Genomic DNA, 230,686 nt, shown 5'->3' on the forward strand with positions numbered 1-230,686 from the left:
TTGCACGTGCCAGCCGAGGCTTGCGCACAAACGCGCCATCCGCGTGATGTACCGCTGGATCTCGACGGTCGGCAGCGCCGCGCGCGCAAACAGATCGAGCCGCACTGCGCGCACGCCGGACTGATGGAAGCTGTCCAGGGTCACCGCGTCCGTGTTCTCGTCGATCATCACGACGCCGCGCGCGATCGAGCCCGCCACGTGCAGCGTGTCGATCAAACAACGGTTGTCCGTGCCGTAAAAACTCGGCTGCACGATCACGAAGCGCTTCAAGTGCAGCACGTTCATCATCTGCAGATAGTGCGCGAGCTTGCCGTCGGGCAATGTGTAGTGCGGATGCTCGACCTTCGGATATTTGTCTTCGAGGCCGAACACGTGCATGTGCGCGTCGCAGGCGAGCGGCGGCATCGGGAACGAAGGGCGCGACAACGTATCGTAGTCGCGCATCGGCGTGGAAATCAGCGGAGTTTCTGCCATGATCTGAAAGTAGAAATAGATTAAAGTTTGCGTGCCTGCTCGACGCGCTCACGCAGCGCCGCAAGATAAACATCGCTGTCGATGCCGGCAAAGATGAAAGACGCGGCGCCCTCGCGGCGCAATTCATTGAGCGACTCGCACTCCGGCATCCCGCCCACTATCACCACCTTGCCGTACCGCTGCCCTGCCGAGATCACTTTGCGGCACGCAGCCACGACCACGGGATGCGCCGATTCGCCGGCGTAGCCCAGATCGGCGGCAAGATCGTTGCAACCAAGCGCGAGCACGTCGACGCCTTCGATCGCCGCGATTGCATCGGCGGCTTCGACGCCGGCGCGGCTTTCGATCAGCACCTTGAGCACGGTCACGTCGTTCAGACGACGGTTGAGTTCGCGAGCGGGAAGTTTCTCGAAGTTGACGTAGGGCAGTGTCGCCAGTTGCGAACGCTGGCCGAGCGGCGGAAAGCGTGTGGCGATCACCGCGTCGCGCGCCTGTTCGGCGGTCTCGACACGCGGCACGATGATGCCCAGCGCGCCGCCATCCAGCACGCGGTTGATGGTGCCGTAATCGCGTTCCGGCACGCGCACCCACGGCATCAGGCCCAGATCGACCGCGCATGAGCACAGTTGCGACACGGTATCGACCGGCAGCGAACTGTGTTCCATATCCACCCAGATCGTGTCGTAGCCGGCCGCTTTGGCCCAGCGGACCGCATCCGTTGTGCGCGAGGCGCGAATTCCCAGCGCAATGATCTTGTGTCGCGCTCGCAGGCGTTCGACCAGTTCCGCACCGTTCATGCTGTCTCCGTCGTTGAGTAGGTGGAAGACAGTATCGCCCGGGAAACAGTTTTGATTTATTCTCCAAATCAAGGTTATTGATTCACAAAGCAAATCAATGAACATTCGTCATCTGGAATATTTCGTGGTGCTGGCGCAGGAACTGCATTTCCGCCGCAGCGCCGAGCGGCTGGGTATCACGCAGGCGCCGTTGAGCCTTGCGATCCAGTCGCTGGAGGCGGAATTGGGCGCGCGGCTCTTCCATCGCACGCGCCGCACTGTTGCGCTGACCGAGGCGGGGCTGGCGTTGCTGGACGACGCACGGGCGATCCTCGCCCGGATCGAACACGCGAAGGAAAGCGTCTGGGAGACCGTCAGCGGCGACGTGGGGCGGTTACGAGTCGGCTTTACGAACGCGTCTTCGTTGTCGCCGCTCTTCCCGCGTCTGATTCACGCGTACCGGACGCAACGGCCGAAGGTCAATATCTCGCTACTGGAATTGTCGTCGTCGCGGCAGATCGAGGCGATCGAACAACGCGAACTCGATGTCGGCCTGCTGCGGCTGCCGGACAGCACGCCATCGCCCGATCTCGTGTTCACGCCGCTGCTGGAAGAGCCGTTGCTGGTGGCGATGCACGCCGGGCATCGGCTGGCGAAGGCGGCGTCGATCAAGATCAAGGATTTGCGCAACGAGCCGTTTATCGCCTATCCGCGCCAGGCGGGCGTGGCCGTGTCGCAGCAGACGCTTGCGCTGTGCGCAAAACGCGGCTTCGAACCGCAGGTAGTACAGGAAGCGCAGCAGGCTTCGACGCTGATCGGTCTGACCGCAACCGGTCTCGGCATTGCTCTCGTACCGGCAACGTTGCAGACCATCGCAGTGCCCGGCGTCGTCTTCAGAACGCTCGACGAGACCGACACCACCACCACGCTATACATCGCGCATCGTTACGGCGACGCCAATGCGCGGGCGATGCAGTTTGCGGAACTCGCTCTGGCGCTGCGGTAAGCGGCCCGCGCGGTTCACATCAAGGCTTCGCCGCTACGTTGAACACGCCGCGATCGTACGCTTCGCAATACGATTTCCAGTCGGCCTCCACCTGCGCCTCGCATTGCGTCGCCAGTTCGATCAACGGCAATTGCCAATCCTTGCGATTGCCGAACGCGATCAGCTCGTCGGCAATCGACGACTTCTGCCGGCCACTGCTGCGCAGTTGCGCCCACGCGCTCAATTCGGCCATGCTGTTGACCACTTCCTCGAGCCGCGGCAGCTTGCCGTTCCAGTCGCTCAACGCCACCCGGTCTTCCGAAGGCTGCAAGCTGCGCAGCACATACGAGCGCTGATTGAAATCAACTGCATGCAAGAACGCTTGCGAGACCGCCTGATTGCGCCGCTGAACTTCAACGACGCGTTGCGCCTCGCTCTGCCACTTCGGCTGCGGCGTGCGCAGATGCGGCGTGACCGATGAAGGGAGCGCCTCTTTCAGATCGATCAGATAATTGCCGTCCGGCGAGCCTTTACCTTCGACGAGGATCACGTAGCGGTCCACGCCCAGGCTGCCGGTGCCGGCAACCCGGCGCGCCACGTCGACGATGCGATAGAAGTCGGGATTGGATTCGTCGGCGGCGAATTGATGCATGAACTCGGTGACTGCGGCGCGCGCCTTGTCGCTAACCGGCAGCGCTTTCTTGCCGTCCACTTTCAGCATCCGGGTCTTGCCCTTGAGCGTGGTGCGCCGGTCCAGATGCGCGGCGCGCGTGCGGCTCGCCAGCGCGTCGAACAGATCGCGCACCATGCCTGTCGACGTCTCCGCTTCGATCCAGCGCGATTTGCCGTAGGCGAGCGCCGCACTGTAGGCATCGACCGCGGTGTGGCAGAGCGCGAGCGCCTGCGCGCGGCTCAGCTTGAGGTCGCTCGCGCCGACCAGCACACTCGCCAGGAGGCGCACCAGTTCGTAAAGGCTCGGCGCAAGGCAAGCTTCGTCGAAGTCGTTGTTGTCGAAATAGACGAGGCGGTTGTCGCCTTTATAGCTGCCGAAATTTTCCACGTGCATGTCGCCGCAGATCCATACCGGCGGCGCATCGTCGAGCACTTTGTCGCGCGGCAGACGCGCGTAAAACAGATGACAGGTGCCGCGTAAAAACACGAACGGCGAGCCGCGCATGAGTTTGTATTTCATCGCGAGCCGTTCGGGGTCGCGGCCCACGTTGAAGCTGGCGATGGCCTGCGCGATATCGGGCATGCGGTTCCCCTTCGGCGCGGCTCAGCGCCGCTTCAATACGGATTCAATGCGAGCGGAACGAATCCGCGAGCGCATGGAGATTGAACGGCTTCACGCGAATCACACCGCTGCGTCATCAGATAATAACGTCCGTCGGCGCTTACGTTGAAGCCGAAACCGCATTCCGTCCTGGAGCCATGCGTCAGCATGTCGAGCGTCTCCCACACGGAGAGCTTGATCCTGGTAAAGACCGCACGGGGGAATCGAATCCATGTATGCCTCAATTTCTAGACCCATGAATGCTTGCGTCTAATCTTTTCGGCCGACTTCTTTTCCCCCATGCACTCCGAGCCGATCAAAACGGCGGCTCGGAAATTCTTCAGTGTGGCAGTGCGGGAATCATCCACGACAGCACGTGTTGCTGGAGATATACCAGCAGTCCCAGGAGCAAAGTCAGGAATACGCTGTGCCAGAAGGTACGAGCGAATACGACGCCTTCTTGTCCTTTCAATTCGGTCGTCGACACGCCAGTGGCGATGTTCTGCGGCGAAATCATTTTGCCCATCACGCCGCCAGACGAGTTCGTCGCTGCCATTAGAACGGGATCAAGCCCAAGCTGTCTTGCCGCCACAACCTGCAAATTGCCGAACAGCGCGTTCCCCGACGTGTCGCTTCCAGATAGAAACACTGCAATCCAACCCAGCGATGCGGATACCAGCGGAAATAGCGCCCCGGTCGCAGCAACCCCCGTCCCGAGCGTATAGCTCATTCCCGAATAATTCAGCAAATAGGCCAATCCGACGATCATCATCACGGTTGCAATCGCAATGCGAGTCTGGCGCCATGTTTTGAGCGCACATCCAAGAAAATCACCTACGCCGGTACGCGTCCACAATGAGGTGATGACGGCCGCCAGCAGAATTGCCGTGCCTGTACCCATCGGCTGAAAATTCCACACTGCCGCGTAAGGCTTGTTGTAAAGCGTCACGTAGACAGCGTTGTGCAGGCCTGGCCATGCGATCTTGGTGTCGCCAATCGACGCGATATTCGCATGAACCCACACGATGACGATCACCGAAACGACAATCCATGGCATCCAGCCACCGTACCCTACCCGGCCTGTCGTTCTGGTGTTTTCCGCAGTACGCACGACCGCAAACGCGGGGTCCGGCTCCGGTTTCCAAACCTTGAGAAAGGCGATCGTAACGATCAGGGATGTCAGTGACGCGAGTACATCAGTCAGTTGATAGCCAAGGTAGTTCGACGTAACAAATTGAGCGATTCCGAAGCTGCCGCCGGATACCGCCAGCGCGGGCCATAGCTTTCCGATCGATCGAATGCCACCGTAGACGCCCACAACATAGAACGGCAGCAGGAACGCAAAAAACGGCAACTGTCGTCCGACCATCGCCGCCAGCGTATTCGCGGGCAGCGACGTGACAGCGCCAAGCACTGTGATCGGAACGCCGAGCGCGCCGAATGCAACGGGTGCGGTGTTGAAGATCAACGTAAAGGTGAGCGCCTCGAGCGCCGGGAAACCGAGTCCGATCAGCAGCGCGCTCGTGATTGCAACAGGCGTGCCGAAGCCGGAGATGCCTTCGAGCAGACAACCGAATGAGAAGGCGACCACGAGAAGGACAAGCCGCCGGTCATCAGGCAAATGGTCGAGCATCCATTGGCGGAATTGCTCGAAACGTCCGGATTTCACGGCGATGTTATAAAGCAGCAAAGCATTGAATACGATCCACATCACGGGGATGAGGGCCAGGGCCATTCCCGCGGCAACAGAATTCAACGCGAGCGTTGCCGGCATCCCCCATACCCCTACGGCAATGGCGAGCCCCGCGATCAAGCCTGCCAGCGACGCTTGCCAGGCCGGTCGGCGAAAGATACCGAGCATCACCAGTGCGATCGCGATCGGCAGGACGGCGACCAGGAAGGATAGCAATAGAGAGTGCGCGACAGGGGTAAGCGGCTGCGCGAACAGCACGCCCGACGGTAAAGCCATTGTTGATGCCACTTCTGTCTCCTATGTCCGCCTAACGGACTATTTGTCGAATTATGGTTCTTCGCACCTGCAACGGTTCAGTCGCGATGTGTCCCCACACAAAAAACCGTCGACTCGATCGTTCGAGTAGCCGACGGGCAGGGAAAGTCACATACGGAAACCGCGGACCAAGATACGTTTTCGCACGCGTAGCCGGCGAACACGTGCTGATAGCATGCTTGTCGCCTCCTCCCGACTGCGCCCCTTTGCGATCGTGCGAGCGAAGCAAGTGCGGATCACTTCACTGTCGTCGTCTGCTGCTGAACCAGGCGCCGCCCGTTCGGCCGTTGCGTCCAGCTTCCAGGCGTTTGACGGTTACCGCACTCCCAGCGATTTGGCGTACAACCCACGCCAGATCGGTTGAATTGTTTCTTTAACTGGGACACGCGTCTAGCTAGACAATAAGTGGTCGTACCAGTTTATTTTGTAAGTGGTGACGCGCGGACCATCCTTCCCTTTTGGAGAAGGGCAAAAGTTCCATTTCAGTTGAGCAGACGCTGAGAGCGGCAGGTGGTCATACCAGTTCTCGGGGGCTGTGGATCGGCGTCGTCAGTTGGCGGCCGGACACCTATGGAAGAAACACGTCCTCGGCGGGAACAGGGATCGCCCTGAATGCGGGCTTCGCAAAAAAATAGCCTTGCATCAGGCTTACGTCGTGCGCCAGAAAAAAGTCCCGCTCGTCTTTTGTCTCGATACCTTCGGCAATGACCCGAATGCCAAGGTCTCTGGCTATCGCCAGAATGCCCTTGACGACGCGCTGGCGGACGGTGTCCGTATCGATGCCACGCAGTAGCTGCATATCGAGCTTGATAATATCGGGCTGAAAATCCACCAGCAACGCCAACCCCGAATATCCCGCACCGAAATCGTCGATAGCGGTAAGAAAGCCGTAGTTTTTATAGGCCTTGAAAATCTCGACCAGGTGCGCGCGATCAGCGATCTGTTCGCCCTCGACGGTCTCGAATATGATTCGCTCAAGCGGAAAGCCATGCCGCTCCGCCGCTTCAAGCGTCGTCCTGATGCAGACCTCCGGTCGGTACACGGCATTAGGCATGAAGTTGATCGAGAGTAAGGCATCGAGGCTAAGTTCGGCAGCCGTTGCAATGGCAACCTGACGACAGCGCTGATCGAACTGATATCGATTTTCATCGTCGATCTGCGACAGCACCGAATACGCCGACTCGCCTTTTACCCCGCGAACAAGCGCTTCGCATGCAAAAACCCTCTTGTTCTGCATGTCGACGATTGGCTGGAATGCGAAGTCAATATCGATAGGTAGAGGCGCACCCTGCCTGCAGCCCGTGCAACCCTGCGCTGCGTGTATGCGTAAATCGCCGCTGGATGTGTTTGACGAATTCATTTTTCATTTGCTCCAACTTGCATCTGCTTGCACGTCGTCAGACATTCGCGGTTATCGGCGCGATACGACAAAGTTCTAAATGCAGTCCAACAGAGACGATAACGGCACGCAGGGGTTTAACTTTAGGGTTGACGCAAAACGCGGCCGGCTAGCCGGCCTTGCGCTCCTCGCGCACGCTATCGGCTACCGATACGACAATCGGCATCGCCGCCTGCGCGGCTTCGCGCTTGGTTAGCTTGCCGTCCACCGAGGCACCGCAATCCATCCGCAACTGCTGGTAGTAGATGTTGCCGGTCACATGCGCATTGCTCTGCAACTCGACAAAGTGATCGGCGATAACGTCACCGACAATCGTGCCGTTGATCACCACGTCGTAGCCGTGCACGTTGCCCTCGATCGAGCCGCGGTCGCTCAATACCAGCAGCGTCTGAGCGCCCGCCTCGCCGCTGACATTGCCCTTCACGTGGCCGTCCATGCGCAGGCCGTCGCAGAACTGAAGATCGCCCGTGATCCGCACGTCGTGAGCGATCAGGGTGGCGAGCTTGGTCTGCTGGATGCCCGCGTGTTTTTTCTTGCTGAACATAAATATCTCTTGGAAATGAAAATGTTCGTCGCGTGATGCTATCCGGGCGACGAGCCGGGGTTTGCTTACTGCGTTGTGGTGCTGCCTGCTGCGGGTCGGCAAGGCGTTGGTACGGGTTCGGCGCCGAATTGACTCATGCCGCCGCGGCTTGCCTGCGATCAGCGGCGCGGCGCCGCCGCATGCGCCGGCGGCTTCGTCTTGCTCTGGCCGTGCAGGAACTGCAATTCGGCGTTCAACCGGGCGACATCGGCAGCGGCGCTATCGGCGGCTTTCTGTACCGCGGCGCGCGCCGCCGCTTCCTGCGCCAGCGCAAGCCGCGTACGTGTGAGTTCCGTCTGTTCGGTGCCTTCATCGACGGGCGCCGCGCTGCATGAGTCCGCCGCTGTGTCGGTGCGCTGCGCATGCCAGGCCATCACGCCCGCCGCGCCAACTGCCGCACTGAGCGCGCAGACGAGGACCCACGCGGCCACGCGAAGAGCTGGCGGCCGCACGGGCTGCAACGTATAGGCGCGGTGGGTCAGACTGCCCGCATCGCGGGAAAAACGCCGGTCAGCCATGAAGGGGTGGCGCGAAGAGCGCAAGGTAGGCAGCCGGATCGACCGGCGCGCCGTTGACAAGGACTTCGAAATGAAGATGCGGGCCGGTGGAGCGGCCGGTCGAGCCGACATCGGCAACATACTGGCGCGGCAGCACCAGATCGCCCACATGCACCACGATGCGCGACGCATGACCGTAACGGGTCACGAGTCCGTTGCCATGATCGATTTCCACCGCATTGCCATAACCCGCTTTCTCGCCCGCGAAGATCACGCGGCCGCCCGCTGCCGCAAGTATCGGCGTGCCGGTCCTGGCGACCAGATCGATACCCGGATGAAAATTCAAACGATGCGTGAACGGATCCGTGCGGTTGCCGAACGGCGAGCCGAAGCGCGCGCCGTCGGCCGGCATGCGGCCGGGAAACGCGGCGTACGCGATGGCGTGGTCGGCGGCCTGCTGCTCGAGCGCGGACAGCGTCGCAGCGATGCAGTCCAGCTGTTGCCGGGTGCGCTCGGCATCGACATGACCGGTGGGTTGCGGCGTCACGTCGGTACAGCGCCGTGGCGGCAGCGCGGGGCCGCCCTCGCCTTCGCTGTCTGTGGCGGATGTGTCGGATTCGGACGCAGCACCCGGCGCGGCGGGCGTAGCTTGCGTAACGGGTGCGCGCGGCGCCGGCCGCGGTGTATTCAGACGTGCTTCGAAATCGCGCAACGCGCCGACCTGCATCGTCAGGCGCGCAATGCGCGGTTCGATTTGCGCTACCGATGCGTTCAGCTTGCCCAGTTGATCGATCGCGTAGTCGTGCTCGACACGATTCGCCGCCTGATCGCCGGAACCACTGTGCGCGGGCCAATGCATGCCGATAGCGATACCCGCGGCGAGCGCCAGCGCTGCCGCGCCGAACGCGGTGCTTACTGCGATCGTCAGCGCGGAGCGGCGTGTGACGAAGCCGACCGAGCCACTGGAAAGCTGACTGCCGGCGCGAAACACGGAGGACATTAGCGGCTCCCGGCGCGGGCTGTGCGAGGTGTGCACGGCCGCGCGATGGCGGCACAACACACGTTCGGCATGCTCAACGCGCTCGGCGTGTTCAAGCGGGACAGGAGATCGGCGGAAAGGACTAACTGCATGCGGCATCAACCGGACAATTTCCGGTGGCGATAAGGGACAAAGAGATCGATTATCGCCTGGCATCACGAAGCATCATCTCAAATACAGAGGGCCGAACGAGATGCCAGGTCGCGTATGCAGGATGCGCGCGCCAGGTGCGGTGCGCACAACGCGGCGCGACCCGCCTCGCCCTCCGCGAACCGTGTGATGAGCGGAATCGCGTCCGGCGCGGGTTTGCAAAGCCCATCGCAAAATTGCTTGACTTCTACGACAGGGAAACTAATATACGCAACGCGTACATAACCGATACGCGTCCCACTCCGACAGGTGCCCGCATGAGCGTCCCTCAACAAGCCTTCCTACGCGATGCGATGCGTCGCATGAACATGACCCGAGACACCTTCGCGAGCCGCATCGGCGTATCGCGCCGGGCGCTCGACACATGGCTGCTGCCGGACGATTCGCAGGAATCGCGGGCCATGCCTGAGATTGTCGAGCGTTTCGTGTCGGAAATCGTCGTGCATGGCGAGCCGGGCGATAAGCATACGCAAAGCGTAGATTCGCAGTCGCTTGCGAGCCAGATGCTGTTCGAAGGCAAGCCGCAGTTGCTGTCGGTCGATCAGTTCTCGCGCGACTCCGTCGAGGCGCTGTTTCGCGTGGCCGACATCATGCAGCCGATCGCGCGGCGCCGGAAAATCTCCCGCGTGCTCGAGGGCGCGGTGCTCGGCAATCTGTTTTTCGAAGCCAGCACCCGCACCCGCGTGAGCTTCGGCTCGGCGTTCTGCCGGCTCGGCGGTTCGGTATGCGACACCACCGGCTTCACGTTTTCGTCGATGGCAAAGGGCGAGTCGATCTACGACACCAGCCGCGTGATGAGCGGCTACGTCGACGCGCTGGTGATCCGTCATCCGGAGCAAGGCTCGGTGGCCGAATTCGCGCGCGCGACCAACGTGCCGGTGATCAACGGCGGCGACGGCCCGGGCGAGCATCCGAGCCAGGCGCTGCTCGATCTGTACACGATCCAGCGCGAGTTCTCGCGGCTGGGCAAGATCGTCGACGGCGCGCATATCGCGCTGGTAGGCGACCTGAAATATGGCCGTACGGTGCACTCGCTGGTCAAGCTGCTGGCGCTGTATCGCGGCATCAAGTTCACGCTGGTCTCGCCGCCCATGCTCGAAATGCCGAGTTATATCATCGAGCAGATTTCGCGCAACGATCACGTAATCGAGCAGACCCACGATCTGCCCGCCGGGCTGCGCGGCGCCGACGTGGTATACGCCACGCGCATCCAGAAAGAGCGCTTTACGGACGAATCGTTCGAAGGTTACACGCCCGATTTCCAGATCAATCAGGCGCTGATGGACAGCGTGTGTGGCGCGGACACCTTGATCATGCACCCGCTGCCGCGCGACAGCCGGCCGGGCGCGAACGATCTGAGCGTCGATCTGAACCACGATTCGCGGCTGGCGATTTTCCGGCAGACGGATAACGGCATCCCGGTGCGGATGGCGATTTTCGCGGTGCTGCTGGGCGTCGAAAAGCTGGTCCAGCATTCCATGCGCGATGCCGCGTGGCGCCCGCCGGCTTATCTCGGTCCGGACGATGCGGTGTTTCACGGCATCGATTGAACGAGGAACCGACCGATCGGAATTCGCCGATACAAAACGGCCTTGCTGTGAATCAGCAAGGCCGTTTTTTATGCGGCCGCCGTTAAGCCGCTTTGCGCTCAACAACCCCAGGCTTGCGGCGACTTACCGTCCACCACCGTGCATTGCAGGCCCGACATGCGGTCGGCGGCGTCGATGGCGGTTTCCAGTTCGGCAAACGGATACGACTTCAACTCGACCGCATCGAGCGGAATCTGCTCCGACGCAACCAGCGAAACCAGCGCGAGATAGTCGGCACGCGTGTACATGAAGTGACCGATCAATTCCCAGTTGTTCAGCAACATCTCGCCATAGGGAATCGGCAGGCCCACCTGCATGCTGCCCATCTGCACCAGCCTGCCGCCCCGGCGCAGCTTCGCCGCGCGCTACGCCGAGCGGCTCGATACCTTTGCGCTGCCGTTCGACGCACGCGGCTTCACGTTGTATGCGGGATGGCATCCGCGCAACCAGGCTGACCCGGCGCTCGCGTGGCTGCGGGAGACGCTGACAGAGCTGGCGGCGCTTTAAGGCGTCGCCCCCACAGACGGCTGGCCCTTCGACAAGAAGGCGTACGTCGGCGCTAAAAAAGCCGTTCGTGCGGCAGACGCAAAGACATCACACAGCCTCCCGCCGTCGTCAAAATCACGCCTTCTTCGCCCACTTTTACCCATCAACCCGCCAATTCCCGTTCCGTCGCATCTACTTCACGCCTTCTTCGAAGATTTTTTGATTGAGAACGCTTCTCAATTACACACATATTGCATAGAATGCCCGACGAAAACACTTTGTAATAAACATGGAATGGCCGGGTAAGAATGGCAATAGCCATCCGGTCACCAGTTCATCACGACGGGGATAAAAATGAAGTTGCGGTCCGACGAACCGAAGCTCGGCAAGATCAGCACGACACTGTGCAGCATGTTGGCGGCCGGCCCCGCCCTCGCGCAGGGCGCGGCCGGCACGACGCCGCCGCCCGACAAGGAAGCTCAACTCGCGCCGATCTCCGTGCAAGGCCAGGCGGACGACGGCTTCAAGACCGACCACTCGGCGTCGGTCAAATTCACTGCGCCGCTGGTCGATACGCCGAAGTCGGTGACCGTGATTCCGCAGGAGTTGATCAAAAGCACCGGCGCCTCGACGCTGACGGAAGCACTGCGCACGGTGCCGGGCATCACCTTCGGGGCCGGCGAAGGCGGCAATCCGCTCGGCGACCGGCCGTTCATTCGCGGCTATGACGCGCAGGGCAGCACCTTCGTCGACGGTTTGCGCGACATCGGCGCGACCACGCGTGAAGTGTTCAACATCGAAAGCGTCGAAGTGACCAAGGGGTCGGACGGCGCCTACGGCGGCCGCGGCGGCGCGGGCGGCAGCATCAACCTGATCACCAAGACCCCGCATCTAGGCAATTCCGCCGACGGCAGCGCGGGCCTCGGCACCGACCGTTACCGCCGCTTCACCGCCGACGGCAACTGGCAAATGGCCGATCACGCGGCGTTCCGCCTGAACGTGATGAGCCACAACAACGACGTGCCCGGCCGCGACGCGGTCAACAACGAGCGCTGGGGCATCGCGCCGTCGTTCACGTACGGCCTCGGCACGCCGACGCGCGTCACGGCGAGCTACTACCACCTCTCGACCGACGACCTGCCCGATAGCGGCATCCCGTACTTCTACACGACCACCAACAAACCGGCCAACGTCGACACGATCTATCCGGCCAATGTGGACCGTCACAACTTCTACGGCCTGATCGACCGCGATTTCCGCAAGACGGCTTCGGACATCGGCACGGTGCGCGTCGAACACGACATCAACAGCAATCTGACGATCCGCAACACCACGCGTTATACGAAGTCCACCCAGGACTACATCTGGACGCAGCCCGACGACAGCCAGGGCAACGTCGTGAACGGCATGGTGTGGCGCCGCGCGAATACGCGTGCGAGCGACGTCTACAGCCTCGCGAACCAGACTGAACTGTTCGGCGAGTTCAAGACGGGTTTCCTGAAACATAGCTTCACTACCGGCCTCGAACTGTCGCGCGAAACCAGCGTGAACGATTCGTACGCCGTCGCCGCGGCGACCGGCGCGATCTGCAAAACTAGGGGCATCGGCGCGGCGTCGGGCTATAACTGCACGAGCCTGTGGTCGCCGAATCCGAACGATCCGTGGGCCGGTTCGGTTAGCAAAGCGAACGATCCGAACGAGCAGCGCACCACCACGAAATCGCTGTATGCGTTCGATACGATCGAAATCACCCGGCGCTGGCAGGCCAACGTCGGCTTGCGCGTCGACGATTACTCGACCGATTTCCGCAACACGGTCGCCAACGGCGGCAAGCGCACCTCGCGCGACGACACGCTGTTCAACTACCAGTTCGGCCTCGTCTTCAAGCCGGCTTCGAACGGCAGCGTGTATGCCTCGATCGCGACCTCGTCGACGCCGGCCGGCGCACTGCTCGGACAGGGCAGCGAAACGCAATCGCTGACGCCGGGCCGTGGCGGCGTCGGCGCGAACGCGGACCAGCTCGCACCGGAAAAGAACCGCAGCGTCGAACTCGGTACCAAGTGGAATGTGCTGAACAACCACCTCTCGCTGACGGGCGCGCTATTCCAGATCGACACGACCAACGCGCGCGTCACGCTGCCGAACAACGAATACGCCATGGTCGGCAACAAACGCGTGCAAGGTTTCGAATTCGGCGTGGCCGGTCAGTTGACCAGCAAGTGGCAAGTGTTCGGCGGCTACACCTACATGAAGAGCCAGTTGCGCGACAACGGCAAGACTACGTCGGATAACGGCCACCAGTTCCCGAACACGCCGAAGAACAGCATCAGCCTGTGGACCAACTACGACGTGCTGCCGAAGTTCACGATTGGCGGCGGCGCGTTCTACATGTCGCAGGTGTATGGCGACACGGCCAATCTGCGCGCGGTGCCTTCTTATTGGCGCTTCGACGGCATGGCGACGTACCGGATCAACAAGAAGGTCGATCTGCAACTGAACGTGCAGAACATTTTCAACCGGACGTATTACGACCAGGCGTATCCGGCGCACTACGCCTCGATCGCGGCCGGCCGCTCCGCTTTCCTGACGCTCAACGCGCATTATTGAGCACGGCATGATGGAACAGGTGACGCTGAAGGCGCTCGCGAGCGTGTCGCATGACGAGCTCGCCGCGATTCTGTCCGGGCCGCCCGCGCAGGCCGCCGCGTGGGTCGCGGCGGCCGCGCATAACGGTATCGTCGAAGCGCAGGCGGTGTACGGCCAGTATCTGCTCGACGGCCACGGCGTGGAACGCAATGCCGAAGAAGCCTTGACGTGGTTCAAGCACGCAGCCCGGCAGGATCATCCGATGGCGATGAACATGCTGGGCCGGTTCTACGAACACGGCTGGGGAACGACCGCCTGCGCGCCGGTGGCCGTCTATTGGTACCGCCTCGCGGCGCAGGCCGGACTCGATTGGGGTATGTACAACTATGCGTCGGTTTTGGCGCTCGGCAACGGTGTCGCGTGCGACCGCGCGCAGGCGTTGCAGTGGTTCCGGCGCGCCGCCGAAATGGGTCACGCGAAGTCGATCAACTTTATCGGCAGCTTTTACGAGGACGGCTGGGAAGTCGATGCGAACGCAACCATCGCGCTCGACTATTACCGGCGTGCCGCGGTTGGCGGCGACTTTCGCGGTCAGTTCAACTATGCGCGGCTGCTGGCCGAACGCGGCGAGACCCAAGCCGCGCTGGGGTGGTTACGGCGAGTGCCGCATTCGGCAACGACAGCGTTCGTCACGAAGATGCGGGCGTGGCTTGCCGCTTCGCCGGTGCGGGCGTTTCGCGTGCTGGCTGAAGACCTAAGCGCGGAGATACACGCGGACATAAGCGCTGACATAAGCGCGAACATAAGCGCCCTGATGAGCCCACCTCGGGAGTCGCACGCATGATGCTGCATCTGCAAGGCGTGCTCAGCAAACAGCAGGTCGCCCAATGCCGGGAAATCCTCGACGCGGCGCAATGGATCGACGGCAACGCCACGTCCGGCGAACAATCGGCGCAGGCCAAGCGCAACCAGCAATTGCCCGAAGGGTCGGCCGCCGCGCGCGCGGTGGGCGATGCGATTCAAGACGCACTCGGCCGTAATCCACGCTTCTTTTCCGCCGCATTGCCGCTGAAAGTCTTTCCGCCGCTCTTTAACCGCTACGCAGGCGGCGACGGTTTCGGCACCCATGTGGACAACGCGATCCGCCAGTTGCGCGGCACCGACTTCCGCATCCGCAGCGATCTTTCCGCCACGCTGTTTCTCGCCGAGCCGCAGACTTACGAGGGCGGCGAACTGTGCATCGAAGACACCTATGGCGTGCATCGCGCCAGGCTGCCGGCCGGCGACATGGTGCTCTACCCCGCTTCGAGCCTGCATCACGTGAGTCCGGTGACGCGTGGCGTGCGGGTCGCGTCGTTCTTCTGGATTCAGAGCATGGTGCGCGACGATGGCGAGCGCGCCATGCTGTTTCAACTCGACAACGACGTGCAACGGTTGGCTGCGGAGAAAGGTTCAAACGATGCAACCGTGGTAAGTCTCACCGGCATTTATCACAATCTGCTGCGCCGCTGGGCCGACGCCTGAAGCGGCGGACTACTCGTCCCGCGCAAAACAGGCTTTCTTCCTGTACCCAGAATGAAGACCCCTCCGAGTATTTACTCTCCAGTTCGCTAGGCGCAACGTCCATGGTTGACGCCCGCCGCTGCGCCATGCCGGTGAATGCCGACATCGGTTCGTTCGACATCACTTTCCTCGATCAGCCGAATCCGCACATCAATTCGCTCGGCGTGCGCGGGATCGGCGAGATCGGCATCACCGGCGTGCCGGCGGCGATCGCGAATGCGGTGTATCACGCGACCGGTGTGCGCGTGCGCGATCTGCCGGTGACGCTCGACAAGGTGATGGGGACGATGCCGGTGTGAGACAGGGCGCGCATATTCGCCGAGGCGTTTCCTGGCGGGAGGATTATCGTTGTGTGAGGTAAGCGGGTCGTTGCGAAGAACCCCGGGATGCGGCGCCGCGTGAGTCATGGGTATGCATTGGCGCTTGCCTGTCGATGCGTTGCACCGCACAATCGGTCTCATTCTTTCTACCGGTGCCTGTTATGGCCTACGCCTCGCTCGCCACTGGCGTGCTGCTCGCCGCCGGCTTCGGCTCACGCTTCGACCCGGACGGCCTGCGCAACAAACTGCTGGCTTGCATGCCCGACGGCACGCCGGTCGCCCACGAAGCCGCACATCGCATGCTGCGAGTCGTCAGCCGCGTAGTGGCCGTCGTGCGGCCAGGCTCGGACGCCCTCGCCCGCCTCCTCAACGACGCCGGTTGCGACGTGGTGTTCACCGCCAATGCCGAACGCGGCATGGGCGCGAGCCTCGCCGCCGGCATCGAGGCGAGCGCCGAGGCCGAAGGCTGGATCGTCGCGCTCGCCGACATGCCGCGCATCGCCGTCACTACGATCGAAACGGTGGCGCGCGCGCTCGACGGCGGCGCCTTGATCGTCGCGCCGTTTTACCAGGGGCAGCGCGGCCATCCGGTCGGCTTCGGCATCGCACACCGCGAGGCACTGCTGTCGCTCGACGGCGATACCGGCGCACGCTCGCTGTTGATGTCGCAGAGCGTGATGCGGCTGGACGTCGACGATCCGGGGATTCTGCGCGACGTGGATACGCCGGAAGATCTGCACAACCTTTAGCTTCCGCGCGAGCGAGGCGCCGGCGAGCCGGCAGGCTTGATTCAGGCGAGCGTTTAGGCGCATACTGTATATTTATACAGTATTTTGTCCGCATGGATTGGCGCATCACCCTGCGCACATCCACGGCGCGTCAGCATGCAACGCATTCCGATCGAACCATCTTTTGCCGCATGGCGGCGCGCCGCGCGAGCGCTGCTGCGGCAAGGTGTCGAGCCGTCGCAAATCGAATGGGCCGAGTCCGAAGAGGGGGGCGCCACAGTCACGGACGTGGCCCTTGCCGTTGTCCCCGTTGCCTCCGTTGCCTCCGTTGTCCCCGTTGCCTCCGCTGCCCCTGCGGTTCCCCGCCAACTCCTCGCCCGGCTGAAAACGGCTGCCTGTTTCCGCGCGCCGGACCGTTGGGCGCTGCTGTACCGCATCCTGTGGCGCTGGACCCATGGCGAGCGTCACGTCGTCGATCTGAAGGACGCCGACGGCGCGCTGCTCGATCAGCGCATCCGGGTGGTCGAACACGAAACCGACGATCTGGTGATACTCACGCTATTCAGGCGCCGCGATCCGTCGATGGGCCTACCGGAACTTGTCGGCTGGTACGAGCCCCATCATGATCTGCTGGAGCGCGCCGCCGCGCGGGTCGGCGCCCGCATGGGCGATTCCACGTGGATGCTGGCAACGCCACAGGGCGCGGCGTTCTGGAACGGCATGCTGCTGCGCATTGGCCGGCCGGCAGCAGAGGAACACGAGCAAGCCGCACAAGCTTTACCGGCAAGCGCCATGACCGGCGAAGCCATCACCAGCGAGCCCACTGAAGCGCTCTGGCTCGCGCATTACGCCAGCGTCTTCAATGCCGAGCCGTCGCCCGTGCCGTTGCGCTACTGGAGAATGCCGCCGGCGGGTCCGCCATTGCCCGCGCATCTCGCGCGCGCACGCAGCCGTCTCGGCGCGCAGTGTGCCCCCGTCACTGTCCCCGACACGCCCCCAATCGAATATTCGGCGACGACGCCGCCATTACGCGAGCCGACGGGCCCGCTTGCCACTTGCCGACGCTGCGCCTTATGGCGCAACGCGAAGCAAGCGGTCGCGGGTGCCGGGGCGGCACACGCGGCGATCATGGTGGTCGGCGAACAGCCCGGCGAGTACGAGAATCAGCACGGCGAGCCCTTCGCCGGGCCGGCCGGTCAACTGCTCGACATCGTGCTCGCGCGCGCCGGTCTCGAACGCGCGGCGCTGTATCTGACCTATGCCGTCAAGCATTACAAATGGGAAACGCTCGCCGAGCAGCGCGTCCATCGCACACCCGTGCGCCGCGAAGTCGAAGCTTGCCAGTACTGGCTGGAAAAAGAACTGACGCAAATCGCGCCGCGCGTGGTCGTCACGCTCGGCGCGACCGCGCTGAAGGCGTTGACTGACGCACACGTGAATCTGTCCGAATATCTCGGGCAAACCATCGCCCACGGCGGGCGCCTGATTGTGCCGACCTGGCATCCGTCGTATGCGCTGAGAACCGCGGACGCCAGGTTGCGCGACGACGTCGTGGCGACCATCGTGACGGCGTTCAGCCACGCGGCGGCGCTGGCGGTGGAGGGGGCGTAGCTTTCTCGCGTGAGGCGCTGCCGGCCGGGCACTCGTCTACGCCCGCCAAAAATCAGCCGGTGGGTCCGCCGGCGCACCGTGCACTCAGAGCAGCGCTGCCGCCGCCATTTGCTTGTTCTCGAATGCAGGCTCGAAGGCATCGAGGTCTTCGTCGGTCATGCCGACCGGCGCCGACTTCGCGACCCGCTTCCAGCCTCTCACTGCGTTGTAGACTTCGCCCAGGACCCGCTTCGCCTCGTCAGCAGCGAGCCTGAAGTAGCGGGCTTCGTTCAGCACAGCCTCAATCGAGTCGACGGGGCCGTAGTCCTCATTCAGCCATAGCTTCAACTCTGGGTCCTTGTCCGGGAAAGGGTTGATGTCGAACGCCGGTGCGAGCCGCCACTGCCCGTGCTCAACGTGCAGGAAACCATGGTTCTGCACGTGGTCGTCGACGTTAGTGATAAGCAGATTGAACACAAGTCGCCGCCACAACTCCTCAAGATCGCGCTTCGGGTCGGCGCAACGCGCGATGATGCAGTCAGCTATCTGGGTATAGCTATGATCCTCTTGCCGTGAGGCCTGCAGCATGGATCCGGCCGAGAGGTACGGAATCCGGCCTCCGTCCGCGACACGGTCAAACCGACGCACGAGCGCCACCGGGATGTCTTCCGACATGACGATACGCGACTCCGCCACCGTTATACCCGCGGCTGCGGCCAGATGAAGAGCAAGGACCTCGCCGCGCGTCACGCTGCGGTCGTCCTTGATGCTCGGAAACTTGCCGATGGCGGGATGGCCATCTTCATCAAAAACAGTGCACTTGGGCCGCATGCCGCCGAGGGACGTCCCGCGACCACGCAGGTACTTCAAATCCGCCTCCGTTTCCTTGTTCATCTCAACCGCCCGCGTGGCGCCGATCAGTTGCGCCAGTTCGAGCAGCGGCGGCGTACCGCGGCCGCCGTTTTCTGCGGTGCGCAGGTAGTTGCCCGCGTCGTCAACGAGTCGCAGCGCACCCACGCGACTCATGTCGTCAACACCCAGCAGGTAGTCCATCTCGGTAAGCCCAGCGCGCGGGACGTCTTCACCCTTCTTCTGTGCCGCCCTGCGACGCTTGGCATGGTCACGCGCGATGACCCGGCATCCCCATCCATCAGGCTCGGTGTCCGCAAACGCGAAGTGGAAAATCGAGTCATCCCTCGAGGGCGGTTTGCGAAACTGGTGACCCTCCATCAGTTGCAGGTCCGGCGAAATCTCGAACCGGCCAGCCGATTTCAGCCAGCCCTCGTTATAGGCGAAGGTCGAGCTTTCACGTGCACCATCCTTGTTGAAGGTCAGGGTGCCGACCGGAAGCGCGGCCTGACCTAGTGCCACCCTGACGCTCTGCTGCAACACAGGCTGCTTCATAGCGCTCCCGACTCGGGCGTGACCCGCTTTTTGCGAATGCGCTGCGGCAGTTGTTGATTCATGAGAGTTAATCCGATGTCGTCGGCGGCCGTATCGAGCAGACCGTTGATCTGGCCGAGCTCGCCCAGCACCAGAAACGCCCGTGCGATAGTTCCGATAGGAATGCGTTCGTCTCCATGCTCCATGCGACGCAGCGTGGCCACCGACGTCTGAATGCGCTCGGCCAGCGACGCTTGGGTCAGCCGCCGTCGGCGCCGCGCCAGGGCGAGGTCGGAACCGAGCTTCTTCAGAGCGCGCGCAACCGGCACGGGGAGCGGATCCCGCAATCGCTTAGCGCTCACTTGTGAGCGATTATCTGGCTTTGTAGTGTCCATGTGAGCGGTTAATCCTGTTCCAAGCAATGATGTCATTATCCGCACGCAGCCTGTGTGGTCAAGCAAATCCGCTTAAGCGCTCATATATGATCGTTTAAGTCGATTTATCGCTCACTTGTAAGCGATAAATGCGGCGACGTGCTCAACTCGTGCGCGCAGGCACCCAAGCGATAACTGGACTTGAGCGAGTCATTCCCCGTAGCGATCGTAGCCACCGACTCACCTTGACCAGGCATATCGCTTGCGCCGCGCACAACGATCTCACCCATCGCGCCGTTTCCGCCTAAGCTGATGTGACACCGCGAAACTTGCGCAACATTGAAGCATCGAATGCGGCCCTCGCGCATCGCCAAAACACCTCCTCCCATGAGCGAAACCAGCCCCCGCCTTTTTATCGTCTCGCCCCATTTCGACGACGCCGTCTTCAGTTGCGGCGCATTGCTCGCCGCGCATCCCGATGCCGCGGTCTGCACGGTGTTCGCCGCGCCACCCGAACAGGAAATGCATACCGCATGGGATGAAAGGTCGGGTTTCACGAACGCCCATCAGGCAATGCACGCCCGCACGCTCGAAGACAACCTCGCACTCGACGTGCTCGACGCGATTCCGCTGCGCATGCCGTTTCGCGACGGCCAGTACCTGGATTCGCCGTCGATCAGCAGATTGGCGGCGGCGCTTGAAGAGACCATCTACCGCTCGACCGCGAACACGCTGCTCATGCCGCTCGGCCTGCATCACGACGACCACGTACGGGTGTTCGAAGCTTGCTGCGAAACCTTGCCGCGTCTGTCGCATCTCACCTGGTTCGCCTACGAGGAAGCGATTCACCGCTGCACGCCCGGCGTCGTGCAGGCGCGGCTCGCCGACCTCGCGCAACGCGGCATCGTGGCGACGCCGGCCCATCCAAGCGCCGGCCATACGATCGATGTCCAGCGCCGGGCGCAACTCAAACGCGAAGCGGTGAACGCCTACGAAAGCCAGTTGCGCGCGTTCGGCACGGGCAATTACGACGATATTTTCGCCGCCGAACGTTACTGGCAATTGAGCGTAGGCCGCCGCGCGAAAAAGTAAGGGGCGCGGCGTGCTGAATCGCCTACGCTTGAAGAGAACGGCCTATGGCCAGGTGCTGCGAGCACCATCGGCCGTACCGCCCTCTTCTCAATTAAAAGGTGATGCCATGAGCTACGACATGCATACCAGTCCGATTCCCGATCCGAACGCCGATCCGAACCGCGACCCGGAAAACGATCCGTTGGTACCGCCGTCACCCGGTCATCACACCGAGGAGCCGCAACGGCCCGATGGACCGCCGGACAAAGACCCGGTGTGACGCCGTGCAACAATGCTCCGGCGCGCGAGTGAACGCGCGGTTTGGCGCGTTATTTCTCATTGACCTACACGTGCCGCTTCAGTGAATCGACAAAGGGGAAAAAAATAATAATCAATAACAAGGCATGGAAACAGCACCGCGAAGCGAATAAAAAAATACCGCCGTTAAAACCAAATATTCTGTTTAGTCAGACAAATAAATCCAGAAACAACGGGTTTCCCCTCCCCTGCGGAGAAAACAGCCAGACGCCGTAAACACAGTCGGCGACAAGCCAATCGCTGCAAGCGAACGAGCCCCCCTGACCGACCACTTTGCGAAAGCAAAAACCTATCGCTATGACTCTGAACAAAAAATTAGCCTCCATGATCGCGGTCCTCTGGATCGGACTGATCCTGATCGGCGGCTTCGGCGCCTGGCAAAATCGCGCGTCGATGATCTCGGACCGCCGCGATCAGCTGACCTCGCTGATCGACCAGGCCAATCACACGGTCAACCGCTACTACACCCTCGCGCAGCAGCATACGATCACCGAAGACGAAGCGAGGAAACAGGCGCTCCAAACGCTCGCCGCCATGCGTTACGGCAAAGACGGCTACATCTCCGTCAACGACTCGCAGCCCGTCATGCTGATGCATCCGATCAAGCCGGAACTGGTCGGCAAAAACCTCGCGCAATTCGCCGACCCGGCGGGCAACCATCTGTTCGTCGACATCGTCAACGCAGGCAATCACGATGGCGGCGGCTTCATCGACTATCTGTGGTCCAAGCCGGGCAGCGATAAGCCCGTCGCGAAGACCAGCTTCGCGGTCCACTTCGCGCCTTGGGACTGGTATATCGTCACCGGCATGTATATGGACGACGTTCAAAATGCGTTCTACGCGAATCTGCTGCGCTGGCTCGCCATCACCGTAACGCTCGGCGCAATCGCCACGGCCGTCATGCTGCTGGTATTGCGCAGCATCCGCCGCACCCTCGGGGGCGATCTCGAAGTCGCCGTCGAAGCCGCCCAACTCATGGCGCGCGGCAACCTCGCCACGCGCGTGCCGGTGCAACCGGACGACGCGGGTAGCCTGCTGCACGCGCTCCACACGATGCAGGCCGGTCTTGTCGATACCGTTTCGCGCGTGCGTCTCGGTACCGAAAACATCAATATCGGCGCGACCGAAATCGCCGCCGGCAACACGGACCTCTCGCAGCGTACCGAGGAACAGGCTGCGGCGCTCGTCGAAACGGCGTCGAGCATGGATCAGATGACGGTCAACGTGAAGCAGAACGCGGACAGCGCGCAGCAAGCGGCGCAACTCGCCGGCCAGGCTGCGGATGTGGCCACGCGCGGCAGCCGCGTGGTCGACGACGTGGTTCGCACGATGGGTGAAATCACCACCAGCTCGCGGCAGATCGGCGACATCATCGGCGTGATCGACGGCATCGCGTTCCAAACCAACATCCTCGCGCTCAACGCCGCGGTCGAAGCGGCCCGCGCGGGCGAACAGGGACGCGGCTTCGCCGTGGTCGCCTCAGAGGTGCGTAGTCTCGCGCAACGCTCCGCCACGGCCGCGAAGGAAATCAAGGCGTTGATCGAAGCGTCGACGAATACCGTCGAAGCCGGCGCGTCGCTGGTCGCCAACGCCGGGTCGACCATGGGCGAGATCGTGCAGTCGGTGCGTCGCGTGAATGAAATCCTCGAGGAGATTAGTAACGCGTCGCGCGAACAGAGCGCGGGCATCGAACAGGTCAATCGCGCGGTCGGCGAAATGGATCAGGTCACGCAGCAGAATGCGGCGCTCGTCGAAGAAGCCGCCGCCGCGGCGCATTCGCTGAAGGACCAGGTGGGTGTCTTGCGCGAGGCGATCTCGAGTTTCGCTTTGCCGGCTTGAAGCACCAAATGCGTTCCGGCAGCACGATGCCAAGAGGAGAAGGGCGGCAAAAAAAGAAGGCGCTCGACAGGCAGAGAGCGCCCCTTTAACACGCCGCGTCGGAGTCGACGCATCAATCGAACGAACCAGCCGCGCGGATTTTTCAAGTCCGCGCGGTTTTTTTTGCCCACTGCGTCTGCACCCGCGGTCAATGTTGCTCGGCCACGATCCGCGTGCATAGGTCTCGCATTCATATTACGTTTTGATTACAATCGGAGCCGCTTCGGCTGCTGCGGCATGCGCCGATTAATCCCGCTGCACGCCCCGCGCGGGCAGCTTTCACTCGAGGAGCACGCTCGACAGTCACGCGCACCAGGCCGCCGGCCACGCCGGTTTCTCGCTCACGCAGCGCTGTCGGTTTTCCGCACTCATGATCCAGAAGAAGAAATCGCAGTCGCACGATCCGTACGCGCCCGCCGCGAAGAACCCGTTGCTCGCCGCGCGCCTGCCGATGTGGCGCTCGAAATTCATCGTCCTGCTGGTGTTCGGCGCGTTCGCGTCGCTGGCGGGACGCGCGTTCTGGGTGCAGGTGGTGAATCAGGACTTCTACGTCGATCAGGGGCAAAAGCGCTATCAGCGCACGATCGAACTCGATGCAACGCGCGGGCGCATCGTCGATCGCAATGGCTCGATGCTCGCCGTCAGCCTCGCGACCTACGAGATCTGGGCCACGCCCAAGCTGATCGACGCTGCCGCCTTCGCGCCGCTCTCGAAGCTTCTCGACCTGCCGCTTGCTGAATTGCGCCGGCGTCTGAACGGCGACAAAACCTTCGTGCTGCTCAAGCGCCAGGTGGATGCCGACACCGCGGATCACCTCGGCAAACTGCGCCTCGCCGGCATCACGCAAATCGCGGATTCAAAGCGCTTTTATCCGGAAGGCGAATCGGCGGCGCACGTGGTCGGCTTCACCGATATCGAGGATAACGGCCAGGAGGGCGTGGAGCTCGCCGCCAACGAACAGTTGCTCGGCGCGCCCGGCCAGCGCGAAGTGATCCGCGACCGTCTGGGCCGGGTGGTGTCCGAGACCCGGCCGCTCGTGCCCGCGCAGAACGGCGACACCATCCACCTGACGATCGACCGGCGGATTCAGCAACTCGCCTACGCGCAACTGAAGGACGCCATTGCCACGCATCACGCCGAAGCCGGCAGCGTGGTCGTGCTCGATGCGCGCAACGGCGAAATTCTCGCGCTCGCGAACTATCCGAGCTTCGATCCGAACGACCGCGCCCGTCTGACCGGACGGCAACTGCGCAACCGCGCGGTGGTCGACACGTTCGAGCCGGGTTCGACAATCAAGCCGGTGGTCGTCGCGCTCTCCATCGACGAGGGCAAGGTGCGGCCGCAAAGCATCATCGACACCGCGCCGGGCTGGTACAAGATCGGCCCGGCGGTGATTCACGACACGTCGAATCACGGCGCGATGACCGTCGCCGAGGCCGTGCAGAAGTCGAGCAATATCGCGCTCGCCAAGCTCGCGCTGAATCTGCCCGCCGAAAAGATCTGGAACAAGTATCAGGAATACGGACTTGGTTTGAGACCCGAGCTGACCTTTCCCGGCGTCGCTTCGGGCAAGGTGCGCCCGTACCAACGCTGGCGCCCGATCGAACAGGCGACCATGGCGTATGGCTATGGCCTGTCCACTTCGCTGCTGCAGATTGCGCAGGTCTATACCGCCTATGCCGGCGACGGAACGATGCATCACGTGAGTCTGTTGCGTCATGACGGGAACACGGGTGCGGCAGGCGCGGCGCAGTCCGGCGACAACGGCCATGCCGTCACCACGCCCGCCACCGCGCGCGCGATCCGCTCGATGCTTGAAATGGCCACCGGCGCCGGCGGCACAGGGCGTGCGGCCGCGGTGGAAGGCTACCGGATCGGCGGCAAGACCGGCACGGCGCGCAAACAGATCGGCGCGACTTACGCGAAAAACCGTTACCGCGCGCTGTTTGTCGGCATGGCGCCGATGAGCGATCCGCGTCTGATCGTCGCCGTGATGATCGACGATCCGGCCGGCAAGGCATTCTATGGTGGGACGGTCGCCGGGCCGGTGTTTAGCGGCGTCACCGGCGGTGCACTGCAGTTGCTGGGGGTGCCGCCGGATGCGTGAGACGAAAGGCCCACCGCGAATGCATGCATCCGGCATGGATCACGCCTGTCTTCAACGTTCCATCGACCCACCCGCAACAAGCCTTGTTAGACTAGCCCTCGCGCTGCACGAACTGGCATCCAGCGTCTCGTTGCGCATCGGCCGCCACGACGGGCCGGCGCATTCCCCCGCAAGCAAGCTAAGGAAGAGCCATGACGAATCGAACGTTGACGACCGCGGCCGGTGCACCGGTCGGCGATAACCAGAACTCCGAAACCGTCGGCCCGCGCGGCCCGATCACGCTGCAAGACTTCTGGCTGATCGAAAAACTCGCCCACTTCGACCGCGAAGTCATTCCCGAACGCCGCGTGCATGCCAAAGGCTCAGGCGCATTCGGCACGCTCACCATTACGCACGACATCACCCGCTACAGCAAAGCCAAAGTCTTCGAAGTCGGCAAGGTCACGCCCGCGTTCATGCGCTTCTCGACCGTCGCGGGCGAACGCGGCGCGGCCGATGCGGAACGAGACGTGCGCGGCTTCTCGATCAAGTTCTATACCGAGGAAGGCAACTGGGACATCGTCGGCAATAACACGCCCGTGTTTTTCATTCGCGACCCGCTCAAGTTCCCCGATTTCATTCACACGCAAAAGCGCAATCCGCAAACCAATCTGCGCGACGCGAACGCGGTATGGGACTTCTGGTCGCGCAATCCGGAATCGCTGCATCAGATCACGATCCTGATGAGCGATCGCGGCATTCCGAAGAATTATCGGCAGATGCACGGCTTCGGCTCGCATACGTTCTCGCTGATCAACGCGCATAACGAACGCTTCTACGTGAAGTTCCACTTCAAGTCGAAACAGGGCATCGAAAACTATACGAATGCCGAAGCCAATGAAGTGATCGGCCGCGATCGCGAAAGCGCGCAGCGCGATCTGTTCGAGCAGATCGAAAAGAAGAACTTCCCACAATGGCGCTTCTGCATTCAGGTCATGACGGAAGCCGAAGCGCACTCGCGCCGGGAAAATCCGTTCGACATCACCAAGGTGTGGTCGCACAAGGAATTTCCGCTGATCGATGTCGGCGTGCTCGAACTCAACAGGAACCCGGAAAACTATTTCGCGGACGTCGAGCAATCGGCATTCACGCCGGCCAATATCGTGCCGGGCATTGGCTTCTCACCGGATCGTCTGTTGCAGGGCCGTCTCTTCTCTTATGGCGACACGCATCGCTACCGGCTCGGCATCAACCACCATCAGATTCCGGTGAATGCGCCGCGCACGGCGAGCGTGAACACCTATCATCGCGAGGGCGGCATGCGCACGGACGGCAATCTCGGCAGTACGCCGAACTATGAGCCAAACCGGTTCGGGGCGTTTCCGCAGGATGCGTCGGTGAACGAGCCGCCGCTCGCCGTGGAGGGCACGATCCAGCGCTACAACCATCGCGAGGACGACGACTACTACAGCCATGCGCGGGCGCTGTACACACTGTTCGACACGGCTCATCGCGAGCGCTTCTTCCGGAATATCGCGGAAGCGATGGCGGGCGTGCCGAAAGAAATCGTCGACCGGCAACTGGCGCTATTCGAAAAGGTCGACCCGAGTTATGCGGAAGGGGTGAAGAAGGAACTCGGCAAAAAGCCGCCGGTTTCGGAAACGGCGCTGCCTTAAGTGCTTGCCACATCGGGGCTTGTCACATCGCGCCCGCGAAACCAGCGGTTTAGCGGGGGCGGCCCAATACCGGCGTTTATCCACGATCTTAAGTTTGGCTTAATTCTTACCTGTAACTATGGCGCATAACCTCCCCTGTTGAGCCGCCAGAACATCGGCGGCGCTTTTTTCCAGGGGTGTCGCCGAGGCGCCGAAAGATGGACAGCATGCCTGCGAAGGAGGAGTCAAACAATGGTTGAAGACACGGTATTCGAGCATTTGCGCGCGATGCCCGGCAACGAATGGGTGCGCCAGATCCACTCGTGCAAGGTCTCGGACCCTCTACAGCCCCCTTGGGGACGCTCGTACCGACTCGTCGAATGGACCATGAAACACACCCCCGAATCGAGCCGCCGCGTGGTGCCTGCGGAAAGCACACCACTTGAAATCGCGCAGGCGGTCGTGTCGCACATTCCGGGGCGCCGCTTCTGCCAGCGCAGCGACGACTAATCCCTCAGAGGGCCACCTGCCGTCAGCTTTTCGCGCGCCTCGCCACTTCCTCCTGATATAGCGCGATTTCTTCCGCGGCGGCTTTTGCGACACTCGGGCGCTGCATCAACCTCTTGTAGTAAGCAGCAACTGCGGGCCATTGCGAAAAATCGATGCCGCCATACGATGCCCAGTTCAGCACGGTGACGAGATAGGCATCGCCCACGCTAAACCCGTCAAGCAAATACTCGTTTTGCGCCAGATGATCTTGCAGAACGCCAAGCCGCAACGCGGCCTTGTCGCGCGCGTAGTGCTTAACGTCCTCGGGCGCACGTGCATCGAGCAGCGGCACGAACACCGCGTTGTGCAACTCCGTGCTGATAAAACCCAGCCATTGCTGCAGTTGCGCACGCTGCGCCGTGCCTGCGGCAGGCGCAAGCCGTGCGGCCGGATAACGGGCCACATAAGGCAGGATCGCCCGAGCCTCTATGGCGCATTCGGCGACAAACATGCGTTGTATCTAAGCACGCTTGAGCGTTATATCGAGGCCGGCGGCTAGCGATGGCGCAGGCCACGGGCGAGTTGGCCGCCGATGCGCAACCCCCACTCCTCGCCAAGCTCGCGTCGGCGATTTTGCACAGCCTTGCGTTGCGCGCCCGCGCGGGCGACACCAGCGCGAGGCCCTGCACGGGCGACACACAGATTGTGCTTCGGCGCATCGGCGATCCGTTACCATTGCGGGCACACGGGGCCGCGCGTGCGGTCCGCATTTTTCATCTACTGAAGTCTTTCGCCTTGCCCACCTATACCTTGCCTGCGGCGCTGACTGCTGAACTTGAGATTCGCAAGAGCCGCTTTATTGCGCATGCGGTACCGGTCGCCGACCGCGACGCCGCGATGGCCGAGTTGCGTCGTTTGCGCGACGAGCATCCTGCCGCGACGCATGTGTGCTGGGCGCTGCTGGCCGGCGGCCAGTCGGGTATGTCCGACGACGGCGAGCCGTCCGGAACGGCAGGCCGGCCGATTCTCGAAGTGCTGCGGCATCATGACCTGGACGGCGTGCTGGCGGCCGTCGTGCGCTATTACGGTGGGGTGAAGCTGGGCGCCGGCGGGTTGGTGCGAGCGTATACCGATGCGATTGCTTCGGCGCTGCTGGACGCGCCGCGGGTGGAGAGGATTGCTCAGGTTTCGCTGATCGTCGAGGTCGGTTACGCCGATGAGGCGAAAGTGCGAAGATGGATCGAGGCTGAAGGGTACGCGCTCGTGGAGAGTGCTTATGGGATGCTGGTGAAGATGACGGTCCGGCTACCCGTCAATGCGGTCGATGATGCACGCCTCGCATTGGTGGACATGACCCAAGGGAAAGCCGGGTTTTTTTGATGGTTTGCCCTCCTCGCTCGCTGTTACCATGCTGCTGTGTACCGGAATGACTCAACTTGAAAGGCAATGCCTCTGACCTCGACCGCTTCTTCCAGTACAGCGCCTGAGTCGCCGCAACAGAGCCAGTCTCCGCGGCAATCGCTCAGCCCCGCATGCCCGGCCCTGAGATCCGCTGTGCTCAAGGGTTGCGGCGCTGTCGCACTGCCCTTGATGCTGTCCGCCTGCTCGTGGTCGTGGTTCGGCCTGAATAGCCCATCGCGCGTGACCGTGCATTCAACCGGCTGGCTCAGCGTCGCCCCCGCCCGCGATTTCGCCTATATGCCGGCTCGCAGCGGGCTCGTTTCGCCGAACCGGATCGAAAACACCGCGATGACCGGCATCGTGCTAAAAAACGATATCAACGAAGCAGTGCGCAACGGCATCGTGAGCAGCCTTCAAGTCGCCGGCTTTCATCTCACCGAAGGCAAGAAGGTTCTGAGCGGCAGCATCGAGAAGTTCACGGTGGACGACGCGCGGTCGCCGGCGTTCTGGACGCTGAAAATGCGCTACGTCGTTACCGACGCCGCGACCCAGAAGGTTGTGTTCGCAACCACCAAGACGGTCCGGCAGAAGTCGCCAAAATTCACCAGTAATACCATCGCCATCGAAGACACGGTCAAGCTGAGCGTCGATGCATTGATCAGCGACCCCGGTTTCGTCAAATCGGTGAATTGAACGGACGAACTGAATCGGCACGTCTCGCCGTTTCGCTACAATCGGGAAATGCGGGAAACACGGAATCAGGGCGTGATGGGCACCTCCCGCCTCGCGAACCCGATTCGTTGCAACCCGTCCCCTTCTCCGTGCGAGCCGTCATGTCCCTTACCGCCTGGCTGTTCTTCCTGCCCGCCTGCTTCGCGATCAACCTCGCGCCCGGCCCGAACAACCTTCTCTCGATCAACGTCGCCGCCCGCCACGGTTTCGTGAGGGCGTTCGTCGGAGGCACCGGCCGGCTCGTCGCGTTCGCATTGATGCTGGTGTTGGCCGCGACCGGCCTCGCCGTCGTGCTGCACGCATCCGAGTGGTTCTTTCTTGCGATCAAGCTGGCCGGCGCCGCGTATCTGATCTGGCTTGCGATCCAATTGTGGCGCAGCGACGCCCCAGCGATCGATAATAGCCAACAGGACGACGCCTCTCTCTGGCGGATCGCGCGGCAAGAGTGCCTCGTGGCGGCGGGCAATCCGAAGGCCATTCTGGTTTTCACCGCATTTTTGCCGCAGTTCGTCGACATCGCCAAACCGATGCTGCCGCAGTTCGCGGTACTCGGCGCGAGCTTTCTGGTGCTTGAGTGGGTGGCAATCGCGCTCTACTCCTGGGCCGGCATGCACCTTGGCAAGTGGCTGGTTCGCGCAAAGGTCAGACGCTGGTTCAACCGCTGCTGCGGAGCGTTTCTGGCGTTGATCGGCGTGAGCTTTTTGCTGGTTCGGCGGACATAAACGCCGTTGCCGAAAGCAAAAATACTAAGCTTACCGAACGATATCGCCGGCCGCATGGCGGCTGTGCGGCACACTCTCCTGCCATTGAACCACGCACGATAACCACCCCCTTAGCGCATCCATAAACAATAGCGAATACACGGCCGCAGAAACTTTAACTATCGGCAATCGTCCTGCGCTCTTATGCTCGAAGAATGACCCGCCGCCGCGGCATAGCAATACGCGGCAACGGGCAAGCGACTTCTCATTGTCACAGGGGCGGCATCATGAAGATCTGCATCTTCGGAGCGGGAGCGATTGGCGGTTTGATGGGCGTGCAACTGGCGCGCGCCGGCGCCGATGTGAGTTTCGTCGCGCGCGGCGCGCATCTCGCGGCAATGCGCGAACACGGCGCGCGCCTGATCATGGACGGCGAGACGTTCAGCGCACCGGTGCACTGCACGTCCGACCCGCGTGAGCTTGGCGTGCAGGACTTCGTGATCGTCACGCTGAAGGCACACTCGCTGCCCGGCGTGGTCGATGCGATGCAACCGCTCCTCGGCAAACACACGGCGATCGTCACCGGCGTCAACGGCATTCCCTATTGGTACTTTTATCGGCACGGCGGCAAATTCGCCGGCACGCGGCTCGCCAGCATCGATCCGGACGGCGGCCAATGGACGAAGCTCGGCCCCGAACGCGCGATCGGCTGCGTGCTGTATCCCGCTGCCGAGATCGTCGAACCGGGCGTCATCAAGCACGTGTACGGCAAAAAATTCCCGATCGGCGAGCCAGGCGGCGAACGCACGCCGCGCATTCAGCAGTTGCACGAGATCATGCAGGCGGCAGGTTTCGATGCGCCGATTCGCGACAATATCCGCGACGAAATCTGGCTCAAGCTGTGGGGCAACCTGTGCTTCAATCCCATCAGCGCATTGACCCACGCCACGCTCGATGTCCTCACCAGCGACCCCGGCACGCGTGCGGTATCTCGCACCATGATGCTGGAAGCCAAGCGCATTGCGGAGCAATTCGGCGTGCATTTTCGCGTCGACGTGGAAAAACGCATCGACGGTGCGGGCGCGGTCGGCGCACATAAAACCTCGACGCTGGTCGACCTGGAAAACCGCCGTCCGATGGAAATCGATCCGCTGTTGACGGTGGTGCAGGAAATGGGCCGCCTCGTGGCCGAGCCCACGCCGACCATCGACGTCGTGCTCGCCCTGGTCAAACTGCGCGAGCGCATGGCATTGCTGGGCGATTGATTTCCCAACCGCAGAAAAGGATCGAACGCGTTTTGCGCTCGATCCTTTTTCGACACCGCTATTGATCGATCGCCAGCCACACCGCCTTCGGCTCGGTGAAGTTTTCAATCGCTACGTCGCCGTGCTCGCGGCCAAAGCCGGAATCGCCGGAACCACCCCAAGGCAAGCGCACATCGGTATAGCCATAGGTATTGATCCACACGGTTCCCGCTCTCAGGTCACGCGCAACCCGATGCACACGGCCGATATCCGCGCTCCATACACCGGCCGCGAGGCTATACAACGTGCCATTGGCGATACGGATCGCATCGGCTTCGTCGTTGAAACGAATCACGCTCGCCACCGGTCCGAAAATCTCCTCCTGCGAAATGCGCATTTCATGCTCGACGTCGGCGAACACCGTCGGCTCGACGAAAAAGCCACGCTCGCCCACCCGCGCACCGCCAGTCACGAGCGATGCTCCTTCGGATCGCCCTGCCTCGACATAGCCGAGCACGGTCTTCATTTGCGCCGCGGAGATGAGCGGCCCCATCGACGTTTCGCGCGCCGCCGGATCGCCGACCTTGATCGACTTCGCGCGCGCCGCGAGACGTTCGACAACTTCGTCGTAAACGTCGCGATGCGCAAGAATGCGCGAGCCCGCCGAACAAACCTGGCCCGTGTTGAAGAAAATTCCCGACGCGGCGGCCCGCACTGCGTTGTCGAGATTCGCATCCGGGAAAATAAGGTTCGCGGACTTGCCGCCGAGCTCCAGCGTCACGCGCTTGAAGTTGCCGGCCGCGCCCTGCAGAATGCCGCGCCCCACGGAAGGCGAGCCCGTGAAAGTCACCTTATCGACGCCGGGATGGGCCACCAGCGCATCGCCGACCACGCGTCCCTTGCCGGTGACGATATTCAGTACTCCCGGCGGTACGCCCGCTTCGAGCGCGAGTTCGCCGATGCGCAACGCGGTCAGCGGCGTAATCTCCGCAGGCTTGACGATCAGCGTGCAACCGCACGCCAGCGCAGGTGCGATCTTCCACATGCCGATCATCAGCGGGAAATTCCACGGCACGATCGCTGCAACCACACCGACCGGTTCGCGCAGCGTGTACGTCAAGGCATCGGGACGCACCGGCACCACCTGGCCGTTGATCTTGTCGCACCAGCCTGCGTAGTATTCGAGCGTATCGATCGCTGCCGGAATATCCTGGCGCATCACCGCGGAGATCGGCTTGCCGGCGTCGAGGCTTTCGAGCGCGGCGAGCTCTTCCAGATTCTCGCGCATCAGGCCGGCGAGGCGGGCCAGGATGCGCCCGCGCTCGGCTGCCCGTATCGCGTTCCACACTTTCAACGCGGCGCGTGCCGCATGCACCGCGGTATCCACATCGGCGGCACTGCCTTGTGCAACGAGCGCGATCGGCTCTTCGGTGGCCGGGTTGATGTCGACAGTATATTCGCCGGTACCTGGCGGCAAGCGCTTGCCATCGATCAGCAGATCATGGCGCCTGAGGTCGGTTTCAGTTTCCATCATGAAGCTCCTTGCGTGGGATGTTGCATGGACTGACCGGCAGAGAAGCGGACGGCGCCGCGCCGGCAGCATTCGAAGCCTCACCGGCGGGTGCGGCGAACGGCGCCCAAGCCGCTGCGGCGTTGGGTCTGAGGGAGCCCCGTGTGCGCGTCGTAAGCAGCACGCTCTTCGCGCAACGTCAATTCGATCTCATCCAGCAGGCGGCCAATCCGTCGTTCAAGGCTCGCACCTGCATTAGTCAGTTCTACCTGGCGGGTGGTGCGGTCGAACAGTTTCAATCCGACCGCATCTTCGAGTTCTCGCACACAGCGGCTCAGCGCCGATTGCGTCAGATCGAACTCGCGCGCCGCACGCGTAAAGCTCCGCTCACGTGCGACAGCGACAAACACCTTGAGTTGCTGCAACGAAACGTTCATGACGTCGCCGCCGGAAGTGGACCCCTCACCCTATTCCCCTGTCTGCTCAGGCCAGTGGCTCAGGCGCGAGCCCTTGCTGCCGGCGACGGCGAGCACGCCCTGGGGCTCATTGTGCGATTCGATCCAGCGCGAGCGCATCGGCGCGAGAATGAACTTCGCCGAGATGCCCGCGGCGATCGTAACGACGGCGGAGACGATGAAGACGAGACTCCAGCCGCCGGTAGCCGACAGCACCGAAGCAATCGGCACCAGCAGCGACGCCGTGCCCTTCGCCGTGTAAAGCGTGCCCGCGTTGGCCGCCGCATATTTGCTGCCGAACGTATCGGCGCAAATCGCGGGAAAGATCGAGAAGATCTCGCCCCAGAACAGGAAGATCAGCGCAGCGAACGTCATGAACGCATAGGGGTTGGTGCCGTACTGCATCAGGCCAAGCAACGAGAGGCCCTCGCCGATGAAGATCACAAACATCGTGTTTTCGCGGCCGAGCTTGTCCGAGATGAATCCGCACAGTGGACGAGTAAAGCCGTTGCAGACGTTGTCGATAGAAAGCGTGGCGGTGAGCAACGGCAAGGTCATGCCGAAGATCGTCATCGGAATGCGCGCGAGTCCCCAGTCTTTCGCGATCGGGCCGATCTGCGCGGTCGCCATCAGGCCGCCCGCCGCCACCGCGACGAATGACGCGTAAATCACCCAGAACACCGGCGTCTTGATCATCTGGCCCGGCGTGTAGTCGACCTGGGTGACCGCGAACTTTTTCTTCTTCGTCGCGACTTGGACGCGCAAGTTCGGTTTCTTCAAGAGCAGCGCGAGCGCCAGTATGCATACGCCCTGCAGGATGCCGAAGAAAAAGAAGGTGTGCTCGTAACCCGTACGCGTGATCATGTTGGCAATCGGAATAACCGTCACGGCTGCGCCGGCGCCAAAGCCCGCGGCAGTCAGACCGGCCGCGAGACCACGGCGATCAGGAAACCATTTCAGCGCATTGCCCACGCACGTGCCGTACACGCCGCCCGCACCGATCCCGGCAATGACCGCTGACACATACAGCATCGGCAAGGTAGTCGCATAAGAATTGATGACCCAGGCGAGGCCGGCGCACACCGCACCGCCGGCGACCACCGGGCGCGGCCCGAACTTGTCGACCAGCCAGCCCTCCACTGGCACGAGCCATGTTTCAGTGAGGATGAAGATCGCGAAGGCGAGTTGAATGGAGGCTTGACCCCAGTGATGTCGCGCATTCATCGGCGTGACGAACAACGTCCATGCATATTGCAGATTGGCCACCAATGCCATGCACATCATGCCGATGACGAGCTGCCACCAACGGTTCGCCCAGAATACGCGCGCCGTGGTTTGCTGAGTGATATCGTCCATGAGCCTTGTCTCCGCGATTTGTTGGTGCAGCCGCCCGCACGCCGCACCGTATGTGTCTCACCTTATGGTTATGACCCGAATAGCCGTGCCATTCGGGAATATTTAATATTTGCGTCTTAAGCCGCATTCTTTAAAAGCGCACTGCTTGAATCTTTGCCTTTCAGGTCCCTGCTTTATTCCGATCAATAAGCATCCGGACCGCCTCAACTTTTGCCTGCCTGCCCCGCCGACCCTTGAATTCAAGCGTTAACCCGAGTGCTGCGCCGGCAATTCCGCCTTATACAGACCCATGCTAGGGTCATTGCTGAATTACTAATAATTAAAGTTTGTTATTATGTTGATTCACGTTTGCTTATACATCGGCCATCACGATGCGCAATGCGACTCTGCGGCAACTGAAGGTCTTTGAAACCGTGGCGCGCCATCTGAGCTTCTCGCGTGCCGCGGAAGAATTGCATTTGACGCAACCGGCCGTTTCCACGCAGGTCCGGCAACTCGAAGAACACGCGGGACTGCCACTGTTCGAGCAGCTCGGCAAAAAAATCTATCTGACGCCGGCCGGCACGGAGATGCTCCACTACAGCCGCGCGATCATTCAGCAGTTCCATGAAGTCGACGAAGCAATGAGTCAGCTCAAGGGCGTCTCCGGCGGCAAGCTGAATGTCGCGGTGATCAGCGCCGGCGACTACTTCTTTCCGCGCCTGCTGGCCGAATTCACCCGGCGCTACTCCGGAGTCGTGCTCAATCTCGCAGTGCATAATCGCGAGGAGCTGTTGCATCAGCTCGCAACCAATCAGACCGATCTCGCGGTGATGGTGCGGCCGCCGCACGAAACCGACGCGACCAACGAGCCGTTCGCGCCGCACCCTTATGTGATCGTGGCGGCGCCCACGCATCCGCTCGCGCACAAGCGCAACATCAAGATGAACCAGCTGGCGAGCGAGGCCTTCATCGTGCGCGAGCGCGGCTCGGACACATGGAATTCGATGGAAGAAGGCTTTGCCGGCCGTCTCGCCAATCTGAAGATCGCCATGGAGATCAAGAGCACCGAGACGATCAAGCAGGCCGTAATCGCCGGCATGGGCATTGCGTTCCTGTCCGCGCATACGATCAGTCTCGAGTTGCAGCTCGGCCATCTGGTCGTGCTCGATGTCGAGAGTTTTCCGGTCATGCTCAACTGGTACGTCGTGCATCGAAAGAACAAGCGTCTGCCGCCGGTTGCGGTCGCCTTCAAACGCTTCCTGATGGAAGAAGGCGCGAGCCTGATCGAGAAGATCACACGCGTGAAGGAATTGAGCGTCTATAAGCGGTAGGTTATGGAAATCCAATAAAACTTTAACTATTGCAAATTGATCAGTATCCCTATGCTGCAAGTGAGTTCCAACACTTGTCAGCCCAGGAGGCCGATCATGAACCATGCTTCGGTTGTGTCTCATACCGGCACGCGCACTGCCCGCGTTGCCACGGACAGCCCCGACGATGCGCATCTGAGCGCCTACAACGCCGCTTTCAGCGACCTTGGCCTGCGGTTCCGCTGGGACCGTGCGACGCTCGATGTGCTCAAGGAATTCAACAGCGAAACAGCACGCATCACTGCCTACATCGAGCGGTTTCACGCGCATCTTCACCGGGCGTACGACGCCGAGTTTCTTGCGCAAATGATCCTCAGCAAAAAGACCCAGTACTACAGCGAATTCGCGACAGCCGGTGACTAAGGGCTTCGGCGGGACGACGATTCCGCCATTCGCCATGCCTGCCATCGGGGGCGTCCGTGTATTCATCTTTAAGGGCGCATGGCGCGATGCGCAAAGCGGTGACGGGCGCTCACGCGTTTCCGCCGCTTCATTCCATCACTGTTATTCGGGCTGCGATGGTACCGATACGCTGCCGTGCGCGCCATGTCCGGCGCGATCTCACGCAGCGCCCAGGTCTGGTCTTCGCCACCATGCCATTCGACGCGTGCCAGCAGCCCTTGCCGCGCAACCGTTGAGCCGTGGCAACGTCCGGCGAACGCGTGAGCGTGCGCATCGTGATCTCTCGAGTAGTCGCGGCTGACCATCAAATGCGCGCCTAACGCAGCAGCAAGCGCGCTCATCGCAAGCAGCGCGGCAAATCCGAACGGCTGCGCCTGTTCAGTGACGAAGCCATAACCGAGCCAGCCACACAGCAGCAGCGCGAGCAGATTGACGATGCCATGGCCGGGACGCGCCGCCGCGTTCAACGCCAGCGCGCCGCGCAGTTTGCAGAATGCGATCGTGGACGTGGCGAAAATCAACGCACCGATGAACACCGTGGCATACAGCTCGATGCGCTCGACATGCGCCTGCGCCGTCGACGAGAGATAGCGCGCAAAGCCGCCCGACATGGCCGTGAGCCCTATACCACTGCCGAGCAGCGCGACGAGCTGCGGCCGTCGAGTCATACCGCCACCTCACACGCGGCAGCCAACGTGTTGCTTAACGTACCGATCCCGTCGATCGTGATCGTGACCGTCGAGCCATCCTTGATCGAGCCAACGCCCACTGACGTGCCGCACGCGATCACATCACCCGGTTCGAGCGTCAAGTCTTGTGAAATCAGGCTCACCTGCTCGGCAGGCGAAAAAACCATATCGTCGAGCGGATAGTTCTGCCGCTCCACACCGTCGAGCATCGTCACGAGATGCGCCGTACGCCAGTCGAAACCGGAGACGATTGAAGGTCCGATGCAGCAGAACGTATCGAACCCCTTGGCGCGGACCCATTGCGCAAAGTGTGGATTCTCGTTCAGCAGATCGGCTGCGGTCACATCGTTGACGAGCGTATAACCGAAGATCGATTCCGCCGCCTCTTCGACACTCGCATCGCGGCAGCGCCGTCCGATCACGATACCGAGTTCGCCTTCGTAGACGATCTTGCCCGCGTAACTGAGCGGCCGCCGGATCGGTTCACCCGAACCGATCACCGAGCCCGCCGGCTTCATCAGAAATAGCGGATGCGCCGGCACAGGTTTGTCGAGCTTCGCTGCCAGCGCGTGATAGTTGTTCCACAGCGCAACGATCTTGCCGGGCGCGCAGGGCGCAAGCGGCGTGAGCGCGCGTGTCGACAGCACAGCGCCGGTCGGCCGCGGTTGATCGAGACTTTCGTATTCGTGCAAATAGCCGCCTTCGACCCGGCCGAACACGAAGCCACCGTCGCTCGACATGAAACGCATCCACGTATCCATACGTCGCTCCTTGAGTGCACTGGCGCGATGTTCTTCGCTCTTCTATTCGAGCGTTGCGAAGAATTGCGCTGTTCCCACTTGCTGCATCTGAACCGTCCGGTGCCGCGCCCGCCAAGGCGGCCGGCGGCGTGAACCACGTACGGTTCAACGCGCTCAGATCGCGCCGGCGGTGCGCAATGCGCTGATCTGCTCGGGCGAGTAACCGAGTTCGGCCATCACCTCGTCAGTGTGTTCGCCAAGCAGAGGCGAGCGTTTGACGTGGGTCGGGCTATCCGACAATTTAATAGGATTACCAACCGTCAAATACTTGCCGCGAGTCGGATGATCCACTTCGACAATCGTGCCCGTTTTGCGCAGCGACGGCTCCTCGGCGATTTCCTTCATCGACAGAATCGGCCCGCAAGGAATGTCGTATTTGTTGAGCATCTGCATGGCCTCGAACTTTGTCTTGGTCATGGTCCAGCGCTCGATCTCGGCAAATATCTCCTTCAGGCGCGGCAGGCGAGCGGCAGGTGTCGCATAGTCCGGATCGGTGGCCCACTCCTCCTTGCCGATCACGTTGCAGATCTTCGCCCACACGGGTGCCTGCGTGATGAAGTAGATATACGCGTTCGGATCGGTCTCCCATCCCTTGCATTTCAGAATCCAGCCTGGCTGGCCTCCGCCCGATGCATTGCCGGCGCGCGGCACCGCCTCACCGAACTTCCCGTTCGGATATTGCGGGTATTCTTTCATCGTGCCGTTGCGGTCGAGCCGCTGCTGGTCGCGCAGCTTCACGCGGCACAGGTTGAGCACGCCGTCCTGCATCGCCGCGAGCACCTTCTGACCGCGGCCGGTTTGGGTACGCTGATAGAGCGCCGTGACAATACCCAGCGCCAGATGCAACCCCGTGCCGCTGTCACCGATCTGCGCACCGGTCACCACCGGCGGGCCGTCGTCGAAGCCGGTGGTCGAGGCCGCGCCGCCCGCGCATTGCGCGACGTTCTCGTAGACCTTGCAGTCCTCGTAAGGCCCGGGGCCGAAACCCTTCACTGAAGCGACGATCATCCGCGGATTCAACTCCTGAATCCGCGCCCACGTGAACCCCATCCGGTCGAGCGCGCCCGGTGCGAAATTCTCTACCAGTACGTCGCATTTCCGGATCAGCGCTTCGAGAACCTGTTTGCCTTCCGGGTTCTTCGTATCGATCGTGACCGAACGCTTGTTGTGATTGAGCATGGTGAAGTACAAGCTGTCCACGTCCGGAATATCGCGCAGTTGCTCCCGCGTGATATCGCCCGCACCGGCCCGCTCCACCTTGATCACGTCCGCGCCGAACCACGCAAGCAACTGCGTGCAGGTCGGACCCGATTGCACATGCGTGAAGTCGAGAATGCGCACACCGTCGAGTGCTTTGGTCATTTCATGTCTCCTGTGTCGACCAGAGTTAGCGCTTCAGCGCTTACTCTGGTCCCATGCAAATCGCTGTCGACCAGAGTTAGCGCTTCAGCGCTTACTCTGGTCCCATGCAAACCGCTGTCGACCAGAGTTAGCGCTTCAGCGCTTACTCTGGTCCCATGCAAATCGTTGCTGATATCCGCGCGTTCACTTGTACATAGTCTGGTTCTTCGTGCCCGGCGCGTACTCGCGCGGGTCGACCCAGATATTCACGACCGCCGAGCGGCCAGTGCGATGGATCGCCTCGTGAGCACGCTGCAATGCGGCGGCAATCTGCGCCGGGTCGCGTACTTCTTCGCCATGGCCGCCGAGCATCTCGGCGAACTTGCTGAACGGCACGTCGCTCAGCAGATTGCCTACGTTGCCGCGCTCTTCACCGTACTTCGCGAGCTGGCCGTAGCGGATCTGGTTCATCGCCGAGTTGTTGCCGATCACCGCAAGATACGGCGCGCCGAAACGGTTGGCGGTTTCCATGTCGAACGCGGTCATGCCGAACGAGCCGTCGCCGTAGTAACACAGCACTTCTTTCTGCGGATGCGCAAGCTTGGCGGCAAGCGCGAAGCCGGTGCCGACGCCGAGCGAGCCAAGCGCCCCTGGGTCCATCCATTGACCTGGACGGCGCGGACGCACCGCTTGCGCGGAAATCGTCACGACGTCGCCGCCATCGCCGATGTAGACGGTGTCGTCAGAGAGGAATTCGTTGAGTTCGTAAGCGACGCGGTACGGATGGATCGGCGTGCTGTCCGACTTGAAAAGCGGCATCAGCTTTTCGGTCGCGGTAACTTCGGCTTCCTGCAACTGCGCCATCCATTTGCGACGCGCCTGACGCTTGTCGTCTTTCAGGCGGCCACTTGCCGCCTGCAGCACAGCCGCCAGAATTGCGCCCGGATCGCCGACCAGACCGAGATCGATATCGCGGTTCTTGCCGACCGTGCGGTAGTCCATGTCGATCTGCACCAGCGTCAACTCTTTGCTGATGCGCTTGCCGTAACCCATGCGGAAATCAAACGGCGTGCCGACGACAACCAGCACATCCGCATTCGCGAAGGCCTGCGAGCGCGTGCGGTCGAAGTGATGCGGATCGCCCGGCGGCAATAGTCCACGGCTCGCACCGTTGAAATAGCCGGGAATGTCGAGCCCGCGCAGCAACGCAATCGCCTCTTCATGACCGCGCGCGGTCCACACCTGCTGCCCGTACAGAATCGCCGGACGCTCCGAATTCACGAGAATGTCGGCGAGTTTCTCGATGTCGCGCGGATCGCCGATCGATTTCGTCGACGCCCGATAGCGACCCGCCTGCGGCACCACCGCACGCGTCAGTTCCACCTCGCGGTCGAGCACGTCGCGCGGAATTTCGAGGTACGCCGGGCCGGGCGCGCCGTTGAAGCACTCCCGCGCCGCCATCGAGATCATGTCCGCAATCCGCTCGGTACTCGGCACGCTGGCGGCGAACTTGGTGATCGGCGCCATGATGTCGACGTGCGGCAGGTCTTGCAGCGAGCCCATCTTGTGCTGGCTCAGCGCGCCTTGTCCGCCGATATGCAGGATCGGGCTTTCCGAGCGGAACGCCGTGGCGATGCCCGTCACCGCATTCATGCAACCCGGGCCCGCCGTCGTCACCACGCAACCAAGCTTGCCGGTCTGCCGCGCATAACCGTCTGCCGCGTGCGCCGCGACCTGCTCATGGCGCACGTCGATGATGCGAATCCCTTCGTCGACGCAACCGTCGTAGATATCGATGATGTGGCCGCCGCACAGCGTGAAAATCGTATCGACCCCCTCGTTTTTCAGCGCCTTCGCTACCAGATGGCCTCCCGACACGACGCCGGCGTTGCGGGTCTTCTGCTTGAGCGTGTCTTCAGCCGTCGTACTGGCCGCGGCGGGATTCAGGGATGAAACAACTGCAGACATGGTCGTCTCCTGTGTCGACCGGGTTAGCGTGTCGGCTGGAGTTGGCGCTTTAACGCTTACCCCAGCCCCTGGCACTTACTCCGGTTCCATGTAAGGTGGTCAATCGGTTGTTCAACGGTCATCGACGGACGCGCCCGCTTCAATAACACCCGCTCTCGTGGATGTCGGCCGGCCCTGAAACATACCGTATGTGATATATCACATTCAATCAAGGTCGATTTCGAGATACGCTCGCGCCAGATTTCTGTTCTGAATGCTTGTCTGCCGTGCCTTACAGCGAAAAGGCGCCCCTCAAACGTGCTGAATTGAGGGAAAACACCGAGAGTCATCCGCTTCCAGCACGTTTGATATATCACATACCATATTTCACGGATCGTCAAGCAGGGCTTATCCCGCACTGCAAGGTGGCACGCACCGAATGGGGAGCGAGAGAACATGTGCGACGGAAAACAAAAAAGGCCTGCGGTGATGACATCACCGCAGGCCTTTTCATGCGCGACGCCAATCAGGCGCCTTGACAGCCGTCAATCCAGAAAGTCGCAATTCGCTTCGACGAACGCCGCCAGATCGAGCGAATGCTGGCGGGTAAGCCGTTCGGCCAGTTCAGTATCGCGCTGCTCCAACGCCTCGATGATGCGCAGATGATCGAGGATCGAGCGCGACGCGCGGTCGCTCTGCGAAATGGTCATGCGGCGAATCGCCCGCACATGGATAAAAATGTTCTTGATCGTGTCGAGAATGATCTGCGACTTCGACAACTCGACGATCGCCTGATGAAACGCGATGTTGGCGTCCGAATATTCGGCAATGTGCTCGGCAGGCGTGGCATCACGGAAATTGTCGAACATGTGGCGCAGGCGAGCGATTTCCTCGTCCGTGGCATGCAGCGTGGCAAGACGTGCCGCCATGCTTTCGAGCGCGGCCCACATCTGGATCATTTCGACGATCTCGCGCTTGCTCTTGCGCACGATATAGATGCCCCGCCGCGGCACCATGCGCAAAAACCCTTCCTGTTCGAGCAACGTCATCGCCTCGCGCACCGGCGTGCGGCTCACGCCCAGCGATTCGCTCAGCACGCGTTCGTCGAGGCGAATTTCTTCGCGAGTCTGGTATATATCCGCGTCGGCAATAGCCTGGCGGAGCATGGCATACGCCTGGTCGCGCAAGCTCACGCTCGCGCCGATCGGCTGCAACGACAACGTCAAGGGTGTGGCCACCGCTTCAGTTTGAAGTTCTGACGACATTCATCGCCTCTTGTTGAACATGCGCTCGATACGGCGCCGCCGCAGCAACCCCGCCGTCCTGTTCGCCCAAGCCGACGAACCGCCCATGTTGCGCTGCAAACTGCGCAACCGGCTGTGGAATCCAGCGGGTCAACAGGACCGTGGCGGCAGACCCTAAACCCAGGACAGCACCGGCAAGCAGCGAGAGAGGAACAAATTCCATTTGCAACTCCGAATGATTGAGTAAACAGATGACCCAATCATATGCTGCAACGCCGCAAAAATCAATATTTCGTATGTAGTATATCAACCGGTGTTGTTTTTAGGATTGCCCTCTCACGGTAGCACGGGCGGCCCACGGGTGGTTCCTCTGCTTATCCAAACAGGTGAAGCTCCGTGTAAACGCGCAAAACGCGCGCTATTCGCGCGACCGCGTCCGCAGATCGCGCAAATTCACTCGACACGGATTGTGGGATCCGCATCCCGTCATTACCCTTCCAGGAATCCTGCGACGGGTCCGCAGCGGCCACCGTCCTGCATCTGCCGCGCGATTCCGAACAGCACCCTGAGAACTCGAAGGAGACACCGTCATGAGTACCATCATTCCGACAAAGACGATCGTCGACACTCGCACGGCGCGCAGCCGGGCACGCAAAGCGGCGCTCGGCAGCTTCGTCGGCGCCGTGGTCGACTGGTACGATTTTCTGCTCTACGGCATCGTCGCCGCGCTCGTCTTCAACGCCGAGTTCTTTCCAAAGGTCAGCCCGGCGATGGGCACGCTCGCCGCGTTCGCTACCTTTGGTGTCGGTTTTCTGTTCCGGCCACTCGGTGGCTTCGTGTTCGGCCACTACGGCGACCAGCTAGGACGCAAGCGCATGCTGGTCCTCACGGTGATGATGATGGGCCTCTCCACCGCCGCAATCGGGCTGCTGCCCGCCTTCTCCAGTATCGGCTGGTGGGCACCGGTGCTGCTCGTCACGTTGCGCGCGATCCAAGGCTTCGCGGTGGGCGGCGAATGGGGCGGTGCGGCCTTGATGGCGGTCGAAAGCGCGCCGGAGAAGAAGAAGGCGTTCTACAGCAGCGGCGTGCAGGTCGGCTATGGCGTGGGCCTCGTGCTCTCGACCGGCCTCGTTGCGCTCATCAGCCGTTCGATGGACAACGCGTCGTTCCTGAGCTGGGGCTGGCGCCTGCCCTTCCTGTTCAGCGTGGTGCTGGTGCTGATTGCGCTGTGGATCCGCTCGAGCATGGAAGAGTCGAAGGAATTCGTCGAGAAAGTCGGCGAGCACGGTGAGCGCGGCGTGCGGTTGCCGATCGTCGAAGCATTGCTGCGGCACCCGAAGGCTTTTCTGCTGATCATCGCGCTGCGGCTTGCCGAATTGTTCACGATGTATATCGTGACGGCGTTCGCACTGAACTACTCGACAGCGAATCTGCACATGCCGCGCGAATTCTTTCTCACGATCGGCCTGCTGGTCGGCGCGGTGAGCTGCGTGACGATTCCTTGCTTTGCATGGCTTGCGGACCGTTTCGGCCGCCGGCGCGTGTATATCGTCGGCGCGCTGGTGGGCATGTTCAGCGCGGTGCCCTTCTTTCTCGCCCTCGAAGCCCGCTCGACAGTCTGGATCGTGGTCTTCGCGGTGATGCTCGCCAACGTCGCGCACGACATGGTGGTGAGCGTGCAGCAACCCATGTTCACCGAACTGTTCGGCACCGAATACCGCTACAGCGGCGCGGGCGTCGGCTATCAAGTGGCAAGCGTGGTCGGCGGCGGCTTCACGCCGTTTATCGCGGTGGCGCTGGTCAGCCTGGCCGGTGGCTCATGGCATCCGGTGGCGGCTTATCTGGCTATCGGCTGCCTCGTCTCGGTACTCGTGGCAGCGAAGATGAAAACAGGACGCACGGTCGCCTGATCCTGTCCGATGTTGTTGCGGCGGGCCGGCGTGGCGAGTATGCCACTGCCGGCCCGTTTGTCTTTAGGGGTTGAATTGCTTGCCACGTAGCGGCACGCGCCACGCTTTCGCCGCGCCTTTTGTCCGCATCCCGAGTTACCCGCTCCCCACCTTTCTTACCGATTCCGGCGCTCGACGCATCCGTTTTCAGCATTCTTTGCCGAGACATCGTGTCGCATTGCCGCAATTCGACAGATTAGGGTCGTATTTCACCAGGCTAATGCCTTATGCATTTGCATCTCATATTGCAAAGCCCAATTTCGCGCCCTATCGTTCGACGAAGCAGGTTTTATCTAAAATTCGCGCAGGTCATATGAACTTAAGATACATATATTGATAGCGGATGAGCCTGTATTTTTCACGCCGCGACACTAAGGCATTTGTATCAAACGCCGATAACAAAGAATTCGTCAGGAGACCGACCATGAGTAGCATCACCGAGCCGAGCGGCCATTCAGGCTCTGCGCCCTTCTTTTCCAAACAGGCCACCGTTGCAAAACCAGGTTTTTCTCGCTGGATGGTCCCACCCGCGGCGCTCGCCGTTCACCTCTGTATCGGCCAGGCGTACGCGTTCTCCGTGTTCAACGGTCCGCTGACCAAAGTGATCGGCATCACCCAATCCGCCGCTGACGACTGGTCGCTGACGTCGCTCGGCTGGATCTTTTCGCTGGCGATCGTGTTCCTCGGTTTGTCGGCGGCGTTCGCCGGCAAGTGGCTTGAACACGTCGGTCCGCGCCGCACGATGTTCACCGCGGCATGCTGCTTCGGCGGTGGCTTCCTCGTGTCCGCGCTCGGCGTGTATCTGCATCTGATCGTGCTGCTGTATCTCGGCTATGGCGTGATCGGCGGGATCGGACTTGGCCTCGGTTATGTGTCGCCGGTGTCGACGCTGATCCGCTGGTTCCCGGATCGCCGCGGCATGGCAACCGGCATGGCGATCATGGGCTTCGGCGGCGGCGCGATGATTGCCGCACCCTTGTCGGTGGCGTTGATGAACCACTTCCGCAGCGCGACCAGCATCGGCGTGGCCGAGACGTTCGTTGTGCTTGGCATCGCATACTTCATTTCGATGTCGATCGGTGCACTCGCGATCCGCGTGCCGCCCGCAGACTGGAAGCCGGCCGGTTGGACGCCGCCCACGGCCAGCCAGAAGAAAATGATTACGCACAATCACGTGCATATCGATGAGGCGTTGAAGACGCCGCAGTTCTACCTGATCTGGCTAGTGCTGTTCCTGAACGTGACAGCCGGCATCGGCATTCTCGGCCAGGCTTCAGTGATGATTCAGGAGAGCTTCAAGGGCACCGTGACGCCAGCCACGGCAGCGGGTTTTGTCGGCCTGTTGTCGCTGTTCAACATGGGTGGCCGTTTCGTATGGGCGTCGGCTTCGGACTGGGTCGGTCGCAAGAACACCTACTACATCTTCTTCGCACTCGGCGCAGTGCTGTACTACCTTGTGCCCGGCTTCGCGGCTTCCGGCCAGATCGCCCTGTTCGTGCTCGCCTACTGCGTAATTCTGTCGATGTACGGCGGCGGCTTTTCGACGGTGCCCGCGTATCTCGCGGACATGTTCGGCACCGCGTTCGTCGGCGGCATTCACGGTCGTCTGTTGACCGCATGGGCGGCGGCAGGCGTCGCCGGACCCGTGCTGGTGAATTACATCCGTGCCTATCAAGTCGCGCACGGCGTTGCAAAGGCGGACGCCTACACAATGACGATTCACATCATGGTTGTGCTGCTGGTGATCGGCTTCGTCTGCAACCTGCTGGTCAAGCACGTGGGCCACAAGCACCACATGACTGACGCACAACTCGCCGAAGGCGCCTAAGGAGATCCCATGTCGACCGTTCAAGCCGTTCATCCGACCAACAAGGTCAAACTCGCCATCTTCTGGCTGTATGTGACGCTGCCGCTGGCATGGGGCGTGGTCAATACGCTTTCGCAAGCAATGAAGCTGTTCAAGTAGATGTCACGCGGCGCCCCGCACGATGAAATGTGCGGGGCGCCCCGAAAAGCCTATCGACGCGCGCGCGAGCCGCGCGCGTTCTCCTACCCGCCTTTCCCGGCTACCACTGATACGCCGCACCGGCGCCGACCGTCGTCGTGGCCGAGCTGATACCCGCGCCCAACTTCACCTTCAGGCTCTGCGTGACACGCGCCGACAAGCCCACCGCCACAGCCTGATAGCCCTTATAGCCGGCCGTCCCGACACCGATCGCGAGGTTCTTGTTCGCATCGACCTCGGGAACCATGGTCAACGCGATAGCCGACGCCGTTCCCGAATACGCATTGCGCGCCAGATCGCTCATGCCGCCCTGGAACTGTTGCATGTTCACGGCGTCGCCGGGCGCCTGCCCCGCCGCGACGTTGGTGATGCGGCGCTCGTTGCCGGTCGAGCCGACCGAGACCGTGTTCGTCTGGTCGGCAACCGAGCCTTCGCCGATCGCGACGGAGTTCGGCGCACTCGCTTTTGCGCCGCCCCCGATCGCGACAGTACCGTTGCCGATTGCCTGTGCCGCATTGCCCGAACTGTTGACGGCGACAAATGCGCTGCCGGTGACCGCATTGTTTTTTACGGCCTGATTGATGTCGCCAAGCTGCTGACCGAGATTGCCGATCTGCTGATTGGTGTTCCAGAGCTGCGCGCCGGTGACCGCATCGCTGCTGGTGGCCGATATTTCGCCATCCTGCAAGTTGGTGAGCGTGACCTTCGGCGCGTTGGCTGCCGTGCCGCCGAGCGTGACCTTGTCGTGTGCCGAACTGTCGTACTGCACCGCGTTCGCCACCGACCCGCTGATATTGCTGATGGTGGTTTGCAAGCCGGCGATGTCACTGGTGTTCTGCGTCACACGGCCATCCAGATTCGTGATCGCGCTGCCGACGTTGTTCACGACCGTGCCGCCCACGCTGTACGACGGGGCCGTCACCGAACCGTCCGGATTGACCGTCGAGCCGCCACCGAGCGCCACCGCCGTACTCGCCGCGTGCGCGTGGAGCTGCGATCCGTTGATCGCGTCCGTACTGGCGGCGTTGACCGCGCCAGGCGCCACGCCGGTGACGACACGGTTGCCCGCCATGCCGGCCATGTTGATCAGCGTGCCGTCCGTCGTCGCACCGACATTGATGATCCGCGACACCGGATCTTGCGTGACGATGCCGATCCCGCCGGTCGCCATGTCTTGCTGCAAGGTGGTGAGGCCGCTGTCGAGCGAGCCGAGCGCATCGCCGACCGTGGTTTGCGTGCCGCCTTGCATGTGGTACGTGGGACCGGTCAGCGAACCGTCGGCATTGATCTGCGCGCCGCCGCCGAGTGCCGCCGCCAATGGTTTGAGCTGGCCGAGGTTGACCGCGGACGCATCCGTGGTGCCCGCCGCGATGCCGGTCAGTTCGCGCGCGCCGCCGGTGCCGGTGAAATCGACGCTGGCGCCGTCGGTGTTCCTGGCGACCGTGAGATTGCGCGACACCTGATCCTGCTGCACAAGCCCGATCTCGCCGTTCGTGATTTGATTTGTGATGTTGCTCACGTCCCCTTCGATCGTGGTGGTGCGCGCGTCGAGGTTGGTGATCTGGCTGGTGTTATTCGTGACGCGCTGATCGAGGTTGGTGATGCTGCCGGTGTTGGCAGCGATGTCGCTTGTGTTTTGTGCCACGTCCTGGTTGGTCGCGAACAGTTGAGACCCGTTCACCGCATCGAGGCTGTCGGCCGCGAGCGCTCCGGCGTGAACGTTGGTGACGCGAACCGGGGTGCCGCTGTTGCCTAACGTTACTGTGTCATGCGAGGTGGAGTCGTATTGAACGGTCTCGGCACTTGCTGTGGCTGTGCTTGTCACCAAGGCGGACAAAGCCGCACCGACATCGGTGTAAGTCTGACCGTTGATCGTGTACATCGGCTTCCTGATCGTGCCGTCCACATTGACGGTAGCGCCTCCACCAATGGCATCCATCGCGCCCTTCAGTTGGGAAACATTGACCACGTCGCTGTTCTGCGTGCCGGCGGCCACATTGATGATTTGCCGATTCAGGCTCGAATTCCCAACCGACAATGCGTTGGGCCGATCCGCTTTTGAACCGGCGCCGAGGGCGATCCCGCCGGAGGCAGTGGCCGAAGCGCCAGCGCCGATAGCAATGGTTTTGGCCACGCCATTGGATGTCGAGGCACCGGTGCCAAGCGCAATCGAATCGTCGCCAAACGCGCGTGCGTGCGCTCCGAGGCCCAGCGTGTTGACACCTTCTGCAGACGCCAAATAGCCGATTGCCACGCCATTCAGCGCGTCGCTACTGGTCGAAGCACCGGAACCGATCACCGTAGCATTCACTGCCAATGCAGCAGCAGCCGAACCGACTGCCGTCGCGCCGTCCAGACTTGCCAGTGTCTTGGCTCCAACGGCCAACGCGTTCTCCCCATTCGAAACAGCATTCGGGCCCAGAGCCATCGCATTCACCTTCGAATTGTCCACCGACGTAGGCTCGCTGCCCCCAATTAATGTTGTGCTAACAGCGAAGTATTGATCGATGGACTCCCCCGCACTCGCCGGCAGCGAAAACGCCAGCGCGCCCAACAATCCTGCGCCGGCGGCCACCAGCGCCCCGCATGCCGACGTGCCTTTCGCGCCACGGAATTTTGCCACCTCGGATGCGGCGACATACGTGCGGGTCGTGCTATTCCAAACGGTCTTGTAAGTCTTATTCAACATTCCTCCCAATTTTTTTATCGGAAACCATCCACCAAGAATTCTCTTAAGACATCCTAAATATTTACCTCAAACACCGAGAAACTTAAGAACGCAGCGCGCTTTCGCTCGAACGACAAACGCGACGCCGCTAGTCTGCCGCCAACCAACGAGGCGGCGGACATACATATGTAACTCAACGTCGAGAAATTTGAGAATGCATCGCGCTTCCACTTGGCCCACAAACGCGAGCCCATAGTGTGCCGTCAGTTCACGAGGTAGCGAATACGAAAACTCTTAAAAGCACTTTTTTAGCTTAAATAAGTACAAACGGTATAGCCCGTTTAGGACGCAATGCGCCAAACGTCTTAAATCAACGGGGATATTTTTAGGTGATGTTAAGACACGCTCTTAACGCATCTCACATCTGGAAGGCAGACATTAAGAACACGGCATGGAGCCGCGAGGCACACGAGTGCGTCGAGTGAAAAAAGTCGGCGGCAGTTTAATGCCGTTCACCGAGGTAGACCTACGGCGTTTCCAGACGCATCGGGAACGTAATCTCGAAGACCGTCCCTTCGCCTTCCTGCGAATCGAAGCGGATCTCGCCGCCCAACACCCGGCACAGCTCCTTGACGATGGCGAGACCGAGACCGGCGCCGGGAATATCGTCCGCGGTGGCGCGTTCGAACTCCTTGAACACCCGCTCGCGATCCGACGCGCGAATACCCACGCCTGTATCCGACACCCGCAAGCGCCAGCGGTCGTGCTCTGCCGCGGACATGGCCAATTCGACCTGGCCCGCGTTGGTATATTTCGCGGCGTTGGTCAACAGGTTGAGCGCGACCTGCTTGAGCTTAAGACGATGGGAGACCACCGTGTCCAGTTCGCCGTCGAAGGCGGCCTCGAGGCGCAGCCCTTTCGCTTCGATCGCCGGTCCGCAGGAAGCCACCAGTTCATCGAACAGTTCGCGCAACGAAAAGCGCTCGAGCGTGAGCGGGTTCCCGTCACCGAGTACGACCGAATATTCGACCAGTTCGTCGACCAGTGTTTTCATGTCGGCCGTCTGGCGGTTCGCCAGCGCAAGCGCGGTCTCGATCCTGGCCGGTGCGCGGCTTATCAGTTGCAGCGCCATCGAAAACACGTTGAGGAAGTTGCGCAGATCGTGCACCACGCTGCGCGTGATCTGCATGCGCGACTCGTACAGATCGCCGACCAGCCTTTGCTTGAGCGTGAGTTCGTGATTGGCGCGTTCGAGGCGTCCGGTGTAATCATCGATCTTGCGGTCGCGCTCGTTGACAACCTCGCGGATCGACGTGAGCGTGACGAAGCTGACGGCTTCGTCGATGAAATGCCGGGCCCGCTCTTCCTGATGCCGCGTGAAAGACGGGCGGCCTTCGCTGAACTCGACGATCACGCCGGTCAGCATCTGCCGGAACAGATCGAGTTCGCGCACCAGCTCATCGATCCGGTAACCCTGTTTCCAGCGCAGTTTGCCGTGCAGGCGCGCGTCGCGCCTGATCGCCGGCTCGATATGGCCGATATCCTGGTTCTCCAGCACACTGCAGATTTCGTCGAGGATGTTCGGTATGTGGTCGGCAAGCTGCTCGTAGGTGAGGCGGTCGGATTCGGTCAGTTCGGCGTCGTGAAACACCGCCTTCATCCAACGTTCGGTCAAATCAACCTGTTGTAGACGCAAATGCGCAGCGAAATCGTGCAGCGGGCGTATGTGCGAGTCCGTCATGTAAAACCCTGGCGCCGCATGGCGGCGAAAGAAAGGCGATCGCGCCACACTCAACGCGACTGGAATTGACCGCGAACCGCGCTCTGGAGGCAGATCGTGAGCGGCTGGCAACCCGCTCCGGCACCTCCAGTATGCGCGATTTATGCAGCGGACATTAACCAGCAGGGTTAGGCGGTGCTATCGGCCGCCCACTCGCGCACAACATCGCCGCCTTAGATCTTCTCGAACAACACGTCTTGTGCGCCTTCCCACAAAACCTTGGTGCCAAGCTCGCGCAGCTTTTCCTTGCCTTCGACGATGGTCAGGAAGTGATTGCCGGCGAGCTGGCCCAGTTTGCTCGCGAAGCAGCACGAACCGTACGCGAGAATGATCTCCGTTTCGCTGTAACCGCCCGGGTAGAACAGGATGTCGCCAACCGACGGATGGCTCGTGTGATTTTCGAAGCCGACTGCCGCGCCGTCGTTCTCGAGTTTGAAGTCGCCGAGCGGGACCCAACAGCCCTCGCCGCTCCAGCGCACGTGGATGATCTTCTGACGGTATGGCAAAAGCTTCAGAAAAGCAGCCACGGTTTGCGGCGCGTCAGGATGGGTTTCGGCCGTAAAGACGTGGCCGCAGGAGGTCATTCGAAGTCGGGTCATCGCTAGGTATCCAGTGTGACGGGTTGAGTGGAATGGTCGGTCAGACGCCGGCTGAGCCAAGCCGTAGGGGCGTTATTCTGTCGGCCGGTGCAATCATTCGACAGATACAGTTGCCGTGCGCCTGGTCAGGCCAGTTGATCCAGCGGCAGCGGTTTCCGCGCATCGACAAGCCGCCGCAAGCCCGCGGCAACGCCACCGCATCCCAGCATGCGCAATGGGTGCACTCGTCGCCCTACTCCACCGCCTATTTAACACGACGGCCTCCAAACCGGCCGGAAACCGCATCGCGGCCTGCGCGTGCCAGGTCACCCAGACCGCCGCCACGAAAGTTCGTAGTTTGCAAGCCGCGCGATGCACAGCACACTGCGAAACGTGCGTGATTTCCGCTAGGGTCGCTCATCGGACTTTGCCCTCGACGACCCCGCCCCAGCCGGTATCGGCGAGTTGCGGCGTGCTGCGGCACAGCATTCCCGCGCCGCACGACGTCGACGCCGGTGCCCCCGTGTACCGCCAATCGTCAGTTGCCGTTAAGGCGCCCCCTGCTGGCGAGCCGGCCACCGTCCAGCCACGCGACCCGACGCTCAGCCGCGCGGCCGGCAGGCCAGCGGCGGCGCACCGTAGCCACGCTTGAACTGCACGGAGAAATGACTGGCGTTCTCGAAACCCACCGCAATCGCGATTTGCAGCACCGTCTGATCAGTGGCGCGCAGCCGCCTCGCGACTTCCTCGAGCCGCAAGCGCGTACCAAACTGGTGAGGTGTTTCACCGGTCTCGCGGCGGAACACGCGCGCAAAATGAAAACTGCTTAGCCCTGCCTGCGCGGCCAGTTCGCTGATTGCCAGATCGCCGGCAAGATTGGCGCGGATGTAATCGGTTACACGACGGATGCGGCGCGGCACCACTCGCTCAGGTTGAGCAGGCAAGCCGGCTTGGGCGCGACGGCCGCGCGAATAACGTTGCAACAGAGGCGCGGCGAGCGCGTGAGCCAGCGCGTCGACATACAGTCGCGAGTCGGCGGGGTCGCCGGCAGCGCGATGCAATGCGCCGAGCATCGCGGCAATCAGCGGATCGTGAGCTGCATTGCGTCGCCGAGCGACAGTTCGCGTAAGCCGCCGAGTTCCATCTGGTCGGCAACGCTGTCGGTCAGGCTGCGCTCCCGGTGCAAATCAAATGAGAAAACCCGCCCCACGCATGTCGCAGGTTACCGGTCAAAGCAAGATTTCAAAAATGATAGCAAGGAGCCGGCTACCGTAATTTTTGGAAATAGCTAATCATTCAGGTTGTCGTCTTTCACGCGTTTCGAACGCTGGAGCTACCGTTTCATGGAACACGAATGCGATACGCTGCCGCATTGGCTGACCGGCCCGCCGCAAGGCGAAGCCAGCCACGTGTCGGCGGCTTACAACTCAGCGATTACCGCACAACCGGCTTACCCGGCCGACGCGCGGCAAGCCGCGAAATCAGCCCACGCGGCTGAAGCATCTACGGCATCGACCCGCACGGCATCAGGCGTGCCGCCCACCGGCTTCCTCACGCTCTTCACTGAGGAGGAGATCGGCGCGCCCTCGCCTGCCGCGCGGCGGGCTGCGCCGGTGATCAGTCCACTGTTGCGCTTTGGCAGTGCGCAGGACCGCATCGAATTCGTGCGGCGGCGCATCAAGCAACTCGGCTTCGACTCGTTCAGCTATTCAGCCACACGCACCACCGCGCATCACAAGACGATGTTCGTGCTGACGAGCTACGAGTCGCAGACATGGCTCACGCGCTATTTCCGCGAGCGTTATTTCGAGCTCGACCCGCGCGTCGCGCTGGCGTCGCCGACCGGCCTGCCGTTGCTCTGGAACACCGCCGACATGCGCGCCGACCTGCCGCGCGCGCAGATGCGCAGCGAGCGCCTTTCCGGGCTGATCGACATGCTTGAGGCGACCGGCCGCAAAAGCGGGATTCTCACGCAGATGCCGCTGCCCGAGCCGGAACTGAGCGCGAGCCTGTGCTTCAACTCGGAGATCGGCAACCCGCGCTGGATGACCGAATCGATCGTGGCCGAAACGCTGATGTTCGCGCATACGATCCACGAATTCATCTGGACGCACGCGAAAAGCGTGATCGGCATCGCGCCCGCGCAGCAGCAGCGCATCACGCTGAGCGAGTTGCAGCATGCGGTGCTGAAGGCGGTCGTGCAGGGACAGCGCGATAAGGAAATCGCCTACTTTCTTGGGTTGTCGCCGCACAACGTCGATTACCACTTGCGGCGCTTGCGGCAATTGTTCAACGTGCGCAACCGCGTGCAGTTGATCAATGTGGCGCAGGCGTATGTGACGTAGGCGATGTCTACGGAAGCGAGCCGCGGCGGCCGCAGGTACCAGGCCGGCCGCGGCGTCGCCGCACGACTCGCGGCACCCCGGCCACCAGCACGTTGAACTCATCAAGCCCCATCGCGCTGCAGCGCCGGCTCAGTTCGCGTCTGCGAGCACGTGATAGTCGTCGGCGCCCCAGTACGCGCGCATGCGCAGAATCTTGCCGGTGGCATCGAAGTCCATCACGTCGGTCACGTCGATGTGCGCGGGCCGGCCGTCCTGCGCCGTGATGTGCACGCGGAAACTGATCGACGCGCTATTGCCGTGCGAGCCTCGCGGCGGCGCCATCAGTTCGAGCCGCGCGCCCACTGAAGTCGCGTACGTATAGAACGTTTCGATCTCGCTCTTGCCCTCCTTCAAGGGCGTGCCGACCGGGTCTTCCACGCTCGCGTCATCGGCGAACAGCGCGACGACGCGTGACGCGTCGGCGGCGTTGAACGCGTCGACATAGTCCATGAGGCGGCCCTTCATGTTTTCGCTGGTGTTCATCTGTCCTCCTAGCGTGCGGTATAGCCGCCGTCGATCACCAGCTCCGTGCCGGTCACATAGCGGCCTGCCGGCGACACCAGGTACAGAATGCCCGCCGCGATATCCTGGGGATCACCGATTTTCGCGAGCGGCACCAGCGTTTTCATGTGCGCAAAAATCTGCTCGGGGTCGCCGAGCCTGGCAAACGCCTCTTCCAGCAGTGGCGTGCGGATAAAGCCGGGGTGCACGGAATTGGCACGGATATTCTGGGTGGCGTACAGCATCGCTTCGGTCTTCGCCATCAACCGCACTGCACCCTTCGATGCGTGATACGCCGGCACGTCCGGTCCGCCGACCAACCCATACATGGACGACAGATTCACGATCGAGCCGCCGCCCGCGGCCAGCAGGTGAGGAATCGCGTACTTGGTGCAAAGGAACACGCCCGTCACATTGACGTCGATGACCTTCTGCCATTGCTGCAGCGTCATTTCGTGCGTGGGTAGATTCGCGCCTTCGATACCGGCGTTGTTCACCAGCGCGTCGAGCCGTCCAAAGCGCGAGGCGATTTCGCCGAACACGCGCTGCACGTTGTCTTCCTGCGTGACGTCCATCTTCCAGAACACCGCGCGGCCGCCCGATTCGTTGATCTCGGCGACCAGTTGCTCGCCAGGTTCCGTCAGCACATCGAGCACCGCGATCGCCGACCCGGCTGCCGCCAGTGTGCGTGCAGTCTGCGCACCGATGCCGCGCGCGCCGCCCGTGATCGCGGTCACTTTGCCGCTCATGTCGAATAGTTGGTGGGGAAATGTCATGCCGTCTCCGTCATGTTGTAGTTGAGTTTTCCGCGCCGCGGATTGTGACGCCGATCACGCCGAACACGCCGGCTAATCCGGTTAAGCCGGCTCGCCGGTCGCGTCGGTCGCGCCGCATCCGAAGCATGCCTCAAGCAGCGCGCCGTTCCGCGAGAAATTCCAGGCATTCGCGATTGAAATAACGCCGATGTTCGACCATCACCCAGTGGCCGCAGCGATTCATCAGCACAAAGCGCGCGTCGGCGCAGTGATCGAGAAAGCGCATGGCGCCGCTGGCCGGATTGAAGCGGTCGTCCGTGCCCCAGAAGCCGAGCACCGGACATTGGAGTTCGCCGAGCCGCCCGGTCAGGTTGGGCACGCGCATCGTCGAGAGCACTTCCGGCGGCTGCTGCTCGCAAACGCTCAGACGCTCTTCGACCAGCGCATCGGTGACGAGGCTGCGATCGAACACCAGCAGTTCGAGCAACTGCCGCATCGTCAGGCGGTTCATCTGGCGGTTCGTGAAGAGCGACACCATCTTCTGGATGCCCTCCATTTTGAAGTAGGTCTCGCGTTCCTCGACGCCGCCCGGCGCCATCATGATCAGGCTGTCGACGTCGTCCGGATAGTCGAGCGCGTACTGCAACGCGATCGCGCCGCCGAGCGAATTGCCGAGCAAGGTCGCCCGGCCGATGCCGTTTGCCGTGAGTTGCGCACGCAACGCGCTGACAAAAAAGTCGAGCGTGTACTGCACGTCCGCCGGCTTCGACGACGCGCCGTAACCCGGCAGATCGACCACGATCGCGCGATGACCGGCGGCGGCGAACTGCGGGTAGTTGTGCTTGAAGTTGCTGAAGCCGCTCGCGCCGGGGCCGCTGCCATGGATAAACACAACGGGCGCGCCAGCGCCGGCTTCGAAATGATGCAGCGTCAGACCGCCGGGCACTTCCGTGAAAATCCCCTTGGGTACCTGGGCAGTTTGCGGCGCGCTGTTTGGCTTACGGTGCGCGTCGGTTTGTTGGGATTCGGTGGGCGTTGCGTTCATGCGCGCTTGTCTCCGTGTCGGCGGAGTTAGTGCTTTAGCACTTACTCCGGCCCCATGCAAATGTTTGCGGTCGGCTGGAGTTAGCGCTAAAGCGCTTACTCCAGCCCCATGCAAATGTTGCGGTCGGCCGGAGTTAGCGCTTTAGCGCTTACTCCGGCCCCATGCAAGTTAGTTGCCGCCTCGCGCCGCGCTCATCGGCGCGACAGATTCTATGAGGGTCGCCAGCGAAAACATCATCCCTTCGAATCCGCAGCGGGACATCGTCTTTTCAGACTACGAGGCAAAGCCGCATTTCTCCTACCATCGGCCCCACGCGAATAGACGGAGACAGCGGCAATGACAGGGTTCGATTTCAACGGCAAGGTGGTGCTGGTGACGGGTGGCACTAAAGGGATCGGCGCTGGGATCGCGCAAGCTTTCAGTGAAGCGGGCGCTACGGTGTACGTGTGCGGACGCACGCCGCCGGCGAACGTGGCCGCGGATTTGCCTGCGGGCTCCCACGCGGGTTCGCACGAGGGTGTGCCTGAGAACACACCGCGCTTCATCGCAACGGACGTGCGCGACATCGACGCGATCGACGCGCTGCTCGCGCGGATCGAACGCGAAGCCGGCCGGCTCGATGTGCTCGTCAGCAATGCGGGCGGTGCGCCGTTCGCGCTCGCCGCGCAAGCCTCGCCGCGTTTCACGGAAGCCGTCATCCGCCTGAACCTGCTGGCGCCGCTGCACATCGCGCAACGTGCGAACGCGCTGATGCAACAGCAACCGGAAGGCGGCGTCCTGCTGTTCATAGGCAGCGTGAGCGGCTTGCGGGCGTCGCCGGGAACAGCGGCCTATGGCGCAGCGAAAGCCGGCCTGTTGAATGCGGTGCGCTCGCTCGCGGTGGAATGGGCACCCAAGGTTCGTGTGTGCGCGGTGAGCCCGAGTCTCGTCGAAACCGAAGCCGCCACCAGCGCTCACACAGGGTCGTCTCCCGCAAACAGCGAGGCCGCGCTCGACAACATCACCGCGACCATTCCCGCAGGCCGGCTCGCGAAACCCGGCGATATTGCGTCCGCATGTCTATTCCTCGCCTCGCCGCACGCGGCCTATGCGTCGGGCAGCAACCTGATTCTCGAAGGCGGTGGCGAAGTGCCCGCTTTTCTCGCCGCCACCGATCTGCACAAGGCATTCGCCACGAAGCCATAGCCGCATTCACGCGCGCAAGCCTCCGATCCCTGGGGCAACCGACTAGTCCGTTTTGACGATTCTCGCGCCGCACGTGCCCCCTAACCTCTGATCACAACAAATTTCAGACGTGACCACAGAGGAGACAGAATGCAGATCAACGGAACACAAGAGCGCACACCGGCGACGCGCGCGGTGTGCAGGGCATGCAGACTCGCCGTGCTGGCAGCGGCAGCGTCGGCGGCCACGGTTGCCACCCCGGCCTACGCGGGCGACACGGTCAATCTCGGCGCGGACACCACGCTCGACTACACCTTCACGCTCGGCTACGGCCTGGGGATGCGCACACGCGCGCCGAGTGGCAATCTGCTGACGCCCGAGAACATCAATGGCGACGACGGCGACCGCAACTTCGCGAAGAACAAGCTCATCGAGAATCAGGTGAGCCTGCTCGGCGAAGTGAACCTCAAGCACGACGACTGGGGGGTCTTCGTGCGAGCCGACACGTTCTACGATCAGGCGTATCAGCATTCGAACTACAACGACGCCCCCGGCACCGTGAATCACGGCGGCGTCTACAACAACTTCACCGAGCAGGCGACCTACTGGGCCGGCGGGCGCACCCAACTGCTCGCAGCTTACGTCTACAACACGTTCAAGCTCGGCGGCACGAACCTGAACGTGAAGGTCGGCGATCAGGTGGTGGCCTGGGGCGAGAGCGTGTTCTTCCCGAACATCGCCGGCGCGCAAGGCCCTGCCGACGCCACCAAATCGTTCGTAGCCGGCGCCGAGGTGAAAGACATCCTGTTGCCGGTCCCGCAGATTTCGACGCAGTGGCAGATCGCGCCGAACTTCAGCCTGCTCGGCTACTACCAGTTTTCCTTCCAGCCCAATCAGCTGAGCGCGCCGGGCAGCTACATGAGCTATTCGGATGTGGTCGGCCCCGGCGCCGAATACATCATCGGACCGGGCGGCATTCACATTCCGCGCGGCAACGACATTCGCCCGGGCAATAGCGGGCAATGGGGCCTCGGCGCGCGCTGGCGCGTGTTCGGCGACACCGAAATCGGTGCGTACTACCTGCATTACAACGACATGAATCCGAGTGTCGTGACGACCTACTTCCCCACGCTGCAGTATCAGCAGAAGTACTTCGACAACATCAAACTCACCGGCCTGAGTTTCTCCACCGACCTGAACGGCGTCAACGTGGCCGGCGAAACGTCGTATCGGCAAGGCGCCGCCGTGCTCGTGAATACCCCTCTCGGCGCGCAATCCACACGCGGCGACGTCTGGCAGTCGAACCTGTCGGCGATCTATTCGATCGGCCCGACATTCCTCGCCGCGTCGCAAACGCTGGTTGGCGAAGTCTCGTACGTGCACGCCGGCAACCTCACGCCGCTGCTCGGCTCGACGACGATCGCCAACACGCGCAACTCCGCCGCCTTCGAAGTGGCGTGGACGCTCAGCTACAAGAACGTCTTCAATGGCTGGGACGTCGACGTGCCGATCACCTATGCCGACGATTTCACCGGCAAGTCGGCGCTCGCCGGCGCCCTCGGTTCGATGACCGGCGTGGGCGACCACCGTGTCACCGTCGGCGTGAACTTCACGCGACTGAGCAACCTGAAACTCGCACTGGTCTACGCGAAATTCCTAGGCCGCCCGGACCCGACCAATCGTCCGCTCGCCGATCGCGACTATGTGCTGGCTACAGCGACTTACTCGTTCTGATGCTGCATTCCTAGCCTATTGAGCGCCTTGTGCTTCAGGCGCCTTGCAGCATGTATCGCCCTTTGAATCAGCCGTCTTTTTACTGCAAGAGGATTTGGTCATGAGTCGAATTTTTAATCCCGCATTGCGTGTCTGCGTGTTCGCGGCAGGTGCGGCGCTCGCCGCCGCACAAGGCGTCCCATCGTTCGCCAAAACCAGCCCGGACGATCTCGCCAAACTCGAAGGACCGCTCACGCCGATGGGCGCCGAGCGCGCGGGCAACGCCGACGGCACCATCCCCGCGTGGAGCGGCAAATGGTTCGGCACGCCGCCGGGTGTGGATTACAAGCAGGGGCAGCGCTTCCCGGATCCGTATGCGAGCGAGAAGCCGCTCTTCGTGATCACCGCGCAAAACATGCAGCAATACGAAGCGCGCCTCACTGACGGCGAGAAAGCCCTGCTCAAGAAGTATCCCGACAGCTTCAAGATTCCGGTCTATCCGAGCCACCGCGATTTCAGCTACGGCGACGCCGTGTACAAGGACATCCGCCTCTACGCGTCCTCCACCACGATGACGAAAGACCAGAACGGCCTGAAGGACTTCCCGCCGGTCACGCCGTTCCCGGTACCGAAGTCGGGCGTCGAGGCGATGTGGAATCTGCGCTTCGCATCGGCAATCGAAGGCGAAACCGCGACCTACGACCAGGCCGTGGTCTACCCCGACGGCAATGTCGCGTGGGGCAAGGTGCAATATGCGATTTACGGGCCACGCAGCGCCGATCATTTCGATGCGAAGAGCGCGCTGAACGCGAAGAGCTTCTTCCGTCAGACCACCATGCTGCCGTTGTCCGATCGCGGCACGATCATCACCGGCTTCGAGATGTGGGATCAGGAGGGTTCCGACACGCGCCGCACGTGGTCGTATAACCCCGGCACGCGGCGCGTTCGGCAAGCGCCCGAGTTCGGCTTCGATCAACCCGAAGGACCAGGCGGCTTTCGCACCGTCGACGACGACCGCCTCTTCAACGGCTCGGGCGAGCGTTACGACTGGAAGATCATCGGCAAGCGCGAAGTGTATGTGCCGTACGACAACTACAAGCTGATGGACCCGTCGATCAAGTACACCGATCTGCTGACCAAGGGCCATGAGAACACGCAGTACATGCGCTTCGAATTGCATCGCGTGTGGGTGTTGCAGGCGACGCTCAAATCCGGCTATCGCCATCAATACGCGAAACGGGTGCTGTATCTCGACGAGGACACATGGAACGCAGTCGCCGCCGACAACTACGACGCACGCGGCACACTGTGGCGCACCAACTTCGCGCCGACGCTCTATGCGTACGACGCCAAATCGTTCTACTCGACCGCCGTGTTCTATCACGACCTGATCTCGGGCGCTTACTACGCGGACCGTCTGGTCAATCAGGAACCGATGCCGGTGCTCACACGCGGCTCGCAACTGACCGAAGCGTACTTCTCGCCGGATGCAATTCGCGGCGCGGGGAATTGAATTTCATTGCGCTTTAATTCGAGCCCAAGCCGGGTTGCGTTTGACCCGGCGCGCTTTCTTTCTTATCTCCGTTCGCCATGACTTCGACACTTCACACCACACTCGGCGACGAGCTTTATCACGCATGGCGCGAGCGCGCGCCGATTGCGCCTTTCTCGACGCGTGCCGGTGGCTTGTCGCTCGCCGACGCTTACCGCGTGCAGCAGCACTTCGTCGCGCGCCGCATCGAAGCGGGTGAAACCATCGTCGGCAAGAAGATCGGCGTGACGAGCCAGGCCGTGCAGGACATGCTCGACGTGCGCCAACCCGATTTCGGCGTGCTGCTGTCCGGTATGCATTACGTCGCCGGCGAGGACATCCCAACTGAGAAGCTGATCGCGCCGCGAGCGGAAGGCGAAATCGCCTTCTATCTGAAGCACGATTTGCGCGGCCCCGGCATCACGCGAGACGCGGTGCTCGCCGCGACCGAAGCGGTCGGCGCGTGCTTCGAAATCGTCGATTCGCGCATCCGCGATTGGGCGATCCGCATCGGCGACACGGTGGCCGACAACGCGTCATGCGGCGTCTACGTTTTAGGCGATGAACGCGTCGCACCGCACACGCTCGATCTCGCCACTTGCCGCATGACGCTGAACAAGAACGGCGCACTTGCAGCCGAAGGGTTCGGCGCTGCCGCGCTGGGTCACCCCGCCGACGCAGTGGCATGGCTCGCGAACACGCTAGGCGAATTCGGCGTGCCGCTGCTTGCCGGAGAAGTCGTGCTGTCGGGTTCGCTGGCGGCTTTGATCCCCGTCGCTTGCGGTGACCAATTGCATATACGGATAGAAGGCATCGGCAGTTGTTCCGTGCGCTTCGTCTAACCGTTTGACCGACTCTTCCTTAAGGATGCATTGAATGAGCAAGATCAGATGCGCGTTGATCGGGCCCGGCAATATCGGCACCGATCTGCTGTACAAACTGCGCCGCAGCGCGGTGCTCGAACCCGTGTGGATGGTCGGCGTCGACCCGAACTCGGACGGCCTCGCGCGCGCCCGCGAAATGGGACTGAAGACGACAGCCGACGGTATTGACGGCCTGCTGCCCCATCTGGCCGCCGACGACATCCGCATCGCCTTCGACGCCACCTCCGCGTACGTGCACCGTGAGCATTCCGACAAGCTGACCGCACGCGGCGTGCGTGTGATCGATCTGACGCCCGCCGCGATCGGTCCGTTCTGCGTGCCGCCGGTCAATCTCGCCGCGCAGATCGACCAGCAGGCGATGAACGTCAACATGGTCACATGCGGCGGCCAGGCGACCATTCCTATGGTGCACGCCGTTTCACGTGTGCAGCGCGTGGTGTATGGCGAGATCGTCGCGACCGTGTCGTCACGCTCGGTCGGCCCCGGCACGCGCAAGAACATCGACGAGTTCACCCGCACCACGTCACGCGCGATCGAACAGATCGGCGGCGCTGCGGTGGGCAAGGCGATCATCGTAATCAATCCGGCCGAACCGCCGCTGATCATGCGCGACACGATCCACTGCCTGACCGAAACCGATCCGGATGTCGAGGCAATTACCGCCTCCGTGCACGCGATGATCGACGAGGTACGCCAATACGTGCCTGGGTATACGTTGAAAAACGGCCCGGTGTTCGACGGCCGCCGTGTGTCCGTATTCATGGAAGTCGAAGGCCTCGGCGACTATTTGCCGAAATACGCCGGCAATCTCGACATCATGACCGCGGCTGCCGCGCGCACCGCCGAACTGTTTGCCAAACAGATGCTTGCCGCATCACCCGCCACTGCGTAAGGAGCCTTCCATGTCATTAGCAGGAACCCGCATCACCGTCCACGACATGACGTTGCGCGACGGCATGCACCCCAAGCGACATCAGATTTCACTCGACCAGATGCGTTCGATTGCGCGCGGCCTCGACGCCGCCGGCGTACCGTTGATCGAAGTCACCCACGGCGACGGCCTGGGTGGCGCATCGGTCAATTACGGCTTTCCTGCGCATACCGACGAAGCCTATCTGAGCGCCGTGATCGCGGAAGTGAAACAGGCCAAGGTGTCGGCGCTATTGCTGCCGGGCATCGGCACGGTCGATCACTTGCGGCTTGCGCATGAGCTCGGTGTGCGCACGATTCGCATCGCGACGCACTGCACGGAAGCAGATGTGTCCGAGCAGCACATCGGCCTTGCCCGTAAGCTGGAAATGGACACGGTGGGCTTTCTGATGATGGCGCACATGTCGCCGCCGGAGCAGCTCGCAAGCCAGGCGAAGCTGATGGAATCGTATGGTGCCAACTGCATCTATATCACCGACTCGGCCGGTTATATGCTGCCTGACGATGTGACTGCGCGCATTGGTCTCGTTCGCGCCGCATTGAAGCCCGAAACGGAGCTGGGCTTTCACGGGCATCACAATCTTGCAATGGGCGTTGCCAATTCGATTGCGGCGATTGCTGCCGGAGCCAATCGTATCGACGCGGCTGCCGCGGGCCTTGGCGCCGGCGCTGGAAACACGCCGATGGAAGTTTTTGTCGCGGTGTGCGAGCGGATGGGGATTCAGACTGGTGTTGATGTCTTCAAGATTTCAGATGTTGCTGAGGATCTCGTTGTACCGATTATGGATACGCCGATTCGGATTGATCGTGATGCGTTGACACTTGGGTATGCTGGGGTTTATTCGTCGTTCTTGCTTTTTGCCAAGCGGGCCGAAACGAAGTATCGGGTTCCGGCAAGGGATATTCTCGTTGAGATGGGGCGGCAGCGGTTGGTGGGGGGGCAGGAGGATATGATCGAGGATACGGCGATTACGCTCGCCAGAGGGCGGGGGGTGATGGTCTAGGTTTTTTGGTTTTGAACGGTATGCCCCTGCTCATGGACCGGCAGAATCAATCGATCACATGCCAGCGCGGCGCACCCGTGTTGTGTCGAGATTCGACAAAACTCCTCGGCGCGTGCGGCGCTGAAACCCGTAAAAGGTCATCCCGTTAGCCCCGCCGAAGCGGGGTATATTCTGCTACCCGTTCTCCATGGTCAGCAAATCCGTGAGGAACTTGTTCTGAACCTTGCGTAGGTCGAAGACGCACTGTTGATATAGGGCGGGATACATGGAGCCGTCTGGGTTAGTCTCCCATCCTGCCCCCGCGTCGCGCGGCAACTCACAGAATTTCACCCCGTTATCCTGCGCCGCCATATAGGCATCAAGCACTGCTCTGTGCCCGTTGCCAGCCGGGATTTTTTGCACGTACTTTCTTGTACAGCAGCTTGTTCTTCTCAACCATATCCGCTTGCAAACCGGCGAAGCATTGCGCATCGGAAAAACCACCGCCCAAGTGCTTCAAACATTCTGGGTCTGTCTTCGCCAATGCCCACTTAGAAGATATGGCGAGGACAATAACTGCCGAGAGTTGCCTAGTGAGATGCATCATAGACCCCCGATGCGAAAAGACGCGCTTCCGAGTAACGACGCGGGCGAAGCCCTGGATTGCTACCGATGCGATACGTTAGGACGAAATCGAACATTCCACTGTAACTTCCTGTGTTGACCTTTCGAATTATTTCATCGGCTCCCGCATTTTGACTAGTGAGTGGCGGCGACGTCGTCCGCGCTCATCGGAACAAAGCTGGTCGCATGCTCTTTGCGGTGTGGGCTGTCTGCTGCAGCCCGACTCAAATGAGTCTGTGCGCCGCTCATGTCTGCGCGTTGTCACTATTGTGATGGATCGCGAATATGACATATCTACAGACTGTAGTGATATGCCGCTTACTCAGGGCAATTGCATGAAGCTCACAAGCCCAGCAGGCTGGCACGATATTGGTCGTTGGCGCAGGCCTTAAGGCGACGTGTCTTCAGTCCTGCCTTTGTGTTTGTATCGCGCTTGAGCAGATTCATGGCGATACGACGCAGGATCGCGAAGTTCTGCGCGGCGTTCTCGACTCTCACACGACACTGGTCTTCGCCAAAGGCCATGTCGAGTACCCAGTGCATGTTGTTTTCGATGCGCCAGTGCGAACGTACTGCATGAGCGATCCGGCACGCGTTGGCGGGCAGGCTGCTGATGTAGTAACGCCGCTGCGTCGAGGCGACTCCGGCGACTCCGGCGATTTCGCGCGTCGCCTCGATCATGACCACCGGGCGCGGTCCCGGCCAGCGCGCGTCCACCTTGCCGGGCCAGCGTGAGGAGATATCCTGGGCCACGCAGTGTCGCGTCTCGATACGCCCATGATCCTTTTCGATCTCGCGGTATTCGTCAAACGTGCCAGCGTGCAGTTCTGGCCAACGTTCCAGTGCGTCAAAGACCTCTGGATACCCAGCTCATAGAGTGGAACAGCGTCTATTCGACGTCATCCTCGGCAGCCATCGTTGGCTTTCCCCGGTCAACGCACTGGTTGCCTTCGCCCGCTTTGCGCGGGCATTTTTTTGGTGCCTGCGTGGGCTACTTTATATCCCGGGAATTGTTCCATAGGACAACTCCGATTTTCGGAAAACCGTTGTATGCGGCTCAGGGGGGACAATAAGTCCAAACTATTTTCTCTCATCTGGCGCTAGTTTACGGGCCGTTGCAAATAAGCATAACGAACGGACTAGATGAACAACAAAAATTATCGGCTGGTATTCAGCCGACTGAGAGGAATGCTTGTCGCCGTCGGGGAAACCGCTGCGGCAAGCGGCAAGCAGGCAGGACAGATCACCGTAAGCGGCAGCAAATCACATGGTGTGATTTTTTCGTTGCGTCAGATTGCGTTCGCCGCGCTAGCGCTCCTTGGCGCGCTGCCTTCGCTGTCGGGCGCGCAGATTGTTCCGGGCGGGGCGCACGCCCCGTCCGTGGTTCAGACACAGAACGGTCTTGATCAGGTGAACATCAACCGGCCCTCGGGCGCCGGCGTGTCGATGAACACGTATGGCCGGTTTGACGTGCCTTCGAAAGGCGCGATCCTGAACAACTCGCCGACCATCGTCCAGACGCAACAGGCCGGCACGATCAACGGCAACCCGAACTTTGCAGCGGGCCAGTCGGCGAAGATCATCGTCAACCAGGTCAACAGCGCAAGCGCTTCGCAGTTGAACGGGTTTCTCGAAACTGCGGGCAATCGCGCGGAAGTTATCATCGCCAATCCGTCCGGCATTTCTGTCAATGGCGGCGGATTCATCAATACGTCCCGGGCCATTCTGACGACGGGTACGCCGAACTATGCGGCCGATGGCTCGGTCTCGGGATTCAACATCACGGGCGGCAACATTACGGTCAGTGGCGCGGGGTTGAACGCGTCGAATGTCGACCAGGTGGATTTCCTGGCCCGCGCTGTACAAGCTAACGCGGCGATCTACGCGAAGAACCTGAACGTCGTCACGGGAGCGAACAGCGTCGACCACGACACGCTTTCGGCAACGCCGATTGCAGGCGATGGCCCCGCGCCGGGTGTCTCCATCGACGTAAGCAACCTTGGTGGTATGTACGCGAATCGCATCGTCCTCGTGGGCACAGAGGCAGGTGTAGGTGTTTCGCTCAAGGGCGTCGTAGCAGCGAATGCCGGCGACCTGGTGCTCACCACACAGGGCAAGCTGAAACTCGCGAGTCAGGCGAGCGCAAGCGGCAATATCAATATTTCGGCGCATGACGGCATCGACAACAGCGGCACGACCTACGCGCAGCAGAACGTCAGCCTGAGCACGTCCGGCACGCTGACCAACAGCGGCATGATTGCCGCGCAACAGAACACGACCGTCAGCGCGGGCGAGGTGAATTCGACCGGGACGCTCGCATCAGGCGTGAACGGCGACGGCTCGCTGGCACAGTCAGGCGACCTGAACGTGAGCGCGTCCGGCGCGGTCACGGCGACCGCCCGCAATGTGGCGGGCGGCAATGCGGCGGTCAGCGGCGCTGCGCTCAATCTCGCGGGCAGCACGACATCGGCCAACGGCGCTATCACGCTTGCGGCGAGCAGCGGCGACCTGAACGTGTCGGGCGCGACCACGAGCGCAGGCGGCACGCTCGACGCACGCGCAAGCGGCACGCTTACCAATGACAACGGCGCGATGTCCTCGGGTGGCGCGCAGACCATCATGGCGGGCGCACTCTCGAACCGCGGCGGCCAGATGGTTTCGGGCGGCGCGCTGACCGAAAACGTCTCGGGCGCGACGAATAATGCGGGCGGCACGATGCAGGCGAACGGCGCGATCTCGGCTGCGTCTGGCTCGCTCGACAATTCGGGTGGTCATATTGCCTCGCTCGATGCTGACGGCGTGAACATCGCGACGAGCGGCCTGCTCAACAACGGCGCGGGCGGCAGCATCGGCGGCAACGGTAACGTCACGTTGCAGGCCGGACAGATCGACAATGCGGGGTCTATCACTGCCGTTCAGAGCCTGATTGCGTCGGCGGTAGAGACTCTGTTCAACAGCGGCACGTTCGCGATCAACGCGAACATGACGCTCTCGACGGGCTCGACGCTGACGAACGCGGGCCAATTGGGCGCTGCCGGCGCGTTCGTGCTTTCGGCGCGGACCTTCGACAATAGCGGCGGCACGGCCAGCGCCAACCAGTTCACGCTGAATGCGGCGAATCTCGTCAATCATGCGGGCACGATTACCCAATACGGCCTGACGTCGATGGGCTTCAATGTCAGCGGAACGTTCGACAATTCGAACGGCGGCACATTCCAGACCAACAGCACCGACCTGACGCTTGCGCCTGGCTCGCTCGTCAATGACGGCGGTACGATCCTCGACGCCGGAACGGGCACGCTGACGATTGCACCGGGCAATGGTGTGGGCTCCGTCTCGAACGTCGGCGGCCGGATCATCACGGCTGGACAGCTCGCCGCGCAGGCCGGCAGCCTGAACAATGCGAACGGCGTGCTCGCCGCTCAGGGCAATCTCGCGGCGAACATCGCGGGCAACGTGGACAACACACAGGGCGCGGTGCGCTCGCTGTCGTCGCTCTCGCTCGCGAGCGGCGGCACGCTGACGAACACGAACGGACAGATCCAGTCCGGCACAGGGGCGGCCGGCGACGCGAGCACGCTCGCAGTACGGGCCGCATCCGTCGGCAATACCAACGGTCTCGTCGGCAATCTCGGCATGGGCAATACGACCGTACACGGCGGCAGCCAGACCGTGAACACGGGCGGCGTGATGACGGGTAACGGCGACGTCGCCGTCGATACCTCGGCGCTTGTGAACACGAAGAACGGCCAGCTCGGTGGTCAGATAAGCGGCGTGAACGTCTCGGTGCAGGCCGATACGGTCGATAACAGCGCCGGCCAGATTGGCAACCTGACCGGCTCGAACGGCAATGTCGCGATCACGACGACGGGCGCGGTCACGAACACGAACGGCCAGATCGGCGCGACACATAACCTTTCCGTCAACGCTGCGGCACTCACGGGCGGCGGCGCATACACTGCGGCCAGTGATGTCGCGGTAGCCGTACAGGGCGATTTCGCGCCCACCCCCGATTTGCAGTTCGCAGCGGGCCATGACCTGACCTTTACGTTGCCGGGCACATTCAGCAACGGCGCGACGCTGGTAGCGGCGAACAACCTCGGCATCAACGCGGGCGATATCACCAACAGCGGCGTGCTGATGGCGGGTAGCACGCTCACGACGCACTCGAACACCCTTGAGAATACAGGCGCGATTGTCGGCGGCAGCGTCTCGCTCAACGCGAACAGCACGATATCCAATGTCGGGCCGACTGCGCTCATAGGCGCAACGGACAGCAACGGCAAGCTCGAACTGCTGGCGCAGGACATCGAGAACCGCGACGACACGACGATGACCGACACGCAGGCGACGACTGCGATTTACGGTCTCGGCAAGGTCGTCCTCGCGGGTGGCAGAAACGCGGACGGCAGTTACAGCAACGCGAACCTGATCCGCAACCAGTCGGGCCTGATCGAATCGGCTGGAGATATGGAACTGCACGCCGGCCAGGTCACGAACACCCGCACGACGATGACGACCACCGGCCTGAACCAGCCGGTCGATCCGGCATTGCTGGATCAGCTCGGTATCAGCCTCTCAGGATGCACGGCGGTCAATGTGGCCGCCTGCTCCGGTCAGGATGTGGGCTGGTCCAGTGCGGACCCGAGCATGATCGGCGGCGTCAATATCGAACCGCCGCACGGCGGGCAGTGGAACAGCGGCTACCAGTACACGACCTATACGGGCGTGGCGGTGGCGAACCTGATCGCGACTATCAGCCCGCAGGCGCAGATCGTTGCGGGTGGGAATCTGGACACGTCGACGGTGGGGCTGTTCCAGAACTACTGGAGCGCGGTCGCGGCCGTCGGCAACATCGCGGCGCCCGTCACGCTCGACCAGAACAGCTGGCAAGGCCAGGGCGCGCCCGCAGTACAGGTCACGTATGCGGGCTACTACCACTACAACAACTACGACAACTCCGAGCACAACTGGACATTGCCGTTCGGCAATGCGCCGTTTGTCGGCTCGAATCCGGGCGGCTACCAGGCAGCGCCCGCCGATATCCGCTATTACGCCCTCCCGAGCTATGAATCGAGCTTTGTCGCGGGCGGGACGCTTTCGGGCACGGGCGTCAACATCGATAACAGGGCGGGCAACGCGGGCATTCCGTCGATGGGTCTCGCACCCGGTCAGGCAATGTCCGGGGTGAAGGTGAGCACGGTCAACGGCGGCGCGGACATGATCGATCCGGTCATTGCGGGCGCGACGGCGGTGAACGTCCTGAGCAACCTGACCGTCCCGCAGGGCGGCCTGTTCAAGCCGGTTACGTCGCCAGGGGCCGGCTACCTGATCGAAACGAATCCGGCCTTCACGAACCAGAAGACATTCATTTCGAGCGACTACTACCTGCAACAGCTTGGCCTGAATCCGCAGACGACGGAAAAGCGTCTCGGTGACGGTTTCTACGAGCAGCAGCTTGTGCGCAACCAGATTACATCGCTCACAGGCAAGGCCGTGCTCGGTCCGTACACCGACCTCCAGTCGATGTATGAGTCGCTGCTTGCCGCAGGCGCATCGCTCTCGCAGTCGCTGGATTTACCGCTCGGCATGAGCCTGTCGCCTGAGCAGGTGGCAGCGCTCACGAGCAACGTCATCATCATGCAGACTGAAGTGGTTGACGGCCAGTCCGTGCTTGTGCCGGTCGTCTATCTCGCGAAGGCGAGCCAGCAGAACATGAACGGGCCGCTGATTGCGGCAACCGACATCGACATACAGAACGCACAGACCTTCACCAGCAGCGGCACGGTGCAGGCGGGTAATACGCTATCGATCCAGGGCAACCAGATCAGCAACGCATTCGGCGCGCTGCAAAGCGGCGGCCTGATGTCGCTGACGACGAAGGGTAACGTCGACCTGACTTCGGCCACGGTGAACGCGGGAAGCCTTGCGCTAAACGCGGGCGGCGATCTGCTTCTGAATACGGCGGTGAAGACCGTTGACCAGATCAGCGCGACAGGTGCCACACGCACCGCGACCACGCTCGGCCCTATCGCGAACCTGAACGTTGCCGGCAATGCGGTCATCGTCACGGGCGGCAATGTCGAGCAGAACGCAGGCAACCTGAATGTCGACGGCAACCTTGGCATGGCCGTCGTCGGCAACTACAACATCGGCGCGGTGCAGACCGGCGAACACAAGGTCGTTGCGGGCGCGAACGGCGTATCGAATACGAACGTCAACCAGACGACCGGCAGTACCGTGAATGTTGGCGGCGTCTCACAGATCGGCGTGGGCGGCGACCTGACGGCGACGGGCGCAAACATCAACCTCGGCGGCGGTGTTGTCGCAGCGAACGGCAATGTGACGCTCCAGGCGGCGAAAGCAACTTCCACCACCGACAGCAACAGCTCAGGTAGCGACAGTCACGGCAGCTATTCGGAGTCGCTGCATCGGTCGGACGACACGCTGACGGCGACGACGCTCAATGCGGGCAATTCGCTGACCGTGGCATCCGGCAAGGACATCAACATTACCGGCAGTGCGATCAGTCTTGACAGGGGAACGGCGACGCTTGCGGCAACGGGCAGCGTCAACATTGGTGCGGCGACAGAAACGCACGTCGATAACTCGCAGGAACAGCACAAGCACAGCAATGTGGTGAGCGGCAAGGAGGTCAGAAGTTCCAGCAATTCGACGGCGACCGTCAGTCAGGGCAGTCTCGTCTCGGCGGACGCCGTGCAGATCGCAAGTGGCAAGGATATTAACGTCGCGGGCAGTACGATTGTCGGGACGAACGACGTTGCGCTCAGTGCTGCGCATGACGTGAACATCACGACGACGCAGAATACCGCGCAATCATCAAGCGCCTACGAGGAAAAGCGCACTGGCCTGGGCACGAGTGGCCTGACGGTGACTGTCGGCACTAACAATCTCGCAACGACGAACGAGGCGTCGAGCGTCACGAACAATGCGAGCACGGTCGGCTCGATCAACGGTGACCTCTCGATTCAGGCAGGCAACACGCTCCACGTTACGGGCAGCGATCTTGTCGCGGGCGGGAACCTCGCTGGCACGGCGGCGAACGTCATCATCGATGCTGCAACCGATATCTCGCACCAGGCGCAGACGCAGAAGACCAGCAGCAGCGGTCTCACGATCGGGCTTGCGGGGTCGGTGGGCGATGCGATAAACAACGCGTATTCAGAGTCGCAGGCTGCCAGCCATTCCGCCAGCAGTGGCAATGACCGTGCGGCTGCGCTGCACAGCATCGCGGCGGCGGGTGACGTTGGGCTGGTCGGCATGGGGGCAAAAACGCTGGCCGATGGCGGCAAGCCGGACATCGGTATCAAGGCCAGCATCGGTTCGAGCAGGAGCCAGAGCCAGTCGTCCGAGGATGAGGCAACGCAGCGTGGCACCAGTGTGCAGGCAGGCGGCGCGGCAGCATTCGTCGCAACGAACGGCGATGTGACCATCGCCGGGTCGAACGTGAGCGCGAATGATGTCGTGCTGGCTGCGAAGAACCAGGTGAACGTCATCAACACGACGGACACCGACTCGACGCGCAGTTCGAACAGTTCGAGCAGCGCAAGCATTGGCGTGCAGTACACGGCGGGCGGCGGCTTTGGCGTCTCGGCGGCGATGGCCAACGCACACGGCGATGCGAACAGTGACGCGTCGATCCAGAACGCCTCGCATGTCACGGGCGCGAACAGCGTCACGGTGATCTCGGGGGGCGATACGAACATCATCGGCTCGCAGATTGCCGGCAAACAGGTCACGGCCGACGTTGGCGGCAATCTGAACATCGCGAGTGTGCAGGACGTGACGAACAGCGCCGCACACCAGAGCAGCGCGGGCGGCGGCTTCACGATCAGCCAGGGCGGCGGCAGTGCGAGTTTCAGCGCACAGAACGGTCATGCCGATTCGAACTATGCAGGCGTGAATGAACAGGCCGGGATCATGGCGGGCGACGGTGGATTCAACGTCAACGTCAAGGGCAACACGGGGCTGACCGGCGCAGTGATTTCCAGTACGGCGGACGCATCGAAGAACAGTCTGACCACCGGCACGTTGACCTATTCCGATATCCAGAACCAGTCGCACTATGACGCCAGCAGCAACGGTATCAGCGCGGGTGTGGGCTTCGGTGGCAGCACCGGCAAGTCGGTCGGACCCGGCTCGGTAAGTGGTCATCCCGGTGTATCGCCGATGATTTCGCAGAACGACAGCGGCGACCAGAGTGCGACAGCGCGTAGCGCCATCAGCGCGGGCACGATCACTATCACGGACGACGCGCACCAGACGCAGAACCTTGCGAGCCTGAGCCGCGACACGACGGACGCGAACGGCACGGTTGCGAAAACGCCGGACGTGAACGATATCCTCAACAGGCAGGCTGACACGATGCAGGCCGCCCAGGCGGCAGGCCAGACGGTGTCGCAGGGCATCGGCGCGTATGCGGATATGAAACGCGACGATGCGGTTACTGCGCTCCAGGCTGCGAAGGATCGGGGCGATACCGCTGGCATGGCCGCAGCGCTGGCTGATTACAACAACTGGCGCGAAGGCGGTGATTCGCGTGCAGAATTTCACGCGGCGGGCGGCGCGCTGATCGGTGGGCTGGGTGGCGGGACCGCGTTCAGCACGATTGGCGGCGCTGCCGGTGCGGGTATGTCCTCCCTTCTTGCGCCGCAGACGAAGGAACTCAGCGACGCTGTGGCGGGTGCGACCGGCTCGTCGCTGATCGGCAACCTGGCGGGGAACATCGCATCGGGCATGGGTGGTGCGATCATCGGCGGGTCGGCCGGCGCGGCAGGCGCGTCGAACGTGAACCTCTACAATCAGGGCAACAACAAGGACGAGGACAAGGCCCGTCATCTTGTCGAGCAGGCAATCGGCGTGCCCCCCGGTACGACACAGGGACAGTCGATTGGTGCGCTGATCGACCAGTTTATCGGGATGGTCAAGGGCGGCGCGGCTGCGAAGATGGCTGAGTCCCCCTCGGACCTGGCTGCTCAGGGTGTTGCGAACGGGTTGAATGCCGTGGTGGGTACGGGCGGCGGCAAGCCACCCACTGCAAGTCCAGGAGTCGTGCTTGCGGATTCCACTGCTGCGAACGCCATACCGGGAACAGCGGGGTATGTGCCCAGTAATGCGACGCTCAATAGTAGGAACAGCGACGGCGCGAAAGGCAATGTCAACGTTGAGCCAGGTGCGACGCCTGATTCAAATGAGGTTCGTGCTGGGCAAGGGTTGGCGAATGCCGGATATGATGTGGCCCATCAGCCCACAGCGAATTCGCAGGGGATCCCTGATGTCCGAACGGCGGATCTGTCGATAAATGGTGTTGGGCAAGTCGATGTATACACACCCAAAAATACCAGTCCAAATGGCATCGTTCGAAACATCGAAGGGAAATTCGACCAAGCCAATGGGGTTGTTGTGCAGGCTGATTTATCGGAAGCCGATATGAATTCTATTGCGGCACGAACATGGGGCAAGCCCAACGGAAATAACTTCAATACGATCTTCTTTCAGAATTCAAGTGGACAAGTATTCCGCTTTGATCGACCGACTTTAGGGAAATAGCGATGGCAAAGTTCGCGTGTAGATGTGGTCATGTCATAAACTTGATCGTCTCACCGAGTGAGAGCGAATGGAGGCTTATTCCAGAGGAGACGCTTGAAAATGTAGGAAATGCTCTGGATGAAGGAAAGGCGGTTGACGGTGAGTATTTTTACGAAATGCTTCGCGGAAAAGAAATCACGGTGTATCGCTGCCCTTCCTGTGGTCGCCTGCACTTAGAGGAAGCAGGGCGAAACAAGTTTGTGACTTACGTGAAGGAAGTCATTAGCTAATCTGACAAACAGCAAACCCGGCCGCGGCCGGGCTTGCTGTTTGTGGAGTGTTTCAATCCGGCGTGATGACGAGCCTGCCCTGTTCGACCTGGATCCTCACGTGCTGTCCGGGTGGGAATCGAACTCATCATGAAAATCCGAAGGAGGCTGGCGGCACTGCCGCTCACAGCCCTGGTATCGCTCGCGTCGAACGCGCAGCATGCGCCGACGCCAGCCGATGAAGCCGCCGCCGCACGGGCCAACGCCGAGCAGAACCAGCTGTGCGTTCGACCCTCCCGACATTCGAGGGCTTCCACTGCTGCCGGTCGAGACGCCATGCTTCCGCATCGGCAGGTTCGCGCTCGATGTCCCGACGCCGCTGGCCTATCGGACAGACGGGGCAGGCACTGTATGCGGGGATCGACTATGGCCGCGTGTTCGGCTGGCGTGCGGCTGCGCGGATCGCACAAATCGCCAAACGCTTCTTCGATACTGAGTACGTCTTCCTGCATCGCTTATTCCAGGGCATAAAACCCAGAGTAAACACGCTTTCAACCGGGCTTACAACGACCTCGCCGCTATCTGTAACGTTTCGTGCAATTGCCCTGGCCGCTTGCTTAACATTTTTGATTTTTCAGACCAGTCTTATATCAATCGCGTTCAAACCCGGCGAGTCTCGGCCAATTGATCTTGTTCAACCACGAGCAGGAGCTAACGGCCAACCTCCCCGGCCTTGTAAAACGTCGCCGCGCTGAAGGGAGATTGTTTAAGGATGGGGATTACGATGCAAGCCATTAAAATTATAGCTACTGCTATTTTCCTTGTTGCTTTTTCGTCTGCATTTGCAGATTCCATTTGCGAACAAAAAGCAAAAACACGGGACGACTTTCTGACATGCACCGACGTCGACACGGACAAGACAATTTCGAAGGCCAAAAAACTTTATGAAAGCATCAGACAAAATACCAAAGGAGAAAAACAAGTCGCACTTGATGCGAATTTCCAGATTTGGAAAGATAAGTTCAAGTCAGATTGTTCCGTTGTTGCGTTCGCGTTTAATGAATGGGGCGACGGCTACATGCCGGATACTGATTTTCAAGTAGCGGCATGTCGATCGAAAATCGCGAGTCAGGAGTTGGATTTTTACAAATGGCTGGCCTGTCCAGACGACATGGAAACGTCGAGCGTCCCAAAATGTGCGGCAATAAAGAAAATTCTGGGCGAAAACAAATGAAATATGGCCACGTTTCCGTGGACTGACTTGTCAGACGAGCCAGAATTTTCTTTAAAGTCATTTGCGTCCTCTTGAAGCGGCCATAAATCGCAACGTCAGGGTTCCACTCTACCAATACGAGCACGATGCACTTGTGTCTATCCTGTCCAATTCTGGAGCAGGTAGAAGGGACCGCGACTCGTGGCCAGGAACCCTTTCCAGATTTCATCACCCCTCGAATACATGCCGCAAAGGCGGTGGCGCTCCGCCCTCGCGCACCTTGATCTCCACCACCTTTCTCGCCGTACTCGAAGGCCGTACATCCGCCGCATCGAGATAAAACTGCGAGTACCAGTCGCGCATCTGATACAGCGGTCCATCGCCCTCGCACAACAGCGGATTGTCGATACGCGTCTTCGTGTCCCAGATCGCCACGTCTTCATAAAACGCGGCCTGCGCCTGCTTCGAATAAGCTCGCGCAATCTCCATGTTCTGTTCGTCGGATAAGCCCGGCACCTTCTTCACCATCACGCCGTAACGCAACTCGAAACTGTTCATGTCGATCGGCACATGGCAGTTCAACAGAATCGAATGAATCGGATGGCCGCCGCTCTGCCCCGTCATCTCGGTGATGTGATACGCCGGGCCAAAGTAAGTGGACAAAGCGATCAGTTCGTCGTCGCCGAGGCGTTCGCTGCGGCCAACCAGCAGTTGTGTCGCCTTGTGCCCTTCGAACAGATTGGCAAAGTAATCAACCGGCGCGCCGTGCACGGTCGCAAAGTGCGCCATGTCCGAAATGTTGTCGACCAGCTCGCGGCAGTTGGTGCCGATCACCATCAGATCCACGACCCAATCGGACCATTCGTCGGAGAAGCACGCATCGATACGGGGAATGGCCACTTCCTCAGCCGGCGCATTGCCTTCGGGATCGTGCCAGATGAACAGCAGCTGATTTTGCTCACAAGTCTGCCAGGTGCCGATTTTGGCTTTCGGCGGAATCCGCTTGCAGTAAGGAATCGACTGGCAATTGCCTTCGCCGTCCCATTGCCAGCCGTGAAACGGACACACGAGCGTGTCGCCGTCCACGCGGCCGGTGCTCAGATCGGCACCCATATGCGGACAATAGCCGTCCACCACATTCACGCGACCTTGCGAATCCATGAACGCAGCAAGGCGCCGGCCGAAGATGTTCAGCGTGTGCGGCTTGCCGTCCTTGTATTCGCTCGCGAGACCGAGGCAATGCCAGCCGCGTGCGTAACGCTGCACGAGCGGCTGCGATTCAATTTTGTACGGACGTGCGGACATCTCTTATCTCCTCCAATGGAAAAGACGGCACTTCGTCATAGCCGCCGTCATCAGTGTTCTTGCGAAGCGCGCAACCATTCGCGCTCACGCCTGACGATAGACGTGGCGCACACCGCTTTCATCGTCCCGACGGACTAGGGACTTCAGCTACCCGCTAGCGCCCCGGATTTCCATGTTCGAGCGCAGCCGGCTCGACGTTGCCGGCAGCCGACGCAGCGCCGCGCACGGGTGCACCCGGCACGCCTGTCGCGTTCACCACATTCGCCACATTCGCCACATTGGGCAAATTCGGCACATTCGCCACGGCCACATCCGCCACAACACCACGATCACGTGGCCGCCGCTCTGCCCGCTCGACGCCGAGCCATGCCGCCAGCGCCGGCAACAAAAACACCGCGCCGAACAGATTGACGAGGAACATGAAAGCCAGCAGCACGCCCATATCGACCTGGAACTTCAGCGCGGAAAACGCCCATGTCCCCACGCCGATGAACATCGTCACCGCGGTAAACAAGGCGGCCGTGCCACGTTGGCGCATCGCCGCAGCGAACGCGTCGGGCAACGTGGCGCCCCCGCGTACCTCATGCTGCAGCCGTTCGTACAGGTAGATGCCGTAATCCACCCCGACCCCCACGCCGAGCGTAATCACCGGCAACGTGGCGACCTTCAGGCCGATGCCGAGCCGCGCCATCACCGCATTGCACAAAATCGACACCACCGTCAGCGGCACGACGATGCACAACACGGCGCGCCACGACCGGAACGTCACGAAGCACAGCAACGCGATCGCGCCGAAGATCGACAGCAGCATCGCCACCTCGGCGTCGCCGACCGCTTCGTTGGTGGCGGCCATCACGCCGACGTTGCCGCCCGCGAGCCGGAATGCGACATTCGGCGTGTGATCTTCCGCCGCCAGCCGTTTGATCTCATCGACGATATGCGCGATCGTCTTGCCCTCGTGATTGGCGGTGTAGATCAACACCTGAATCGCCTGGCAGTTCTCGGTGTTCATGCCGTTGTCCGGATCGAACGCGCTCGCGCCTTGCGTGAGGCCGTCGCTCGAACGCGGCAGCGCGCCCCAGCGCGGATTGCCTTCGTTGAAGGCGGCAATCGAAATCTTCGCGAGCGAAGGCACGCTTACTACCGACTGCACGCCCGCCACACCGCGCATCTCCATCTCGAAGCGCTCGATCGCGCTCATCACCGGGTAATGCAGACAGGCGTCGTCGAAACCGCTGGTCTCCACGATTACCGCGAGCGCGTCGACGCCGATGTTGTACTGACTCGTGATTCGCGCGTTGTCGAGGTTGTAGCGCGAGGTGCTGCGCAACTCGGGCGCGCCGACGCCGATGTCGCCAATCTGCAGATTGCGCGACTCTTTCGCGCCGAACGCGAGCAACAGCAGCGCGATCGCGAAGACGCCGAGCGCCGGCGCGGGCCGCGCGAACATCGCGAAGCGCGTCCACAAGCGGCCGCCGCCTTGCGCCGCACGGCTTTGCGCGCGCGCCAAAGTGCCAGCCTCCAGCCGCGTGTACGACAACAGGATCGGCAGAAACACCTTGTTGGTGACGATCATCAACAGCACCCCGAGGCACGCCGTGACGCCGAGCTCCCGCACGATCTCGATCTGGATGCGCATGATCACCATGAAACCGAGCGCATTCGTCAGCAACGCAACCGTGCCCGGCACGAACAGCTTGCGAAACGCGTCGCGTGCGGCATCGGTCGAGGACATGCCGGCGACCAGCGCCTGCTTCCACGCATTCGTCATCTGCACGGCATGCGAGACGCCGATCGAAAAGATCAGGAACGGGACGAGGATCGACATCGGATCGATACCGAGGCCGAGCACCGGCAACGCGCCGAGCAGCCACACCACCGGCAGCAAGGCGACGAACAGCGCGAGCACCGTGGTCTTCGCCGAACGCGTGTACGCAAACAACAGCGCAGCGGTAATCAGAAACGCGAGCGAGAAAAAGCCGATCACGCCGCTGATCCCCGCCTCCACATCGCCGACCAGTTTCGCAAAGCCGATGATGTCGACCTCGACATCCTGGTTCGAATAGCGCGCGCGAATCTGTTCGAGCTGCCGCGCCACCGCGCCGTAATCCAGATGCTTGCCGGTAACGGGATCCGTCTCGCGCAACTCCGCGCGAATCAGCGCGGAATGCAGGTCGTTGCCGACCAGTCTGCCGATCTGCCCGGAGCGGGCGACGTTGCGGCGCACTTTGGCGAGATCGTCAGGATTGCCGCTGCTGAACTGGCCGGGCACGACCACGTCGCCGCGAAAGCCCGCTTCCGTCACCTCCGTATAGCGCACGTTCGGTGTAAACAGCGAGAACACCCGCGAGCGATTCACGCCGGGGATGAAGAACACGTCGTCAGTCGCGTGACACAGGTCGTCCATGAACGCCTGGTTGTAGATGTCGCCGCGCCCCTTCCAGCGCAGACTCACGAGGATCGTGTTCGCGCCCGGAAAGGCGCTCGCATAGCGGTTGAACACCTGCATGTACGGATGCTGCATCGGGATCATCTTGTTGAACCCGGGATCGAGCCGCAAGCGCGTCGCGGAGCAACCCAGCGCGACCGTCAACGCGAGGCACAGCGTCAGCAGGATGCGCCGGTGCCGCATGATGGCGTCGGCGCAACGCTCGACAAAACGTGAAAGACGGGACGAGGAAGAATAGGACGAAGCGTTCATGATGCGTCTCACGGCAAGACAACTTGGAGCGCGGCGGGCGTGGCGAATGCGTGGCCAGCGAGCGCGCTATGAAGGGTCGGCAAACGCAGCCGCGAGTTCAGGAAGGCGACGCGCCGGATGACGCAAGCGCGAACCGGCCTGTGGGCGATACTGGCAGCAACGACACGCCCGCTTCCCCGCCCAGCGCAAGCTCGCCCTGCCCGGCGCCGACCACGGCAGCAAGGCTCTGCACGCCACCCACCTTGCGTACCGCGAAGCGCTGTCCGTTATCGCGCGAGGTGACGATCGCGCCGCCCTGGCCGACCAGCACCAGCTCGCCATCGGCAAGTTGCACGGCGCCGAAATACGAAGTGCCGACGCGGCTATCGATATGCGTCCACGTGTCGCCCTGATCGGTACTGCGCAGCACGTTGCCGCGCATGCCGTACGCGAGCCAGTCGCCGTTAGCCAGCTTCAGCACGCCGAATAGCGATCCCTGATAAGGCACGGGCCGCTTCTCCCAGCTCGCGCCGTTGTCGGTCGAGCGCAGCAGCGTGCCGGTTTCGCCGGCGATCATCAAACGGCCACTCGAATCGCCGGCAATCGCGTTCAGATGACGATCGTCGGCGGGCGTTTTCTGTTGGGCCCATGTCGCGCCCGCGTCGTGCGAGACGAACAGCTGGCCGAAGCTGCCGCTGGCGAATACCAGTCCATCCGCATTGCCCCACACGGACAGCAGCGGGTCCGAATGCTTGCGCTCGAAGCGCACTTCGCTCCAGTGCGCGCCGCCATCGACGGTGCGCACGATCCAGCCGTCGTGCCCCACCGCGATGCCGATACGCGGTGAGATGAAGAACACCTGGGTAAGTGCCGATGCTTCGTCGGACGTCACGGCGGCTCGCCGCCAGGATGCGCCCGCGTCGTCGCTCAAGAGGATCACGCCGCGCTCGCCAACCGCGACGAGCCGCGTGCCCGCTCGGGCGAGCCCGTTGATCTGCAAGCGATCGGCCTGAATGGCGGTGGCCGCGAAAGCCGGCACCGGGCGGGGCGAAAACGCAAACAGCGCTGCGCCCAACACGGCCGCGGAGAGCAGCAAGCCAGGTAGTGTCGATTTCATGTTTGTCTCCTGTCGACCAGATGTCGATCGAAGTTGGCGCTTTAGCTGTCGATCGGAGTTCGCGCTTTAGCGTGTCGACCGGAGTTCGCGCTTTAGCGTGTCGACCGGAGTTCGCGCTTTAGCGTGTCGACCGGAGTTCGCGCTTTAGCGCGCTACTCAGGTCCCATGCAGAGCACTTACTCCGATCCCATGCAAAGCTCCGGCCGCGGTCTACGCCGCCGTTTCGAAGAGCGCCGCGGCGCCCATTCCACCGCCGACACACATCGTCACGACGACATAGCGCACGCCACGCCGCCGCGCTTCGAGCAACCCGTGCATCGTCATGCGGGTGCCGGACATCCCGAACGGATGGCCGACCGAGATGGCGCCCCCGTTCACGTTCAGACGATCCGCTGGAATGTGGAGTTGATCGCGGCAGTAAATGACCTGGCACGCGAACGCCTCGTTCATTTCCCACAGGCCGATGTCGTTTACCGTCAGCCGATGACGCGCCAGCAGTTTCGGCACCGCGAGTGCGGGACCAATGCCCATCTCGTCGGCGTCGCAGCCCGCCACCGCCATGCCGCGATAGATGCCGAGCGGCTTCAAACCGCGCTGTTTCGCGTCGGCAGCGCTCATCACGACCACCGCCGCCGCGCCGTCGGACAGTTGCGACGCATTGCCCGCCGTGATGAACTCGCCCTGCGCGACCGCCTCGCCGCCGCTCCAGACCGGCTTCAGCGCCGCCAGGCTTTCCGCGCTGGTCTCGGCGCGATTGCATTCATCGCGTGTGGCCCGCACGCTTTCGCTGCCGGCCGGCTTGCCTTCCTTGTCGAACAGCGCGCGCTGGGCATCGAACGGCACGATCTCTTCATCGAAACGGCCCGCAGCCTGCGCCGCAGCCGTACGTTGTTGACTCGTCAGCGCGTATTCGTCCTGCACCGTACGCGAGATGCCGTAACGGCGCGACACGATTTCCGCCGTTTCGATCATTGCCATGTACGCAGCCGGCTGCTGCGCAAGCACCGCGTCCGAACGCGCCCGGTATGCATTCTTGTGCTTGTTCTGCGTCAGCGTGATCGACTCCACACCGCCCGCCACCACGATCCGCGCGTCGCCGCACAGGACGTTTTGCGCGGCTGTCGCGATCGTCATCAAGCCCGACGAGCACATCCGGTCCATCGCCATGCCCGGCACCGAAGCCGGCAAGCCCGCCGCAGCCGCCGAGAGCCGCCCGATGTTGTAGCCCTGGGTGCCCTGCTGCGCGGCGCAGCCCATCAACACGTCGTCGATATCGGCTGGGTCGAGCTGCGCGCGCTCGACAGCGGCCCGCACCACATGGCCGCCGAGTGCGGGCGCATCGGTATCGTTGAACACGCCGCGATACGCTTTGCCGATCGGTGTGCGCGCAACCGAGACGATGACCGCTTCGTTCATGAACTATTCCTCTACGGGTTCTTCAGGGTTCTTCGGGTTACTACAGGTAGTAGCGGCTGATGGTGTCGGCCACGCAACCGGGTTTAGTCTCGCCGTCGATTTCGACGGTCACGCGAATCCAGGCCTGCACGCCACCTTCAATCGCTTCGGCCCGCAGCAACTGGCCGACGCCGCGAATACGCGCGCCGGCTCGCACCGGCGCCGGGAAGCGGATCTTGTCGCAGCCGTAATTGACGCCGAGCCGCGCGCCGTCGATGCGTACGATCTGCGGCAAAAAGAAATTGACGAGCGAGAGCGTCAGGAAACCATGGGCGATACACCCGCCGAACGGACCTTGTCGTGCGCGTTCGGCATCGACATGAACCCATTGATGATCGAGCGTGGCATCCGCGAACAGCGCGATGCGCGCCTGCTCGACCTGCATCCACGCACTTTCGCCGAGCGGTTCGCCAGCCGCTGCGAGCAGATCGTCTGGATGAGCGAACACGCGAGCCGGCAGCGGGTTGCCGCACACTTCAGCCATGACGCGTTCCATCACGCGTGCTGACTGCTGACCGACAGCACTTCGCCGGTCATATACGACGCGTAGTCGCTTGCCAGAAAGACCATCACGTTCGCCACCTCCCACACTTCGGCGGCGCGTCCAAATGCTTCACGCGACGCCAGTTGATCGAGCAGATCGGCCGAAGCCGACTTCTTCAGAAAATCGTGCAGCGCAATACTCGGCGCCACCGCATTGATGCGCACGCCGTACGGCGCGGCTTCGAGCGCGGCGCAGCGTGTGAGCGCCATCACCCCGGCTTTCGCCGCTGCGTAGTGCGCCTGTTCCGGCTGCGCACGCCAGCCGAGCACCGACGCGTTATTCACGATCACGCCCCGGCCACGCTCCTGCATGTGCGGCAACATCGCCCGCGTCATGCGGAAGGTGCCGGTAAGGCTAATGTCGATCACCCGCGACCATTCGGCATCGTCCATTTCGACGATGCGGCGCGCGCCACCAAGTCCGGCGTTGTTGACCAGCACGTCGACGCCCTGCAACCGGTCTTCGGCATCCGCCACCAGCGCGCGCACCTCGTCTTCCACCGATACGTTGCACAGGCGTCCGTAGATCGCTTGCAAGCCCGTCTCAGTGCGCAAGGTCTCGACCGCCTGCGCGAGGCGCTTCTCGTGAATGTCTGAAATGAAGAGCGCGCGACACCCCTCTTCCGCGCAGCGTTTGGCGGCAGCGAAGCCGATGCCCGCACCGGCGGCCGCCGTAATCAGCACGGATTTACCCGCCAGCAGTTGGTGGCCCGGCACATAAGCCGGCACGGTCCGCACCGTTTGGAATTCGTTCATAGGGTTCCTCGGGGTTCTCTCGGCATGCCGAGCCCGCGCTCGGCCATGATGTTCAGCTGGATTTCGTTGGTGCCCGCATAGATCGTGTCGGCGCGCGAGAAGAGGAACACGCCCTGCAGGCGAGTGCGCTTTGCGTCGGCATCATCGATCAGATTGGCGTTGGGCCCCAGCACGTCCATCGCCAGTTGGCCCAGATCGCGATGCCAGTTCGACCAGTAGTATTTGTAGATCAGCGCTTCACGGCCCAACGCGCCGCCGCTTTCATCGGCACCGGCGCCCGCCAGCATGCGCAGCGCGTTGTAGCGCATCACGCGTAAGCCGGCCCACGCCCGCGCGATCCGCTGACGCATCAGCGGATCATTCGCAACACCCGCTTCATGCGCCGCGTCGACCACCCATTCGAGTTCGCGGATGAACTGCATCTGCTGACCCAGCGTGGACATGCCACGCTCGAAGCCGAGCAAGGTCATCGCGATGCGCCAGCCGTCGCCGGGTGCGCCGACCAGATCATCAGCGGCGGCGAGCGCACCGTCGAAGAACACTTCGTTGAATTCGGCGCCACCGTTCAATTGTTTGATCGGGCGAATTTCGACGCCGGGTTGATCGAGCGGCATCAGTAGAAATGAAAGTCCGCGATTGCCGCGCGATTCCGGATCGGTGCGCGCGATCAAAAAGATCCAGTCGGAATCGTGCGCGAGCGACGTCCAGACTTTCTGGCCATGCACGCGCCAGTTACCGTTCTCGTCGCGGACCGCGCGAGTGCGGACGTTCGCGAGATCGGAACCCGCGCCCGGTTCCGAATAGCCCTGGCACCAGAACTGCGTACCGTTCAGGATGCCAGGCAGAAAACGCATGCGCTGATCTTCGGTGCCGCATGCGATCAGGGTCGGTCCGAGCAAACCTTCGCCGATATGACCCATGCGCCCTGGACCGCCGGCGCGTGCGTATTCCTCGTGAAAAACCACCTGTTCGGCGACGGACATCGCACGGCCGCCTTGTTCTTTCGGCCAGCCCAAACCCGTCCAACCGCCGCTTGCCAGTTCACGTTCCCATTTCTTACGCAGCGCCGGGTATGCGCCTTCATCGCCGGGACCGCCACGGTATTGCAGGCACGCGAACTCGCCGTTCAGATGCGTGCTCATCCAGTCGGCGACTTCCACCCGCAAGCGTTGCTGTTGCGTTTCGCTGTTCATCAGAGCACTCCCGCGAGGACGGCTTGCGCGTTGTCGACAGGTGGCTGCTGCAGCGCTGCGGTCGAAGAAACCTCGCAGCGATCAATCACCTGCTCCGCGATAAACGACAACATCTGCGCGGTGGTGCCGAATTGCGCGCTGCACGCCTGCGCGCGTTTGAAATACAGTTGCGGGTCGTATTCCCATGTGAAGCCGACGCCGCCGTGCAACTGGATCGCTTCCTGAGCGCAGAAGCGGAAGGCGTCGTTGGCGGTGGCTTTTGCCGTGGCGATATCGGCAAGCACGTCCAGTGACAAAGGAGCGCCTGCCCGATTCCGTGCTTGATCCCACGCCTGCGCCGCGCCCAGCACGGCCGAACGGGCCGCCTCGATCTCGACCATCATCTGCGCGCAACGGTGCTTGACCGCCTGAAACGATGCAATCGCGCGGCCGAATTGCACGCGCTCCGCCGTGTAAGCGAGCGTGAGGTCGAGGCATTGCTGTGCGCCGCCGAGTTGTTCGGCGGCCAGCGCCAGCGCCGCGAACCACGCGGTGTCCAGGAGCGCGCGTTGCGCCTCGCGGCCACACGCTAGCAGCGCGTGACGCGGCACATCGACCGCATTCAGCTCGACGCGTGCCAACGGACGCGTCGCATCCAGCGTGACGAGCGGCGTGCGGACGAGGCCGGCAAGATCAGCGCAGTTCAATCCGAACAGCGCGATGGTTTGCGCTTCGTTCGCGATCGCAGCGGGCACCAGCAACAGATCGGCACTCGCACCGTCAACAACCTGTGCCAACGTGCCCGACAGACGATAGCCGTTAGCCGTCTCTTCCGCGTACACCGAAACCGTGCGTGCATCAAAGCGAGCCGCAGCGTGCGCCGAAGCGGAGCGTGCATCGAGGCCAGCCGTAGCGTACACAGAAGCGGTTTTTGCATCGAAGCCGGCCGCTGCGTGCAACGCGAGCGTCGCGCTCGCCTCGCCGCTTGCGATTCGCGAGAGCCATTCACGAGCGGCCTCGGATTCGCACTGCGCCAGCGCCGTCGCCGCGAGGCACACCGTGCCGAAGTAAGGCACGCAGGCGAGGCGGCGCCCCATCTGTTCCATCAGCAACACCAGTTCCAACGCGCCCAGGCCCGCGCCGTCCGCCGCTTCCGGCACGGTCAGCGCACACCAGCCGAGTTCGCTTGCGAGCGTGTGCCACAACGCTTCGTCGCGGCCCGCCGTCTGTTCGATCGCGTGCCGCACCGCCGCCGATGCACTCCGCTCGGCCAGCACCTGCGCCGCTGAATCGCGAATCATCGCCTGTTCTTCGGAGAGAGCGAGATTCATCGCGTCAGCTTCCGTAGACTTGCTGCGCCGGCCTGCGTTGAGCGACCAGCGCCGCCACCGCGCGACCCAGTTCGGCGACAGGCCAGCGCGCGCCGTTGTCGATGCGCGGCCCCGTGTGCCAGCCTTCGGCGACCGCGATCATGCCGCCCGCCGCTTCGAACACCTGGCCGGTCACGTCGCGCGATTGCACGCTGCCGAGCCAGACGACCAGCGGCGCGACGTTGGCCGGATCGAAGTAATCGAAGCCGTCCGCAGGCTTTTTCATCATGTCGGCGAACACACCCTCGGTCATCGAGGTACGCGCCGCCGGGGCCAACGCGTTCACCCGCACGCCGTATCGTTGCAACTCGGCGGCCTGCATCAACGTCAAGGCCGCGATCGCCGCCTTGGCCACGCCGTAGTTCGCTTGCCCGATCGAACCTTGCAGACCCGCACCCGAACTTGTGTTGACGATGCGCGCATCCACGTCGCGCCCCGCCTTCGACGCATCACGCCACTCGCGCGCCAGCAGTTGCGCAAGACAGAAATGCCCGCGCAGATGCACCCGCATCACGTCATCCCAATCGGCTTCGGTCATGCTGGTGAACATCCGGTCGCGGCAGATGCCCGCGTTGTTCACCAGCACGTGAATCTCGCCGAACGCTGCATGCGTGGCGTCAATAATGCGTTGCGCGGTGTCGATGCGCGTGATGTCGTCGGCATTGGCAAGCGTCCGGCCGCCGGCTCGCGCGATCTCGTCGCACACGGCTTGCGCGGCGTCCCGGCGAATATCGTTGACCACCACCGCCGCGCCTTCGGCGGCAAACGCCAGCGCGTATTCGCGGCCCAACCCTCCACCCGCGCCGGTGATGATCACGGTGCGGTCGTTGCAGATTCCCATGCTTGATCCTCGTAGACAGTGATGCGCTCAGGTGCGCTTAGAGGCGCTCGATGATCGTGACGTTGGCGAGGCCGCCGCCCTCGCACATCGTCTGCAAGCCGTAGCGGCCTTGCGTGCGTTCGAGTTCGTGCAACAGGCTCGTCATCAGGCGCGCGCCGGTCGCCCCGAGCGGATGGCCGAGTGCGATAGCGCCGCCATTCGGATTGGTCTTCTCGTGCGGATAGCGCGTTTCCGCGAGCCATGCGAGCGCCACCGAGGCAAACGCTTCGTTCAGTTCCACCACGTCGATGTCCTCCAACGCGAGGCCGGCCTTGCGCAACGCGTGACGTGTCGCGGGAATCGGCGCGGTGAGCATCCACAGCGGATCGTCGCCGAGCACGCTCAGGTGATGGATGCGGGCGCGCGGCGTGAGGTCGTAACGCTTCAGCGCCTCCTCGGAAACGATCAGCAGCGCGGCCGAAGCGTCACACGTCTGGCTTGACACAGCAGCGGTCAGCGCGCCGCCTGGCATCAGCGGTTCGAGCGAGGCCATCTTTGCGAGCGTGGTGTCCTTGCGCGGCGTCTCGTCGTGTACGAGGCCGGCGAACGGCGCGATTTCACGCGCAAAGTAACCCCCTTCAATCGCCGCCAGCGCGCGCCGGTGACTCTCCAGCGCGTACCGCTCCATCGCTTCGCGTGACAGGTTCCAGTGATCCGCGATCCGTTGTGCCGCTTGGAACTGCGAGACCGGCGCGTCGCCGAAACGCGCGCGCCAGCCGATGCTGCCCGAGAACGGGTCGGTGAAACCGAGCGGCTCGGCCGCCGTCATCGCCGACGAAATCGGAATCTGCGTCATGGTCTGCACGCCGCCCGCGATCACCACATCCTGCGTGCCGCTCATCACCGCCTGCGCGGCGAAATGCACGGCCTGCTGCGACGAACCGCATTGCCGGTCCACGGTGACGCCGGGCACCGTCAACGGCAAGCCCGCGGCGAGCCAGCAGGTGCGCGCGATATTGCCCGCCAGCGGACCGATCGTATCGACGCAACCGAACACCACGTCGTCGTACTCATCGGCGGGAATGCCGTTGCGCGCCACCAGTTCCTTCAGTACGAAGCCGCCGAGATCCGCGGCATGCACTTGTGCGAGTCCGCCTTTGCGGCGGCCGGTCGGCGTACGCAACGCATCGACGATATAAGCCTGTTTCATTGCCATTCCAGTTCGAAAGTGCGGGCGGGGCCGATGGGAGCGCGTGACTCGATCAATGCATCGGCAACGCGAGCCTTGTGAAACGTTGTGTCGCCCCAACTGCCCGAGAGCGCCCAGATACGTTTCATGAAAATCTGCAGGTCGAGCTCCCACGTGTAGCCGATTGCGCCGTGCACCTGCATCGCATGGCGTGCGGCGAGTTGCGCCGCGGCGGTGGCGGCGAGCTTTGCGTGGGAGACGTAGAGCGCGCGCTGCGGATCGTTGTCGGCGATCGCGCAGGCAGCCCGATACACCACTGGCCGCGCGAATTCGTAGCGGATCGCGACGTCGGCGAGCAGATGTTTGAGCGCCTGATACGAGCCGATCGGCTTGCCGAACTGCTTGCGTTGGGCGCTGTAGTCGATCGCGACGTCGAGCACGCGTTGCGTCAGGCCGAGCAATTGCGCGGCGACCGCGAACGCGCCTTGATCGAGTGCGCGCGCCAGCAACGGTTGCGCATCGGCGGCCTTTGCCACTCGCGTGCTCGCCGTTGCCTGCCAGTCGAGTTCGAACAGGCGACGCGAAGGATCGACACTCTCCACTGCCTTCAATCGGCAGGCCTGTGGGGAAAGCCAATGCAACTCGCCGTCTCGCTCGCATAGCAGAACCTGTGCGACATGCGCATCGCTGACATACGGATTCACCGGATGCCCAATCGCCACGCGCGCCGTACCCGCCGCAATATCGCGCAACAGCGCGTCGCGTTGCGCGCTCGCCGGCAAATCTTCCAGCATGCCAACGGCCACGAGTGCCGTATCGAGCAACGGTTCAGGCCCGGCGAAATAGCCGTAGGTCTGTGCGAGGAGTGCCCATTCCACTTCGCCAAGCCCCATACCGTCATGACTTTCCGGCACCGACACAGCCGTCAGCCCCTGCGAGGCAAATAGGTCCCACATACGCTCCGAGCGGCCCGTCGGTGTGCTCCACAACTCACGGATCAGCTCCGGCGTCATCTCCGTCATCAGAAAGCGTTTGACGCTGCTCGCCAGCGCTTCCTGATCTTCGTTGAATACGAAATCCATAGTTCCTCGCTCAATCCTTTAAGCGTCTGAATGCGGGCTGCATGCTGGTTGCAGCACCGGCATCACGAGCGCGGCATCCCCAGCATCCGTTCCGCGACGATGTTGCGCTGGATCTCGTTGGTGCCTGCATAGATCGGCCCGGCCTGCGCGAACAGGAAGCCGTCGAGCCAATTACCGAGCGCCGCGTGTTGCTCGCGCGTTTGCGGCACGATCTCCGCACGCGCGCCGAGAATGTCGAGCGCGGTCTGATGCATGCGCAGATCGAGCTCGGACCAGAACACCTTGTTGGTGCTCGATTCCGCGCCGATATGGCCGCCCTTCTGCAAACGGCTCGCGGTCGCGTAGGTCGAGAGGGCGTAGGCCTGCGCATCCATCCACGCGTTGATGACCCGGTCGCGCACGGTCGGATCGCGGTCGGCTTCGGCGCGGTGCGCCAGATAGAGATCGCGCAACGCTTCAGCAGTGCGTTGAAAACGCGCGGGCGAGCGCAGCATCAGGCCGCGTTCGAAGCCGGCGGTTGCCATCGCGACCTGCCAGCCCATGCCTTCACCGGCGAGACGGTTGTCGACCGGCACGCGCACGTCGTCGAAGAAAATCTCGGCGAAGCCGGTGTGGCCGTTCAACTGACGGATCGGCCGTACGGTGATGCCGGGCGTCGAGAGCGGCACCATCAGGAAGGTCAGGCCGTGGTGACGCGTGGATTGCGGATCGCTGCGAAAGAGACCGAACAGCCAGTCGGCCCAGACCGCGCGGGTCGACCAGATTTTCTGGCCGTTAAGAATGTATTCGTCACCTGAGCCGCCGTTGCTGCGGATCGCGCTCGCGCGAATCGCTGCCATGTCGGAGCCTGCGTTGGGCTCGGACCAGCCTTGCGCCCACACGTGCTCGCCCGCGGCCATCGCCGGTAGAAAGCGGGCTTTCTGTTCGTCCGTGCCGAAGTCCATCAAGGTCGGGCCGAGCAGGAAGATGCCGTTCTGATTCACGCGCATCGGCGCATCGGCACGCCAGTATTCTTCTTCGAAGATCAGCCACTCGATCAGATCGCAGCCGCGTCCGCCCAACTCGCGCGGCCACGTCACCATGCTCCAGCGGCCCGAATGCAGCGTGCGCTCCCATGCCCGGTGCGCGGCGAAACCCGCCTCGGTGTCGAAGCTCGGCAGCGGCTCGCGCGGCACGTGGTCCGCAAGCCAGCCGCGAATCTCGGCGCGAAACGCGCGTTGTGCCGGCGTGTAGTCGAGCTTCATGCGCGCGCTCCGGCCTGGCGTTCGACGTCGCTGAACTGCGCATCGCGTTTCTCGACGAAGGCCGAACGTGCTTCCGCCGAATCGTTCGTCATATACGCCTGCAATGTGAAGCCCTGCTCCCAACGGTATTTGTCTTCAAGGTCGCCGTCTTCGACGCCGTTCAGCGCTTCCTTCGCGAGTTGCAACATCGCCGGACTTTTCGCGGCGATCTTGCGTGCGATCTCGAACGCCGACTCGCGCAGTTGCTCGCGCGGCACCACGCGCTCGACCGCACCGAGCCGGTAGGCTTCAGCGGCGTCGACCATGTCGCCGGTGAAATACATGGCGCGCACTTTCTGCACGCCGAACATGCGCTGCAGATGCGCGCCGCCGCCCATCGCGCCCCGGTCGATCTCGGGCACGCCGAAGCGCGCGCAATCGGACGCGACGATCACGTCCGCCGCGCCGCAAATGCCGATGCCGCCGCCCAGCACGAAACCATGCACCGCGACGATCACCGGCTTCGGATTGCGGTGCACCGCGCGAAAGGTCGCGTGATTGCCGGCGTTGACCGCCACGATCCGTTCCGGATGCGCCGCCAGTTCCTTGATATCGACGCCCGCGCAAAAGCCGCGCCCTTCACCGCGCAGCACGATCACGTGCACGCGGTCGTCGCGGCCGAGTGCATCGATTGCATCGGCCAGCGCTTGCCAGCCGCGTGCATCGAGCGCATTGACCGGCGGCTGGTCGATCACCAGTTCGCCGATGCCGCCTTCGCGTTCGATTCTGAACGGCAGCGAGCGGACGCTATTGATGGGTTCTGTCATGTCTCCGTCCCTGGTGAATGATGTGAATTTGCTTTAGCGGGTCACGCGTTGCGTTGGGGAATGCGCTGGCTCATGCACTGGGTCACGCGTGAACTGGCGCGCCGCGCATCGCTGCCAGCGCGTCGAGCCGCGCCACGGCTTCGTCGACGATGCGTGCGATCAAGGTCTCGCAAGGCTCGATCGCACCGATCACCGCGGCGACCTGGCCGCTCGGCAATACGCCCTCGTCCGGTTTGCCTTCGACGATCGCGCGCTGGATCAGAAACGGCGCGTTCGCCGCCATCAACGTCTGACTCGCGGTGTAGCTGTGATCGCGTAGTGCCTTCAAACCGAGCGCGGCCATCTGGCTCAGGCTCATGCCACTCTGACGCCGCCACGCTTCAGCCGTGCGCAGCGCGAACAGCGTGCGGCGCAACGGGCCGAATGCTTCGAGACGCAGTAAGTAAGGGTTGTCGATCATCCGCTGCGGCAGACCGTCCAGCGCCGCGGACACGCGGATTTGCGAAGGATCGGCCACGGCGACATAGCGATCGAGCGTGGCGCGCGGCACGGGCGACTCCGCTGCCATCAGAAAGCGCGTGCCCATTGCAATGCCTGCGGCGCCGTAGCCGAGCGCCGCCGCGAGACCGCGTCCATCGAAGAAACCGCCTGCCGCGATCACCGGCACGTTCACTGCATCCAGCACGTTAGGCAGCAGCAGCGTGGTCGGCATCGAGCCGGTGTGGCCACCGCCTTCCGCGCCTTGCACCGTGACCGCATCGGCGCCGAGTTCGACTGCTTTGGCCGCGTGTTTCGGTGCGCCCACGGTGGGAATACACATCACGCCGGCGTCCTTGAAGCGGCGGATCGTCTTCGCGTCAGGTCCTCGGCCATAGCTGACAGCACGTAGCCGGTGCTTGATCGCCAGATCGACGACCTGTGCCGCGTTCGGCTGAAACATATGGAAGTTGATGCCGAAGGGCCTGTCCGTCAGTTCCTTCACGCGCAGGATTTCCGCCTCCACGCGTTCGGCTTCGAGCGTCGCGCCGGCCAGAAAGCCGAAGCCGCCCGCATTGCAGGTTGCGGCGACGAGCCTGGCATCGGCGACCCAACCCATGGCCGTCTGCACGATCGGATAGCGGCAGCCGAGCAGATCGCACAAAGGCGTATGCAGCGTGGCGCTCATGCGGCTTCTCCGTCTGCCTTTTCGTTCTCATGCGCGGCGCCGGCGGGCCGCTGCGACTCGGCCATCTTGCGGGCGTCGTATCCGCCCAGCTTGTCGCCGCTCACCAGCTCGTTGTGTGCATGCGCGAAGTGGTGCCATGCAAATGCCGCATCCATCGCCGCGCGCTTGCCTTGCAATTCTTCAACGTGATTCACAGCCTGCTTGGTCAGCGTCAGCCCGAGCCGCGGCATGCGCGCGATCTTCGCGGCGATTTCCGTCGTGGTGTCCTGCAAGCGCTCACGTGGCACGACTCGATTGACCATGCCCATCTGATACGCACGCGCCGCGTCCATCCGCTCGCCGAGAAACAGAAACTCCTTGGCGATACGCGGATTCAGCTCATACGCATGCGCGAAATACTCGACGCCTGGAATGCCCATTCGCACGACCGGATCGGAGAAGAACGCGTCGTCCGAAGCAACGATGAGGTCGCACACCCACGCCAGCATCAGGCCGCCCGCCACGCACGCGCCCTGCACCATCGCGATGGTCGGCTTGGGCAGATCGCGCCAGCGGCGGCACATGCCTAGATAGACCTCCTGTTCGCGGGCGTACAGGAACTCGCCGCCTTCCTTGCCAACGTGGTCGTACCAGAGCGAAGTGCGCTCAAACGACTGATCGATGTCACGCCCCGGCGTGCCGATGTCGTGACCCGCCGAAAAATGCTTGCCCGCGCCAGCGAGCACGATCACTTTCACCGCATCGTCGTTCGACGCGCGTCTGAACGCGGCGTCGAGCGCATAGGTCATCTTCGAGTTTTGGGCGTTGTGATAGTCGGGGCGGTTCATCGTGAGCGTGGCGATGCCCTCGCTGACGCGATATTCGACGACGCTTTCCTGGGTGGCTTGCATGATGGGCCTCACGCGCGACGCGGCGCCGGGTTGTTGCGCACGACGCTCGCGCGCAGGTTGTGCGGATCGAGCGCACGCACGATGCGCAGATCGTCGGCGCTCGGCGGGGGCGTCACGCACATGTCGGCGTGAGCGCTGAGTTCGAAACCGGTCGCGTCCTGCACTTCGTCGAAGCTCACGCCGGGATGCAAAGAGCGCACCTGCACCGCATGATTCGCCCCACCGAAGTCCATCACGCACAGATCCGTAATCACCCTGCGCAAATCGGTGAACGCACGCATGCCGGGAATCTCGCGCGCGGGGTTGTAGCCCACGCTGCACACCATGTCCACTTCACCGGCAACGAACGTACGCTTGCCGTGACCGCTGACGAAAAACGAATTCGCGTGGTTGATGCTGTTGCCCGGAAAACCGCGTGCACCGAGCAGTTGCGTTTTAGGGCGCGCGTAGTCGTCGCCGAGCCAGGAGATGTTGGCTTGGCCGAAGCGGTCGATCTGCGTCGGCATCACCAGCGCGTGACGCTTGCCGTGCCACACGCAATCGAATACGCGCTCATAAGTCATCAAGCCGGACGCCTGCACGCGATAGCCCGCTTCACGCGGTCCGAGCGGAACGGGGCTTTCGACCAGATAGGCTTCACCGTCGGTGAGCATCAGCCCTGCGTTGTATGCAAGGCGCGCAAGACCCGCAGCAAGGCGCGGGCCGGTGCCAATGCCGGTTGCCAGCACTTCGCCGTCGTCGCGCCAGACGCGCGCCGCCGCCGCAATCATCAATTCGGCGAGGGAATAATCGAGAGAGTCGCTCATGTCCGCTCCATTACAGAATCGGCAGCGGCAGCGCCGCTACGTGAGACCGGCCACCCGCGCGTTGCAGATAGCCCGGTTCGTCGGCGCCTACTACGTCACTCAGGTAAGCGGATGTTTGCTGCGAATCTTCCGCGCTCGCGCAATAGGCCTTCAGATGCGGCACATCCCAGCCGTAAGCAGGCGCGCACGAAGTCGGATGTGCACCGCACGGCGCGTGTACCACGCCGGTCACGAGCGATCGTTCGAAGGTGTTACGGCGCGCGAGATCGAGGTCCGCGCTCGCGAGTGAATCAACCAGCGTCTCGCTACTCACGAAGCACTTCGCCGCGGCGCGTGCGAACCATGCGTCGAAGAACGGATCGGGACCGTCGATGCGCGTATTGCCCATCCTGTCGGCCGCGTTCACATGCAGCAACGCGGCGTCGAGTTCAAGCGCCGGCATCGCAAGCAGCGTCTCGCCGCCGTATGGCGATTGCACCGTACGTAGATGCGGTGCGTGTTTCAGCAGATCGGTGCCGAGGCCGACACGCGTGGGCAAAAATGGCAAGCGTGCCGCCGCTGCGCGCAAGCCGAGCTGCAGCAGGCCTTCATCGAGTTCCCATACTTCGAGCGCGCCCTGCTCACGGGCCCGGCGAAAATGCGGTTCGAGCGGAATCACATCGAGCGATACGAAGCCGAACACCAGCTTGCGCACTTTGCCCGCCGCGCATAGCAAGCCGACATCGGGGCCGCCATACGCGACCACGGTGAGGTCCTTCAGATTCGAGCGGACGATTTCGCGCACGAGTGCCATCGGCTTGCGGCGTGGACCCCAGCCGCCAATGCCGATCGTCATGCCGTCGGCGAGTTGCGCGACGGCGTCGCGCGCGCTCAGTTCTTTGTCGAGTGGTTTCATGCGTTGTTCCTGCTTGTTTCCTGCGTGTTTTCTGCGTGTTTTCTAATTGAGGCCTAGCGGAATCCAACGCTGAAGTCGTGGCCCCACAGGCTCACGCGGGTCGCTTCATAGACGCTGTGCTGGGCCCAGTCGACCGTCAGGCCGCCATAGCCGTATTCCAGATCGAAGCCGCCCGGCGTCTTCATGTAGAACGAGGTCATGTGATCGTTGCAATGACGGCCGAGCGTGGCGGAGAGTTTCACGCCAAGTGCTGCGACCCGGTCGAGCGCGCGGCCCACTTCGTCCATCGAATCCACTTCGGCCATCACGTGGATGCAGCCGGTTGGCACGGCAAGGTCCATGATCGCGAGGCTGTGATGACGCGCGTTCTTGCAATGCAGGAAATGGATGCGCTTTTCGGGCTCGGCGGGGTCGTCGGTGAAGCGCACGCGAAAGATGTCGGAGAGTTCGAAACCGAGCACGTCGCGCAGGAACGCATCGGTCGCGTCGAATTGGGGGGCGGGCAGCACGGTATGACCCAGGCCCATCGCACCCGTGACGAAACCAGGTACGCCAAGCGGCGATGCGAAGCGCCGGAAATCGGCGCGCACACCCCAGAAGAACTCGTGCCGGTTGCCGGAGGGATCGGTGCACCACGCCATCGCCTGCACACGGCGCAGCGCGGTCTCCTGCGCGCTGGCGCGGATCGTCTCCACGCCGGCCAGCTCAAGGGCACGGATAGCGCTGTCGAACGCGGCCGCGTCGGCCAGTTCCCAGCCGGACGCGAAGTAGCGATCGGTGCCGCCGGGCACGATCAGGTAGCGGAAATCGCGCTCGTCCATCTTCACGTACAGCGCGCCTTCCGTTGCATCATGCGCCTGCATGCCCAGCACGTTTTCCGCGTAGCCGCGCCATGTTCCGACATCCGCCGACTGCACGACGACGTAGCCTAAAGCCCGCACATCGATCATTTCCGACTCCTCCAGAAGCTGTTGTTGTCAGGCTTATTCTGGGGGTCCTGGGGGCGGCTAACATCGTCTGTTGGGACTAGCTTGCGGCGGTGTTTTCAGCAGCTTTTTCGTTGCTTTTTACAGCGTCGCGCAAGCGGTATTTGAGCACCTTGCCGGCCGCGCTCACAGGCAACTGTTCGACCAGCGTGAGATGCCGCGGCACCTTGTAGTTCGCCATGTTCTTGCGGGCCCAGTCGGTCAGTTCTGCCGCGCTCGTCTGTTCGCCCGAACGCAGCACGACATACGCATGCCCCACTTCGCCGAGCCGCTCGTCGGGCACGCCGACCAGCGCCACCTGCGCCACCGCCGGATGCGCGCTGAACAGCCGCTCGATCTCCGCCGGATAACAGTTGAAGCCGCCAACGATGAACATGTCCTTGATCCGATCCGTGATGCGCAGATAGCCACGTTCGTCGAGCGTGCCGAGGTCGCCGGTGTGCAGCCAGCCTTCGCCGTCGATCGTTTCGAGCGTGGTGTCCTGCTGGCCGAAATAGCCTTGCATCACGTTGTAGCCGCGGATCAGCACTTCGCCCGTTGCGCCGGTTGCCAACGCATCTCCGTTGCTGTCCGCAATGCGAATCTCCACACCCGGCATGGCGCGGCCCGACGTGTGAGCGATGGTCTCGGCGTCGTCTCCGCCGCGGCACAGCGCGGCAAACCCGCATGACTCGGTAAGGCCGTAGCCGGTCAGCACGGTCTCGAAACCCAGTTGCGCGCGCATCCTTTCGATCAGACTCGGCGCGATCGCCGCCGCGCCAGTCACCGCGACCCGCAACGACGACAGATCGCGCGTGTCCAGATCCGGCATGCCCAGTAACGCGTGATACAGCGTCGGCGGTCCCGGCAACACGGAGACGCGGTCACGCACAACGCGTTCGAGTACGCGCTCGGGGTTGAACACCAGATGCGGCAACACGGTCGCACCGCTGGCGAACGCCGCGAGCCAGCCGGCCTTGTAGCCGAATGCATGAAAGAACGGATTGACGATCAGATAGCGATCGCTTTCGCGCAGCGTCGCGATCTGCGCCCAATCGTGGATTGCACGCAGGTTCTGGCCGTGCGTCGTCATCACGCCCTTGGGTCGGCCCGTCGTGCCGGACGTGAACATGATGTCCATCAGCGTGTCGGGGCGCACGGTCGCCTCGCGGGCACGGAACGTTTCCAACGAAGTGCCTGCCGCGCGCAGCAGGAACGCGTCCCATGTCTCGTCGTGCCCGCTTTTTGCTTCCGCTGCCGGGCCGTCGAACACCACCACCCGTTCGAGCGCGGCTGGACGGTGCGCAGCCAGCATTGCCGGATACGAATCCCCCAGGAACGTCCCGCAGCAGAACAGCAAGCGCGCACCGCTGTCCTCGAGAATCGCGGCAGCCTCAAGGCCTTTCATGCGCGTATTGATCGGCACCAGCGCAGCGCCCGCGCTATGAATCGCGAGCGCCGCCACGATCCATGCAGCAACGTTCGGCGCCCAGATCGCGACCCGCTCGCCCGGCTGGATGCCGCAGCTCATCAACGCGCGCGCCGCCTCGATCCGCGCGGCGTCCAGTTGCGCGTAGCTCAGGTTGCCCTGGGCTGTTTCGATCGCGATGCGCGTGCCGTAGCGCGCGGCGGCGCGCGCGATCAGCGTGGGCGTCGTCAGGATGTGGTTCAGCGTCATGATGAATTCGATGGAAGTGGTTCGCGGCAGGCGCGACGTGCGAACGCGCGCCCGCGTGCCGCGAACCTAGTCGGGGAAAACCACGCGCAGCGATGCGCACGCGGGGGTTGCGCTGCACGCCAGCGTCCAGCCGTCGGCGAGATCGGCGGCGTCGAGCACGTGATTGGCGTTCAGGTTCACACTGCCGGCCACGACACGGCACATGCATGCGCCGCACAAGCCGCTGCGGCATGAGTTGGGCGCGGGCACGTCGGCGCGCAGCATGGCGTCGAGCAGGGTTTCGCCGGGTTCGCAGGTGAAGTTGACGGTCGCGCCGTCGAGCACGGTTTCGATTGCGGCGGCTTTTGCGGCTTTTGGGTTTGAGGCAGCGTCGGCGTGGGCCGATTCAGCTGCCACGGGTACTTCCGGTGCTGCGAGCACGGCCGGCACCGCGGTAGCTGCGGGCGCACCCGGCAAATCCGGCAGCGAAGCAAACCGCTCCACATGCACCTTTGCTCGCGGCAGCCCCAGCGCCAGCATCGCTGCCAACGCATTCTCCATGAATAGCGCGGGCCCGCAGATGAAGCACTCCTGCGTGCTCCACGGCCTCGCCAGCTCTTCCAGATGACGCTGTTGCGGAATGCCCTGCACAGTGTCGAGCCAGTGAATCACGCGCAATCTTCCCGCGTGCCGCTGCCCGAGCTGCCGGAGTTCTTCGCTGAAAATCACCGACTGCGCGTCTCGATTTGCGTAGATCAAGGTAAGCATGCCCCGCCCGTTCACCAAGGCGGACTTGAGGATCGACAGCACCGGCGTGATGCCACTGCCGCCTGCGAACAGCAGCAGGTCGCCATCGAGAGAACGCGGCGTGAACACGCCCGCGGGCGCCATCACATCGAGCTCGTCGCCGGGCTGAATGCTGTCGCACATCCAGTTCGACACGCGCCCGTCGCGTACCCGCTTCACCGTGATCTTCGGCGCGCGGTCGATACCCGGCGCGCTCGATAGCGAATAACAGCGCTGCACGATGGCATCCGCGCACGGCACCTTGAGGGTGAGGAACTGCCCCGGACGATAGCTGAATGCATCGTGCAGCGCCTGCGGCAGTTCGAACACGAAAGAGCGCGCGTCGGCGCTCTCCGCGATCACGTCCGCCACTTTAAGCCGGTGAAAACGCGAATCGGCCATGGTGGGGGAACTCAGGCGACGCCCATGATCAACTGCGCGTTGTCGATCCGATACTCGCTGCCGTTGATGAAGCGCGACTCATCGGAGGCGAGGAACAGCACCAGATTCGCGATGTCTTCCGGCAAACACATGCGTGCATGCGGATCGACCGATTGCGTGAGCGCCTCGCGCGTTGCTTCTGCCGCACCGAAGAACGGCGCGGTCATCGGCGTGAGAATGCCGTCCGGGTGAATCGTATTGCAGCGGACCTTGTAGCCCTGCTGCTTGCAGTGCGCGGCGATCGCACGCGTCAACGCGGTCACGGCGCCTTTGCTGGCCGAATACGCGCAGAACGCGCCGAGTCCGCCCAATGCCGCCACCGAAGACATGTTCACGATCGAGCCGCCCTTCTCCTTCATCGCCTTGACCGCCGCGCGGCAACCGAGAAAATAACCTTCGGCGTTGATACGCAGCACGCGCTGCCATTGTTCGAGCGTTGTATCTTCAATGCTGCCGAGCAACAGCACCGCGGCGTTGTTGACCAGTACATCCGGCGTCCCGAAGGCCGTTTGCGCGGCGCCGAACACGTCGTTCCAGCCGGCCTCCGACGTAATGTCCTGGCGCACGAACAGCGCGGCATCGCCGATCTGCGCAGCCACTTCACGGCCGGCTTCCTCGTTGACGTCGGTGAGCACGACGCGCGCGCCTTCACGGGCGAACAGCAACGCGTCCTGTTTGCCGACGCCGCTCGCCGCGCCCGTCACGACGGCGATCTTGCCTTTGAGTCTGTCTCCCATCTTCGTTCTCTCTTTCAGTGTCAGTCAGTTTCAGTCAGGGAATGGGCGGCGTTCGCGAGAACCACGCCCGCTGCGGCCCGGCCCGCCTGGCGGCCGGACCAGATACAGTCCGCGAGCGAGAGGCCGCTCACGTAGTGATTCGATGCCAGGCCGCATGCTGCCCGGCCGGCGGCGAACAGGCCTTCAATCGGCGTGCCATGCGTCGACAGCACCGCGTTGCTCGTCTCGTCGACCCGTAAGCCGCCGAGCGTGATCGCCGGGCAAGGAAAGACGCGGCTATCCGATGAAATATCGATCGCGTAGTACGGTCCCTGCATGAGCGGCTGCAACATGGCGGCGGATTTGCCGAACGCGGGGTCGATGCCGTTAAGCGCGCCCAGGTTGTAGGCATGGATGGTTCGCTCGAGCACCGCCGGATCACTGCCGATGCGTGCGGCCAGTTCCGCCAGCGAGCGGGCACGTTTGCGGCCTGCGAGCATCAACAGCATCGCGGGCACGCTTTGAAACGCCCACAGCTTGCCGCGCAAACATTCCCTGAGCGCGAGCCTGACGAGCCGTGCGTCGAGAATCAGCCACGCATGCCCTTCCCGGGTTTCGCACATCGCGTGGCCGAGCGCCGCGCCATACACTTCCTCATTGCAGAAGCGCTCGCCGCGGCGGTCTACCACACAGCCTTGCGCCCACGCATACGGCGGATTGATGAAGCGCCACGCGGACACACGTTCGAGCCGCTGCGCCACGCCGCCGGCAGACAGGCCGAGCCGTATACCCGAACCGTCACAACCGGTGGTGCCAAGACGCCAGTTCGGCAGATAACGCGGCGCGCAGTGCGCCACCATCGACCGGTTGAAGATGAAGCCGCCGGTGCTCAATACCACCGCATCGGCCTTGATCGTAATAAGCCGGCCCTCGCGCTGCTCGGCGCGATGGAGCGCGGCGCGTAGCCGGTCGGCCCACGCCGGCATGCCGTTATGCAGGCGCTCCGCCCAGCGCGCGAGCCGCCGGTGCGCGCGCTGCGCACGGCCCGGCGCGACTTGCCAGACCTGCGCGCCGATCACGCGCCCGCCAGGGTCGGTGACCAACCGGCGCAGACTCGCATGGCACATCGTGTCGACGCATGGCTGCGCATCCACCGCGCGCCGCAGCGTGTCGTACAGCACGCGCCCCGACATGCCCTCTCCAACCACCCGATGCCCACGCGGCGCGGGCGCCGGCTCGCGCACGGCATCGCCCACCGCTTCATTGCCCGAGTAGTACAGGTAATAGCGGTTTTGCGGATAGGAGGTCTTGCGCGGGGGCACCGACGCGGCAAAGCGCACGCCGAGTCGTTCGAGCCAGCGCAACATGTCGACGCTGCCCGCGCAAAAGCGTTTGAGCGTCGCGGCGGACACCGCGTCGCCGACTTCCTGCTGCAGGTATCCGAACATCGCCTCGGGCGTGTCGCTGTAGCCCGCTTCGGCTTGATAGCGCGTGCCGCCGCCCGCGTAGACCACACCGCCACTTTTCGCGCTCGCGCCGCCGCCTTCGAAGCGCTCGACGATCCGCACTCTCGCGCCGGCCGTCGCCGCTTCCAGCGCCGCACACGCCCCCGCCGCGCCAAAGCCCGCGATCAGCACATCGCATACGTCGTCCCACCGCACGCATGCGGGATCGTCGACGACGAGCGGCGCCTCGACCGGCGTGGCCGATTCCTGCTCTGCGGACGAAGCGCTCTGCATCATGCCGCGCGTCCGGTTACGCAGCCGCGCAGCGCACGGGCGCTGCAGCGGTTGTATAGATACCGTCCACATACACCAGCGGATCGACCTCGCCGCTAATCAGCACCTGCTCGACGCGGCCGATGAAGATCGCATGCGTGCCGTAGTCGAAGCGGCCGTCCTGCGCGCAAATTAGACTCGCCTGAGAATCGTGCAGATAGGGCACGCCGTGATCCGAGGTTTGCCAGTTGCCGGTGGTGAAGCGCTCTTCGCCTTTGAGGCGCCCGCTGCAATCGATGGCAATGTGCTGATGCTGCGCCGACAGCACATTCACGCAAAACGCTGCACCCTTATCGAGCGGCGGAAAGATCGACGACGTGCGGTTGATGCAGATCAGAAGCGAGGGCGGTTCGGTCGAGAGCGAATCGACCGCCGTGGCCGACATCGAATAACGCCGTTCGCCGTCGCTGCAACTGATGACCGCGACCGAGCGCGCGAGGCGGCGCATTGCCAGCAGCATGTCAGCGCGCAACGGATGAGAAGTGAGTTCGGTCATGACATGACTCCGCGAAGATCGCTGCTTGCAGCGCGTGCTGTTTCTGAAGTACCGCCGTCGCCGTCACTGTCGCCATCGGCGAGATGATTGGCGGCGATGTAGCCGAAGGTCATGGCCGGGCCGAGCGTCGAACCCGCGCCGGGATAGCTCGCGCCCATCATCGACGCGCTGGTGTTGCCGATCGCATAGAGGCCGGCAATCGGCTTGCCGTCGGCGTGCAACACCCGAGCGAATGCATCGGTAAGAAGGCCGCCCTTGGTGCCGATGTCGCCCGCGTCGATACGTACCGCGTAGAACGGTCCCGTTTCGATCGGCGCGAGACAGGGATTCGGTTTAACGCTCGGGTCACCGTAATAAGTGTCGAACGCGTTGCCGCCCTTGGCGAATTCTTCGTCGACGCCGCTCGCGGCGTAGCGATTCATCTTCGCCACGGTATCGCGCAAGCCTTGTGCATCGACACCGATTTGCGCCGCCAGCGCATCGAGCGAATCGGCCTTGTATAGCAACGAACGAAACGCTGCGGGAACGCGGGAGTCCGGCATCATCGCGCCGGGCATGATCGGCCCGCACGGATATTTGTGGCGGAACTGCGCGTCGAACACCATCCACGCCGGCACGCACGCTCCGGTTTGCGCATGGTCGCGATACATCGCCGGCACGAATTCCGAATACGGCGCGGCCTCGTTGACGAAGCGCTTGCCGAGTCCGTTGACCACCACGCAGCCCGGCAAATTGCGTTCGACAAATAGCGCGCGCTGCTTTTCTTCGCGATCGACGTGGACCGTCGGTGCGCCCCACACGTGTTCCATCAACGCGATCTGCGCGCCGAGTTGCATGCCGGCGGCAATCGCATCGCCGGTGTTGTTCGGCGGCGTCGCGCTCCACTGCGCCTGGGTGGGACGCGGTAGATAGCGCTCGCGCATCGCCTGATTGCGTTCGAAGCCGCCGGCCGCGAGAACCACGCCGCGTTTTGCAAGTACGCGCACGTTCTCGCCGCCGCGTTCCACCACGACGCCCGTTACGCGTCCGTCTGCTTCGAGCAGCTCGCGCATCGGCGCGTTGAGCCACAGCGGTATGTCCCGATCGAGCAACGCGCGGCGCAGACCCCCTGCCAACGCATTGCCGAGCGTCAAACGGCGATCGCGCCGCGAGCGGCTGCGCGCGCGTATATCGAACCAGTAGCGGCCGAATTGCTTCAGCGCGAGTCCGATATAGCCAGGCGCTTTCGACAGCAGCACATGCGCCTCTTTCGACGTCACCGCCACTCGCCCGCCGATCAGCGTACCCGGCGAAGGCAGCCGCAGCCGCGCGAATTCGTCGCCTAGCGAGGCGCCATCCACCGGCATGGGATCGAGTGCGCGGTAACCCGGCATCGATCCCGGCAGGTCCTGAAAGTAGTCCGCGTACTTCGGCAACGCTTCATAACGCACCGGCGTATTCGCTTCGACATAGCGCAACATCTGCGGCGCGGTGTCGAGATAGGCGTCGATCCGATCGGCAGCAGTCACGCTTTTCGTGCAGGCGTCGAGGTAGGTTCGTGCGGCCTCTCGCGTATCCGTCGCGCCCATTTCGGCAATATGGTGGTTGCACGGAATCCAGATGCCGCCGCCCGACACCGCCGACGTCCCGCCGTACACGTCGCTCTTTTCGAGCACGACGACGGACAGGCCCCGGTCGGCCGCGCGGCAGGCGGCCAGCATGCCGCCCGCGCCGGAGCCGACCACCACCACGTCGAACACGTCAGTCTGCGTTTGCTGTTCGCTCATGGCTGCATCCGTCAGACAAAGAAATCGGTGTTCGGACGCCCGAGCATCACGGCGCCGAGATTCTGGCCGAAGCGGTCGAGGTTATTCGCGTAGTGCGCGCGCGCCGCATGCAGATCGAGAAAGCGCCGCACCAGCGGATTACGGTTGTAAATGCCGTTGCCGCCCGCATAACGCAGCAGTGCGTTAGCGGCCTGCGCGCAGCGTTCGGCCACTTGCGCGGATTGGTAACGGAAGTGCACGCGCCGCTCGATCGATACCGCCGGGCCGCCGTTGGCGGCCGCGAGCAGTTCGGCGAAATTGCGCTTGAGCAGTACTTTCATTTCATCGAGCGCGACCGCCGCGTTGGCGCAGGCGGTCTGCGCGCCGGTGTCGTCGGTGGTTTTCGCGCCGCTATTGGCGCTCACGCGTGTGGCCGCATAGGAGGTGAAGTCGTCCAGCGCGCCTTGCAATGCGCCGATGCATGCCGTGCACACCGCGCGCACGAAGATCTGCGCAAACGGCAGCTGGAACAGCGGCGCATCGTTGAGCGCGAGGCCGGGGCTCGTGCCCATCATGCCGTCGATGGCTTTGTGCGTGCGATAGTCCGGCACGAACGCATCGTTCACCACGATGTCGTGGCTGCCGGTCGCGCGCAAGCCCAACACGTCCCAATCCTGTTCGATCGTGTAATCGCTTTTCGGCAACAGGAAGGTGCGATATTCCGGTGGTTCGCCTTCTTTCGCCGGTGGCACCAGCGCGCCGAGAAAGACCCATTCGCACAGCTCGCTGCCGCTGGAAAACTTCCAGTGCCCGGACAGCCGGAAGCCGCCTTCAACCGGGCTCACGCGACCCACTGGCATATAAGTCGACGCAATCAACGTGCTTTGATCCTTGCCCCACACGTCCTGCTGCGCGCGCTCGTCAAACAACGCCAGTTGCCAGTTGTGCACGCCGACCACGCCGTACACCCATGCGGTCGACATGCAGCCGCGCGCTACCGCCATCTGAATTTCGAAGAAGGTCTGCGGATCGAGTTCGTAACCGCCGTACCGCTTCGGCTGAAGCACCTTGAAAAAGCCGGCGGCCTGAAAATCGGCCAGCGTTTCAGCGGGAATCCGCCCATTCGCCTCGGCCTGCGCGGCACGCCCGGCGAGCACCGGCGCGAGCGCTTCGGCGCGGGCGATCAGTTCGGCTGCAAGGGCATTCGAATCGTTGTCGCGATGCACGGCTGTCTCCATGATGGTGCGCGAGATGGATGTCGCGCCTGTTCTATTGGGTTCATCTTCGAGCTCCAGCTGCGGCGTCGCATCGTCTGAAGGGACTAGCGACGCCCGTCTCGCTCGCTCTTATGCAGCGACCTTACGCAGCAACCTGCGCCTTCTGCTTTTCGCCCTTCAGACGATTGAAGTACGGAATCACGTGCTCACCGATGTTGCGGATCGTTTCGAGTTGCGCTTCCTGGGACACCGTGCCCATCTGGCAGAGGAACAGCACCTCATCCACACCTGCCTCCATCAGCCGGCCCACATAGCCGATGCAATCGTCGACGGTGCCGTACGCGTGATTGGGGTTCATCATCGAAAGCGCCGGATCGCTGAAATCGACCACCACCTCTTCCGACGCGAAGCGCGAACGGATCACCATTTCGCCGGTATTGCCCTTCACGAGGTCATCGCCCCAGCTATCCGGGTTCGGGCGCTCGCCGCCGGTGTACCAGTAAGCCAGCGACTCCATGAAATAGCGCTGGCCGCGAATGCCGATCTTGCGGGCCTGCTGGCCGTCGTCCAGCACCACGGTCGGGCACAGGGCCGCCAGATGCTGCGTCGGACGGAAACCGACCTGGTCCTCGGCCTTGCGGGTGGCCCATGCTTCGCGATACAGCGCGTTTTTCTTCGCGACTTCGTCGGGGCCGCCGAAACCGAGCACCAATGCGCCCAGACCACGCTGTCCTGCTCGCAGCAGACCATCGTTGTTGGTGCACGCCATGTACATCGGCGGATGCGGGTCCTGGAAGGGTTTCGGATGAATCGGCCGCTTAGGAATCTTGATGTATTTACCGTCGTGCTCGATCTCGTCCTGCACGAACATCTTCGGCACGAGGTACATCGATTCGTCGATCATCGGTTGCAGTTCGGCGAGGTCATAGCCGAAAGCGCCCGCTTCCTGTTGGCTGCCGCCCTTGCCGACGCCGAAATGCACACGGCCGCCCGACAGAATGTCGAGCATCGCCACGCGTTCGGCCACCTTGATAGGATGATTCATCGCGGGCGGCAGGCAGATCACGCCGTGACCGAGGCCGATGCGGGTCGTGCGGCCGGCCAGATACGCGAGGAACGTTTCTGGGGCGCTCATATGCGCGTAGTTCGTCAGCGACGTGTGTTCGACGCACCAGACGGTATCGAAACCCATCTGTTCGGCGAGCAACGCCTGCTCGACGGTCTCCTTGAATACCCGGTGATCGCCTTCCCGGGAAGCGTCCGTGGTCTGGGCTTCGTAGATCAGAGAAAACTTCATTGCGTGCGTCTCCATGAATTTTGGACTGTGCTGAAACGGGCGGTCCGCTCTCGACCCACCGATTCCTACGATGATCGTGACGGTCCACGCAATGAAGTTTCAGTTCGCGCGTGCTACCCGGCATCGTCTATTTGGATTAACGGTGCGCGCTTTGGCGTGGAAGCTTTGAGCGAGGGTGCCTTCTGGAACATTCCCTGCCGCGTTTTATGTGCCCCGGCTAGTCCGATTGGACCTCGTGCGGCGTTGGCCTGCGACGCTACGATCAAGCCGCTATACAACGCTGCTCAATCGATGGGAGTGCAATGCAATGAAGGCTTCGATGATGCTGTACCCGGTCGACACGATCGATGCGGCGCTGCCGCTCTTTGTCGACGGGCTGGGTTTGACGGTGAAGTTTCGTGACGGCGAACGCTATTGCGCGCTTGATGGCGGTGCGCTGACCGTGGCTCTCGTGGCGGGTGAAGAGCGGATCGTCGAACGCGCGGCACTGGTGTTTCGCGTGGACGAGAACGATGACCTGTATGCAGCAATGGCGCGTGTGGTGGCGGCGGGTGCGTCAGTGCGCGTGCCGGTTCAGCAAGGACCGCACGAATGGCGCGCGGTGCTGGAAGATCAGAACGGCGCGCTGCTGGTGTTGTCGCAAAAGCGCGCGGTTTAATGCCTTGGATGGTGTGCCGCGCTTGATACAGCGCGGCACACGCGTTGCCCTCCTTCAATTCATCCGAGCGGCACGACACTTCCCAGCAGAATCCGCACGAGTGTCGCCTGACGCGTCACACCCGTCTTCGAGAAAATCGCCCGCAGATGGGCCCGTGCGGTGTTCTTGCTGATGCCCAATTCGTCGGCCGCTTCCTCCAATGTCAAACCGTTGGTCAACAGCAAGGCCAGCGACGTTTCCGCCGGCGTGAGATCGAACAGCTTGCGCACGATCTCCTGCGAGCCCTGCGATTTGCGATCGGGGTCGCGTAAAAACAGCACGGTTGCGGGGCGGCGCTTGTTGTCCTCCGACCAGTCCGATAGCGGAATCGTGCGCACCAGCACGCCAAGTTTCGGCTTATCGCCACCGCGCGTGATCGGCATGGCTTCGACAATCGGCGCGGCGGTGCCGAAGTGCCCCATCAGCGCATGACGCACCAGACGTTGCAGATTGCGATTCTCCTGTGAGTCAGTGGCCTCGACGTTGCCATGCACGATACGCAAACCATTACCCTGCGCGAGAATCTCATCGGCCACGCTGTTGGTGCGCATGATCGCGCCGCTCTCGTCGAGCGTCACGGTGCCCACCAGCATCCGGTCGATCGCGCTCGCATACAGCGTGCGCTCCGACTCCACGATATCGAGCCGCGAATGCAGTTCGACCGCGCGCCGCAAATGCGGCAGCAGCAGCGCGCAAAACGCCTTGTCGCGTGCGGAAAAATGCTTTGCGTCGTGGCTGCGGCACACGCGAAACCGGCATTCGACGCCCGACTCCGTGCGCAGATCGGCACCCATGATGTAGCGGATATCCGCTGGCTTCAGGAACTGCTTGTAAAGCTCGCTGGTGAGCCATCCCGTGTCGCCGAATACTTCGTCGACCGTCACCACGCGATCCGCCGGCAGACCGACGAACGGATCGAGCGAATAGTAGTAGTTGTTGTACGACGCTTCGCCCGGCACGCCCGGCCCCATTTCGGATGCATGCACCATCAATCCGCGCCGGTCGCTCGAGGGCGAGCGCAGAATCAGCGTGGCATAGCTCGCGCCAAGCGAGGTGCGAATCAGCTCAAGGGCGCCCGCCCACGGCGTGCTTTCCAGCGCCCCCTGATAAATCCGCGCGACCAGTTCGCTGAATTGCGCGACGCTCACATCGGCCAGTTCGCTCGCGGCCTGGCCCTCTTCAGGGGCCCCTTTTGTCTCCATCAACACGCTCCGTCCTCCATGCGACTTTCCATCGCGTCGCCAAGCTTAAGGGCCGATCTGCTTACTGGCATCGGGGGAAGTACTTAGCTGCCGGAAGTTTCGCTGAGCGTGCGAACGAACTCTCGTCCAATCGGACGATGCCCTAGCCAGGCCGTCGCGCTTCAATGCATTCACTGCCAGGCGTGCGCGCTTTTTGCGCCGCGCAGCATGCGCAGGCGCTTCGCTTAGACCCGGCACTTGTCCGGCACTTATAGCCGGTATAGCAGCTTTGATTGAAGCATTCTCAGGAGACCCGATGGCGCTCGATCCCCAGGCGCAGGCCATGCTCGCCGCGTGCGCCGGCATGCCCGCACTCGACTTCGCGCAACTCACCGCGCCCGCTTACCGCGCGATGATCGCTACAGGCGCCGGTCTTACGCCCGGCGATCAGATCGCCGCGGAAGAAGATCTGGTGGTGCCCACCGCGAACGGCTCGCTGGCTGCGCGGCTTTACCGTCCCGCGGCAGAAGGCGCGGAGCTGCTTCCGCTCACCGTGTTCTTTCATGGCGGCGGCTTCGTCGCGTGTGGGCTCGATACGCATGCGAATCTGTGCCGCTGTCTCGCGCAGCGGGCGCAAACCGTCGTGCTATCGGTCGACTATCGGCTCGCACCCGAAGCGCGTTTTCCAGCGGCCGCGCAGGATGCGTGCGAAGCGGTGCGCTGGGCCGCCGCCAATTCAGGCGACTTGCGCGTTCGGCCCGGCCCGCTTGCGGTGGCCGGCGACAGCGCGGGCGGCAATCTCGCCGCCGTAGCCGCCCAGCAGTCGCGTGATAGCGGCGTGAATATCGCGCATCAACTCCTGCTCTATCCGGTGGTGGACTGCGCCACCGAACATCCCTCATACGAATCGATGGGCGACGGCTATTTGCTTACCGCGGAGATGATGCGCTGGTTCAAAAACCAGTACTTCGCCGAAGGCGCCGACCGCGCGCACCCGTTGGCCAGCCCGCTCGCGGCTGCGGACCTGACGGGCGTGGCAAGCGCCACCCTCATCAGCGCCGAATACGATCCGCTGCGCGACGAAGCCGAGCACTATGCGGCGCGCCTCGCGCAAGCGGGCGTGCCGACCACCCATCTGCGCTGGCCCGGGCAGATGCACGGTTTCGCGAGTCTGCTCGGCGTGCTCGATGCGGCCGACCGCGCGCTCACGTTCGCGGCGCGGAGTTTGCGCCACGCGCTGCACATCCCCGCCATCTGACCCTGCCGATTAGAAAAGACATGACTGCATTGATCCGGCTCGCGGCCGAAGACGGCATCGCGACGCTCACATTCGACCGTCCCGAAGCATTGAACGCGCTCAACGAAGCGATGGCGCTCGAACTCACTGCGAAACTCACGCGCCTCGCGCATCACGACGACGTCCGCGCAATCGTGCTGACCGGCGCCGGCGATGCCTTCATGGCGGGCGGGGATCTGCAGACCATGCGCGCCGCGCTCGACACCGCACCCGTGGTACGCGACCGCTCGATCGGCAAACTCGTTCGGCTCGCACAAAACGTGGTGGAGACGATCACGCGTTCGCGCAAGCCGGTGATCGCCTGCGTCAACGGCGCGGTGGCGGGTTTCGGCTTGAGTCTCGTCGCGGCCTGCGACCTCGCGATTGCAGCACGGCGCGCGACCTTCACGTCGGCGTATGGCCGCATCGGCACCTCGCCCGACGGCGGCGCGACCTACACGTTGCCGCGCGCGCTCGGCACCAGGCAGGCCGCGCAATGGATGTATCTCGACGAGCGGCATACGGCGGACGAGGCGCTGCGTGCGGGTATCGTCAACTGGGTCGTACCGGACGATGAACTCGCCGCGCAAACGCGCTCGCTGTTAAAGCGGATGGGCGCCCTCTCGCCGGATGCATTCGCACAAACCAAGAATCTGATCCTGCACGCATCCGAGCGCAGTTTCGCCGAGCATCTGTACGCGGAGCAGCGCGGCTTTCTGCACTGCGCGGCTGGCGACGATTTCCGCGAAGGCATCGACGCATTCTTCGACAAGCGCGCGCCCATATTCGGTTCGAGCGCACGTTAAGCGCATTGCCTCGATTTCTTCTTATCGCAGCGACAGCAACAGCAGTAGCACAGGAATAAACCCATGAAACTCGCCACTACCGATGAAATCGTCGCCGAACTGAAAGCCGGCCGCATGATCATTCTGGTCGACGAGGAAGATCGCGAGAACGAAGGCGACCTGTTGATCGCCGCCGATCACGTCACGCCGGAAGCGATCAACTTCATGGCGCGCTTTGGACGCGGCCTCGTTTGCCTGACGCTGAGCGCCGAGCACTGCGCGCGCCTGAAACTTCCGCCGATGGCAGAACAGAACGGCACGCAATACGGCACTGCGTTCACGGTCAGTATCGAGGCGGCACAAGGGGTCACCACCGGCATCTCCGCCGCCGACCGCGCGCATACCATCCGGACCGCGATTCACCCAAACGTGCGCGCCGAGCATCTGGTGCAACCGGGTCACGTGTTTCCAATCGCCGCGCGTCCAGGCGGCGTGCTGGTGCGTGCCGGACATACCGAAGCCGGTTGTGACCTCACCGCGCTGGCAGGCCTGACGCCGGCCGCGGTGATCTGCGAAATCATGAACGACGACGGCACCATGGCACGCCTGCCGCAACTGATCGAATTCGCCGCGCGGCATGGTTTGAAGATCGGCACCATCGCCGATCTGATCCACTATCGCAGCACCCATGAGTCGCTCGTCGAGCGGGTCGGAGAAAGGCCGTTGCATACGCCGTGGGGAGCGTTTCGCGCCATCCAGTATCGCGACACCGCGCGCCAGTCCACGCATCTTGCACTGGTGCGCGGTAACCCCACGCCCGATGTGCCGGTGCTCACGCGCGTGCACGAATGCTTCTCGCTGCTCGATCTGCTCGATGCCGAGCCGGCCGCGCATTCGTGGCCGCTGCACGAGGCGCTGCAAAAGATCGACGCCGCCGGTTGCGGCGTAGCCGTGCTGCTCGATTGCGACACGCGAGCCGACGTCATGCGCGGCAGCAATGGCGCGCCGACCCGCAAAGATGGCCGGCTCTCCGGCATCGGCTCGCAGATTCTGCGCGATCTCGGCGTGCGTCGTCTGAATGTGTTGTCGAGTCCGTTCAGGCTGCCGGCGCTGTCGGGACACGAGCTGGAAATCATGGCGTTCATTCCGCTGGGCGAAGGGGATCTCGACAATCCGCACGCATTCGAACGCGCGGTTGCTGCGCCGAGGTATGGCGTGCCGCTGATGCCTGTGCCTCTTCGGTCCGCAGCAGCGAAGCACGCAAACACTCAGCCCGCGTCATACGAACTCGAAGCCTCTTCCTGGTGAATCCTTGATGACTAAACACAACGAGCCCTACGTAGCCCTCGTCACCGGCGCCTCGCGCGGCGCCGGCAAAGGTATTGCACTCGCTCTCGCCGCGACCGGCGCGACGGTCTATGTGACCGGACGCACGCAACGCGAAGGCGATGCAGCGCTGCCCGGTTCCGTGCACGCGACGGCGATCGAAATCGACAAACTTGGCGGCAAAGGCATCGCCCTCACCTGCGATCATGCCGACGACCGGCAAGTGGCGGAAGTATTCGACTACATCCGGCAAAACAGCGGGCGCCTCGACATCCTCGTCAACAACGCCACCGCGTTACACGATGAACTGATTCGCCCCGCGCCGTTCTGGGAAAAACCGCTCGATCTCGTGGACATTCTCGACGTCGGCCTGCGCTCCGCGTATGTCGCGAGCTGGCATGCGGCGCCGATGATGGCCGCGCAAGGCGACGGGCTGATCACGTTCACGTCCTCGTTCGGTGCGAGCTGCTATATGCACGGCGCTGCGTACGGCGCGCAGAAAGTGGGCGTCGACAAGTTTGCCAAGGACATGGCCGTCGATCTGAAACCGCATGGCGTCGCGGCGGTTTCCATCTGGATGGGCATGCTGCAAACCGAGCGCACCGCGCGCGTGATCGCCGAGCATCCCGAACAGTATGCGGGCTTCAGCGAACTCGCGGAGACGCCGCAATTCACCGGCCGTTTGATCGACGCGCTGTATCGCGACCCGCAACGCCGGCAGAAATCCGGCATGGTGCTGGTCGGCGCAGAACTCGCACGCGAATATGGCATCACCGAACTCGACGGCCGGCAGCCGCCCTCGCATCGCGAGGCGCTGGGTGGGCCGGTGCAGGCGCATCCGGCAATCGTCGCCTGATTCTTGTCCTAAGGCACCGGCGACTAGAAGCCGGTCACCACCATGGCAAACACCACCGCAGCGCCGCCCACCGCGCCAAGGAATGTAAAGCACTGTTCGTCCGCGCCCGAGCGGCGTGCCCAGATTCGTCCCGCCAGCGCGGCCAGCCCCGTGATTCCCAGAAACAACGACAGCGACGAGCCGGCCGTGCACACCATGCCGGGAAACTCGTCGCTCCATGCGCACGCGTAGAGCTGCCGCACGGATACACCGATCACGCCGATCGCCACCAGCAAACCGGCAATCAGTCCATCCCGTTGAACTCCGGATTTCATTTGCAGCCCTCCCGCATCACGCCTGTCCTCATCCCGCTCGTCCCCATCCCGCTGCGTGGCCAAAACACCTGCCGCGTGGCTGTGCGCCTCGATACGGCGCGACGGACAGCGATGTCGCACAGTTCGTGGTTCATACGGCCATTGACGGCGATTCGACGCGTGCGGGCATCGTCCGGATGGACTAAGGGGAATTGCGGGGGATGGGGTAGCGGCGCTGGCGAGCGCGCGTCAGGCCGTTTGCGGCTTACCCGTGGACCACGTGCCGATGATCTCTTCGATCGCTCGCGCGGCGGACAGCAAAGCCGCTTCGCCGCGCGGCTTGCCGACGATCTGGATGCCGACCGGCAAACCACTGGCGCTCATCCCGCATGGAATCGCGATGACCGGCATGCCGGTGAGCGTCAGCGCGTAGGTGATGGCGAGCCAATCGATGTAGGTATCGAAGTGCTGGCCGACCGCATCGCGGATATCCCGCGCTTCCACCGGGAACGGCAGCACGATCGAAGCCGGGCAGATCAGCACGTCATAGCGCTGCAACAGTATGTTCATCTTGTGGAACAGCGCGCCGCGCGTGCGGCGTGCCGTGAGCATCGCGCGGTTATCCACCCGCAGGCCGAACTCGATGTTCCAGACCACGTTCGGGTTCAGCACATCGCGATGTTGCGCAAGCACCTCTTCATAATTTGCCGCATACGAGATACCGCGCAGCGTGTGAAACGCCGGGGTTGCCGCGCTCAGATCGATATCGCTTTCTTCCACGCCGACACCTGAAGCCGCCAGCCGCTCCATCGTTTTACGGCAGATCGCGAGAATCTCCGGTTCGACCGTGGCGATCCCGAGTCCTTCGCTGAACGCGACACGCGCCGGACGCTGCGCCCTGCGCGCATGCGCCAGAAAGGAGGTCGCCGGTTCAGCCAGCGAAAGCGGCGCGCAAGCCACTTCGCCGCACATCGCGTCGAGCAGCAGTGCTGCGTCCGTCACGTTGCGCGCCATCGGCCCATGAATCCCCAATGTGTCGTACGGATTGGCGGCCGGCCCATACGACACGCGCCCCGGCGTCGGGCGCAGGCCCACCACGCCGCAAAATGCCGAAGGCGTGCGCAACGAACCCGCCAGATCGGAGCCCTGTGCGACCCACGCCGTGCCCGACGCCAACGCGGCAGCCGCGCCGCCCGATGACCCGCCCGCCGACCGCGACAGGTCCCACGGATTGCGCGTCATGCCGAACACGCTGTTATACGTATGACCGCCCGAACCGAACTCCGGCGTGTTGGATTTTGCGTAGACCACGCCGCCGCGCGCTTCAAGCATCGTCACGCCGGCATCGGAGGTTTCCGGAACGCGGTCGCGGTAGACGAGCGAACCGCGCGTGGTGCGTACACCGGCTACGTCCGTCAAATCCTTGATCGGCACCGGCAGGCCGCACAGCAGACCACGCTCGCCGACCGGCTTCTTCAGCAAGGCATCGGCATGCGCATGCGCGCGCTCGAAACACAGCGTGGGCAGCGCATTGACCTGCGGTTCGACACGCTCCACCTGCGCGGCCAGCGTGTCGAGCAAGTCATGCGGACTGACCGCTTCCTTGCGCAACAGATCGACGATTTCGCACGCGCTTTTCTCAATGAGACTCAGGTCGACGGACATAATGGCTATAGGCTCCGTGATGGGGATGCCCGTCAGTTTCGCATGTCGCGTTCATTTGCGGCGTTAGAACCGGTAGCACATCAACTCTTGAGCCGATACCCGGTCTTGAAGATCCACGCCACGATCACAAGAAACACCGCGAGAAACAGCGCCGTCATGCCGAGACTCACACCGACATCCACATCGGCCAGGCCATAGAAGCTCCAGCGGAATCCGCTCACCAGATAAACGATCGGATTGAATAGCGTCACCACTTTCCAGAACGGCGGCAGCATATTGACCGCATAGAAACTGCCGCCGAGGAACGTGAGCGGTGTGATGATCAGGAGCGGCACGAGTTGCAGCTTCTCGAAACTATCCGCCCAGATGCCGATGATAAAACCAAGCAGACTGAACGTGACCGCCGTGAGCACCAGAAACAGGATCATCCAGAACGGGTGTTGCACTTGCAGCGGCACGAACAGGCCCGCGGTAGCGAGAATGATCAACCCGAGCAGAATCGATTTGGTGGCCGCCGCGCCCACATAGCTCACGACGATCTCCAGATACGACACCGGCGCCGACAGCAACTCGTAGATCGTGCCGGTAAAGCGCGGAAAATAAATGCCGAACGAGGCATTCGAAATGCTTTGCGACAGCAGCGACAGCATGATCAAACCCGGCACGATGAACGCGCCGTAGCTGATACCGTCCACTTCCTTGATACGCGAGCCGATGGCCGCACCGAACACGACGAAGTAAAGCGAAGTCGAAATCACCGGTGCGATGATGCTCTGCATCAGCGTGCGCCAGGTGCGCGCCATCTCGAACTTGTAGATCGCGCGAATTGCGTGGATATTCATTGGTCACCTCGGAGCAGACTGACGAAGATGTCTTCGAGCGAACTTTGCGTCGTATGCAGGTCTTTGAAGCGGATGCCGGCGTCGTCGAGCGCTTTGAGCAGCGCGATGATGTCGGTGCGTCCCCCCTCGCCCTCATACGTGTAGATCAACTCGTTGCCCCCCTTGGCGACATCCAGCCCGTAACCGGCCAGGGCCGGCGGCGCCTCCGAAAGCGGACTCTCCAGTTGCAGCGTCAACTGCTTCTTGCCGAGCTTGCGCATCAACTCCGTCTTCTCTTCCACCAGCATGATCTCGCCGGCGTTGATCACGCCGATTCGATCCGCCATTTCCTCGGCTTCGTCGATGTAGTGCGTGGTGAGAATGATCGTCACGCCGCTCGCGGCGAGTGAGCGCACCAGCTTCCACATATCGCGGCGCAATTCGACGTCCACACCGGCCGTGGGTTCGTCGAGGAACAGCACGCGCGGCTCGTGCGAGAGCGCCTTGGCAATCAGCACGCGGCGTTTCATCCCGCCCGACAGCGTAATGATCTTGTTATTGCGTTTTTCCCACAGCGACAGATCCCGCAACACTTTTTCGACGTAAGCGGGGTTTTTCGGCTTGCCGAATAGCCCGCGGCTGAACGAGACGGTCGCCCAGACGGTTTCGAACGAATCGGTGGTGAGTTCCTGCGGCACGAGACCGATCAGCGAGCGCGCGCCGCGATAATCCGCCGCGATGTCGCGGCCATCCACCATGACGCTGCCTTCGCTCGCGTTGACGATGCCGCAAATGATGCTGATGAGGGTGGTTTTGCCCGCGCCGTTCGGGCCTAGCAAGGCGAAAATTTCTCCACGATTGATCGCCAGATTGACGTTTTTGAGTGCATGAAAACCCGTGGCATAGGTTTTCGACAGATTCGTGACCGAGACGATTGGCTGCATGGATTCGACGATGGCAGACACCGTTATTTGATTGGAAGGAGGCGGCGCGAATGCGCGACCGCACCCGCAATGTAAATGAAAGTAGGAAAGCGTGCAGCGCAACCTCTCGCCATGCGGTGCCGGGAACGCCTCATGCTCGATCTTCCACACACATACTGCGGCGGAGTCCGGCGCTCGATCAGAACCCGCGAGAACGGTGCTATCGGCCGTGCCATGCGATCCCTATCCATGCGCCGCCGAGCGTGAGGCACACCGCTTGCGGCAATTCGTTCATGTGAGCGACAAGCGCTTGCGTGACATCAATTCGACTCTATAGAGGTGAACCATGAAACACATTACCAGGACGATATTCGCTTCGGCGCTAGTGATGGCATTGTCGGGCGGGGCTTACGCACAAGCAGGTGGTGGTGCGGGTGCAGGTGCTGGTGCCGGCGGTGGGACCGGCGGCGGCAGTAACGGCGTGGGGGCAGGCGGCGGCACCATGGGTGGCGCAGGCGGCACCGCTGCACCGGGCGGCGGCAACGGCACGATGAAGAACCCGAACGGCTCGGGCTATGGCTCGCCGGGTGTGACCGGCACCGGTGGAGGTGTGGGCACAGGTACCGGGGCATCGCCCAACAGCCCTTCGATGAACCGGTCGAACAGCGGCATGAACAAGGGTACGGGCAACGGCATGAGCAATGGCATGAACAACGGTACGGGCAACGGCATGAACAAGGGCACGATGCAAAACGGCCAGTAACAGCCTGCTGCAGCTACCTTGGGGTTAGCCGCCTCAGTCGGGGCGGCGGCGTTCAGATGATGCGCCGCCGCCTTTCTTTTTTGGAGAATCAGGATGAAAGCGCTTGTGTATGAAGGCCCACGGAAGGTCGTCGTCAAAGAAATGCCCGACGCAAAAATTGAACGTCCAACCGATGTGCTGGTAAAGATCACCACCACTAATATTTGCGGCTCGGATCTGCATATGTTCGAAGGCCGAACCAATATGGAAGCCGGCCGCATCCTCGGTCATGAAAATCTGGGCGTAGTCGTGGAGATTGGCGTCGGCGTCGAACGCGTCAAGGTCGGCGACCGGGTGTGTCTGCCTTTCAATATCGGTTGTGGCTTTTGCAAGAACTGCGAAAAGGGCCTCACGGGCTTCTGTCTGACAGCGAACCCGGGCACGGCGGGCGCCGCCTACGGTTTTGCCGGCATGGGACCCTATAGCGGCGGCCAGGCGGAATATTTGCGCGTGCCGTTCGGCGATTTCAACTGCCTGCTGTTGCCGCCGGATGCCGAAGAAAAAGAAAACGACTACGTCATGCTCTCGGATATCTTTCCGACCGGCTATCACGCCACGGTTCTAGCCGGCGTCGAACCGGGCGATAGCGTGGCGATATACGGCGCAGGTCCGGTGGGACTGATGGCGGCATTGTCGGCATCGATCAAAGGCGCAAGCAAGGTGATGGTGGTCGATACGCATCCAGACCGCCTGAAGCTCGCGGAAAAACTCGGCGCGATTCCGATCGACGACAGCGACGGCTCGTCGGCCGATCAGATCCTCGAGCTGACCGGTGGCGAAGGCGCGGATCGCGGCTGCGAATGCGTCGGCTATCAATGCAGTTGCAAAGGCCATGAAGTGCCGAACGCGACGATGAACAACCTCGTTAAGGCAGTGCGGCCTACCGGTGGCATCGGCGTGGTCGGCGTGTTCGTGGCCGAGGACCCGGGCGCTAAAGATCCGCTTGCAAAGAAGGGACAGCTCGCGTTCGATTTCGGCCAGCTATGGATGAAAGGCCAGCACATCGCGACCGGCCAGGCCAACGTGAAGGCGTATAACCGCAAGCTGCGCGACCTGATCGCGGCGGGCAAGGCGAAGCCGTCGCAGATCGTTTCGCACGAACTGCCCCTCTCGAAAGCAGCGGAAGGCTACGAGCACTTCGATGCGCGTGAAGAAGGTTGGACCAAGGTGGTGTTGAAGCCAGCCGCCTGAACGCGATGCCAGCGAGCTCAGCTCTTGAGCCGGATTGCATCACGGTTCGGCGCATACGAAACTGCTGGCGAGATTGACATTGCCCTTGCCAAGGTAGCGTGGAAATAGCGGGTAGCGGCACAACGGACGCGAGCGTCCGTTGGTCGCCGCCGCGATATCGGTTGCGGTCAGGGTCTCGGGTGACACGCCACGCGTGACCCAGTTGTCGAGCGCGCCCAACAGATCCACCGATGGAATGAACACGCCGCTGCCGTGCTGAAAACCCGGCACCATATAAAGCCGCATGAATGCATTGACCTGGTCAATACCGAAGCGATCGATCAGGGCTTCGTGGTAGGCGATCGTCTGGTTCGGGCTGATGACTTCGTCGGCGAGGCCTTGCAGCGTGATGAGCTTGCCGCCCCGCGCGATGTAGCGTGCGACGTCGGGATTCATCGCGCCGATCGTCTGCGACAGCGCGATCAGTTGTGCTCGATATTTTCCCGGCTGCCGCGGATCGAACCTGAGTGAGTCGAAGGCTGCATCCCGCGTCACGAAATAGCGGATATAACCGTCGCCTTGCGCGAACAGATAACCGTTGGCGAAGAAGGTCGGCACCGGCAAGCGCTCCGGCTGATGCGCGAGCCCGAGCAGGCCGGTCAGATGCGTGCCTTGAAAGATGTTGTAGCCGCGATAGCCGGTGACGTCCCACGCGAGGCGATACGGCAACGACAGGCCGTCGCGCATCACCAGCAAGGTGGAGAGTTGCGCATCCGTGAGGCATGCGTCGTGCGAAGGCGCACCTCCGGCGCAGCGCAACGAGGCGATGATTTCCGCTTCGTGCTCACGGCACGCGGCAACGTCGCTGACAATGCCGTCCACCGCGCCGTCGAGCCGGTCGCAGACCGCGAGCGTCCGTTGATAGACGTGCGCGAGCAACAGCGGTGGAATGAAGCCGCCGGGCGTCGCGTATTCCGCCTGACCGAGCTTCACGCCCAGCAAACGCACGCCCGAAAAATTGAGCGCGGGGGAATTGGCGATCACGCCGTCGTAGTCGTCGGGAAAGCGCTGCATCACGGTGTAGCCTTCGCGTCCGCCGGTCGAGCCGCCGGCGAAGTACATCCGTTGCGGCGGCCGGCCGTAAGCCCGCGCAATCAGCGCGAGCGCGGCGTCGTGCGTCTTCTTCAGATGCGCGTAGCCGAAATTCGTCACCGCTTCGTCGACCAGGCCGAAGACCGCGAGCGACGAATCGCCCACATGTCCGGAGTCGTCGCCGAACGTGGCGTAGCCTTGCGCGAGCGGCGCGCGATCCGGCGAAAACGGCATCACGCCGGTGCCGCTCACCACCACGCCGTTGTAGCCACCGCCGCCGATTTGCAGCGCACGGCCGTTCCAGCGGCGCGGCAGGTTCAGGTCGAAACGGATATCGGGCGTGCCGGCGTTGAGCGCCTTGATGCGGCCGGTGATGCGGCAATATTCGCCGCCTTGCTGATTGCCGGGTGCGGTGGCGGCCACCATGACCGCGCCTTCGATCTGCGCGCCGGCAGTGGGCAAGGCGATCAGTTCAGACGGCAGCACCGCACCCGCGAATTCCACGCAGCGCATGGCGAGCGGCGCGTCCCTCGACGTGGCGAGCGCCGGTGCGGCGCTCAGCCAGAGCATCGCACCGACGACCGTGATGAACGTGCGCGAAGAACCTCGCGTAAAACGCGCCTGGCGCAAGCGCGCCCTCATCCGTAACCCGCGCCATTCGCAGCCGTGCGCGAATGCTGCCCTTTCCAGTCATTCCAGCCGCGCGCGATCATCAGCACGGCCCCAATGGCGACCAGATCGCCGCCGAGTCCGACCAGCGTGCCGCGAAAGCCATGAAACGTATGCGGCGTCGCCGTATCGACGATCAACGACACCAGCGTGCCGGCGACGAAACACACCAGCCCGGTGCGGCCGACCGTCACCACGGCCGGCAGTCGCTGCGCGAGCCACGCAATGCTGCCCCTTCGCACGAAATGCGCGGCGAGCCAGGCGATAACAACGAAGTTAATCACACGTTCCACGGAAAGATTCTGTTTAAGCGTGCCGGGCAGCGGTTGCGTCAGCACGAAAAGTTTGACGATCGCGAATGCCAGCACCGCGACCACCGCAACCCGCGTGAACCAGCGCGCGGTACAGGTTGCGTGAAAGCGCTCGCTGATGGGTTGCACACGGCACAGCATGCCGAGCACGAACATCAGTTGCCACGCAAACGGATTAAAAGCCCAGTCGGCCACGTCGTCAATGCTGAATAATGCGGCCAGCGGCCGGGCGAGCGCCCAGATCGTCACGCTCAAGCCCAGCGCCATAAGCCACGAACGGCGCGCCAGCGGCACCGCGAACGGCACGCACAGCGCAAAGATCACGTACATAGGCAACACGCTCGACAGATACGGCTGGCGCCGCAGCACGGCAATCTCGAAGGCCTCCCGCAGCGGCTGAACCGAGAACGGCGGCCAGCCGGTGAGGTCGACCATTGGCCGGTTCAGATGCAGTTGCGCGAGGACGGCGCCGGACAGAAGCGTCAATACGGCCGTCAATAAATACGCGCGATAGATCTCCCAGCAGCGCCTGACGAACCGCATCTTCGCCGCGTTTTCGCCGCGGCCCGCAAGCACCGCCGTGTACGCTGCCGCCGACGCATAGCCGCCAAGGAACACGAACACTTCAGCCGAGTCGCACAAGGCATAGGCGTGCAACATCAGATGCGACAGCGTGCTGCCAGGAATGTGGTCCAACACGATGACGATCAGCACGACGCCGCGGAAGAAATCCACTTCGATCGAGCGGCCGCGACGGGTGTCCATTCAGGTTCTCGCAAGATGACGCGCGCATGCGATGCGTCACGAAAGGCGGTCATGGTCCGCTGTTCCCGATAGGAACACCATGACAATAAAACGTTCCCGCCAGTGACGTGCATTCCATCAACGGGCGCTGACAAACCGCCTCTAAACGTGCGCGAATCGCCAGTAATCTGAAATCCAGATGTGGGCGTGCGGTAATACTGCGTCATCGCGCCTTCGATCCGCGGAAAGTTTTGCGGCATTTAATGCGCAAAACGCGAGCACGATCGGTAACGGCCGCGGAAAAAAATCGCTGAATCCGATGTGCGATTTTTTTCGCTTTTTTTCATCGTAGGATGGATTCATGCATGCCCATCGGACATCGCGCGTTTCGAGCGATGCCACCTCTCGACGGCGGCCCCTCATGTGGACCGGACACGCTGCCTTCGCCCTGGAAGACAACCCCATGAACAAAAGGATTGCCGGCTTCGACGGATTGCGCGCGATCGCAGTCCTGATGGTCTTTTTTCAGCACCGTCTATTCGGCGACATCGGCGAGATCGGCCACCTCGGCGTATGGCTCTTCTTCGCGCTGAGCGGCTTTCTGACCATCGGCATTCTGTCCGCGCAACGTACGCGTATCGAGCGAAGCGGCAGCCGGCTCGTGAACGATCTTGAGCTCGCTCTTGTGCTCCCTGATCAGCCGGTAAACGGTTTCGCCAGGAACGGTTTCCTGCTCGAGCAGTTCGTCGGCAATGGCGCGCAGCACCGGCTCATAAGCGTGCAGCAGCCTATAGCACAGTTCGTTCAATTCCTTGAGCAATACGTTGGCGTGTTCGATCGCGCTCTTCATTTGCAGACCCGCGTATTGCGATGGCAGTGCCGCGAGACTGAACAGATCGCCGTCGCTGTTGAAGCCGAACTTCGACACCATGTCGAGGCTGATGCGCGATGCTTCCTGCAAATCCGAAGCAGCGCCGCTCGACGCTTCGGAGAACGTGAGAATTTCGGCGTTGCGGCCGCCGAGCAATACCTGGATTTCGTTGCGAATCTCGGTTTCGCGGTACAGATGCTTGTCTTGAGCCTTCGTGATGAGCGCGACACCCAATGCGCCGCCACGCGGCAGGATCGTGACCTCTTCCAGCACGCCGGTGCCCAGCACCGCGGCGACGAGACCATGCCCTGCTTCGTGCACCGCGATACGCGTGCGTTCGTCCTCGCTCAGCGCTCGCTCGGCGCCGCTCACGTCGCCGATGCGCGCAATCTTGATCGCCTCCATGAAGTGCTTCGAAGCGATTTCCGTTTCGCCGGCTTTGCGCGCGACGAGCCCCGCCTGATTCACCACCATCGCGACCGTCGCCGGAGAAAGCCCCGTGGTCAGGCGAGCGAGTTGGTCATAGTCGATGTCGGCGGCCTTCGACTTCAGCTTCGCAGCATAGAAGCGGAAAATCTTTGCCCGGTCTTCGCGGTCGGGTAAACGAACCTGCACAGTGCGGTCGAACCGGCCCGCCCGGCGCAATGCCTCGTCCAGGTTGTCGGGATGGTTGGTCGCCGCGACGACGATGATCCCTTCGTTGGAAGCAAAGCCGTCCATTTCCGCCAGCAACTGATTGATGATGCGGTTGCTCTCGGCTTCGACGGGACCGCCGCCGGTATCCGTGCGTTTGGCGAGGCCGTCGGCTTCGTCGATGAAGATGACCGTGGGCGCATTCTTGCGCGCGAGTTCGAACAGATGCTTGACCTTCTGGATGCCGACGCCGTAATACTTCGCACTGAAATAGCTGCCCGTGATCGAGATGAAGTTCGCGCCGCATTCGCCGGCGAGCGCCTGCGCCAGCCGCGTCTTGCCGACACCGGGGCCGCCGACCATCAGAATGCCGCACGGTGCGCGCACGCCCATCGCAGTGAATTGCTTCGGATCGGACAGATAGCCGCGAATGTCCGCGAGCGCCGCCTTCGCTTCACCCGCGCCGATCACGTCGTCGAAACGCAGTGCGGGCGCCTTGCTGAGAAGCGTCGCGCCGCCTCTCATCTCGCGGCGCATGAACCACACCATGCCGCCGATCAGCAACAGCGGAAGCAGCAGGCTGATCGTGTCGCGCACCTGGTTGAACATTGGAACCCAGCGCGCCGCGCCGGTTCTGATATCCGCATCGGGCAGCCATACAAGCTGATAGGACGTGGCCTGGTCGGATTTGGGTTCGCCAAGCAGCAATGCATGCGAAAACGTCGCGTTGTGATCGGTGACGAAGTATTTCGAACCGTCGCGCTTCGACACCAGAATCGCGTTGGGACTCACACCAATCGCGGCAACGTTGGCGTCGTGAATATCACGCAACATTTGCGACGCGTCTTTCTCCTCGCGCGTCCACGCCGAGGTGTCGTGCCGCATCTGGCTCGCGATGCCGGTCAGCGCCGGCGTGGCCTGCGCTTCGCGCTGCCGGTAACGCCCGACGCTCAATGCGAGCAGCACGGCGAGGAGCGCCGCCCCGACCCCAACGGCGATCTTGCGTGCGCGTCTTTTTCCAAGCGAGTTCTTTCCCGGCTTCATGAGTCACTTCCAAAAAACGGGCCAAAGCGGGCCCCAATACTGATCAAAATCAGGTGGTAGAGGTGGGAGGAGGAAATCAGCTGACGCGATACCATGCATGTTCGGAAAGAAGGACACCCAACCACACGTCCCTCTTAGCAGCGCGCAGACGGGCCAGTATGTCGTGCCGCCGCGATTCCAAATCTCGGAAAAGGCCCATTTCTACCGTCTATCCGGCGATTTACAGTCGTCGAATTTAGGGCGCGAGTCATGCTTCGAACGCGATTGACCGCTGCTCCGCCGCACAGTTTATCAGCCCTCTCTTCATGACGTCGTTTGCACACCTACAAATAACCGAGCCCTATTTAAAATCGGTCAAAATTGCGGCAATTTACCGACATATTGACGAGTCGGTGCCTCCGGTGGGCGGTAGGTGTTTACGGACTGCGGCGCCGATTCGATGCGGCTCGAACGCTCGGCCGCGTGCGCGTCCACCGACGCGCGGTGCGACTACGTCTTCTCGCCATTTGTCGAGGGCGAAATCGGCCATGTGACGGGCATGCGCAAGAAGCGCAGTGCGCCTGGTTGCGCTGCTACACTTGCGCCACGCCAACTTGCCGAAGAATTCGCCCAGCCCGGCACTATGCCGGTCGCAATCCATGAAAGCGTCGCGCGGTACGTTCTTCGGCTGACACACTCTGCACTCCATGCTTCGATTCGAGAACCTCAGCAAGCGCTATAGCGAACGCATCATCTTTCAGGGACTGCACCACGACACGGCTGCGGGATGCGTGGCGCTCAGCGATGAATCCGGCAGCGGCAAGTCGACGTTGCTTGGCATCCTCGCCGGTACGGTCGAGCCCGAGGCAGGCGAAGTGTGGATCGGGGGCCATTCGCTGCGCACCGCGCCGTTAGCGGCGAAATCCATGCTCACGTATGTGCCTGAAGACTGCATCCCTTACCCAGATCAGACCGGTCGTGAGTATCTTGAGCGTGTGGCCTCGGAGAGAAAGACAGCCGTCGAGAGCGACACGCTCGAGCTGGCAAATCGCTTCGGCCTCGCGCCGCATCTCGACAAGCGCTTCGAGCAAATGTCGTTCGGCACGCGCAAGAAGATCTTCCTGACGGGAGCCGTACTCGGCGAGACCCGAGTCGTGATCGCGGATGAGCCGGTCGGCGGACTCGATGCCTCAGCGCGCGCGGTTCTGGTCGATCTGTTCAAGACGTTGGCCGAAACCCGCACGGTCTTTTTCTCAAGCTACGACACGGCCTTTACGCAAGCATGCGAGGCGAGAACCATCGGCTTCGCGGACCTTGGAATGCGTGGATAAACGGTTTCCGCGTGCGGCCGGCACACCGCTCGGGAGAGACTTCAGCCGTTCGTGCTGCTTGAAAGCGGCCGGCGCTTAAGCCGCTTTATCCTGCGCGGCCTGTTCAAGCCAGAGCCGACTATCGGGAAACCAGAAAGCGTCTGGTCGCGGAGGCGACACGAGCTTCACGGGAAGGGAGGGATTAAATATCTTGGACCATGCGGACAGATAAGACGGCGTCTTCACGAGGAGCCCGCAATTGGCGAGGAGCAAGCTGGAAACGAGTGCCTCGCGGCCGATCTCGAGTCCGGGATAGCCGCTGAAATGCACGGGTGTGCTGCCGCTTGCGAGCAATTTGGCGGGGGCTACCCTGACCGGTATGTTGAATGGCCACGCGACAAAAAAATCGATAAACGCCTGTTCGTCACTCGAAACAAAAATATTGGTCAACTGCGGATTTTCCGTAAGCGCCGATTCCACCTGGCGGCAAAAGCCTCCCCATGAGACCGGCACGGCCTCCAGCGTCTTATCGGTCCCTCTGAAATGCGCACCAAGGGTCGACGCGCCGACTTCGAGCTTCTGGCAGATCGAGTCGACTTCTTCGAAGATATGCGCGGCCGGCCGGTAATGCGCGAAGAAGAGTTCGCTGGCACTTCTGAGTCGAAGCCGGGCTTCATAGCGTTGGCGAAAGCCCAACTGGACCAGATCGCGAACCGTCGACGTCCTTATCTTACGCGTGACCACGCCTCCTGCAGCGGCGGTACGCACCGGCTCGAAGAAGGCGGAGAACCAATCCATTCTTCCTTCTGCGTCGCCATAAAGTCCACCGCGCGCGCTGATGCACGGAGTGAGACATTTCTCGTCGCAATACATCAGAATAAACAGGACCATCTGCATGACGGAGAAAAAACCCGAGTTCTCCTGAATCTCGATGGCAAACACGCCTCGGTTCAAACGCTGCGTGGCATGAAGTGAGATCCGGCGGGGCGTTGCCACGGAATGCTTGAACCCCTCGCTGCGTCGGATTTGTTTTGCCCGATCGACCACTTTTCTTAGCATGCCCACTCCTAATGAATTAGGTATTCTTTGAATGGCACGAACCTGTTCATAGCGAAAGAATGAATAGTGCAGCATACCATTTCAAAAAGTGCGGGCAAGTAAGTTTGGACCCATCTTTGTGAGCTAGCGCACAAAACATCGGTAAGGTTTCCCCTGGATTTGGCGGGTGTTCAATCCCCAGATGGAAAAGCCTGAACCGCGTGTGGCAAAAAACACGCGAGTGGAGGCTTGACCTTCCCGCCGTAGGAAGGTCCAGGCTTGAATTCTGATTTCCCCTCGGAGGCAGGAAATGGAATTCGAAATCCCGGATATGTCATGCGGCGGATGTGCCAATGCCATCACTCGCGCAGTCACCGAACTCGACCCCGCGGCGAAGCTCGATGTCGACGTCCCCGTTAAAATCGTGACGGTCACTTCGAGGTTACCGCCGGATCGCGTCATCCGGGCGATTGAGGCAGCGGGTTTTCATCCGTCACTGAAGGACTAATCAGATCGCATCAAGTAACGTCGGATGATTGAGCCAGCCCTCCTGTTCAGGGCATCATGCTCGCTCGCAATAACTTTTTTCCCAACGGAAAATCCAATATGAAAAACTTTCGCGCATTTCGTGCCCTTTGCCTTTCCAGCGGCGTTGCGTTCGCTGTCGCGGCAGCGCCCGTTCACGCCCAGCAGGGCACGTCCATGCCCGCCATGAACATGTCCGGTTCAGCGGACGCCGGGTCGAGCGCGTCGACGCAAGCATTCAAGCACGCCGACGAGAAAATGATGCACGACATGGAATCACCTGCCTACACGGGCGACGCCGACAAGGACTTCGTGGCCCACATGATTCCGCATCATCAAGGTGCGGTCGACATGGCGCAGGCGGAGCTGAAATACGGTAAAGATCCCGAGTTGAAGCGGTTGGCCAGAAACATCATCAAAGCGCAACACGATGAGATCGCGTTCATGCGGCGCTGGCAGGCGAAACACGGCGTGAAGTGACAACGGGCAACGTCCGGCGCCCTTTGACGCTTTGACGCCGCGCTTGACCCTCACGCAACGCAAGGTTCTCCCCGACCCCGTCCGTATTAACTCGTTCGTTCAGGTGCAGAAAATTGAAAGCGGTTTACAGGCACGACAGATAAATAGCGGGCAGCACTGATCCCGGTGGCCGGTTACATCAACGGCCCCGTTTAGCCAGTCCTGTGGATTTGAAGGCGGTCCACGCTTGCCGCGGCTGTCCTTCTGTATCAAGATCAAGCCGACCATCAGAAATATGCCATTCCCATGACAGACAACCCCGATCCCGACAAACTGAAAGGCCCCGGTGGCCTGACGTTGCGTCAGCTCCACGAACAGGTTCGGAAGAGTGTCGAGCGCGACCGCGAAGAGCAGGCAACGCGCCACGCTATCGCTCCGCCGAAGAGCAGGTGGCAACGTTGGGTGCGCTACGTGTGGGGCCGCAGCGGCCGTCGCTAGCCACAGCTTGATAAGCGATGCGCCAGTCGTCGAACAGCGTGGCCGTCATGAGATAACCGCAACGTCCACTGTTAGAATAGCGGCCCTTTTCCCAGGAGACGCAAATGTCTTGGTTCATCTACGAAGTGCCCGAATACAATGAAGACGGCGCGCGCATCGAGCCCTTCAGCGACCTGCGTAGCCGCGTTCTGAAAGTAAGTGGCCAGACAATGGCTGACGAACTGGAAAGCGTCCGCGAGAACGCCGCCACGACGGCGGCCACCCCGACGCGCCCCCTGAGCGCCGTGGAAAATCCTCAGGTATTCCCGATCCCCTATGCCGACTCCATGATCCTGGTCGGGTTCATTTTCGAACTGAAACAGGCGTCCCGACGTCTGGTGGTGTCACCCGTGGAAATGCCCTGGCTGAAAGACGCGTAAAGCGGGTTATTGAGTTCTCGTTGCATTTCGGTGCCGTCATTGCGCCACCTTCCTCGATCGCGGCGATCGCCCTGCCCGCTCGCGAGTGGACATCCATCACTATTTGATTGCGCGATCACGAAGCCCGCGTCGTTCACCGCGCTGCGCTACTCATCCCTGGATAGCCCGCGAGATTCACGCACGAGCCAGTCGTGAAACTGTTGTATCTTTCGGGACGAACGGTCAGAAGCGCGATAACAGAAGAAATGAGTCTCTCGTTCGACGGACCTGTATAGCCCCTCCCCTAAACCTGCATCACCGTATCCCACTGCAACGCTTCTTCCCGAACGATTGCCTGAATCGTGTTCTGCACGGCGCGCGACGCCGCATTCTGCGGAACCGCATTCGGCACGCAAAGACTGACCATCCGTTGCAGCGACGGCTCAACGAGACGTCGTCCAAGAATCGCCGCACCGGGTTGACGCGCCAGTGCGCCCGACAGAATCGAGCCGACCTGGCCTTCGCGAGCGATTGTGAGCATTGTCGGCAACGAGTCGATATCGGCGACCACGTTCAGTTCCAGGCCCTCGCGGGCGAATGTCCGTTCAATCAGAAGGCGCAGCCCGTTGGCCTTGCCGGGCAATACGAGCGGCACCCCGGACACGAGTGAAAGCGGCACGCTGCTACTGTCCGCATCGCCGACCCATGGAACGCCGCATAACGACAGATGCTCGTTGAAAAGCGGAGAAACCGTGAGTCCACGCGTTTCCGTTTCGCGGAACAGGACTGCCATATCAAGGCGGCCATTTGCCAGCAGCTCGATCAGATAGCCGCTCATGCTTTCGAAAAGCTGCAGCTGGATGTTGGGATAGGCTATCTGCAAGCGATTGAACAGCGGCACGGCAATCACAGCCGCAATGCTCGTGGGCAATCCTACGGCTACCTGCCCGGATTCGCTGTGTTCGCCTCGCAGCACGTCGCCGCGCATCTGCTCGAACTGTTTGAGAATCGTGCGTGCGTGCCGATAGAGCGCCATGCCGGGTTCGGTCGGCCGCACGCCGGAAGAACTGCGCAGCAGCAAAGGCACGCCGAGATCGTCTTCCATGCCGACGATCTGCTGACTCAATGACGGCTGCGAGATCGACAGTCGAACAGCCGCTTTGGACAGGCTGCCGGTATCGACCACGGTGGCGAAATAGCGAAGCTGACGAACGTCCATTGGAACCCTCGTAACGCCGCAGCAGGAAAGCGCGATGAACGGGGGCATTGAACCCCGTGTGCCTGAGCGGCCGGATATAAGCGCGGACTATAGCACCGTTGGCAAGCGGATATTTGCCCCTTGCACATCGCCCCACGAACGCATGAGCCGACGCCGAGCAAGGGCGGCGCACGAATCGGCGAGGATGGTTGTTGGAAAGCCCCTTCTCTGATCAAGTCGCGAGGCATCGCCGCGTTATGGCTGCCCAGCCATCGCGAGAAGCCGTTGCGCCATGCGGACATTGGCATAGTCGACCATCCTGCCGTCGACGGAAACCGCCGCGAGCCCCGCGGCTTCGGCTTGGGCCATCGCTTCGAGCGTTTGCCGGGCTGCGCGGATTTCTTCTCCGGTCGGGGTGAATGCAGCCTGAGTCGGGGCGATCTGCTCCGGATGGATCACCTGTTTGCCGTCGAACCCCATGGCCGCCGCCTTCATGGCAAACGAACGCGTCAGCACCAGATCGCGGAACGCGCCGCAGGGTCCGTCGATGGCGCGCAGGTTGAAGGCGCGCGCGGCCACGAGAATCCGCATCATCGGATAGCTCCACAGATCAAGCGCCGCGGTCGCGTAGTTGCCGATTTCGTCCTTGCGCGTGATGGCATACCCCGCATGCGTGCCGCCGACTTCAACATTACGCGCGCCGATCGAGGCGGAGAAATCGCCCACACCGAAATGCAACGCGGTCAGTCTGCCGCCCGCCGCCGCAATCGTGTCGACGTTGACGACGCCGCGCGCCGTCTCGATCAGTGCTTCGATCTGTAACGGTGCATGAGCGCCACGCCGCACGTCGAGCAGTGTCTCGACCTGGTGCAGCACATCGGCGGATTCGACCTTGGGCACGAGAATCGCGTGCAGACGCCCGGCATCCGCCGCAAGTGTGGCGACCTCGGCTTCGAGAATGCCGGTCGTTGTCACATTCACGCGCACAGCGACATGCTTGTCTCCCCAATCGAGTTCCGCGAGCGCGCGCACAGCGCTGCGGAGAGCCTCGCCTTTTTCGCTGGGAGGAACCGCGTCCTCGAGATCGATGAACACCGCATCCGCGGCACTCGATGCGGCCGACTGCAGCATCCGCCAGCGGTGGCCCGGCACCGCGAGAATGGCCCGCATGGGCCGGGCGAACTTCGTAGCGGACTCGGCGGCGCTCATGAACGTTCGCCTTGCGCGAGTCCGAGCGCCGTGCCCTGCCCGCTTAGTTCAGCCAGGATCCGCTCGGTGTGCTCGCCAAGCGCAGGCACCGGGCCCATCACCGGCTCCACACCTGGAATGGTGACCGCCGGCAGGAACAGATCCTGCGCGCCGCTCGGCGTTTGCACCGCGCGATATCTTTTGCGTTCCAGCACTTGCGGATGATTCAGCAGACCGTTCACGTCGTTCATTCGCCCGTTGGCGATCGATGCCTGGTCCAAGCGCGCAAGCACGCGTTCGCTCGGCAGCGCGGCGAAGTGGTGCGTGATCACGGCGTCCAGCGCGGCGAGGTTGGCAAGGCGCAAAGAGTTCGTGCTAAAGCGTGGGTCCATCGCCACCGCGGGATCGTCCAGCACGACGTTGCAAAAACTCAGCCACTCGCGTTCGTTCTGGATACCGAAGAATACCGTTGCGCCATCGCCGGTTGCGAACGGACCATACGGCGCAATGGTCGCATGCCGAGCGCCGGTGCGCTGCAAGGGTTCATTGCGCCCTCGTGTGTAGTAAGCGGGATAGCTCATCCATTCAGTCATCGCGTCGAATAGCGATACTTCAAGGGCCATCCCCTTGCCAGTGCGTGTGCGCTGATGCAATCCCATCAGGATACCGTTCAGCGCGTACATGCCGGTGGCGATATCGACGATGGAAAGCCCGCATTTCGACGGCGACTCCTCCGTGCCGTTGATCGACAAAAAGCCGGTCTCGCATTGCACGAGCAGGTCGTATGCCTTCTTGTGGCTGTACGGACCGTCCGACCCATAGCCTGAGATATCGCACGCAACCAGTTGAGGAAAACGCGCCGCCAGCGTCTTCGCATCGAGCCCCTGACGGCGCGCCGCACCGGGCGCGAGATTCTGGATGAAGACGTCCGCGCGCGCCAGCAGCGATTCGAGCGTCTCGTGACCGAATTCGGTTTTGATGTCGATCGCGAGGCTTTCTTTCGAGCGATTGACCCACACGAACTGGCTGGACATGCCGTCCATGACCGTGTCGTAATGACGGGCGAAATCACCCGTTTCGGGGCGCTCGATTTTAATGACCCGCGCACCCCAATCGGCCAGTTGCCGGCTGGCGAGCGGTGCGGCGATCGCCTGTTCGATGGAAACGACCAGGATGTCGTCGAGAGGATGAGTCATGGAATAGCTTCCTGAAGTTGTGGACCGGCTACGCGCGCGACGCGTCACAGAGCTTAGGAGCGAATGTACTGAATGATCGGAGCGATGAGGAAATACTGTTTTTGCCTACCCGCTATAGGTCGGCCCTATGACGCGGCCGGCAAATCCGTGGCGGGGCTGGTGCGAAGATGTCTGTGTGCGATGACCATCGCAGCCGCCAAACGCGTTCTGTATGACCTCGTGCCCACACGCCATTTCTATTGTGAGTTTTCCTCGAACGGCGGAGAAATCATTTCGTTTGATCTGGCCGGCGCACCCGCCGTATATTTTTAGCCGACCTCCTCCGGCCCTCCGCCGATTGCCCATTCACCCACGCAAGCCCAGAAAAATGACGAACGAGACAAAAGTTGCCCTTGTTACCGGCAGCGCCAGCGGTATCGGCGAAGCGACCGCGCAATTACTGGCGAGCCGCGGCTACCGCGTCGCGATTGCCGATCTGCGCGACGATCCGGCTGCTGCCGCCGCTGAACGCATCCGCACGCAAGGTTTTGAAGCGATGCCGGTCAAGGTCGACGTCGCCGACGAAGGCAGCGTCAAGGCCATGATCGACACCGTCGTATCGGCGTGGGGACGGCTGGACGTGCTGGTCAACAGCGCGGGCATCGAAAGCGCGCGCCCGTTTCTCGATATCCCGCTTGCCGAATACCGCAAGGTGTTGGACGTGAATACGACCGGCACCTGGCTATGCTGCCAGCAGGCGATTCCGCAGATGCTCAAGCAGCAAAGCGGCGCGATCGTCAACCTCAGTTCGATCGCGGGCCAGAAAGGCGGCGGCATGCTCGGCACCGCGGCCTACGCGACCTCCAAGGGTGCGGTGATTGCCCTGACCAAATCGCTCGCGCGCGAATTCGCCAAGGCCGGCATACGCGTGAACGCAGTGGCGCCGGCCTTCACCTTGACGGATTTCGTGCGGCGTCAGCTGGAGACGAAGCCGGAGGGCTTCGTCGACACGATTTACGCGGCGACGCCAATGGGGCGGGGCGCGCAGCCCGCCGAAATAGCCGCCGTGATTGCCTTCCTCGCGTCGGACGAAGCCTCGTTCGTGACGGGCCACGTGTACAACGCCGACGGCGGCACGGCGATCTGAGCGATCCGAGTTGTGGCGCGGCGCGAATGTGCCGCGCCTAAGCCGCACATACGCCCACTTAAGACGGCACCCCTTCCATCTCCAGCAGTTCCGCGCAAAGCCAGTCCACGAGCGCCGCCGTTTGCGGACGCGCTTCGAGATGCGGCGCGACCCACAACACCAGCTTGCGTGGTCCTGGCACAAAACCGAACGGTGCGACGAGCGCGCCCGAATCGAGTTCGTCGCGCACCAGCATGCGCGGTACGTTGGCGACGCCCAGGCCGCATTTTGCCGCCTGAATCAGCAGATAGAAATGCTCGAACGACTCGGCAATCGCTGGCCGCAGCTCCGTCAGTCCAGCCGTGTCGATCCAGTCCTGCCACGCACCCGGGCGCGTATTGGTGGCAAGCAGCCGCGCGCGGTTCAGATCGTCCGGCGTTCTGATCATGGTCGAGCGCATGTATTCGGGCGAACATACCGGTCCGATCCATTCATCGATCAGCGGCTTAGGCTCGACGTCCTTGGGCGGCTTGAAGGTGTCGAGACGGATCGCGACGCTGATCGTTTCACGCGAGAAATCGATCTCGCCGGACCCTGTGTTGAGGCTGACCTCGAGCGACGGGTGTTTGCGATGCAGCTTCGCCAGCCGCGGCAACAACCAGTACATCATGATCGACGCGGAACACGACAGCGTCAGCGGTCCAGGTCTTACCTGCTCGACGCTCGCCAGAATCAGATTGAAAGCCCGCGACAATCCATCAGCGAGCCGCGCGCCCTCGGGCGTGGGTTCTGTCGAATGGGCGTTGCGCAACAGCAGCAGCACGCCGAGTGTGTCTTCGAGTGAACGGATATGCCGGCTGATCGCGCCGTGTGTGACGGAAAGTTCTTCTGCCGCGTCGCCGAAACTGCGCAATCGGGCGGTGGCTTCAAATGCTCGCAGCGCGTTGAGAGAAGGTCGTGGCACGCGTTGTCTCCGTAGTTTGCTTTCGGTCGAACGTCCTTTCGCGAAGGATGGATTCACGAGGCGCGCACATGCCCATGCGAAGCCGGAAAGCGAACTGACGTCGTGACGCTATTGTGAGTTTTTGGCATCGCTCGCGGAAATCATATCGTTTGATGGTTTTGCCGGTCAATCTTATATTCGACAAGCCACGAGGCCGTCCGTGGCAGTCATGCGCCTGCCTGCGAACGGATCGCGGGCCCAGCGCAGGGACGCTCGCACCACGCCGAACAAGGAGTCAGACAAATGACCAGACAACGGGCCATACAATGAGCCAAGCTATGTCCAGCACCCACCATGCGCGTTCGGAATTCACGGCGCGCTATTTCGTTGAAAGCTCGGTTCCGATTGCGAAGGCAGCGGAGGTCATTGCGGGCGAACAATCGAGCGGCACATTTCTGTCGCTGCCCGGCGAAACCGAGGAGCTCAAACAGCGCTCACGCGCGCGCGTGACGAAAGTCGATTCGCTGCCGCCCGCGTTCGAGCCGTCGCTGAAAAGCGCGTTCGTCGAGCGCAAACAGGAAGCGAATCTGTTTTATCGGGGTGAAATCGAAATCGCATTCCCGGTCCACAACGTCGGCGCAAATCTGCCCACGCTGCTGGCAACTTTAGCGGGCAACCTGTTCGAACTGGGCGAGATCACGGGCCTCAAGCTGCTCGATCTCGACCTGCCCGACGATTACGCGCGGCAGTTTGCCGGACCGCGTTTCGGCATTCCCGGGACGCGGCAACTTGCCGGCGTGCAGGGCCGTCCCCTGGTCGGCACGATCGTCAAACCGAGTATCGGCCTGATGCCCGAGCAAACCGCGGCGATGGTCGACGACCTGTGCGCGGCGGACATCGATTTCATCAAGGACGACGAGCTGCTGGCCGACCCCACCTATGCATCATTCGATGCGCGCCTCGCCGCGATCATGCCGGTGCTCAAGCGGCACGCGGATCGTCTGGGACGCATGCCGATGTACGCCATCAACATTTCAGGCAGCCTCGACGACATGCTGCGGCGCCACGACGCCGTGCTCGCCGCGGGTGGCACCTGCGTGATGGCGAGCATCAACTGGGTCGGCTTCGGCGGCATCGAACATCTGCGCAAACATGCCCAGTTGCCGATTCACGGGCACCGCAACGGCTGGGGCGCCTTCACTCGCTGCCCGCAACTCGGCTTCTCGTTCACGGCTTATCAGAAGCTGTGGCGTCTTGCGGGCATCGATCACGTGCATGTCAACGGCATTCGCAGCAAGTTCTGGGAGCCTGACGATTCGGTGATTCAGTCGGCACGTGCCTGCCTCGCGCCGTTTGCCGGCATCCAGCCGCTCATGCCGGTGTTCTCGTCGGGTCAATGGGCGGGACAGGCGCCCGATCTGTTCAACACGCTCAAGTCGGTCGATATGATGCATCTCGCCGGCGGTGGCATCATCGGGCATCCACAAGGCATCGCCGCAGGCGTTGCGAGCATGCGCGAGGCATGGGAGGCCGCTGTCGAAGGCATAAGCCTCGAAACCTATGCGCAATCGCGCCCTGCCCTGCGTGCCGCCCTCTCCCATTTCAAGGCGGTTTGAGTATGAGCGGTGACGGTACGGAACGAAGCACTACGGAAAGTGCGGCAAAGAAACCCGCGAGGTTGCGGCTCGCGTTCTACGGTGACGATTTCACCGGCTCGACCGATGCACTCGAAGTGCTCGCGTTCGCCGGCCTGCGCTGCGCGCTGTTTCTGAGGCCGCCGACCCGCGCACAGCTCGACGAACTGGGCGGGTTCGACGCGATCGGCATCGCCGGCGACAGCCGCGCGATGTCGCCGGCCGAAATGGACGATGCCTTGCCCGCCGTGTTCCGCGCAATGAGTCAACTCGGTGCACCGCTGCTGCACTACAAGGTGTGCTCGACGTTCGACAGTTCGCCCACGATCGGCAGCATCGGCCACGTCATGGAGATCGCGCGCCGGACTATCGGCGCGGCGCCGATTCCCCTCATCGCGGGCACGCCTGCATTGCAGCGTTACTGCCTGTTCGGCAATCTGTTTGCGCGTTCGGGCACGGACGGCCAGATCTACCGCATCGACCGTCATCCGATCATGCGCGCTCATCCGGTCACGCCGATGGACGAAGGCGATCTGATCCGCCATTTCGGACGGCAGACCGCGCTGCCGATCACCGGCTTCAACCTGACCCACTTCGACGGCGACCGTCCCGCGCTTGACCGGGCGTTCGATCAAACGTTGTCCGCACAACCAGCGGCGATATTGTTCGATACCGCCAACAGCGGGCACCTGACCGAAATCGGGCGGCTGCTCGACATGCGAGCCCGCCACACGGGCGCGACGTTCACCGTCGGCTCATCCGGCGTCGAATATGCGCTCACGCAATGGTGGGCGGAACACGGAGAACTTCCGGCGCAGGCTCGTTCGTACGACACGTGTACGCCCGCCGCGCCGATTCTCGCGATGTCGGGCAGCGCGTCGCCGGTCAGCGCCGCGCAAATCGACGCGGCCATCGCGGCGGGCTTCACCGATATCGCCGTCGATGCCCGCGCGCTGGTCGACGAAACCGGCTGGCAGCACGCGCTGCAACACATCGTGGAACGCGCGAGCGAGGCGTTGCGCGCCGGCCGCAGCGTGATGATGCACACCGCGCGTGGACCGAACGATCCGCGCGTCGCCGCGATGATCGATTCGCTCGTAGCGCGTGGTCTGAGCCGCGACGAGGCGAAGCACCAGGGCGGCCGGCTGCTGGGCCAACGGCTCGGCTCGATTGCGGAAGCCGTGTTGAAAGCAGTCCCGCTGCGGCGCCTGATTCTCTCCGGCGGCGACACATCAAGCCAGGTGACGCAGGTGCTCGGTCCGGACGCGCTCGAAATACAGGCTCGCCTCGCGCCCGGCGCGCCGCTGTGCCGGGTGATGTCGAATAAGCCGCATTTGCAGGAACTTGAAGTTGCGCTCAAAGGCGGCCAGATGGGAGGCGTCGATTACTTCGTTGTGGCGCGCGCGGGCCGCGGCGGCTGACAGCGTCACACGCTGCCTATTTCATCAGCAAGCTAACCACAGCGCAGCGATTACACAGCTATCGCTACAACGACCCAACACAAAGGGCGGCAATCGAAATTGCCGCCCTTTCGCACGTGTGCCTTCCAAACCGCCCGTTCAAGCCCGTGTCAGGAACCCGGTCGAAATCCACGGAATCGCCGCCACCAGCACAATGCCGATAAAGAGCGCGATCATATAACCGACGATCGGCCGGATCCCTTCGTCCGGATGAATCTTGCTGACCGCGCACGCGCCGTAGTAGCCAACGCCGAACGGCGGCGAGAACAGGCCCAGCCCCATCGACAGAATCACGACCATCGCGTACTGCACTTCGTGTATGCCCACTTCACGCGCGATCGGAAACAGCAGCGGGCCGAACAGCACAATGGCGGGAATGCCTTCGAGCACGCTGCCCAGCAGCACGAACATCACGATGGACACCGCCATGAACGCGACCGCGCCGCCCGGCAGATGCTCCATGAAAGCGGCGAGACTGTGCGAAAAGCCGGATTGCGTAAGGGCCCACGCCATCGCGGTCGCCGTGCCGATGATAATCAGGATCGCACCGGAGAGCGCCGCGGTTTCCACCAGCATCGGACCGATCCGCTTCAGGTCGAAGCGACGGTAGATCAGCAGGCCGGCGAGAACGGCATAGACGATGCCGACCGTCGATACCTCGGTCGCCGTCGCAATGCCTTCGACCACCGCGAAGCGGATCACAACCGGCAACGCGAGCGCCGGAATCGCCACGAACAGCGTCGTGCCGATCTCGCGCAGCGAAGCGCGCGAGGCCGAAGCCGGTGCGGTCTTGCGCGAACGCCACCAGACCAGCGCGCACAAGACCATCGCCAGCACGAAGCCCGGCAACAGCCCGCCCGTGAACAACGCCGAGATCGACACGCCTGTCACCGAACCGATCGTAATCAGCACGATGCTCGGCGGCACGGTCTCGGTTTGCGCACCGGTCGCCGACAGCAGCGCCACCAGTTCACCCGGTTTTTCGCCGCGCTTTTTCATCTCCGGAAACAGAATCGGCGCGACCGCTGCCATGTCGGCAGCCTTCGAACCGGAAATGCCCGAAATCAGATACATCGCGCCGACCAGCACGTAGGACAAGCCACCGCGCACGTGTCCCAGCAGCGACGCGAGGAAGTTGATCATGGCACGCGCCATGCCGGTCATCTCGATCAGCAGGCCGAGGAATACGAACATCGGCACCGCGAGCAGCAGCAGTTGCGACATCCCCTCGTCCATCCGGCTCACGACGATTTCGAGTGGCATCGACGTACTCAGCGACAGGTACGAAAACACCGCGAGCCCGAACGAAAACGCAATCGGCATGCCGCTCAGCACGGTGAAGCCGACCACGCCGACAAAGAAGATCAGCAGGTTGAGGTTGCCGAGCGACTGCAGCAGCGGCCCCGCGACCTTCAGCCCGACCAGCACGAGCGCGGATACCGTCACGCCCAGCAGCGCCGGCTTCCAGCCGAGCGCCATCAACTTCACGATGCACATCAGCAGCATGCAGCAGGTCGCATAGAGAATCGCCGCCACGCGCCAACCGTCGTTGAACTCGAGCGCGGGCGTGAAGATCACCCATTGCTGCTGCATGTACGAATACGCCGGCGCCGCGATCAGCCCGAGAAACAGCATGCTGGCGATCAGCGCGACGATGTCCCATGTAGCACTCCACCGATCGCCCGAGCGGTTGACGATTGCCGTCATCCGCATGTGCGTGCCGCGGTGCAGCGCGGTCGCCGCACCCGTCATGGCGAGCCACAGAAACAGGATGCTTGCGAGTTCATCGCCCCAGACGAGCGGGCGATGAAAGCCGTAGCGCGCGCACACGCCGGCGAACAGCAACACGATCTCGGCCAGCACGAGCGACGCCGCGGGTACCGCGACGATGAGGCCCAGAAAGCGATCGGCCTGCGCCAGCCAATGCGGTGCCGACGGCATGGTCGACGGCATGGCGTCCGGTGACGCCTGCGCAAAGTCTTGGGCAAGTGGCGTTCTCATGCTAGTTTTCCGGTGACTTTTTCCAGCAGGCCCCATTCCTCTTCGCCGAAGGACTTTTTCATATCGGCGTAGAAGCCGCCTTTCCTGAGCATGTCGCGAAATGCGTCCATGTCCGGTTTGTTGAAAGCGAGGCCCTTGCTTTCGAGGGTCTGTTGCAGCGAGGCGTTGAGTTGCGCGACATCCTTGCGCTGCTGCAGCGCGGAGGCATTGAGATTCTTCGACACGATGTCGCGCACGCTCGCCGGCAGCTTTTCCCACGCGGCGCGATTGCCGAGGAACCAGAAACCGTCCCACATGTGGCTCGTCATCGAACAGTATTTCTGCACTTCGTAAAGCTTGGCGGTATCGACCACCGCCAACGCGTTTTCCTGACCTTCAACTACTTTGGTCTGCAGCGCCGAATACACCTCGTTGAAACTGATCGACGTAGGCGAGGCCGACAGCGCGCGAAACAGCGAAATCCACAGGCGTCCCGGCGGCACGCGGATCTTCATGCCCTGCAAGTCGCCCGGCGACTTGATCGCTTTGTCGCTGCTCGTGATCTGGCGGAAGCCGTTGTCCCACACCTTGTCCTGGACGACGAGTCCGGCGCTCGTGATCAGTCCGCGCAGGTGCGCGCCGAGTTCGCCGTCGAGCGCGCCGAATACCTGGTCGTAGTTCTTGAATGCGAAGCCGACACCGGAGATGGCCGCTTTCGGCACTAGCGACGACAACGCGTTCGCACCGGACAGCGTAAAGAACTCCAATGCGCCCGCCCGCAACTGCGCGAACATGTCGGGGTCTCCCCCCAACTGATTGTTCGGAAACACGTGGATGTCCATCCTGCCGTCCGTCTCCTTCCTGATCGCGTTCGCCGCCTCCTGAATACGCACATTCAGCGGATGCGAAGCCGGCAGATCGGTGCCGACCTTATAGGAAAACTCAGCGGCCTGAGCCCGTCTGATCCACGGCGCGCCGACGATGCCAGATGCTGCGGCAACGGCAACCGAACCGGCGCCCGTAACGAGAAAGCTGCGGCGATTGAAAGCCATCTTTGTCTCCTTTATATAGTTGCCGATGGTTCGGCATGTGGTCCGCGCGGCGATGAATCCGTTGTTGCTGCATCCTTGCGCTGCCGGGCGCTTCCTAACTCTTTCCGGCCGCATTCGGTCCTGCCCTGCCGCCGCCCGCGAGGGGCGGCGCCGATCTCACTCGACCGTGATCACCGGTTTGATTTCCTCGAAATTCTTCATGCGTGTAAGCGCAAGGTTCACGTCCTCGAGCTTGTAGCGGCCCGAGATCATCTGATGGAACGGGAAGTCCTGCTGATGCGCTTCGAGAAACTGGAGCGCGAGCGAATAGCTGCGCGCGTCGCCTGAAAACGAGCCGATGACCTGCAGGTTCTTCTTCACGATCATGGCGGGCTGCATCGTGGTGGACGCTTCGCCGAGCTGGCCGACCACCAGATAACGGCCGCCTTTGCGCGCGAGTGCCAAGCCCTCGGAGAAGGCTGCCGGCACGCCCGTGAATTCCATCACGATGTCCGCGCCGCGGCCCTCGGTATGCGAAAGCACGGTCTCCATCCGCTCGGCCGGCGTCGTGCCTTCAACCGGAATACAGACGTCGGCGCCGAATAGCCTGGCCATTTCCAGACGCGGCGCGGGCGAGCCGACCACGATGATCTTTTTGGCGCCACGCACTCGCGCGTTGGCCGTCGCCAGCAGGCCGAGGGGACCCGCGCCCTGGATCACCACCGTTTCGGTGGGTTCGATCTGGCCGAGCTGCGAGAAGGCGTTCATCACCGAGCGCAGCGCGCAACTCGACAGGCTCGCGAGTTCATTCGGCACCGAATCCGGCACGCGAAGCCGCCCCGCCTGCGGCAGGACGTAACCATATTCGGAGAAACCGCCGAGCAGATACGGCGCTTCCTCGATGTTCTCGTACATGTACGCACGACGGTTCGTGCACAAAGTCGGCTTGCGCGCGGTCGTGCAGAAGTAGCAGCCACCACACGACGTATGCGTGTATACGACACGGTCGCCGACCTTCAGCGGCGTGCCGACCGAATCGGTCATCACACCTGCGCCGGCGCGAATCACCCGGCCGACCATCTCATGCCCGATGATCACCGGCAGATTCACTTTCAACGACAGCGAGCCCTGCCAGAGATGCACGTCGGTACCACAGATCGAACACATCTCGATCTTCACGAGCGCGGCGCCCGGTTCTGTCTCGCGCGGCACGGGCACTTCTTCGATGCGCAGCGGTGCCTTGAATTCGCGCAGTACGGCGGCGCGGGAAAACTCTGGAACTGCGGTCATGCGCACGGTCTCCTGATTCTGATATCGCTTGTCTGCAGGGTTGCCTGTTTCTTTGATGCCGGCCCACGGGTTCAATGCCTGCGGGCCGGCAAATAAGCCCGCGCGTTCAGCCGTGGCGCAGCACGATGGTCTTCGCCACCGTGTACTCCTTGAGCGCTTCGAGTCCCTTCTCGCGCCCATGGCCGCTGCGCTTGACTCCGCCGAACGGCAGCTCGATACCACCGCCCGCGCCATAGTTGTTGATGAACACCTGGCCCACGCGCAGCTTCTTGGCGACGCGCATCTGCCGCGCACCGTTCTCCGTCCACAAACCGGCTACGAGTCCGTATGCAGTCCCGTTCGCGATCTCGATCGCTTCGGCCTCGTCGTCGAATGGAATGGCGGCGAGTACCGGACCGAAGACTTCGTCCTGAGCGAGTTCGTGATCCGGCGGCACAGGGCCGAACAGCGTGGGCCGCACGAAGTAACCGGTTTTCACCGCGCTCGCATCGAGATTGCCCTGCGCCAGCACGCCGATGCCGCTGTCGCGTGCGCGGTCGAGAAAGCCTTGCACCTTGCCCGCCTGCGTGCTGTTGATCACGGGTCCACATTCGAGGTCCGCGGCGGGTGCGCCGACGCGAATCGCCGACATGCGGGCCACCAGCATGCTGACGAAACGATCGTACGCAGAACGTTGTATCAGCACGCGGCTGCCCGCCGAACACGTTTGCCCCGCGTTTTGAACGATGACGCCGACAATGGTTTGCGCGGCGCGCTCGAAATCGGCGTCGTCGAAAACGATCTGCGGCGACTTGCCGCCCAGTTCCAGTACGCAAGGCACGTGGTTCTTCGCCGCCGCCGTCTGGATCAATGTGCCGACCTCGGGTGAGCCGGTGAACGACAGGAAATCGACGTCAGGATGCTGGGAGAGTGCGGCGCCGGCTTCCTCGCCCAGACCGGTCACGAGATTGAGCACGCCGGCCGGCAGACCGGCTTGCGCCGCCAGCGTGGTCAAGTGGATGCAACTCATGCTGGCATCCTCCGCCGGCTTCAGGATCGCCGTGTTGCCGGTGGCGAGCGCGGGCCCAAGCGTGCGGCCGAACATCGAGGCCGGATAGTTCCATGGAATGATCAGACCGACCACGCCGCGCGCTTCGCGCTGGACGGTGACCTGATAGCCGTCGAGAAACGGCAGCACGTCGCCTACGACCTTGTCGGCCGCGCCCGCGTAGAACTCGAAGTAACGCGCCGTCGCCTTGATGTCGGTACGCGCCTGGGTGATCGGCTTGCCGGTGTCACGCGCTTCGAGCTGCGCGAGTGCTTCGCTGTTCGCGAGAATCAGGTCGGACAGTTTCGTCAGAATGCGGCCACGTTCGAAGCCGGCCATCGTGCCCCACTCGCCGGCTAGTGCGCGACGCGCGGCGGCCACTGCCCGGCCGATTTCCTGACTGCCGCCGCGCGAAATGGCGGCGAATACTTCGCCGTCAGTCGGCGAACGTACATCGATGACTTGCGCGGAATCCGCGCTCGACCACTCGCCCGCTATAAAGATTGTCTGAGCCTGGGCAGGCATGCTGTGTCTCCTGATCTATGCAATGCGGTTTTGTTTCCAGATCGCCGTGCTTCATGTTGTTCGATGAAGCGCGGCACGCAAACGCCTTGTGTGAAAAAAAGTATAAGGAGTTCGACATAACCGCAACAAATACGAATTGACAATAGAGGATATAAAACTCACCTATGTCGGTAGAACTACCTGCTTCGCCAGGCCTGACCCGTGGCGCCTCACGCCAGCATGGCTCGCGCTGCGGCGAGGCGACTTGCGAGCTCGCCGCCCCGTATAGTGGCCGTACCTATACCGCTTGAATGGCTGACGATGCTGGCGGTGTGTACCCGCAGCGCGTCTAGACGGCGCCCGCGCCCCACGACAGAAATCCGCCGTCCACGGGCAGCACGACACCGTTCACATAGGCGGCGTCGTCGGAGGCGAGATAGCAGATGGCGGCGGCGATTTCCGAAGTCGAGCCATAGCGCTTCATCGGGATCGCGCGCGAGTACTCTTCACGGAATTGGGCGGAATGCAGTGCCTTGGTCATCGGCGTGTCGACCGGGCCTGGTGAGACGGCGTTCGCGGTAATCCCGTACTCGCACAACTCGACGGCCATCTGCCGGGTCAGCGCGATCACTGCGCCCTTCGACGTGCCGTAAGCGGTACGGCCGGTGCCCACCGCGCGCATGCCGGCCACCGACGCGATGTTGACAATGCGTCCCCAACCGTTGGTCTTCATCAACCTGGCCGCGTGCTGGGCGCATAGCAGCGTGCCGGTGACGTTAACCTGCATGGTCCTGAGGAATACGTCGAGCGGGTAATCGATGAACGGCAGCATCGTGGCGATGCCCGCACCATTGACCAGCACGTCACAACGGCCGTGATCGCGCGCAATCGCCGCAAAACCCTCGGCGATCGATGCGGCGTCGCCCACGTCCATGCGCACGGCGGAAGCCGACAGTTGTTGCGCCTGCAACTTTGCAACCGTTTCATCCGCCGCGCCGCGATTGATGTCCGAGAGCACCACGTGATAGCCGCTACGCGCGAGTCTTTCCGCCACGTCGGCGCCTATACCCATCGCGCCGCCCGTCACAACCGCTACCCTGCCCCGCCCGCCTTCGCTCTGCTGTTCCACCTCGTCTCCTTTCTATCTGGCGATCGGCCCGGGATACGGCGATCGCGGTTGGCAAGTCTGGTAGACAAATTATCGGAGTCGAAGGGTCCCGGCTCAATGGATATTAAGGCCGGGTATTGTGAGGAAAAGTCACTGCGGGCGCCAAGTGGCAGGCGGGACGTCCGCCTTTTCGGCTTTTACGCGCGGCGCGAAGGCGGCTCGATCGAAGGCAACGCGCCGGTTTGTCCGAATGCTGCGCGCCGCCATCCGGCACATCGTCAGACCGTCTCGCCTTGCAGGCGGAACACGTTGACCACGTCGCGCAACATCTGCGCCTGTTCCTGCATCGATTGCGCGGCGGCAGCGGCTTCTTCGACCATCGCCGCGTTTTGCTGCGTGGTCTCGTCCATTTGCGCAATGGCGACGTTGACCTGCTCGATGCCGCGGCTTTGTTCCTCGGAGGCCGCCGAGATTTCGCTGATGATGTCGTTGACGCGCTTCACTGCGTCAACGAGCGAATGCATCGTGCCGCCCGCTTTTTCGACGAGCGCCTTGCCGTCGTCGACTCGTTCCACCGAGTCCTCGATCAGGCTCTTGATCTCCTTCGCCGCATCCGAACTGCGGCGCGCAAGATTGCGCACTTCGCCCGCTACCACTGCGAAGCCGCGCCCTTCTTCGCCGGCACGCGCGGCTTCGACGGCCGCGTTCAACGCGAGAATATTGGTCTGAAACGCAATGCTTTCGATGACCGAGATGATGTCGACCACGCGCGCCGAACTCGCCGCGATGTTCTGCATGTTCGCGACCACCTGCTCGACGACCTCGCCGCCTTCGCCCGCGAGCTTCGATGCGCTGAGCGCCATCCGGTTCGCCTGCAATGCATTGTCGGCGTTCTGCTTCACGGTCGCCGTGAGTTGCTCCATGCTCGCTGCGGTTTCGCCCAGCGACGACGCCTGCTCTTCAGTACGCGCCGACAGATCGAGATTGCCCGCCGCGATCTGCTCCGCCGCGACGGTGATCGTTTCAGTGCCGCCGCGAATGCGCCCGATCGTGTCCGCCAACCGGCTCTGCATGCGCTGCATCGCGAACAACATGCTTTGCTTATCGCCGCTACCTAATGCAACAGGACGCGACAGATCGCCGTCCGCGATGGTTTCCGCCACGTGCGCCGCATACGCCGGCTCGCCGCCCAGACTGCGTTTCACGTTGCGGATGATCAGCACAAGCGCGATCGTGCTGAAGCTCCCTATCAAGAGAATGGTGATCAGATAACGCAGCAGATCGGCGCGGAACGCTTCGTTGATGTCGTTCACGTAGACGCCCGACATCAGATACCAGTCCCACGCGTCGAAGCGTTTGACGAAGCTGATTTTCGGCACATGTTCAGTCTTGCCAGGCAATCTCGCCATATAGCCGACGAAGCCCTGGCCTTGCGACTGCGCGAGCTTGACCATGTCGACGAACAGCAGCTTGCCGTCGGGATCCGCGTAGTGTGTGACGTCCTTGTTGCGCAGATCGGCGAGCGTCGGATGCATGATGACGACCGGTGTCGCCGTCGTGATCATCATGTAGCCATTGCCGGGATAGCGCATCACCGACAGTCGCTCCATTGCCTGTTGCTTCGCCTGATCGAGCGTCAGTTCGTGCCGATCGACGAGTTTCGCGTAGTCGGCCACGATGCCGTACGCGCATTCGACCACGTTTTGCACCGCCGACTTGCGCTCCGACAGCATGGTCGTGCGCGACTGCCACGCCGCCCAGCCGCCGAGACCCAGCAGGCCAAGCCACGTAATCAATAAGGCAAGCCACAGTTTGGTATTCAAGCTAATTCGGTTCACGCCGCGTTCTCCATAGCCAGCCATCGCCGGCCCAATCGCCAGGTTCAGGGTTAAAAACCACACTGGCGCTGCAACGAATGCGCGAGCCGTCAGCGGGTTGACACTGATTAACGGCGTGGCAGCGCGCTATCTGAATCAGGAAACACCCGAACTGGGTGATGCGCTGCCCCGCCTGGCTATCAATCGGCTTTCAATGAGAATGCGGGGCGAAGGCGGCGATTGCCGACGGCTCCATCACACGAGCAATGCGGCTCCTGTGCATCGCATGCTTCAGGAGTTCGGGTCATGTCCGAAGAAATCCGGATCAAGAACAAGCTCCCTTATCGGATTCAGGCGCCGTTCCGCTTCGTCGGCCTGGGTTCTGCAGCGCCCAGCCTCTTCCAGGTTGCCTGTTCCTTCGGCCGTAGCGGCCATGTGGCGAAGCAACATGATGCGCTCTTCGACCGCTCGGAGCGTATCCCACAAGCCGATGTCAATCGCCGCGTTGACCCCGGCGATGAGCGTCTTCATTGAAAAGGCGTGCCCCGTGTGGCAACGGAATCGCACAATGGACCCTTCGTTTATTTGAACAAGAACGCCATGGCAGTCCGGGCAGGTGTACTTCGAGACCGGCCCGAGGTCCATAACGCCGTTTTCGATTCCCTTACCACTCGCCGAGATCTGGTTTTCGCGCTCCATCCGCCACTTGCCGCCGATCGTGGCTGCCGGTTCGTATTCTTCGGATACACTCGCCGCAATTTTGCCTGCAAGCGCCGCTACTGGCCCGACGAAGTCGACATCGACGTGTTGAATGGCACTTTCCGGCATCGAACTGAAATCGGCTTCAGCGGGCTCCTGGACAAAGGCAAGCCCGCCACGATCCTTGATTGCCCAAAGCCCGGCGGTCCCGTCGTCGAGCGCTCCAGTGAGTACTGCGCCGATTACGCGGTCGCCGAACCATGCTGCCGCGGAACGGAATAGAACGTCAACTGAGGGGCGCGCGCGGCTCTCCTTGGGACCCCGAGTTAGTCGTATTACTCCGTTCTCGACCATCAAGTGTCTGTCAGCGACGGCAACGTGCACCGTGCCTGCCTGCAACGCCGAGCCATCAACTGCGGGGCTCACATGGAGTCCGGTGGTTCTGGCAATAATTTCATGCAATTTGCTCGGAGCGTATGGCGGCGTATGCTGGACGACGAGCACTGCGGCAGGCAGATCATGAGGAAGCAAGCCGAAGAGGTCACGTAACGTCTGGACGCCCCCGGCCGAGGTGCCAATGACGACAATATTGCGTCTATCCAGTCTGAGTTCCATCGTCCACCCTCCCGAAGGTTGATAAAGGCGAAAGCAGGCGCCGACGCACACACGCGCCGGCGACAGCCTTGCCACCGCCTGCAACATTCATACACATTACATCCACTTTCCTGCGGCGGTGCGACGCCTTTGCAGGGCGGTCGCGGCCAGATGCTCGAGCAGAGCTTCATCTCAGAGGCCACCGGTCGCCCATCCGAAGGCCTCCATCGCGTCGAACCGGCGTTTCAAGCCAATCCCACCTGACTCAGCCATAGGCCGAAGCCGACGTTACAATAGGACAGCCGTCCTACCCCTTTCATCCTTTCGCACACTGACAATGATTACTCGTCAAGGCCCGCCGCTGGATGCACTGAGCGACGCGCAGCGGTTCGAACTGCTCGTCACCAGTGTGAAGGACTACGCGATCTACATGCTGGATACGGCCGGCTTCATCGTCAGCTGGAACGCCGGCGCGGAGCGCTTCAAGGGTTACACAGCGAGCGAGGTGATCGGCAGGCACTTCTCCATGTTTTACACAGAAGAAGAGAAGCAGTCAGGCGTGCCCCAAAGGGCTTTGGACACATCTGCTGAACATGGCGCGTTCGAGGCCGAAGGGTGGCGTTTGCGCAAGGATGGTTCGCGCTTCTGGGCCAGTGTCGTCATCGATCCGATTCGCGACCCAACCGGCGTCCTGATCGGGTTTGCGAAAGTAACGCGCGACATCTCAGAGCGCAAGGCGGCGCAGGAGGCGTTGCGCCACAGCGAGCAGCAGTTTCGCCTCCTCGTCCAGGGCGTGACGGACTACGCACTCTACATGTTGTCTCCGGCAGGTGAGGTTGTCAGCTGGAACGCCGGCGCCGAGCGCATCAAGGGGTATCAGGCTGGCGAAATCATCGGCAAACACTTCTCGCGTTTTTATACCGAGGAGGACCGCGCCTCCGGGACGCCTGCAAGGACGCTGGCCATTGCTGCAAAAGACGGTCGGGCGGAGCTGGAAGGGTGGCGGCTTCGCAAGGATGGAAGCCGGTTCTGGGCTCACGTGATCGTAGACGCGATCCGGGACCAACAAGGGACGCTGATCGGTTTCGCAAAAATCACGCGCGACGTTACCGAACGCAGGAAAGCTGCGGCGGCGTTGGATCAGGCCAATCAGGCGCTTGCCCATGCGCAGAAAATGGAAGCCATCGGTCAGCTTACGGGCGGTGTGGCACACGATTTCAATAACCTCCTGGCCGTCCTGGCGAACGGTTTGCAGGTGCTCACCGCGCAGTCGCGAACACATCTGGACGCCAAAATGATCCAGACCATGCAGCGCGCCGTGGATCGTGGGGCGTCCCTCACCCAGCAGCTTCTCACTTTCGCCCGCCAACAGCCGCTAAAAGCCGAGAGGCTTCATCTCAATGGGCTGATCCGCGAGTTCGAGCCCATGCTACAACGTGTGGGAACCGCGTCGATCAAGTGTGAAGTCCGGCCCGCTTTCCAAAATCTGACGGTTTTGCTGGATGTCCCGCAGTTCGAGGCGGCTCTACTCAATCTCGTGGCTAATTCACGCGACGCGATGCCCGACGGCGGGGAAATCGTCATTAGCATAGAGCGGGTCGAACTCCCCGAGGGTGCGGTTGGCACCCTTCCAGCCGGTGCATATGCCAGAGTCTCGGTCACGGACACTGGCACGGGTATGCCGAAGCAGGTGGCAATGCGCGCGCTGGATCCCTTTTTTACGACCAAGGAACCAGGACGCGGAACGGGCCTCGGCTTAAGTCAGGTGTATGGATTCGTCACCCAATCGGGGGGTGACCTCGTGATCAGAAGCGTCGAGGGTGAAGGGACCACCATCGAGCTCTATTTCCCCCTCGTCGAGCAAGACGCGAACAGCGCAGACGAGTATGCCGCCCGCTTGTCCGTCGAGACCGTGTTGCTGGTCGACGATGAACCCGATTTGCTAGCGGCGGCTTCGGAACTGTTCCAGAGTATCGGCTATGAGGTCGTCGTGGCCGGTAACGCGTCGGACGCGGTTGAAATACTGAAGGCTAACCCCTCCATTGATATCCTGTTCAGCGATATCGTGATGGGGCAAGGGATGAGCGGTATCGAACTGGCTCGGCTTGTGAGCCACGACTATCCTGCTGTCAAGATCGTGTTGAGTTCCGGCTATCCGCTGGCGGCGCTTCGCCGCGACCACGGTGAGCTTGGCGAATTCACATTTATACACAAGCCCTATCGTCTGGCGGATCTGGCGAAGGCACTCCGCGCGTAGCGCCCGGTTCCGTACTGGTCCCCGGGTTGCCGGCACGACGGGGAGCTCATTCGAACCAGCGCGCCACTGACTGTCGCGCACACGATCGAACGTCGCGTCGCGCATCGTAGCCGTCGCAAAAGCATATGAACGGCCGCTAGGAAGCCGCGCCGGTCGCCGCCTCGAAGACGAAGTCCTTCACCAGTCGCCTGGTCTTATCGCTCAATGCCCCGAACTCGGCGCCAATCAACGTCGCTTCTTCGCGCTGGCTGCGGTTACGCGCGACGCAGTTCAGCATGACCGCCTGAAAGCGCCCATTGATGCACAAGCGGATAGACAGCTGGAAATGCTCCCCGACATTCAGGCTCACACTGCTTAGCGATAGCCGCAACCCGCTGAGACTGAGATTGACGATCGACGCGTCAAATCCCGATGTCATGCCGTCGTTTCGAAGCAGGCGGCCGGTCAGTGCTGTCTTCACCCGGAAATGCTGCCGCAGGGTTACTTTGCTGACAGCTTGCGGGTAATCGAGGGTCACTATTTCGAAAGGCGCCGCACTGCGCCCGACAGCTCTGGTGGAAAAACGGTAGATGTTGCGTCCGAACAGGATCTTCACTTCGACTTCCGTGCCCGGCAGCAGCGCCTCGAAATGGCTGTCCACAGTGATCAACAGTCCTCGCCCGCTGACGACTCCGACGAGGTTCGACGCAATCGGCACGCCATCCCCGCCGACGATGCTCAGGTGGAACGCCTCAGGTTTGACGATCATTGCGGGGAAGTCCGTATTCGTCGCAATCGGAGCTTCGGACGGTCTGCGAGTGGGCGTGAAGACGGGAAGCCGTGATCCGGCTTCAGATGTTGGGCGGGAAGGTATGCTCTGGTCCCGGAACGCGCCCACATCGAATAACCTGTCGATCTGCGACGCGCTCTGCAGTACGTACCCCTTACTAAGCAAGAGCTTTCCCGCCGCCGAATAGACCGAGAATTCAAGCGGAGCCCCCAGCTTCACCTCACGTAGCGATACTTTGACTAAAGTCATGGCGATATATTTTTTTTCGTTGATTGACCAAGCGCCGTGCAAGCATCCGGGCGCGCCCCGTACCCAGCAAAAATCGGTCCTGCAGGCGGAACTCTAGTTGCGGCGGACTGATAATCAAGTGCGCTACGACACATTCAAAGTGCAGTCGGTACTCGACCGAGTCCCCGCAGGCAGTATGCAACCGGATAGAAAAAACAGATAGGACCGCAAACGTTTGGCAACGTGAAGAATATTTATCGCGCGGCTGTACCCTTGAGCATGAGGTAAATCCAACTTGTGACGTGGGCTTGCTTGAGCAATTTTTGCCGATATCCCGCTACATGGTGTCGCGGCCCCCAGTGGTTGGGTACGCCTTCCGAAAGCCGCCGGTCAATGCCTCAGTATGTGTAAGAAAAGGCGCTCTGCAATGGCGCCAGAATTGCCTTCGATACATATTCATGGGGGTGTGGGATGACTATTGCTATCTGGATCCGGCTACGGGTGTTTCGAATAATTATTTTTGAGCCTCAAAATCCCAGAGAAAATACGAAAGCGCTCCCCGTTTTGCACGTCGTTTTCTGGACATCTCCTGACGCAAGCTCAGTTTGGTGGAAGTCTGTACAAGTTCCGGTATTGTCCATTCAGCCGTGATCACGCGGAAAGATCCAGTGAATCCATACATTCTCCCAAGCGGTTCGGCACCGGTAAAATAATCGTGCGTCGTGTCCGTCAGAATGTTGACGTGGGTTGGATCCTGGAACGCAGCTCTAGATGGATAACATGGCGTCAAGGCATAGAATCGTCCGCCAGGTTTGAGCACGCGCCAAATCTCATTCATCAAGGTAATGAATGGGTTAATTGTGGATTTCCCGTCGGCGCTCGACAGTATTCTTGGAATGTGTTCCAGAAAATCGAAGGCCGAGACGGAGTCAAACTGATCGCTGTCGAATGGTATTTTTTCGACAGCAAGATTGGCGCATTTGATTTCATCTGTTCCGACAACGGAGAGTGGCCGTATGTCGACGCCGCAAATTTTCGATTTTCCATACGGGTTGTGGGGGCGAGTGCCGCAGCCCAAATCAAGGTGAACGCCCTCCGTGATGCTCACACGTGCCGGGTTTTGCCCGGTCAGAAAAGACTTATTGAGGAACACAGAAAAAGCCTCGCTCATTCGTACGGTCATCTGGGTCGGCCGGCGTGCGGGCCAACTACGTAGTTGCCACCAGCAATTCTTCCGCATTGTTTGGCGGGCGCAAATCGTCTGTCCTGCTCGCGAAGTAGCGCCGGGTGAGGTCCGCCGCCGAGACATGCCGTGCGTCCTTAAAGCCCGCTTCGTGGGCCAGCGCCACGATCTCCGGCGGGGTGAAGAAGCTGAGGAACGGTGTCCCGCTTGCTCGCGCGCCCTTCTCCGCCATCTCGAGCCCGGGGCGCACCTCGGGGTCGGCCAGCTCCAGCGGGAGCAGGAATGTCATAGCGAGCGTCGATTGTGGAGCGAGGGCCGCGACTTGACGCAGCGTGGCCGCGTTCGCCTCCCTCGTGAGATACATGCTGACGCCCGTGGAGACCACGATTGCCGGCTTGCTGTCGTCGAAACCGGCAGTCACGAGCCGGTCCCGCCAGGCCTCCCCCGCCTCGAAATCGACCGGCACGAAACGCAGCCAGTCGGGGACGCCAAAGCCGAGCTCGATCAGGCGCTGACGCTTCCACGCCTGAGGACCTGGCTGGTCGACCTCGAACACCCTGAGGCGGGACGCGATCTCCGGCCTCCGCTGTGCGAAGCTGTCAAGGCCGGCACCGAGAATGACATACTGACCAAGCCCGCGGCCGGTCTCTTTCACGACCAGGTCCTCGATGAAGCGGGCACGAGCCACGATTGAGGCGCGGAAGAGACGCGTAAACTGCGGGTCCATGTCTCCACGGCTGCGCCAGCCCTCGTCCGGAGCCAGTAGCTTAAGGCCGATTTCGTCTTCCAGTACATACGGCGGCGGGTCGGCTTCGACATGCAGAGCGCGCCACAAGGCAACGCGCGCTGCTGTGCTGTCCGGCGCAACATCTCGCTTGTCGTTCATGACTGTCAATCCTGCTTGTTCGTTTTCGCGCGAAGCTGACCCGACCAGTACTGTGCCACGCTATACAGGAAACCGTTGTTGCTTAGGCCTGCTGGCGATTGGCAAAGCACGTCTCACTCAGCATCAGCATGTAGAAACGCGGATAAGCAGCAAGAATATCACCTGCCCGAACTCAGCGACAAACCGCGTCCATGCCTAGGTCAGAGAGGCAGGCAGCGGCAGCGTCATCAACCGTCCTCGCGCAGGGTTGGCCGCGCTGTCGCCGCAAAGACGCAAACACATCCACGCAGTGGCGAGATTGCTGCTCACGACCGCCTTGCCAATCGACGCCTCGATTCGCGCGATGACCGCCGCTGCCCGCACAGCCGTGCAGGAAATGAAGAGCGCATCGGATTCTTCCGCGATCGCGTCAAGCGCGAACGCGACGATATCGTCGTGCGAAATCCGCGCCATCTCACGGTCATCGGTCAAGCCGATGCACGTGAAGCGGTCGATGATAAAACCTTGTGCGGCAAAGTACTCGGCCATTGGTTGGCTGGTTTCAACGGTATAGGGCGTCAGCACGCTGATGCGGCGCGCGCCGAGCGCTTTTAGCGCGGTGACCGCGGCGGCCGTGGGCGTGACGACCTGTGCTTCGGGTTTCGCCGCATGAATTGCCCGTTCGATCTCCGCGTCGCCGATCATGACGGACGCCGACGTGCACGAGTACATCACCACGTCGAGCGCTTCGTCAGGCAGAATCAGCGCCGCACCCGCGGTCAGCGAAGGCTGCATCGCGCGCAGATTGTCCGGCGTGACCGGGTTTGCGTATGGCACGCGGTTCACGTAGACGCTGATCCGCTCATTCGCGACGAGCGTCGCAAAGTCCGGTTCGGTCGTGTGATCGGTGGCGAGGATCACAAGGCCGATGCGTTTTTCGAAGGCGCGTTCGTCCAGAACCGGCACCTGGTTCAGCGAATGGATGGTAGTCGGCATTGCTTAGTGCCCGAGATTGGGAAAACGTTTTTCGAGCAGTCTCACGCCAATCACCGCGACCAGACTGATACACAGAAACAGCACGCCGACGAGCGTCATGGGTTCGAGGTAACGGTAGTCCGTGTTCGCGACGATCTTCGCCTCGTTCATCAATTCGAGCACAGTAATCGCCGAGAGCAACGGCGTTTCCTTGAACATCGAAATCAGATAGTTCGCGAGCGCGGGCAGCATCGGGGGCACTGCTTCGGGCAAGATGACGTGCTGCCACATCTGCGCCGGACTCAGGTTGCACGCCTTGGCGGCTTCCCATTGCCCACGGGGTACGTTTTCGATGCCGGTCCGATAGACCTCGGCCGTATACGTCGCGTAATGAACGCCGAGCGCGAGCACACCGGCGGCGAGCGCCGGCATTCGGATGCCGATATCGGGCAGCACATAGAAAACAAAGTAAAGTTGCACGAGCAACGGTGTGCCGCGAATAAAGCTCGCCGCGGCCGTGGTGGTCCGCGACACCGCGCGATTCGGCGAAAGCCGCAAGATCGCGAACGCCATGCCGACCACCGCCGCCACCACCGCGCCGAGCAAGGTCGCGAGCACGGTGATCTTCAGACCTTGCAGCAAGATCGGCATGATCTCGCGCGCGAAACTCCAGTCCCATTCCATACGGTTATCTCCTCATCCCGTCGAGACCAAAGGTCATCCGGCGTTCCAACTTGCGCACGCCGAACGAAATCAGGCAGGCCATTGCGAAGTACAGCGCGAGAATCGTCGTGAACGGTATCAACGTATTACCGGTTTGCGAGCGTACAACCTGTGCCTGGAATGTCATGTCGCCAAGCGAGATCAATGACACGACTGCCGTGCCCTTGAGCAACTCGATCGCGTTATTGCCGAAGGTCGGCAGCATCAGCGGCAAGGCTTGTGGCAGGATCACGTGACGCATGCGCTGATAGGTGGACAAATTCAACGCGATGCATGCCCCCCTCTGCTCCTGGCCGATTGCGACGACCGCGCCACGCACCACTTCGGCGCCGTAGGCGCCCACGTTCAAGCCGAGTGCGAGCACACCGGCCTGCAGCGGCGTGAGCGTGAATCCGGCCATCGGCAAGACGAAATACGCCCAGAACAACTGAACGAAAACCGACGTGCCGCGAAAAAACTCGATATACGACGTGGCGAGCGCGCGCACCGCAAAGAATGGCGACAGCCGCCCGAGCCCGGCGACGAACGCCATCACGAGCGCAAGCACCGTCCCCATCACAGTGAGTTCAACGGTTGCCTCCGCGCCTTTCAGAATCAGCAGCAGATAGCCGGACCAGTCGTTCATAAGCGCACCTCGTAGGCTACGGAATGGCCGTTTGGCGTGCTACTGCATGGCGCACCAGACGGCCCGGGCAGATTTAGTTCTTCGCCGCGCACAGCTTGTCACGGCTTGTCGACATCGCCGCCTTTGCCGAGAACCCGTACGGCTCGACGATCTTCGCGAACTCGCCGGACTCCTTCATCTTCTTCAGTTCGACGTCGAAAGCATCGCGCAGCGCGGTGTCCTGCTTGCGGAACGCCACGCCGTCGCATTGCACGGGGGTGCCTTGCACGGGTGCGATCGATTCGAGATTGGCGTCTTTCGCTTTCGAGAGCAGATCGCTGATCGACAACAGCGGCAGCGCGAACGCGTCGATGCGGCCGTCCTGCAGCATCTTCAGGCCACTCTGACCGTCCGGCACGATGATGACGCGCTCGGTCGGAATATGCGCGGCGGTCGCGAGTTTCTGTTCGGTCGTGCCACCTTCCACGCCGATCATAGCCTTGGGATCCTTGGCGATTTCCTCATAGGTCTTGATGCTCTTGGTGTTGCCCTTCTTGACGGCAAACGCCTCCACCGCGCACAGCACCGGTTCCGAGTACGCGACGGCCGCGCAGCGCTGCGGCGTCATGAAGAGACCGGCCGCGATCGCATCGTGCCGCCCCACCGCGAGGCCAGGAATCATCGCGCCATACTCGGAGATCGACGCGACGATATCGTTGACGCCCAGCTTCCTGAAGACCGCACGCGCCACATCAGGCGCGGCGCCCGTCACCTTGCCGTCGGCACCGACCGCGGTGAACGGCGGTTCGTTGGCGATCGCGATACGCGCGAAGCCCTGCTCCTTGAGTTGCGCGAGTTTGTCTTGCGCCGCGACCGCGACGCCAGTCAAGGTCAGCAGCGACAACGTCCCCGTGATCAGAATCCCCTTCAATTTCATGATTTTTGGCTCCTAAAGCGTGGTGGTGTGCAACGGTGAGGGTGTGTGGCGAGGTCGATCAGATGCGGTGACCCGCGGCGATGATCTTGCGGAGGAACGCCTGGGTACGTTCATGCTCGGGATGACTGAAGATATCTTCGGGCTTGCCTTCCTCCACGATCCTGCCGCGGTCGAAAAACAGCACGCGGTCGGCAAAATCGTGCGCAAACCCCATTTCATGCGTGACGAGCAGCATTGTCATGTCGGTTTCCTTGGCGAGCCGCTGCATCACGTTCAGCACTTCTTCTACAAGCTCCGGGTCAAGCGCCGACGTCACTTCGTCGAAAAGCATGATCTTGGGTGCGAGGGCCAGCGCCCGCGCAATCGCCACGCGTTGCTTCTGGCCGCCGGAGAGCTGCGCGGGACGGCTCTGTGCCTTATCCACCATCCCGACCATGTCGAGCAGTTCCAGCGCGCGCTTTTCCGCCGACTCGCGGCTCTCGCCCTTGGTCAGCATTGGCGCGAGCGTCACGTTATCGAGCACGCTCTTGTGCGGAAACAGGTTGAAGTGCTGGAAGACCATGCCGATCTTCTCGCGCATCTTCTGCAGGTGCCGCTCGTTCGCGGGCACCATCTGGCCGCCGCGCGGCATATGGAACAGCTGTTCGCCGTCCACTTCGATGTGGCCGCCATTGATCGATTCGAGCGTCATCAGAATGCGCAGGATCGTGGTCTTGCCTGAACCCGACGGACCGATCAGCGCGAGCTTCTCGCCCGGCATCACATCGAGCGAGAGTTCATCGAGCACGGTCAGGGCGCCGTAACGCTTCGTGATGCGATCTATGCTGATCAACGGCTTGGTCATCGGCGCCTCCCGGCGTGGCGCAAAGGTGTCGTCAGGTGCCGCCGGAAAGTCCGACGGAAGGGTCGCCGGGGCGATGCCTGAAGCGCCCAGCATGTCGGTGACTCGCGCGGTTTTCATATCAATTCGGTTCCCATTCGTCTTACCTGGCTTGATTGAATGCAGTGCGGCGGCGGTGCGGATGGCACGGCTATGCAAATCAGAATACAAAGCCATATTCAGGATCTGATTGCTCTAGAACAATTCTTTTTCCGGCGAAACCGGCCGCACCGTGGCGCTACAAGGCTGCGCCCCGATAAGCCGGCATGCCAGTCAGGGACAACACCTATAAGCGCGGCGCGGTGCGACCGACAATGCCGCTCAGTCCGCGCCCCCGATTCAGGTCGGCAACGAAGATTGAACTAGCACATTTAAAGCCGTTTTTCGCGGCATTAGACTGCGGCCAGAAATGCCCACAGGTGGCTCATCGCGTGCATGAGTCACTTCCTTCCGCAACGACGTCACGCTCAGAGAGGGGAAGATGTCAGATACAACGCAACAGGAACCGCGAACCACGGCGCCCGTCGTACGCCTGCCGTTCGAGCGCGCCGAATACGCCGCCCGTATCGGCAAAGCGCGTAAAGCGATGCAAGCAGCAGGGATCGAATTGCTGATCGTGTCCGATCCGACCAACATGGCCTGGTTGACCGGTTATGACGGCTGGTCGTTCTATGTGCATCAGTGCGTGCTGCTCGCGCTGGACGGCGAACCGGTGTGGTTCGGCCGTGGCCAGGACGCGAATGGTGCAAAGCGCACCGTGTTCATGGAGCACGATCAGATCGTCGGTTATCCGGATCATTACGTGCAATCCGCCGTGCGGCATCCAATGGATTACCTCGCCCGTGAGGTGATCGCGGCGCGCGGCTGGGATGCGTTGAAGATCGGCGTGGAAATGGACAACTACTATTTCAGCGCCGCGGCCTATCGTTCGCTCGTCGCTCATCTTCCGCAGGCGACATGGCAGGACGCGACCGGCCTCGTCAACTGGCAGCGCGCCGTCAAATCGCCGCGCGAGATCGAATACATGCGCGTGGCCGCGCGCATTGTTGAAAAGATGCATGCGCATATCGTCGAGCGGATCGAGCCCGGCATGCGCAAGAACGACCTCGTCGCCGAGATCTACGCGGCGGGCATTACCGGCGTGGAGGGTCACGGCGGCGACTATCCGGCCATCGTGCCGCTCCTGCCGACAGGCGCCGACGCCGCCGCCCCGCATCTGACCTGGGACGACACACCCTTCGCCAAAGGCGCCGGCACCTTCTTCGAAATCGCCGGCTGCTTCAAGCGCTATCACTGCCCGCAGTCTCGCACCGTGTATCTCGGCAAACCGCCGAAGCATTTCATCGACGGCGAGCGCGCGGTGGTGGAAGGCATCGAGGCGGGCCTCGCCGCGGCCAAACCCGGCAATACGTGTGAAGACATCGCCAACGCCTTCTTCGCGATGCTGCACAAATACGGCATCGAGAAAAACAGCCGCTGCGGCTATCCGATCGGCGCGAGCTACCCGCCGGACTGGGGCGAGCGCACGATGAGCCTGCGGCCGGGGGACAAGACAGTCCTCGAACCGGGCATGACGTTTCACTTCATGCCGGGTCTGTGGCTCGACGACTGGGGACTCGAAATCACCGAAAGCATCCTGATTACCGAGTCCGGTGTCGAGACCTTCTGCAACACGCCGCGCAAGCTGTTCGTCAAACCGTAAGCCCGTCAACCCCTGTGCCGCCGCGACCGCGTCGCGCACAGGGATACGTGAAAGGGGAAACATGCTTCCGAAGACCATGAAGGCCGTCGTGCTGACCGCCCACGGCGGCCTCGACAAACTCGTCTATCGCGACGACGTGCCGGTTCCCGCCTGCCAAGCGGGCGAAGTGTTGCTCGACGTCACCGCGTGTGGGCTGAACAATACCGACGTATGGGTCCGCGAGGGCGCCTACGGCACGGACGACGACCCGCAAGCCGTCTCCACCTGGCGGCGCGGCCGCTCGACGTTGTCGTTCCCACGCATTCAGGGCGCGGACATTGTGGGACGCGTGGTCGCGGTGGGCAGCGGGATCAGCGATGCGCGTCTCGGCGAACGCGTGATCGTCGATGCATCGATCTATAACCGCGACGACGACAGTCTCGCCGATATCGACTACATCGGCCACGGCCGCGATGGTGGTTACGCCGAATACACGGCGGTGCCCGCGGACAACGCGCATCGCATCGACTCCGTGTACAGCGATGCCGAACTCGCGACGTTCTGGTGTGCGTATCACACCGGTGAACAGATGATCGAGCGCGCCGCCGTCAAACGTGGTGAAGCGGTGCTGATTACGGGCGCATCCGGCGGCGTCGGCTCGGGAATCATTCAGTTATGCCGCGCACGCGGAGCGATTCCCTACGCGGTGGTCAGCAAGGGCAAGGAGGAGGCGGTGCTCAAGCTCGGCGCAGAAGGCGTGATGCTTCGCGACAGCGAGGATTTCGTCGCGGATGTCGAACGGATGACCCGCGGCCGCCCGGTCGACGTGGTGGCCGACCTGGTCGGCGGCGCGCTGTTCGGCAAACTGCTGAACGTGCTAAAGCCGGAAGGCCGTTACACCACGGCGGGCGCCATTGCCGGACCGGTAGTCCAGCTGGACTTGCGCACGATGTATTTGAAGCAGCTACAGCTGAATGGGTCTTCGCAAGGCACGCGCGGGGCCTTCAAACGCGTGCTCGACTATATCGAGGCCGGCACGATCAAGCCGATTCTGGCTGCGACCTATCCTTTGTCGACGTTTCATGAAGCGCAAACGCAATTCATGGCCAAGCGCTTCGTGGGCAACATCGTCGTGATTCCGGATCGGCACTACACACAGGCCGCAAAACAGGCTTGAATTGCAGGCAGACATGACACGCAGCCGGACCCGCGATCATCCGCCGGTCCGGCTGCATTCCATTCACTTCCCGCACGATCATTAAGCATCGGTTGAAACGCCGGCCGCGCGCCGCCAACCGCGGCGGCACACGAACCGGCACGCCGATTCATCAGGCGGAAGCGGCCGGCGCAAGAACCTGGGACGCGACTTCATCCACGGCCGCGCGTGTCAGCTTCACGATCTCGTCGACGTCGCTGCGCGAAGTGATCAACGGAGGCGCGAAGCCGAGAATGTCGCCGTGCGGCATGGCGCGGGCGATCAATCCGCGCTGCAGCGCGGCAGCGGAAACGCGCGGACCGACCTTCAGCGCTGCATCGAACGGTTGACGGCCATCCTTGTCGGCCATGAATTCGAGCGCGGCCAGCATGCCCACGCCGCGTACCTCGCCGACCAGGGGATGAGAATCGAACGCCGCGTGCAGTTGTTCGAGCAGATACGCGCCGGTTTGCGCCGCATTCTGCGTGAGATTCTCGCGCTCGAGAATATCGAGGTTCGCCAGCGCCGCTGCGGCGCAGATCGGGTGACCCGAGTAGGTCCAGCCATGACCCATCGCGCCGAATTCCTGCGACGCCTTGTCGATCACGTCCCACACGCCTTCGCTCACGATCACGCCTGACAGCGGCGCATAGGCGCTGGTCAAGCCTTTCGCCACGGTGATCAGATCCGGCGTGATGCCGTAGTGTTGCGCGCCCATCTTGGAGCCGAGACGGCCGAAACCGCACACCACTTCGTCGCAGATCATCAGGATGTCGTGCTTCTTCAGCACCGCCTGGATCGCGGGCCAGTAGCCGGCCGGCGGCGGCAGGATGCCACCCGTGCCCATCACCGGTTCGGCGATGAAAGCAGCGACCGTATCCGCGCCTTCCTGCGCGATGAGCTTTTCCAGTTCTTCCACACAGTACGCAACGAATTGCGCTTCGTTCATACCGGCCGGCGCCTGCCGATACCAGTGCGGACACACCGTATGCTTGACGCGCTCGATCGGCAAATCGAAATACTGATGGAAACTGGCCAAGCCGGTCAGACTGCCGGTGACGATCCCCGAACCGTGATAGCCGCGCTGGCGCGAGATGATCTTCTTCTTGTTCGGGCGTCCTTTCACGTTGTTGTAATACCAGACGAGCTTGATCTGCGTTTCGTTCGCGTCCGAACCGGACATGCCGTAGTACACCTTCTTCATGCCCTGCGGCGCCCAGTCGATAATGCGCGACGACAGTTCGATGATCGTATCCGTCGAGTGGCCCACATACGTGTGGTAGTAGGCGAGCTTCTTTGCCTGCTCGTAGATCGCTTCGGCAACTTCGGTGCGGCCGTAGCCGATATTCACGCAATACAGACCCGCGAACGCGTCGATAAACGACTTGCCCTGATGGTCTTCGATGCGGATGCCTTTGGCGCCCGTCACGATGCGGCCGGGCAGTGCCCCGCTCGCATGGTCGTGAGCGTGCGTCGAGGGATGCATGAAGTGCGCGCGGTCGGCGTCGAAGAGTGGGTCGAATTGGGTCATGGGGAGCTCCTTCGTGTGATCGATGAATAGGTTGGGTTGGCTCAGACCGTGGTGGCGGCGGCAGTCGCTACGCGGTGAGCGGGAAGGCTCTCGGTTACCGGCAAGCCGAGTTGGCCGAGGCAGAAATAGCGGGTTTCGACAAACGGCTCAAAACCTTCGGCCCCGCCTTCACGACCGAGTCCGGATGACTTGATGCCGCCGAAGGGAATCGGCGCGCCGGTGAATTTCGCGCCGTTCACCGACACCATCGCGAAGTCGAGACGGCGAATCAGTTGAAACACCGTATTGAGGTCTTTTGCGCAGACATACGCCGCGAGGCCGTATTCGGTGTCGTTCGCACGTTCAATGGCTTCGTCGAGCGAGTCGAACGGCGAGACCGCTGAGATTGGCGCGAAGTTTTCTTCGTCGTAGATGCGCATGCCGGGCGCGGCGTCGGCGACCACGGTCGGCTCGAAGAACCAGCCGCCGCGTTCATGGGCCGCGCCGCCCGCCGTAATGCGCGCGCCCTTCTGTTTCGCGTCGGCGACGCGCTGCGCCGTGGTGTCGAATGCCGCCTGATGCATCAGCGGACCGACCTCCACGCCCGCCTCGAAAGCGGCACCCACCTTAAGCAGCTTCACGGCTTCGCTATATTGCGCGACGAACGCTTCGTACAGCGGCCGGGCGACGAAGATACGATTCGCCGCGCAGCAGTCCTGACCCGATGTCTGGAACTTCGCCGCGACCGCCACGTGTACGGCCTGCTCGAGGTCGGCATCTTCGGTCACGATGAAGGGCGCGTTGCCGCCGAGTTCGAGTGCCGTCTTCTTGATGCCGGCCTGGGCCGCGGTCTGCATGACCAATGCACCGACGCGCGTGGAACCGGTGAAGCTCACCGAACGCACCCGGGTATCGCGCACCAATGTTTCCATCGCCATTTGCGGTTCGCCGAGCACGACATTGAACACGCCTGCGGGAAAGCCCGCTTCTTCCGCCAGTTGTGCGAGCGCGAGTGCCGAGAACGGGGTTTCATGCGCGGGCTTCACCACCACGGTGCAACCGGCGGCGAGCGCGGCGGCGGCCTTGCGCGTGATCATCGCGCAGGGGAAATTCCACGGCGTGATCAACGCTGCCACGCCGACAGGCTCGATCACCGTGCCCAGGTGCGCGCCGTCGATATGCGTGGGAATCGTGCGGCCGTTCAGGCGTCGCACTTCATGCGCAAACCATTCGACGAAACTCGCGCCGTAGGCGATTTCGCCGCGCGATTCGGCGAGCGGTTTGCCCTGTTCCAGCGACAGAATCGCAGCCAGATCATGCTGATGGCGCAGGATCAGCTCATGCCAGCGCAACAGCAGTGCCGAGCGCTTGGCGACCGGCAGCCAGCGCCATGTAGAAAACGCACGCTGCGCCGCGTCGACTGCTTCGGTGATTTGCGACGCGTCGAGCATCGGCACGTGGCCGAGCACCTCCTGATTCGCCGGATTCTGCACGGCGACGCTCGCCGCGCTCGCGCTGTGGATCCAGCGCCCGTCGACGTAGCACAGCGATTTGAATAAAACCGGATGACCCAGCAACATGCCGCTCTCCTTTATGCGATGTATGTCTGTCACTGTACGTCCGGCGGCGCTGCGGTTTTTTTGGTTCTGGTGTCACAAAGCCGGTGTTTCTTCTGGAATTCGCCGCGACGTGTGGCGATTTTCTGGCGAGGTCGCCAGATGCTTCAACCGCCGTCGCCGATCGATTGTTCCGCCCAGTCGGGCAAGCCTTCCGCGCTGCTCTTCACCACCTTCGTGACGATGTAGGTAAAGTACTTTTCGATACCCAGTTCGTCGGTCAGCAGCGAATCGATAAACCGCTGATAGTGGTCGATATCGCGTGCGATCACGTGCATCACGTAGTCGACGCCGCCACCCGTCGCATGACACTGCAGGACCTCCGGCGCGGCGGCGATCCGCTCCTCGAAGCGCCGCATGTCCTGCGCGGTATGGCGCGCGAGCGTGACCTCGACCACCACGCGGCTGCCTTTGAAAGCGCGTACCCAGTCGATATCGGCGCGATAACCGCGAATCACACCGCCCTCTTCCAGACGCTTGACGCGCTCCCACGCCGGCGAGATCGACAGATTGATCTCCTCGGCCAGACGCGACTTGGTGATGCGTCCGTCGCGCGCGAGGATGCGCAAAATCGCCAGATCGTAACGGTCCAGTTTCATCGTGCTCAGAGCGTCACCGGTATGCCGCGCTCGACGACGTCGGCCACCACCGCCACCGTATCGCCGATCCGCACGAGGCCCGGAAAATGCCGGGCCGCAAGCAGGCCGCCGCGGCGCGCGCGATATTCGACGGGGGCGACGCCGGTGCGCGAAGCATCGTAAATCCGCGCGATGACTTCGCCGCTTTCAACCGTCTCGCCGAGGTCCCTGCACAATTCCAGCAGACCGTCGTGTTCGCTCGTCGTAAAGCAGCTGCCGTCGGGCATGTCGAGCAGCGTCGTGGTGCGTGGGGCCGAGTACCCGGCTGCGCGTTCAGCTTCGTCTTGCCTGAGAATGCCCGCATGCTGCAGGAAACCCCGCACGCCGCGCTCCGCCACCGCCACGCTTTGCACCGTTGCCGTACCGCCGCCGCCGAGTTCGGTCGAGACGAACACCTTGCCCGCTTCCTCGACCGCCGTGTCGTACAGGCCTACGCTATCGAGTTCGAGCATCCGCATCGAATACGGCGCGCCGAATGCGCGCATCGCCGCTTCGCACCGGGCCTGCTGGTCGGCATCCGGCAGCAGGTGAATCGCGGCGAACGGCACGAAGTCGAGCGTGCGGCCGCCGGCGTGCAGATCGAGCACGTAGTCGGCGAGCGGCAGCAGATAGCGTTGAAAATAATCGGCGATCTTCTCGGTGACCGTACCGTCCGGCTTGCCGGGGAAGCTGCGATTCAGATTGCCGCGATCGATCGGTGAGGTGCGGCTGCCCGCGCGGAACGCCGGAAAATTCATGAACGGCACGATGATCACGCGCCCTTTCACGTCTTTGGCTTTCAACGTTGCGGCCAGCTTCGACAAGGCAATTGGGCCTTCGTATTCGTCGCCGTGATTGCCGCCCGTGAGGAGCGCCGTCGGTCCCTCGCCGTTGCGGACCACCGTGACCGGAATCATCTCCGCGCCCCACGCGGACGTGTCGTGTGAATGTGGCAGCTTCAGAAAGCCGTGTTGTTCGCCGTCGGCATTGAAATCGACCGTCGGCTGAATAGGTGATGCCCGCATATTTCTTACTCCCTCACGTACAGCTTGCGCGGCGTGTTGTAGAACGTTTCGACGCCGGAACACTTACGCTCGTATTCCGTTCCCGTTGTGTTGTTGCAGACATCGTTCCCTCTCAGCGCTTCATGTCATTGCGGAAAATCGTCCCTGCCCCCGCAGCATGCGCTCGCTTCAATGCGAGCGCGGCGATCGCGGTGTCCTGCGCGCCGGTGCCGGTCAGGTCGCAGATCGTCACGTCGGTTTCATTGGCGCGGCCCACGGCCCGTTCGGCAATCACCTGGCCCAGCTCCGTTATCACTGCATCGGCGCGCATCACGCCGGCATTCAGCGCGTGATGCAACTCGCCCAGCACGCGCGTTTGCTGCGCGCGGTCGCACACATAGCGTGCCGCCGCGAGCGCAGCCGGCGCGATTTCATTCTTGTGCTCGGCGTCCGAACCCATCGCCGTGATGTGCAAACCTGGATGCAGGTCCGTGGCTTCGATCAGCGGTGTGCGGCTTGGGGTGGTGGTGATCGCAACGTCCGCCTCGGCGAGCGCGTGATGGACATCGCGTGCAACATCGCATTGCACACTAAGCGAGGCGGTCATCTCCGCAGCGAAACGTTGCGCATTGGCCGGATCGCGCGCCCATACGCGCACGCGTTCGACGCGACGCACCAGCATCAATGCCTGTAATTGCAAACGTGCCTGCTCGCCGGCGCCCAGCACCGCGACTAGCGGCGTGTGCTGTTTCGCCAGCCAACGCGCCGCGACCGCGCCGGCGGCGGCGGTGCGCACGGCCGTCAGATAACCGTTGTCGAGCAGCACCGCTTCGGTCAGGCCCGTCTTTGCCGACAACACCAGCATCAGCCCGTTCAGACTGGGCAAGCCGAGCGACGGATTGTTGAAAAACCCGGGGCTCACCTTGATCGCGAAACTATCGAAGCGCGGCAGCCAGGCCGTCTTGACGTCGACTTCGCCGTTGCGTTCGGGCAGATCGAGACGCAGGATCGGTGGCATCGCGACGGCTTCGGTGGCGAGTGCGAGAAAGGCTGCTTCCACCTGATCGATGGCGGCAAGGTCGAGCGGCACGAGTTCGCGAAGCTCAGCTTCGCCGAGGAGCGTGATCGAGGTCATGGGGCAGTGTGCGAGGTGAGTTGGGGCGACGCGGCATCGACGATGCGGCGATGCAGGTCCATATCGATGTTGGCGCCCGTCACGATCAGCACGAGCGGCCCGCGTTTGACACGCTCGGCGGGCAACGCGCCATCGAGCAAAGCGGCGATGCCTACCGCCGCCGCGCCTTCCACGACAAGCCGTTCATGCCGGTATGCATGCGCGATGCCGCGTGCGATCGACGCCTCGTCGAGCAGCACGGTTTCGTCGATCAGATCGCGCGTGAGCTCATACGTATAGCGGTTTTCGAGTCCGATGCCGCCGCCGAGCGAATCGGCGAGCGTGTCGACTTCCTCGATCAGCACCGGCTGGCCGGCCGCGAGACTGGCATGCATCGCGGCGCCACGCACCATCGTCACGCCAGTCAGGCCGATCGCGCGATTCGCGCTTCTGGCCGCGAATGCAATACCCGCGAACAGGCCGCCGCCGGACAGCGGCACGACAATGTTCGCGACATCCGGCAACGCCTCGACGATTTCGAGTCCGATCGTCGCCTGACCGGCGATCACGTGCAGATCGTCGAACGGCGGGACGTAGGCAAAACCTTCTTCGCGTACCAGTCTCAACGCTTCATGTTCGGCCTCGTCCTGGCTTCTGCCGACAATCCGCGCTTGCGCGCCGAGTGCGCGCACGGCTTCGACCTTGTTCCCCGGCACGAGCGCCGACAGGCAGACCGTCGCCTCGATACCCAGCGCGCGGGCCGCGTGCGCGACCGCGCGGCCGTGATTGCCTGTCGAGGCGGTCACGACTTTCCGGCAGCCCTGTTCGGCGAGCCGGGCGAGGGCGTTGGTGGCGCCGCGCAGCTTGAAGCTGCCGGTCGGCTGCACGGTTTCGAGTTTCAGAAACACCGGTGTGCCGGCCCGCGCCGACAAACTCTGCGATTCGATGAGCGGCGTATGACACACGCGCCCTTCGATACGGCGACGCGCGCGGTAGACATCGGTAAGCGACAGAACGGACATGAACTCGGCCCTGCACGAAAGGGTTCAATTCCGATGCTGTCGCGCCTGCGTTGTCACGCTGATTGCGGCCGCATCGTTTTCAATGCAGCCCAGTCTAATGTTCTAAAAAACGATTTCCATTGTCCTAGTTCATTTCAGGCGAGAAGCGCCAAATCCGCTCCACGTCAGGTGAAATCGTGCACCTGCGGGTACTGCTCGAATACGTCGCGCATCGTTTCCAGCGCGGTCTTATAGGTCTCTTCACCGACCTCGGCGCCAACGCAGACGCGCACCGCATTCGGCCGGTCCGCGTCGCGCACCAGAAAGGGGTCCGGCGAAGTCACGGCAATATCGCGGTTGCGCAACTCCCTCACCAGACGATCGGTACGCCAGTGGTCAGGCACGCGCAACCACGCGGACAGCGCCTGGGGATGCGCGCCAAGCACATAGCTGCCCAGCGTTTGCTGCAATTGCGCCTGACGCCGCCCCAGAAGTTCGCGCTGTATTTCTACAAGCCGTTCGGCCGTTCCATCGACGATCCAGCGCGTTGCCACCTCGGCCATCGGCGAAGTCGCCATCCAGCTGCTCACCCGCAGCACGCTTTCCGCGCGTAGCGCGAGCCGTCGCGGGGTGGCGAGATAGCCGATCCGCAAACCGGCCATCACCGACTTCGTCAGGCTCGTGCAATAGAACGACAACTCGGGAATCAGACTCGAAATCGGCGTGCCGGCCTTCGCCGGCAAAGGACCGTAGACATCGTCCTCGATCACGTAAACGCCGTAGCGCTCGGCGATTTTCGCAATCGCGCGGCGCCGCGAGTCGGGCATCAGCGCGACCGTGGGGTTGTTCAGGGTAGGCGTGCAGACAAGGGCCGTGATGCGCTCGCTATCGCACATCTCCTCGAAGTGTTCGGGGTGAATTCCGTACTCGTCGATCTCGAGGCCCTTCAACGTAAACCCCAGTACGTTCGCCGAGCCGATCACGCCGTGATCCGTGAGGCTTTCGCACAGAACCGTGTCGCCCGGCCCCACCAGCGAGGCCAGCGCCAGAAAGATGCCGTGCGCGGCGCCATTCGTTACCAGCAGCGTATCCGCCGAGGCCGGCATGCCCAGCGACGCGAGCCACGCGATCCCCGCCTGCCGATGATGCTCGAAGCCCGCAATGGGCCGGAACGCGCGAATCCACGGCTGGTCGTCGAGCGTCGAGAGCGTTGCGCACACCTTGCGCCACATGGCGTCGTGCTCCGGCGTATGGATGATGCGCGCAATCGAAAAATCGACCACCGAGCGCTCGGCGGTGTCGAGCATGTAGCTCGACATGGTTTCGGTGACGCGCGCCGCCACGAAGCTGCCGCGCCCCACCTCGCAGCGGATCAGCCCCTGCCGCTCCAGCTCCTTATAGGCGTTGGTCACCGTCTGCACGCTGATCGCCAGTTCCGCGGCGACGTCGCGCTGCGGCGGCAGCCGCGCGCCCGCCGGCAACGACGCGTTTTCGATGTCGCCCGCGATCGCCTTGACCAGCCGCTTATATTTCGATTCCACGCCGTGCACCGCGCGCACGGCATCCCGCCACTGCTCGATCACCGCTGTCCTCCGCTATTGTCGGATCACGCATTTACGCTTCGCCCCCATAGTGCGGCCAAACAGTGCATGAAAATTATTGTCCTAGAGCATTCGCAAATAAAAAAATGGCTTTGTATCCTGCATTCACGAGTGCAGGGGCGGCCGCGCGGATCAGCCGCAGCCGGCTTTCGCCGTGCCGCGGCGCATGTTGCACCGCGACATTCAACACGCCACGGAATGGGATCGATATGAAAGCGAAACGCACTTCAGGATTGTTGGGAGCCCTCTGCGTCGCCGCGGCGGCTCTGACGATGCAGGCTCAGACCGCATCCGCGGAAACGACGTTGCAGCGCATCCAGCGCACCGGCGAGGTGCGCATCGGCTATGCGAACGAAGCGCCGTTTGCCTACACGACCCCCGACGGCAAGGTCACCGGCGAATCGCCGGAAATCGCCCGCAAGATTTTCGCCAAAATGGGCGTGAAGAAAGTGGACGGCGTGCTGACCGAATGGGGCTCGCTGATTCCGGGCCTGCGCGCGGGCCGTTTCGACGTGATCGCCGCCGGCATGTACATCACGCCGGAACGCTGCAAACAGGTGGCGTTCGCCGATCCGCAGTACCAGATCCAGGACACGCTGCTCGTGCTGAAGGGCAATCCGAAGAATCTGCACAGTTTCGGCGACATCGGCAAACAGCCCGACCTGAAGCTTGCCGTGATGGCCGGCGCCGTCGAGCTCGCCAATTCACGCGATGCGGGCGTGAAAGATGCCCAGTTGATGCAGGTGCCCGACACCACCGCGCAACTGCAAGCCGTGCGGGCGCATCGCGCCGATGCGGCCGCCGGCACGGCGTTGACGATGAAAGGCCTCGCCGCCAAAGACGCCGACCAGGTCGAAGCCGTCGCGAAGTTCACGGACGATCCGAAGCACACCGGCTACGGCGCGCTCGCGTTCCGTCCGGAGGACACCGATCTGCGCGATGCGGTCGACAAACAATTGCATGCGTGGCTCGGCACGCCCGACCATCTGCAAACGGTCGCGCCGTTCGGCTTCGACAAAACGAATCTGACGACGCGTACCGCCGCTGACATCTGCGGCAAGTAGTGGCCCGCGCCATGCCCGGCTCATCGGCAACGCGATATCGAAGGCCGGCCCGCACCGGTCATGAAGCCGATCATGAAACGTAAGGCACGCGCAACCGCACGCGCCGTCGTCATGCAAGCGAGGAACCGCCATGCGTGAACTGTTTCCCCTGCTGCTCCAGGGCACCCTCGTCACGATCGAGATCGCCGCGTGCAGCACCGTGCTCGCCATCGTCATGGCATTCGTCGCGACGGCCGCGAAGCTCGCACCGTGGGCGCCGCTGCGCTGGCTCGGCAATGCCTATGTCGAGATCTTTCGCGGCACATCGTTGCTCGTGCAGTTGTTCTGGTTTTTCTTCGTGCTGCCGTTGCCGCCGTTCCGGATCGAGATGACGCCGTTTACCGTCGCGATCGTCGGGCTCGGCTTGCACTACGGCGCGTACGGCTCGGAAATCCTGCGCGGCGCGCTGCGCTCGGTGCCGGGCAGCCAGTTCGAGGCGGCGCTCGCGCTCAACCTGTCGCCGCTTACCCGGATGCGCCGCATCATCCTGCCGCAAGCGATGATCAACGCGTTGCCGCCCGCCACCAATCTGATGATCGAACTGCTCAAGGGCACCTCGCTGGTGTCGCTGATCACGCTGTCGGACTTGACGTTTCGCGCCCGGCAACTCGATGAGGCCACCTTCAAGACCGCGCAGATTTTCATGCTCACGCTCTTGATCTACTTCGTGCTCGCGCAGATTCTCGTCGCGCTGATGCGGCATTTCGAGCGCCGCGTGAGTCATGGCATCAATCAGAGGGCCGTCCGATGAACAGCTTCTTCGATCTGCACTACGCCGCGCGGATTCTGCCCGCCCTGCTGCGCGCGTCGATGTACACGATCCTCATCACGTTGATCGGTTTCGCCGTCGCGCTGGTGCTCGGACTCGTGTTCGCGGTGCTGCGGCGCAGCCCGATCAAACCGCTTGCGCGGACCGTTGGGTTCGTCGTCGAATTCATTCGCAGCACGCCCCTGCTCATTCAGGTCTACGTGCTGTTCTATGTGCTGCCGGTGTACGGCATCACGATGTCCGCGCTGACCGCGGGCACGGTCGGTATCGCGCTGCACTATGCGTGCTACACGTCCGAGGTGTATCGCGCGGGTTTGAACGGCGTGGCGCGCGGCCAGTGGGAAGCGGCGTGCGCGCTGTCGCTCTCGCCGTGGCGCACCTATAGCGGCGTGATCCTGCCGCAGGCGATTCGCCCGGTGATTCCGGCCCTCGGCAATTACCTGGTGGCGATGTTCAAGGACACGCCGGTGCTGTCCGCGATCACCGTGGTCGAATTGATGCAGCAGGCCAAGAACATCGGTTCGGAAACGTTTCGTTATCTCGAACCGATCACCCTGGCGGGTATCTTCTTCCTGCTGATCAGCGTGACCTTCGCACAACTCGTGCGGCGGCTTGAAAGCGGACTGAGGTTGCCGTGACCATGAAGACCGACCTCGATGCCCGCGACGCCCCCACTCCTTCGCATCCGCACCTATCCGTGGAGAACCCGATGAAACGAGACGATCCCGCCGCCATGCTCGGGCCGCGAGCCAACGGGCCAGGCGACGCGCCGATGGTGCGCTTTGCCGGCGTGACGAAGCGCTATGGTGCGCTGACGGTACTCGACGAACTCGATCTGGAAGTCGGCCGCAACGAGAAAGTGGCGATCATCGGCCCGAGCGGTTCGGGCAAATCGACACTGTTGCGCGTGCTGATGACACTCGACCCGCTGACCGACGGCATGATCGAAGTGGACGGTGAACCGCTCACGCACATGCCCAGGAACGGCGTGCTGGTACCGGCTTCGATCAAGCATCTGCGGCGCGTGCGCAGCAAGATCGGCATGGTGTTTCAGAGCTTCAATCTGTTTCCGCACATGACCGCGCTCGCCAACACGATCGAAGCGCCGATCCAGGTGTTGGGGTTCTCCCGCAAGGAAGCGACCGAGCGCGCCCGCGATCTGCTCGCGCTAGTCGGCCTCGAAGACAAATGCAATCACTACCCGTCGCAGCTGTCCGGCGGCCAGCAGCAGCGCGTGGCCATTGCGCGCGCGCTGGCAATGCGGCCAAAGGTGATGCTATTCGACGAAGTCACCTCGGCGCTCGATCCTGAACTGTGCGGTGAAGTGCTGAACGTGATCCGGCGCCTCGGCAGCGAGCACAATCTGACGATGCTGATGGTCACGCATCAAATGGGCTTCGCGCGCGAATTCGCGGACCGTGTGTGTTTTTTCTCGCAGGGCAAGATTATCGAACAGGGTGCGCCGCAGCAGTTCTTCACCGCGCCCCAGCATGAACGGACGCAGCAATTCTTGCGGGCGGTGAAGGAAGCGGTTTGAGACCGCTGTAGAGAAAGTCGACCGGCGGACGATCTTCGTGGGAGGGGCTATACTTGCCGCATCGTCGGCGCCCAGTCGTGGTGCGACGGCTTCATCAGGCAGCGCTGCTTTTTTGGACGGACGAATGGAGCCGTGAATCAGAAGAAGGATAGGTGCGATGGCCAATCAGGTAATTTTCAGCGGTGCGCCGTCGCAGGCCTGCAATCTTCCGGCGCTCCTGAAGGGAGGCGCTGTCATGGCAATGATCGGCGCCATTCATGTCTGCGCGTCGAACTCTTTCCCGCTTCAGTGGCCTGTGCTGCTTGCACAAGCCGGCGCGGTTCTGATCGGTGTCGGATTGCCGTTCGTCAAGACCGCGTTCACCCGAATCGTCATTGATACCGCGCGGATTACCTGGACGCAGGGCATTCTGCATCGCCGGGCGTCAAGTCTGGCGCTTTGCCGGATTCAGCACGTCACCTCGATTCACCCCTGGTGGCAGCGCCTGTTCGGCACCGGCACGATTATCCTGACGACCAACGATCCCGCTCATCCTGTGAGGCGCTTGCCGGCCATCAAGGGTGCGGACCGTCTCCGCGAGAAGCTTGCCGAGGCGGTAGCCATGCGTCACGAACCGCTTAATTCCCTGAACACGGATGATTCAAACGCCCCTGATTACTCTCAGGCGCGCGGTATTTGAACAGACTCCAGCGCGCTGACTACGTGATCTCGTGCGCAAGCGCAGCGATCGTCCATGCTAGGCTACGCGCAGATAGCGTCCCGTACGGCGAATTCCGGCGTCAGGAAAGGAAACATCGAAAGTTCGGGTAGCCTGAAAATTCCCGTCCGCTCCCCTCGCTTAGGCTAAACGCAGGCGATAGAAGGTGGATCGATGATCGACATTCACCAGCGTAGTGTCCGGCGGCGACGGCTGTGCGTCGCGCTTTGCGGCTGCGCCGCAGTGGCCGGCTGCATGGTCGGTCCCGACTACCGCACGCCCCCCGCGCCAGCTACCGACTCCTACACCGCCGCGCCGCTGCCCGGGCAGACGGCCTCTTCTCCGGGGGCCGCCGGCTTGCCGCAGCGCTTTGTACCAGGACAGGACATTCCGGCCGCCTGGTGGGCGCTCTTTCATTGCGAGCCGCTCGACGCGCTGATCCGTCAGGCCCTCGTCAACAGCCCGAACATCGCCGCGGCGCAAGCCGCATTGCGGCAGGCGCGCGAAAACTTCTCGGCGCAAGCCGGCGGCACCCTCCTGCCCAGCGTCGACGCGCAACTTGGCGCCACGCGCGAAAAATTGAACGGCATCGCGTTCGGCCAGCCCGGCGTCATCGATGAGTTCAATCTCTACAACGCATCGGTGAATGTGTCGTACAAACTCGACGTGTTCGGCGGCGCACGGCGCGAACTCGAAGCGTTGCACGCGCAAGTCGATTACCAGCGCTTCCAGTTGCAGGCCGCCTATCTTGCGATGTCAGCCAACATTGTGACGGCGGCCGTCAAGGAAGCGTCACTGCGCGCACAGATCGAGGCAACCGGGCGGATCGCCGCGGAAGAAGAGGAGCAACTGGGCGTACTCGGCAAGCAGTTCGAACTGGGGGGCGTGGGCCGCACGACGGTACTCGCGCAGCAGACCCTGTTGGCGCAGACCCGCGCAACGCTGCCGCCGCTGCAACAACAACTCGACCAGGTGCGTCACCAGCTCGCCGTGCTGGCCGGCAAACTGCCCAGCGACGCCGCGTTGCCCGAATTCAAGCTCGACATGTTTTCGTTGCCCGAGACGCTGCCCGTCAGTCTTCCGTCGGCACTGGTGCAGCAGCGGCCCGACATCCTCGCCGCCGACGCCGTGCTGCATCAGGCCAGCGCGCAAATCGGCGTGGCGACCGCGGCGATGTATCCGCAGATCACCCTGTCCGCCAGCTACGGCGCCGAGGCCCTGACACCGGCACAGGTGTTCAAGGCCGGCAGCACGATATGGAGCCTGGGCGCCGGCCTGCTGCAGCCGGTCTTCCACGGCGGACAGTTGAGTGCCCAGAAGCGCGCGGCCGAGGCGGCGTACGAACAGGCCGACGCGCAATATCGTGAAACGGTGCTGCTGGCGTTCCAGAACGTCGCGGACTCGCTGCGCGCGCTCGATCACGACGCGACCGGCCTGAAAGCGCAGACGGATGCCTCGCGCGCAGCAAGCGACTCGCTGGAACTCACGCGCGGGCAGTATCGCATCGGCGGCGTGAGCTACCTGTCGCTTCTCGATGCCCAACGCCAGTATCAGCAAACGGTGGTGAGCCTCGCGCAGGCACAGGCATCCCGCTACGCCGACACCGCTGCGCTCTTCCAGGCGCTCGGCGGCGGCTGGTGGAACGCCGCTGCGCCGGCCGCCGCCGCAACGACGCATTGACATAGTCCGACAGGACACTCGCCGTACCGCTCTTTGCAATACGCGCTGTCAGAAACGAAGGAATGCAACGTCCGGCGCTTCGCCCAATGCCGTGCAAGGACATCACGATGCCCGAAAGAAAACCGATGACAAAGCGGATGGTGATCATGCTGATCTGTGTCGGCCTGCTGCTGGCCGCACTCGTCGGCTTCAACCAGTTCCGCACGCATATGTTCGCCAGGTTCATGGCGGGCAACGCGGCGCCGCCCGCCACCGTCTCGGCGGTCGTCGCCAGCTATCAGTCGTGGCAACCGCAGCTTGCGGCGGTCGGCAGCCTGCGCGCCGTGCGCGGCGTCGATGTCACCACCGAAGTCGCGGGCCTCGTGCGCGAGGTGGCATTCAGTTCGGGGCAGGAAGCGAAAGCCGGGCAAGTGCTTGTCAGGCTCAATGCCGACAGTGACGTGGCGCTGCTCCAGTCGCTAAAGGCAGCGGCAGAACTCGCGCAGACGGTCTACCAGCGCGACAAGGCGCAGTACGACATCAAGGCAATCGCCAAGGCGCAGCTCGACGCGGACGCCGCCGACCTGAAGGGCAAGAAGGCGCAAGTCGCGCAACAGGCCGCGCTCCTCGACAAAAAGACCATTCGCGCACCGTTTGCGGGGCGCCTCGGCATCACTACGATCAATCCAGGGCAGTACATCAATCCGGGCGATGCGATCGTCACGCTGCAAGCGATCGATCCGATCTACGCCGATTTCTACCTGCCGCAGCAGCAGCTCGGCCAGCTCGCGATCGGCCAGACCATCGTGGTCGACACCAATGCGTACAGCGGGAAAACGTTTGTCGGCAAGATCCAGTCGGTCAGTCCGAAAGTCGACAGCGCCACGCGCAACGTGCAGATCGAAGCCAGCGTGGACAATCACGAGCGCAAACTGCTGCCGGGCATGTATGCGAACGTGAAAATCGACGCCGGCGCCGGCCAGCGTTACTTGACGCTGCCGCAAACGGCCATCACCTACAACCCTTATGGCGCGACCGTGTTCATCGTCAAGCCGGGCACACAACCCAACGCACAGGGCAAGACGCTGCCCGTCGCGCAGCAGGTGTTCGTCACGCCAGGCCCGACGCGCGGCGATCAGGTTGCGATCCTTAAAGGTGTCGACGCCGGCACGCAGGTCGTGACGAGCGGGCAACTCAAGCTCAAGAACGGCACGCCCCTTGTCATCGACAACCGGGTGCAGCCGGCGGACAACCCGAACCCGACGCCTCAGGAACAATAGAGAGACCGCGCGATGACCTTCACCGATCTCTTTATCCGGCGGCCCGTACTTGCATCGGTCGTGAGCCTGCTGATCCTCGTGCTCGGACTGCGCTCGCTGGCCGCCCTGAAAGTCAGCCAGTATCCGCAGACCGAAAACGCCGTCGTGACGATCAGCACGGCCTACTATGGCGCAAACGCCGACACCATTGCCGGTTTCATCACGCAGCCGCTCGAGGCGGCAATCGCCCAGGCGCAAGGCATCGACTACCTGTCCTCGACGAGCAGCACCGGCGTGTCGACCATTACCGCGACGCTGCGCCTGAACTACGACGCGAACCGCGCGCTGACCGAGATCAACACGCAGATCGGCTCGGTGCGCAACCAGTTGCCGCCGCAGGCGCAGCAGCCGGTGCTGACGGTACAGACCGGGCAGACCACCGACGCGATGTACATGGGTTTTTACAGCGACGTGCTGCCGAGCAACAACGTCACGGATTACCTGCTGCGTGTCATCAAGCCCAAGCTCGATTCGATCGAAGGCGTGCAAACGGCCGAAATTCTCGGCGGGCGGCAGTTTGCGTTGCGCGCGTGGCTCGATGCGACGCGGCTCGCCGCGCACGGCGTGACGGCCACCGACGTCTTCACGGCGCTCGGCAACAACAACTACCTGGCGACGCTCGGCTCGACGAAGGGGCAAATGGTCAGCGTCGACCTGAACGCGGGCACGGACCTGCATACCGTCGAGGACTTCAAGCAACTCGTCGTCAAACAGAAGAACGGCGCGATCGTGCGCCTCGAAGACGTTGCGAACGTCGTGCTCGGCGCCGACAGCTACGACTTCAACGTCGCGTTCAGCGGCAAGCGTTCGGTGTTCATCGGCATCAAGGTCGCGCCGGACGCCAACATCCTCGATGTGGCCAAGCGCGTGAAGGCCGTCTTTCCCGGTCTGCAGAAGCAGTTCCCGATCGGCATGACGGGGGAGATCGTTTATGACGCGACCGATTTCGTCAACACGGCGATCGTCGAAGTGATCAAGACGCTGGTCGAGGCGCTGCTGATCGTCACCGCGGTGATTTTCCTGTTCCTCGGCAGCTTCCGTGCGGTCATCGTGCCTTTGATCGCGATGCCGTTGTCGCTCATCGGCACGTTCTTCGTGATGCAGTTGCTCGGCTATTCGATCAATCTTCTGACGCTGCTCGCGCTCGTGCTCGCGATCGGGCTCGTGGTGGACGACGCGATCATCGTCGTCGAAAACGTCGATCGCCATATGAAGGAGGAAGGCAAGGCGCCCCTCGACGCGGCGCTGATCGCCGCGCGTGAACTCGGCGGACCGATCCTCGCGATGACCGTCGTGCTGATCGCCGTGTATGCGCCGATCGGTTTTCAGGGCGGCCTGACGGGTGCCCTCTTCACCGAGTTCGCATTCTCGCTCGCCGGCGCAGTGGCGGTGTCCGGTGTGATTGCGCTGACGTTGTCGCCGATGATGTGCTCGCGCTTCTTCCGCGCGGAGCAGGAGTCCGGGCGCTTCGCGCGCTTCGTCGACCGCCAGTTCGAGCGCGTTCATCATGGCTACGGCCGTCTGTTGCACGCGACGCTCGACACCTGGCCCGTGTTCACGGTGATGGGCGCGCTGCTGCTCGGCGGCACGGTCTACCTGTTCATGACGTCGAAATCGGAGCTCGCGCCGCAGGAGGATCAGGGGATCGTCCTGTCGCAGATCCAGGGGCCGCCGAACGCGACCATCCAGCAGATGCAGACGTATGCGGACCAGGTGTTCACCATCTCCAAAGCGTTGCCTGAATACTCGCAGATGTTCCAGCTCACCGGCGCGCCGACCCTCAACCAGGGGATCGGCGGCGTGCTGTTCAAGACATGGGACCAGCGCAGCAAGAGCGCGACCGCTTTGCAGCAGGCATTGCAGCAGAAATGGAATCAGATTGCCGGTGCACGCGTCGCGGCGTTCCAGTTTCCGCCGCTGCCGGGCGCGCAGGGTTTGCCGGTGCAGTTCGTCATCAGCACGACCGAGCCTTTCGAGAATCTCAACGAGGTGTCACAGGCAGTCCTGCAAAAAGCCCGCGCGAGCGGGATGTTTTTCTTCGTCGACAGCGATCTCAAGCTCGACAAGCCGGAGGCCACGCTCGTCGTCGACCGCGACAAGGTCGCCTCGCTCGGGCTTTCGCAGAGCGACGTCGGGCAAGCGCTCGGTTCGGCGCTCGGGGGCGGCTATGTCAACTACTTCTCGATCGCCGGCCGCTCGTACAAGGTGATTCCGCAGGTGTTGCAGACTGACCGACTGAATCCTTCGCAGGTGCTCGATTACTACCTGCGCACGCCGGACGGCAATGTCATTCCGGCTTCGACAATCGCGCATCTCAAACACAATGTCGTGCCGGAATCGATCAACCACTTCCAGCAACTCAACTCGGCGACGATCTCCGGCGTGATCGTGCCAGGCGTGGCACAAGGCGAGGTGCTCGATTTTCTGCGCAAGGCGACCGCGCAAGCCGCGCCAGTGGGGTATTCGGCAGATTACTCGGGGCAATCGCGGCAGTTCGTGCAGGAGTCCGGCGGTTTCGTCATCACGCTGATGTTCGCGACGATCATTGTGTTCCTTGCGCTCGCCGCACAATTCGAAAGTTTCCGTGACCCGATCGTGATTTTGATTTCGGTACCCATGGCGCTCTTCGGTGCGCTCATCTTCATCAACGTCGGCTTGACGACGCTGAACATCTACACGCAAGTCGGGCTCGTCACGCTGATGGGGCTCGTCAGCAAGCACGGCATCCTGATCGTCCAGTTCGCCAACGAGTTGCAGCACGCCGGCAGATCGAAGCGCGAAGCACTGGAAGAAGCGGCGGGCGTGCGGCTGCGCCCGATTCTGATGACGACGGCCGCGATGGTGCTCGGTGTCGTGCCGCTCGTGATCGCTTCGGGCGCGGGCGCGGCGGGCCGCAATGCGATGGGTCTCGTGATCTTCACGGGGCTGTCGATCGGCACCCTCTTCACGTTGTTCGTGGTGCCTGCGATGTATATGTTTCTCGCCGCCGATCATCATCATCAGGAAGCTGGAGCGCCGAAGGTAATTTAACCTTTAGCATGCCGTCGTGGATCGGCATGGAGACGCAGATCGTTAATGGCAATGTATTCTCCTGTTGGCACACAATATTCAATATTCGTCGCGAATAAACTGAATTGTGCCGAGCAGTCGCTGACTGCTTTCAGCGCGCTCCCATTTCCAACATGAATATCCGCATCGATTATCGACGATCCAAACACGGATAAAGGAGTCCGAGAACGGAAAATATCGAAACTAAACTGCCGCGCTGGTAAAGTGCCCGTGATTTTATTGCATCCATAACGCGTTCACCCATCTTGCCGAGCCGCAATGCCGTTCAAGCCAAATCATAGAAGCGCGTGTGCCTCGATCGCGCACCGCACGCGGTATCTTCCGGCCGTCGCTGCCCTGAACTTGTCTTTGCAGGGGTGTACGCTGCGCGGTGCACCGTCGTATGAAATCTTCGGCGCCTATTTTCCGCTCTGGCTGTTGAGCGCGGTAATCGGGCTCGTCGGCGCGCTGATTGCCCACCGGCTATTCGTTTCCACGGGGTGGGCGCAGATCGTTCCGTTTCAGCTCTCCGTCTGCGTGGCCATCGGCCTGACGGTCGCGGTGCTCTTCTGGCTTTCCGGAACGGGACAGCTCTTATGAAAATCGCCGGCTTGCGTAAAGCTTCTGTCAAAGGCCGCGTGATCGCGGGCGTGATCGTCGTAGTTGGTCTCGCGGCGGCCTATTACGGCTACGACCGGACCACCCGCTTCCCGTCGACGGATGACGCGACGATCGATGCCGACGTCGTGCACGTCGCGTCGCCGGTCGGCGGCCGGATCATCAAGCTCGCGGTGCAAGAGAACCAGCGGGTCGCGAAAGGCGACGTGCTCTTCGAGATCGACCCCACTCCGTTCCGTCTCGTGGTGGCGCAGACCCAGGCCGACCTCGAACTGGCCCGCGCGGCGCTCGAGACGCGCCGCCGGACGATTGTCGGCGAGCGCGCGAATGCCGTCATCGCCGGCGACCAGACCGGCAAGGCGGCACACAACTACGAACTGGCGTCGCGCACCGTGCAGCGGCTCACACCACTCGTGGCGAAGGGCTATGTTCCGGTCCAGCAGTTGGATCAGGCACAGGTCGCGCAGCACGACGCCGCGTTGTCGCTGAAACAGGCGCCGGAACAGAAGCGCGCCACCGCGCAGACAATCGGCGACGAGGCGGACGCCATCGCCACGGTGCATGCGCGCGAGGCGGCGCTCGCACTCGCCCAGCACAGCCTCGACGACACCGTCGTGCGCGCGCCGCAGAATGGCTTCGTCACGGGTCTGTCGGTGCTGGCGGGCGAGACGGTCGCGCCGCATCAGTCGATCTTCACGCTCGTTCATGCGGACGAATGGTTCGCCGTCGCCAACTTCCGCGAAGGAGCGCTCGCGCGGATCCAGCCGGGTGATTGCGCGACCGTCTATTCCATGATCGACCGAAGCGAGGCGATTCACGGCAAAGTGGTCGGCATCGGCGCGGGCGTTGCCGATTCGGACCGCATCAATCTGCCGCGCACCTTGCCGATCGTCCAGCAGTCCGTGAACTGGGTGCGGGTCGCGCAGCGCTTCCCCGTGCGTGTGCGTCTCGACGAGCCGGCGGCCCGGCTGGTCCGGATCGGTGCGAGTGCGATAGTCGAGGTCCGGCATGGCGCAGCCTGCCGGTGATCTTGCCCGACCGGGCGCCGCCGATATCCTGAAGCTGCTTGCACCGTATCCGGGGCGAGCGGAGGTGGCGACCCGCATCGCGTTGATCTGCGCGCTGACGGCGTTCGTGACGAGCGCGTACGGCACGCCGGAAGCGGCGATCTCCGCCTATGTCGTGTTCTTCCTGAACCGGCCCGACCGGGTGTTGAGCGTGGTGCTGGGCTCGGCGCTGCTGGTGCTGGTCACGATCGTGGTCGGGCTCGTCATGGTCGTGGCGATGTTCGCGCTCGACGATCCCCTCTGGCGGGTGGCGTGCATCGCCGGGCTTTCGCTGGGGCTGCTGTTCGTGACGTCGGCGAGCAAGCTGCGGCCGGTGGGCGCGATCATCGCGATGATCGTCGGCTTCGCGCTCGACGAGCTCGGCATGGCGCCGTTCGGCGAAGTGGCGACGCGCGCCCTGCTCTACGCCTGGGTGATGGTCGCGATTCCAATCGGCATCTCGATCGGCGTCAATCTGTTAATGGCACCGTCGCCGCGGAAACTGGCAGGCCGCGAGCTGGCGAGGCGCCTGCGGCTCGCCGCCCGCGGCCTGGCCGAGCCCGAGGCAACGGGCAACGCGCTCGGCGCTTGCCTGCGCGAGGGGGATGCGCAGATCGGCACGTGGTTGAAGCTCTCGGTCGTCGATGGGTCGTCGGTGCGTGCCGATGTCGCCGCGCTGCGGCAGGCCGTGTCGTCGACGCTTGCGATCCTGGTCGCCGCCGATCTGGCGGTCCGCGAACCGTCGGGGCGGCTGCCGGCATCGTTCGCCGGGCCGATCGCGGACACGCTGGAGCACATGGCCGGGATGCTCGAGGCTGGCGGCTATCCGGTCGACATTGAACTCAATTTGCCCGCCGTGACGGAACTCGCGCCGCTCGCGCGCATGGTCGTCGAGAATCTGCGCGATGCGATCACCCGCTTCGCCGTGGTCGATGCCGAAACCGCGCCGCCGCCCGCCGGCCAGCGCGGCGGCTTCTTCCTCCCGGATGCATTCACGAATCCCGACCACCTCCGCTACGCGCTGAAAACCACCGTGGCGGCGATGTTCTGCTATCTGCTTTATTCGCAAATCAATTGGCCGGGCATCCACACCTGCTTCATCACGGTCTACATGGTGTCGCTCGGCACTACCGCTGAAACCGTCGAGAAGATGACGCTGCGGATCGCCGGGTGTCTCGTGGGCGCGCTGCTGGGTACCGCGGCGATCGTGTTCGTGACGCCGGTGCTGACGTCCGTTGTCGGATTGATGGCGCTCGTGTTGTTCGGGGCATGGCTGTCGGCGTGGGTCGCTTTCGGTTCGCCGCGGATTGCTTATGCGGGCTTTCAGATCGCCTTGGTGTTTTTCATGTGCGTCATGCAGGGCGCGGCGCCCGGCTACGATCTGACGCTCGCGCGGGATCGCACGATCGGGATCCTGATCGGCAACGTGGTCGTCTATCTGGTCTTCACCCGCGTGTGGCCGGCCAGCGTGGCCGCGCGGGTCGACGCCGCGCTCGCCACGCTGCAGCAGCAGTGGGCGCGGCTGGCGGCGCTTGCCCATGCCGGCGCGCGCCGGGCGCAGGCCGCGAGCGCCATGGCTCAGTGCGGCGAGCTGGAACAGGACCTCGCGTTGATGCATTACGAGCCGTCGTGGGTTCGCCCGGAACCGCAGTGGATTGCTGAACGTCGCGGTGCAGTGGCGAGGCTTAGTGCGCTCGAAGGGCCGATGTTCCTGCTCGCCGAACGACACCGCGGCGATGCCGCGATCGAAGGATGGCTTAAGCGGCTCGCGGGCGGGCCGCCGCTACCGCGACCTACGGTCGAAGACGACGCCGCGGTTGCAGGGGTCCCTGATTTGGCCGCCGCGCCGGAGCCGGCTTTGCCGGTCGTGCCCAATGCGACCTTACCGGATGCCGCAGCCAACGACGACATCCGCACCGCGTTGCTGAACCTCGGCGATGCACGCCTCACTCAACTCGAACACGCCACGTCGAACGATGCGGCGAAGGAACTCGCGACTCATGCGCCGGCTTAACCCTCCATTCGCACTGGCGATCCTGGCAGCGGCGGGTTTGGCTGGATGCGCCACGTCGTCGCTGGATATGGCGCCGGACAGCCCCGACCATCCGTGGCAGCCACAGACGGACGCGACAGGCGCCATCGTGCCCGGGCCGGCGGCTTTGGCTACGCCGGCCGCTTCGGCTGGCTCGGCTGGCTCGGCTGGCTCGGCTGGATCGGCGCGCGGCTACACGTTGCCCGCGAATCCCGCGCTCGCCGCCGTGCCCCCTCCACCGGCACTGGAGCAGGCGCATGCATACGGACTACCCGAACTGATCGATCTGGCGGAGTCGACGAATCCGCTGACCCGCATCGCGTGGAACGACGCGCGCAATGTCGCGCTCGCGGCCGGCATCGCGAAGAGCGCCTATCTTCCGCAACTGTCGGCTGCGGCGATGGGGCAGTACGCGGGCGCTCATGGTTCGACGACATCCGTGCTCGGCGATTCGTCGGCCAGTGCAACAGGACATGGCACGACCTCGGTGCTGTCGCTGCAATGGCTGCTGTTCGATTTCGGCGGACGTGCCGCACGTGTCGAGGCCGCGTCGCAGGCATCCGTGATGGCGAACATCGGCTTCACCGCAGTCCACCAGCAGGTGATCTTCGACGTCAGCGTCGCGTTCTACGCATACCAGGCCGCGCGCGCCCGTATCACAACGACTCGGCAAGGCTTCGACAATGCCGACGCGATCCTGGCTGCGGCACAGTCGCGCTACAAGCATGGCATCGGCACCGTGATCGAAGTCGCGCAGGCCAACCAGAATCGGGCGCAGGCGAAGCTCGCGCTCGTCGAGGCGCAAGGCGCCGAAAGCAACAGCTATCTCGCGCTGATCGCCGCGATGGGGATTTCTCCGCTGTCGAAGCCCAGGATCGCGGCGATGCCGGCGCGCACACTGCCGTCGCCGACGAGCGACTCGATCGACCGGATCGTGTCGTCCGCCATCGCCCGACGCCCGGACGTGCTGAGCGCGTATGCGGCCGAGCGGGTCAATCTGGCGAAAGTGAAGGCCGCCGAATCGGACTTCATGCCGAAGGTGTTCGTCTCGGCGACGGGCGTGTACAACACCGGCAGTTCGTCGATTTCGGCGGTTCCGGCCATCGGTCAGCAACTGCCGACGGTCAACCTGAGCGGTGGCCGTTACGGCGGCAGCGTGATCGTCGGCGTCACGATCCCGCTGTATGACGGCGGCTTGCGATCGGCGGTGCTCGCACAGGCCCGCAACGATGCCGACAGCGCGTCGACCCGCCTGACCCGCAGCCGCGAGGAAGCGGTTCGGCAAATTGTCGCGGCGCAGAATTCGCTGCAGACGAGTCTTGCCGCGCACGCCGCGGCAACCGAGTTGCTCGCCGCCGCGCAGACAACCTACGACGCCGCGTTCGATGCCTACCGGCAAGGCGTCGGCTCGGTCACCGACGCGCTGCTTGCGCAGAACCAACTGCTGGCGGCGAAGAACGCGGATGCGGATAGTTATAGCGGTGCGCTGTCGGCTGCGGCGGCGCTCGCGCTTGCGACTGGGTCAGTGGATTCGATACCCATGCAGGACAACTGGTGACGAATGCCTGGAATCCCGAGGTCAGCGATTCCGTGCAGCGCGCTCACCGGTCTTTATCAAACGGTCGCTGAAAGATTTATCGACGCGCTGCCACGCTCAAGCGGCGCGTCGATAGTGGCTTCGGCGCTTCTATGCTCCGCGCGGGTCACTCCCGGTGGATTAGTGCGGCGCGACATCCGGTTGCGGGGCGGTTTCCGCACTGACGCTCGCCGTGTCTTTGGCGGACGGTTGTTTGCGCTGGCTTGCCTTGGTTGTCGGAGCTTGGGCTTGGGCTTGGGCTTCCGCTTGAGCCTCGGCTGCGATCTGTGCGGACTCTTCAAGAAGACGGGTCGCATGCTTTGCGGTCATGCGGCTTTGCGCGACGCCCTTCGCATCCAGCGCGATCACCTGGAACAGTTCGCGGTCGCAGGTGAGCTCCTGCTGATACTGCTCGCCGGTGTGGACGAGTAATTCAAGCAGGGTTTGCTGGTGTCGGCGTTCCTCAAGCGTGATGGCAGGATTCCTACATATTGTGGCCGCAAAAGTGACAAGCGTGTCCAGTTGGTTCAACTGCCGGCTGCAAAGGTCGAATGCCTGCAATGCAAGTTTCTCGTACCGAAGCGCGTCGACAGGTGGACGTGAAGCGGGTTGGGATTGTTTGGCGGCTTTGGCTTGGGTCATGGTGCGATCTCCCTGAAACTTCGTTGGATCGCCCGACACTCGCTTGCAAAGTGGGTGAGCGGGCACGTAGCGGGATTGGAAGACCGGTGTAATGCCAGGCCGGCGAGCCTTGCGGCTCCCCCACCACAGCCCGCCCATTGAATACAACAGACGTGCAGGGGTAGACGCACACCCGCCTGGGCGAGTGTGCGGGCATTACATACAGGCTTCCAAACCTGGCCGCCGGGTGTTTCCCGATGGCTTGGTGATTATAAATCAGAGTGGGTCGGTTGCTTTCACCTGTGCAGGCTAACTGTTTGTTTTGGCCGAATGGATGATGCTGCGTAGGACGCGATGGAAGACTGATGTTCAGCCATTCCTATAGCATGCAAGTGGAATGCAACTTCGACCGGCGTGACAAGTAGCATGTCACCGAGGCATCCGCCGCCACGTGATCTTTCACGACATGACGCGGCCGCCTGCCACATCCAGGGTCACGCCGGTGATCCAGGATGAGGCCATGGACAGCAGGAAGAGAGTCGCAGCGACGACATCTTCTGGATGACCCAGCCGATCCAGCGGAAAAGCGGGGATCATCTGTCGCTCCTGTTCGTCCGAGATGGCCTGTCGGGTTCGCTCAGTGAGGACCGCCGATGGCGAAACGCAGTTGACCCGGATGCCGTGTCGGCCCACCTCATGCGCCAGATGACGTGTGAGCATGATGATCCCGGCCTTGGCGGCGCCATAGCCGGCGGGTGCACCGGCGGCTACCCTGCCGCCTGCAGACGCCATGTTGACAATGCATCCGGAGCCGCGCGCAATCATTGCGGGCAAGAAGCATTTCAAGGTGAAAAATGTGGACGTCAGATTGTTGTCAATGCTTGAGCGCCAGTCCTGTTCTGTGATTTGCTCAAACGGCACCGGCCGACCGGTGCCGCCGCCGGCGAATGCCACGACGAAATCAGGTGGGCCAAGTTCCGCGTCGACGCGTACCCGCATCGCCTCCACCGAAGACAGTTGGGCACAGTTCGCGGACGCAGCAATCGCTTTCCCTCCCGCGGCGCGCACTGCGTGTACGGTTGACAGAATCGCCGTTTCGTCGCGACCGTTGACGGCCACTTTCACGCCGTTCTTCGCAAGTGCCAGGCACGTTGCGGCTCCGATTCCACGTGAGCCGCCGGTAACGACGGCGACCTTTCCCTGAAGATCGGGAAACGTGGGGATGACTGACCGTGGTGTAACCATAGTGGCATGCCTCCTGGTAGTGTTGATCGGACTCTAAAGCGGCTGTAGACTAAAAACAAATCATGTATTTTCGGCCTAGGCATACATATTTTTATGTCTCAGTTGCTCTACCTTCGAAGCTTTCTCAGCGTCTACAGGCACAACTCGATTTCGAAAGCTGCCGACGCACTCCATCTGACTCAACCCGCTGTGTCGCGACACATCAAGGTTCTGGAAAATCACCTGGAGTACAAGCTGTTCGAGCGCCTGCCGCGCGGCCTGGCGCCGACACCGGCTGCCACCGAACTGGAGCGCCAGGTGGGGTCCCACCTGGACGCGTTGCAAAGAGTCGTAGATTCAGCAGGCAGTAAAAACGCATCGCTGGAGGGCATCGTTCATGCAGGATCGACCAGCGGCTTCGCAAAACTGATCTTCTCGGGCCTCGCGACCCTGCCGCAGTATGGAATCCGTCTCGACTTGCGCTCGGCGCCGCCCCCTACCCTGATGAAGGCTCTGGTCGACGGGGAACTGGATTTTGCCGTGACACCGGCACGCATTCCCCACAAGGCGGTTGAATACGATCTCCTGTACGAAGGCTCGTTAATACTGGTTTGTGCGCCACGCTGGCGTGAGCGATTACTCCGGACAGGTGTGCCAGGCGGGGTGCCGCTGATCGAAGTCCAGGGTCCGCTACCCGCGCTGGCCAGCTATTGGCGCGTGACATTCGGGCGGAATCCGGACCTCCCCTCGGTCACCGTCCCGGACTATCAGGCAGCGCTCGACGCTGCCGCTGCAGGAACCGGGCTGTCAGTCGTTCCCGAGTGCTTGTGCAGCGACATGCTGCAAACGGGTCAGCTGATCAGTCGAAATGCCCGAGCGAAGGCTCGAATATCCCTCTATGTAGCTCGCGGCAAAGGGAGTGCTGGAGTCGACCGGGTCAATGTGAGTCGTCAACTTCTTCTCGACGCAGCTCGAAACTGGTAGCTCCGTAGTTGCACGGTCAACTTTCATCGCTGGACCTATGCAATGAGCCGACTGGCTTTCCTTATGCGCCGCTGCCGTACGGCTGCGTGATGATCTCGAGATTGTGGCCGCTCGGATCTTCGAAATACGTGCCTCGACCGCCATCGTTCGTATTGATCTCGCCCTGCCGGCGGTGAAAGGGATCCGCCCAGTAGGGCAATCCGCGGCTTTGTATTCGCGCAAGAATGCAATCGAACTCGGTCTCGCTCACCATAAACGCATAGTGTTCCGGCCGCGTTTGATGATCATCGCTGTAGAAGTCCAGCGTGACACCGTTATCCAGTTGCACGGCAAGGAACGGCCCGAACGGCTTCGGCTCGGGAAGCCCGAGTATTTCTGCGAGAAATGCCGCCGATGCATCCCTGTTCCGTGCGTACACGATAGTGTGATTAAGCGTGATGCTCATGTTCGCTGCTCTCCTTTCGTCACTTGCGTGACAGTGCCTGCGCGGTGCCTGCTCACAGTGCCGGCCGGCATCATCGCCCGACCCGCACGCCGTTCCTCGCGCAACCGCTGAACATTGCGCCAATCAGTGCGGCTGACCGAGGCATGCATCGGCGACGTCGACGATCGGCTCGCTATCGGCGTGGGCTTCAGGAAAGCGATCGACACATTGGATCTGTAGCAGCGTCCACCATGTGCCTGGCGGATCGTGGCCGAGCCACATCACCGTCGCGGCTGCTTTGGTTCGAAGCCTCCATCGCTGCCAGTCGGCGCCCGTTGGTGAAAAATGGCCCTGACTGTCGGTGTATTGGCCAGGGTCCAGATCGTAGCGTTTCAGGTAGGCCGGATTAAGGCGCTCATTGAGCGCAACCTGCCCACCATGAGCGATGCGCGCCCGTTCCCGTGTCTCGTCCTGACTGAAATCGCTCACCGCGCGGCTGACGACCGACAACTCGAACAGCAGCGCTGCGCCAGTTGCCAGACATGTCGCGGCAACGCAGAGCACGAGCACCCAAAGAATCCGCCGTCCTGCTGTCAGTGTGCGTGCCATCAAATCCTCTGGCCTCGCAATGTGATGAAAAGAACTCGTGCCGTTCCAGCGCGGAATTTCAGCAGACGTTTCCGCTCCCCTCTTCAAACGATACAACTTCACGTGCCGGCGGTCCAGACTGCTGCGATGTTCCGGCGCCTCGACACGGCGGCAATATGAACTGAAGTGGCATGCGTCAGGAAACCATGCAATGGTTAGTTGGTTCGGATGGCAGCTTTTCACTCTGCGTGAGGGGAGCAAGACAAGGAGCAGCTATCTTTATGCCGACGATGACCAAACACAGAGAGATTGGCCCGCGAATCAGACCGGTTGAACACGGAGTGTTTTTAAATAACCAACAGGGGATCGCCATGTGTTGGACTAAGGCTCACATGCAGATGCCTCGAATCGCTGGCATGGCAAGGCTGATGCATAAATTTCTTTATAAACAGTGAGTTACGCCTCATCGCGTGCCGGGGACGAGCTTGGCACAGAACGTGATGGTAAGTTAGCGAGCGTAAATTACAACCGCTCAATTACAGTCCAGACGTTGTTATCAAACTACTTTTAGTAGGAGAAGGAAATGAGCACACTGAATATTGTTGACATCCACGAGGAGAAGGAACTGTCTCCTTTCGACATGTCCCGTATTGTTGGCGGACACGATGTAGACAAGGAAAAAGCACTCGTTGAAGCCTACCGTGTTATCAACGAGATAAACGGTTTATTGAATACACCAGACCCAGCCCCCGCCCACGTGTCGATGAAGTTGCCTGGATAATTATCGACCTTTGACAAACGGCGCCGGTAGAAGGCAAGGATACGAGTCCAGAGAAGAGTCTGCCATAAGGGCTGCATTACCGGCCCTTATGTTTTTTGGCCGCCATCAGACACCAGATGGCCGAATCAACCCAACGTTGAATGACCGCTTCCCGGAAGATTGAAGGACCGAAATGGGTCAGGCGGTAACCAGCCCAAAATGAGCCATTCGACATCCCGGTCCACATCGCTGACAATCCTCGAATCCCCACAACTTTATGGCAGGAGCCGCGAGTTACCGCCGGCTTGCGTCTATCCTTGTTTCACCTCTTTGACTATATGCTGCCAGAATATTTCGCATAATTCCGGCAAACCATGCAGATTTTCTGTCCACATTACGTTAGGCGTCTAAACGGAGGCAAACGATGACACACGTTCGCGTTGAGGGCTTCACCATCTCGCTCGACGGATACGGAGCAGGCCCGAATCAAGACATCAACAATCCGCTCGGCGTTGGCGGGACGGAACTGCACCAGTGGCTTGTCCCAACACGCACGTTCCAGCGGGCCTTGTTCGGCAAGGACGGCGGTACGAGCGGGGTTGACGATGATTTCGCCGCCCGTGGCTTTCAGAATGTCGGGGCCTGGATTCTTGGGAGGAACATGTTCGGACCCATTCGTGGGGACTGGCCGGATACCAACTGGAAAGGCTGGTGGGGAGACAATCCACCGTATCACGCTTCAGTCTTCATCTTGACCCGTCATGCTCGCCCCACCATCGAGATGGAAGGCGGCACGACGTTCCACTTCATAACAGGAGGCATTCGCGAGGCGCTCGACCGTGCACGCGAGGCCGCTGCCGGAATGGACGTGCGGATCGGCGGCGGGCCGGACACAATCCGGCAGTATCTTCGTGAGGGCCTTATTGACGAACTGCACATTGCTATCGCGCCGGTCCTGCTCGGCCGGGGAGAATCGCTGTTCGAAGGGGTTGACTTGCGGGCTCTGGGATACGAATGCGTTGAATTCGTAGCGTCGGAGAAGGCCACGCATGTCGTCCTACGGCGCCAAGGGCACCCAGACGCCTGACTACTCGCTGAAGGCCGACGTCCCTGACGGACGCGGTCTTAGCCTGGACGTTGAGTGTCCGCCTCGCTTTGTGGCCGGTGGGCACCGCAAAGCGCCAGCGGCTCTTCACTCGTGCGGCCAGAAAAGAGACCGCCCTGCACGTCCGGTCGGCTATCATGCCTATCCTCTCCGAAGTAGCTCCTTATGATTTCCGTCCGTAATGTCACGCTGCGCCGCGGCGTCAATGTCGTACTCGACCGCGCATCCGTCACCTTCACTCCCGGCGAAAAGATTGGCCTTGTCGGCCGCAATGGCGCCGGCAAGTCATCCTTCTTCGGCCTTCTCAACGGCACGCTGCACGAAGACGGCGGCGAGTTCTCTATTCCCGCTGCATGGAAGATGGGCCAGGTCGCGCAGGAGATGCCGGAGACCGAGCAGAGTGCGACCGAGTTCGTCATCGAGGGTGACACCGTACTGCTGGCCGCGCAGGCTGAAGTAGCCGCCGCTGAGGCCAGCGACGATGGCATGCGCATGGCGCACGCCTACATGGCCCTGCACGACGCCGGTGCACATGATGCCCCCGCACGTGCCCAAGCGCTGATCCTGGGCCTTGGCTTCAGTGCTGCGCAGCTCAGCCAGCCGGTCAACAGTTTCTCCGGCGGCTGGCGCATGCGACTGCAACTGGCGCGCGCGCTCATGTGCCCGTCCGACTTGCTGTTGCTCGACGAGCCGACCAATCACCTCGACCTCGACGCGCTGGTCTGGCTGGAAGCGTGGCTCAAGCGCTATCAAGGAACCATGGTAGTGATCAGCCACGACCGCGAATTCCTCGACGCGGTGACGCAGGTGACGGTGCACGTCGACAACGCCAAGCTCGTGCGTTATGGCGGCAACTACAGCAAGTTCGAAGACATGCGCGCGGAGCAACTGGTGTTGCAGCAGGCCGCGATGGCCAGGCAGGTGGACAAGATCGCCCACCTGCAGAAATTCATCGACCGTTTCAAGGCCAAGGCCTCGAAGGCGAAGCAGGCGCAGAGCCGGGTCAAGGCGCTCGAACGCATGGAGAAGATCGCACCAGTGCTCGCCGACGCAGAGTTCAACTTCGAGTTCAAGGAGCCGCTCAACGTCCCGAACCCGCTGTTGTCGATGCTGGACGCGAGCTTCGGCTACGCGGCGCCGACCGGCGCACCGCCGGGCACGCCGCCGACGGTCATCGTGCGGGGCATCAACCGATCCGTGCTGGCCGGGCAGCGCATCGGCATTCTCGGTGCCAACGGCCAAGGCAAGTCCACTCTGGTGAAGACGGTGGCGCACGAGCTGGCGCCGATTGCCGGCGAAATCAGCGAAGGCAAAGGCCTGAACATCGGCTACTTCGCACAGCAGGAACTCGACGTGCTGCGTCCTCTCGACACGCCGATGGAACACATGATCCGCCTTGCCAAGGACACGCCGGCGCACATGCGTGCTCCCGGCCAGAGTGGCACCGAACAATCGCTTCGCACCTTCCTCGGCACCTTCAACTTCAGTGGCGACATGGTCCATCAGGCGGTCAGCACGATGAGCGGCGGCGAAAAGGCGCGGCTCGTGTTGTGCATGATCGTGTGGCAGCGCCCCAACCTGCTGCTGCTCGACGAGCCTACCAACCACCTCGACCTGGCCACACGCGAAGCGCTAGGCATGGCACTCAACGAATTCGAAGGCACGGTGATGCTGGTCAGTCACGACCGGTCCCTGCTGCGCGCGGTGTGTGACGAGTTCTGGCTCGTCACCAAGGGTGGCGTCGAGCCCTTCGACGGCGATCTGGACGATTACCAGCAGTTCCTGCGCGACGAAGCCCGTCGCCTGCGCGAGCAGGCTGCCGGGGAACAGAAGGTCATCGCCTGAGTTAAAGGTCGGCTATGAGGCGACTTGCCTTGGTCGGACGGTCACTACGATTGCGCATCAGAGGCCAAGTTTGCGTTCGCTCATCCACTTCACGATCGCCGGATCGCGATGGGAGAAGAAGCTGCTTTTGCCAGTCTCCAGCGTTGCGACTGCCTGCATGTCTCCCTCGGGCAGCTCGAAGTCGAAGACAGCCAGGTTTTCCAGCATCCGCTCCTTCCGCACAGACTTCGCGAGAGCGACGATGCCGCGTTGAACCAGCCATCGCAGCACCACTTGCCCCACGGTCTTGCCGTGGCGCTGCGCAATCGCCACCAGTTGTTCGTTCTCGAACAGGTTGTTCCGCCCTTCGGCGAAGGGCGCCCAAGCCTCCGCCTGCACGCCAGGCTCGCGCATGAACTCGACGCTTTCGGCTTGCTGGTGAAAGGGATTGACCTCGATCTGATTGACGGCCGGGGTGACCTCGTTGAAAGCCGTGATGTCCATGAGACGGTCTGGCTGGAAGTTGCTCAGTCCGATCGCACGCAGCTTGCCAGCGCGATGCGCCTCCTCCATCGCCCGCCACGCGCCGTGAACGTCCGAGAACGGCTGGTGGATCAGGAACAGATCGAGGTAGTCGAGGTCTAGCCGCTTCAGCGACTTGTCGATGGCCACTTGAGCACGTTCATAGCCAGCGTCCTCGACCCACAGCTTGCTGGTGACGAAAAGCTGGTCGCGGGGTACTCCACAACGCTTGATGCCACGGCCGGTTGCCTCCTCGTTCTTATAGGACGCGGCGGTGTCGATGAGGCGATAGCCCGCCTGCACAGCGTCCACGACACAGCGTTCGCACTCCGCCTCGTCGGCGATCTGGAAGACGCCGTAGCCGAGGATCGGCATCTTCATCCCATTGTTCAGGGTTACGTGTTGCATGGTCTGTCCTTGGTGTTGAAAGTCGTTGGCGGTATCCAAGATGCGCTCTTTGCAGTAGATGACGAGGGTTATAGTCCAATGTCCATTACTTTAGGCTTTCCAGTTTCAAGCCACTAGCCGATTGCGACTTGCACCAGTATCAAGCTTGGGTTGATACTGGGCAGCCCGCGCGACGCTTCGGTCCGCGCTTAAGCAAAAGAATTGATCATGCCCATCAACGACTTCAAGGCCATCGCGACATTCGCCAAAGCAGTGGAACTCGGCAGCATCCGGCAGGCTGCGCTGGCCCAAGGCGTCACGCCCCAGGCGGCCAGTCAGGCCATCGCACAGCTGGAATCATCAGACCGATGATGGGGTTCAAGGATTTCGATGCAGGCGCGCGCGTGGCTGGTTGCGCGGTCACTGGCGCGTTTGCTGTTGATGCAATTGGGGCTGGCGCTGCTGGCAGTGCTGCTCATCGGTGTCTCATGATACAGCTTGCCGGCGCGGCGCAATCAGGCGGTGACCGTTAGAATTGCGGCTTTAGCCCGGAATACGCGAATGTCTTTTGCCTCGCTTGGCCTGATCGATCCCTTGCTGCGTAATGTGCAGGACCTCAATTACCAGACACCTACGCCGGTGCAGGCCAAGGCGATTCCTGCTGTGCTCAGTGGCAAGGACGTCATGGCCGCGGCACAGACCGGCACTGGCAAAACGGCGGGTTTTGCGCTGCCGCTGTTGCAACGGCTGGTGCAACACGGCCCGGCGGTGTCCAGCAACCGCGCGCGTGTTCTGGTGCTGGTGCCCACGCGTGAACTGGCCGAACAAGTGCTGCAAAGCTTTATCGATTACGGCAAAGGCCTCGACTTACGATTTCTGGCCGCCTACGGCGGTGTGAGTATTAACCCGCAGATGATGACGTTGCGCAAAGGCGTGGATGTGCTCGTCGCCACGCCGGGCCGTTTGCTCGATCTCAATCGCCAGAACGCAGTGCAGTTTGATCAAGTACAAACGCTGGTGCTGGATGAAGCCGACCGCATGCTGGATCTGGGCTTTGCGCGCGAACTCAACGCCGTCTTTGCTGCCTTGCCCGCTCAGCGCCAGACCCTGCTGTTCTCTGCCACGTTTACCGATGATATCCGCGCCATGGCGGCGGGCATTCTGCGCGGCCCGGTCAATATCAGCGTCAGCCCACCCAATTCCACGGTCAGCAAGATCAAGCAGTGGGTGGTGCCGGTGGATAAAAAGAACAAGCCTGACCTCTTCATGCACCTTGTGGCTGAGAACAACTGGCAGCACGCGCTGGTGTTCGTCAAAACCCGCAATGGCGTGGATTACCTGGCGGCCATGCTGGATGAAGCGGGCTATGCGGTCGACACCATCCACGGCGACAAACCGCAACCCGCGCGCCTGCGTGCGCTGGAGCGCTTCAAGACGGGCCAAGTACATATGCTGGTAGCCACCGACGTAGCTGCGCGCGGGCTGGATATCGACGACCTGCCGCTGGTGATCAACGTTGATCTGCCGATCGTGGCGCAAGACTATGTGCACCGTATTGGCCGTACCGGCCGCGCGGGCGCCAGCGGCGTGGCGGTGTCCCTTGTGTGTGCCGATGAAGCGCCGCAACTGGCCGCGATTGAAGCGCTGATCCGGCAAACGCTGCCCCGTGAAGAAGAGCCGGGTTTTGAAGCCGAACACCGCGTGCCGCAAACTAGCGCGACGGGCCAGATCATCAAGAAACCCAAAAAGCCCAAGAAGCCGAAAGTGCCGTAAGCTGCGCGCGACACATGCAAGTCAGCCCGCGCCGACGACGGCAATGTCGGCGGCGCGGGCGGGCGAAGCCGTGCGCGTGATTCACGCTTTCGGTTTAATGTTCTGGTTGACTCGGAATAGGTTATTGGGATCGTACTTTGCCTTGATCGAGGCAAGGCGCTTGTAGTTGTCGCCGTAGCTTAGTTCGACGCGGTTCTCGGCCTCGTCGGCGTCCATGAAGTTGACGTAAACGCCTTCCAGATTGAACGGATGGATGGCCTCCCAGTAGGCACGCCCCCAGGTCTTAAGCGCCTCGGCGTCCTTGGGATCGGCGCTGATCGCGGCAATTACCATCGAAAAAGACGCGTCCCGCGCGCTCCACGGCGTGGCGTCCTTGGGAACCCGCCGAACGGCACCGTCTATGGGGTAAAGGTGCATCAGGCAGAAGGGGGTCGGTGCCTTGAGCGCGTTAGCGATGTGCACGTCGATCGCCTCGTCAGGCAGCGCCTTGACAAAGTCGCCCTTCCAGTACCACTGCAAGCCTTTAGGGAAGAACGGGTCGAACAGACTGTTGATGGCAGTCCACGGCATCTCGCCCATCCAGTTGAACAGCGGGGCGGGCAGTTTCTCGAGCAGCGATGCCATGAGCTTCTGACCCTCTGCGATCGGCCCGTTGAAAGCACCGATCAGCGCACAGGCGCGTGTGTTCCAGTGCTCCTTAGGGAAGGGATCGGTTGGAGGCACGGTTTTGAGGCCGACAAATAGGCCAAGCTCTTCGGGGGCGTTTGGGATGAAGTCGCGGTACGTTGCCATAACTTGCCTCGCGTCCTTGGCGTCCCAGAAAATCGGACCAGCGAACACCATTTTGGCTTGGTGGGCCTGAAATAGAAAGCTCGTTACCACGCCGAAGTTACCGCCGCCACCGCGCACCGCCCAGAAGAGGTCAACGTGCTTGTCCTTGCTAGCGGTGACGAAAGAGCCGTCGGCCAGCACTACATCCACCTCGAGCAAATTGTCGACCGTGAGGCCGTGCTTGCGTGTCAAATAGCCGGTTCCTCCGCCCAAGGTCAGACCTGCGACGCCCGTGCTGCCGACGATGCCAAGCGGTACGGCGAGGCCAAAGGCGTGGGTCGCGTGATCGAGATCCGCTGCAGTGCAGCCTGGATCGACGCGCACAGTGCGGCTCGCCGGATCGACGCGCACGCCGCGCATCTCCGACAGGTCGATGACCAGCCCGCCGTCGCAACTGCCCAAACCGGGGCCGTTGTGTCCGCCTCCGCGGATGGCGAGAAGCAGCTCGTTATCGCGCGCGTAGTTGACCGCCGCTATGACATCGGCAGCGTCGGTGCAGCGAGCGATCACCTTGGGCCGCTTGTCGATCATGCCGTTGTACAGCGCTCGCGCCTCGTCGTAGCCCTTGTCTGACGGATCGATCAGCCTTCCGCGAAATTCCTGAATCGCAAATTCGCTCATGACGCTGCCTCCTTGAAGAGTAAATCCATCGCGCGCCCGCGCGACGACGATGCCGTACCCAGAAGCCTCGCGCCGACCCGTTGACAGAACGACATCGGACGCTTGGCATCAAGCGGCATTTACGCACCTATCTGGTAGCCGTTCGCAAGCCTTAGCCTTGTAACTCACTTGATGAAAAGCATAGTGCTCCGACGCAATTGCCGGAAGGAACTTCCGATTGACGATGCTGACAGTAAGACGAGCGAGCAATCAGTCGAATGAAACCCGACCCATCGTCGGCCGCTCTTTGACCCAGAAGAAAAAAGGGGCGCGTCCAATCGGAGACTCACCGGCCAGACGGTTTTGAAGCGTCCGACGCAGCCTCAAGGGAGACTTCTACCGGGAATGGTTGCGCCGCAAGCGCGTGCCCAAGGCGAACGTGGCACAGATCGTAATTAGTAGCTTAGCGAGCGTAAATTACAACCGCTCAGCCACAGTCCAGCCGTCGACGGGTAGCGCCTGCGGCTACGCTCCGGGCCGTGGATGCGCTGTCAGGATATCCGGGAGTGATCTCATATGAATTTCAATCTGGCTGGCGCCGTATACATGCACAGCCTGACCTCGCCCGACGCCCTCGCGGCAGCGTGCGATGGCGCTGCTCTCACGTAGGCCCAGTTCGTGACTGACTCCGCCCGGCGTCGCGCAGAACCAGCCAGCGTGCTACTCAAATGTGATGAGACTTTCCGGCGAAGGCGGCAGCGGCGCTACGCTGACCTTTGAAAACCCCGCCGCGCTGCCCATTTCCTCGAATTCGCGCACAGTGTACGCATCACCTCGTGGTGTGGACGCAAGCATCACGAAGGAGAACGCAGCGGCGAACGGTGGCGACACGCGATCCTCATCAGGAACGAAATCCACCGCGAGTACTCGCCCTCCGGGGCTGAGGCTCCTGCGTACCTTCGAGAGCAGTTCTACGCAGGTTGGCCGATCGAAGTGGTGCAGGAAATTCGTGATCAGCGCGAGATCGAAATCCGTTCCCCATTCGACGTCAAACGCGCTGCCCGCGATCGTGCGATGGCGCGCACTCACACCGGCCGCCGCAGCATTTTCCTTCGCGACCTCCAATACCGCCTGCCAGTCGGTCGCCACGACTTCTGCGCCGGGGACGGCCTTGGCGATCGCGATTCCGAATACCCCGTGCCCGGCGGCAATATCGAGCACGCGCTTCGGTGCTTGCGGCCATGTGCCCACTTGTTGAGCGATGTTCTGAGCGGTTGGCGCCACAAAAGGCACCATCGCGCGCGCGAATTTCACCCAGACGGGGTGGTCGGGTGCCATGTTGCCCAGCCCCACGGATCCGCCGTTGCGAACGAACGCAACCGGATCGTCCAGCCAGAGTGCCATCATTTCGGGGGCCGCTAGAAAATCGACGATGCTTCCTATCCAGGCCGGCGAGGAGGTCGTCAGGAACGCGGAAGTCGAGGGTGTCAATCGATAGCATCCCGCCTCTTTCTGCAGAAACCCCTGCACGGTCAGGTAATCGCACAGCATGCGTATCCCGCGCTCGGAGGCCTGCACGCGGCTCGATATGCGCGAGAGCTCGCCATTCTCATTCTCGATCGCGGTGAATAGATCGAGCGCAACTGCGGCTTTCACCGCAGCGGTCTTCTGATATCCGCTTACGGCATCTAGGAAAGCTTGCGGAGAGATGTCATCCATGATCAAAGTCCTTTCGCGAAATATCCTGCGAGCAGAATTCAGACCGCGTCTTTTCCGGCGAAAGATCGTGGATCGGCGCGCGGCTCTTCCACCTGAGCAGGCTGACTAGGGGGCGGTTATCTATGATAGGCCGATAGCCGCCCAATCGCTTCAAGCGTAGGGCCTCTGGTCGCGGCAGATCGCAAGCGGGAGCGATTTTCGAAGTGCGCCGGGTCCGGGTCGACATCAGCCATATATGCCACTTCTGACGTGGGACGCACGGGCAGAAAGTTCCGAGTAGATGAACCGGCATTCGGAAATTCTGAAGTGATTCGCCATTTGATTGAGCGGAACGAACTTGGTGCCGTGACGCTGCCAAAGCCCGTCAGGGCTTCCGGAACCCCCGTGGGTAACCCGCCCATGCCGCTACCGCCAACCCCGCATCGACCGGGCAGGGTAACGGAACGCTTCGACCTCGATTACGTCCGAGGGCTGGCCCGGAATCTGCGCAGCCTTGGGGGGGCCGCAGTCTCGCGCGGCCCATTCACTCACAATCGAGGAATCTCCATGACCGATCCCCGCAACATCGCGCACGATAAGAAAGTGCAGCAGGAAAAGAAACATCACGGCGAAGGCATCGCGCCCGACGCCGAACATGCTCCGCAGCCGGGAAAGAAGCCGCACATCAAGCATGAAGAAACGAAGGACGAAACCTCACCCACTGACGAAGCCGGCAGCTAGGCTTCGCGCCCGGGCATGTCCCGGGACCTACAGGAGTACATCGCATGACCAAGGAAATTCGCTCCGCCAAGGAGATCCAGCAGGCGATCAACACGAAGCTCGAAGCGGCCGGACTTGGCCCGACCTATCGCGTCGGCTTGCCCGCGCGGCTCGTCCCGGCCGCCCCCGATGGTCACAACTGGCATTTCATCGATGTCTTAACGGGCGGCGTGGACGAGATCACTACGGTGACCGCCGTGCTCTCCGACGCACGTCGCCAATACGTCATGGACGACGATTAAGCGCGCCGCCAATGCAGCGAACGCATCCCAGCCAGTGTTCGGGTGCCTGGCTCCTCGCCTTTCGTCGATTTGTGCCGAAGCTTCGGGTAGCGCTGATCACTGTCAGGCAGTGACCGGCCCGTATCCGGCGGCAACAGCAATACGAAACAAAAATCAGCATCAGCGCGTGCCTTAGAAAAGACGCGACTATTAATTTTTTCTGTCACCCAAGACAATTCTGTGGATATTGGCCGGATACACCCAGTCGTGAGCTTGTTGCTCGATGAGATCCATAAATGCGGGGGGACCACTGCAGTAGATCTGAGTGTTCGCATGTGCCGGGCTCATCGCGTGAGAAGTTGTTTGCGCTAATCGGTCAGCATCCAAACCAAAATGGTGATGGACCCCGCCTTCGCTTTTAAGCGCGTCAAGTTCTTCGCGAAAGACTGCACGTTCCGGTGATCGGGCGAAGTTGTGCAGTTCGAACACTTGACCCGCCGAGGCAAGTCGATTCGCGATTCCGGCGATCGATGCCGCGCCGACACCTCCAGCAAAAAGTATCGATCGTGCGCAACCGTCTAAAATAACTGTAGGACTCCGTGGCGCTCCGACAAACGCTTCGTCTCCTTGACTCAACGAAATGTCAGCTGTTTTTGTGTTCGTGTCGCCATCATCCTGTCTCACGGCGATTACATATGCACGTGGCCGAGGCGTAAAACAGCACAGGGGATAAATTCTCTCCTTATAGACGACGTTGTCGAGAACAACTGTGACGCAAGCCCCATCGTCAAACGACGGAAGCTCCAATCGGGACCTGGTTTGAAGTTCAACGGCATGGTAATTCTCAGCAAGTTGCCATTTCCGAGTAACGATAACTGAGAGGAGGTTGTCGTGCATGTCTTCTCCAACGGGACCTTCGTCTTCCGAAATCGGAAGTTCGTCGGTGTACGGATTGCATGAGATGGCCGGTCCACGAAACGGTTGGAAGGACGGCTGAATGTCAGATTCAGGTTAGGGCGGAAGATATTCACCAGCAAGGCGTTCAGCGCGAATACCACTTATATAACTACGCTGATAGTCCTCTGCGGCACTCGGGTTAACACTCGTGAGAATTATCTCTGTCACGAATCCGTCGAAGGGGTGGCCGTTGGCTCAGTGCGCGCGCGAGCTGATGAAATCTTCCTGGTCCGTGCCGACAGATGCACCGGCATAGCACTTGGGACCATCGTGAAGGCAGTGACCTCTCGATCAGGGTCGAACTGCAAGGGATTCAGAAAATTGCGTGCGTCGAGCGTGGCGGGCCGATTCAGGAAAAAACATTTTCGTGCCAGCCGGTAGCATGATGTCGGCGAGTCACATGTTTCCCAATGGCTCAAACGTATTCACTGCGAAGCCACGCTATCGAATTCGCTGTCGTGTCTTCGCCTGCAAGCAATAGCGTCAGTACATTTGCAGCGACCTGGTCGTGGGTTATATCGGATGCTGGCGCATCGCGCATGACCAGCATCGCTTCAAGGAGATGACGTGGCGACTCCGACGGTTCATCGCGCATTCGTTCACGTGCCCGGCTCATCATATTTCGCACGTATCGATGAACTTCGATCAGAGAGCGGTCGAGTTCGCGGTCCCGAGGGAGTTTCACATATCGCCAGTATGGAAAAGGCGCGTTGATACGCTTCATCAACATCGGAAAGATGAGCGCGAGATGCTCCTGTATGACACCACGGTTTTTTTCAAGCGCTCTCGGATCTTCGCCAAAAGCAAGAGCACTGGTGACATCCACCGTGTAGCGCTTGAGATCGTCAGTCATCTCGACTACCTTTCCGTGCGCCGCTGCGCATTGCCAACGTAGATAAAACCTCTCCGTGATGGCCTTAAGACTGGGATAAAACGCTTTGATATGCGGGATGGACACCGAATGCATATCAGCTTTCGTTAAGGCGCCCACGCTGCGCCCTCGGCAGAAAAGAGCCGTTAGAGCCGATCTCCTCCAGAACCGACTCTATCGATGCATAGCGGCGATACCGGTGCGGACGCTCGCGCATAATGGTTTGGCATAGCTCTGGATCTGTCCACACCGTCACCGGCATTCAAAAGAACCAACGGCTGCACCGGCAAGGCGAAACTCCGAGGAGACGATCATGGCGCGAATCGAAGCGAAGTTGGCGGAAATGGGCTTGACGTTGCCTCAGCCGCTACAGATTCCGGCAAACATACGCATGTCCTTGCCCTTTGCATGGGTCCGTGTACGAGGCGCACGAGCTTTCGTTTCAGGACACGTTCCGCTAAACGTCGACGGGACAATTGCGCAACCGGTCGGCAGAGTTGGCGCTGAAATTTCAGTGGACGAAGGCTACGCAGCGGCACGCCTTGTGGCGCTCGCGCAGTTGGCGAGCCTGCAGAAAGAGCTTGGAGACCTGGATCGCATTACCGCATGGCTGCGCGTCTTCGCGATGGTGAATGTCGCGCCCGGCTTCGATCAGATGCCAAAGATCGCGAATGGCTTCTCTGATCTTATTCTTGAAGTATTTGGACCCGACATTGGCACGCATTCTCGCTCGGCAGTCGGCGTGGCGCTTCCTCTAAACGTGCCAGTCGAGTGCGAGGCCGAACTCGAGATCGACGGCGGGGAGCGCAGCCTCGTGTGAAATCCGAGTGGCCGCTCTACCGTGGCAGAGACATGCGACGCTTAGGGCAGAGACCGTTAAGGGTTATTCGATGCCTGCATCGAATAACCCTTAACGGCTACGGCCAGTTGCACCAAATGGCGGTGCGGTGGCGGTCCCTTTGACAGCCTCCTTCCGATTTTTCCGCCGCAGGTTTCGACCCGGCGCCTCCCGTTGCGCGCTCGTCGGCAAGCGGAAAGTTCTCAACTTCGAACGCCGACGGCAGCACGTGATCGCAGAACTGCTCGCGCAGCTTCAGTTTGTGCAACTTGCCAACGGCCGTATGCGGCAATTCGTTGACGAAGACAACGTCATCTGGCATCCACCACTTCGCGACCTTGCCCTCGTAGAACGCGAGCAGTTCGTCGCGCGTGACCTCCGCGTCCTTGCGTTTGACGACGACGAGCAGCGGCCGCTGCAGCCACTTCGGATGGGCGCAGGCGATGCAGGCCGCCTCTGCGACGGCCGGATGCGCGATCGCGATGTTCTCGATTTCGATCGAACTGATCCACTCGCCTCCGGACTTGATCACATCCTTGCTGCGGTCGGTGATGCGCATGAAACCGTCCGGGTCGATCGTGGCCACGTCGCCAGTCGGAAACCAGCCGTCGACGAGCGGCGAGTCATCCTTCTGGAAATACCGCTTGATCACCCACGGACCGCGCGTGTGCAGTTCCCCGAACGCGACGCCGTCCCACGGCAGATCGCGCCCATCGTCGCCGACGATCTTCATGTCCACGCCGTAGATCACGTGCCCCTGTTTTTCGCGCAGCCTGCGCTGCTCTTCCGGCGGCCGCTGTGATTGTTCCCAGTTGAGTTTTGCGAGCGTGCCGAGCGGTGACATCTCGGTCATGCCCCATCCGTGAATGGCTTCGACGCCGTATTCCTCGAAGGTGCGCAGCATCGCCGGCGGACACGCGGACCCGCCGATCACCGCGCGTTGCAGTGACGACAACCGCACGCCCGCTTCCTTCATGTAGTTGAGCAGGCCAAGCCAGACGGTTGGCACGCCGGCGGAATACGTGACGCGCTCCGCCTGCATCAGTTCGAACAGGGATTTTCCGTCGAGATCCTTGCCCGGCAGGACGAGTTTCGCGCCCGTGAGCGGCGCGGCATGCGGCATGCCCCATGCATTCGCATGAAACATTGGCACGACGGGCAACACCGAGTCACGCGCCGATAGACACATCGCATCCGGCAGCGAACCGGCGTACGCATGCAGCACCGTCGAGCGATGCGAATACAGCGCGCCCTTTGGATTGCCTGTCGTGCCCGAGGTGTAACAAAGGTACGATGCCTGGCGCTCGTCGAGAAGTGGCCAGTCGAATGCGCCGCCGTGCGGTTTGAGCAACGTCTCGTAGCTGATGAGCGGTGTGGGCGTCTGTATCGCCGGCAGATGCGCGTCGTCGGCAAGCGCAATCCACCCACGCACCTTCGGGCAGAGGGGCGCAAGGCAATCGATCAGCTGCGCGAACGTCGTATCGAACAGCACGTAGCTGTCATCGGCGTCGTTGATGATCCATGCGATCTGCTCGGGGAAGAGCCGGGGGTTGATGGTATGGCAGACGGCCCCGAAGCCCGTGGTGCCGTAATAGGCTTCCAGATGGCGGTAACCGTTCCATGCCAGCGTGCCGATCCGTTCGCCCGGCTGCACATTCAGCGCGATAAGCGCCTGCGCCAGTTGCTTCGCGCGCTTTTCGCAGTCGCGATACGTGTAGCGATGCACGTCACCTTCGATGCGCTTTGACACGATCTCGGTCGTGCCGAAGTGACGTGACGCATGGGCCAGCAGTGAGGAAACCGTCAGCGGCACGTCCATCATCTGTCCGAGCAGCGGTGTCGTCATAGCCGAGTCTCCCTAATATTGTCGCGAACTCGGAATCGCGTAAGAGTGCTAGGAATATCGGACATGGCACCCACCCGGCAGCCGTGCCTTCCGGCTATTCAACATAGTTGAGGCCTGCGAGTGTTGCAAATAGATAAGATGGATATTGCTAATTTCTCGCGTCTGTAGCACCCGCAATCCGCGCACGGAGACTAGCCACGTGCATGTCAGACCGCAGTCGGCCAACAGGAAACGTTGGCCTCGACACTCACGAAGACGTTTGAATGGCGGCTCAACCCTTAACAACGGTCATTCCTGGACCGGTGCCGTCGGTTGCCTGTTCATGAAGGCAAGCCTGATTGCCGTTGTTTCAGTCAAGCCTCACGCGCTCCACAAGAAAATCCAGAAACGCGCGAACACGTAAAGGTAGATAGCCGCCCTGTCCAACGAAAACCGCGTGGATTTCCTCCATGTCGCCGGGGTTGAAGTCTTCCAGCACGGCAACAAGGCGACCATCCGCAATGTCGTCCCGCACCTGGAATGCAGCCAGGCGGGCCAGACCCAGTCCCGCCATTGCCAGGCCGCGCAATGCTTCGCCATTGCTGGCCTGCGCGTTGCCTGTGATGGGGACGGTCGTATGAACGTCGCCATCCTGCAGCGGCCAGCCTTGCTGCGCGCGGACATAGTTCGCACCCAGCAGGTTGTGTTGGTCTAACGCTTTTGGAGTAAGTGGGACTCCGTGGCGCGCCAGGTAAGCGGGTGCGCCCACGATCACCATGCGAGTCTCGCCGAGCTTGCGTGCCACCAGGGTCGAGCTCTTGAGTGGACCCGCCCGCACGGCAACATCGGTACGTTGTTCCAGGAGGTCCACCACCTCGTCGGTGAGCACGATGTCCAGCGCAACATCAGGATGGCACGCCAGAAATTCAGGAGCCAACGGCAGCAGGAAATGATGGCCGAACGGCACATTGGCGTTGACGCGGAGGCGGCCTCTCGGCGTGCCGTGGATGCTTGCACACCGCTCTGCCTCATCGAGGTCGGCCAGGACGCGCGTACCGCGCTCGTAGAAGACGCACCCTTCCGGTGTGAGCTGGAGCTTGCGTGTCGATCGATTGATCAGCCGGGTGCCAAGACGCTGTTCCAGCCGCGATACCAGCTTGCTGACTGCTGATGGCGTCATGCTGAATTCGCGTGCGGCCACCGAGAAGCCGCCTAATTCGACTGCCCGCACGAACACCTCAAGCTCGCCTGAGCGGTTGACTTCCAGTCTGGTCATGATGAGTTCAATTCATAGGTGTTTGTAGTTCAGTCAGTCTAGTCCATATACCGCTTTGTATTCAAAATCTGGCAGATATTGGCCAACGAATTCACAAGTATGGATATCTCCTCTTTTGCTATCTCCTCCGGTCCTCTCGCACGCACTAATCGGCTATCGCGTCTGACATCAACCCTGCTGGTGACTTCGCTCGTGGTCGGCGCATCTGCTGCCGGAGGACAGACCGTGCAGCCGTCTCCCCCCGCGAACTGGGTGGCAAGCTGGGCCGCCAGCCCCCAACCGACCTGGGGCGCAGATTTCCCATTCCCGACGAACATCCCTGCTCTTTTGCGCAATCAGACTGTCAGGCAGGTAGCGCGTATCAGTCTCGGAGGCACTCGCTTGCGGCTGGTGTTCTCGAATGCCTATGGCCAGAAGCCGCTGGTCGTCGGCCGCGCATCGGTGGCATTGAGCGGCCGAGGGCCGGGAATCCAAACACAATCCCTGCGGACAGTGACGTTTGGCGGCCGAACCTCGGCGACGATTCCCGCTGGTGCTCCGCTGCTAAGCGATCCGATCGACCTTGCGGTTCCAGCCATGGCGCATGTGACAGTCAGTGTTTACCTGCCGGCCAGCACGCCGACGACGACGTTTCACTGGGATAGCCGGCAAACGGCCTGGATCGCCGCAGGTGATCAGACCGCAGCCGCAACCATCGATGCAAGAAAAACCTCGACCGAGACCATCACGACCCGCACGCTGCTGACAGGCATCGAAGTAGAAGCCGATCAACCGGCGCCCCAGGCGGTGGCGGTGATCGGTGATTCCATTACCGACGGTAACGGCGCATCTGTTGATGCCGATTCTCGTTGGCCGGACTTCCTCGCGGCCAGATTTGACCCGCTCGGCGTCGCAGTGATTAACGCCGGCATCTCAGGTGCCCGGCTGCTCTCCGACAAGATGGGGGCCAATGCGCTGGCCCGTTTCCAGCGCGATGTACTCGACCAACCGGGCGTTCGTACAGCCATCGTCCTGCTGGGTATCAACGATATCAGCTGGCCAGGTACGGCCTTCGATCCCAAAGGACAGCCCGCGTCGCTGGATTCACTGGGGAACGGCTTTCGCCAGCTCATCGCGCAGGCTCACCGCCGGGGCGTCCGCATCATCGGAGTCACCCTGACGCCATTTCGCGGCGCTTTGCACGGTACACCGTTGGACAACTATTTCAATGCCGATAAGGACGCCTTGCGCCGGAGCCTGAACACATGGATACGTGAGAGCGGAGCCTTTGACGCTGTGCTGGATTTTGACCTTTTGGCGAAAGACAGAGAGGACCCGTCACGATTGAATCCCGCGTTTGACTCGGGGGACCACCTGCACCCTGGCGATGCAGGAAACCGTCTCCTGGCGAATGCTATTCCGCTTGATGTGTTGTTGCCGGAAATAGGCAAATCGGCGGCGGATCTGTCCAAAACTACCGTCAAGGGGTATTGAGATCATGCTGTTCACGATCGGCGGCCGGCGTTGGCGAGATGATCGAACATCCGGCGCCACGTGCGTTGTCCGAAGCCGGGATCACGGGCACCCGGGACGCCGTGCGGCGCGCAGCGCCGGACGGCGTCCCGTGCACATGCTCGCTCAATCCCCACCGCCATAGAGCTCATTCAGGCGATCCAGTGTGCCGTCCTTCTGGGCACGCAACAATTCCTGATAGACCTCCGCGCGTGTCTTGCCGAGGTGCGCACCGCTTTCACTGCCGCCAACGGATGTGCCGCCCACGGCGTCCGACGTCATCGTGGCGTTGCCGTCGGATGCCATTCTGGATGTATCAGCGTTGTCGCCCGCATGGGCGAGCGTGGCACACAACGCCAATGCGGCAATAGGGATCAAAGTCAGAGTCTTCATCGTATTCTCCAGCATGGTGCGTGGACATAACCCAGCGCTGAGCGATGCAACGCGGCATGCGCGGGGATTTCGTGCCGTTTCAATCGAGGCATCAAGCCTCGCTGCGGGGACGCGGCACGCTCCTGCAATACCTCCGCGGAATTTCCTTTATTCCCGCTTCCGTCGTCATATCGACCACGCAGAAACATCAAACCCGACTCGCCGCACAGACGACCTCTTGTTATAATTCTTTCACCAAATCGATCAAAACATAACGCCCTTCCACCCCGCGCGACAGGACCTCCATGCTGAAACCCGATCGCCTCCGCGCCCTCGCCGATGCGCTGGCCAAGCAAAACGTGATGCGCTTGCGGGATGCCGCCAGCCTGCTGGGTGTATCGGAGATGACTGTCCGGCGCGATATCGCAGGCAGTCCGGAACAATTCACGTATCTCGGCGGCTACATCGTCAGTGCGACTGACGTGCCGAACAACGCCGGCTATTCACTCGAAGAAGAGAAAGACCATTTCGCGCAGGCCAAGGCGGAAGCCTCTGCGATTGCGGCGGGACTCGTCGTCGATCACGAAACGATCTTTATCGATTGCGGCACGACACTTACCACGCTTGCACGATTGATTCCGGTCGAGCGCCATGTCACCGTCGTCTGCTATTCGTTGAATGTCGCGGAGATTCTGCGGCGCAAGCCGAATGTGCGGATGATTCTGCTGGGCGGCGTCTATGTGCCTTCTTCAGATTCGTTCGCGGGCGAAGAGAGTCTGGAGATGCTGCGTCGCATGGGGATCAACAAGGCCTTCATTTCCGCGGGCGGTGTGGATACCGCGCGCGGCGTCACGTGCTGGAATTTTCATGAAGTCGCCCTTAAGCAGGCGGCCATGGCCAGCGCGGTGGAACGGCATCTGGTGGTGGACCAGAGCAAGTTCGGCGTGGTGAAAGCAGTGCGCTTCTCGCAAGTCGACGACTTCGATTCCATCATCACCGAAAAAGGCCAGGCGTTCCGTAAGCGCAAATAGGTCCGCTTGCTGCGGGACGGAACGCGATGGAGCGCGATGAAGTCCGTCAAGCAGCAAGCCGGTGAACGGCCGCGTTCAGTTCTTGCGTTGCAACGCGAAGAGCGTCCCCGCGATCAGAATGAATGCGCCAATGATCACCTTCTGCCAGGTGCTCGGCACGCCGACCAGAATCAGCACGCTGTTAATGAGCGTGACGAGCGCGACACCCAGCAAGGTACCGGCCACCGTGCCCGTGCCGCCCGTGATGCGCGCCCCGCCCAGGATCACCGCGGCGATCACATCGAGTTCCGAGCCCACCAGATCGAACGGATTCGCCAGCCGATTGTTCGACACATGCAGAATGCCGGCTATGCCGGCCAGCATGCCGGTATAGCCGAACACGAACAGATGGATCGCGCGCAGGTTATAGCCGAGCCGCTCGGCAATCGCGAGACTGCCCCCCATCGCATAGACGCCCCGCCCCATCATCGTCCGGTTCAGCAGCCACCACGTGACCACCGCGGCCGCTATCAGCGCCAGCACCGAAACGGGCAGCACCGCGCGCAGGCCGTCACTCGTGTGATAGAAAAACAGCGGAATGCGACCGAAACGATCCATGCTGTGCGGAATGTTCATGAAGAACGACGTGCCGATAAAGGTCAGCAGCACGCCGCGAAACAGATACTGCGTGCCGATCGTGACGATCAGCGAAGGCGCTTTCAGGCGGTGTACCAGCAGGCCGTTGACAATGCCGAGCACCACCCCGCCCAGCGCGCCCGTGATCAGGATCAGCGCAAAGGGCGCGTCGGGCCACCAGGCGAACACCGCCTTGGTGATGGCGTACATCGTCAGCGCGGCGATCGCGGTGAACGAAACGTCGATGCCGCCGGACGCGAGCACAACGAGCGTGCCCAGTGCAAAAAGCGACGTCGTGGTGGCCGAATGCAGCAGATCGAAGAGCGTCGCGAGCTGGAAGAAGCGCGGATTGATCGCGCCGACAATCAGGCACGTCACCGCGATCAACGCGAGGGTGAACCATTCCGGATTCCGCGCCAACCTGGCCCGCAAGCCAGGCGGCTTGATTGCGGGTGCGACTTCGAGGACGGTTGGAGTGGTCATGGTCTGGTTCATGCGCGGATCGATGCGCGAGTTCATAAGTATGGACGTCCTTTATGCGGCTTCCGAAAGCAGCGCGTGATAGAGGTCGGCTTCGCTCAGCGTGTCGGCCTGATATTCGCTCGCCACGCGCCCCTTCTTCATCATCAGGATGCGGTCGCAGTTCTGCAGCAGTTCGGGCAGGTCGTCGCTAATCAGGATGATGCCGATGCCGCGTTGCGAGAGGCGCTGCATGATGCGGTAAATGATGTCCTTCGATCCGACGTCGACGCCGACGGTCGGTCCATGCAGGATCAGCACACGCGGATCGATGGCGAGCCAGCGGCCGATCAGGACGCGCTGCTGATTACCGCCGGAGAGCGATTGCACGGGTTTGTCGACACCGGGGGTGGCGATCTGAAGATCTTTCACCATCCGTTCCGCGAGCGCCTGCGCGCGCGTGCGATCGATCTGACCGAAGCGGTCCCGCAAACTGGAGATCATCGCGGTGATCACGTTGTCGCGGATCGGCTTGTCAAGGAACAGCCCTTCGTTCAGGCGGTCTTCCGGCACATAGCCGACGCGATGGTGTTTCGCGTCCGACGGTGTGCGTAACCGGATGCTTTTGCCGTCGAGCATCACCTGCCCCGACTGCGCCGGCGCCACGCCCGCGAGTGCGCGCGCGAGTTCGTTGCGCCCCGAATCGAGCAGACCCGTGATACCGAGAATTTCGCCGCCATGCAGCGCGAACGAGACATCGCTGAACTGGCCGGCGCGCGTGTAACCCCGCACGTCGAGCACCACGTCCTGCCCCAAAGCGCCTTCACGATAGCGCTCATTGGACAGATGGCGTCCCGTCATCAGTTCGCTGATCTGCGCCTTGGTGAATTGCGCGATCGGACCTTGCGCCATTTTTTGGCCGTCGCGCAGCACGATCACTTCTCCGCCGATTGCGTAGCACTCGTCGAGCTTGTGGCTCACGAACAGCACGGTCACGCCCTGCGCGCGCAGATTGGCGAGCACGGTGATCAGGTTGTCGACTTCCTTTTGCGTGAGCGACGTGGTGGGCTCGTCCATGATGACGAATTTCGCCTCGCTGGCAATCGCGCGGGCAATCGCCACGAGTTGCCGCGTGGCAAGCGGCAATTGTTCGATGAGGGTCGCCTGAAACCCGGTGTCGCCGGGCAGGCCGACCGATTCGAGCGCGCGTGCTGCGGTGCGCGCCAGCGCGCGCCGGTCGAAGGTGCGGGCGAGCCGGCCCTCGTGCGTGGCCAGCTCGGCGGTGAGCGCGACATTCTCGGCCACGTTCATGTTGGGCAGCAGCGAAAGATCCTGATAGACGGTTTCGATACCCGCCGCGAGCGATTCCAGCGCGGAGAGCCGCGCATGCCGCACGCCTTCGATCACGAGCTCGCCTTCGTCAGGCGGCTGCGCACCGGAAATGATCTTGATGAGCGTGCTCTTACCGCAGCCATTTTCGCCGAGCAGGTGATAAATCTTCCCGCGCTCGAATGACAGGCTCACCCCGCGCAATGCATGCACGCCGGTAAAGCGCTTGTGCACGCCGACAACCTGCAGAAACGGCCGTGACGTTTCGGACTCCGATAACTGCGCTGACTGCGCTGACGATGCGTCTTGATTCATGATGGCGAGTCGCAAGTTAAGGCGTGTCCGCATGGACACGCCGTGACACATGAAGCAATAAACAGACCGCGATCAGAACGGATACTGCTTGTAGTTCGACTTGTCGACGTTCACCCAGCCCTGCCCGCGCACGATGATGCCCTTGCCCGGCCCTTTCGCGACCGTCACCTTCGTGTAGCCCGGAATGCCGAGATCGGCGCCGTTCTGGACAGTCTTGCCATCGATCAGCATCTGCGCGATCTTGTTCATCGCAAGGCCCGCCAGCTTCGGATCCCAGAACGCGATGCCGTTGATGGCGCCGCTTTCGAGGAACTTGCCAGCTTCGGTCGGCAGGCCCGTACCGTAGACGCAGATCTTGCCTTGCATGCCGGCTTCTTCGATCGCACGGCCGATGCCGATCACGTCGAGTGAGGACGAGCCCTGGAAGCCCTTCAGGTCCGGATGCTTGCGCAGCACTTCCTTCGCGACTTCATAGGCGCGCTCGCCGTCGTTATTGGTTTCGAGTTTCGGCTCGACCAGATCCATCTTCGGATACTTGGCCTTGGCGTTGCCGATGCCGCCGTCCGCCCATTGCACCTGCGAGCGGCTGCCGAGCGAACCGACCAGCACGGCCCACTTGCCTTCGTCGTGCATGCACGAGGCGAGACGCTCGTTCAGACCGGCGCCGTAGGCGGTGTTGTCGAACGCTTCGATGTCGACCATCGTGTTCTTTTCGTTGTCGGCCTCGTGGGTCACCACCTTGATGCCGCGATCCATCGCTTTCTTCAGCGCCGGTTCAAGCGTTGGCGGATCGTAGGGCACCACGGCGATCGCCGTGACCTTCTTGGCGATCAGGTCTTCGATGATCTTCAGTTGCTGCGCTGCATCCGCACGGCCTGGGCCGGTCTGATAAGCGGTCACACCCGGGTTGTCCTTCGCGAATTCCTTGACGCCCTCGTCCATCCGGTTGAACCAGTTGATACCGGTCACCTTGACGACCGTGACGATCGTCTCGTTGGTTGCAGCCTGCGCCGCGGCGATCACACCCACCGTAAGAGCGCCAGCGGCGAGCGCGGCACCCAGTCGAGTCAATTTCATGCGATGTCTCCTTTTTCGTTCGATGTCGCCCCACTTCACCGTCACGGACAGCCAGGGCTCGTTGTCCGCCGCGTACTGAAATCTTTGTCCTGCCTGCGCCTGCTCGTCAGCGTTTCGGCGCCGCGCCTGGACTGCCGGCACGCTTGCCGGCACCCGTCCCGCCGCCGAAGCCGAAAATGGTGCTCACCCGCTCGCCACCCGCAAACGCGAGCGACAGCAACAACAGAAAACCCCATGCGCAATCGCCGAAGAACTGCGATACGCCCATCAGATTGAAGAGGCTCGACAGAAACTGCAGCACCGTCGCGGCAAAAAACACGCAAATGATGCGTCCGTGCCCGCCGGCCGGATTCACGCCGCCCATCACCGCAATCAGAATGGCGATCAGCAGATAGGAATTGCCGTAGTCCCATTTCGCGCTGGACGTATGCGTCGCGCTGATCAGACCCGCCAATGACGCCAGCACGCCGCACATCGCATAGGTCGTGATCAGCATCCGCGCGCGCGGAATACCCGCATAGAACGCGGCTTTGGGATTCGTGCCCATCAGATAGAGGCGCAGGCCGAACGGGCTGCGCCTGAGCAGCCAGCCGAGCACGAGCACCGCCGCGATAAAGATGCAGAACGCGATCGGCACCTGAAACACGGTACCGTTCCCGATATTCGACAACGGATCGACATACTCGACAGGCACCGAAGCGCCGTTGCTGAGTACCACCGCAAAGCCCGTGAACAGCAATTGCGTGCCGAGCGTGCAGAGAATCGGCGTGAGTCTGAGCCAGGCGATGACCACGCCATTCAGGAGGCCGCCGAGCAGGCCCATCACCACCACGATCACGCAGAAGAGCGACGTGTACAGCGCCGGCGAATCGTCGCCGCTGAGAAAGTGCGGCACGACCAGCGCGGCGACCATGCCGGACAGGTTGGCAAGTCCGACGCCGGACAGGTCGATCCCGCCATTGCCCGACACCATCGACAGCATGATGCCAAGCGCGAGCAGGCCGAGTTCGGGCAACTGGCCGCCCATCGACTGCATGTTGTCGATATCGAGGAATTGCCCGTGCGAGAGCCATGTCGCGACCAGCACGACGAGCACGTTGACGATCAGCAGAAAATTCAGTTGCCGGTCGCCGAACAGCTTTCCAGCGGTGAACGAGGACTTCATGGTGACGGCGATCTCCTTCAACCTTCAAACAGTCAGGACAGCGATCAAGACGCCTGGGACATCCCGGCCGACTGGTTCAATACCTGGTTCACTTCGTCGAGCGCCGGCATGGAAGGCGCCGTGCCCGCACGTGTCACGGAAATGCCGGCAAGCGCGCAACCGAAGCGCATCGCCGCGACCGCGTCGTCGCCGCGTGCGAGCGCCGCCGCGAAGCCGCCCGTGAAGCCATCGCCGGCGCCCGCGGTCTCCACCACGCGGCCACAGCGGTATGCCGGGACGAGAATCGACTGGGTCGCCGAATGCAGCAGCGCGCCGCCCTCGCCGAGCGTCACGATCACCGCACCGACACCTTTGGCGAGCAGCACGTCGGCGGCCACGCGCGCATCGTCTGCGTTCGCGATCGACACGCCGGTAAGCGCGGTGGCTTCGGTTTCGTTCGGGGTGATGTAGTCGCACAGCGGGAAAATGTCGTCATCGAGCGGCATGGCGGGCGCCGGATTGAACACGGTGACCACGCCGTGCCGGCGTGCCACTTCGAGCCCGCGGCGCGCGGCAGCGAGCGGCTGTTCAAGCTGCGTGACGAATACGCTCGCGGCGGCGATGTCGGCTTCGATCGCGTCGACGTCGGCGGCATTCATCGTGCCGGCCGCGCCGGACGCGACAATGATCGCGTTCATGCCGGTCGTGTCGTCGACGAAAATATGCGCAGCGCCGGTGGACACGCCCTCGATCACCGAGGCACGGGCCGTGATGCCTTCGGCGGCCCACGTCGCGCGTGCAATTTCACCGAACGCGTCGTTGCCGATACGGGTGCAGAAGACCACCTCGGCGCCCGCGCGCGCGGCCGCCACCGCCTGATTCGAGCCTTTGCCGCCCGGCCCCATCGCAAACGCCGAGCCCGCGATCGTCTCGCCGATCAACGGCATGCGCCCGGCGCGAAACGTCAGGTCGGTGACGTAGATACCGAGAATGACGACGCGTCCGTTTTTTTGCAAAGACGTCTTCATGCCTGTTCCCCTTGAGCCGCTTCGATCAAGGGGACTTCTTTTAAAGCCCGACGTGCGTGCGGCACCTCGGCATTCAACAGCGGATCCAGATTATTCAGCACGTTGTCTCCTCCATTTTCTGGTTGGCGTGCATATCGTTTAGCCGTTCGGTCCGACTGACACTCAGTCTCCGTACGGTATCCAGATGTTCTTTACCTGCACAGCCTGACGCAGAAACGGCCGGCCTTCGCTCGCGCGGTCGAACCAGTCGAACTGGCGCCCGTGATCGACGAAGGTGCGCTTCAGATTGCCGATCGATTCGCGTTCGACCAGCGTCGAATCCGTTGCGTTGCCGAAGCACCAGACGGCATCCACATCGTCGTGTTTGGCGAGCGCCGGCAACAGCGCGCCGCGTTCGCCCGTCACGATGTTCAGCACGCCGCTGGGCACGTCAGACGTCTCGGCCACCTGATAAAAATCGGTGACCGTGAGCGGACACGCCGCGCTCGGCAACACCACCACCCGATTGCCCATCGCCAGCGCGGGCGCGACCAGCGAAACAAAGCCGAGCAACGGCGCCTCATCCGGGCACGCGATGCCGATGACGCCGAGCGGTTCGTGCATCGCCAGCGCGACGCCGCGCAGCGGCGGGGTATGCACGGCGCCGTCGAACTTGTCCGCCCACGCGGCATAGGTAAACAAACGCGCTACGGACGCTTCGACTTCCGCACGTGCCGCCGCTTCCGTCGCGCCGTTTCTTATCACGAGCTGGCGCGCGAATTCGTCCGCGCGAACGGCAAGGTTTTCCGCCAGATAGAAGAGCACCTGAGCGCGGTTATGCGTGCTCGCCTGCGACCACTTCTGCGCCGCGCGTGCCGCTTCGACCGCGTTGCGAATGTCCTTGCGATTGCCCTCGCCCACTTCGCCGACCGGCGTGCCATCCGGTGCGTGAACCTGCAACGAATACCCGCTATCTGGGCGCACCTGCTTGCCGCCGATAAACAGCTTCGCAGTACGGTCGATCGATGTGACGTTGGCCAACGGATCGCGTGTGCCTGTGCCCGCTGCCTGTCCGGGCCGTACCGCCTGACGCTTCGCAAGATTGAGCCAGGCACGCGGTTTCAGATATTCGTAAATGCCCTCACGTCCGCCTTCGCGGCCATAGCCCGATTCGCGGTAACCGCCAAAGCCGACCGCCGCGTCGAACAGGTTCGTCGCATTGATCCACACCACGCCGCAAGCAAGGCGCGGGGCGATGTCGAGCGCGCGGCCGATCGTTTCGCTCCACACGCTCGCCGCGAGTCCGTAGCGCGAGTTGTTAGCGAGCGCAATCGCATCGTCGGGCGTACGAAAGCTCATCGTCACCAGCACCGGGCCGAATATCTCTTCCTGCGCCAACGTGGAAGCCGGCGCCACGCCGGTGACGAGCGTGGGCGGATAGAAGCAGCCGCCGGAAGGCATCGCCGTATCGGGCGACTGCCATACCGAACAGCCTTCCCGCCGCCCCGCTTCCACCAGCGACTGGATGCGTTCGAGCTGCACCGGATCGACGATCGCGCCGAGATCGATGCTCTTGTCGAGCGACGTGCCGACCCGCAGTGTCTCCATGCGGCGTTTCAGCTTCGCGATGAAGCGCGCTTCGATCCCTTCCTGCACGAGCAGCCGCGAGCCCGCGCAACAGACCTGCCCCTGGTTGAACCAGATCGCGTCGACCACGCCTTCAACCGCGCCGTCGAGATCCGCATCGTCGAACACGATGAACGGCGACTTGCCGCCGAGTTCGAGCGTCAGCGATTTACCCGTGCCGGCCGTGGCCGCGCGGATCGATCTGCCTACTTCCGTCGAACCGGTAAAGGCGATCTTGTCGACCTGCGGATGCTCGACGAGCGCCGCGCCGGTGCGGCCGTCGCCCGTGACGACGTTCAGCACACCTGCGGGCAAACCAGCGCGATGCGCGAGCTCGGCGAACAGCAAGGCAGTCAGCGGCGTGTATTCAGCGGGCTTCAGGATGACGCAATTGCCGGTTGCAATGGCCGGCGCGATCTTCCACGCCAGCATCAGCAGCGGGAAATTCCACGGCACGATCTGGCCGACCACGCCGAGTGGCGCATAGTCGGCGAATTCGCTCTCCTGAAGTTGCGCCCAACCCGCGTGATGCAGGAAGTGCCGCGCCACGAGCGGGATATCGATATCGCGCGTTTCGCGAATCGGCTTGCCGTTGTCGAGTGCTTCGAGCACGGCAAACAGCCGGCTATGACGCTGAACCATGCGCGAGAGCGCATACAGATGCCGCGCTCTTCCGGCGCCGCCCAGCGCGAGCCAGCCCGGCTGCGCGGCGCGCGCGGCGGCAACGGCCGCGTCGATATCGGCGGCATCGCCCTGGGCGATCTCGGCGAGCCCTTCACCCGTCGCGGGCGCGTGCGAGACAAAGCGCTCGCCCGCCGCCGGCGCATGCCACGCGCCACCGATGAAATGCCCGAAGCTCGCCTCATGCTGCGCGATCCACGCGCGCGCGGGTTGATCGTCCTCGGGTGCGGGACCGTACTCCATCGATGAAAAATACTCGGCTACGCTCATGGGATCGGTCTTGGGTTCAGGCTACGGGGTGACGGTTGAAAGCGGAGTAACGGCCGCTCACGTGATGTTCGAGTTGGCGCTCGATATCGGAGAGCAGGCTCGACGCGCCGAGCCGGAACAGCTCCGGCTCGAGCCACGCGCGGCCAAGCTCTTCCTTCATCAGGATCTGGTACGACAGCACGGTCTTGGCGTTCGACACGCCGCCCGCCGGCTTGAAGCCGATAGGCACGCCTGTGCGCTCCTGGTATTCGCGGATCATGCGCACCATCACGAGCGACACATCCAGCGTCGCGTTGACGCCTTCCTTACCGGTCGACGTCTTGATGAAATCGGCGCCGGCCATCATGCAGACCATGGATGCGCGCGCAATGTTGGACAACGTGCGAATGTCGCCCGTCGCCAGAATCGCTTTCAGATGCGCCGGACCGCAGGCCGCGCGGAAGTCGCGCACTTCGTCGTACAGCGCCTGCCAGTTGCCGGTCAGCACATGTTCGCGCGTCACGACGATGTCGATTTCCATCGCGCCGTCCGCCACCGAAGCCTCGATCTCCTTCAGCTTCAACGGATGCGGAATCAACCCGGCTGGAAAGCCGGTCGATACCGCGGCGACCGGGATGCCGCTGCCCTGCAGCGCATCGACCGCCGCCGCGACAAAGCGGTGGTAGACGCAAACTGCGCCCGTGGTAATGCCCTGCGGAGCGATGCCGAGCGCTTCGAGCAGATCGGCCCGCACCGGCTGGCGCGCTTTTGCGCACAAGCGGCGTACGCGGCCTTCGGTGTCGTCCCCATTGAGCGTTGTCAGGTCGATGCAGGTCACGGCCTTTAGCAGCCACGCGGCCTGCGCATCTTTCTTGACGGTGCGGCGCGTGGCAAGCGTGGCCGTGCGCCGTTCGACTGCGGACTGGTTGACCCGCAGGCCGTCCAGCCACGACGCGTCGAACGGCGTGCCGGGGTTGCGGACCGGATGGATGAGCGGCCCGCCGCGCAGCGCGACGACCGACGAAGACAAGGATGGGGCTTCAGGCATGAGACGTCCGGAAATTTGGCGCGGCGCACAACAGCCGCCGACAATTCGTTCACGCTTATGCTACAACGATTGATAGAATCATAACAAGCTTTACGACGCAATCTTCACATACGTAGGGGCTTGAGCGTGCCGCGGCGCCATGCTTGTTATCAGTGAACCAAATTTGTGATGTAAGGGTCACAACGGCGTCGATAGTCTTTTCGGCGCGTCCAGGTAGCGGGTAACCTTATTGGCTATCGGCTTATCGGCGTCTACGGGTTTTCCTGGTCTCAACCTATGTCGATACCGGCGCCCCCGAGTCGTCGTAGGGGTATGTCCAACTTCTCCAGTGAAAGGCGAGCACACCATGACTACCGGAACAATCCATCTCCAACGCGTCTTGCGCGCGACTCCCGAACGCATCTATCGAGCCTTCCTCGAACCCGATGCGATAGCCAAGTGGCTTCCTCCGTACGGGTTCACCTGTCAGGTTCACCACATGGATGCCCACGTGGGGGGCACCTACAAGATGTCCTTCCGTAACTTCAGCACTGGAAATAGTCACTCGTTCGGCGGCGAGTACGTCGAACTGGTGCCGTTCGAGAAGATCCGCTACTCGGACCGATTCGACAACCCGAACCTGCCCGGCCAGATGCACGCCACCATTTCATTGCGGCAGGTGTCTTGCGGAACCGAGCTCACCATTACGCAAGAGGGCTTGCCCGAAGTCATTCCTGTGGAGATGTGCTACCTCGGCTGGCAGGAGTCGCTTGTCCAGTTGGCAAAGTTGGTCGAGCCCGAGATCCCGGACTGACGACGCTGGCACAGGCATGTACTCCGTTGTTTGCGGTGCCGTCATTGACGGAGTACTTTTTGACATTCGCCGCTGCGGGGTGGCGAACGTTCGCTCAGTTCTTCGTTCACCATAGCGTTGGCAAAGGCAGGAGTGCGCACGGCTTCACGAGGTCGGCCGGACTCGGCATCAGTGCCCCGCCTCCGGGCCTCCGTGGCGGAGGCGCGCCGGGCTCCTCTGATAACGGCCGTTCTGGTCGAGCGCATGGAAATCTAACGCGTCACCGGATCGTGACAACAAACGCAAATCTTGTTTCCCTCGGAATCCCGGAAGTACGCCCCGTAATAGTCCGGGTGATAGTGTGCTCTTAAGCCGGGCGGCCCTTCGCAAGAACCTTTGTTTGCCAGCGCGCTAGCATATGCGTTGTCGACTGAACGACGGTCAGGTGCAAGCAACGCCACCATTTGACCATTTCCACGTTCTGCTGAGTTGCCGTCATATGGCCTGCCGATAAGCAAGAGCGGACGCGGCATTCCCTCGGCCATCCAGGCCGCCCATGGTTTATCTCGCTCACAGAACTTCAGTTTATGTCCCAGTTCGCCCATGACGGCCGAATAGAATGTGAAGGCACGGTCAAAGTCATTAACGCCGATAAAAACATGCGAAATCATCTTGATCTTTTCCTGTTCGAGCCGCGATGTTTTCGCACGTTATCACAGCAGACGTGGGTTCGGCATCCGCTGCTATGCTGGGGATGAAACGACTGCGGCCGTACGACGCCCGAGCCGATGTATTGAGCCCGCGCCTTGAACTACTTCCGAAACGCAGCCCTGCAAGCATTGAAAATTCCAGCTACTCTGCGAGTAACCGTAACCCCGCATCAACGCGGCCGCCCCGCCGCTTATCCCCGTCAGGAAAGCCATGACAAAACCTCTAACAATCGATTTCGTCTCCGATATCGCCTGCCCTTGGTGTGCGATCGGCCTCTCCTCGCTCCAGCTTGCGCTATCGCGCCTTGGCGAAGCGGTTGATGCTCAAATCGTCGTGCATCCCTTCGAATTGAATCCGCAGATGGGACCGGACGGCGAGGCCATTGTCGACTATCTCGGCAAAAAATACGGACGCACACCGGAGCAGATCGCCGAAACGCAAGCCATGATCCGCGAGCGTGGCGCAAGCGTTGGCTTTACCTTCGGCCCGCGAACGTACGTCTATAACACCTTCGATGCGCATCGCCTGCTGCATTGGGCCGGTATCAAAGGCAAGCAGTTGCCGCTCAAACTGGCGCTACTGCAGGCCTATCATTCCAAGGGCAAGGACCCTGGCAACCACGATGTCCTGGTCGAAGCAGCACAATCCGTGGGACTCGACGCCGAAGAAGCAAGCGAGGTCCTGCGTAGCGGAGACTATGCTCAGGACGTTCGCGCGGAAGAACAGCAATTTCAGGAGTTGGGCATCCACTCGGTGCCGTCGATTATCTTTAACCGTCGCCATCTGGTGACCGGCGGACAACCGGTCGAGGCCTTCGAGCAAGTCATCCAACAGGTACTGGCCGAAACATAATCTCGCACCCGCGAGGTCCTTGCCGATAGCGCATCCCAATTGCTGTCGATTTGTGCAGCGATGCCCTCGTCTCGGGGCGAGTTCACAGTGGAACAACTGAACTCCCCTTTTTGACGTCCTTAAGCGGCTGTTAAGCGACCATCAGCGATGCTTGGCCTTGGTTTGTGTTTATCAACGAACAAAGGCATTCAATATGAAAAGCGAAACACGGCAAATATTGGAACATGCGGTCAGCAAAGTCCCGCAAGTCACATTGGGCTTCTGGATTGTCAAGATTGCCGCGACCACGCTTGGCGAAACGGGCGGCGACTGGGTGACGATGTCGCTCAACCTGGGCTATCTGATCGGCTCGGCTATTTTTGCGGTCATCTTTATCGGACTCGTTTCGGGACAGATTAAGACTGACCGGTTTCGTCCGTTCTTATATTGGGCAACGATCGTCGCGACCACGACGCTCGGCACGACCATGGCCGACTTCTTCGATCGATCGCTTGGCGTGGGTTATCCGGGCGGCGTCGTCATCGTGTTCTCGTTGCTGCTTGCGAGCCTCGCCATCTGGTACAAGGCGGAAGGCACGGTGTCGGTCCAGAGCATTACGACGCCCAAGGCCGAATGGTTCTACTGGATCACCATCCTGTTTTCGCAAACACTGGGTACGGCGCTTGGCGACTGGGTAGCAGGCTCGGACCGCGGCGGCCTCGGTCTCGGATACGAATATGGCGCGCTGATTTTCGGCGTCGGCCTCGCGGCTGTGGCCGCTCTTTATTTCTGGTCGCGTATCTCGCATACGCTGCTTTTCTGGGCCGCGTTTATCCTGACGCGCCCGCTTGGCGCGACGCTTGGAGATTTCCTCGACAAACCCGTCGCTAACGGTGGTCTGCATGTCAGCCGGCTGTACGCATCGCTGATATTGCTGGTCTTTATTATTGCGAGCGTCACGCTGATACCTCAACGCCCGGCAATAAGGGAAGAGCAGGCGTAAGCGAGCGGGGAATACAGCGTGAGTTCGCTTGCTGCCGGTCTGACGTGTCGCTGTCGCTGCCTGCTTACTGGGTTCGGGCAAGACGTCGGTAGCCTTCTGCCACACTCCCGCGCATGAAGCGCTTCGCGCCAGGCGAGCAGTCAGCGAACCATGATTTCCGTAGCTGTTTTGGGAGCCCCAAGACAAAGCCGCGTCGGGCTTCGTTGGTTCAAACCACAAAATTGCGAGGGGATCGAAGTCGCCCAATCCTATCGTCACACGAGACGAATGGTTTAGCTTGATTACCGTTGCGCCCGCAAGCGCATTCATCGACCGGTTCGCACGTCGGGAACGCCGCGGAAATCGGCGGCCTGCGTGGTGGGCCGATTTTCCGTATGGCCGATCACGTCGATGAGCCAGGTGCGTAGCGCCACGACTTTCGCGCAGTTGGCGAGATCGCGCGGCGAGACGAGATAAAACGCGCGATCGGTCGTCACCGACTTGCCGAACGGCGCGACCAGCCGGCCGGCGCGCAGGTCGTCCTCGACATAGGCGCGCCGGCCGATGCACACGCCGTGGCCATCCACGGCGGCCTGCATGGCCATCAGCGCGAGATCGAAGGTCAGGCGCGCGCCACCCGTCAGGTTGGCCGGCAGCCCGGCCGCCTCGAGCCAGATGCTCCAGTCGTCACTGGTCACGCCGCTCACCTGCAGCAGCGTGTGATGGGCGAGATTGTCGAGGCTCGTAAGCGGATGATTGCCCGTCAGCAGTTTCGGGCTGCATACGGGGAAAATCTCGTCGGCCATCAGCCAGTCGGTGCGCAGCCCTTTCCATTCACCGCTGCCGTAACGAATTGCCGTGTCGGCGCCCCCGACCACGAAATCGACGAGTTCGGTCGAGGCGCTTACGCGAATGTCGATCTCGGGATGCTCGAGACGAAACGAGCCCAGGCGCGGCAGCAGCCACTTCGACGCAAACGTGGCGAGCGTGGAAATGGTGAGCGTGGTGTTGTTGCAGCCTTCGAGCAATTGCTCGGTGGAAAAGCGCAGCTGATCGAACGCGAGGCTCACGCCTTGCAGATAGGCCTGCCCCGAGGCAGTCAGTTCGAGCCGCTCCTTGAAACGGTGAAACAGGCGGATTCCCAGTTCATCCTCGAGACGCCGCACCTGATGGCTGACCGCCGTCTGCGTGACGTTCAATTCGGAGGCCGCTTTCGTGAAACTCATATGACGCGCCACACATTCAAATACTTTCAAACCATTTAGTGATGGAAGTTTTCCCGCCATTGGATCGCACCGTTTAGCAAATACAGGTAAAGAAACGGAGTTTCAGCGGGGGAGATTCGAACGCTGTTAATCGGTCCGCCCCCCGGCATATCTTATTTTTGCTGGTCGGAAATATGTCATTTTGTCATTAAACCATCGAGTCGCCGCACTGAAACTCTGCCCATGACATTTTCTCATATCGTAGCACGCAAGATGTCATTTGCCGGAAAGCCGGCTTCTTGCGATGCTTCGCGCCGTATCGCTGCAGTAAATCACCAGTAAGCAGCGCATTCAACCAAGGGATATACCAATGAATAATCTCAATAATAGTCTTAATGATATTGCCATCGGTGCGCGGGCTAAACCGAGGGCACGTAATGCAGCAAGAATGGCGGAAATCAGCGGACCGCATTTCAATGCAGCATATGAGAAAGGATTGATGGGCGTATCGTGCCGCGTGGGCGATTATCGCCGCATCGAAATCGCGAGCACCGGGCAGCAGGTGGTCGACTACACACGTTGCGGCTATATGAACCTCGACAGCCATCCGCGCGTGCTCGCCGCCGCGCGCGCCGCAGCCGACGAGATCAGGTCGGTGCACTTCTCGGTGGCGCGCACGCGCCTGTCGGCGGAGCCGCTGGCCCGTCTCGAAAGCACGCTGTCGAACCTGTTCCGGGTCAACGGCGTGGTGGTGTTCCCGACTGTTGCAGCCGCCAACATGGGCGCGCTGCCGCTGCTCGCGGCGGGCCTGTTCACGAATGGCGTCAAGCCGCTGATCGTCTTCGATCGCTTCGCCCACGTCACGCTGCAATATCACATCCCCGTGCTGCGTGAGGAAACCGACGTGATCGTGATCGAGCACAACGATCTCGAAAGTCTCGAGCGCCTGTGCCAAAGCCATCCGCTCGTCGCCTATGTCGGCGACGGCGCCTACTCGATGGGTGGCGCAGCGCCCGTGCGCGAACTGCGCTCGCTTCAGGACAAGTACGGCTTGTTCGTCTATCTCGACGACGCACACGGCATCTCGGTCGTCGGAAAGCGCGGCGAGGGTTTCGTTCGCTCGCAACTCAGCGCACTCGATCACCGCACGATCGTCGCGGCCTCGCTCGGCAAGGGCTACGGCGCGGCAGGCGGCATGTTGATGCTCGGCTCGCAGGACATCGAAAACGCGGTGCGCCGTTATGCGCCGACCTACGGCTTCTCGTGCGCACCGAGCATGGCTTCGGTGGGCGCGGCGCTGGCCTCGGCCGAGATCCACGTCAGCGAGGAGCTCGGCATGCTGCAACGTTCGCTGCAGCAGAACCTGGCGCTGTTTGACCACGTGATCCCGACCGAGACGATCGGCAGCCAGTTGCCGATCCGCATCTACCGCATCGGCAACGAGGAGCGCGCGATCGCAACGGGCAAATATCTGCTGGAACGCGGCCACTATGTGTCGGTGGTGTTCTTCCCGACCGTGCCGCGCGGCGAGGCTGCGCTGCGCATGGCTGTCACAGCCGCGCACGATCCGGACGACATCCGCGAGTTGTCCGCCCTGCTGCGCGCGCGCGAAGGCGAGGAAGCGGCGGAGACCGACGGCGTGGCCGTCGCGGGCTCCGACGAAGTCGCACCGGCACTCGTCTGACGCGGTCCGTTTCGGGAGCATTCACTTGAAACAGATCGATCTGAATCAATCGTTTGCCACGGCGATCGTCGATTTCGACATCGCCACGGCAACGGCGCGCGACATCGCCACGATCCGCGAGCTGACGTATTCGCGCAAGGTCGTCGCGCTGAAGAACCAGCCGATGAATCGCGACGCGTATCTGGGCTTCGGCCGGCATTTCGGCGAACCCGAACAGTTCCGGCTCAAGAACTATCACGACCCCGACTACCCGCACATCCTTGTGATCGACAACCGGAACGGGGGCGCCACCGGCCAATCGATGGGCGCGCGCAAGCTCGGCAACATGTGGCACAGCGATTCCTCGTATCTGACCGAACCGCTGCCGCTCACCTTCCTGCACGCGCAGCGCGTGCCGGACGGCGAGGGCCAGGGCGACACGCTGTTCGTCGACATGCAGGAGGCGCTGCGCACGCTGCCGGTGCGCCTGCGCGAGCGCATCGAAGGCCGTCAGTCGAAGCACGACGTGCGCTGGACCTACAAGGTCAAGCAGAGCGATCTCGGTGAATCGGTGCAGGAGATCTTCCAGCGCCTCGCCACGACGTTCCCGGCCGTCTCGCATCCGACCGTCGTGCGTCATCGCCACACGGGCCGCGAAGCGCTCTACCTGAGCCCCGGCTACACGACGCATATCGAGGGATATTCGGACGAAGACAGTCGCGCGCTGCTCGACGAGATCTTCGCGCACGTGCTCCAGCCCAAGCATATCTTCGCTTACCGCTGGGAGGCGAACGATCTGCTGATCTGGGATAACCGCTCGGTGATCCATTGCGCGACCGATCTGCCGCGTGAGGCGGAGCGCGTCATGCACCGGATCGGCATCAACGACGGCGGATTCTTCGCCACGCAGGAAAAGGAGGTGACAGCATGACGGCTTCCCAGGCAAACGCCGACGGCGGCAAGAAACGGCTGCTGGTCGCGCACATTCTCGGCCAGACCGGCAAAGACATCCTCGCCGCCCGCGAGAATGTCGAAGTGATCGAATTCGCCAACACGATCGGGCAGGACGAGTTTCGCGCCCTGCTGGCCGCACAGCCGGCCGTGCATGGCGTGATCCTCGGCCTGACCGCCTTCGGTCGCGCCGAACTCGCAGCCGCCAACGGCCTGCAGGTGGTGTCGCGGATCGGTGTCGGCTACGACGCGGTGGACGTGCCGGCCATGAGCGCGGCCGGCATCCCGGTCATGATCTGCACCGGCGCCAACTGCGACACAGTCGCCGAGCACACGCTGTCGTCAATGCTCGCGCTCGCCAAGCGCGTGCACGAACTCGACGCGCTGGTGCGGATGAACCGCTGGCACGAACGCTACCGCTATCTGCCGGGCGAAGTGCGCGGCCGTGAAGTGCTGATCGTCGGATTCGGCCGGATCGGCTCGCGCGTCGCGCGACTGTGCCAGGCCTTCGGCATGCGCGTGCGCGTCTATGACCCGTACGTGGCCGATGACGAACTGCGCGCGGCCGGTGTCGATCCGGTCGCCGATCTCGATGCGGCATTGCCGGGCGCCGAGTTCGTCACGCTGCACTGCCCGAAGACGAATGAGACGATCGGCCTGATCGACGCGGAGCGCCTGGCCCGCTTCCGGCATGGCGCGTTCCTCATCAACACGGCGCGCGGCGGCATCGTCGACGAAAACGCGTTGACCGAGAAGCTGTCGAACGGACATCTCGCCGGCGCGGCCATCGACGTGTTCCTGCCTGAGCCGCCCGTGCCCGGCAGCCCGTTGCTGGAGATGTCGAACGTGATCTACTCGCCGCATCTGGCGGGCGTCACACGCGAGGCAGTCGAACGCATGGCGCAGCTCGCGGCCGCCAACGCGCTGAGCGTATTCGACGGCGAGCCGCAACTCGACAATGCCGTCAATCGCAACGCCTTTGCCACGCTGGCGACGGCCTGACATGGACCGGTCCGGCGGGTGCCGGACCGGCGCTTTACCCCGCACAGGAGCACAACAATGACAACGCTTCGTTACCACTTCCTCGAAAACCAGCGCGACGCCATGATCCTGCTCGCGCGGATCATGATCCTCGCGCTCTACCTCTATTTCGGCTGGACCTACCTGACCGATCACGCCACGGTGCTCACCTACCTGCGCTCGGTTCATGCACCTGTGCCCGAACTCACGGCGATCGTCGCGACCGTCGTCGAGTTCTTCGGCGGCCTCGTGCTGCTGCTCGGTTTCTGGACGCGCCCGCTCGCCGCGCTGTTCGCCGTCTACACGATCGGCACCGGCATCATCGGTCATGCGTTCTGGAATGCGACGAATCCGGCCGAGCATCACGCCTTCTTCGTCCACTTTTTCAAGAACATCAGCATCTCGGCCGGCTTCCTCTTCCTGTGCGCGCTCGGGCCGGGCAAATACTCGATCGACGGCAAATAGGGCGATCAGCGTTGCCGGGTGCGAAAGGGCGATGCGGAAGCATCGTCCTTTCGCACCATCCATCCCAATGAATACGGAGTCCCGCATGACTGAGAACACCGGACCGGTCGCCGACCTGCGCGACTGGCTGGCCCGCGTCGAACGCGCCGGCGAGTTGCAACGGATCGACGCCGCCGTCGACGCGCGCGAGGAGATGAGCGCGATCACCTATCTGCTCGCGAAGACCCAAGCCTCGCCCGCTGTGCTGTTCGACACCGACGCGAAGCCCTACGGCTTTCGCCATCTCTGGAACCTGTTCGGGCCCAGCGTCGCGCGCACTGCGATCACGCTCGAGGAAGACCCGGCCACGCCCACGCTGGAACTGATCCGCCGCACCAAGGACAAGCTGCGCGTCGCGATCGATCCGCGCGAGAGGCCGGCCGCCGAGGCGCCGCTCTACCAGAACAGCCTGTACGGTGCCGACATCGACCTTTCGAAGCTGCCGATCCCGCAGCACTGGCCGCGCGACGGCGGCCGCTACGCGGGCACGGCCGACGCCGTAATCACGCGCGATCTCGAATCGGGCTACCTGAACATCGGCACCTACCGGATGATGATCCAGGGGCCGCGCAAGGTCGGCCTTTCGCTGGCGCCGGGCAAGGACGCGCTGCGTCATATCCACCAGTCCTGGGCACGCGGCGAGGCGCTGCCGGTCGCGGCGGCCTGGGGCGTCGATCCGCTGCTGATGGTGGCGGGCTCGCAATCACTGCCGCCGGGCGTGTCGGAATATGGCTTTGCGGGCGGCATCAAGGGCCGCGCCATCGACGTGGTGCGCGCGACGCAGTCCGACCTGCTAGTGCCGGCCGCGGCCGAGATCGTCATGGAAGGGCTGATCCATCCCGGCGCGACGAAGGAGGAAGGCCCGTTCGGCGAATTCACGGGCTACTACGGCACCAAGGACATCGAGTGCCCGCTGATCGAGGTAACGGCGCTGCATTTCCGCCACCGGCCGATTCTGACGAATGCGCTGATGGCCGACTATCCGTCGAACGAACAGAGCGCTTTCTTCTCGACCATCCGCTCCGCGAAGATCTGGGCCGATCTCGACAAGCTCGGCATCCAGGGCATCAAGGGCGTCTATGCGCATCCGGCCGCGGCCGGCGCGTTCGCGCCGGTCGTCATCAGTCTCGAACAGCGTTACGCGGGCCACGCCGCGCAGGCGCTCTCGCTCGCGGCCCAGGTGCCCGGCGGCGCCTACGTCACGAAATGGATCATCGCCGTGGACGACGACGTCGACCCGACCGACATGGATCAGGTGCTGTGGGCGATGGGCACGCGCACCAATCCGGCCGACGACATCGACATCCTGCGCAACACGCGCGGCTCGCCGCTCGACCCCTCGCAGAACCCGCCAGAGAAGCGGCTGTACGGCTCCAAGGCGCTCATCAACGCCTGCAAGGACTACCGTCACATCAAGACCTTCCCGCGCCGCACGCTACTGCGCGAATCGGTCTACCGGCAGGTCGCCAAACGCTGGCGCGAACTCGGGCTGTCAGGCGAGTCGCCCCGTGTCGAGCGCTTCGACGCGATGGATGGCGAGGCTGAAGCATGAGCGCGCACGCACCCGTGCGGCGCGTGGTCGTCGGTATCACCGGCGCGAGCGGCATCCTGTACGGGATCCGCACGCTCGAATGCCTGCGGCGCCTCGAGATCGAGACACACCTCGTCATGACGCGAGCCGCGCACGTCACGCTGACCCACGAACTGCCGTGGAAGGCCGAGCAGGTCAAGGAACTGGCAAGCGTCCACTACGCCTCGAGCGACATCGGCGCGGCCATCTCCAGCGGTTCGTTCCGCACCATGGGAATGGCGGTCGCGCCGTGTTCGATCAAAAGCCTGTCCGAGATCGCCACGGGCGTGACCGACGGCCTGCTGTCGCGCGCCGCCGACGTCACGCTCAAGGAGCGGCGCCCGCTGGTGCTGATGGTGCGCGAGACGCCGCTGCATCTCGGCCATCTGCGTTCGATGACGCAAGTGACCGAGATGGGCGCGATCGTCATGCCGCCGGTGCCGGCGTTCTACGCGAAGCCGCAGTCGATCGACGACATCGTCGACCACAGCGTGGGCCGCATGCTCGACCTACTCGGGCTCGACAGCGGCACCGTGCGGCGCTGGGGAACGTGATGAGGCACGCGCCGAGCACGGCGATTCCGCCTTCGTCGAGCGGCCCGTCAGGTTTGGGCGGAGCCCGCCGCGCGCGCGGGGCGATAAAGACGCGCGAAGCTCAGCGCGGCCGCGCCGCAGAACGCGACCGCGATGACCAGCAGCGCGAGTCGCGCATCGACACGGCCGTTGTTCATCAGCGCGCCGAGGCATGCGATGCCGAGCACACCGCCGCTTTGCCGCGCCGCGTTGACCACGCCCGAGGCGATGCCGGCACGCTGCGACGGCACCGCGGCGAGCGCCGAGGCGACGATCAGCGGCAGCGTCGCGCCGCCCATGCCGAGCAGCAGGGCAGCCAGCACGAACGGCCCCTGCGCCACGCCGAACAGGCACGACACGAGCGCGCCGACGGCGCCGGCCAGCATGCCGAGCGCCATCACGAGATGCGGGCCGAACGCCTCGGCCAGGCGCCCCGAGAGGGTGGCGGCCACGCCGGTGGCAATCGTCATCGGCGCGAGCCGCAGGCCCACCGCGAGCGGCTCGCCGCCCTGCACCTGCAAGGCAACGGGCAACACGAACAGCGTGCCGAAATAGGCGAAGGTCTGCAGGAACGCGACGCCGACCGAGGCCGTGAAGGCCGGCGACGCGAACAGTTGCGGCGGCAGCATCGGCTCGGCGACGCGCCGCTCGAAGGCGATCAGCGCGCAGGCGGCCGCCACGCCCACGACCAACGTCGTGACGATCACCGGTGCGCGCCAGCCGAGCACGGGCGCCTCGATCAGCGCGAACGTGATGGCGGCGAGCGCTACCGCCGACAGCGCCACGCCGCACGGATCGAAGGCGCGCGCGTGCTCGGCGCGCCGCTCGCCGCAACGCAGCGCGGCTCCGATCGCGACCAGGCAGAACGGCGCGTTCAGATAGAAGATCGCGCGCCAGCCGGCCAGCTCGCAAAGCAGTCCGCCGACGACCGGGCCGGCCACCAGGCCGACCGCCGAGATGCCTCCCCACAGCGCGATCGCGCGGGCGCGCCGCGCCGTGTCGGGATAGGCGGCGGCGAGCAGCGCCATCGAACTTGGCAGCATGATAGCCGCGCCCAGGCCCTGCGCCGCGCGCGCCGTGATCAGTGCGCCGACGTTGGGCGCGCCGCCGCAGGCGATCGACGCGCCCATGAAGACGATCAGGCCGGTCACGAAGGTGCCGCGCGCGCCGAGCCGGTCGCTGGCCGAGCCAGTCGCGAGCAGCAGGCTCGCGAACACCAGCGTGTAAGCACCCGCGATCCACTGGAGCCGGTCGATGCCGACCGCGAACGCGTACCCGATACTCGGCAGTGCAACGTTGAGCGCCGTCACGTCGAGCGCGACCATCAGCGAGCCGAGCGCGACGGAGACGAGCGCGGCGCGCGCCACGGCAGGCGAGGCAGAGGCGGGAACGGAGGACGGATCGCGGGAAAGGCCAAGTGTCATGGTGGCGGGCTCGATGGACGAATCACGACCTTACCCGCCGCCCTGCCGTCGAGGAAAATTAATTGTTCAACTTTCAATCATAAGTCGGACTACTGATCATGATGAACTTGATGCATTGGCGTTTGCTGGTGGCCGTGGCGGATGCGGGCTGTGTCTCGAAGGCCGCCGCGCAGGTTGGCATCACGCAATCGGGTGCGAGCCAGGCCATCAGCCAGCTGGAGGACATGCTCGGCGTGAAGGTGCTGCTGCGCGATCGGCGCCGCACCACAGTGACGGCGATCGGCGAACAGGTGATCGCGCAGGCGCGGCGCATGCTGGTCGAGTGGGAATCGATCAAGACGCTGGTCGATGCGTCCCGCGGCCTGCATGCGGGGCGCATCAAGCTGGCGACGTTCCCGTCGGTCTTCACGAGCTTGCTTCCACGCTTCCTGCAATCATTCGGGCAGCAGTATCCCGGCATCAACGTCGTCTCCCTCGACGGCACCGACGACGAAATCAAGGCCTGGCTCGCCGACGGCACGGTGGACGTCGGCGTGGTGATGAACGCCGGCGCCGGGCGCGAGGCGTTCACGCTCGGCCGCGACGCGTGGGTGGTGGTCGCGCCGACGAGCCATCCGCTCGCCCGGCGCTCGAGCGGGATCGGTGTCTCGCTCGATGAACTGGCGGGCGAGCCGTACGTGCTCGCCACCGGCGGCTGCCGCTTGAACAGCCGGCGGCTGTTCGAGGAAGCGGGCCACACGTTGTCCGATCTGCGCATCTCGGTGCGCGACTGGTCGACCGCGTTCGAACTGATCCGCGAAGGCATGGGCCTGTCGCTCGTGCCGGAATCGATGCTGCCGGTCGCGCGCCAGGGGCTGCGCGTGCTGAACCTCGCCACGCCGATGTATCGCGAGTTTGGGCTGGTCTGCTCCGAGGCGGGCCGGCTCTCGCCTGCCGTGCACGCGTTCTTCGATCAATTGCGACGCACGCGCAGCGTGGTGCGGCTCGCCGCGCACCGTCACGCGTCGCTGGAACCGCGCAGCGCTGCCCGGCGCGCACCGGGCAGCGGCCAGCCCGCGGTGCGCGCCGTGGCGGCGGACGGGCATGTCGCCGAGGTCATAAGGATCGCTAATGCTGCCTCGCTCGAATGCTAACTTTACGTGCCGCTTCGGCTGGCCCTAGGATCGTCTCACCTACCGGTCGCGGCACGAGGCGCAGCTCACACCGCCGTGGCCGGCACATCTCAACGTTACGGAAGGATTCAAGCTCGTGAAACTCTACTTCGCTCCCAATGCCTGCTCGCTGTCGCCGCACATCGTCCTGCGCGAACTCGGCCTGCCGTTCGAACTGGTCCGCGTCAACAACAAGACCAAGCAGACCTCCGAGGGCCGCAGCTTCCTCGAAGTCAACCCGAAGGGTTATGTCGCCGCGCTCTTGCTCGACAACGGCGAGGTGCTGACCGAAGGCCCGGCGATTCTCCAGTACCTCGCCGACCTGAAGCCGGAAGCCAAGCTCGCGCCGGCAAACGGGACCTGGGAACGCGTGCGGCTCCAGGAAACGCTGAACTTCGTCACCTCGGAAATCCACGCCGGCTGCAGCCCGCTGTTCAGCAGCGATATACCCGAGGATGTGAAGGACATCATCAAGGAAAAGTTCTACAAGCGCCTGGACAACCTCGACGCCACGCTCTCGTGCAAGGACTACCTGCTCGGCGGGTTTGGCGTAGCAGACGCCTACCTGTACACGGTGCTGTCGTGGCTGCCGCACTTCTCGATCGACATCAAGCGCTGGCCGGCGCTCGCACGTTTTATGGACCGCATCGGCACCCGCGCCACGGTCAAGGCCGCGCTCGCCGCCGAGGAAGCCACGCCGGCCGTGTAGAACCGCGCATTCGACTGCGCATCCATTCCCCAACGACACCACGATAGCGATGAGAACCAAGACCGTACTGACCAACGACGATGTGAAGAAAATCGCCGCCGCCGCCGAGCGGCATGCACTGGCCCGCAACTGGCCAGTGACGATCGCGATCTTCGACGACGGTGGCCATCTGCTGCACCTCAACCGCCTCGACGGTGCCACGCTCAGTTCAATCGAGATGGCGCTCGCGAAGGGCCGCACGGCCGGGTTGGGCCGTCGCGAGAGTAAGTTCTACGAGGATCTCGTCAAGCAGGGGCGTGTCGCCTTCCTGAGTGCGCCGATGAGGGGCTTCCTCGAAGGCGGCGTGCCGATTGTCGTGGCGGGCGAGATGGTCGGTGCGGTCAGCGTATCGGGTGCAAAGTCGGAGGAAGACGCTGAAATCGCGCGTGCCGGAATTGCCGCGCTGGAACTCTGAGAGACTCGCTGAAGCGAGAGGAGGGCCGCCTTCGTGGCGGTCCTTGCATTCGTGAGCAATCGACGCGATCAAGGTGTTCAAGTTACTTTTATCAATAACGGTGCATCCGCCGATAATTCCACCGCGCACGGGCGCCATGGCCCTTCTGTCCAGGTCTTGGTTTGGGCCTCCATTACCTCAGAAGCGGCATGACAACGCGTTGCAGGCGCTCGGATGTCCAAACGGGATATTTGTCGTCCCACCCGTTGTCCGCCAGGAGCCCCGTTCGTCCGATCGTGAAGCTCACCGGAATGCGCCACATGCGCCCATAGTCGCCCGCCCACGCGCTGCCCAGCAATCCCACCGGAAAGCTCAAACCAGCGGCAACCTCGCGCACCGCGGACAGTTCGTCGGCTCCATCCAGACTGAATCCAAGCACGTACAGACCCCGATCTGCGTTGCGCGCGGCGTAGGCGGACAAAAGAGGCAGTTCCTCACGGCACGGCTCACACCAGGTGGCCCAGAAAGTCAGAATCACCACTTTGCCGAGCAGATCAGCCGTGCTGATGCTCCGGCCATCCAGTGTATGAAGCACGAGGGGAGGAGCGGGTTGACCAACGGCCAGCGTGCCGGCGTGGGTCGCCAAAGGGTAGCCCAACCCGGTCGCCGCCCCAAGAGACAATCCAAGCACGGTACGCAACCACGTCCGCCGCGCCGTCAATATCGAGGACGCGAGGTCTTCATGCGCCAGCGGCGCGCGCGGTGCGTCAGAACGCATAGCTCATCCCCACGTTACCCGTCCAGCGCGGAAACAACTGATACCCGTCAAGCTTGCTGTATATCGCGCGCTGTACGAAGCCATACACTTCCAGGTTTTTCCATACGTTGACGGTGATGCCGGGGCTGAGATAAATGACGGTTCCCGCCGTGTTAGCCGTATCCGCTAGCGTTCCCTGGTCATGGCTCTTGCGGGTCACGTTGACCTGCAACTGCGGAACCCACTTCGGGCTCGCCTCGTAGCGCAGGCCGACGCTAACACTGGCCAGATTTCCGGGGCGGTACGTCGCGCCGGCATGATCGAGATTTTCGACGATTGCGGACTGGAATTGGCCGTTAACGAACGCGTCGAAATTCTGGCTGATCGCCTGGTAATAGTAGGCGCCGACAATCAGGTCCGTACTACCGGTACCGGGCTGCAAGCTGGTGTCGAGCGCCTGGCCCGAAGCCATATTGGGGCCATTCGAGAAGAACACCGGGTTGTGTCCAACAGTTGCGCCCGTGTTGACGTTCTGACCGCCATACCGCCCCGTGGGTAACTTGACACCAAGTTGCAAGCCAAGATTATGCGTCGGCAGAAAGCCCTGATAGCTGCCGATGAGCTTGATGTCGCCCAGGCCTTTGCTGGTTGCGCCGCTCAGATTGTCGGGAGTGAGCTGGTCGGTAGTCGCGTTGCCGTACGTCGTGTGACTGCGGTAAATGTAGGGAATGAGAGCACTGAAGTTCCAGCTCGCGCTGGGGCTATAGCTGATGCCGAGATTGATGTATCGATTGATCGTCTGGCGCTCCACCTCCTGGCTACCGCCCGCGTCATTGATGCTGGCCGGCTGCGTGTTCGACACTGAGCCGGTACCGCGGCGCAACTGGTTCTGGTTAATGAAGTCGTATTCGATGTTGATTCGCCAGCCCGGGGCTGCGGAATAACCCATCGCTGCGTCGGTACTCAACGAGCAGCCGCAAGTGGCACATGCATGCGCCATAGTGGGCAAGATCACGCTCATGACAAAGGGCAGCGTAGCGCGCAACAGGGCGTTCTGGTTAGTAGACATGGTTTCCTCTCCGCTTGATACGGATGCGCGTCGTCCACCCTCCTCAGGTGGAAGGACGTGCGTGTTTCCCTGAGACGACCGACTGCGGCCACGGCCTGATCACCAAGCAAGCT

The 230,686-nt window shown here is 62.3% G+C and carries 198 protein-coding genes and 7 pseudogenes (1 of these 205 running past the window's edge); 90 read left to right on the forward strand and 115 right to left on the reverse strand.

Annotation, left to right across the window (positions count from 1 at the left end; translation table 11 throughout):
• Nucleotides 1-474, reverse strand: partial view of an amidohydrolase gene (locus tag ACAX43_RS16250; RefSeq protein ID WP_370709433.1) — the 5' portion only. It extends 402 nt beyond the left edge of the window; only the first 474 of its 876 coding nucleotides appear in the window; its start codon is at nt 472-474; its stop codon lies beyond the left edge, outside the window.
• 20 nt (nt 475-494) lie between these two features.
• The gene (locus tag ACAX43_RS16255; RefSeq protein WP_370709434.1) at nt 495-1,271 is read right to left on the reverse strand and encodes an HpcH/HpaI aldolase/citrate lyase family protein; all 777 of its coding nucleotides are present in this window, start codon (nt 1,269-1,271) and stop codon (nt 495-497) included.
• Between the two features lie 97 nt (nt 1,272-1,368).
• Between ACAX43_RS16255 and ACAX43_RS16260 the strand changes: the two genes are divergently transcribed.
• Nucleotides 1,369-2,256 carry a LysR substrate-binding domain-containing protein gene (locus tag ACAX43_RS16260; protein WP_370709435.1) on the forward strand — a complete coding sequence of 296 codons (888 nt, stop codon included), beginning with the start codon at nt 1,369-1,371 and terminating at the stop codon, nt 2,254-2,256.
• A gap of 19 nt (nt 2,257-2,275) precedes the next feature.
• On the opposite strand, the gene ACAX43_RS16265 is transcribed toward ACAX43_RS16260, so the two are convergent.
• The 6 genes from ACAX43_RS16265 to ACAX43_RS16290 all read right to left on the reverse strand — a co-directional run bounded on the left by ACAX43_RS16265 (nt 2,276) and on the right by ACAX43_RS16290 (nt 8,995).
• Entirely contained in the window at nt 2,276-3,490 is a 1,215-nt protein-coding gene (locus ACAX43_RS16265) for a DUF2252 domain-containing protein (protein ID WP_370709436.1), read from the reverse strand.
• Between the two features lie 358 nt (nt 3,491-3,848).
• Nucleotides 3,849-5,489, reverse strand: a complete 1,641-nt coding sequence (locus tag ACAX43_RS16270; protein WP_370709437.1) for an L-lactate permease — start codon at nt 5,487-5,489, stop codon at nt 3,849-3,851.
• A 595-nt stretch (nt 5,490-6,084) separates the two neighbouring features.
• Nucleotides 6,085-6,876 carry an EAL domain-containing protein gene (locus tag ACAX43_RS16275; protein ID WP_370709438.1) on the reverse strand — a complete coding sequence of 264 codons (792 nt, stop codon included), beginning with the start codon at nt 6,874-6,876 and terminating at the stop codon, nt 6,085-6,087.
• 148 nt (nt 6,877-7,024) lie between these two features.
• Nucleotides 7,025-7,459 carry a polymer-forming cytoskeletal protein gene (locus ACAX43_RS16280; protein WP_370709439.1) on the reverse strand — a complete coding sequence of 145 codons (435 nt, stop codon included), beginning with the start codon at nt 7,457-7,459 and terminating at the stop codon, nt 7,025-7,027.
• 158 nt (nt 7,460-7,617) lie between these two features.
• Complete coding sequence (locus ACAX43_RS16285) at nt 7,618-8,016, reverse strand: hypothetical protein (RefSeq protein ID WP_370709440.1); 399 nt, start codon at nt 8,014-8,016, stop codon at nt 7,618-7,620.
• On the reverse strand, nt 8,009-8,995 hold the full coding sequence (locus ACAX43_RS16290) for a M23 family metallopeptidase (RefSeq protein WP_370709441.1): 987 nt from the start codon (nt 8,993-8,995) through the stop codon (nt 8,009-8,011). Before ACAX43_RS16290 ends, ACAX43_RS16285 begins: the two co-directional genes overlap by 8 nt.
• 446 nt (nt 8,996-9,441) lie before the next feature.
• Between ACAX43_RS16290 and ACAX43_RS16295 the strand changes: the two genes are divergently transcribed.
• Complete coding sequence (locus tag ACAX43_RS16295) at nt 9,442-10,734, forward strand: aspartate carbamoyltransferase (RefSeq protein ID WP_370709442.1); 1,293 nt, start codon at nt 9,442-9,444, stop codon at nt 10,732-10,734.
• A 98-nt stretch (nt 10,735-10,832) separates the two neighbouring features.
• Here the strand turns inward: ACAX43_RS16295 and ACAX43_RS16300 are convergent, their stop codons facing one another.
• On the reverse strand, nt 10,833-11,099 hold the full coding sequence (locus ACAX43_RS16300) for a hypothetical protein (protein ID WP_370709443.1): 267 nt from the start codon (nt 11,097-11,099) through the stop codon (nt 10,833-10,835).
• Here ACAX43_RS16300 and ACAX43_RS16305 point away from each other — a divergent pair.
• The 7 genes and pseudogenes from ACAX43_RS16305 to ACAX43_RS16335 all read left to right on the forward strand — a co-directional run bounded on the left by ACAX43_RS16305 (nt 11,089) and on the right by ACAX43_RS16335 (nt 18,067).
• The gene (locus ACAX43_RS16305) at nt 11,089-11,280 is read left to right on the forward strand and encodes a hypothetical protein (protein ID WP_370709444.1); all 192 of its coding nucleotides are present in this window, start codon (nt 11,089-11,091) and stop codon (nt 11,278-11,280) included. The genes ACAX43_RS16300 and ACAX43_RS16305 overlap by 11 nt on opposite strands.
• 333 nt (nt 11,281-11,613) lie before the next feature.
• A complete protein-coding gene (locus tag ACAX43_RS16310; protein ID WP_370709445.1) occupies nt 11,614-13,866 on the forward strand; it encodes a TonB-dependent receptor in 2,253 nt (750 codons plus the stop codon).
• A gap of 10 nt (nt 13,867-13,876) precedes the next feature.
• Nucleotides 13,877-14,689, forward strand: coding sequence for a tetratricopeptide repeat protein (locus ACAX43_RS16315; RefSeq protein WP_370709703.1), 813 nt, complete (start codon nt 13,877-13,879; stop codon nt 14,687-14,689).
• Nucleotides 14,686-15,369, forward strand: coding sequence for a Fe2+-dependent dioxygenase (locus ACAX43_RS16320; protein ID WP_370709446.1), 684 nt, complete (start codon nt 14,686-14,688; stop codon nt 15,367-15,369). Before ACAX43_RS16315 ends, ACAX43_RS16320 begins: the two co-directional genes overlap by 4 nt.
• Nucleotides 15,370-15,494: 125 nt before the next feature.
• Nucleotides 15,495-15,707, forward strand: a pseudogene (locus tag ACAX43_RS16325) (hypothetical protein); the annotation flags it as partial.
• A 182-nt stretch (nt 15,708-15,889) separates the two neighbouring features.
• Complete coding sequence (locus ACAX43_RS16330; RefSeq protein WP_370709447.1) at nt 15,890-16,477, forward strand: NTP transferase domain-containing protein; 588 nt, start codon at nt 15,890-15,892, stop codon at nt 16,475-16,477.
• Nucleotides 16,478-16,612: 135 nt separating this feature from the next.
• Complete coding sequence (locus ACAX43_RS16335; protein ID WP_370709448.1) at nt 16,613-18,067, forward strand: UdgX family uracil-DNA binding protein; 1,455 nt, start codon at nt 16,613-16,615, stop codon at nt 18,065-18,067.
• A gap of 84 nt (nt 18,068-18,151) precedes the next feature.
• Here ACAX43_RS16335 and ACAX43_RS16340 read toward each other — a convergent pair whose 3' ends face one another.
• On the reverse strand, nt 18,152-19,450 hold the full coding sequence (locus ACAX43_RS16340) for a type II toxin-antitoxin system HipA family toxin (RefSeq protein ID WP_370709449.1): 1,299 nt from the start codon (nt 19,448-19,450) through the stop codon (nt 18,152-18,154).
• Entirely contained in the window at nt 19,447-19,824 is a 378-nt protein-coding gene (locus tag ACAX43_RS16345) for a helix-turn-helix domain-containing protein (RefSeq protein ID WP_370709450.1), read from the reverse strand. Before ACAX43_RS16345 ends, ACAX43_RS16340 begins: the two co-directional genes overlap by 4 nt.
• Before the next feature lie 366 nt (nt 19,825-20,190).
• Between ACAX43_RS16345 and ACAX43_RS16350 the strand changes: the two genes are divergently transcribed.
• From ACAX43_RS16350 to ACAX43_RS16375, 6 genes are all read left to right on the forward strand, one after another.
• Nucleotides 20,191-20,895 carry a PIG-L family deacetylase gene (locus tag ACAX43_RS16350; protein ID WP_370709451.1) on the forward strand — a complete coding sequence of 235 codons (705 nt, stop codon included), beginning with the start codon at nt 20,191-20,193 and terminating at the stop codon, nt 20,893-20,895.
• A 106-nt stretch (nt 20,896-21,001) separates the two neighbouring features.
• Nucleotides 21,002-21,154 carry a hypothetical protein gene (locus ACAX43_RS16355; RefSeq protein ID WP_370709452.1) on the forward strand — a complete coding sequence of 51 codons (153 nt, stop codon included), beginning with the start codon at nt 21,002-21,004 and terminating at the stop codon, nt 21,152-21,154.
• A gap of 335 nt (nt 21,155-21,489) precedes the next feature.
• The gene (locus tag ACAX43_RS16360; protein WP_370709453.1) at nt 21,490-23,031 is read left to right on the forward strand and encodes a methyl-accepting chemotaxis protein; all 1,542 of its coding nucleotides are present in this window, start codon (nt 21,490-21,492) and stop codon (nt 23,029-23,031) included.
• 409 nt (nt 23,032-23,440) lie between these two features.
• Entirely contained in the window at nt 23,441-25,177 is a 1,737-nt protein-coding gene (locus tag ACAX43_RS16365) for a peptidoglycan D,D-transpeptidase FtsI family protein (RefSeq protein WP_370709454.1), read from the forward strand.
• 191 nt (nt 25,178-25,368) lie between these two features.
• Nucleotides 25,369-26,832 carry a catalase gene (locus ACAX43_RS16370; RefSeq protein WP_370709455.1) on the forward strand — a complete coding sequence of 488 codons (1,464 nt, stop codon included), beginning with the start codon at nt 25,369-25,371 and terminating at the stop codon, nt 26,830-26,832.
• A 231-nt stretch (nt 26,833-27,063) separates the two neighbouring features.
• Nucleotides 27,064-27,321, forward strand: coding sequence for a DUF2866 domain-containing protein (locus tag ACAX43_RS16375; RefSeq protein ID WP_370709456.1), 258 nt, complete (start codon nt 27,064-27,066; stop codon nt 27,319-27,321).
• A gap of 22 nt (nt 27,322-27,343) precedes the next feature.
• Here ACAX43_RS16375 and ACAX43_RS16380 read toward each other — a convergent pair whose 3' ends face one another.
• A complete protein-coding gene (locus ACAX43_RS16380; RefSeq protein ID WP_370709457.1) occupies nt 27,344-27,811 on the reverse strand; it encodes a glutathione S-transferase family protein in 468 nt (155 codons plus the stop codon).
• 284 nt (nt 27,812-28,095) lie between these two features.
• Here ACAX43_RS16380 and ACAX43_RS16385 point away from each other — a divergent pair, with 284 nt between their 5' ends.
• From ACAX43_RS16385 to ACAX43_RS16400, 4 genes are all read left to right on the forward strand, one after another.
• The gene (locus ACAX43_RS16385; protein WP_370709704.1) at nt 28,096-28,680 is read left to right on the forward strand and encodes a YigZ family protein; all 585 of its coding nucleotides are present in this window, start codon (nt 28,096-28,098) and stop codon (nt 28,678-28,680) included.
• 174 nt (nt 28,681-28,854) lie between these two features.
• Nucleotides 28,855-29,394, forward strand: a complete 540-nt coding sequence (locus tag ACAX43_RS16390) for a hypothetical protein (protein WP_370709458.1) — start codon at nt 28,855-28,857, stop codon at nt 29,392-29,394.
• A gap of 140 nt (nt 29,395-29,534) precedes the next feature.
• Entirely contained in the window at nt 29,535-30,155 is a 621-nt protein-coding gene (locus ACAX43_RS16395; RefSeq protein WP_370709459.1) for a LysE family translocator, read from the forward strand.
• Between the two features lie 266 nt (nt 30,156-30,421).
• Nucleotides 30,422-31,399, forward strand: a complete 978-nt coding sequence (locus ACAX43_RS16400; protein WP_370709460.1) for a 2-dehydropantoate 2-reductase — start codon at nt 30,422-30,424, stop codon at nt 31,397-31,399.
• Nucleotides 31,400-31,457: 58 nt separating this feature from the next.
• Here the strand turns inward: ACAX43_RS16400 and ACAX43_RS16405 are convergent, their stop codons facing one another.
• The 3 genes and pseudogenes from ACAX43_RS16405 to oxlT form a co-directional block, all read right to left on the reverse strand.
• On the reverse strand, nt 31,458-32,909 hold the full coding sequence (locus ACAX43_RS16405; protein WP_370709705.1) for an aldehyde dehydrogenase family protein: 1,452 nt from the start codon (nt 32,907-32,909) through the stop codon (nt 31,458-31,460).
• A gap of 134 nt (nt 32,910-33,043) precedes the next feature.
• Nucleotides 33,044-33,325, reverse strand: a pseudogene (locus tag ACAX43_RS16410) (LysR family transcriptional regulator); the annotation flags it as partial.
• A gap of 30 nt (nt 33,326-33,355) precedes the next feature.
• Entirely contained in the window at nt 33,356-34,699 is a 1,344-nt protein-coding gene (oxlT, locus tag ACAX43_RS16415; protein ID WP_370709461.1) for an oxalate/formate MFS antiporter, read from the reverse strand.
• Between the two features lie 365 nt (nt 34,700-35,064).
• On the opposite strand from oxlT, the gene ACAX43_RS16420 reads away from it, so the two are divergent.
• Nucleotides 35,065-36,012 carry a LysR family transcriptional regulator gene (locus tag ACAX43_RS16420; protein WP_370709706.1) on the forward strand — a complete coding sequence of 316 codons (948 nt, stop codon included), beginning with the start codon at nt 35,065-35,067 and terminating at the stop codon, nt 36,010-36,012.
• Between the two features lie 96 nt (nt 36,013-36,108).
• A complete protein-coding gene (locus ACAX43_RS16425; RefSeq protein WP_370709462.1) occupies nt 36,109-36,414 on the forward strand; it encodes a hypothetical protein in 306 nt (101 codons plus the stop codon).
• Between the two features lie 68 nt (nt 36,415-36,482).
• Here the strand turns inward: ACAX43_RS16425 and ACAX43_RS16430 are convergent, their stop codons facing one another.
• The 6 genes from ACAX43_RS16430 to ACAX43_RS16455 all read right to left on the reverse strand — a co-directional run bounded on the left by ACAX43_RS16430 (nt 36,483) and on the right by ACAX43_RS16455 (nt 42,697).
• Entirely contained in the window at nt 36,483-37,121 is a 639-nt protein-coding gene (locus ACAX43_RS16430; protein ID WP_370709463.1) for an NAD(P)(+) transhydrogenase (Re/Si-specific) subunit beta, read from the reverse strand.
• Nucleotides 37,118-37,903 carry a fumarylacetoacetate hydrolase family protein gene (locus tag ACAX43_RS16435; RefSeq protein WP_370709464.1) on the reverse strand — a complete coding sequence of 262 codons (786 nt, stop codon included), beginning with the start codon at nt 37,901-37,903 and terminating at the stop codon, nt 37,118-37,120. The genes ACAX43_RS16430 and ACAX43_RS16435 overlap by 4 nt, the downstream gene beginning before the upstream one ends.
• Before the next feature lie 153 nt (nt 37,904-38,056).
• Nucleotides 38,057-39,304 carry a formyl-CoA transferase gene (frc, locus tag ACAX43_RS16440; protein WP_370709465.1) on the reverse strand — a complete coding sequence of 416 codons (1,248 nt, stop codon included), beginning with the start codon at nt 39,302-39,304 and terminating at the stop codon, nt 38,057-38,059.
• Between the two features lie 183 nt (nt 39,305-39,487).
• Nucleotides 39,488-41,251 carry a thiamine pyrophosphate-binding protein gene (locus ACAX43_RS16445; RefSeq protein WP_370709466.1) on the reverse strand — a complete coding sequence of 588 codons (1,764 nt, stop codon included), beginning with the start codon at nt 41,249-41,251 and terminating at the stop codon, nt 39,488-39,490.
• Nucleotides 41,252-41,775: 524 nt separating this feature from the next.
• Complete coding sequence (locus ACAX43_RS16450; protein WP_370709467.1) at nt 41,776-42,495, reverse strand: GntR family transcriptional regulator; 720 nt, start codon at nt 42,493-42,495, stop codon at nt 41,776-41,778.
• On the reverse strand, nt 42,473-42,697 hold the full coding sequence (locus tag ACAX43_RS16455) for a hypothetical protein (protein WP_370709468.1): 225 nt from the start codon (nt 42,695-42,697) through the stop codon (nt 42,473-42,475). The genes ACAX43_RS16450 and ACAX43_RS16455 overlap by 23 nt, the downstream gene beginning before the upstream one ends.
• A gap of 367 nt (nt 42,698-43,064) precedes the next feature.
• Between ACAX43_RS16455 and shiA the strand changes: the two genes are divergently transcribed.
• The 3 genes from shiA to ACAX43_RS16470 all read left to right on the forward strand — a co-directional run bounded on the left by shiA (nt 43,065) and on the right by ACAX43_RS16470 (nt 46,389).
• Nucleotides 43,065-44,384: a shikimate transporter gene (gene shiA, locus ACAX43_RS16460; protein ID WP_370709469.1), complete on the forward strand. Its 1,320-nt coding sequence runs from the start codon at nt 43,065-43,067 to the stop codon at nt 44,382-44,384.
• A 463-nt stretch (nt 44,385-44,847) separates the two neighbouring features.
• The gene (locus tag ACAX43_RS16465) at nt 44,848-46,251 is read left to right on the forward strand and encodes an OFA family MFS transporter (RefSeq protein ID WP_370709470.1); all 1,404 of its coding nucleotides are present in this window, start codon (nt 44,848-44,850) and stop codon (nt 46,249-46,251) included.
• 9 nt (nt 46,252-46,260) lie between these two features.
• The gene (locus tag ACAX43_RS16470) at nt 46,261-46,389 is read left to right on the forward strand and encodes an oxalate:formate antiporter (protein WP_370709471.1); all 129 of its coding nucleotides are present in this window, start codon (nt 46,261-46,263) and stop codon (nt 46,387-46,389) included.
• 100 nt (nt 46,390-46,489) lie between these two features.
• Here ACAX43_RS16470 and ACAX43_RS16475 read toward each other — a convergent pair whose 3' ends face one another.
• The 4 genes and pseudogenes from ACAX43_RS16475 to ACAX43_RS16490 all read right to left on the reverse strand — a co-directional run.
• Complete coding sequence (locus tag ACAX43_RS16475) at nt 46,490-49,117, reverse strand: YadA-like family protein (RefSeq protein ID WP_370709472.1); 2,628 nt, start codon at nt 49,115-49,117, stop codon at nt 46,490-46,492.
• Between the two features lie 505 nt (nt 49,118-49,622).
• Entirely contained in the window at nt 49,623-50,837 is a 1,215-nt protein-coding gene (locus ACAX43_RS16480; protein ID WP_370709473.1) for a sensor histidine kinase, read from the reverse strand.
• Nucleotides 50,838-51,049: 212 nt separating this feature from the next.
• Complete coding sequence (locus ACAX43_RS16485; protein ID WP_370709474.1) at nt 51,050-51,475, reverse strand: DUF3830 family protein; 426 nt, start codon at nt 51,473-51,475, stop codon at nt 51,050-51,052.
• A 581-nt stretch (nt 51,476-52,056) separates the two neighbouring features.
• Nucleotides 52,057-52,640 (reverse strand): annotated as a pseudogene (locus tag ACAX43_RS16490) (helix-turn-helix domain-containing protein); the annotation flags it as partial.
• Nucleotides 52,641-52,797: 157 nt separating this feature from the next.
• Here ACAX43_RS16490 and ACAX43_RS16495 point away from each other — a divergent pair.
• Nucleotides 52,798-53,799 carry an autoinducer binding domain-containing protein gene (locus tag ACAX43_RS16495; protein ID WP_370709475.1) on the forward strand — a complete coding sequence of 334 codons (1,002 nt, stop codon included), beginning with the start codon at nt 52,798-52,800 and terminating at the stop codon, nt 53,797-53,799.
• A gap of 129 nt (nt 53,800-53,928) precedes the next feature.
• Here ACAX43_RS16495 and ACAX43_RS16500 read toward each other — a convergent pair whose 3' ends face one another.
• The 3 genes from ACAX43_RS16500 to ACAX43_RS16510 all read right to left on the reverse strand — a co-directional run bounded on the left by ACAX43_RS16500 (nt 53,929) and on the right by ACAX43_RS16510 (nt 56,139).
• The gene (locus ACAX43_RS16500) at nt 53,929-54,321 is read right to left on the reverse strand and encodes a nuclear transport factor 2 family protein (protein WP_370709476.1); all 393 of its coding nucleotides are present in this window, start codon (nt 54,319-54,321) and stop codon (nt 53,929-53,931) included.
• Nucleotides 54,322-54,329: 8 nt separating this feature from the next.
• A complete protein-coding gene (locus tag ACAX43_RS16505; protein ID WP_370709477.1) occupies nt 54,330-55,115 on the reverse strand; it encodes an SDR family NAD(P)-dependent oxidoreductase in 786 nt (261 codons plus the stop codon).
• 130 nt (nt 55,116-55,245) lie between these two features.
• Complete coding sequence (locus tag ACAX43_RS16510) at nt 55,246-56,139, reverse strand: alpha/beta fold hydrolase (RefSeq protein ID WP_370709478.1); 894 nt, start codon at nt 56,137-56,139, stop codon at nt 55,246-55,248.
• 336 nt (nt 56,140-56,475) lie between these two features.
• Between ACAX43_RS16510 and ACAX43_RS16515 the strand changes: the two genes are divergently transcribed.
• From ACAX43_RS16515 to dmpG, 6 genes are all read left to right on the forward strand, one after another.
• On the forward strand, nt 56,476-57,324 hold the full coding sequence (locus ACAX43_RS16515; protein WP_370709479.1) for an SDR family oxidoreductase: 849 nt from the start codon (nt 56,476-56,478) through the stop codon (nt 57,322-57,324).
• Nucleotides 57,325-57,453: 129 nt separating this feature from the next.
• Nucleotides 57,454-59,037, forward strand: a complete 1,584-nt coding sequence (locus tag ACAX43_RS16520; protein ID WP_370709480.1) for a DUF1302 domain-containing protein — start codon at nt 57,454-57,456, stop codon at nt 59,035-59,037.
• 100 nt (nt 59,038-59,137) lie between these two features.
• Nucleotides 59,138-60,529 carry a DUF1329 domain-containing protein gene (locus tag ACAX43_RS16525; protein ID WP_370709481.1) on the forward strand — a complete coding sequence of 464 codons (1,392 nt, stop codon included), beginning with the start codon at nt 59,138-59,140 and terminating at the stop codon, nt 60,527-60,529.
• 77 nt (nt 60,530-60,606) lie between these two features.
• Nucleotides 60,607-61,389, forward strand: coding sequence for a 2-oxopent-4-enoate hydratase (gene dmpE / locus ACAX43_RS16530; protein ID WP_370709482.1), 783 nt, complete (start codon nt 60,607-60,609; stop codon nt 61,387-61,389).
• Between the two features lie 34 nt (nt 61,390-61,423).
• Nucleotides 61,424-62,323: an acetaldehyde dehydrogenase (acetylating) gene (locus ACAX43_RS16535; RefSeq protein WP_370709483.1), complete on the forward strand. Its 900-nt coding sequence runs from the start codon at nt 61,424-61,426 to the stop codon at nt 62,321-62,323.
• A gap of 10 nt (nt 62,324-62,333) precedes the next feature.
• Nucleotides 62,334-63,365 (forward strand): 4-hydroxy-2-oxovalerate aldolase, encoded by a 1,032-nt coding sequence (dmpG, locus tag ACAX43_RS16540; protein WP_370709707.1) that lies wholly within the window; start codon nt 62,334-62,336, stop codon nt 63,363-63,365.
• A 358-nt stretch (nt 63,366-63,723) separates the two neighbouring features.
• On the opposite strand, the gene ACAX43_RS16545 is transcribed toward dmpG, so the two are convergent.
• Both ACAX43_RS16545 and ACAX43_RS16550 read right to left on the reverse strand, forming a co-directional pair.
• A complete protein-coding gene (locus tag ACAX43_RS16545) occupies nt 63,724-63,951 on the reverse strand; it encodes a hypothetical protein (RefSeq protein WP_370709484.1) in 228 nt (75 codons plus the stop codon).
• Nucleotides 63,952-64,310: 359 nt separating this feature from the next.
• Nucleotides 64,311-64,811, reverse strand: a complete 501-nt coding sequence (locus tag ACAX43_RS16550; RefSeq protein WP_370709708.1) for an ISAs1 family transposase — start codon at nt 64,809-64,811, stop codon at nt 64,311-64,313.
• Nucleotides 64,812-65,111: 300 nt separating this feature from the next.
• Between ACAX43_RS16550 and ACAX43_RS16555 the strand changes: the two genes are divergently transcribed.
• The 4 genes from ACAX43_RS16555 to ACAX43_RS16570 all read left to right on the forward strand — a co-directional run bounded on the left by ACAX43_RS16555 (nt 65,112) and on the right by ACAX43_RS16570 (nt 75,339).
• Entirely contained in the window at nt 65,112-73,538 is an 8,427-nt protein-coding gene (locus tag ACAX43_RS16555; RefSeq protein WP_370709485.1) for a hemagglutinin repeat-containing protein, read from the forward strand.
• Between the two features lie 2 nt (nt 73,539-73,540).
• On the forward strand, nt 73,541-73,807 hold the full coding sequence (locus tag ACAX43_RS16560; RefSeq protein WP_370709486.1) for a hypothetical protein: 267 nt from the start codon (nt 73,541-73,543) through the stop codon (nt 73,805-73,807).
• A gap of 763 nt (nt 73,808-74,570) precedes the next feature.
• Nucleotides 74,571-75,020, forward strand: coding sequence for a hypothetical protein (locus ACAX43_RS16565; protein WP_370709487.1), 450 nt, complete (start codon nt 74,571-74,573; stop codon nt 75,018-75,020).
• A 61-nt stretch (nt 75,021-75,081) separates the two neighbouring features.
• Nucleotides 75,082-75,339, forward strand: coding sequence for a hypothetical protein (locus ACAX43_RS16570; protein WP_370709488.1), 258 nt, complete (start codon nt 75,082-75,084; stop codon nt 75,337-75,339).
• Here the strand turns inward: ACAX43_RS16570 and ACAX43_RS16575 are convergent.
• From ACAX43_RS16575 to ACAX43_RS16700, 26 genes are all read right to left on the reverse strand, one after another.
• Nucleotides 75,228-76,304 (reverse strand): Rieske 2Fe-2S domain-containing protein, encoded by a 1,077-nt coding sequence (locus ACAX43_RS16575; RefSeq protein ID WP_370709489.1) that lies wholly within the window; start codon nt 76,302-76,304, stop codon nt 75,228-75,230. The genes ACAX43_RS16570 and ACAX43_RS16575 overlap by 112 nt on opposite strands.
• A 154-nt stretch (nt 76,305-76,458) precedes the next feature.
• Nucleotides 76,459-79,005: an RND family transporter gene (locus tag ACAX43_RS16580; RefSeq protein WP_370709490.1), complete on the reverse strand. Its 2,547-nt coding sequence runs from the start codon at nt 79,003-79,005 to the stop codon at nt 76,459-76,461.
• A 97-nt stretch (nt 79,006-79,102) separates the two neighbouring features.
• Nucleotides 79,103-80,101 carry a sialidase gene (locus ACAX43_RS16585; RefSeq protein WP_370709491.1) on the reverse strand — a complete coding sequence of 333 codons (999 nt, stop codon included), beginning with the start codon at nt 80,099-80,101 and terminating at the stop codon, nt 79,103-79,105.
• 210 nt (nt 80,102-80,311) lie between these two features.
• Complete coding sequence (locus ACAX43_RS16590) at nt 80,312-81,517, reverse strand: acetyl-CoA C-acyltransferase (protein ID WP_370709492.1); 1,206 nt, start codon at nt 81,515-81,517, stop codon at nt 80,312-80,314.
• Nucleotides 81,518-81,557: 40 nt separating this feature from the next.
• Nucleotides 81,558-82,040 (reverse strand): MaoC family dehydratase, encoded by a 483-nt coding sequence (locus ACAX43_RS16595; RefSeq protein WP_370709493.1) that lies wholly within the window; start codon nt 82,038-82,040, stop codon nt 81,558-81,560.
• Nucleotides 82,041-82,051: 11 nt separating this feature from the next.
• On the reverse strand, nt 82,052-82,855 hold the full coding sequence (locus ACAX43_RS16600) for an SDR family oxidoreductase (protein ID WP_370709494.1): 804 nt from the start codon (nt 82,853-82,855) through the stop codon (nt 82,052-82,054).
• Nucleotides 82,852-84,048: an acyl-CoA dehydrogenase family protein gene (locus ACAX43_RS16605; RefSeq protein ID WP_370709495.1), complete on the reverse strand. Its 1,197-nt coding sequence runs from the start codon at nt 84,046-84,048 to the stop codon at nt 82,852-82,854. The genes ACAX43_RS16600 and ACAX43_RS16605 overlap by 4 nt, the downstream gene beginning before the upstream one ends.
• A complete protein-coding gene (locus tag ACAX43_RS16610) occupies nt 84,048-85,358 on the reverse strand; it encodes an acyl-CoA dehydrogenase family protein (protein ID WP_370709496.1) in 1,311 nt (436 codons plus the stop codon). Before ACAX43_RS16610 ends, ACAX43_RS16605 begins: the two co-directional genes overlap by 1 nt.
• A 4-nt stretch (nt 85,359-85,362) precedes the next feature.
• Nucleotides 85,363-86,238 (reverse strand): SDR family oxidoreductase, encoded by an 876-nt coding sequence (locus ACAX43_RS16615; protein ID WP_370709497.1) that lies wholly within the window; start codon nt 86,236-86,238, stop codon nt 85,363-85,365.
• Nucleotides 86,239-86,275: 37 nt separating this feature from the next.
• Complete coding sequence (locus ACAX43_RS16620) at nt 86,276-87,427, reverse strand: acetyl-CoA C-acetyltransferase (RefSeq protein WP_370709498.1); 1,152 nt, start codon at nt 87,425-87,427, stop codon at nt 86,276-86,278.
• Nucleotides 87,424-88,488: an acyl-CoA dehydrogenase family protein gene (locus ACAX43_RS16625; protein WP_370709499.1), complete on the reverse strand. Its 1,065-nt coding sequence runs from the start codon at nt 88,486-88,488 to the stop codon at nt 87,424-87,426. The genes ACAX43_RS16620 and ACAX43_RS16625 overlap by 4 nt, the downstream gene beginning before the upstream one ends.
• A gap of 62 nt (nt 88,489-88,550) precedes the next feature.
• Nucleotides 88,551-89,732 (reverse strand): acyl-CoA dehydrogenase family protein, encoded by a 1,182-nt coding sequence (locus ACAX43_RS16630; protein WP_370709500.1) that lies wholly within the window; start codon nt 89,730-89,732, stop codon nt 88,551-88,553.
• On the reverse strand, nt 89,729-90,538 hold the full coding sequence (locus ACAX43_RS16635) for an enoyl-CoA hydratase family protein (protein ID WP_370709501.1): 810 nt from the start codon (nt 90,536-90,538) through the stop codon (nt 89,729-89,731). Before ACAX43_RS16635 ends, ACAX43_RS16630 begins: the two co-directional genes overlap by 4 nt.
• Nucleotides 90,539-90,620: 82 nt before the next feature.
• Nucleotides 90,621-91,703: an NAD(P)H-dependent flavin oxidoreductase gene (locus ACAX43_RS16640; RefSeq protein WP_370709502.1), complete on the reverse strand. Its 1,083-nt coding sequence runs from the start codon at nt 91,701-91,703 to the stop codon at nt 90,621-90,623.
• Nucleotides 91,700-92,593, reverse strand: coding sequence for an enoyl-CoA hydratase (locus ACAX43_RS16645; RefSeq protein WP_370709503.1), 894 nt, complete (start codon nt 92,591-92,593; stop codon nt 91,700-91,702). The genes ACAX43_RS16640 and ACAX43_RS16645 overlap by 4 nt, the downstream gene beginning before the upstream one ends.
• 8 nt (nt 92,594-92,601) lie before the next feature.
• The gene (locus tag ACAX43_RS16650) at nt 92,602-93,399 is read right to left on the reverse strand and encodes a CoA-transferase subunit beta (protein ID WP_370709504.1); all 798 of its coding nucleotides are present in this window, start codon (nt 93,397-93,399) and stop codon (nt 92,602-92,604) included.
• A 10-nt stretch (nt 93,400-93,409) separates the two neighbouring features.
• Entirely contained in the window at nt 93,410-94,294 is an 885-nt protein-coding gene (locus ACAX43_RS16655; RefSeq protein WP_370709505.1) for a CoA transferase subunit A, read from the reverse strand.
• Nucleotides 94,295-94,347: 53 nt separating this feature from the next.
• Complete coding sequence (locus ACAX43_RS16660; RefSeq protein ID WP_370709506.1) at nt 94,348-95,244, reverse strand: VOC family protein; 897 nt, start codon at nt 95,242-95,244, stop codon at nt 94,348-94,350.
• 76 nt (nt 95,245-95,320) lie between these two features.
• Complete coding sequence (locus ACAX43_RS16665; RefSeq protein ID WP_370709507.1) at nt 95,321-96,937, reverse strand: FadD3 family acyl-CoA ligase; 1,617 nt, start codon at nt 96,935-96,937, stop codon at nt 95,321-95,323.
• A 66-nt stretch (nt 96,938-97,003) separates the two neighbouring features.
• Nucleotides 97,004-98,104, reverse strand: a complete 1,101-nt coding sequence (locus ACAX43_RS16670) for a 2Fe-2S iron-sulfur cluster-binding protein (protein WP_370709508.1) — start codon at nt 98,102-98,104, stop codon at nt 97,004-97,006.
• Nucleotides 98,105-98,115: 11 nt separating this feature from the next.
• Nucleotides 98,116-98,880 carry an SDR family oxidoreductase gene (locus ACAX43_RS16675; RefSeq protein WP_370709509.1) on the reverse strand — a complete coding sequence of 255 codons (765 nt, stop codon included), beginning with the start codon at nt 98,878-98,880 and terminating at the stop codon, nt 98,116-98,118.
• A 20-nt stretch (nt 98,881-98,900) separates the two neighbouring features.
• A complete protein-coding gene (locus tag ACAX43_RS16680; RefSeq protein ID WP_370709510.1) occupies nt 98,901-100,601 on the reverse strand; it encodes an FAD-binding protein in 1,701 nt (566 codons plus the stop codon).
• A gap of 13 nt (nt 100,602-100,614) precedes the next feature.
• Nucleotides 100,615-101,133, reverse strand: a complete 519-nt coding sequence (locus ACAX43_RS16685) for a flavin reductase family protein (protein ID WP_370709511.1) — start codon at nt 101,131-101,133, stop codon at nt 100,615-100,617.
• Nucleotides 101,130-102,899, reverse strand: coding sequence for an FAD-dependent oxidoreductase (locus tag ACAX43_RS16690; protein ID WP_370709512.1), 1,770 nt, complete (start codon nt 102,897-102,899; stop codon nt 101,130-101,132). The genes ACAX43_RS16685 and ACAX43_RS16690 overlap by 4 nt, the downstream gene beginning before the upstream one ends.
• Before the next feature lie 11 nt (nt 102,900-102,910).
• Entirely contained in the window at nt 102,911-104,104 is a 1,194-nt protein-coding gene (locus ACAX43_RS16695; RefSeq protein WP_370709709.1) for an acyl-CoA dehydrogenase family protein, read from the reverse strand.
• 133 nt (nt 104,105-104,237) lie between these two features.
• The gene (locus ACAX43_RS16700; protein WP_370709513.1) at nt 104,238-105,392 is read right to left on the reverse strand and encodes an LLM class flavin-dependent oxidoreductase; all 1,155 of its coding nucleotides are present in this window, start codon (nt 105,390-105,392) and stop codon (nt 104,238-104,240) included.
• 307 nt (nt 105,393-105,699) lie between these two features.
• Here ACAX43_RS16700 and ACAX43_RS16705 point away from each other — a divergent pair, with 307 nt between their 5' ends.
• Nucleotides 105,700-106,050: a VOC family protein gene (locus ACAX43_RS16705; protein ID WP_370709514.1), complete on the forward strand. Its 351-nt coding sequence runs from the start codon at nt 105,700-105,702 to the stop codon at nt 106,048-106,050.
• Between the two features lie 59 nt (nt 106,051-106,109).
• Here the strand turns inward: ACAX43_RS16705 and ACAX43_RS16710 are convergent, their stop codons facing one another.
• Nucleotides 106,110-107,291 (reverse strand): helix-turn-helix transcriptional regulator, encoded by a 1,182-nt coding sequence (locus ACAX43_RS16710; RefSeq protein ID WP_370709515.1) that lies wholly within the window; start codon nt 107,289-107,291, stop codon nt 106,110-106,112.
• Nucleotides 107,292-107,586: 295 nt separating this feature from the next.
• On the opposite strand from ACAX43_RS16710, the gene ACAX43_RS16715 reads away from it, so the two are divergent.
• The 4 genes from ACAX43_RS16715 to ACAX43_RS16730 all read left to right on the forward strand — a co-directional run bounded on the left by ACAX43_RS16715 (nt 107,587) and on the right by ACAX43_RS16730 (nt 111,513).
• Nucleotides 107,587-108,528 (forward strand): alpha/beta hydrolase, encoded by a 942-nt coding sequence (locus ACAX43_RS16715; protein ID WP_370709516.1) that lies wholly within the window; start codon nt 107,587-107,589, stop codon nt 108,526-108,528.
• A 20-nt stretch (nt 108,529-108,548) separates the two neighbouring features.
• The gene (locus ACAX43_RS16720) at nt 108,549-109,352 is read left to right on the forward strand and encodes an enoyl-CoA hydratase/isomerase family protein (protein ID WP_370709517.1); all 804 of its coding nucleotides are present in this window, start codon (nt 108,549-108,551) and stop codon (nt 109,350-109,352) included.
• Nucleotides 109,353-109,415: 63 nt separating this feature from the next.
• A complete protein-coding gene (ribBA, locus tag ACAX43_RS16725) occupies nt 109,416-110,639 on the forward strand; it encodes a bifunctional 3,4-dihydroxy-2-butanone-4-phosphate synthase/GTP cyclohydrolase II (RefSeq protein WP_370709518.1) in 1,224 nt (407 codons plus the stop codon).
• 7 nt (nt 110,640-110,646) lie between these two features.
• On the forward strand, nt 110,647-111,513 hold the full coding sequence (locus ACAX43_RS16730; protein WP_370709519.1) for an SDR family NAD(P)-dependent oxidoreductase: 867 nt from the start codon (nt 110,647-110,649) through the stop codon (nt 111,511-111,513).
• 23 nt (nt 111,514-111,536) lie between these two features.
• Here the strand turns inward: ACAX43_RS16730 and ACAX43_RS16735 are convergent, their stop codons facing one another.
• The 4 genes from ACAX43_RS16735 to ACAX43_RS16750 all read right to left on the reverse strand — a co-directional run bounded on the left by ACAX43_RS16735 (nt 111,537) and on the right by ACAX43_RS16750 (nt 115,236).
• Nucleotides 111,537-111,827 carry a hypothetical protein gene (locus ACAX43_RS16735; protein WP_370709520.1) on the reverse strand — a complete coding sequence of 97 codons (291 nt, stop codon included), beginning with the start codon at nt 111,825-111,827 and terminating at the stop codon, nt 111,537-111,539.
• Between the two features lie 228 nt (nt 111,828-112,055).
• A complete protein-coding gene (locus ACAX43_RS16740; RefSeq protein WP_370709521.1) occupies nt 112,056-113,471 on the reverse strand; it encodes an amidase in 1,416 nt (471 codons plus the stop codon).
• 80 nt (nt 113,472-113,551) lie between these two features.
• Nucleotides 113,552-114,313, reverse strand: coding sequence for an ABC transporter permease (locus ACAX43_RS16745; RefSeq protein ID WP_370709523.1), 762 nt, complete (start codon nt 114,311-114,313; stop codon nt 113,552-113,554).
• Nucleotides 114,310-115,236, reverse strand: a complete 927-nt coding sequence (locus ACAX43_RS16750) for an ABC transporter ATP-binding protein (protein ID WP_370709710.1) — start codon at nt 115,234-115,236, stop codon at nt 114,310-114,312. The genes ACAX43_RS16745 and ACAX43_RS16750 overlap by 4 nt, the downstream gene beginning before the upstream one ends.
• A 325-nt stretch (nt 115,237-115,561) precedes the next feature.
• Here ACAX43_RS16750 and ACAX43_RS16755 point away from each other — a divergent pair, with 325 nt between their 5' ends.
• Nucleotides 115,562-115,978: a hypothetical protein gene (locus ACAX43_RS16755; RefSeq protein ID WP_370709524.1), complete on the forward strand. Its 417-nt coding sequence runs from the start codon at nt 115,562-115,564 to the stop codon at nt 115,976-115,978.
• 93 nt (nt 115,979-116,071) lie between these two features.
• Nucleotides 116,072-117,208, forward strand: coding sequence for a glutathione-independent formaldehyde dehydrogenase (locus ACAX43_RS16760; protein WP_370709525.1), 1,137 nt, complete (start codon nt 116,072-116,074; stop codon nt 117,206-117,208).
• Nucleotides 117,209-117,247: 39 nt separating this feature from the next.
• On the opposite strand, the gene ACAX43_RS16765 is transcribed toward ACAX43_RS16760, so the two are convergent.
• Together ACAX43_RS16765 and ACAX43_RS16770 are read right to left on the reverse strand one after the other, a co-directional pair.
• A complete protein-coding gene (locus tag ACAX43_RS16765; protein ID WP_370709526.1) occupies nt 117,248-118,921 on the reverse strand; it encodes a tannase/feruloyl esterase family alpha/beta hydrolase in 1,674 nt (557 codons plus the stop codon).
• Nucleotides 118,918-120,024 carry an OpgC domain-containing protein gene (locus ACAX43_RS16770; protein ID WP_370709527.1) on the reverse strand — a complete coding sequence of 369 codons (1,107 nt, stop codon included), beginning with the start codon at nt 120,022-120,024 and terminating at the stop codon, nt 118,918-118,920. Before ACAX43_RS16770 ends, ACAX43_RS16765 begins: the two co-directional genes overlap by 4 nt.
• A gap of 442 nt (nt 120,025-120,466) precedes the next feature.
• On the opposite strand from ACAX43_RS16770, the pseudogene ACAX43_RS16775 reads away from it, so the two are divergent.
• Nucleotides 120,467-120,679 (forward strand): annotated as a pseudogene (locus ACAX43_RS16775) (acyltransferase); the annotation flags it as partial.
• Here the strand turns inward: ACAX43_RS16775 and ACAX43_RS16780 are convergent.
• Nucleotides 120,650-122,551: pseudogene (locus ACAX43_RS16780) on the reverse strand (AAA family ATPase); the annotation flags it as partial. The pseudogenes ACAX43_RS16775 and ACAX43_RS16780 overlap by 30 nt on opposite strands.
• Before the next feature lie 686 nt (nt 122,552-123,237).
• On the opposite strand from ACAX43_RS16780, the gene ACAX43_RS16785 reads away from it, so the two are divergent.
• On the forward strand, nt 123,238-123,861 hold the full coding sequence (locus ACAX43_RS16785; protein WP_370709528.1) for an ATP-binding cassette domain-containing protein: 624 nt from the start codon (nt 123,238-123,240) through the stop codon (nt 123,859-123,861).
• A gap of 75 nt (nt 123,862-123,936) precedes the next feature.
• Here ACAX43_RS16785 and ACAX43_RS16790 read toward each other — a convergent pair whose 3' ends face one another.
• The gene (locus ACAX43_RS16790; protein WP_370709529.1) at nt 123,937-124,899 is read right to left on the reverse strand and encodes a hypothetical protein; all 963 of its coding nucleotides are present in this window, start codon (nt 124,897-124,899) and stop codon (nt 123,937-123,939) included.
• Between the two features lie 289 nt (nt 124,900-125,188).
• Between ACAX43_RS16790 and ACAX43_RS16795 the strand changes: the two genes are divergently transcribed.
• From ACAX43_RS16795 to ACAX43_RS16810, 4 genes are all read left to right on the forward strand, one after another.
• A complete protein-coding gene (locus ACAX43_RS16795) occupies nt 125,189-125,386 on the forward strand; it encodes a heavy-metal-associated domain-containing protein (RefSeq protein ID WP_370709530.1) in 198 nt (65 codons plus the stop codon).
• A 98-nt stretch (nt 125,387-125,484) separates the two neighbouring features.
• Nucleotides 125,485-125,883 (forward strand): DUF305 domain-containing protein, encoded by a 399-nt coding sequence (locus ACAX43_RS16800; protein WP_370709531.1) that lies wholly within the window; start codon nt 125,485-125,487, stop codon nt 125,881-125,883.
• A gap of 285 nt (nt 125,884-126,168) precedes the next feature.
• The gene (locus tag ACAX43_RS16805; RefSeq protein WP_370709532.1) at nt 126,169-126,360 is read left to right on the forward strand and encodes a hypothetical protein; all 192 of its coding nucleotides are present in this window, start codon (nt 126,169-126,171) and stop codon (nt 126,358-126,360) included.
• 104 nt (nt 126,361-126,464) lie between these two features.
• Nucleotides 126,465-126,779, forward strand: a complete 315-nt coding sequence (locus ACAX43_RS16810) for a helicase (RefSeq protein WP_370709533.1) — start codon at nt 126,465-126,467, stop codon at nt 126,777-126,779.
• Nucleotides 126,780-127,062: 283 nt separating this feature from the next.
• Here ACAX43_RS16810 and ACAX43_RS16815 read toward each other — a convergent pair whose 3' ends face one another.
• The 3 genes from ACAX43_RS16815 to ACAX43_RS16825 form a co-directional block, all read right to left on the reverse strand.
• Complete coding sequence (locus ACAX43_RS16815) at nt 127,063-127,977, reverse strand: LysR substrate-binding domain-containing protein (RefSeq protein ID WP_370709534.1); 915 nt, start codon at nt 127,975-127,977, stop codon at nt 127,063-127,065.
• Between the two features lie 234 nt (nt 127,978-128,211).
• On the reverse strand, nt 128,212-129,165 hold the full coding sequence (locus ACAX43_RS16820; protein WP_370709535.1) for a CoA ester lyase: 954 nt from the start codon (nt 129,163-129,165) through the stop codon (nt 128,212-128,214).
• Nucleotides 129,162-130,340, reverse strand: a complete 1,179-nt coding sequence (locus ACAX43_RS16825) for a CaiB/BaiF CoA transferase family protein (RefSeq protein ID WP_370709536.1) — start codon at nt 130,338-130,340, stop codon at nt 129,162-129,164. Before ACAX43_RS16825 ends, ACAX43_RS16820 begins: the two co-directional genes overlap by 4 nt.
• 367 nt (nt 130,341-130,707) lie before the next feature.
• Between ACAX43_RS16825 and ACAX43_RS16830 the strand changes: the two genes are divergently transcribed.
• Nucleotides 130,708-131,466, forward strand: a complete 759-nt coding sequence (locus tag ACAX43_RS16830) for an SDR family NAD(P)-dependent oxidoreductase (RefSeq protein WP_370709537.1) — start codon at nt 130,708-130,710, stop codon at nt 131,464-131,466.
• Between the two features lie 58 nt (nt 131,467-131,524).
• Here ACAX43_RS16830 and ACAX43_RS16835 read toward each other — a convergent pair whose 3' ends face one another.
• Nucleotides 131,525-132,409 carry a LysR substrate-binding domain-containing protein gene (locus ACAX43_RS16835; RefSeq protein ID WP_370709538.1) on the reverse strand — a complete coding sequence of 295 codons (885 nt, stop codon included), beginning with the start codon at nt 132,407-132,409 and terminating at the stop codon, nt 131,525-131,527.
• Nucleotides 132,410-132,726: 317 nt separating this feature from the next.
• Here ACAX43_RS16835 and ACAX43_RS16840 point away from each other — a divergent pair, with 317 nt between their 5' ends.
• Together ACAX43_RS16840 and ACAX43_RS16845 are read left to right on the forward strand one after the other, a co-directional pair.
• Nucleotides 132,727-134,004, forward strand: coding sequence for a ribulose-bisphosphate carboxylase large subunit family protein (locus ACAX43_RS16840; RefSeq protein ID WP_370709539.1), 1,278 nt, complete (start codon nt 132,727-132,729; stop codon nt 134,002-134,004).
• A gap of 2 nt (nt 134,005-134,006) precedes the next feature.
• Nucleotides 134,007-135,443: a four-carbon acid sugar kinase family protein gene (locus ACAX43_RS16845; RefSeq protein WP_370709540.1), complete on the forward strand. Its 1,437-nt coding sequence runs from the start codon at nt 134,007-134,009 to the stop codon at nt 135,441-135,443.
• A gap of 138 nt (nt 135,444-135,581) precedes the next feature.
• On the opposite strand, the gene ACAX43_RS16850 is transcribed toward ACAX43_RS16845, so the two are convergent.
• From ACAX43_RS16850 to ACAX43_RS16880, 7 genes are all read right to left on the reverse strand, one after another.
• On the reverse strand, nt 135,582-137,435 hold the full coding sequence (locus ACAX43_RS16850) for a TRAP transporter large permease subunit (protein WP_370709711.1): 1,854 nt from the start codon (nt 137,433-137,435) through the stop codon (nt 135,582-135,584).
• A gap of 44 nt (nt 137,436-137,479) precedes the next feature.
• Nucleotides 137,480-138,514 carry a TRAP transporter substrate-binding protein gene (locus ACAX43_RS16855; protein ID WP_370709541.1) on the reverse strand — a complete coding sequence of 345 codons (1,035 nt, stop codon included), beginning with the start codon at nt 138,512-138,514 and terminating at the stop codon, nt 137,480-137,482.
• Between the two features lie 156 nt (nt 138,515-138,670).
• Nucleotides 138,671-139,783, reverse strand: a complete 1,113-nt coding sequence (locus tag ACAX43_RS16860) for a zinc-binding dehydrogenase (protein WP_370709542.1) — start codon at nt 139,781-139,783, stop codon at nt 138,671-138,673.
• Between the two features lie 106 nt (nt 139,784-139,889).
• Nucleotides 139,890-141,335, reverse strand: a complete 1,446-nt coding sequence (locus tag ACAX43_RS16865) for an aldehyde dehydrogenase family protein (RefSeq protein WP_370709543.1) — start codon at nt 141,333-141,335, stop codon at nt 139,890-139,892.
• Nucleotides 141,336-141,663: 328 nt separating this feature from the next.
• Nucleotides 141,664-142,443, reverse strand: coding sequence for an SDR family NAD(P)-dependent oxidoreductase (locus ACAX43_RS16870; RefSeq protein ID WP_370709544.1), 780 nt, complete (start codon nt 142,441-142,443; stop codon nt 141,664-141,666).
• 257 nt (nt 142,444-142,700) lie between these two features.
• Nucleotides 142,701-144,260: a methyl-accepting chemotaxis protein gene (locus ACAX43_RS16875; protein WP_370709545.1), complete on the reverse strand. Its 1,560-nt coding sequence runs from the start codon at nt 144,258-144,260 to the stop codon at nt 142,701-142,703.
• A gap of 270 nt (nt 144,261-144,530) precedes the next feature.
• A complete protein-coding gene (locus ACAX43_RS16880) occupies nt 144,531-145,553 on the reverse strand; it encodes a chemotaxis protein CheB (RefSeq protein ID WP_370709546.1) in 1,023 nt (340 codons plus the stop codon).
• Between the two features lie 316 nt (nt 145,554-145,869).
• Between ACAX43_RS16880 and ACAX43_RS16885 the strand changes: the two genes are divergently transcribed.
• Complete coding sequence (locus tag ACAX43_RS16885; protein WP_370709547.1) at nt 145,870-147,789, forward strand: PAS domain S-box protein; 1,920 nt, start codon at nt 145,870-145,872, stop codon at nt 147,787-147,789.
• Nucleotides 147,790-147,925: 136 nt separating this feature from the next.
• Here ACAX43_RS16885 and ACAX43_RS16890 read toward each other — a convergent pair whose 3' ends face one another.
• From ACAX43_RS16890 to ehuA (ACAX43_RS16925), 8 genes are all read right to left on the reverse strand, one after another.
• Nucleotides 147,926-148,537, reverse strand: coding sequence for a PilZ domain-containing protein (locus ACAX43_RS16890; RefSeq protein ID WP_370709548.1), 612 nt, complete (start codon nt 148,535-148,537; stop codon nt 147,926-147,928).
• 763 nt (nt 148,538-149,300) lie between these two features.
• Nucleotides 149,301-149,957, reverse strand: coding sequence for a methyltransferase domain-containing protein (locus ACAX43_RS16895; RefSeq protein ID WP_370709549.1), 657 nt, complete (start codon nt 149,955-149,957; stop codon nt 149,301-149,303).
• A gap of 37 nt (nt 149,958-149,994) precedes the next feature.
• Nucleotides 149,995-150,855 (reverse strand): class I SAM-dependent methyltransferase, encoded by an 861-nt coding sequence (locus tag ACAX43_RS16900; protein WP_370709550.1) that lies wholly within the window; start codon nt 150,853-150,855, stop codon nt 149,995-149,997.
• A gap of 195 nt (nt 150,856-151,050) precedes the next feature.
• Nucleotides 151,051-151,830, reverse strand: coding sequence for an ectoine utilization protein EutA (gene eutA / locus ACAX43_RS16905; RefSeq protein ID WP_370709551.1), 780 nt, complete (start codon nt 151,828-151,830; stop codon nt 151,051-151,053).
• A 3-nt stretch (nt 151,831-151,833) separates the two neighbouring features.
• On the reverse strand, nt 151,834-152,493 hold the full coding sequence (gene ehuD, locus ACAX43_RS16910; protein WP_370709552.1) for an ectoine/hydroxyectoine ABC transporter permease subunit EhuD: 660 nt from the start codon (nt 152,491-152,493) through the stop codon (nt 151,834-151,836).
• A 4-nt stretch (nt 152,494-152,497) separates the two neighbouring features.
• Complete coding sequence (ehuC, locus tag ACAX43_RS16915) at nt 152,498-153,157, reverse strand: ectoine/hydroxyectoine ABC transporter permease subunit EhuC (RefSeq protein ID WP_370709553.1); 660 nt, start codon at nt 153,155-153,157, stop codon at nt 152,498-152,500.
• A 73-nt stretch (nt 153,158-153,230) separates the two neighbouring features.
• Complete coding sequence (gene ehuB / locus ACAX43_RS16920; RefSeq protein WP_370709554.1) at nt 153,231-154,073, reverse strand: ectoine/hydroxyectoine ABC transporter substrate-binding protein EhuB; 843 nt, start codon at nt 154,071-154,073, stop codon at nt 153,231-153,233.
• A 58-nt stretch (nt 154,074-154,131) separates the two neighbouring features.
• A complete protein-coding gene (ehuA, locus tag ACAX43_RS16925) occupies nt 154,132-155,034 on the reverse strand; it encodes an ectoine/hydroxyectoine ABC transporter ATP-binding protein EhuA (RefSeq protein WP_370709555.1) in 903 nt (300 codons plus the stop codon).
• Nucleotides 155,035-155,434: 400 nt separating this feature from the next.
• Between ehuA (ACAX43_RS16925) and doeA the strand changes: the two genes are divergently transcribed.
• Together doeA and ACAX43_RS16935 are read left to right on the forward strand one after the other, a co-directional pair.
• A complete protein-coding gene (gene doeA, locus ACAX43_RS16930; protein ID WP_370709556.1) occupies nt 155,435-156,655 on the forward strand; it encodes an ectoine hydrolase DoeA in 1,221 nt (406 codons plus the stop codon).
• A gap of 61 nt (nt 156,656-156,716) precedes the next feature.
• Nucleotides 156,717-157,811, forward strand: coding sequence for an alcohol dehydrogenase family protein (locus tag ACAX43_RS16935; protein WP_370709557.1), 1,095 nt, complete (start codon nt 156,717-156,719; stop codon nt 157,809-157,811).
• A gap of 151 nt (nt 157,812-157,962) precedes the next feature.
• Here ACAX43_RS16935 and ACAX43_RS16940 read toward each other — a convergent pair whose 3' ends face one another.
• The 7 genes from ACAX43_RS16940 to ACAX43_RS16970 all read right to left on the reverse strand — a co-directional run bounded on the left by ACAX43_RS16940 (nt 157,963) and on the right by ACAX43_RS16970 (nt 166,274).
• Complete coding sequence (locus ACAX43_RS16940) at nt 157,963-159,360, reverse strand: aspartate aminotransferase family protein (RefSeq protein WP_370709558.1); 1,398 nt, start codon at nt 159,358-159,360, stop codon at nt 157,963-157,965.
• Between the two features lie 41 nt (nt 159,361-159,401).
• Nucleotides 159,402-160,919 (reverse strand): NAD-dependent succinate-semialdehyde dehydrogenase, encoded by a 1,518-nt coding sequence (locus ACAX43_RS16945; protein WP_370709559.1) that lies wholly within the window; start codon nt 160,917-160,919, stop codon nt 159,402-159,404.
• Nucleotides 160,920-161,062: 143 nt separating this feature from the next.
• Nucleotides 161,063-161,554 carry an Lrp/AsnC family transcriptional regulator gene (locus ACAX43_RS16950; protein ID WP_370709560.1) on the reverse strand — a complete coding sequence of 164 codons (492 nt, stop codon included), beginning with the start codon at nt 161,552-161,554 and terminating at the stop codon, nt 161,063-161,065.
• 5 nt (nt 161,555-161,559) lie between these two features.
• The gene (gene doeB / locus ACAX43_RS16955; protein WP_370709561.1) at nt 161,560-162,597 is read right to left on the reverse strand and encodes a N(2)-acetyl-L-2,4-diaminobutanoate deacetylase DoeB; all 1,038 of its coding nucleotides are present in this window, start codon (nt 162,595-162,597) and stop codon (nt 161,560-161,562) included.
• Nucleotides 162,598-162,709: 112 nt separating this feature from the next.
• A complete protein-coding gene (locus tag ACAX43_RS16960) occupies nt 162,710-163,711 on the reverse strand; it encodes a cyclodeaminase (RefSeq protein ID WP_370709562.1) in 1,002 nt (333 codons plus the stop codon).
• Nucleotides 163,708-164,712, reverse strand: coding sequence for a hydroxyectoine utilization dehydratase EutB (eutB, locus tag ACAX43_RS16965; protein ID WP_370709563.1), 1,005 nt, complete (start codon nt 164,710-164,712; stop codon nt 163,708-163,710). Before eutB ends, ACAX43_RS16960 begins: the two co-directional genes overlap by 4 nt.
• Before the next feature lie 164 nt (nt 164,713-164,876).
• Nucleotides 164,877-166,274, reverse strand: coding sequence for a PLP-dependent aminotransferase family protein (locus ACAX43_RS16970; RefSeq protein WP_370709564.1), 1,398 nt, complete (start codon nt 166,272-166,274; stop codon nt 164,877-164,879).
• A 227-nt stretch (nt 166,275-166,501) separates the two neighbouring features.
• On the opposite strand from ACAX43_RS16970, the gene ehuB (ACAX43_RS16975) reads away from it, so the two are divergent.
• The 12 genes from ehuB (ACAX43_RS16975) (at nt 166,502) to ACAX43_RS17030 (ending at nt 181,678) form a co-directional block, all read left to right on the forward strand.
• Nucleotides 166,502-167,356, forward strand: coding sequence for an ectoine/hydroxyectoine ABC transporter substrate-binding protein EhuB (gene ehuB, locus ACAX43_RS16975; RefSeq protein WP_370709565.1), 855 nt, complete (start codon nt 166,502-166,504; stop codon nt 167,354-167,356).
• A 130-nt stretch (nt 167,357-167,486) separates the two neighbouring features.
• Entirely contained in the window at nt 167,487-168,146 is a 660-nt protein-coding gene (gene ehuC / locus ACAX43_RS16980) for an ectoine/hydroxyectoine ABC transporter permease subunit EhuC (protein WP_370709566.1), read from the forward strand.
• Nucleotides 168,143-168,802 carry an ectoine/hydroxyectoine ABC transporter permease subunit EhuD gene (gene ehuD / locus ACAX43_RS16985; protein WP_370709567.1) on the forward strand — a complete coding sequence of 220 codons (660 nt, stop codon included), beginning with the start codon at nt 168,143-168,145 and terminating at the stop codon, nt 168,800-168,802. The genes ehuC (ACAX43_RS16980) and ehuD (ACAX43_RS16985) overlap by 4 nt, the downstream gene beginning before the upstream one ends.
• A gap of 71 nt (nt 168,803-168,873) precedes the next feature.
• The gene (gene ehuA, locus ACAX43_RS16990) at nt 168,874-169,701 is read left to right on the forward strand and encodes an ectoine/hydroxyectoine ABC transporter ATP-binding protein EhuA (RefSeq protein WP_370709568.1); all 828 of its coding nucleotides are present in this window, start codon (nt 168,874-168,876) and stop codon (nt 169,699-169,701) included.
• A gap of 157 nt (nt 169,702-169,858) precedes the next feature.
• Nucleotides 169,859-170,380: a PH domain-containing protein gene (locus tag ACAX43_RS16995; protein WP_370709569.1), complete on the forward strand. Its 522-nt coding sequence runs from the start codon at nt 169,859-169,861 to the stop codon at nt 170,378-170,380.
• A gap of 192 nt (nt 170,381-170,572) precedes the next feature.
• Nucleotides 170,573-172,078, forward strand: a complete 1,506-nt coding sequence (locus ACAX43_RS17000) for an efflux transporter outer membrane subunit (protein WP_370709570.1) — start codon at nt 170,573-170,575, stop codon at nt 172,076-172,078.
• A gap of 107 nt (nt 172,079-172,185) precedes the next feature.
• Nucleotides 172,186-173,337 carry an efflux RND transporter periplasmic adaptor subunit gene (locus tag ACAX43_RS17005; RefSeq protein ID WP_370709571.1) on the forward strand — a complete coding sequence of 384 codons (1,152 nt, stop codon included), beginning with the start codon at nt 172,186-172,188 and terminating at the stop codon, nt 173,335-173,337.
• A 12-nt stretch (nt 173,338-173,349) separates the two neighbouring features.
• Nucleotides 173,350-176,406 carry an efflux RND transporter permease subunit gene (locus ACAX43_RS17010; RefSeq protein WP_370709572.1) on the forward strand — a complete coding sequence of 1,019 codons (3,057 nt, stop codon included), beginning with the start codon at nt 173,350-173,352 and terminating at the stop codon, nt 176,404-176,406.
• Between the two features lie 297 nt (nt 176,407-176,703).
• Nucleotides 176,704-177,024: a hypothetical protein gene (locus ACAX43_RS17015; protein ID WP_370709573.1), complete on the forward strand. Its 321-nt coding sequence runs from the start codon at nt 176,704-176,706 to the stop codon at nt 177,022-177,024.
• Nucleotides 177,021-178,070, forward strand: a complete 1,050-nt coding sequence (gene mdtN / locus ACAX43_RS17020; RefSeq protein ID WP_370709574.1) for a multidrug transporter subunit MdtN — start codon at nt 177,021-177,023, stop codon at nt 178,068-178,070. Before ACAX43_RS17015 ends, mdtN begins: the two co-directional genes overlap by 4 nt.
• Complete coding sequence (locus ACAX43_RS17025) at nt 178,051-180,102, forward strand: FUSC family protein (RefSeq protein WP_370709575.1); 2,052 nt, start codon at nt 178,051-178,053, stop codon at nt 180,100-180,102. Before mdtN ends, ACAX43_RS17025 begins: the two co-directional genes overlap by 20 nt.
• Nucleotides 180,089-181,678 carry a TolC family protein gene (locus tag ACAX43_RS17030; protein WP_370709576.1) on the forward strand — a complete coding sequence of 530 codons (1,590 nt, stop codon included), beginning with the start codon at nt 180,089-180,091 and terminating at the stop codon, nt 181,676-181,678. The genes ACAX43_RS17025 and ACAX43_RS17030 overlap by 14 nt, the downstream gene beginning before the upstream one ends.
• Nucleotides 181,679-181,837: 159 nt before the next feature.
• On the opposite strand, the gene ACAX43_RS17035 is transcribed toward ACAX43_RS17030, so the two are convergent.
• Entirely contained in the window at nt 181,838-182,338 is a 501-nt protein-coding gene (locus ACAX43_RS17035; protein WP_370709577.1) for a hypothetical protein, read from the reverse strand.
• Between the two features lie 438 nt (nt 182,339-182,776).
• A complete protein-coding gene (locus ACAX43_RS17040) occupies nt 182,777-183,562 on the reverse strand; it encodes an SDR family NAD(P)-dependent oxidoreductase (protein WP_370709578.1) in 786 nt (261 codons plus the stop codon).
• A gap of 93 nt (nt 183,563-183,655) precedes the next feature.
• Between ACAX43_RS17040 and ACAX43_RS17045 the strand changes: the two genes are divergently transcribed.
• Nucleotides 183,656-184,525 (forward strand): LysR family transcriptional regulator, encoded by an 870-nt coding sequence (locus tag ACAX43_RS17045; RefSeq protein WP_370709579.1) that lies wholly within the window; start codon nt 183,656-183,658, stop codon nt 184,523-184,525.
• Nucleotides 184,526-184,586: 61 nt separating this feature from the next.
• Here ACAX43_RS17045 and ACAX43_RS17050 read toward each other — a convergent pair whose 3' ends face one another.
• Together ACAX43_RS17050 and ACAX43_RS17055 are read right to left on the reverse strand one after the other, a co-directional pair.
• Nucleotides 184,587-184,970, reverse strand: a complete 384-nt coding sequence (locus ACAX43_RS17050; protein WP_370709580.1) for a VOC family protein — start codon at nt 184,968-184,970, stop codon at nt 184,587-184,589.
• Between the two features lie 123 nt (nt 184,971-185,093).
• Nucleotides 185,094-185,558, reverse strand: a complete 465-nt coding sequence (locus tag ACAX43_RS17055) for a hypothetical protein (RefSeq protein WP_370709581.1) — start codon at nt 185,556-185,558, stop codon at nt 185,094-185,096.
• A 170-nt stretch (nt 185,559-185,728) separates the two neighbouring features.
• Here ACAX43_RS17055 and ACAX43_RS17060 point away from each other — a divergent pair, with 170 nt between their 5' ends.
• The 4 genes from ACAX43_RS17060 (at nt 185,729) to ACAX43_RS17075 (ending at nt 189,247) form a co-directional block, all read left to right on the forward strand.
• Entirely contained in the window at nt 185,729-185,992 is a 264-nt protein-coding gene (locus tag ACAX43_RS17060; RefSeq protein WP_370709582.1) for a hypothetical protein, read from the forward strand.
• Between the two features lie 128 nt (nt 185,993-186,120).
• Nucleotides 186,121-186,318 (forward strand): hypothetical protein, encoded by a 198-nt coding sequence (locus tag ACAX43_RS17065; RefSeq protein ID WP_370709583.1) that lies wholly within the window; start codon nt 186,121-186,123, stop codon nt 186,316-186,318.
• A 403-nt stretch (nt 186,319-186,721) separates the two neighbouring features.
• Entirely contained in the window at nt 186,722-187,384 is a 663-nt protein-coding gene (locus ACAX43_RS17070) for a dihydrofolate reductase family protein (protein WP_370709584.1), read from the forward strand.
• 183 nt (nt 187,385-187,567) lie between these two features.
• The gene (locus ACAX43_RS17075; protein ID WP_370709585.1) at nt 187,568-189,247 is read left to right on the forward strand and encodes an ABC-F family ATP-binding cassette domain-containing protein; all 1,680 of its coding nucleotides are present in this window, start codon (nt 187,568-187,570) and stop codon (nt 189,245-189,247) included.
• A gap of 57 nt (nt 189,248-189,304) precedes the next feature.
• On the opposite strand, the gene ACAX43_RS17080 is transcribed toward ACAX43_RS17075, so the two are convergent.
• Nucleotides 189,305-190,156, reverse strand: a complete 852-nt coding sequence (locus ACAX43_RS17080) for an aldo/keto reductase (RefSeq protein WP_370709712.1) — start codon at nt 190,154-190,156, stop codon at nt 189,305-189,307.
• Nucleotides 190,157-190,363: 207 nt separating this feature from the next.
• On the opposite strand from ACAX43_RS17080, the pseudogene ACAX43_RS17085 reads away from it, so the two are divergent.
• Nucleotides 190,364-190,492 (forward strand): annotated as a pseudogene (locus ACAX43_RS17085) (LysR family transcriptional regulator); the annotation flags it as partial.
• A gap of 204 nt (nt 190,493-190,696) precedes the next feature.
• Nucleotides 190,697-191,905, forward strand: a pseudogene (locus tag ACAX43_RS17090) (DEAD/DEAH box helicase); the annotation flags it as partial.
• An 84-nt stretch (nt 191,906-191,989) separates the two neighbouring features.
• Here the strand turns inward: ACAX43_RS17090 and ACAX43_RS17095 are convergent.
• Nucleotides 191,990-193,360 (reverse strand): FAD-binding oxidoreductase, encoded by a 1,371-nt coding sequence (locus ACAX43_RS17095; RefSeq protein ID WP_370709586.1) that lies wholly within the window; start codon nt 193,358-193,360, stop codon nt 191,990-191,992.
• Between the two features lie 699 nt (nt 193,361-194,059).
• Nucleotides 194,060-195,058: a methyltransferase gene (locus ACAX43_RS17100; RefSeq protein WP_370709587.1), complete on the reverse strand. Its 999-nt coding sequence runs from the start codon at nt 195,056-195,058 to the stop codon at nt 194,060-194,062.
• A gap of 546 nt (nt 195,059-195,604) precedes the next feature.
• Between ACAX43_RS17100 and ACAX43_RS17105 the strand changes: the two genes are divergently transcribed.
• On the forward strand, nt 195,605-195,778 hold the full coding sequence (locus ACAX43_RS17105) for a hypothetical protein (RefSeq protein WP_370709588.1): 174 nt from the start codon (nt 195,605-195,607) through the stop codon (nt 195,776-195,778).
• 44 nt (nt 195,779-195,822) lie between these two features.
• On the forward strand, nt 195,823-196,059 hold the full coding sequence (locus tag ACAX43_RS17110) for a hypothetical protein (RefSeq protein ID WP_370709589.1): 237 nt from the start codon (nt 195,823-195,825) through the stop codon (nt 196,057-196,059).
• A 189-nt stretch (nt 196,060-196,248) separates the two neighbouring features.
• On the opposite strand, the gene ACAX43_RS17115 is transcribed toward ACAX43_RS17110, so the two are convergent.
• Both ACAX43_RS17115 and ACAX43_RS17120 read right to left on the reverse strand, forming a co-directional pair.
• On the reverse strand, nt 196,249-196,935 hold the full coding sequence (locus tag ACAX43_RS17115) for an oxidoreductase (RefSeq protein ID WP_370709590.1): 687 nt from the start codon (nt 196,933-196,935) through the stop codon (nt 196,249-196,251).
• Between the two features lie 475 nt (nt 196,936-197,410).
• Nucleotides 197,411-197,962, reverse strand: a complete 552-nt coding sequence (locus ACAX43_RS17120; protein WP_370709591.1) for a cytochrome P450 — start codon at nt 197,960-197,962, stop codon at nt 197,411-197,413.
• Nucleotides 197,963-198,209: 247 nt separating this feature from the next.
• On the opposite strand from ACAX43_RS17120, the gene ACAX43_RS17125 reads away from it, so the two are divergent.
• Nucleotides 198,210-198,686: a RidA family protein gene (locus ACAX43_RS17125; RefSeq protein WP_370709713.1), complete on the forward strand. Its 477-nt coding sequence runs from the start codon at nt 198,210-198,212 to the stop codon at nt 198,684-198,686.
• A gap of 97 nt (nt 198,687-198,783) precedes the next feature.
• Here the strand turns inward: ACAX43_RS17125 and ACAX43_RS17130 are convergent, their stop codons facing one another.
• Together ACAX43_RS17130 and ACAX43_RS17135 are read right to left on the reverse strand one after the other, a co-directional pair.
• Entirely contained in the window at nt 198,784-200,550 is a 1,767-nt protein-coding gene (locus tag ACAX43_RS17130) for a 3-(methylthio)propionyl-CoA ligase (protein ID WP_370709592.1), read from the reverse strand.
• Nucleotides 200,551-200,899: 349 nt separating this feature from the next.
• Nucleotides 200,900-201,805, reverse strand: a complete 906-nt coding sequence (locus tag ACAX43_RS17135; protein WP_370709593.1) for a LysR family transcriptional regulator — start codon at nt 201,803-201,805, stop codon at nt 200,900-200,902.
• 99 nt (nt 201,806-201,904) lie between these two features.
• Between ACAX43_RS17135 and ACAX43_RS17140 the strand changes: the two genes are divergently transcribed.
• On the forward strand, nt 201,905-203,278 hold the full coding sequence (locus tag ACAX43_RS17140; protein WP_370709594.1) for an SGNH/GDSL hydrolase family protein: 1,374 nt from the start codon (nt 201,905-201,907) through the stop codon (nt 203,276-203,278).
• 144 nt (nt 203,279-203,422) lie between these two features.
• On the opposite strand, the gene ACAX43_RS17145 is transcribed toward ACAX43_RS17140, so the two are convergent.
• A complete protein-coding gene (locus ACAX43_RS17145; protein WP_370709595.1) occupies nt 203,423-203,689 on the reverse strand; it encodes a DUF4148 domain-containing protein in 267 nt (88 codons plus the stop codon).
• A gap of 284 nt (nt 203,690-203,973) precedes the next feature.
• On the opposite strand from ACAX43_RS17145, the gene ACAX43_RS17150 reads away from it, so the two are divergent.
• Entirely contained in the window at nt 203,974-204,699 is a 726-nt protein-coding gene (locus ACAX43_RS17150) for a DeoR/GlpR family DNA-binding transcription regulator (RefSeq protein ID WP_370709596.1), read from the forward strand.
• A gap of 75 nt (nt 204,700-204,774) precedes the next feature.
• Here ACAX43_RS17150 and ACAX43_RS17155 read toward each other — a convergent pair whose 3' ends face one another.
• The 7 genes from ACAX43_RS17155 to deoC all read right to left on the reverse strand — a co-directional run bounded on the left by ACAX43_RS17155 (nt 204,775) and on the right by deoC (nt 214,249).
• Nucleotides 204,775-205,833: an ABC transporter permease gene (locus ACAX43_RS17155; RefSeq protein ID WP_370709597.1), complete on the reverse strand. Its 1,059-nt coding sequence runs from the start codon at nt 205,831-205,833 to the stop codon at nt 204,775-204,777.
• 15 nt (nt 205,834-205,848) lie between these two features.
• A complete protein-coding gene (locus ACAX43_RS17160; RefSeq protein WP_370709598.1) occupies nt 205,849-207,417 on the reverse strand; it encodes a sugar ABC transporter ATP-binding protein in 1,569 nt (522 codons plus the stop codon).
• 72 nt (nt 207,418-207,489) lie between these two features.
• On the reverse strand, nt 207,490-208,494 hold the full coding sequence (locus tag ACAX43_RS17165; RefSeq protein ID WP_370709599.1) for an autoinducer 2 ABC transporter substrate-binding protein: 1,005 nt from the start codon (nt 208,492-208,494) through the stop codon (nt 207,490-207,492).
• A 106-nt stretch (nt 208,495-208,600) separates the two neighbouring features.
• Nucleotides 208,601-209,659: an ABC transporter permease gene (locus ACAX43_RS17170; RefSeq protein ID WP_370709600.1), complete on the reverse strand. Its 1,059-nt coding sequence runs from the start codon at nt 209,657-209,659 to the stop codon at nt 208,601-208,603.
• Between the two features lie 44 nt (nt 209,660-209,703).
• On the reverse strand, nt 209,704-210,666 hold the full coding sequence (locus tag ACAX43_RS17175; protein WP_370709601.1) for a ribokinase: 963 nt from the start codon (nt 210,664-210,666) through the stop codon (nt 209,704-209,706).
• Nucleotides 210,667-210,828: 162 nt separating this feature from the next.
• A complete protein-coding gene (locus tag ACAX43_RS17180; protein WP_370709602.1) occupies nt 210,829-213,222 on the reverse strand; it encodes an aldehyde dehydrogenase family protein in 2,394 nt (797 codons plus the stop codon).
• 16 nt (nt 213,223-213,238) lie between these two features.
• Nucleotides 213,239-214,249: a deoxyribose-phosphate aldolase gene (gene deoC, locus ACAX43_RS17185; RefSeq protein ID WP_370709603.1), complete on the reverse strand. Its 1,011-nt coding sequence runs from the start codon at nt 214,247-214,249 to the stop codon at nt 213,239-213,241.
• Between the two features lie 346 nt (nt 214,250-214,595).
• Here deoC and ACAX43_RS17190 point away from each other — a divergent pair, with 346 nt between their 5' ends.
• Nucleotides 214,596-215,042 (forward strand): SRPBCC family protein, encoded by a 447-nt coding sequence (locus ACAX43_RS17190; protein ID WP_370709604.1) that lies wholly within the window; start codon nt 214,596-214,598, stop codon nt 215,040-215,042.
• Nucleotides 215,043-215,293: 251 nt separating this feature from the next.
• Here the strand turns inward: ACAX43_RS17190 and ACAX43_RS17195 are convergent, their stop codons facing one another.
• Nucleotides 215,294-215,692 carry a VOC family protein gene (locus tag ACAX43_RS17195; protein WP_370709605.1) on the reverse strand — a complete coding sequence of 133 codons (399 nt, stop codon included), beginning with the start codon at nt 215,690-215,692 and terminating at the stop codon, nt 215,294-215,296.
• A 250-nt stretch (nt 215,693-215,942) separates the two neighbouring features.
• Between ACAX43_RS17195 and ACAX43_RS17200 the strand changes: the two genes are divergently transcribed.
• Nucleotides 215,943-216,584: a DsbA family oxidoreductase gene (locus ACAX43_RS17200; protein WP_370709606.1), complete on the forward strand. Its 642-nt coding sequence runs from the start codon at nt 215,943-215,945 to the stop codon at nt 216,582-216,584.
• 193 nt (nt 216,585-216,777) lie between these two features.
• A complete protein-coding gene (locus ACAX43_RS17205) occupies nt 216,778-217,566 on the forward strand; it encodes a hypothetical protein (protein WP_370709607.1) in 789 nt (262 codons plus the stop codon).
• Between the two features lie 305 nt (nt 217,567-217,871).
• Here ACAX43_RS17205 and ACAX43_RS17210 read toward each other — a convergent pair whose 3' ends face one another.
• On the reverse strand, nt 217,872-218,831 hold the full coding sequence (locus ACAX43_RS17210) for a transcriptional regulator GcvA (RefSeq protein WP_370709608.1): 960 nt from the start codon (nt 218,829-218,831) through the stop codon (nt 217,872-217,874).
• A gap of 289 nt (nt 218,832-219,120) precedes the next feature.
• Between ACAX43_RS17210 and ACAX43_RS17215 the strand changes: the two genes are divergently transcribed.
• From ACAX43_RS17215 to ACAX43_RS17240, 6 genes are all read left to right on the forward strand, one after another.
• Nucleotides 219,121-220,434 (forward strand): aminotransferase class I/II-fold pyridoxal phosphate-dependent enzyme, encoded by a 1,314-nt coding sequence (locus tag ACAX43_RS17215; protein WP_370709609.1) that lies wholly within the window; start codon nt 219,121-219,123, stop codon nt 220,432-220,434.
• A 25-nt stretch (nt 220,435-220,459) separates the two neighbouring features.
• Nucleotides 220,460-221,344 carry a TauD/TfdA dioxygenase family protein gene (locus ACAX43_RS17220; protein WP_370709610.1) on the forward strand — a complete coding sequence of 295 codons (885 nt, stop codon included), beginning with the start codon at nt 220,460-220,462 and terminating at the stop codon, nt 221,342-221,344.
• Nucleotides 221,341-222,366, forward strand: coding sequence for a hydroxyacid dehydrogenase (locus tag ACAX43_RS17225; RefSeq protein WP_370709611.1), 1,026 nt, complete (start codon nt 221,341-221,343; stop codon nt 222,364-222,366). Before ACAX43_RS17220 ends, ACAX43_RS17225 begins: the two co-directional genes overlap by 4 nt.
• 57 nt (nt 222,367-222,423) lie before the next feature.
• On the forward strand, nt 222,424-222,849 hold the full coding sequence (locus tag ACAX43_RS17230; RefSeq protein ID WP_370709612.1) for a DoxX family protein: 426 nt from the start codon (nt 222,424-222,426) through the stop codon (nt 222,847-222,849).
• 85 nt (nt 222,850-222,934) lie between these two features.
• The gene (locus ACAX43_RS17235; RefSeq protein WP_370709613.1) at nt 222,935-224,440 is read left to right on the forward strand and encodes a UbiD family decarboxylase; all 1,506 of its coding nucleotides are present in this window, start codon (nt 222,935-222,937) and stop codon (nt 224,438-224,440) included.
• Nucleotides 224,437-225,012 carry a UbiX family flavin prenyltransferase gene (locus ACAX43_RS17240; RefSeq protein WP_370709614.1) on the forward strand — a complete coding sequence of 192 codons (576 nt, stop codon included), beginning with the start codon at nt 224,437-224,439 and terminating at the stop codon, nt 225,010-225,012. The genes ACAX43_RS17235 and ACAX43_RS17240 overlap by 4 nt, the downstream gene beginning before the upstream one ends.
• A gap of 47 nt (nt 225,013-225,059) precedes the next feature.
• Here ACAX43_RS17240 and ACAX43_RS17245 read toward each other — a convergent pair whose 3' ends face one another.
• Nucleotides 225,060-226,454, reverse strand: a complete 1,395-nt coding sequence (locus tag ACAX43_RS17245) for an MFS transporter (RefSeq protein ID WP_370709615.1) — start codon at nt 226,452-226,454, stop codon at nt 225,060-225,062.
• 98 nt (nt 226,455-226,552) lie between these two features.
• Here ACAX43_RS17245 and ACAX43_RS17250 point away from each other — a divergent pair, with 98 nt between their 5' ends.
• The 3 genes from ACAX43_RS17250 (at nt 226,553) to ACAX43_RS17260 (ending at nt 228,768) form a co-directional block, all read left to right on the forward strand.
• Entirely contained in the window at nt 226,553-227,587 is a 1,035-nt protein-coding gene (locus ACAX43_RS17250; RefSeq protein WP_370709616.1) for a LysR family transcriptional regulator, read from the forward strand.
• A gap of 115 nt (nt 227,588-227,702) precedes the next feature.
• Nucleotides 227,703-228,314 carry a glutathione transferase GstA gene (gstA, locus tag ACAX43_RS17255; RefSeq protein ID WP_370709617.1) on the forward strand — a complete coding sequence of 204 codons (612 nt, stop codon included), beginning with the start codon at nt 227,703-227,705 and terminating at the stop codon, nt 228,312-228,314.
• Between the two features lie 49 nt (nt 228,315-228,363).
• Complete coding sequence (locus tag ACAX43_RS17260) at nt 228,364-228,768, forward strand: heme-binding protein (RefSeq protein ID WP_370709618.1); 405 nt, start codon at nt 228,364-228,366, stop codon at nt 228,766-228,768.
• 172 nt (nt 228,769-228,940) lie between these two features.
• Here the strand turns inward: ACAX43_RS17260 and ACAX43_RS17265 are convergent, their stop codons facing one another.
• Together ACAX43_RS17265 and ACAX43_RS17270 are read right to left on the reverse strand one after the other, a co-directional pair.
• Entirely contained in the window at nt 228,941-229,525 is a 585-nt protein-coding gene (locus tag ACAX43_RS17265) for a TlpA disulfide reductase family protein (protein ID WP_370709619.1), read from the reverse strand.
• Nucleotides 229,515-230,573, reverse strand: a complete 1,059-nt coding sequence (locus ACAX43_RS17270; protein WP_370709620.1) for a transporter — start codon at nt 230,571-230,573, stop codon at nt 229,515-229,517. The genes ACAX43_RS17265 and ACAX43_RS17270 overlap by 11 nt, the downstream gene beginning before the upstream one ends.
• Nucleotides 230,574-230,686 lie beyond the last annotated feature (113 nt).

The sequence above is a fragment of the Paraburkholderia sp. IW21 genome (genome assembly GCF_041321145.1).
Taxonomy (GTDB): Bacteria; Pseudomonadota; Gammaproteobacteria; order Burkholderiales; family Burkholderiaceae; genus Paraburkholderia.

Bases quoted from the DNA above. Each gene is read 5' to 3' on its own strand.
- ACAX43_RS16255 (WP_370709434.1), bottom strand. From the start codon at position 1,271: ATGAACGGTGCGGAACTGGTCGAACGCCTGCGAGCGCGACACAAGATC.
- ACAX43_RS16260 (WP_370709435.1), top strand. From the start codon at position 1,369: ATGAACATTCGTCATCTGGAATATTTCGTGGTGCTGGCGCAGGAACTG.
- ACAX43_RS16265 (WP_370709436.1), bottom strand. From the start codon at position 3,490: ATGCCCGATATCGCGCAGGCCATCGCCAGCTTCAACGTGGGCCGCGAC.
- ACAX43_RS16275 (WP_370709438.1), bottom strand. From the start codon at position 6,876: ATGAATTCGTCAAACACATCCAGCGGCGATTTACGCATACACGCAGCG.
- ACAX43_RS16280 (WP_370709439.1), bottom strand. From the start codon at position 7,459: ATGTTCAGCAAGAAAAAACACGCGGGCATCCAGCAGACCAAGCTCGCC.
- ACAX43_RS16285 (WP_370709440.1), bottom strand. From the start codon at position 8,016: ATGGCTGACCGGCGTTTTTCCCGCGATGCGGGCAGTCTGACCCACCGC.
- ACAX43_RS16290 (WP_370709441.1), bottom strand. From the start codon at position 8,995: ATGTCCTCCGTGTTTCGCGCCGGCAGTCAGCTTTCCAGTGGCTCGGTC.
- ACAX43_RS16295 (WP_370709442.1), top strand. From the start codon at position 9,442: ATGAGCGTCCCTCAACAAGCCTTCCTACGCGATGCGATGCGTCGCATG.
- ACAX43_RS16305 (WP_370709444.1), top strand. From the start codon at position 11,089: ATGCTGCCCATCTGCACCAGCCTGCCGCCCCGGCGCAGCTTCGCCGCG.
- ACAX43_RS16300 (WP_370709443.1), bottom strand. From the start codon at position 11,099: ATGGGCAGCATGCAGGTGGGCCTGCCGATTCCCTATGGCGAGATGTTG.
- ACAX43_RS16310 (WP_370709445.1), top strand. From the start codon at position 11,614: ATGAAGTTGCGGTCCGACGAACCGAAGCTCGGCAAGATCAGCACGACA.
- ACAX43_RS16315 (WP_370709703.1), top strand. From the start codon at position 13,877: ATGGAACAGGTGACGCTGAAGGCGCTCGCGAGCGTGTCGCATGACGAG.
- ACAX43_RS16320 (WP_370709446.1), top strand. From the start codon at position 14,686: ATGATGCTGCATCTGCAAGGCGTGCTCAGCAAACAGCAGGTCGCCCAA.
- ACAX43_RS16330 (WP_370709447.1), top strand. From the start codon at position 15,890: ATGGCCTACGCCTCGCTCGCCACTGGCGTGCTGCTCGCCGCCGGCTTC.
- ACAX43_RS16335 (WP_370709448.1), top strand. From the start codon at position 16,613: ATGCAACGCATTCCGATCGAACCATCTTTTGCCGCATGGCGGCGCGCC.
- ACAX43_RS16340 (WP_370709449.1), bottom strand. From the start codon at position 19,450: ATGAAGCAGCCTGTGTTGCAGCAGAGCGTCAGGGTGGCACTAGGTCAG.
- ACAX43_RS16345 (WP_370709450.1), bottom strand. From the start codon at position 19,824: ATGGACACTACAAAGCCAGATAATCGCTCACAAGTGAGCGCTAAGCGA.
- ACAX43_RS16350 (WP_370709451.1), top strand. From the start codon at position 20,191: ATGAGCGAAACCAGCCCCCGCCTTTTTATCGTCTCGCCCCATTTCGAC.
- ACAX43_RS16355 (WP_370709452.1), top strand. From the start codon at position 21,002: ATGAGCTACGACATGCATACCAGTCCGATTCCCGATCCGAACGCCGAT.
- ACAX43_RS16360 (WP_370709453.1), top strand. From the start codon at position 21,490: ATGACTCTGAACAAAAAATTAGCCTCCATGATCGCGGTCCTCTGGATC.
- ACAX43_RS16365 (WP_370709454.1), top strand. From the start codon at position 23,441: ATGATCCAGAAGAAGAAATCGCAGTCGCACGATCCGTACGCGCCCGCC.
- ACAX43_RS16370 (WP_370709455.1), top strand. From the start codon at position 25,369: ATGACGAATCGAACGTTGACGACCGCGGCCGGTGCACCGGTCGGCGAT.
- ACAX43_RS16375 (WP_370709456.1), top strand. From the start codon at position 27,064: ATGGTTGAAGACACGGTATTCGAGCATTTGCGCGCGATGCCCGGCAAC.
- ACAX43_RS16380 (WP_370709457.1), bottom strand. From the start codon at position 27,811: ATGTTTGTCGCCGAATGCGCCATAGAGGCTCGGGCGATCCTGCCTTAT.
- ACAX43_RS16395 (WP_370709459.1), top strand. From the start codon at position 29,535: ATGTCCCTTACCGCCTGGCTGTTCTTCCTGCCCGCCTGCTTCGCGATC.
- ACAX43_RS16400 (WP_370709460.1), top strand. From the start codon at position 30,422: ATGAAGATCTGCATCTTCGGAGCGGGAGCGATTGGCGGTTTGATGGGC.
- ACAX43_RS16405 (WP_370709705.1), bottom strand. From the start codon at position 32,909: ATGGAAACTGAAACCGACCTCAGGCGCCATGATCTGCTGATCGATGGC.
- oxlT (WP_370709461.1), bottom strand. From the start codon at position 34,699: ATGGACGATATCACTCAGCAAACCACGGCGCGCGTATTCTGGGCGAAC.
- ACAX43_RS16425 (WP_370709462.1), top strand. From the start codon at position 36,109: ATGAACCATGCTTCGGTTGTGTCTCATACCGGCACGCGCACTGCCCGC.
- ACAX43_RS16430 (WP_370709463.1), bottom strand. From the start codon at position 37,121: ATGACTCGACGGCCGCAGCTCGTCGCGCTGCTCGGCAGTGGTATAGGG.
- ACAX43_RS16435 (WP_370709464.1), bottom strand. From the start codon at position 37,903: ATGGATACGTGGATGCGTTTCATGTCGAGCGACGGTGGCTTCGTGTTC.
- frc (WP_370709465.1), bottom strand. From the start codon at position 39,304: ATGACCAAAGCACTCGACGGTGTGCGCATTCTCGACTTCACGCATGTG.
- ACAX43_RS16445 (WP_370709466.1), bottom strand. From the start codon at position 41,251: ATGTCTGCAGTTGTTTCATCCCTGAATCCCGCCGCGGCCAGTACGACG.
- ACAX43_RS16450 (WP_370709467.1), bottom strand. From the start codon at position 42,495: ATGTCGTCAGAACTTCAAACTGAAGCGGTGGCCACACCCTTGACGTTG.
- ACAX43_RS16455 (WP_370709468.1), bottom strand. From the start codon at position 42,697: ATGGAATTTGTTCCTCTCTCGCTGCTTGCCGGTGCTGTCCTGGGTTTA.
- shiA (WP_370709469.1), top strand. From the start codon at position 43,065: ATGAGTACCATCATTCCGACAAAGACGATCGTCGACACTCGCACGGCG.
- ACAX43_RS16465 (WP_370709470.1), top strand. From the start codon at position 44,848: ATGAGTAGCATCACCGAGCCGAGCGGCCATTCAGGCTCTGCGCCCTTC.
- ACAX43_RS16470 (WP_370709471.1), top strand. From the start codon at position 46,261: ATGTCGACCGTTCAAGCCGTTCATCCGACCAACAAGGTCAAACTCGCC.
- ACAX43_RS16475 (WP_370709472.1), bottom strand. From the start codon at position 49,117: ATGTTGAATAAGACTTACAAGACCGTTTGGAATAGCACGACCCGCACG.
- ACAX43_RS16480 (WP_370709473.1), bottom strand. From the start codon at position 50,837: ATGACGGACTCGCACATACGCCCGCTGCACGATTTCGCTGCGCATTTG.
- ACAX43_RS16485 (WP_370709474.1), bottom strand. From the start codon at position 51,475: ATGACCCGACTTCGAATGACCTCCTGCGGCCACGTCTTTACGGCCGAA.
- ACAX43_RS16495 (WP_370709475.1), top strand. From the start codon at position 52,798: ATGGAACACGAATGCGATACGCTGCCGCATTGGCTGACCGGCCCGCCG.
- ACAX43_RS16500 (WP_370709476.1), bottom strand. From the start codon at position 54,321: ATGAACACCAGCGAAAACATGAAGGGCCGCCTCATGGACTATGTCGAC.
- ACAX43_RS16505 (WP_370709477.1), bottom strand. From the start codon at position 55,115: ATGACATTTCCCCACCAACTATTCGACATGAGCGGCAAAGTGACCGCG.
- ACAX43_RS16510 (WP_370709478.1), bottom strand. From the start codon at position 56,139: ATGAACGCAACGCCCACCGAATCCCAACAAACCGACGCGCACCGTAAG.
- ACAX43_RS16515 (WP_370709479.1), top strand. From the start codon at position 56,476: ATGACAGGGTTCGATTTCAACGGCAAGGTGGTGCTGGTGACGGGTGGC.
- ACAX43_RS16520 (WP_370709480.1), top strand. From the start codon at position 57,454: ATGCAGATCAACGGAACACAAGAGCGCACACCGGCGACGCGCGCGGTG.
- ACAX43_RS16525 (WP_370709481.1), top strand. From the start codon at position 59,138: ATGAGTCGAATTTTTAATCCCGCATTGCGTGTCTGCGTGTTCGCGGCA.
- dmpE (WP_370709482.1), top strand. From the start codon at position 60,607: ATGACTTCGACACTTCACACCACACTCGGCGACGAGCTTTATCACGCA.
- ACAX43_RS16535 (WP_370709483.1), top strand. From the start codon at position 61,424: ATGAGCAAGATCAGATGCGCGTTGATCGGGCCCGGCAATATCGGCACC.
- dmpG (WP_370709707.1), top strand. From the start codon at position 62,334: ATGTCATTAGCAGGAACCCGCATCACCGTCCACGACATGACGTTGCGC.
- ACAX43_RS16545 (WP_370709484.1), bottom strand. From the start codon at position 63,951: ATGATGCATCTCACTAGGCAACTCTCGGCAGTTATTGTCCTCGCCATA.
- ACAX43_RS16555 (WP_370709485.1), top strand. From the start codon at position 65,112: ATGAACAACAAAAATTATCGGCTGGTATTCAGCCGACTGAGAGGAATG.
- ACAX43_RS16560 (WP_370709486.1), top strand. From the start codon at position 73,541: ATGGCAAAGTTCGCGTGTAGATGTGGTCATGTCATAAACTTGATCGTC.
- ACAX43_RS16565 (WP_370709487.1), top strand. From the start codon at position 74,571: ATGCAAGCCATTAAAATTATAGCTACTGCTATTTTCCTTGTTGCTTTT.
- ACAX43_RS16575 (WP_370709489.1), bottom strand. From the start codon at position 76,304: ATGTCCGCACGTCCGTACAAAATTGAATCGCAGCCGCTCGTGCAGCGT.
- ACAX43_RS16580 (WP_370709490.1), bottom strand. From the start codon at position 79,005: ATGAACGCTTCGTCCTATTCTTCCTCGTCCCGTCTTTCACGTTTTGTC.
- ACAX43_RS16585 (WP_370709491.1), bottom strand. From the start codon at position 80,101: ATGAAATCGACACTACCTGGCTTGCTGCTCTCCGCGGCCGTGTTGGGC.
- ACAX43_RS16590 (WP_370709492.1), bottom strand. From the start codon at position 81,517: ATGAACGAAGCGGTCATCGTCTCGGTTGCGCGCACACCGATCGGCAAA.
- ACAX43_RS16595 (WP_370709493.1), bottom strand. From the start codon at position 82,040: ATGGCTGAAGTGTGCGGCAACCCGCTGCCGGCTCGCGTGTTCGCTCAT.
- ACAX43_RS16600 (WP_370709494.1), bottom strand. From the start codon at position 82,855: ATGAACGAATTCCAAACGGTGCGGACCGTGCCGGCTTATGTGCCGGGC.
- ACAX43_RS16605 (WP_370709495.1), bottom strand. From the start codon at position 84,048: ATGAACAGCGAAACGCAACAGCAACGCTTGCGGGTGGAAGTCGCCGAC.
- ACAX43_RS16610 (WP_370709496.1), bottom strand. From the start codon at position 85,358: ATGAATCTCGCTCTCTCCGAAGAACAGGCGATGATTCGCGATTCAGCG.
- ACAX43_RS16615 (WP_370709497.1), bottom strand. From the start codon at position 86,238: ATGGGAATCTGCAACGACCGCACCGTGATCATCACCGGCGCGGGTGGA.
- ACAX43_RS16620 (WP_370709498.1), bottom strand. From the start codon at position 87,427: ATGAAACAGGCTTATATCGTCGATGCGTTGCGTACGCCGACCGGCCGC.
- ACAX43_RS16625 (WP_370709499.1), bottom strand. From the start codon at position 88,488: ATGGATTTCGTATTCAACGAAGATCAGGAAGCGCTGGCGAGCAGCGTC.
- ACAX43_RS16630 (WP_370709500.1), bottom strand. From the start codon at position 89,732: ATGAAGCTCGACTACACGCCGGCACAACGCGCGTTTCGCGCCGAGATT.
- ACAX43_RS16635 (WP_370709501.1), bottom strand. From the start codon at position 90,538: ATGACAGAACCCATCAATAGCGTCCGCTCGCTGCCGTTCAGAATCGAA.
- ACAX43_RS16640 (WP_370709502.1), bottom strand. From the start codon at position 91,703: ATGAGCGCCACGCTGCATACGCCTTTGTGCGATCTGCTCGGCTGCCGC.
- ACAX43_RS16645 (WP_370709503.1), bottom strand. From the start codon at position 92,593: ATGCAAGCCACCCAGGAAAGCGTCGTCGAATATCGCGTCAGCGAGGGC.
- ACAX43_RS16650 (WP_370709504.1), bottom strand. From the start codon at position 93,399: ATGAGCGACTCTCTCGATTATTCCCTCGCCGAATTGATGATTGCGGCG.
- ACAX43_RS16655 (WP_370709505.1), bottom strand. From the start codon at position 94,294: ATGAAACCACTCGACAAAGAACTGAGCGCGCGCGACGCCGTCGCGCAA.
- ACAX43_RS16660 (WP_370709506.1), bottom strand. From the start codon at position 95,244: ATGATCGATGTGCGGGCTTTAGGCTACGTCGTCGTGCAGTCGGCGGAT.
- ACAX43_RS16665 (WP_370709507.1), bottom strand. From the start codon at position 96,937: ATGACGCTGAACCACATCCTGACGACGCCCACGCTGATCGCGCGCGCC.
- ACAX43_RS16670 (WP_370709508.1), bottom strand. From the start codon at position 98,104: ATGGCCGATTCGCGTTTTCACCGGCTTAAAGTGGCGGACGTGATCGCG.
- ACAX43_RS16675 (WP_370709509.1), bottom strand. From the start codon at position 98,880: ATGGGAGACAGACTCAAAGGCAAGATCGCCGTCGTGACGGGCGCGGCG.
- ACAX43_RS16680 (WP_370709510.1), bottom strand. From the start codon at position 100,601: ATGATGCAGAGCGCTTCGTCCGCAGAGCAGGAATCGGCCACGCCGGTC.
- ACAX43_RS16685 (WP_370709511.1), bottom strand. From the start codon at position 101,133: ATGACCGAACTCACTTCTCATCCGTTGCGCGCTGACATGCTGCTGGCA.
- ACAX43_RS16690 (WP_370709512.1), bottom strand. From the start codon at position 102,899: ATGAGCGAACAGCAAACGCAGACTGACGTGTTCGACGTGGTGGTGGTC.
- ACAX43_RS16700 (WP_370709513.1), bottom strand. From the start codon at position 105,392: ATGAAGTTTTCTCTGATCTACGAAGCCCAGACCACGGACGCTTCCCGG.
- ACAX43_RS16705 (WP_370709514.1), top strand. From the start codon at position 105,700: ATGAAGGCTTCGATGATGCTGTACCCGGTCGACACGATCGATGCGGCG.
- ACAX43_RS16710 (WP_370709515.1), bottom strand. From the start codon at position 107,291: ATGGAGACAAAAGGGGCCCCTGAAGAGGGCCAGGCCGCGAGCGAACTG.
- ACAX43_RS16715 (WP_370709516.1), top strand. From the start codon at position 107,587: ATGGCGCTCGATCCCCAGGCGCAGGCCATGCTCGCCGCGTGCGCCGGC.
- ACAX43_RS16720 (WP_370709517.1), top strand. From the start codon at position 108,549: ATGACTGCATTGATCCGGCTCGCGGCCGAAGACGGCATCGCGACGCTC.
- ribBA (WP_370709518.1), top strand. From the start codon at position 109,416: ATGAAACTCGCCACTACCGATGAAATCGTCGCCGAACTGAAAGCCGGC.
- ACAX43_RS16730 (WP_370709519.1), top strand. From the start codon at position 110,647: ATGACTAAACACAACGAGCCCTACGTAGCCCTCGTCACCGGCGCCTCG.
- ACAX43_RS16735 (WP_370709520.1), bottom strand. From the start codon at position 111,827: ATGAAATCCGGAGTTCAACGGGATGGACTGATTGCCGGTTTGCTGGTG.
- ACAX43_RS16740 (WP_370709521.1), bottom strand. From the start codon at position 113,471: ATGTCCGTCGACCTGAGTCTCATTGAGAAAAGCGCGTGCGAAATCGTC.
- ACAX43_RS16745 (WP_370709523.1), bottom strand. From the start codon at position 114,313: ATGAATATCCACGCAATTCGCGCGATCTACAAGTTCGAGATGGCGCGC.
- ACAX43_RS16750 (WP_370709710.1), bottom strand. From the start codon at position 115,236: ATGCAGCCAATCGTCTCGGTCACGAATCTGTCGAAAACCTATGCCACG.
- ACAX43_RS16755 (WP_370709524.1), top strand. From the start codon at position 115,562: ATGAAACACATTACCAGGACGATATTCGCTTCGGCGCTAGTGATGGCA.
- ACAX43_RS16760 (WP_370709525.1), top strand. From the start codon at position 116,072: ATGAAAGCGCTTGTGTATGAAGGCCCACGGAAGGTCGTCGTCAAAGAA.
- ACAX43_RS16765 (WP_370709526.1), bottom strand. From the start codon at position 118,921: ATGAGGGCGCGCTTGCGCCAGGCGCGTTTTACGCGAGGTTCTTCGCGC.
- ACAX43_RS16770 (WP_370709527.1), bottom strand. From the start codon at position 120,024: ATGGACACCCGTCGCGGCCGCTCGATCGAAGTGGATTTCTTCCGCGGC.
- ACAX43_RS16785 (WP_370709528.1), top strand. From the start codon at position 123,238: ATGCTTCGATTCGAGAACCTCAGCAAGCGCTATAGCGAACGCATCATC.
- ACAX43_RS16790 (WP_370709529.1), bottom strand. From the start codon at position 124,899: ATGCTAAGAAAAGTGGTCGATCGGGCAAAACAAATCCGACGCAGCGAG.
- ACAX43_RS16795 (WP_370709530.1), top strand. From the start codon at position 125,189: ATGGAATTCGAAATCCCGGATATGTCATGCGGCGGATGTGCCAATGCC.
- ACAX43_RS16800 (WP_370709531.1), top strand. From the start codon at position 125,485: ATGAAAAACTTTCGCGCATTTCGTGCCCTTTGCCTTTCCAGCGGCGTT.
- ACAX43_RS16805 (WP_370709532.1), top strand. From the start codon at position 126,169: ATGACAGACAACCCCGATCCCGACAAACTGAAAGGCCCCGGTGGCCTG.
- ACAX43_RS16810 (WP_370709533.1), top strand. From the start codon at position 126,465: ATGTCTTGGTTCATCTACGAAGTGCCCGAATACAATGAAGACGGCGCG.
- ACAX43_RS16815 (WP_370709534.1), bottom strand. From the start codon at position 127,977: ATGGACGTTCGTCAGCTTCGCTATTTCGCCACCGTGGTCGATACCGGC.
- ACAX43_RS16820 (WP_370709535.1), bottom strand. From the start codon at position 129,165: ATGAGCGCCGCCGAGTCCGCTACGAAGTTCGCCCGGCCCATGCGGGCC.
- ACAX43_RS16825 (WP_370709536.1), bottom strand. From the start codon at position 130,340: ATGACTCATCCTCTCGACGACATCCTGGTCGTTTCCATCGAACAGGCG.
- ACAX43_RS16830 (WP_370709537.1), top strand. From the start codon at position 130,708: ATGACGAACGAGACAAAAGTTGCCCTTGTTACCGGCAGCGCCAGCGGT.
- ACAX43_RS16840 (WP_370709539.1), top strand. From the start codon at position 132,727: ATGTCCAGCACCCACCATGCGCGTTCGGAATTCACGGCGCGCTATTTC.
- ACAX43_RS16845 (WP_370709540.1), top strand. From the start codon at position 134,007: ATGAGCGGTGACGGTACGGAACGAAGCACTACGGAAAGTGCGGCAAAG.
- ACAX43_RS16850 (WP_370709711.1), bottom strand. From the start codon at position 137,435: ATGCCGTCGACCATGCCGTCGGCACCGCATTGGCTGGCGCAGGCCGAT.
- ACAX43_RS16855 (WP_370709541.1), bottom strand. From the start codon at position 138,514: ATGGCTTTCAATCGCCGCAGCTTTCTCGTTACGGGCGCCGGTTCGGTT.
- ACAX43_RS16860 (WP_370709542.1), bottom strand. From the start codon at position 139,783: ATGACCGCAGTTCCAGAGTTTTCCCGCGCCGCCGTACTGCGCGAATTC.
- ACAX43_RS16865 (WP_370709543.1), bottom strand. From the start codon at position 141,335: ATGCCTGCCCAGGCTCAGACAATCTTTATAGCGGGCGAGTGGTCGAGC.
- ACAX43_RS16880 (WP_370709546.1), bottom strand. From the start codon at position 145,553: ATGGAACTCAGACTGGATAGACGCAATATTGTCGTCATTGGCACCTCG.
- ACAX43_RS16885 (WP_370709547.1), top strand. From the start codon at position 145,870: ATGATTACTCGTCAAGGCCCGCCGCTGGATGCACTGAGCGACGCGCAG.
- ACAX43_RS16890 (WP_370709548.1), bottom strand. From the start codon at position 148,537: ATGATCGTCAAACCTGAGGCGTTCCACCTGAGCATCGTCGGCGGGGAT.
- ACAX43_RS16895 (WP_370709549.1), bottom strand. From the start codon at position 149,957: ATGAGCGAGGCTTTTTCTGTGTTCCTCAATAAGTCTTTTCTGACCGGG.
- ACAX43_RS16900 (WP_370709550.1), bottom strand. From the start codon at position 150,855: ATGAACGACAAGCGAGATGTTGCGCCGGACAGCACAGCAGCGCGCGTT.
- eutA (WP_370709551.1), bottom strand. From the start codon at position 151,830: ATGCCGACTACCATCCATTCGCTGAACCAGGTGCCGGTTCTGGACGAA.
- ehuD (WP_370709552.1), bottom strand. From the start codon at position 152,493: ATGGAATGGGACTGGAGTTTCGCGCGCGAGATCATGCCGATCTTGCTG.
- ehuC (WP_370709553.1), bottom strand. From the start codon at position 153,157: ATGAACGACTGGTCCGGCTATCTGCTGCTGATTCTGAAAGGCGCGGAG.
- ehuB (WP_370709554.1), bottom strand. From the start codon at position 154,073: ATGAAATTGAAGGGGATTCTGATCACGGGGACGTTGTCGCTGCTGACC.
- ehuA (WP_370709555.1), bottom strand. From the start codon at position 155,034: ATGAAAACCGCGCGAGTCACCGACATGCTGGGCGCTTCAGGCATCGCC.
- doeA (WP_370709556.1), top strand. From the start codon at position 155,435: ATGTCAGATACAACGCAACAGGAACCGCGAACCACGGCGCCCGTCGTA.
- ACAX43_RS16935 (WP_370709557.1), top strand. From the start codon at position 156,717: ATGCTTCCGAAGACCATGAAGGCCGTCGTGCTGACCGCCCACGGCGGC.
- ACAX43_RS16940 (WP_370709558.1), bottom strand. From the start codon at position 159,360: ATGACCCAATTCGACCCACTCTTCGACGCCGACCGCGCGCACTTCATG.
- ACAX43_RS16945 (WP_370709559.1), bottom strand. From the start codon at position 160,919: ATGTTGCTGGGTCATCCGGTTTTATTCAAATCGCTGTGCTACGTCGAC.
- ACAX43_RS16950 (WP_370709560.1), bottom strand. From the start codon at position 161,554: ATGAAACTGGACCGTTACGATCTGGCGATTTTGCGCATCCTCGCGCGC.
- doeB (WP_370709561.1), bottom strand. From the start codon at position 162,597: ATGCGGGCATCACCTATTCAGCCGACGGTCGATTTCAATGCCGACGGC.
- ACAX43_RS16960 (WP_370709562.1), bottom strand. From the start codon at position 163,711: ATGACCTCGATCACGCTCCTCGGCGAAGCTGAGCTTCGCGAACTCGTG.
- eutB (WP_370709563.1), bottom strand. From the start codon at position 164,712: ATGTCCGTTCTGTCGCTTACCGATGTCTACCGCGCGCGTCGCCGTATC.
- ehuB (WP_370709565.1), top strand. From the start codon at position 166,502: ATGAAAGCGAAACGCACTTCAGGATTGTTGGGAGCCCTCTGCGTCGCC.
- ehuC (WP_370709566.1), top strand. From the start codon at position 167,487: ATGCGTGAACTGTTTCCCCTGCTGCTCCAGGGCACCCTCGTCACGATC.
- ehuD (WP_370709567.1), top strand. From the start codon at position 168,143: ATGAACAGCTTCTTCGATCTGCACTACGCCGCGCGGATTCTGCCCGCC.
- ehuA (WP_370709568.1), top strand. From the start codon at position 168,874: ATGAAACGAGACGATCCCGCCGCCATGCTCGGGCCGCGAGCCAACGGG.
- ACAX43_RS16995 (WP_370709569.1), top strand. From the start codon at position 169,859: ATGGCCAATCAGGTAATTTTCAGCGGTGCGCCGTCGCAGGCCTGCAAT.
- ACAX43_RS17000 (WP_370709570.1), top strand. From the start codon at position 170,573: ATGATCGACATTCACCAGCGTAGTGTCCGGCGGCGACGGCTGTGCGTC.
- ACAX43_RS17005 (WP_370709571.1), top strand. From the start codon at position 172,186: ATGCCCGAAAGAAAACCGATGACAAAGCGGATGGTGATCATGCTGATC.
- ACAX43_RS17010 (WP_370709572.1), top strand. From the start codon at position 173,350: ATGACCTTCACCGATCTCTTTATCCGGCGGCCCGTACTTGCATCGGTC.
- ACAX43_RS17015 (WP_370709573.1), top strand. From the start codon at position 176,704: ATGCCGTTCAAGCCAAATCATAGAAGCGCGTGTGCCTCGATCGCGCAC.
- mdtN (WP_370709574.1), top strand. From the start codon at position 177,021: ATGAAAATCGCCGGCTTGCGTAAAGCTTCTGTCAAAGGCCGCGTGATC.
- ACAX43_RS17025 (WP_370709575.1), top strand. From the start codon at position 178,051: ATGGCGCAGCCTGCCGGTGATCTTGCCCGACCGGGCGCCGCCGATATC.
- ACAX43_RS17030 (WP_370709576.1), top strand. From the start codon at position 180,089: ATGCGCCGGCTTAACCCTCCATTCGCACTGGCGATCCTGGCAGCGGCG.
- ACAX43_RS17035 (WP_370709577.1), bottom strand. From the start codon at position 182,338: ATGACCCAAGCCAAAGCCGCCAAACAATCCCAACCCGCTTCACGTCCA.
- ACAX43_RS17040 (WP_370709578.1), bottom strand. From the start codon at position 183,562: ATGGTTACACCACGGTCAGTCATCCCCACGTTTCCCGATCTTCAGGGA.
- ACAX43_RS17045 (WP_370709579.1), top strand. From the start codon at position 183,656: ATGTCTCAGTTGCTCTACCTTCGAAGCTTTCTCAGCGTCTACAGGCAC.
- ACAX43_RS17050 (WP_370709580.1), bottom strand. From the start codon at position 184,970: ATGAGCATCACGCTTAATCACACTATCGTGTACGCACGGAACAGGGAT.
- ACAX43_RS17055 (WP_370709581.1), bottom strand. From the start codon at position 185,558: ATGGCACGCACACTGACAGCAGGACGGCGGATTCTTTGGGTGCTCGTG.
- ACAX43_RS17060 (WP_370709582.1), top strand. From the start codon at position 185,729: ATGCGTCAGGAAACCATGCAATGGTTAGTTGGTTCGGATGGCAGCTTT.
- ACAX43_RS17065 (WP_370709583.1), top strand. From the start codon at position 186,121: ATGAGCACACTGAATATTGTTGACATCCACGAGGAGAAGGAACTGTCT.
- ACAX43_RS17070 (WP_370709584.1), top strand. From the start codon at position 186,722: ATGACACACGTTCGCGTTGAGGGCTTCACCATCTCGCTCGACGGATAC.
- ACAX43_RS17075 (WP_370709585.1), top strand. From the start codon at position 187,568: ATGATTTCCGTCCGTAATGTCACGCTGCGCCGCGGCGTCAATGTCGTA.
- ACAX43_RS17080 (WP_370709712.1), bottom strand. From the start codon at position 190,156: ATGCAACACGTAACCCTGAACAATGGGATGAAGATGCCGATCCTCGGC.
- ACAX43_RS17095 (WP_370709586.1), bottom strand. From the start codon at position 193,360: ATGAGCGAATTTGCGATTCAGGAATTTCGCGGAAGGCTGATCGATCCG.
- ACAX43_RS17100 (WP_370709587.1), bottom strand. From the start codon at position 195,058: ATGGATGACATCTCTCCGCAAGCTTTCCTAGATGCCGTAAGCGGATAT.
- ACAX43_RS17105 (WP_370709588.1), top strand. From the start codon at position 195,605: ATGACCGATCCCCGCAACATCGCGCACGATAAGAAAGTGCAGCAGGAA.
- ACAX43_RS17110 (WP_370709589.1), top strand. From the start codon at position 195,823: ATGACCAAGGAAATTCGCTCCGCCAAGGAGATCCAGCAGGCGATCAAC.
- ACAX43_RS17115 (WP_370709590.1), bottom strand. From the start codon at position 196,935: ATGCACGACAACCTCCTCTCAGTTATCGTTACTCGGAAATGGCAACTT.
- ACAX43_RS17120 (WP_370709591.1), bottom strand. From the start codon at position 197,962: ATGCATTCGGTGTCCATCCCGCATATCAAAGCGTTTTATCCCAGTCTT.
- ACAX43_RS17125 (WP_370709713.1), top strand. From the start codon at position 198,210: ATGGGCTTGACGTTGCCTCAGCCGCTACAGATTCCGGCAAACATACGC.
- ACAX43_RS17130 (WP_370709592.1), bottom strand. From the start codon at position 200,550: ATGACGACACCGCTGCTCGGACAGATGATGGACGTGCCGCTGACGGTT.
- ACAX43_RS17135 (WP_370709593.1), bottom strand. From the start codon at position 201,805: ATGACCAGACTGGAAGTCAACCGCTCAGGCGAGCTTGAGGTGTTCGTG.
- ACAX43_RS17140 (WP_370709594.1), top strand. From the start codon at position 201,905: ATGGATATCTCCTCTTTTGCTATCTCCTCCGGTCCTCTCGCACGCACT.
- ACAX43_RS17145 (WP_370709595.1), bottom strand. From the start codon at position 203,689: ATGAAGACTCTGACTTTGATCCCTATTGCCGCATTGGCGTTGTGTGCC.
- ACAX43_RS17150 (WP_370709596.1), top strand. From the start codon at position 203,974: ATGCTGAAACCCGATCGCCTCCGCGCCCTCGCCGATGCGCTGGCCAAG.
- ACAX43_RS17155 (WP_370709597.1), bottom strand. From the start codon at position 205,833: ATGAACTCGCGCATCGATCCGCGCATGAACCAGACCATGACCACTCCA.
- ACAX43_RS17160 (WP_370709598.1), bottom strand. From the start codon at position 207,417: ATGAATCAAGACGCATCGTCAGCGCAGTCAGCGCAGTTATCGGAGTCC.
- ACAX43_RS17165 (WP_370709599.1), bottom strand. From the start codon at position 208,494: ATGAAATTGACTCGACTGGGTGCCGCGCTCGCCGCTGGCGCTCTTACG.
- ACAX43_RS17170 (WP_370709600.1), bottom strand. From the start codon at position 209,659: ATGAAGTCCTCGTTCACCGCTGGAAAGCTGTTCGGCGACCGGCAACTG.
- ACAX43_RS17175 (WP_370709601.1), bottom strand. From the start codon at position 210,666: ATGAAGACGTCTTTGCAAAAAAACGGACGCGTCGTCATTCTCGGTATC.
- ACAX43_RS17180 (WP_370709602.1), bottom strand. From the start codon at position 213,222: ATGAGCGTAGCCGAGTATTTTTCATCGATGGAGTACGGTCCCGCACCC.
- deoC (WP_370709603.1), bottom strand. From the start codon at position 214,249: ATGCCTGAAGCCCCATCCTTGTCTTCGTCGGTCGTCGCGCTGCGCGGC.
- ACAX43_RS17190 (WP_370709604.1), top strand. From the start codon at position 214,596: ATGACTACCGGAACAATCCATCTCCAACGCGTCTTGCGCGCGACTCCC.
- ACAX43_RS17195 (WP_370709605.1), bottom strand. From the start codon at position 215,692: ATGATTTCGCATGTTTTTATCGGCGTTAATGACTTTGACCGTGCCTTC.
- ACAX43_RS17200 (WP_370709606.1), top strand. From the start codon at position 215,943: ATGACAAAACCTCTAACAATCGATTTCGTCTCCGATATCGCCTGCCCT.
- ACAX43_RS17205 (WP_370709607.1), top strand. From the start codon at position 216,778: ATGAAAAGCGAAACACGGCAAATATTGGAACATGCGGTCAGCAAAGTC.
- ACAX43_RS17210 (WP_370709608.1), bottom strand. From the start codon at position 218,831: ATGGCGGGAAAACTTCCATCACTAAATGGTTTGAAAGTATTTGAATGT.
- ACAX43_RS17215 (WP_370709609.1), top strand. From the start codon at position 219,121: ATGAATAATCTCAATAATAGTCTTAATGATATTGCCATCGGTGCGCGG.
- ACAX43_RS17225 (WP_370709611.1), top strand. From the start codon at position 221,341: ATGACGGCTTCCCAGGCAAACGCCGACGGCGGCAAGAAACGGCTGCTG.
- ACAX43_RS17230 (WP_370709612.1), top strand. From the start codon at position 222,424: ATGACAACGCTTCGTTACCACTTCCTCGAAAACCAGCGCGACGCCATG.
- ACAX43_RS17235 (WP_370709613.1), top strand. From the start codon at position 222,935: ATGACTGAGAACACCGGACCGGTCGCCGACCTGCGCGACTGGCTGGCC.
- ACAX43_RS17240 (WP_370709614.1), top strand. From the start codon at position 224,437: ATGAGCGCGCACGCACCCGTGCGGCGCGTGGTCGTCGGTATCACCGGC.
- ACAX43_RS17245 (WP_370709615.1), bottom strand. From the start codon at position 226,454: ATGACACTTGGCCTTTCCCGCGATCCGTCCTCCGTTCCCGCCTCTGCC.
- ACAX43_RS17250 (WP_370709616.1), top strand. From the start codon at position 226,553: ATGATGAACTTGATGCATTGGCGTTTGCTGGTGGCCGTGGCGGATGCG.
- ACAX43_RS17260 (WP_370709618.1), top strand. From the start codon at position 228,364: ATGAGAACCAAGACCGTACTGACCAACGACGATGTGAAGAAAATCGCC.
- ACAX43_RS17265 (WP_370709619.1), bottom strand. From the start codon at position 229,525: ATGCGTTCTGACGCACCGCGCGCGCCGCTGGCGCATGAAGACCTCGCG.
- ACAX43_RS17270 (WP_370709620.1), bottom strand. From the start codon at position 230,573: ATGTCTACTAACCAGAACGCCCTGTTGCGCGCTACGCTGCCCTTTGTC.